At 45.1% G+C, this 230,686-nt stretch carries 208 protein-coding genes, 9 tRNA genes, 9 pseudogenes and 1 riboswitch (2 of these 227 cut by a window edge); of the genes and pseudogenes, 106 read left to right on the top strand and 120 right to left on the bottom strand.

Annotated elements, in window-relative coordinates:
* A protein-coding gene (locus LP107_RS04380; protein ID WP_112742834.1) for a hypothetical protein crosses the window boundary here: on the bottom strand, positions 1-267 show its 5' portion. 258 nt of this gene lie to the left of the window's left edge; only the first 267 of its 525 coding nucleotides appear in the window; its start codon is at positions 265-267; the stop codon falls past the left edge of the window.
* 340 nt (positions 268-607) lie between these two features.
* Between LP107_RS04380 and mrdA the strand changes: the two genes are divergently transcribed.
* The 3 genes from mrdA (at position 608) to LP107_RS04365 (ending at position 4,570) form a co-directional block, all read left to right on the top strand.
* Entirely contained in the window at positions 608-2,614 is a 2,007-nt protein-coding gene (mrdA, locus tag LP107_RS04375; RefSeq protein WP_112742475.1) for a penicillin-binding protein 2, read from the top strand.
* The gene (gene rsmD, locus LP107_RS04370) at positions 2,611-3,204 is read left to right on the top strand and encodes a 16S rRNA (guanine(966)-N(2))-methyltransferase RsmD (protein ID WP_264675913.1); all 594 of its coding nucleotides are present in this window, start codon (positions 2,611-2,613) and stop codon (positions 3,202-3,204) included. Before mrdA ends, rsmD begins: the two co-directional genes overlap by 4 nt.
* A gap of 487 nt (positions 3,205-3,691) precedes the next feature.
* The gene (locus LP107_RS04365) at positions 3,692-4,570 is read left to right on the top strand and encodes a DegV family protein (protein ID WP_078273575.1); all 879 of its coding nucleotides are present in this window, start codon (positions 3,692-3,694) and stop codon (positions 4,568-4,570) included.
* A gap of 77 nt (positions 4,571-4,647) precedes the next feature.
* Here the strand turns inward: LP107_RS04365 and LP107_RS14450 are convergent.
* From LP107_RS14450 to tkt, 4 genes and pseudogenes are all read right to left on the bottom strand, one after another.
* Positions 4,648-4,725 (bottom strand): annotated as a pseudogene (locus LP107_RS14450) (hypothetical protein); the annotation flags it as partial.
* 179 nt (positions 4,726-4,904) lie between these two features.
* A complete protein-coding gene (locus LP107_RS04360; RefSeq protein ID WP_078273576.1) occupies positions 4,905-5,285 on the bottom strand; it encodes a type II toxin-antitoxin system VapC family toxin in 381 nt (126 codons plus the stop codon).
* The gene (locus tag LP107_RS04355; RefSeq protein ID WP_078273577.1) at positions 5,285-5,512 is read right to left on the bottom strand and encodes a hypothetical protein; all 228 of its coding nucleotides are present in this window, start codon (positions 5,510-5,512) and stop codon (positions 5,285-5,287) included. The genes LP107_RS04360 and LP107_RS04355 overlap by 1 nt, the downstream gene beginning before the upstream one ends.
* Positions 5,513-5,581: 69 nt before the next feature.
* On the bottom strand, positions 5,582-7,600 hold the full coding sequence (tkt, locus tag LP107_RS04350; protein WP_264675914.1) for a transketolase: 2,019 nt from the start codon (positions 7,598-7,600) through the stop codon (positions 5,582-5,584).
* Between the two features lie 244 nt (positions 7,601-7,844).
* Between tkt and LP107_RS04345 the strand changes: the two genes are divergently transcribed.
* Together LP107_RS04345 and LP107_RS04340 are read left to right on the top strand one after the other, a co-directional pair.
* The gene (locus LP107_RS04345; protein WP_147287331.1) at positions 7,845-8,183 is read left to right on the top strand and encodes a hypothetical protein; all 339 of its coding nucleotides are present in this window, start codon (positions 7,845-7,847) and stop codon (positions 8,181-8,183) included.
* Positions 8,184-8,235: 52 nt separating this feature from the next.
* The gene (locus tag LP107_RS04340; protein WP_115369316.1) at positions 8,236-8,559 is read left to right on the top strand and encodes a hypothetical protein; all 324 of its coding nucleotides are present in this window, start codon (positions 8,236-8,238) and stop codon (positions 8,557-8,559) included.
* A 68-nt stretch (positions 8,560-8,627) separates the two neighbouring features.
* On the opposite strand, the pseudogene LP107_RS04335 reads toward LP107_RS04340, so the two are convergent.
* From LP107_RS04335 to serS, 4 genes and pseudogenes are all read right to left on the bottom strand, one after another.
* Positions 8,628-9,170, bottom strand: a pseudogene (locus tag LP107_RS04335) (RNA 2'-phosphotransferase); the annotation flags it as partial.
* Between the two features lie 563 nt (positions 9,171-9,733).
* Entirely contained in the window at positions 9,734-9,856 is a 123-nt protein-coding gene (locus LP107_RS04330) for a BrnT family toxin (protein ID WP_244893637.1), read from the bottom strand.
* The gene (locus LP107_RS04325; protein WP_244893638.1) at positions 9,853-10,035 is read right to left on the bottom strand and encodes a BrnT family toxin; all 183 of its coding nucleotides are present in this window, start codon (positions 10,033-10,035) and stop codon (positions 9,853-9,855) included. The genes LP107_RS04330 and LP107_RS04325 overlap by 4 nt, the downstream gene beginning before the upstream one ends.
* 3 nt (positions 10,036-10,038) lie before the next feature.
* The gene (serS, locus tag LP107_RS04320; protein ID WP_078273581.1) at positions 10,039-11,295 is read right to left on the bottom strand and encodes a serine--tRNA ligase; all 1,257 of its coding nucleotides are present in this window, start codon (positions 11,293-11,295) and stop codon (positions 10,039-10,041) included.
* 232 nt (positions 11,296-11,527) lie between these two features.
* On the opposite strand from serS, the gene LP107_RS04315 reads away from it, so the two are divergent.
* The gene (locus LP107_RS04315) at positions 11,528-12,211 is read left to right on the top strand and encodes a YcxB family protein (protein WP_078273582.1); all 684 of its coding nucleotides are present in this window, start codon (positions 11,528-11,530) and stop codon (positions 12,209-12,211) included.
* Positions 12,212-12,461: 250 nt separating this feature from the next.
* Here LP107_RS04315 and LP107_RS04310 read toward each other — a convergent pair whose 3' ends face one another.
* The 6 genes from LP107_RS04310 to ychF all read right to left on the bottom strand — a co-directional run bounded on the left by LP107_RS04310 (position 12,462) and on the right by ychF (position 16,030).
* Complete coding sequence (locus LP107_RS04310) at positions 12,462-12,719, bottom strand: DUF333 domain-containing protein (protein ID WP_078273583.1); 258 nt, start codon at positions 12,717-12,719, stop codon at positions 12,462-12,464.
* Positions 12,720-12,760: 41 nt separating this feature from the next.
* The gene (locus tag LP107_RS04305) at positions 12,761-13,879 is read right to left on the bottom strand and encodes a hypothetical protein (RefSeq protein WP_078273584.1); all 1,119 of its coding nucleotides are present in this window, start codon (positions 13,877-13,879) and stop codon (positions 12,761-12,763) included.
* Entirely contained in the window at positions 13,876-14,061 is a 186-nt protein-coding gene (locus tag LP107_RS04300; RefSeq protein WP_112742486.1) for a hypothetical protein, read from the bottom strand. The genes LP107_RS04305 and LP107_RS04300 overlap by 4 nt, the downstream gene beginning before the upstream one ends.
* Positions 14,062-14,183: 122 nt before the next feature.
* Positions 14,184-14,390, bottom strand: coding sequence for a hypothetical protein (locus tag LP107_RS04295; protein WP_078273586.1), 207 nt, complete (start codon positions 14,388-14,390; stop codon positions 14,184-14,186).
* 39 nt (positions 14,391-14,429) lie between these two features.
* Complete coding sequence (locus tag LP107_RS04290; protein WP_078273587.1) at positions 14,430-14,894, bottom strand: DUF441 domain-containing protein; 465 nt, start codon at positions 14,892-14,894, stop codon at positions 14,430-14,432.
* 44 nt (positions 14,895-14,938) lie between these two features.
* Positions 14,939-16,030: a redox-regulated ATPase YchF gene (gene ychF / locus LP107_RS04285; protein WP_078273588.1), complete on the bottom strand. Its 1,092-nt coding sequence runs from the start codon at positions 16,028-16,030 to the stop codon at positions 14,939-14,941.
* A 181-nt stretch (positions 16,031-16,211) separates the two neighbouring features.
* On the opposite strand from ychF, the gene LP107_RS14320 reads away from it, so the two are divergent.
* Positions 16,212-21,941, top strand: a complete 5,730-nt coding sequence (locus LP107_RS14320; protein ID WP_276035238.1) for an Ig-like domain-containing protein — start codon at positions 16,212-16,214, stop codon at positions 21,939-21,941.
* Positions 21,942-22,254: 313 nt separating this feature from the next.
* On the top strand, positions 22,255-22,725 hold the full coding sequence (locus LP107_RS04270; protein ID WP_029102466.1) for a Dps family protein: 471 nt from the start codon (positions 22,255-22,257) through the stop codon (positions 22,723-22,725).
* A 93-nt stretch (positions 22,726-22,818) separates the two neighbouring features.
* Here LP107_RS04270 and folE read toward each other — a convergent pair whose 3' ends face one another.
* Positions 22,819-23,436: a GTP cyclohydrolase I FolE gene (folE, locus tag LP107_RS04265; protein WP_029102465.1), complete on the bottom strand. Its 618-nt coding sequence runs from the start codon at positions 23,434-23,436 to the stop codon at positions 22,819-22,821.
* Positions 23,437-23,679: 243 nt separating this feature from the next.
* Here folE and LP107_RS04260 point away from each other — a divergent pair, with 243 nt between their 5' ends.
* Complete coding sequence (locus LP107_RS04260) at positions 23,680-24,492, top strand: enoyl-ACP reductase FabI (protein WP_112742488.1); 813 nt, start codon at positions 23,680-23,682, stop codon at positions 24,490-24,492.
* 131 nt (positions 24,493-24,623) lie between these two features.
* Positions 24,624-25,334: a YoaK family protein gene (locus LP107_RS04255; RefSeq protein WP_078273591.1), complete on the top strand. Its 711-nt coding sequence runs from the start codon at positions 24,624-24,626 to the stop codon at positions 25,332-25,334.
* Positions 25,335-25,604: 270 nt separating this feature from the next.
* Here LP107_RS04255 and scpB read toward each other — a convergent pair whose 3' ends face one another.
* The 8 genes from scpB to LP107_RS04215 form a co-directional block, all read right to left on the bottom strand.
* A complete protein-coding gene (gene scpB, locus LP107_RS04250; RefSeq protein WP_078273592.1) occupies positions 25,605-26,213 on the bottom strand; it encodes an SMC-Scp complex subunit ScpB in 609 nt (202 codons plus the stop codon).
* 15 nt (positions 26,214-26,228) lie between these two features.
* On the bottom strand, positions 26,229-27,128 hold the full coding sequence (locus tag LP107_RS04245) for a segregation and condensation protein A (RefSeq protein ID WP_078273593.1): 900 nt from the start codon (positions 27,126-27,128) through the stop codon (positions 26,229-26,231).
* Entirely contained in the window at positions 27,128-27,763 is a 636-nt protein-coding gene (locus LP107_RS04240; protein WP_078273594.1) for a nuclease-related domain-containing protein, read from the bottom strand. The genes LP107_RS04245 and LP107_RS04240 overlap by 1 nt, the downstream gene beginning before the upstream one ends.
* Before the next feature lie 10 nt (positions 27,764-27,773).
* Complete coding sequence (locus tag LP107_RS04235) at positions 27,774-27,950, bottom strand: hypothetical protein (RefSeq protein WP_158079611.1); 177 nt, start codon at positions 27,948-27,950, stop codon at positions 27,774-27,776.
* A 9-nt stretch (positions 27,951-27,959) separates the two neighbouring features.
* On the bottom strand, positions 27,960-29,009 hold the full coding sequence (gene trpS / locus LP107_RS04230; RefSeq protein ID WP_264675915.1) for a tryptophan--tRNA ligase: 1,050 nt from the start codon (positions 29,007-29,009) through the stop codon (positions 27,960-27,962).
* A 130-nt stretch (positions 29,010-29,139) separates the two neighbouring features.
* The gene (locus LP107_RS04225; protein WP_078273596.1) at positions 29,140-29,412 is read right to left on the bottom strand and encodes a hypothetical protein; all 273 of its coding nucleotides are present in this window, start codon (positions 29,410-29,412) and stop codon (positions 29,140-29,142) included.
* Between the two features lie 68 nt (positions 29,413-29,480).
* On the bottom strand, positions 29,481-30,461 hold the full coding sequence (locus tag LP107_RS04220; protein ID WP_244893639.1) for an LpxL/LpxP family acyltransferase: 981 nt from the start codon (positions 30,459-30,461) through the stop codon (positions 29,481-29,483).
* Positions 30,462-30,564: 103 nt separating this feature from the next.
* The gene (locus LP107_RS04215) at positions 30,565-32,508 is read right to left on the bottom strand and encodes an ATP-binding cassette domain-containing protein (RefSeq protein WP_264675916.1); all 1,944 of its coding nucleotides are present in this window, start codon (positions 32,506-32,508) and stop codon (positions 30,565-30,567) included.
* Between the two features lie 78 nt (positions 32,509-32,586).
* On the opposite strand from LP107_RS04215, the gene LP107_RS04210 reads away from it, so the two are divergent.
* The 8 genes from LP107_RS04210 to LP107_RS04175 all read left to right on the top strand — a co-directional run bounded on the left by LP107_RS04210 (position 32,587) and on the right by LP107_RS04175 (position 37,898).
* Positions 32,587-32,802 (top strand): SlyX family protein, encoded by a 216-nt coding sequence (locus tag LP107_RS04210; protein WP_078273599.1) that lies wholly within the window; start codon positions 32,587-32,589, stop codon positions 32,800-32,802.
* A gap of 150 nt (positions 32,803-32,952) precedes the next feature.
* Complete coding sequence (locus tag LP107_RS04205) at positions 32,953-33,864, top strand: IS982 family transposase (RefSeq protein WP_264676122.1); 912 nt, start codon at positions 32,953-32,955, stop codon at positions 33,862-33,864.
* Between the two features lie 247 nt (positions 33,865-34,111).
* Positions 34,112-35,506: an outer membrane protein transport protein gene (locus tag LP107_RS04200; protein ID WP_078273600.1), complete on the top strand. Its 1,395-nt coding sequence runs from the start codon at positions 34,112-34,114 to the stop codon at positions 35,504-35,506.
* A gap of 111 nt (positions 35,507-35,617) precedes the next feature.
* Complete coding sequence (gene rpe, locus LP107_RS04195) at positions 35,618-36,313, top strand: ribulose-phosphate 3-epimerase (protein WP_078273601.1); 696 nt, start codon at positions 35,618-35,620, stop codon at positions 36,311-36,313.
* A 15-nt stretch (positions 36,314-36,328) separates the two neighbouring features.
* Entirely contained in the window at positions 36,329-36,664 is a 336-nt protein-coding gene (locus LP107_RS04190; RefSeq protein WP_078273602.1) for a hypothetical protein, read from the top strand.
* Positions 36,664-36,987: a hypothetical protein gene (locus LP107_RS04185; protein ID WP_078273603.1), complete on the top strand. Its 324-nt coding sequence runs from the start codon at positions 36,664-36,666 to the stop codon at positions 36,985-36,987. Before LP107_RS04190 ends, LP107_RS04185 begins: the two co-directional genes overlap by 1 nt.
* A gap of 135 nt (positions 36,988-37,122) precedes the next feature.
* Positions 37,123-37,599 carry a transcription elongation factor GreA gene (gene greA, locus LP107_RS04180; RefSeq protein WP_065256375.1) on the top strand — a complete coding sequence of 159 codons (477 nt, stop codon included), beginning with the start codon at positions 37,123-37,125 and terminating at the stop codon, positions 37,597-37,599.
* 170 nt (positions 37,600-37,769) lie between these two features.
* Positions 37,770-37,898 carry a hypothetical protein gene (locus LP107_RS04175; RefSeq protein ID WP_264675918.1) on the top strand — a complete coding sequence of 43 codons (129 nt, stop codon included), beginning with the start codon at positions 37,770-37,772 and terminating at the stop codon, positions 37,896-37,898.
* A gap of 169 nt (positions 37,899-38,067) precedes the next feature.
* On the opposite strand, the gene LP107_RS04170 is transcribed toward LP107_RS04175, so the two are convergent.
* Positions 38,068-38,397 carry a branched-chain amino acid transporter permease gene (locus LP107_RS04170; protein ID WP_065256373.1) on the bottom strand — a complete coding sequence of 110 codons (330 nt, stop codon included), beginning with the start codon at positions 38,395-38,397 and terminating at the stop codon, positions 38,068-38,070.
* Positions 38,394-39,119 (bottom strand): AzlC family ABC transporter permease, encoded by a 726-nt coding sequence (locus LP107_RS04165; protein WP_078273604.1) that lies wholly within the window; start codon positions 39,117-39,119, stop codon positions 38,394-38,396. The genes LP107_RS04170 and LP107_RS04165 overlap by 4 nt, the downstream gene beginning before the upstream one ends.
* A 169-nt stretch (positions 39,120-39,288) precedes the next feature.
* Between LP107_RS04165 and lptM the strand changes: the two genes are divergently transcribed.
* The 3 genes from lptM to LP107_RS04150 all read left to right on the top strand — a co-directional run bounded on the left by lptM (position 39,289) and on the right by LP107_RS04150 (position 41,281).
* Positions 39,289-39,456 (top strand): LPS translocon maturation chaperone LptM, encoded by a 168-nt coding sequence (gene lptM / locus LP107_RS04160; protein WP_078273605.1) that lies wholly within the window; start codon positions 39,289-39,291, stop codon positions 39,454-39,456.
* A 35-nt stretch (positions 39,457-39,491) separates the two neighbouring features.
* Positions 39,492-40,283 (top strand): type I methionyl aminopeptidase, encoded by a 792-nt coding sequence (map, locus tag LP107_RS04155; protein ID WP_065256371.1) that lies wholly within the window; start codon positions 39,492-39,494, stop codon positions 40,281-40,283.
* Positions 40,284-40,504: 221 nt separating this feature from the next.
* Positions 40,505-41,281 (top strand): TatD family hydrolase, encoded by a 777-nt coding sequence (locus LP107_RS04150; RefSeq protein ID WP_078273606.1) that lies wholly within the window; start codon positions 40,505-40,507, stop codon positions 41,279-41,281.
* A gap of 6 nt (positions 41,282-41,287) precedes the next feature.
* On the opposite strand, the gene LP107_RS04145 is transcribed toward LP107_RS04150, so the two are convergent.
* The 3 genes from LP107_RS04145 to LP107_RS04135 all read right to left on the bottom strand — a co-directional run bounded on the left by LP107_RS04145 (position 41,288) and on the right by LP107_RS04135 (position 43,233).
* On the bottom strand, positions 41,288-42,262 hold the full coding sequence (locus LP107_RS04145; RefSeq protein ID WP_078273607.1) for an SLAC1 family transporter: 975 nt from the start codon (positions 42,260-42,262) through the stop codon (positions 41,288-41,290).
* A 132-nt stretch (positions 42,263-42,394) separates the two neighbouring features.
* The gene (locus LP107_RS04140) at positions 42,395-42,592 is read right to left on the bottom strand and encodes a cysteine hydrolase family protein (RefSeq protein WP_264676755.1); all 198 of its coding nucleotides are present in this window, start codon (positions 42,590-42,592) and stop codon (positions 42,395-42,397) included.
* A gap of 11 nt (positions 42,593-42,603) precedes the next feature.
* A complete protein-coding gene (locus tag LP107_RS04135; RefSeq protein ID WP_264675920.1) occupies positions 42,604-43,233 on the bottom strand; it encodes an isochorismatase family protein in 630 nt (209 codons plus the stop codon).
* Positions 43,234-43,478: 245 nt separating this feature from the next.
* Between LP107_RS04135 and LP107_RS04130 the strand changes: the two genes are divergently transcribed.
* The 7 genes from LP107_RS04130 to LP107_RS04100 all read left to right on the top strand — a co-directional run bounded on the left by LP107_RS04130 (position 43,479) and on the right by LP107_RS04100 (position 51,710).
* Complete coding sequence (locus LP107_RS04130; protein WP_208624041.1) at positions 43,479-44,237, top strand: helix-turn-helix transcriptional regulator; 759 nt, start codon at positions 43,479-43,481, stop codon at positions 44,235-44,237.
* A gap of 244 nt (positions 44,238-44,481) precedes the next feature.
* Positions 44,482-45,621 (top strand): glutamine-hydrolyzing carbamoyl-phosphate synthase small subunit, encoded by a 1,140-nt coding sequence (carA, locus tag LP107_RS04125; RefSeq protein ID WP_078273608.1) that lies wholly within the window; start codon positions 44,482-44,484, stop codon positions 45,619-45,621.
* Between the two features lie 62 nt (positions 45,622-45,683).
* Positions 45,684-46,307, top strand: a complete 624-nt coding sequence (locus LP107_RS04120) for a hypothetical protein (RefSeq protein ID WP_078273609.1) — start codon at positions 45,684-45,686, stop codon at positions 46,305-46,307.
* Positions 46,308-46,445: 138 nt separating this feature from the next.
* The gene (locus tag LP107_RS04115; RefSeq protein WP_078273610.1) at positions 46,446-47,207 is read left to right on the top strand and encodes a hypothetical protein; all 762 of its coding nucleotides are present in this window, start codon (positions 46,446-46,448) and stop codon (positions 47,205-47,207) included.
* Between the two features lie 36 nt (positions 47,208-47,243).
* Complete coding sequence (gene carB, locus LP107_RS04110) at positions 47,244-50,474, top strand: carbamoyl-phosphate synthase large subunit (protein WP_078273611.1); 3,231 nt, start codon at positions 47,244-47,246, stop codon at positions 50,472-50,474.
* A 61-nt stretch (positions 50,475-50,535) separates the two neighbouring features.
* A complete protein-coding gene (locus tag LP107_RS04105) occupies positions 50,536-51,030 on the top strand; it encodes a putative molybdenum carrier protein (protein ID WP_078273612.1) in 495 nt (164 codons plus the stop codon).
* A gap of 32 nt (positions 51,031-51,062) precedes the next feature.
* Positions 51,063-51,710: a DNA-3-methyladenine glycosylase family protein gene (locus LP107_RS04100; protein ID WP_078273613.1), complete on the top strand. Its 648-nt coding sequence runs from the start codon at positions 51,063-51,065 to the stop codon at positions 51,708-51,710.
* A gap of 268 nt (positions 51,711-51,978) precedes the next feature.
* On the opposite strand, the pseudogene LP107_RS04095 reads toward LP107_RS04100, so the two are convergent.
* The 8 genes and pseudogenes from LP107_RS04095 to thiM form a co-directional block, all read right to left on the bottom strand.
* Positions 51,979-52,540 (bottom strand): annotated as a pseudogene (locus tag LP107_RS04095) (IS1 family transposase).
* 270 nt (positions 52,541-52,810) lie between these two features.
* Positions 52,811-55,429 (bottom strand): LysM peptidoglycan-binding domain-containing protein, encoded by a 2,619-nt coding sequence (locus tag LP107_RS04090; protein WP_078273676.1) that lies wholly within the window; start codon positions 55,427-55,429, stop codon positions 52,811-52,813.
* Positions 55,430-55,577: 148 nt separating this feature from the next.
* Entirely contained in the window at positions 55,578-56,153 is a 576-nt protein-coding gene (locus tag LP107_RS04085; RefSeq protein WP_112742497.1) for a nuclear transport factor 2 family protein, read from the bottom strand.
* Positions 56,154-56,269: 116 nt separating this feature from the next.
* On the bottom strand, positions 56,270-57,505 hold the full coding sequence (locus tag LP107_RS04080) for an O-succinylhomoserine sulfhydrylase (protein ID WP_078273677.1): 1,236 nt from the start codon (positions 57,503-57,505) through the stop codon (positions 56,270-56,272).
* Positions 57,506-57,691: 186 nt separating this feature from the next.
* Positions 57,692-58,903 (bottom strand): nicotinate phosphoribosyltransferase, encoded by a 1,212-nt coding sequence (gene pncB / locus LP107_RS04075; protein WP_029103255.1) that lies wholly within the window; start codon positions 58,901-58,903, stop codon positions 57,692-57,694.
* A 422-nt stretch (positions 58,904-59,325) separates the two neighbouring features.
* A complete protein-coding gene (thiE, locus tag LP107_RS04070) occupies positions 59,326-59,985 on the bottom strand; it encodes a thiamine phosphate synthase (RefSeq protein ID WP_078273679.1) in 660 nt (219 codons plus the stop codon).
* Positions 59,986-60,260: 275 nt separating this feature from the next.
* Positions 60,261-61,100 carry a bifunctional hydroxymethylpyrimidine kinase/phosphomethylpyrimidine kinase gene (thiD, locus tag LP107_RS04065; protein WP_078273680.1) on the bottom strand — a complete coding sequence of 280 codons (840 nt, stop codon included), beginning with the start codon at positions 61,098-61,100 and terminating at the stop codon, positions 60,261-60,263.
* On the bottom strand, positions 61,097-61,942 hold the full coding sequence (gene thiM / locus LP107_RS04060; RefSeq protein ID WP_264675921.1) for a hydroxyethylthiazole kinase: 846 nt from the start codon (positions 61,940-61,942) through the stop codon (positions 61,097-61,099). Before thiM ends, thiD begins: the two co-directional genes overlap by 4 nt.
* A gap of 63 nt (positions 61,943-62,005) precedes the next feature.
* Positions 62,006-62,096: riboswitch (TPP riboswitch) on the bottom strand.
* A gap of 120 nt (positions 62,097-62,216) precedes the next feature.
* Between thiM and lipB the strand changes: the two genes are divergently transcribed.
* From lipB to LP107_RS04045, 3 genes are all read left to right on the top strand, one after another.
* A complete protein-coding gene (gene lipB / locus LP107_RS04055) occupies positions 62,217-62,963 on the top strand; it encodes a lipoyl(octanoyl) transferase LipB (RefSeq protein WP_112742498.1) in 747 nt (248 codons plus the stop codon).
* A 2-nt stretch (positions 62,964-62,965) separates the two neighbouring features.
* Entirely contained in the window at positions 62,966-64,120 is a 1,155-nt protein-coding gene (locus tag LP107_RS04050; protein WP_264675922.1) for a hypothetical protein, read from the top strand.
* Between the two features lie 113 nt (positions 64,121-64,233).
* Positions 64,234-64,767, top strand: a complete 534-nt coding sequence (locus LP107_RS04045) for an inorganic diphosphatase (protein WP_078273684.1) — start codon at positions 64,234-64,236, stop codon at positions 64,765-64,767.
* A 101-nt stretch (positions 64,768-64,868) separates the two neighbouring features.
* Here LP107_RS04045 and rluB read toward each other — a convergent pair whose 3' ends face one another.
* The 4 genes from rluB to LP107_RS04025 form a co-directional block, all read right to left on the bottom strand.
* Positions 64,869-65,777 carry a 23S rRNA pseudouridine(2605) synthase RluB gene (gene rluB / locus LP107_RS04040; protein ID WP_244893645.1) on the bottom strand — a complete coding sequence of 303 codons (909 nt, stop codon included), beginning with the start codon at positions 65,775-65,777 and terminating at the stop codon, positions 64,869-64,871.
* A 396-nt stretch (positions 65,778-66,173) separates the two neighbouring features.
* Positions 66,174-68,108, bottom strand: coding sequence for a molecular chaperone HtpG (htpG, locus tag LP107_RS04035; protein ID WP_112742500.1), 1,935 nt, complete (start codon positions 68,106-68,108; stop codon positions 66,174-66,176).
* Between the two features lie 116 nt (positions 68,109-68,224).
* Positions 68,225-68,689 carry a hypothetical protein gene (locus LP107_RS04030; protein ID WP_162860418.1) on the bottom strand — a complete coding sequence of 155 codons (465 nt, stop codon included), beginning with the start codon at positions 68,687-68,689 and terminating at the stop codon, positions 68,225-68,227.
* 216 nt (positions 68,690-68,905) lie between these two features.
* Complete coding sequence (locus tag LP107_RS04025) at positions 68,906-69,151, bottom strand: PspC domain-containing protein (RefSeq protein ID WP_112742502.1); 246 nt, start codon at positions 69,149-69,151, stop codon at positions 68,906-68,908.
* A gap of 168 nt (positions 69,152-69,319) precedes the next feature.
* Here LP107_RS04025 and nadR point away from each other — a divergent pair, with 168 nt between their 5' ends.
* A complete protein-coding gene (nadR, locus tag LP107_RS04020; RefSeq protein WP_264675923.1) occupies positions 69,320-70,342 on the top strand; it encodes a multifunctional transcriptional regulator/nicotinamide-nucleotide adenylyltransferase/ribosylnicotinamide kinase NadR in 1,023 nt (340 codons plus the stop codon).
* A gap of 131 nt (positions 70,343-70,473) precedes the next feature.
* On the opposite strand, the gene LP107_RS04015 is transcribed toward nadR, so the two are convergent.
* Both LP107_RS04015 and LP107_RS04010 read right to left on the bottom strand, forming a co-directional pair.
* Complete coding sequence (locus tag LP107_RS04015; RefSeq protein WP_228157703.1) at positions 70,474-71,631, bottom strand: D-alanyl-D-alanine carboxypeptidase family protein; 1,158 nt, start codon at positions 71,629-71,631, stop codon at positions 70,474-70,476.
* A gap of 129 nt (positions 71,632-71,760) precedes the next feature.
* Positions 71,761-72,270: an MCR_0457 family protein gene (locus LP107_RS04010; protein ID WP_143821657.1), complete on the bottom strand. Its 510-nt coding sequence runs from the start codon at positions 72,268-72,270 to the stop codon at positions 71,761-71,763.
* A gap of 269 nt (positions 72,271-72,539) precedes the next feature.
* Between LP107_RS04010 and ruvB the strand changes: the two genes are divergently transcribed.
* Positions 72,540-73,523 (top strand): Holliday junction branch migration DNA helicase RuvB, encoded by a 984-nt coding sequence (ruvB, locus tag LP107_RS04005; protein ID WP_078273690.1) that lies wholly within the window; start codon positions 72,540-72,542, stop codon positions 73,521-73,523.
* Between the two features lie 81 nt (positions 73,524-73,604).
* On the opposite strand, the gene LP107_RS04000 is transcribed toward ruvB, so the two are convergent.
* The 5 genes from LP107_RS04000 to recG form a co-directional block, all read right to left on the bottom strand.
* A complete protein-coding gene (locus tag LP107_RS04000; protein WP_264675924.1) occupies positions 73,605-76,652 on the bottom strand; it encodes an efflux RND transporter permease subunit in 3,048 nt (1,015 codons plus the stop codon).
* On the bottom strand, positions 76,649-77,812 hold the full coding sequence (locus LP107_RS03995) for an efflux RND transporter periplasmic adaptor subunit (protein WP_115369275.1): 1,164 nt from the start codon (positions 77,810-77,812) through the stop codon (positions 76,649-76,651). Before LP107_RS03995 ends, LP107_RS04000 begins: the two co-directional genes overlap by 4 nt.
* Before the next feature lie 66 nt (positions 77,813-77,878).
* Positions 77,879-79,258, bottom strand: a complete 1,380-nt coding sequence (locus LP107_RS03990; protein ID WP_264675925.1) for a phospholipase D-like domain-containing protein — start codon at positions 79,256-79,258, stop codon at positions 77,879-77,881.
* A 9-nt stretch (positions 79,259-79,267) separates the two neighbouring features.
* Entirely contained in the window at positions 79,268-80,590 is a 1,323-nt protein-coding gene (locus tag LP107_RS03985) for a leucine-rich repeat domain-containing protein (protein WP_264675926.1), read from the bottom strand.
* Positions 80,591-80,632: 42 nt separating this feature from the next.
* Positions 80,633-82,726 carry an ATP-dependent DNA helicase RecG gene (recG, locus tag LP107_RS03980; RefSeq protein ID WP_264675927.1) on the bottom strand — a complete coding sequence of 698 codons (2,094 nt, stop codon included), beginning with the start codon at positions 82,724-82,726 and terminating at the stop codon, positions 80,633-80,635.
* Between the two features lie 346 nt (positions 82,727-83,072).
* Between recG and LP107_RS03975 the strand changes: the two genes are divergently transcribed.
* The 5 genes from LP107_RS03975 to LP107_RS03955 all read left to right on the top strand — a co-directional run bounded on the left by LP107_RS03975 (position 83,073) and on the right by LP107_RS03955 (position 89,128).
* Positions 83,073-84,296: a type II secretion system F family protein gene (locus LP107_RS03975; protein ID WP_264675928.1), complete on the top strand. Its 1,224-nt coding sequence runs from the start codon at positions 83,073-83,075 to the stop codon at positions 84,294-84,296.
* On the top strand, positions 84,296-85,201 hold the full coding sequence (locus tag LP107_RS03970; protein ID WP_112742507.1) for a prepilin peptidase: 906 nt from the start codon (positions 84,296-84,298) through the stop codon (positions 85,199-85,201). Before LP107_RS03975 ends, LP107_RS03970 begins: the two co-directional genes overlap by 1 nt.
* Positions 85,202-85,248: 47 nt before the next feature.
* A tRNA-Val gene (locus LP107_RS03965) sits at positions 85,249-85,325 on the top strand.
* Between the two features lie 119 nt (positions 85,326-85,444).
* Positions 85,445-88,222: a [protein-PII] uridylyltransferase gene (gene glnD / locus LP107_RS03960; protein WP_264675929.1), complete on the top strand. Its 2,778-nt coding sequence runs from the start codon at positions 85,445-85,447 to the stop codon at positions 88,220-88,222.
* A 57-nt stretch (positions 88,223-88,279) separates the two neighbouring features.
* A complete protein-coding gene (locus tag LP107_RS03955) occupies positions 88,280-89,128 on the top strand; it encodes a WG repeat-containing protein (RefSeq protein ID WP_078273701.1) in 849 nt (282 codons plus the stop codon).
* A gap of 74 nt (positions 89,129-89,202) precedes the next feature.
* Here LP107_RS03955 and LP107_RS03950 read toward each other — a convergent pair whose 3' ends face one another.
* On the bottom strand, positions 89,203-90,234 hold the full coding sequence (locus tag LP107_RS03950) for an Lnb N-terminal periplasmic domain-containing protein (RefSeq protein ID WP_078273702.1): 1,032 nt from the start codon (positions 90,232-90,234) through the stop codon (positions 89,203-89,205).
* 142 nt (positions 90,235-90,376) lie between these two features.
* On the opposite strand from LP107_RS03950, the gene LP107_RS03945 reads away from it, so the two are divergent.
* The 6 genes from LP107_RS03945 to LP107_RS03920 all read left to right on the top strand — a co-directional run bounded on the left by LP107_RS03945 (position 90,377) and on the right by LP107_RS03920 (position 92,843).
* Complete coding sequence (locus tag LP107_RS03945; RefSeq protein ID WP_078273703.1) at positions 90,377-90,682, top strand: rhodanese-like domain-containing protein; 306 nt, start codon at positions 90,377-90,379, stop codon at positions 90,680-90,682.
* Between the two features lie 133 nt (positions 90,683-90,815).
* Positions 90,816-90,892: transfer RNA gene (locus LP107_RS03940), tRNA-Pro, on the top strand.
* Between the two features lie 43 nt (positions 90,893-90,935).
* A tRNA-Arg gene (locus LP107_RS03935) sits at positions 90,936-91,012 on the top strand.
* A 33-nt stretch (positions 91,013-91,045) separates the two neighbouring features.
* Positions 91,046-91,121, top strand: a tRNA-His gene (locus LP107_RS03930).
* 187 nt (positions 91,122-91,308) lie between these two features.
* A complete protein-coding gene (locus LP107_RS03925; protein ID WP_264676339.1) occupies positions 91,309-91,983 on the top strand; it encodes a tyrosine-type recombinase/integrase in 675 nt (224 codons plus the stop codon).
* Positions 91,977-92,843 (top strand): DUF3987 domain-containing protein, encoded by an 867-nt coding sequence (locus tag LP107_RS03920; RefSeq protein WP_264676340.1) that lies wholly within the window; start codon positions 91,977-91,979, stop codon positions 92,841-92,843. The genes LP107_RS03925 and LP107_RS03920 overlap by 7 nt, the downstream gene beginning before the upstream one ends.
* An 868-nt stretch (positions 92,844-93,711) precedes the next feature.
* On the opposite strand, the gene LP107_RS03915 is transcribed toward LP107_RS03920, so the two are convergent.
* Positions 93,712-93,876 carry a hypothetical protein gene (locus LP107_RS03915; RefSeq protein WP_158079618.1) on the bottom strand — a complete coding sequence of 55 codons (165 nt, stop codon included), beginning with the start codon at positions 93,874-93,876 and terminating at the stop codon, positions 93,712-93,714.
* Positions 93,846-94,394 carry a hypothetical protein gene (locus LP107_RS03910; RefSeq protein WP_078273716.1) on the bottom strand — a complete coding sequence of 183 codons (549 nt, stop codon included), beginning with the start codon at positions 94,392-94,394 and terminating at the stop codon, positions 93,846-93,848. Before LP107_RS03910 ends, LP107_RS03915 begins: the two co-directional genes overlap by 31 nt.
* 171 nt (positions 94,395-94,565) lie before the next feature.
* Between LP107_RS03910 and LP107_RS03905 the strand changes: the two genes are divergently transcribed.
* The 6 genes from LP107_RS03905 (at position 94,566) to LP107_RS03880 (ending at position 98,538) form a co-directional block, all read left to right on the top strand.
* Positions 94,566-95,018, top strand: coding sequence for a universal stress protein (locus LP107_RS03905; RefSeq protein WP_029103381.1), 453 nt, complete (start codon positions 94,566-94,568; stop codon positions 95,016-95,018).
* 218 nt (positions 95,019-95,236) lie between these two features.
* Positions 95,237-96,304 carry a dihydroorotase gene (gene pyrC / locus LP107_RS03900; RefSeq protein ID WP_078273717.1) on the top strand — a complete coding sequence of 356 codons (1,068 nt, stop codon included), beginning with the start codon at positions 95,237-95,239 and terminating at the stop codon, positions 96,302-96,304.
* Entirely contained in the window at positions 96,301-96,936 is a 636-nt protein-coding gene (gene rnt / locus LP107_RS03895; RefSeq protein ID WP_078273718.1) for a ribonuclease T, read from the top strand. Before pyrC ends, rnt begins: the two co-directional genes overlap by 4 nt.
* Before the next feature lie 60 nt (positions 96,937-96,996).
* The gene (locus LP107_RS03890; protein WP_078273719.1) at positions 96,997-97,485 is read left to right on the top strand and encodes a YajQ family cyclic di-GMP-binding protein; all 489 of its coding nucleotides are present in this window, start codon (positions 96,997-96,999) and stop codon (positions 97,483-97,485) included.
* Between the two features lie 184 nt (positions 97,486-97,669).
* Positions 97,670-97,745 (top strand) — tRNA-Glu (locus LP107_RS03885).
* A gap of 157 nt (positions 97,746-97,902) precedes the next feature.
* On the top strand, positions 97,903-98,538 hold the full coding sequence (locus LP107_RS03880) for a DUF2062 domain-containing protein (protein ID WP_078275365.1): 636 nt from the start codon (positions 97,903-97,905) through the stop codon (positions 98,536-98,538).
* Positions 98,539-98,564: 26 nt separating this feature from the next.
* On the opposite strand, the gene LP107_RS03875 is transcribed toward LP107_RS03880, so the two are convergent.
* The 4 genes from LP107_RS03875 to pepN are packed head-to-tail and all read right to left on the bottom strand — an operon-like array spanning position 98,565 to position 104,878.
* Positions 98,565-99,278, bottom strand: a complete 714-nt coding sequence (locus LP107_RS03875) for a 16S rRNA (uracil(1498)-N(3))-methyltransferase (protein ID WP_078275364.1) — start codon at positions 99,276-99,278, stop codon at positions 98,565-98,567.
* Positions 99,275-100,552 (bottom strand): 3-deoxy-D-manno-octulosonic acid transferase, encoded by a 1,278-nt coding sequence (locus LP107_RS03870; protein ID WP_078275363.1) that lies wholly within the window; start codon positions 100,550-100,552, stop codon positions 99,275-99,277. The genes LP107_RS03875 and LP107_RS03870 overlap by 4 nt, the downstream gene beginning before the upstream one ends.
* A 1-nt stretch (position 100,553) precedes the next feature.
* Entirely contained in the window at positions 100,554-102,302 is a 1,749-nt protein-coding gene (locus tag LP107_RS03865) for a tetratricopeptide repeat protein (protein WP_264675930.1), read from the bottom strand.
* Positions 102,299-104,878 carry an aminopeptidase N gene (gene pepN / locus LP107_RS03860; RefSeq protein ID WP_264675931.1) on the bottom strand — a complete coding sequence of 860 codons (2,580 nt, stop codon included), beginning with the start codon at positions 104,876-104,878 and terminating at the stop codon, positions 102,299-102,301. Before pepN ends, LP107_RS03865 begins: the two co-directional genes overlap by 4 nt.
* 333 nt (positions 104,879-105,211) lie before the next feature.
* On the opposite strand from pepN, the gene pal reads away from it, so the two are divergent.
* From pal to LP107_RS03845, 3 genes are all read left to right on the top strand, one after another.
* A complete protein-coding gene (pal, locus tag LP107_RS03855; RefSeq protein ID WP_264675932.1) occupies positions 105,212-105,730 on the top strand; it encodes a peptidoglycan-associated lipoprotein Pal in 519 nt (172 codons plus the stop codon).
* 722 nt (positions 105,731-106,452) lie between these two features.
* Positions 106,453-108,168 carry an OmpA family protein gene (locus tag LP107_RS03850; protein WP_264675933.1) on the top strand — a complete coding sequence of 572 codons (1,716 nt, stop codon included), beginning with the start codon at positions 106,453-106,455 and terminating at the stop codon, positions 108,166-108,168.
* Positions 108,169-108,253: 85 nt separating this feature from the next.
* A complete protein-coding gene (locus LP107_RS03845; protein WP_112742513.1) occupies positions 108,254-108,868 on the top strand; it encodes a pseudouridine synthase in 615 nt (204 codons plus the stop codon).
* 24 nt (positions 108,869-108,892) lie between these two features.
* Here LP107_RS03845 and LP107_RS03840 read toward each other — a convergent pair whose 3' ends face one another.
* A complete protein-coding gene (locus LP107_RS03840) occupies positions 108,893-110,743 on the bottom strand; it encodes a M61 family metallopeptidase (protein WP_264675934.1) in 1,851 nt (616 codons plus the stop codon).
* Between the two features lie 272 nt (positions 110,744-111,015).
* Between LP107_RS03840 and LP107_RS03835 the strand changes: the two genes are divergently transcribed.
* From LP107_RS03835 to LP107_RS03825, 3 genes are all read left to right on the top strand, one after another.
* The gene (locus LP107_RS03835; RefSeq protein ID WP_078274018.1) at positions 111,016-111,501 is read left to right on the top strand and encodes an FKBP-type peptidyl-prolyl cis-trans isomerase; all 486 of its coding nucleotides are present in this window, start codon (positions 111,016-111,018) and stop codon (positions 111,499-111,501) included.
* A gap of 225 nt (positions 111,502-111,726) precedes the next feature.
* Positions 111,727-112,191, top strand: coding sequence for an META domain-containing protein (locus LP107_RS03830; RefSeq protein WP_078274017.1), 465 nt, complete (start codon positions 111,727-111,729; stop codon positions 112,189-112,191).
* 123 nt (positions 112,192-112,314) lie between these two features.
* Positions 112,315-114,423 carry an NADPH-dependent 2,4-dienoyl-CoA reductase gene (locus LP107_RS03825; RefSeq protein WP_115369252.1) on the top strand — a complete coding sequence of 703 codons (2,109 nt, stop codon included), beginning with the start codon at positions 112,315-112,317 and terminating at the stop codon, positions 114,421-114,423.
* Positions 114,424-114,471: 48 nt separating this feature from the next.
* On the opposite strand, the gene LP107_RS03820 is transcribed toward LP107_RS03825, so the two are convergent.
* Positions 114,472-115,326 (bottom strand): DUF4424 family protein, encoded by an 855-nt coding sequence (locus tag LP107_RS03820; protein ID WP_245952201.1) that lies wholly within the window; start codon positions 115,324-115,326, stop codon positions 114,472-114,474.
* Positions 115,327-115,502: 176 nt separating this feature from the next.
* Between LP107_RS03820 and hemB the strand changes: the two genes are divergently transcribed.
* Complete coding sequence (gene hemB, locus LP107_RS03815; RefSeq protein WP_078274032.1) at positions 115,503-116,510, top strand: porphobilinogen synthase; 1,008 nt, start codon at positions 115,503-115,505, stop codon at positions 116,508-116,510.
* A gap of 152 nt (positions 116,511-116,662) precedes the next feature.
* Here hemB and LP107_RS03810 read toward each other — a convergent pair.
* The 7 genes and pseudogenes from LP107_RS03810 to leuS form a co-directional block, all read right to left on the bottom strand.
* A pseudogene (locus LP107_RS03810) lies at positions 116,663-117,887 on the bottom strand (ABC transporter permease); the annotation flags it as partial.
* A gap of 408 nt (positions 117,888-118,295) precedes the next feature.
* Positions 118,296-118,454 (bottom strand): annotated as a pseudogene (locus tag LP107_RS14585) (hypothetical protein); the annotation flags it as partial.
* A gap of 101 nt (positions 118,455-118,555) precedes the next feature.
* A pseudogene (locus LP107_RS14580) lies at positions 118,556-118,666 on the bottom strand (hypothetical protein); the annotation flags it as partial.
* Positions 118,667-119,543: 877 nt separating this feature from the next.
* Positions 119,544-120,554: a DNA polymerase III subunit delta gene (gene holA, locus LP107_RS03795; protein WP_112742519.1), complete on the bottom strand. Its 1,011-nt coding sequence runs from the start codon at positions 120,552-120,554 to the stop codon at positions 119,544-119,546.
* An 11-nt stretch (positions 120,555-120,565) separates the two neighbouring features.
* Positions 120,566-121,054, bottom strand: a complete 489-nt coding sequence (locus LP107_RS03790; RefSeq protein WP_078274012.1) for an LPS-assembly lipoprotein LptE — start codon at positions 121,052-121,054, stop codon at positions 120,566-120,568.
* Positions 121,055-121,086: 32 nt separating this feature from the next.
* The gene (locus tag LP107_RS03785) at positions 121,087-121,380 is read right to left on the bottom strand and encodes a hypothetical protein (protein WP_078274011.1); all 294 of its coding nucleotides are present in this window, start codon (positions 121,378-121,380) and stop codon (positions 121,087-121,089) included.
* A gap of 85 nt (positions 121,381-121,465) precedes the next feature.
* A complete protein-coding gene (leuS, locus tag LP107_RS03780) occupies positions 121,466-124,057 on the bottom strand; it encodes a leucine--tRNA ligase (protein WP_112742520.1) in 2,592 nt (863 codons plus the stop codon).
* 91 nt (positions 124,058-124,148) lie between these two features.
* Here leuS and LP107_RS03775 point away from each other — a divergent pair, with 91 nt between their 5' ends.
* Together LP107_RS03775 and LP107_RS03770 are read left to right on the top strand one after the other, a co-directional pair.
* Positions 124,149-124,499: a Spx/MgsR family RNA polymerase-binding regulatory protein gene (locus tag LP107_RS03775; protein ID WP_078274009.1), complete on the top strand. Its 351-nt coding sequence runs from the start codon at positions 124,149-124,151 to the stop codon at positions 124,497-124,499.
* Between the two features lie 53 nt (positions 124,500-124,552).
* Positions 124,553-124,819, top strand: a complete 267-nt coding sequence (locus LP107_RS03770) for a hypothetical protein (protein ID WP_112742521.1) — start codon at positions 124,553-124,555, stop codon at positions 124,817-124,819.
* 282 nt (positions 124,820-125,101) lie between these two features.
* Here LP107_RS03770 and argB read toward each other — a convergent pair whose 3' ends face one another.
* On the bottom strand, positions 125,102-126,010 hold the full coding sequence (gene argB / locus LP107_RS03765) for an acetylglutamate kinase (RefSeq protein ID WP_112742522.1): 909 nt from the start codon (positions 126,008-126,010) through the stop codon (positions 125,102-125,104).
* A gap of 53 nt (positions 126,011-126,063) precedes the next feature.
* Positions 126,064-126,528: a dUTP diphosphatase gene (gene dut, locus LP107_RS03760; RefSeq protein WP_078274031.1), complete on the bottom strand. Its 465-nt coding sequence runs from the start codon at positions 126,526-126,528 to the stop codon at positions 126,064-126,066.
* A gap of 180 nt (positions 126,529-126,708) precedes the next feature.
* Between dut and LP107_RS03755 the strand changes: the two genes are divergently transcribed.
* The 6 genes and pseudogenes from LP107_RS03755 to LP107_RS03730 all read left to right on the top strand — a co-directional run bounded on the left by LP107_RS03755 (position 126,709) and on the right by LP107_RS03730 (position 129,791).
* Positions 126,709-126,784 (top strand) — tRNA-Lys (locus LP107_RS03755).
* 35 nt (positions 126,785-126,819) lie between these two features.
* A tRNA-Lys gene (locus tag LP107_RS03750) sits at positions 126,820-126,895 on the top strand.
* A gap of 1 nt (position 126,896) precedes the next feature.
* Positions 126,897-126,972: transfer RNA gene (locus LP107_RS03745), tRNA-Asn, on the top strand.
* Positions 126,973-127,258: 286 nt separating this feature from the next.
* Positions 127,259-128,359, top strand: a complete 1,101-nt coding sequence (locus LP107_RS03740; RefSeq protein ID WP_112742836.1) for a PhoH family protein — start codon at positions 127,259-127,261, stop codon at positions 128,357-128,359.
* Positions 128,349-128,900, top strand: coding sequence for an rRNA maturation RNase YbeY (gene ybeY / locus LP107_RS03735; RefSeq protein WP_112742523.1), 552 nt, complete (start codon positions 128,349-128,351; stop codon positions 128,898-128,900). Before LP107_RS03740 ends, ybeY begins: the two co-directional genes overlap by 11 nt.
* A 329-nt stretch (positions 128,901-129,229) precedes the next feature.
* A pseudogene (locus LP107_RS03730) lies at positions 129,230-129,791 on the top strand (IS1 family transposase).
* A 159-nt stretch (positions 129,792-129,950) separates the two neighbouring features.
* On the opposite strand, the gene LP107_RS03725 reads toward LP107_RS03730, so the two are convergent.
* The 3 genes from LP107_RS03725 to LP107_RS03715 form a co-directional block, all read right to left on the bottom strand.
* Entirely contained in the window at positions 129,951-131,453 is a 1,503-nt protein-coding gene (locus tag LP107_RS03725; protein WP_112742524.1) for a tripartite tricarboxylate transporter permease, read from the bottom strand.
* A 3-nt stretch (positions 131,454-131,456) separates the two neighbouring features.
* Positions 131,457-131,909 carry a tripartite tricarboxylate transporter TctB family protein gene (locus LP107_RS03720; RefSeq protein ID WP_112742525.1) on the bottom strand — a complete coding sequence of 151 codons (453 nt, stop codon included), beginning with the start codon at positions 131,907-131,909 and terminating at the stop codon, positions 131,457-131,459.
* Positions 131,910-131,972: 63 nt separating this feature from the next.
* Positions 131,973-133,082 carry a Bug family tripartite tricarboxylate transporter substrate binding protein gene (locus LP107_RS03715; protein WP_078274003.1) on the bottom strand — a complete coding sequence of 370 codons (1,110 nt, stop codon included), beginning with the start codon at positions 133,080-133,082 and terminating at the stop codon, positions 131,973-131,975.
* A 402-nt stretch (positions 133,083-133,484) separates the two neighbouring features.
* Between LP107_RS03715 and LP107_RS03710 the strand changes: the two genes are divergently transcribed.
* The 7 genes from LP107_RS03710 to LP107_RS03680 all read left to right on the top strand — a co-directional run bounded on the left by LP107_RS03710 (position 133,485) and on the right by LP107_RS03680 (position 142,590).
* Positions 133,485-134,228 carry a sulfite exporter TauE/SafE family protein gene (locus LP107_RS03710; RefSeq protein ID WP_078274002.1) on the top strand — a complete coding sequence of 248 codons (744 nt, stop codon included), beginning with the start codon at positions 133,485-133,487 and terminating at the stop codon, positions 134,226-134,228.
* Between the two features lie 250 nt (positions 134,229-134,478).
* Positions 134,479-135,582 carry a TAXI family TRAP transporter solute-binding subunit gene (locus tag LP107_RS03705; protein ID WP_112742526.1) on the top strand — a complete coding sequence of 368 codons (1,104 nt, stop codon included), beginning with the start codon at positions 134,479-134,481 and terminating at the stop codon, positions 135,580-135,582.
* A 48-nt stretch (positions 135,583-135,630) separates the two neighbouring features.
* Positions 135,631-136,098, top strand: a complete 468-nt coding sequence (locus LP107_RS03700) for a DUF1850 domain-containing protein (protein WP_264682813.1) — start codon at positions 135,631-135,633, stop codon at positions 136,096-136,098.
* Between the two features lies 1 nt (position 136,099).
* Complete coding sequence (locus tag LP107_RS03695) at positions 136,100-138,100, top strand: TRAP transporter permease (protein WP_112742528.1); 2,001 nt, start codon at positions 136,100-136,102, stop codon at positions 138,098-138,100.
* 149 nt (positions 138,101-138,249) lie between these two features.
* Positions 138,250-140,589, top strand: a complete 2,340-nt coding sequence (locus tag LP107_RS03690) for an NADP-dependent malic enzyme (RefSeq protein ID WP_112742529.1) — start codon at positions 138,250-138,252, stop codon at positions 140,587-140,589.
* 91 nt (positions 140,590-140,680) lie between these two features.
* Entirely contained in the window at positions 140,681-141,823 is a 1,143-nt protein-coding gene (locus LP107_RS03685) for a tRNA nucleotidyltransferase/poly(A) polymerase-related protein (RefSeq protein ID WP_112742837.1), read from the top strand.
* Complete coding sequence (locus LP107_RS03680; RefSeq protein ID WP_112742530.1) at positions 141,820-142,590, top strand: pteridine reductase; 771 nt, start codon at positions 141,820-141,822, stop codon at positions 142,588-142,590. Before LP107_RS03685 ends, LP107_RS03680 begins: the two co-directional genes overlap by 4 nt.
* An 82-nt stretch (positions 142,591-142,672) precedes the next feature.
* Here the strand turns inward: LP107_RS03680 and LP107_RS03675 are convergent, their stop codons facing one another.
* Positions 142,673-143,650 (bottom strand): porin, encoded by a 978-nt coding sequence (locus LP107_RS03675; protein WP_112742531.1) that lies wholly within the window; start codon positions 143,648-143,650, stop codon positions 142,673-142,675.
* A 591-nt stretch (positions 143,651-144,241) separates the two neighbouring features.
* Here LP107_RS03675 and LP107_RS03670 point away from each other — a divergent pair.
* Positions 144,242-144,910, top strand: coding sequence for a MiaE family protein (locus LP107_RS03670; protein ID WP_078273996.1), 669 nt, complete (start codon positions 144,242-144,244; stop codon positions 144,908-144,910).
* 196 nt (positions 144,911-145,106) lie between these two features.
* A complete protein-coding gene (gene trxB, locus LP107_RS03665; RefSeq protein ID WP_112742532.1) occupies positions 145,107-146,048 on the top strand; it encodes a thioredoxin-disulfide reductase in 942 nt (313 codons plus the stop codon).
* A 240-nt stretch (positions 146,049-146,288) separates the two neighbouring features.
* Here the strand turns inward: trxB and gorA are convergent, their stop codons facing one another.
* The 12 genes from gorA to LP107_RS03605 form a co-directional block, all read right to left on the bottom strand.
* Entirely contained in the window at positions 146,289-147,650 is a 1,362-nt protein-coding gene (gene gorA, locus LP107_RS03660) for a glutathione-disulfide reductase (protein WP_264675935.1), read from the bottom strand.
* 173 nt (positions 147,651-147,823) lie between these two features.
* Positions 147,824-148,093 (bottom strand): hypothetical protein, encoded by a 270-nt coding sequence (locus LP107_RS03655; RefSeq protein WP_264675936.1) that lies wholly within the window; start codon positions 148,091-148,093, stop codon positions 147,824-147,826.
* A 217-nt stretch (positions 148,094-148,310) separates the two neighbouring features.
* Complete coding sequence (locus LP107_RS03650; RefSeq protein WP_264675937.1) at positions 148,311-150,410, bottom strand: transglutaminaseTgpA domain-containing protein; 2,100 nt, start codon at positions 150,408-150,410, stop codon at positions 148,311-148,313.
* A gap of 458 nt (positions 150,411-150,868) precedes the next feature.
* Positions 150,869-151,909 carry a DUF58 domain-containing protein gene (locus LP107_RS03645; protein ID WP_264675938.1) on the bottom strand — a complete coding sequence of 347 codons (1,041 nt, stop codon included), beginning with the start codon at positions 151,907-151,909 and terminating at the stop codon, positions 150,869-150,871.
* A 49-nt stretch (positions 151,910-151,958) separates the two neighbouring features.
* Positions 151,959-152,894, bottom strand: coding sequence for an AAA family ATPase (locus tag LP107_RS03640; protein ID WP_112742534.1), 936 nt, complete (start codon positions 152,892-152,894; stop codon positions 151,959-151,961).
* Positions 152,857-153,132 carry a hypothetical protein gene (locus LP107_RS03635; protein ID WP_143821677.1) on the bottom strand — a complete coding sequence of 92 codons (276 nt, stop codon included), beginning with the start codon at positions 153,130-153,132 and terminating at the stop codon, positions 152,857-152,859. The genes LP107_RS03640 and LP107_RS03635 overlap by 38 nt, the downstream gene beginning before the upstream one ends.
* 186 nt (positions 153,133-153,318) lie before the next feature.
* Positions 153,319-155,412, bottom strand: a complete 2,094-nt coding sequence (locus LP107_RS03630) for an EAL domain-containing protein (protein ID WP_078273990.1) — start codon at positions 155,410-155,412, stop codon at positions 153,319-153,321.
* Positions 155,413-155,592: 180 nt separating this feature from the next.
* Positions 155,593-157,287 carry a hypothetical protein gene (locus LP107_RS03625; protein WP_078273989.1) on the bottom strand — a complete coding sequence of 565 codons (1,695 nt, stop codon included), beginning with the start codon at positions 157,285-157,287 and terminating at the stop codon, positions 155,593-155,595.
* A 307-nt stretch (positions 157,288-157,594) separates the two neighbouring features.
* Positions 157,595-157,798, bottom strand: coding sequence for a hypothetical protein (locus tag LP107_RS03620; protein ID WP_115369237.1), 204 nt, complete (start codon positions 157,796-157,798; stop codon positions 157,595-157,597).
* A 111-nt stretch (positions 157,799-157,909) separates the two neighbouring features.
* Positions 157,910-158,914, bottom strand: coding sequence for a hypothetical protein (locus LP107_RS03615; protein WP_078273987.1), 1,005 nt, complete (start codon positions 158,912-158,914; stop codon positions 157,910-157,912).
* A gap of 245 nt (positions 158,915-159,159) precedes the next feature.
* On the bottom strand, positions 159,160-159,999 hold the full coding sequence (murI, locus tag LP107_RS03610; RefSeq protein ID WP_078273986.1) for a glutamate racemase: 840 nt from the start codon (positions 159,997-159,999) through the stop codon (positions 159,160-159,162).
* A gap of 14 nt (positions 160,000-160,013) precedes the next feature.
* The gene (locus LP107_RS03605; protein ID WP_228157704.1) at positions 160,014-160,616 is read right to left on the bottom strand and encodes a DUF1285 domain-containing protein; all 603 of its coding nucleotides are present in this window, start codon (positions 160,614-160,616) and stop codon (positions 160,014-160,016) included.
* Between the two features lie 331 nt (positions 160,617-160,947).
* Here LP107_RS03605 and LP107_RS03600 point away from each other — a divergent pair, with 331 nt between their 5' ends.
* Positions 160,948-162,618, top strand: a complete 1,671-nt coding sequence (locus LP107_RS03600) for an electron transfer flavoprotein-ubiquinone oxidoreductase (RefSeq protein WP_078273984.1) — start codon at positions 160,948-160,950, stop codon at positions 162,616-162,618.
* A gap of 267 nt (positions 162,619-162,885) precedes the next feature.
* Positions 162,886-163,428, top strand: a complete 543-nt coding sequence (locus LP107_RS03595) for a glutathione peroxidase (protein WP_078273983.1) — start codon at positions 162,886-162,888, stop codon at positions 163,426-163,428.
* Positions 163,429-163,510: 82 nt separating this feature from the next.
* Here LP107_RS03595 and LP107_RS03590 read toward each other — a convergent pair whose 3' ends face one another.
* Positions 163,511-163,822, bottom strand: coding sequence for an eL24 family ribosomal protein (locus tag LP107_RS03590; RefSeq protein WP_078274028.1), 312 nt, complete (start codon positions 163,820-163,822; stop codon positions 163,511-163,513).
* A gap of 207 nt (positions 163,823-164,029) precedes the next feature.
* Between LP107_RS03590 and LP107_RS03585 the strand changes: the two genes are divergently transcribed.
* Both LP107_RS03585 and LP107_RS03580 read left to right on the top strand, forming a co-directional pair.
* On the top strand, positions 164,030-165,700 hold the full coding sequence (locus LP107_RS03585) for an NAD+ synthase (RefSeq protein ID WP_264675939.1): 1,671 nt from the start codon (positions 164,030-164,032) through the stop codon (positions 165,698-165,700).
* Between the two features lie 126 nt (positions 165,701-165,826).
* Positions 165,827-166,351 carry a hypothetical protein gene (locus tag LP107_RS03580; RefSeq protein ID WP_264682812.1) on the top strand — a complete coding sequence of 175 codons (525 nt, stop codon included), beginning with the start codon at positions 165,827-165,829 and terminating at the stop codon, positions 166,349-166,351.
* Here LP107_RS03580 and LP107_RS03575 read toward each other — a convergent pair.
* The 11 genes from LP107_RS03575 to LP107_RS03525 all read right to left on the bottom strand — a co-directional run bounded on the left by LP107_RS03575 (position 166,322) and on the right by LP107_RS03525 (position 180,967).
* Complete coding sequence (locus LP107_RS03575; protein ID WP_078273981.1) at positions 166,322-167,599, bottom strand: ammonium transporter; 1,278 nt, start codon at positions 167,597-167,599, stop codon at positions 166,322-166,324. The genes LP107_RS03580 and LP107_RS03575 overlap by 30 nt on opposite strands.
* Before the next feature lie 42 nt (positions 167,600-167,641).
* Positions 167,642-167,980: a P-II family nitrogen regulator gene (locus tag LP107_RS03570; RefSeq protein WP_078273980.1), complete on the bottom strand. Its 339-nt coding sequence runs from the start codon at positions 167,978-167,980 to the stop codon at positions 167,642-167,644.
* Positions 167,981-168,394: 414 nt separating this feature from the next.
* A complete protein-coding gene (rpoC, locus tag LP107_RS03565; RefSeq protein ID WP_078273979.1) occupies positions 168,395-172,624 on the bottom strand; it encodes a DNA-directed RNA polymerase subunit beta' in 4,230 nt (1,409 codons plus the stop codon).
* A 73-nt stretch (positions 172,625-172,697) separates the two neighbouring features.
* On the bottom strand, positions 172,698-176,804 hold the full coding sequence (gene rpoB, locus LP107_RS03560) for a DNA-directed RNA polymerase subunit beta (RefSeq protein ID WP_112742537.1): 4,107 nt from the start codon (positions 176,802-176,804) through the stop codon (positions 172,698-172,700).
* A gap of 371 nt (positions 176,805-177,175) precedes the next feature.
* Positions 177,176-177,550, bottom strand: coding sequence for a 50S ribosomal protein L7/L12 (rplL, locus tag LP107_RS03555; RefSeq protein WP_078273977.1), 375 nt, complete (start codon positions 177,548-177,550; stop codon positions 177,176-177,178).
* Positions 177,551-177,622: 72 nt separating this feature from the next.
* Positions 177,623-178,126 carry a 50S ribosomal protein L10 gene (gene rplJ, locus LP107_RS03550; RefSeq protein WP_078273976.1) on the bottom strand — a complete coding sequence of 168 codons (504 nt, stop codon included), beginning with the start codon at positions 178,124-178,126 and terminating at the stop codon, positions 177,623-177,625.
* Positions 178,127-178,442: 316 nt separating this feature from the next.
* On the bottom strand, positions 178,443-179,144 hold the full coding sequence (gene rplA / locus LP107_RS03545) for a 50S ribosomal protein L1 (protein WP_029102312.1): 702 nt from the start codon (positions 179,142-179,144) through the stop codon (positions 178,443-178,445).
* Positions 179,144-179,575 (bottom strand): 50S ribosomal protein L11, encoded by a 432-nt coding sequence (gene rplK, locus LP107_RS03540; RefSeq protein ID WP_062498951.1) that lies wholly within the window; start codon positions 179,573-179,575, stop codon positions 179,144-179,146. The genes rplA and rplK overlap by 1 nt, the downstream gene beginning before the upstream one ends.
* Positions 179,576-179,754: 179 nt before the next feature.
* Positions 179,755-180,288, bottom strand: a complete 534-nt coding sequence (gene nusG, locus LP107_RS03535; RefSeq protein ID WP_228157853.1) for a transcription termination/antitermination protein NusG — start codon at positions 180,286-180,288, stop codon at positions 179,755-179,757.
* Between the two features lie 36 nt (positions 180,289-180,324).
* The gene (secE, locus tag LP107_RS03530) at positions 180,325-180,834 is read right to left on the bottom strand and encodes a preprotein translocase subunit SecE (protein WP_029102315.1); all 510 of its coding nucleotides are present in this window, start codon (positions 180,832-180,834) and stop codon (positions 180,325-180,327) included.
* A gap of 57 nt (positions 180,835-180,891) precedes the next feature.
* Positions 180,892-180,967 (bottom strand) — tRNA-Trp (locus tag LP107_RS03525).
* Between the two features lie 132 nt (positions 180,968-181,099).
* On the opposite strand from LP107_RS03525, the gene LP107_RS03520 reads away from it, so the two are divergent.
* Positions 181,100-181,576 carry a DUF302 domain-containing protein gene (locus LP107_RS03520; protein ID WP_078273974.1) on the top strand — a complete coding sequence of 159 codons (477 nt, stop codon included), beginning with the start codon at positions 181,100-181,102 and terminating at the stop codon, positions 181,574-181,576.
* Positions 181,577-181,633: 57 nt separating this feature from the next.
* On the opposite strand, the gene LP107_RS03515 is transcribed toward LP107_RS03520, so the two are convergent.
* From LP107_RS03515 to LP107_RS03505, 3 genes are all read right to left on the bottom strand, one after another.
* The gene (locus tag LP107_RS03515) at positions 181,634-182,527 is read right to left on the bottom strand and encodes a DMT family transporter (RefSeq protein WP_078273973.1); all 894 of its coding nucleotides are present in this window, start codon (positions 182,525-182,527) and stop codon (positions 181,634-181,636) included.
* A gap of 130 nt (positions 182,528-182,657) precedes the next feature.
* Positions 182,658-183,050 (bottom strand): hypothetical protein, encoded by a 393-nt coding sequence (locus LP107_RS03510; RefSeq protein WP_078273972.1) that lies wholly within the window; start codon positions 183,048-183,050, stop codon positions 182,658-182,660.
* Positions 183,051-183,096: 46 nt separating this feature from the next.
* Entirely contained in the window at positions 183,097-183,414 is a 318-nt protein-coding gene (locus tag LP107_RS03505; protein ID WP_078273971.1) for a BolA family protein, read from the bottom strand.
* Positions 183,415-183,524: 110 nt separating this feature from the next.
* On the opposite strand from LP107_RS03505, the gene LP107_RS03500 reads away from it, so the two are divergent.
* The 5 genes from LP107_RS03500 to LP107_RS03480 all read left to right on the top strand — a co-directional run bounded on the left by LP107_RS03500 (position 183,525) and on the right by LP107_RS03480 (position 189,875).
* Positions 183,525-183,704, top strand: a complete 180-nt coding sequence (locus LP107_RS03500) for an oxidoreductase-like domain-containing protein (RefSeq protein ID WP_078273970.1) — start codon at positions 183,525-183,527, stop codon at positions 183,702-183,704.
* Positions 183,705-183,837: 133 nt separating this feature from the next.
* Entirely contained in the window at positions 183,838-184,800 is a 963-nt protein-coding gene (gene hemH / locus LP107_RS03495) for a ferrochelatase (RefSeq protein WP_078273969.1), read from the top strand.
* A gap of 126 nt (positions 184,801-184,926) precedes the next feature.
* The gene (locus tag LP107_RS03490) at positions 184,927-185,805 is read left to right on the top strand and encodes a cell division protein ZipA C-terminal FtsZ-binding domain-containing protein (RefSeq protein ID WP_078273968.1); all 879 of its coding nucleotides are present in this window, start codon (positions 184,927-184,929) and stop codon (positions 185,803-185,805) included.
* Positions 185,806-185,901: 96 nt separating this feature from the next.
* Entirely contained in the window at positions 185,902-187,977 is a 2,076-nt protein-coding gene (gene ligA, locus LP107_RS03485) for an NAD-dependent DNA ligase LigA (protein WP_264675941.1), read from the top strand.
* Positions 187,978-188,489: 512 nt separating this feature from the next.
* Positions 188,490-189,875, top strand: a complete 1,386-nt coding sequence (locus LP107_RS03480) for an APC family permease (protein WP_078273966.1) — start codon at positions 188,490-188,492, stop codon at positions 189,873-189,875.
* 89 nt (positions 189,876-189,964) lie between these two features.
* Here the strand turns inward: LP107_RS03480 and LP107_RS03475 are convergent, their stop codons facing one another.
* A complete protein-coding gene (locus tag LP107_RS03475; RefSeq protein ID WP_264675942.1) occupies positions 189,965-190,672 on the bottom strand; it encodes a ParA family protein in 708 nt (235 codons plus the stop codon).
* Positions 190,673-190,792: 120 nt separating this feature from the next.
* Here LP107_RS03475 and LP107_RS03470 point away from each other — a divergent pair, with 120 nt between their 5' ends.
* Together LP107_RS03470 and LP107_RS03465 are read left to right on the top strand one after the other, a co-directional pair.
* Positions 190,793-191,131, top strand: a complete 339-nt coding sequence (locus tag LP107_RS03470) for a type II toxin-antitoxin system HicA family toxin (RefSeq protein ID WP_115369225.1) — start codon at positions 190,793-190,795, stop codon at positions 191,129-191,131.
* Positions 191,112-191,447 (top strand): type II toxin-antitoxin system HicB family antitoxin, encoded by a 336-nt coding sequence (locus LP107_RS03465; protein ID WP_078273964.1) that lies wholly within the window; start codon positions 191,112-191,114, stop codon positions 191,445-191,447. The genes LP107_RS03470 and LP107_RS03465 overlap by 20 nt, the downstream gene beginning before the upstream one ends.
* A gap of 9 nt (positions 191,448-191,456) precedes the next feature.
* Here the strand turns inward: LP107_RS03465 and LP107_RS03460 are convergent, their stop codons facing one another.
* Positions 191,457-192,215, bottom strand: coding sequence for a TetR/AcrR family transcriptional regulator (locus LP107_RS03460; RefSeq protein ID WP_078273963.1), 759 nt, complete (start codon positions 192,213-192,215; stop codon positions 191,457-191,459).
* A 261-nt stretch (positions 192,216-192,476) separates the two neighbouring features.
* Here LP107_RS03460 and LP107_RS03455 point away from each other — a divergent pair, with 261 nt between their 5' ends.
* The 3 genes from LP107_RS03455 to truD all read left to right on the top strand — a co-directional run bounded on the left by LP107_RS03455 (position 192,477) and on the right by truD (position 196,287).
* Positions 192,477-193,658, top strand: coding sequence for an acyl-CoA desaturase (locus LP107_RS03455; RefSeq protein ID WP_078274027.1), 1,182 nt, complete (start codon positions 192,477-192,479; stop codon positions 193,656-193,658).
* 645 nt (positions 193,659-194,303) lie between these two features.
* Complete coding sequence (locus tag LP107_RS03450) at positions 194,304-195,071, top strand: carbonic anhydrase (protein WP_112742541.1); 768 nt, start codon at positions 194,304-194,306, stop codon at positions 195,069-195,071.
* A gap of 133 nt (positions 195,072-195,204) precedes the next feature.
* The gene (truD, locus tag LP107_RS03445) at positions 195,205-196,287 is read left to right on the top strand and encodes a tRNA pseudouridine(13) synthase TruD (protein ID WP_078273961.1); all 1,083 of its coding nucleotides are present in this window, start codon (positions 195,205-195,207) and stop codon (positions 196,285-196,287) included.
* Here the strand turns inward: truD and LP107_RS03440 are convergent.
* The 13 genes from LP107_RS03440 to murG form a co-directional block, all read right to left on the bottom strand.
* Positions 196,284-197,177: a PHP domain-containing protein gene (locus LP107_RS03440; protein WP_078273960.1), complete on the bottom strand. Its 894-nt coding sequence runs from the start codon at positions 197,175-197,177 to the stop codon at positions 196,284-196,286. The genes truD and LP107_RS03440 overlap by 4 nt on opposite strands.
* 85 nt (positions 197,178-197,262) lie before the next feature.
* Entirely contained in the window at positions 197,263-198,447 is a 1,185-nt protein-coding gene (gene ftsZ / locus LP107_RS03435) for a cell division protein FtsZ (RefSeq protein WP_029102327.1), read from the bottom strand.
* A 179-nt stretch (positions 198,448-198,626) separates the two neighbouring features.
* Positions 198,627-199,949 carry a cell division protein FtsA gene (ftsA, locus tag LP107_RS03430; RefSeq protein ID WP_078273959.1) on the bottom strand — a complete coding sequence of 441 codons (1,323 nt, stop codon included), beginning with the start codon at positions 199,947-199,949 and terminating at the stop codon, positions 198,627-198,629.
* A 105-nt stretch (positions 199,950-200,054) separates the two neighbouring features.
* Positions 200,055-200,801: a cell division protein FtsQ/DivIB gene (locus LP107_RS03425; protein ID WP_244893651.1), complete on the bottom strand. Its 747-nt coding sequence runs from the start codon at positions 200,799-200,801 to the stop codon at positions 200,055-200,057.
* Positions 200,802-201,189: 388 nt separating this feature from the next.
* Complete coding sequence (locus LP107_RS03420) at positions 201,190-202,098, bottom strand: D-alanine--D-alanine ligase (protein ID WP_112742542.1); 909 nt, start codon at positions 202,096-202,098, stop codon at positions 201,190-201,192.
* A gap of 46 nt (positions 202,099-202,144) precedes the next feature.
* On the bottom strand, positions 202,145-202,438 hold the full coding sequence (locus LP107_RS03415; RefSeq protein ID WP_158079641.1) for a PIN domain-containing protein: 294 nt from the start codon (positions 202,436-202,438) through the stop codon (positions 202,145-202,147).
* A gap of 26 nt (positions 202,439-202,464) precedes the next feature.
* Positions 202,465-202,569, bottom strand: coding sequence for a type II toxin-antitoxin system VapC family toxin (locus LP107_RS03410; protein ID WP_143821674.1), 105 nt, complete (start codon positions 202,567-202,569; stop codon positions 202,465-202,467).
* The gene (locus tag LP107_RS03405; RefSeq protein WP_112742543.1) at positions 202,566-202,826 is read right to left on the bottom strand and encodes a hypothetical protein; all 261 of its coding nucleotides are present in this window, start codon (positions 202,824-202,826) and stop codon (positions 202,566-202,568) included. Before LP107_RS03405 ends, LP107_RS03410 begins: the two co-directional genes overlap by 4 nt.
* 9 nt (positions 202,827-202,835) lie before the next feature.
* Positions 202,836-204,287 (bottom strand): UDP-N-acetylmuramate--L-alanine ligase, encoded by a 1,452-nt coding sequence (gene murC, locus LP107_RS03400; RefSeq protein WP_078273955.1) that lies wholly within the window; start codon positions 204,285-204,287, stop codon positions 202,836-202,838.
* A gap of 172 nt (positions 204,288-204,459) precedes the next feature.
* A complete protein-coding gene (locus LP107_RS03395) occupies positions 204,460-204,984 on the bottom strand; it encodes a GNAT family N-acetyltransferase (RefSeq protein ID WP_078273954.1) in 525 nt (174 codons plus the stop codon).
* A 68-nt stretch (positions 204,985-205,052) separates the two neighbouring features.
* A complete protein-coding gene (locus LP107_RS03390) occupies positions 205,053-205,238 on the bottom strand; it encodes a hypothetical protein (protein ID WP_143821673.1) in 186 nt (61 codons plus the stop codon).
* Positions 205,231-205,560 (bottom strand): type II toxin-antitoxin system RelE/ParE family toxin, encoded by a 330-nt coding sequence (locus LP107_RS03385; protein WP_078273952.1) that lies wholly within the window; start codon positions 205,558-205,560, stop codon positions 205,231-205,233. Before LP107_RS03385 ends, LP107_RS03390 begins: the two co-directional genes overlap by 8 nt.
* Positions 205,557-206,639 carry an undecaprenyldiphospho-muramoylpentapeptide beta-N-acetylglucosaminyltransferase gene (gene murG / locus LP107_RS03380; protein ID WP_112742544.1) on the bottom strand — a complete coding sequence of 361 codons (1,083 nt, stop codon included), beginning with the start codon at positions 206,637-206,639 and terminating at the stop codon, positions 205,557-205,559. The genes LP107_RS03385 and murG overlap by 4 nt, the downstream gene beginning before the upstream one ends.
* 347 nt (positions 206,640-206,986) lie before the next feature.
* On the opposite strand from murG, the pseudogene LP107_RS03375 reads away from it, so the two are divergent.
* Positions 206,987-209,857, top strand: a pseudogene (locus LP107_RS03375) (DNA translocase FtsK); the annotation flags it as partial.
* Between the two features lie 192 nt (positions 209,858-210,049).
* On the opposite strand, the pseudogene LP107_RS14440 reads toward LP107_RS03375, so the two are convergent.
* Positions 210,050-210,184, bottom strand: a pseudogene (locus LP107_RS14440) (IS982 family transposase); the annotation flags it as partial.
* A 441-nt stretch (positions 210,185-210,625) separates the two neighbouring features.
* Here LP107_RS14440 and lgt point away from each other — a divergent pair.
* The 6 genes from lgt to LP107_RS03345 all read left to right on the top strand — a co-directional run bounded on the left by lgt (position 210,626) and on the right by LP107_RS03345 (position 214,288).
* Complete coding sequence (gene lgt, locus LP107_RS03370; RefSeq protein ID WP_078273950.1) at positions 210,626-211,501, top strand: prolipoprotein diacylglyceryl transferase; 876 nt, start codon at positions 210,626-210,628, stop codon at positions 211,499-211,501.
* Between the two features lie 157 nt (positions 211,502-211,658).
* Positions 211,659-212,015, top strand: coding sequence for a hypothetical protein (locus LP107_RS03365; protein ID WP_162860423.1), 357 nt, complete (start codon positions 211,659-211,661; stop codon positions 212,013-212,015).
* Positions 211,984-212,532, top strand: a complete 549-nt coding sequence (locus LP107_RS03360) for a hypothetical protein (RefSeq protein WP_162860424.1) — start codon at positions 211,984-211,986, stop codon at positions 212,530-212,532. Before LP107_RS03365 ends, LP107_RS03360 begins: the two co-directional genes overlap by 32 nt.
* Positions 212,529-213,371 (top strand): thymidylate synthase, encoded by an 843-nt coding sequence (locus LP107_RS03355; protein WP_078273947.1) that lies wholly within the window; start codon positions 212,529-212,531, stop codon positions 213,369-213,371. The genes LP107_RS03360 and LP107_RS03355 overlap by 4 nt, the downstream gene beginning before the upstream one ends.
* A 16-nt stretch (positions 213,372-213,387) precedes the next feature.
* Positions 213,388-213,894, top strand: coding sequence for a dihydrofolate reductase (locus LP107_RS03350; RefSeq protein ID WP_112742549.1), 507 nt, complete (start codon positions 213,388-213,390; stop codon positions 213,892-213,894).
* Between the two features lie 205 nt (positions 213,895-214,099).
* Entirely contained in the window at positions 214,100-214,288 is a 189-nt protein-coding gene (locus LP107_RS03345; protein ID WP_078273945.1) for a hypothetical protein, read from the top strand.
* Between the two features lie 318 nt (positions 214,289-214,606).
* Here the strand turns inward: LP107_RS03345 and LP107_RS03340 are convergent, their stop codons facing one another.
* The 4 genes from LP107_RS03340 to LP107_RS03325 form a co-directional block, all read right to left on the bottom strand.
* Positions 214,607-217,111 carry a TonB-dependent receptor gene (locus LP107_RS03340; RefSeq protein WP_264675944.1) on the bottom strand — a complete coding sequence of 835 codons (2,505 nt, stop codon included), beginning with the start codon at positions 217,109-217,111 and terminating at the stop codon, positions 214,607-214,609.
* A gap of 160 nt (positions 217,112-217,271) precedes the next feature.
* The gene (gene ccmE, locus LP107_RS03335) at positions 217,272-217,856 is read right to left on the bottom strand and encodes a cytochrome c maturation protein CcmE (protein WP_264675945.1); all 585 of its coding nucleotides are present in this window, start codon (positions 217,854-217,856) and stop codon (positions 217,272-217,274) included.
* A 3-nt stretch (positions 217,857-217,859) separates the two neighbouring features.
* Complete coding sequence (gene ccmD / locus LP107_RS03330) at positions 217,860-218,066, bottom strand: heme exporter protein CcmD (RefSeq protein ID WP_112742551.1); 207 nt, start codon at positions 218,064-218,066, stop codon at positions 217,860-217,862.
* Positions 218,067-218,087: 21 nt separating this feature from the next.
* A complete protein-coding gene (locus tag LP107_RS03325; protein ID WP_112742552.1) occupies positions 218,088-218,888 on the bottom strand; it encodes a heme ABC transporter permease in 801 nt (266 codons plus the stop codon).
* A gap of 316 nt (positions 218,889-219,204) precedes the next feature.
* Between LP107_RS03325 and LP107_RS03320 the strand changes: the two genes are divergently transcribed.
* The 7 genes from LP107_RS03320 to LP107_RS03290 all read left to right on the top strand — a co-directional run bounded on the left by LP107_RS03320 (position 219,205) and on the right by LP107_RS03290 (position 225,354).
* Positions 219,205-219,975 (top strand): ABC transporter ATP-binding protein, encoded by a 771-nt coding sequence (locus LP107_RS03320; RefSeq protein ID WP_264675946.1) that lies wholly within the window; start codon positions 219,205-219,207, stop codon positions 219,973-219,975.
* A gap of 56 nt (positions 219,976-220,031) precedes the next feature.
* The gene (locus LP107_RS03315; RefSeq protein ID WP_112742554.1) at positions 220,032-220,928 is read left to right on the top strand and encodes a transporter substrate-binding domain-containing protein; all 897 of its coding nucleotides are present in this window, start codon (positions 220,032-220,034) and stop codon (positions 220,926-220,928) included.
* Between the two features lie 33 nt (positions 220,929-220,961).
* The gene (locus LP107_RS03310) at positions 220,962-221,867 is read left to right on the top strand and encodes a transporter substrate-binding domain-containing protein (protein ID WP_112742556.1); all 906 of its coding nucleotides are present in this window, start codon (positions 220,962-220,964) and stop codon (positions 221,865-221,867) included.
* 84 nt (positions 221,868-221,951) lie between these two features.
* The gene (locus tag LP107_RS03305; RefSeq protein ID WP_264675947.1) at positions 221,952-222,749 is read left to right on the top strand and encodes a transporter substrate-binding domain-containing protein; all 798 of its coding nucleotides are present in this window, start codon (positions 221,952-221,954) and stop codon (positions 222,747-222,749) included.
* A 191-nt stretch (positions 222,750-222,940) separates the two neighbouring features.
* Entirely contained in the window at positions 222,941-223,672 is a 732-nt protein-coding gene (locus LP107_RS03300) for an ABC transporter permease (RefSeq protein WP_112742841.1), read from the top strand.
* On the top strand, positions 223,669-224,376 hold the full coding sequence (locus LP107_RS03295; RefSeq protein ID WP_078273938.1) for an ABC transporter permease: 708 nt from the start codon (positions 223,669-223,671) through the stop codon (positions 224,374-224,376). The genes LP107_RS03300 and LP107_RS03295 overlap by 4 nt, the downstream gene beginning before the upstream one ends.
* Before the next feature lie 615 nt (positions 224,377-224,991).
* Positions 224,992-225,354, top strand: coding sequence for a diacylglycerol kinase (locus LP107_RS03290; RefSeq protein ID WP_078274022.1), 363 nt, complete (start codon positions 224,992-224,994; stop codon positions 225,352-225,354).
* Between the two features lie 55 nt (positions 225,355-225,409).
* On the opposite strand, the gene LP107_RS03285 is transcribed toward LP107_RS03290, so the two are convergent.
* The 3 genes from LP107_RS03285 to LP107_RS03275 all read right to left on the bottom strand — a co-directional run bounded on the left by LP107_RS03285 (position 225,410) and on the right by LP107_RS03275 (position 227,681).
* Complete coding sequence (locus tag LP107_RS03285) at positions 225,410-225,775, bottom strand: DUF423 domain-containing protein (RefSeq protein WP_029102349.1); 366 nt, start codon at positions 225,773-225,775, stop codon at positions 225,410-225,412.
* Positions 225,776-225,792: 17 nt separating this feature from the next.
* The gene (gene rpoH / locus LP107_RS03280) at positions 225,793-226,644 is read right to left on the bottom strand and encodes an RNA polymerase sigma factor RpoH (RefSeq protein WP_208624110.1); all 852 of its coding nucleotides are present in this window, start codon (positions 226,642-226,644) and stop codon (positions 225,793-225,795) included.
* A gap of 674 nt (positions 226,645-227,318) precedes the next feature.
* Entirely contained in the window at positions 227,319-227,681 is a 363-nt protein-coding gene (locus LP107_RS03275; protein ID WP_264675948.1) for a sulfurtransferase TusA family protein, read from the bottom strand.
* A 308-nt stretch (positions 227,682-227,989) separates the two neighbouring features.
* Here LP107_RS03275 and LP107_RS03270 point away from each other — a divergent pair, with 308 nt between their 5' ends.
* The 3 genes from LP107_RS03270 to epmA all read left to right on the top strand — a co-directional run.
* Positions 227,990-228,631: a YidB family protein gene (locus LP107_RS03270; RefSeq protein WP_115369205.1), complete on the top strand. Its 642-nt coding sequence runs from the start codon at positions 227,990-227,992 to the stop codon at positions 228,629-228,631.
* A gap of 144 nt (positions 228,632-228,775) precedes the next feature.
* Positions 228,776-229,840 carry a 4-phosphoerythronate dehydrogenase gene (locus LP107_RS03265; RefSeq protein ID WP_264675949.1) on the top strand — a complete coding sequence of 355 codons (1,065 nt, stop codon included), beginning with the start codon at positions 228,776-228,778 and terminating at the stop codon, positions 229,838-229,840.
* On the top strand, positions 229,833-230,686 hold the 5' portion of the coding sequence (epmA, locus tag LP107_RS03260) for an EF-P lysine aminoacylase EpmA (RefSeq protein ID WP_264675950.1). The gene runs 115 nt beyond the window's last position; the window shows 854 of its 969 coding nt (coding positions 1-854); it begins with the start codon at positions 229,833-229,835; its stop codon lies beyond the right edge, outside the window. Before LP107_RS03265 ends, epmA begins: the two co-directional genes overlap by 8 nt.

Here is a 230,686-nt window from a genome sequence, read left to right as displayed (position 1 = left end):
GGCATGGTGGTGATGTCCATTATCATGAGCATGGTCGTGGCTGTGGTCGTGAGCGTGTTCACCATGTTTGTGGTCATCGTGGTCATGACTATGTTCGCCATCTTTGTGTTCGTGGTCATGCTCGCCATGAGCGTGGTCATGCGTGGCGGTTTGTTCGGCAGGGGTGGTGGTCTCTGCTTTTGGTTCGGCAGGGGTTTCTTCGGCTTTTTGGCAAGCGGTCAGAGTAAGCGTGGCAATAAGACTGACAACAAGTAATTTTTTAGCCATCATGCATCTCCCAATAAAATTGATATATTATAACCAATTTATCAAAAATTGCAATGGCTTATCTAACATCATCCAGAGCAATCGCACTAAAAAAATTTTACATAAATTGATTAAAAATCAAGCAAATTTAGTATTTATAGTTAATTTTATCTAAATATATTTTTAATAAATTATTCAAATTTTAATTGTCTTGGTAAGCTTTTAATCGGTGAGCTTTTAAATAATTTTGCATCTAAAAATTACCAATTTGTTTAAACCATCATTTTAGTTGCCAAAAATTAAATATACCTTTGAAAATATGCTATAATTAGGAGTTTTTTGCTGTTCTTTTGTGCCAATCATGACCTCATCACGTCCTAACGATTCTGACATCAGCACTCGCGTCTTTGTACGCCGAGTGATCGTGGCGTCGTTATTTGTGCTTATTGGCATGATTGGGCTGTTTGCTCGTTATGGTTTTTTACAGGTTCATCAATACAATAAATACCAAACTAACGCTGATAACAACCGCATCAAACTCATCTCCGACCCGCCATCACGGGGTTATATTTATGACCGTAATGGTGTGTTGCTTGCCGATAACGTACCGGTTTTTTCTGCGGTCATCAGTCCCGATGAGATTGAAGACCCAGCTTACACCCTAAAACTACTTACCCCCATCTTTGGTCTGACCGATGAAGAGATTACGGACATCTTGGCAAGGATAGACAAATCCAAAAACAACCCCATTACCATCAAGATGGATTTGACCGAAGAGCAGATTGCTCAGTTTAGCGAGCGAAAGCCCTTTTTCCGGGGGGTGAGCATTCAGACCAAACTCACCCGTGTCTATCCCCATGACGAGCTATTCGCCCATGTCATCGGTTATGTCGGGCGTATCAACGACAAAGAAGCCAAAAAAATCGCCGAAAACGATCGCAAAAAAGCCCTGTACGCTGGCACCGACCTGATTGGCAAAATCGGCATCGAGGCCCAGTACGAAGAAGTCCTGCTTGGCAAACCAGGCTCTCAGTCGGTAGAGACCAATGCTCACGGCGAGATTCTACGACAGCTAGACACCAAACCCCCTGTGGCGGGTAACGATTTGTATCTAAGTCTAGATTATGGACTACAAATGGCCGCCCAAAAACAACTGGCAGGACGACGTGGAGCGATTGTGGCACTTGACCCCAAAAATGGCGACGTCCTTGCCTTTGTCTCAAACCCCAGCTATGACCCCAACCCCTTTGTCTCTGGCATATCCAGCAAAGAGTATGGCATGCTTCGAGATGACATTGACCAGCCTTTATACAACCGTGCCTTGCAAGGACTCTACCCACCTGCTTCTACCATCAAACCCTTTGAGAGTATGGGCTTTTTGCATTATGGCATCATGGGTTGGAATGACACCATTTTTGACCCTGGTTATTTTAGCTTACCGGGGGACAGTCACCGTTTTCGTGACTGGAAAAAAGGTGGACACGGCACGGTCAATATGAGCAAATCCATCATCATGAGTGTGGATACCTATTATTATAAAAACGCTCACCGCATGGGCATTGACAAGCTTCATGATTGGATGAGTAGTTTTGGTTTTGGTAAAAAAACAGGCATTGACCTACCCAACGAAAAAGGGGGCATCATGCCATCGCCTAAATGGAAAATGGACACCTACGGCAAAGAATGGCTACCAGGCGAGACCATCTCTGTCTCTATCGGACAAGGAGCATTTTTGGCAAGCCCCCTGCAAGTCGCCAACGCCACCGCCATGACCGCCATCAAGGGCAAACACCTCACACCCCACCTGCTCAAACGCTCCGAAGGGCAGGCTCCCGTGACCATCATTGACAAACCTGACGGAGTCATCCCCTTTAATGGCACCGAAGCCGACTGGGACAGAATGCATATCGCCATGGAAGACACTGTCAAACGTGGTACAGCAAAGAGCATCTACACCACCCGTTATCGTATGGCGGGCAAAACAGGTACAGCGCAGGTCAAATCCATCGCCCAAGGCAAAAGCTATAACAAAGCCGCCATCAGCTCCCGTCACTGGGACCATGCATGGTTCTCAGGTTTTGCTCCCGTGGATGACCCCCAAATCGCCATCGCAGTCATCGTCGAGAACGGTGGTGGCGGTGGTAAAGTGGCAGCCCCCATCGGGCGAGCCTTGTTTGATTACTGGATTCTCCAACGTGAGACCAATCCCATCACACCGCCCAGTGATGAAGAACTGGTAAAAATCCGTGCCGCCAAGCGTGAAGCCATCAAAGCCAAAATCGCCAAGGCAGAAGCCGAAAAAGCCAGAGCAAAAGCCGAAGAAAAACACAAAAAGACAGAAGAAAACAGACAAGCTCATCAGCCATGAAAAAACCAACCAAGTCTCATTACAAAACCACCAATCAAGTTCGTATCATCGGCGGACAGTTTAAACGCCGTAGTATCAGCTTTGTGGACGCTGATGGATTAAGACCCACCCCTGACCGTTTGCGTGAAACACTCTTTAACTGGCTCATGGCAGACATTCATGACGCCAGAGTGCTAGACGTCTGTGCAGGCTCGGGCGTGCTAGGCTTTGAAGCATTATCACGGGGGGCATCCCATGTCGTCATGATAGAACCAAACCCGACCCAAGCACGCACCATCAAACACAATGCCGACATCCTAAGACTCACCCACAGCCAGCTGTCCATCATCAATGGCACCGCCCAAACCGCCCTGCCCACGCTCAGCACGCCTTTTGATATCATCTTTATTGACCCGCCTTATGCCCTTGATATTTGGCATGACATCATCAGTGGTATTATAGAGCATAGACTTTACCACGCTGACACGCTGTGCTACATTGAGAGTGATACCGCCCTAGATGACATCCTTATCCCTTTTTCTACCAATCTATACAAATCCGTCAAAGTTGGGCGGGTTTATGCAGGGGTGTTTACCTTGCCCATTCATTAGAAAATAGCAAGGCATACCCCCATTGAGAGATTAAATAAATTAACCTTTACCAAAACAATTATTACCAAAAAACACTTGATAAAAACATTTACTTTTGGATGAATTTTATTTAAAATGACCCAAATTGTTTATATTAAATAGCATCGTTGCTTTTTTAGGGCGTGTTTAACTTTGGTATTTGCAATGAAAAATGAGAAAAATCGCACGTTTTTCAAGGAAAAAACGCAGACTGATAGTTATTCTATCAGACAAATTTTTAACTTCGAGCCACAAGATTTAGCCATTTTTTATGCAAAAATTGATAAAAGTGCTAAATTTTCATTTTATTTTATAAAAATGTTATCAATGGTAGGCACGCCCTAGTCCTTTGTTCGAATTTTACTCCAATCATTTAAACATCATAAATTTGCCCACCTATTTAATATAAAATCTTTGCTCATCTTATTTTGCCATCACACCCTGTGTGATTTTTATTTGGTAGGTTCTCATGAAACGCATTGTTCTTAGCACATCTTCTTCTAGCTTAAACTACATCAACACGCCTCATACCGTGCGTTTAGTGCCTTTTCACGTCATTATTGATGGCACAGACCATCTTGATATCAGAGACATTGATACCGCACGCCTAAGTCAAATGCTCTACGACAAACCCAATCTGTCCGTCAAAACCAGTCCACCCACCGCCGATGAGATTAATGCCTTATTTGACGAATTGTACGCTGAAAGCTATGAAGAGGTATTGGTTTGCACCATCTCATCGGCCATTAGTAAAAGCCATGAAATTTTTAATACACTAAAAACTAAATTTGTTGGCAAAATGAACATCTATGTGTACGACACCAAAACCCTAAATATTGACGAGGGGGCATTGGCATTTGAGGCGGACTTGATGATGCAAGAAGGCAAATCCATGCTAGAAATCATCAACCGTCTTGATGAGCTACGAAAAAACAGTCTGTTCATGTTTACCTTATCTGACCTAAACTTTATCGTCCGCAACAAAAAACTCTCTGCCCCTGCCAGTATGATTGCCAACTTATTTAGCATCAAGCCTGTACTATGGATGAATGATGATGGCTATATCGTCGTCAAAGACAAAGTGCGTAAGTTCGGGCGTGTCATGTATCACATGGCGGACATCATCACGCATCAGATGGGAGGGCAGGACGCCTTTGTGTATATCATTGATACGTCCATCGGGCTACACACTAATGAGTTTAAAAACATTCTCGCCCATGACTATGGACTGCGTAACGTACCTGTGATTCCTGTTTCCACCGTCTCCCTTGCCAACCACGGCCCGACAGGCATGGGATTGGGTGTATATTATGGCGAAGTGCCAAGAATATTTAATCATTTCAAATAACATACAAAAAATCAATCGCCATTCATGATAATCCAATAAATCACAGGTGGCGATTTTTGCCAAAACTAGACGCACAACTAACAAATCACAATCAACACCGAACGCTGATTATTTAACGCATTTTGATAAAATTGTTTGAGATTTTCAAAATACTCTTTTAATTCTTCGCTAAATTATAAGAATTATGCCAAAAATGGTGCATGGTACTTACCTTACTAACTATTGTTGGCTTTGTGATGACAAGGTTCTTGGGCGGTGCTATGAACAGCGTTTGGGTTAAAAATTTGTGGCCGGCTCGTTGGAATTTGTAAAACTTGATATTATAGCATAAAAGTTAGTTAATAAGTAACCGCTCAATTTCACGATATTTGGGAAGAACCGTATCCAAACTTACCACAGGCATTTGATAAACAATGCTCGTTGCAACAATAAAACGGTCAGCAGGGTCTTTGTGATGAAAGTCCAAGCGTTCAGATAATAAAGCGATTTCTTTATTAATTGGTAAAATTTTCACATTCGCTGTTGCAAGTTCAATCCAATATTCCAATTTTATCGGCAAGCCAACCTTACCCTTTCGGATTAACTGGGCAACTTCCCAACAAGAAATGATACTGACTGCCAACCCATCAGCATTTTGAATTTCATTGATGATATTTCGGGGTAATTTTTGTTGATTTTGCCAATAAATCCAAATATGTGTATCCAAAAGCAACATCAATCAAGCTCCCAATCCTCAATATCTGTTGTTGGACTCATAATATCACCATAAAAAGTCATCAACCCCTTTAGTGCAGGGTTAGGTTGATTTTTGAGTTTGGTTGGTTCAGTTGGTGTTGTAATTTTGGTAAAACTGACTTCAAAATCGCCCATTTGAAATTCAGCAGGTACAAGAATTTGCACCACAGGACTGCGATAGGTTTCTTTGTAGGTTTCAACTTTCATTATTTTCTCCAAAATAAAAATGGCACCATTCTTGATAGTACCATTTTTATTTTTAAAAACAAGCAATGCTTACATCATTTCTTTAACCGCATTCACCACATTTTCCACCGTAATGCCAAAATGATTAAACAAATCTTTGGCAGGAGCGGACTCACCAAAGGTTGTCATGCCAATCACCCTGCCGTCCAAGCCAACAAATTTATACCAATAATCGGCAATACCCGCTTCCACCGCCACACGAGCACGCACATCGCTAGGCAATACGCTTTCGATATAATCACGGTCTTGCTTTACAAAAATCTCAGCACATGGCATGGACACCACACGCACGCCCACGCCCTGCTCACTCAAAGCCTTATGAGCTTGCATTGCCAAGTCCACTTCTGAACCTGTGGCGATGATGATGGCTTGCAAGTCGCCTTGTTCTTTGGCAAGCACATACGCCCCTTTTTCAATCAAAGCAACCTGTTCGTCCGTGCGGTTTTGATGAGCAAGGTTTTGGCGAGATAGGATAAGGGACGTTGGGGCATTGGCGGTTTGTAGAGCAACTTTCCATGCCACCGCCGTCTCCACCGTGTCGCACGGTCTCCAAGTGAAATGGTTTGGCGTTTGGCGTAGGCTTGCAATCTGCTCTACAGGTTGATGGGTCGGGCCGTCCTCACCAAGCCCAATGCTGTCATGGGTATAGACGTTGATGACACGCTGCTTCATAAGTGCCGACATACGCACCGCATTACGAGCGTACTCCATAAACATCAAAAACGTGGCAGTATAAGGGATAAATCCACCATGCAACGCCACCCCATTAGCAATGGCGGTCATACCAAACTCACGCACACCATAATGCACATAGTTGCCGTCAGCGTGGTCTTGCACACCCTTGGCACCGCTCCACAAGGTCAAGTTTGACCCTGCCAAGTCTGCCGAACCGCCCAAAACCTCGGGCAATAATGGGGCAAACGCACCAATGGTATTTTGACTTGCCTTACGAGTGGCGATGGTGTCACCTTTGGCTTGGCAGGCTTTGATAAACTCGTCCGCTTTGGCGTTAAAATCGCTTGGCAACTCGCCTGACAGTCTGCGTTGTAGTTCGTCCGCCTCACTTGGGTATTTGGCTTGATAGTCAGCAAATTGGGCGTTCCAGTCGCCTTCCAACTTCTCGCCTTTATCGCACGCATTCCACGCTTGATAAATCTCATCGGCAATTTCAAATGGGTTATTGTTTGCCCAACCCAGCTCGGTACGAGTCAAGGCGATTTCATCGTTGCCCAAGGGAGCTCCGTGGCTATCTTCTTTACCTTGTTTGTTGGGACTGCCAAGACCAATGACGGTTTTGCAGATGATAAGCGTGGGCTTGTTGGTTTCAGCTTTGGCTTTTAAGGTCGCTTTACGGATGGCATCGGCATCATGTCCGTCCACACGCAGTACCTGCCAGTTATAGCTTTCAAAGCGTTTGGCAGTGTCGTCTGAGAACCAGCCTGTAACGATGCCGTCAATAGAAATGCCGTTGTCATCATAATAAGCGATGAGCTTGCCAAGTCCTAACGTGCCAGCGAGCGAACAGGCTTCGTGAGACACGCCTTCCATAAGACAGCCGTCCCCCAAAAAGCAGTAGGTATAATGGTCAATGATGGCGTTGTCGGACTTGTTAAATTGTCCTGCCAAAGTCTTTTCAGCCAAGGCAAAACCCACCGCATTGGCAATGCCCTGCCCCAAAGGTCCTGTGGTCGTCTCAATGCCGTCCGCATAGCCGTGTTCGGGGTGCCCTGCGGTTTTGGCGTGGAGTTGGCGGAAATTTTTGATGTCGTCAATGGTCAAATCATAACCCGACAAATGTAACAAGGCGTACAATAGCATAGAGCCATGTCCGTTTGACAATACAAAGCGGTCTCGGTTTGCCCATTTGGCGTTTTTGGGGTTGTGATTTAAAAATTCACGCCACACGACTTCGGCAATGTCCGCCATACCCATGGGAGCCCCAGGGTGTCCTGAGTTGGCTTTTTGGACAGCGTCCATGGCAAGGATACGAATGGCGTTGGCGTTGTGTCGCTCATTTAGGGGGGGATTAAAGGTGGGGAGAGAAGTCATAATAAGGTCTCAAAGCGTTGGAATGTGGGGGTATTTTAACATATTTTGGCAAATTATGGATAAAAATTGTTTGTTTATAAATAAAGATAGGATTTACAAAAAACAATGGCAATCAATGATAAGTTTACTGATAAATTATTATAATGTAATAATTCGTACTAAAATTTTATCGGCGCAAAATAATGCTTTTTATCTTATAAAAAATTTGCTAAAATCAAACAACGCTCTTGATTTGGAGCAAATAATGAACATCATTCGTCTATTACCGATTGCCCTTTTGGGCTTGGCATTGCCTGCGTGCCAATCTTTCAAAGATGACCCATTTAATACCACGCACACCGCTCCCACCGTTCAAGTCCCAACACCAACCCCAGACAAAAATTTGGAATTTTTAAAAGAAATGTTTGAAAAAGACCAAATTAGAAATGGTATGCAAAGAGAACGACTGATTTGCCCTGCGGTTTACAAGCCTGTTTGTGTTACTTATACCCACAATGGCAAAAATTATCACGGAAGTTTTAATAACAAATGTTATGCCAGTGGGTTAAATATTGTGAATATTGGCGATGGGTTTTGTGAATAACAGTTTTTAAATAAAATTAAACACGCCATTAAATACACGATTGGGTAAAATTATGAAATTAAAAACGCTTTTATTAATAAGCATTGTGGGCATTGGATTAAATGCTTGTCATAGCAATCAAAATATTGTTAAAGACGACCCCTTAAACCCTAACACACCAATCCCAACCAGCCAAATTCCAGAAAGAACGCCTGTGCAATTTAATGACATTCTTTATAATGAAAAATATGCCGACATTCAATGCGGTTCGGTATATAAGCCTGTATGCGTTACCATTCACCAAAATGGACAAACTTTTAAAAAGACTTTCGGCAATCAATGCCAAAGCATTGGCGTATTAAATGTGGTTGATAAAACAGACGGGAAGTGTGAGTAATTGTTTAAAATAACCATTTTGACAGCAAAAACAAAAAACACACCCTTATTTAAGTGCGTGTTTTTTGTTTAAACAATAATCCCCTCATAAACCGTCAAATATGACACAGGCACGGATTTAATTAGCCAAACACCATTTTTGGCTTGATAAAATTCATAACCGTCTTGGTGCATTTTTTTGCTGTCAATTTGTAAAATTTGCACCCTGCCGTGTCTTTTACCAACAGCTTTGGCGGTTTTAGTATCGCCTGACAAATGTACATATTGGCGAGACTTAGGTAATAAACCGTCTTTTAAAATGGACGGTATAAATTGATGAGCCGTGCCGTGATATAAAACATCGGGCGGTAAAACAGGCTCAAAATCTCGTTCTACCACCCGCGTTGAATGCCCTTGCACCGCTCGGATTTGGGTATTGTCTTCGGATATTTCAAAGCGTTTTTTGTCATTGGTGGCAACGACTTCATAAAGCTGTTCATAAGTTAATTTAAAACCCAAACTTGTTTTTTGATTGGTGTTTTTGATTAACTCATCAATATAAGCAAAGCCTTGTTTGTCCAAAGTTAAGTTAATGGTTTCTGGGCGGTGGCGTAAAATAAGACTTAAAAATTTACTGAATTTTTTTGGCTTTTTGTTCGTTTAATTTCATTTAACTCATTGCTTTTTTATAAATGGTTAATCCAATTCCCAATCATCAATATCCGTTGCTCTGGCAATTAAATCATCATTAAAAGTTATTAAGCCTTTTAATAAAGGATTGGGCATATGTTTTGCTTTTTTGGTGTATCGTCCGCAGGAATTTCTTTAAAAAATACTTCAAAATTCCCCATTCTAAATTGCTCTGGTACAGCAATTTGACTAACAGGCGTAAGATAGATGGCTTGATAAGCTTGAATTATATTCTTTATCACTTAAAGAATCATTAAACATAAAACCCTACCTTACAATCACCCCATTAAGTCGTGGCGAACAGCACCCGAATCATTGTATTTAATCGCATTCTGTCTTGTGGTGAATTGTGTAATTTTAGCGTTTCTTGTACATCGCTATCAAACAAACTCATTAAATCATCTTAGGGTGGTGCAATTCCCAGATTATCTTGTAATCGTTTAATTTTGGGGTTTTGGCGTGCGGGACGAGCCTTACTCATATCCAAACTTTTGTAGCGTTCAAAATCAAAATCTTGCATTATGATAACCCTTTATTTGTTCGTTACTTGGGAAATAGGCGGTAATAATCCTAAAAGTATCGCCCCTTTCGGTATACACCACCGCCAAAAATCTTGCTTGGTTGCTCATAGCAATGATGATTGTTCTTTGTTCATTGTAATCACCAATATCTTCAAATTCAATGGCACAATAAAATCAGCAAATACACTCACGACTTCTTCAAAAGTGATTTTGTGTTTATTTAGCACAAGCTCATATTTTGGGTCGTACCATTCAAAAATCATTCCACCAAATTCAAGAATTGGCATATCTCACCCAATCACTTCCAAGCCACCCATATAATTTACCAATACCTTAGGGACAGTAATTGTCCCATCGGCATTTTGGTAATTTTCCATAATGGCAAGCAAAGTTCGCCCCACCGCCAAGCCAGAGCCGTTTAGGGTATGAACAAGCTCGGTTTTTTTGTCCACTTTGGTGCGAGCAAGCATACGCCGTGCCTGAAAGTCGCCACAATTTGAACAGCTAGAAATCTCACGATACGTATTTTGACTGGGTAGCCAGACTTCAATGTCATAAGTTTTGGTGGCACTAAATCCCATATCTTTGGTACATAGCGTTAGCACACGGTAGGGAAGTTCCAACGCCTGCAAAATACTCTCCGCCTGTACGGTCATCTCTTCCAATGCCTGCATAGAAGTTTCAGCTTTGACAATTTGCACCATTTCTACTTTTTCAAATTGGTGCTGGCGAATAAGCCCCCGTGTATCACGCCCTGCACTCCCCGCCTCACTTCTAAAACACGGGGTATGGGCGGTAAGTTTAATCGGCAACTCGCTTGGCTCAACAATCACACCACGCACGGTGTTGGTTAGCGGAACTTCTGATGTTGGAATGAGATAATAATTATCAGCGTGGAATAAATCTTCTTCAAATTTAGGGAGCTGTCCCGTGCCTTTTAGGCTCTCGGCATTTACCATATAAGGCACATACATTTCGGTGTAGCCACGGGCTGTGTGGGTATCCAGCATAAACTGCACTAAGGCGCGGTTTAATTTGGCAAGTTGTCCTTTTAACACACTAAACCGTGAACCTGTGAGTTTACTCGCCATTTCAAAGTCAAGTAGCCCCAAACCTTCGCCCAAGTCCGAATGGTCTTTAGTCTCAAAATCAAACGCTCGTGGCACGCCCCATCTACGCACTTCTACATTGTCGTTTTCGTCTTCGCCCACAGGGACGCTGTCGTCTGGTAGATTGGGGATTTTTAGGCTCTCGGCCTCAATGGTTGCAAGAAGTTCACGCAAATCATCTTCACAGCGTTTCATTTCATCGCTAACTTTTGCCATTTGAGCCATCAAGTCATCGGTATTTTGTCCGTTTTTCTTTAACAGGCCGATTTCTTTTGCCCCTCCGTTTTTTTGGGCTTGTAAGTTTTCGGTTTCTACTTGTAAAGATTTTCTTTTGTTTTCAAGGTCTTGCCAAAAAGCAATGTCAAGTTCATAACCCCGAGTGGCAAGTTTTGCTTTCAAATTTTCAAGGTCAGAGCGGAGCAGTTTTGGGTCTAGCATTGTGCATTCCTATATTAATGAACCCAAAATATGATACGGTTTTGTAAGGACGAATTGCAATTCGTCCGTACGGGGCAATGGTTTATTTGTATCATTTTTTAAGTTCTTTTGGTATAAAATTTGTTAAATGTCGTCAATTATAACAAATTTTTTGGCAAATTCCCATTAGGATTTTTAATGAAAATTTGCCATAATAGTGCTACAATACCCTATTTTATTTTAAGGAAACACAATGAGCAAGCAAAAAGCCCTTTACCCTTATACCATACAGCCTGTCGCCCTAAATATGACCGAGAGCGAATTTAAATCCGCCCAGCTCGCCCTATTTAACAAATCCAGTCAATCCTTTGGGCTAAAATCCGTCCGCACCAAAGAATGGCTGGTGCTTGGCGTGCTGGCGGTGGCGAGCATTTTGGGCATTATTTTTGTGTCGGGCTATTCTACGATTTTGTTTTGGCTAACTTTGGGACTGTGCATTGGCTATTTAATTGCCCGTACAAAAGGATTGCAATGGTATGCCAAACGAGAATTTGACAAACAGCTCAATGAGATTAAATTACCGCCTGAGCTTAACCAAATGAAATTGGGCGTACAACCACAAGGCTTGGTGATGAGTATGCCGATGGCGGGCGAGCAATTGGAACAAATCCAGTCTGTGAGCAAAAAACGTGGACACACCACCCAAGGCTTCACGATGAAATCTAGCCCAATGCAACAGGCGATTATCCCTTGGACGGCGGTCACTTCGTGGGACGAGACCGATGAGTTTATTTTTGCCATGTTTGAATATCAAGGACAAAAAGGCTCACAAATTATCCCAAAACGCCTAAAAAACAATCACTTACCGATTGATACCATTATTAAGCATTTGGGCAAGGTTACGCCAAAAGGATTAAAGATGGAAAATGTGGCTTAGGACGTGCCCGCCTTTGGTATTTGAACTAAAAATGACACGTTTTTTAAGGAAAAACTTAAGGTTGATTGTCATTCCATCAAAAGACCCCTTCAAAACCCTTTGATACACTAAAATATCCCAATAAACCATAAAGTATTACTAACCCTGACTACATTAAACTTGATTGGGGTTAAGAATAACAAACTTTCTGTTAAACACCGTAAAATAAGAGTGTGCAGAATAAGTCTTATCTTGATTGGTTGTTGTTTGGTCAGGGGGTGTAGTGCGATTGCTCTGAACCACCGCTTATTTTATAAAATTCATTCACTTCCACTTTTTGACCGTTTGGTAATTCGCAAATATTGACTTGTTTGCCGTTCACGGTGGTGGGATTGATAAATCCTTTTTGCTGTAAACAAAATTCGGTGGCAGGGGTAGAAATACCGACCACTTTGACATCGGTGGGAATGACGCTGATAGAGCAAGCGGTTAAGGTTAAAAAGGCAGTGAGGGGGAATAAAAGCCTCATAAAGCACCTATTGAGTGGTTGGGTTGATGGTTGAAATTGAGTTAATTGTCATTACTATGATTTGTTTGGGTAAAGTCTTTACTGTCCACCAAATAAAAATAGCCTTTATCATCTATTTTGCAACTATTTTCTTGGGTGGGGTCGCCATCGTGAAAGTCGGTTACTGTGATTTGTTCTTTTTGTAATGCAGAAGTGGTTTTTGACCAGCTTTCAGCAATTTCATCATAAGCAATATTAAGTGTATCAATGATATTGCCGTTTTTATCAATATTGATAAGATGAGTGATAAGTTCGTGTTCATTTTCTGTATTAGAAAATGTCATTATTAAACTTGTGATGTTGGGATTATAAGACACTTTACCAAAAATCACAAGCTCTTTGGCGGTAGGATAAAGCCCAGCAAAGAATTTGGCTTGGTTTTTATTTAAATGAGTGAATTGTTCATAATTATCAAAGTCAATCGCCACTTCTAAGGGTAAGGTCTTTTGGGGAATGGTGGTTAAATCAAATGAATTTGTGAATTCATCAAATTTAAAATAAATTTTATAATAATCACTGTCATCGGTTTCTTTATTTTTTGTAACTTTAATATAGGCGGTTTGATTATTTTCAAAAAACCCAAATTGATAACCACAAATCTCCAGTTGATTATCCTGTTTGCTAATGGTTTGGTTAAAAATATCATCTAAACGAATAATGGCTATCCATTCATCGTTAATATATTTTTCAACAAAAGGATAAGCACAGCCTTCGTATGCCGTACCAGAAAAACGATAGAGCTTATTGGGAGAAGCAAAAGAATTAAGTCTATAAGTACCAATAAATTTACCTGTATTTAGACTAATACCAGAATAACCATCGTCCATGATAATGGATAAAGTATTTTCATCTATGTTGTAAAATTCAAAATCTGCTAACAGGTTAACGGTATTGCCATTTTTTGCGTGAATTTTGGTAATTAGGTTATTTTCATTAACTTCTATTGCGCCTTCCAATGCTAATTTAGCATTCTTAATATTATCAAACCCTGAGATGACTGTTGAATTTTCTATTTTTAAGGAGTTGTCCAATACTTTGGTAAATTCTTGCTCGGAGATTTTTTCAATCAATAAAGGATGATCATCAATGGTAAACCCATTATCAAAAATATCACTTGTCATTGTTTTTTTGGCTTATTGGTTTCTTGTTGGATTTTTTTATTGTCTTGGGGTGTAACTTCTATTAAAGGGGCGGTATTTTGTTTGGACTGCGTATTGTCAGATTGAATGGGGTTTGCTGGCTCTTGATGATTGGGGCAAGCAGTGAGTAATAATAGGGCGATTAAGGGTAAGGCTATTTTCATAAAAACCACCTTATTCATTTAAACTCAATATGAATTTATTGATTGGTGTAAGGTGCGTATTACGCACCGTTTTTTTTGGCTTATTATTTAAATGGTGTGTAATACATACCTTACGATTACAATTAAGAACGCTTAAACTCTGGTAACTCAATATCGCCCACATCTGGATTATGATAATTCATAATCACATCGTAAAAAGTGCTTGGTTCTTTAATAGTTTTTGTGAGTACCTTTCCATTTTCAGCAAATTGAACTTCTTTGCCATATTCAACCTGTTGTTTGACTTGCTCGGCAATCGCAGGGGGTAATAATGCCAATTCTATTATCATAATTTCTCCTTGTTTTAAATTGATGGTGTGTATATGCTTTTATTTCTGCCAATAAAACAGCGATAAAATCCCTGCCGCAATCAGCGGACCGACAGGCACGCCACGCAAAAAAGCCACGCCAAGCACCGTGCCAATGAGTAGCCCTGCAATCACTTGCGGTTCGCTTATCATCAGCTTGACACCCCGTCCGCCTAGATAAGCAACCAAGAGTCCAACCAAAATGGCAATGAGCGATTTTGGACTGACAAAAGATTGCAAAATCATCTCACTGCTTAATTTGCCACTGGCAATCGGGGTAAGCACGCCAATGGTCAAAATCAAAATGCCCAAACTTAGCCCGTATTTGTCTACATAGGGCAACAGCACAGCACCAAAAGGGCTGACTTTGATGATGATTAAGAGAGCGGTCGCCAAAACTATCGTATTATTTTGGCTAAACACGCCCAAGCCCAGCAAAATAAATAAAACAATTAAGCTGACATCAAGGTTGGCAAAGTTCGGCATTTTAATGACCTTAACCTATTTAGACATTAAACCTACTTATAGACTTATACATTGAAACGGAAATGCATCACATCGCCGTCTTGCACCACATAGGTTTTGCCTTCTAGGCGAGATTTGCCTGCCGAGCTTGCCCCTTTTTCGCCTTGATATTCAATAAAATCATCAAAGGCAATCACTTCGGCACGGATAAAGCCCCGCTCAAAATCGGTATGAATGACCCCTGCCGCCTGTGGTGCGGTCGCCCCGACAGGCACCGTCCACGCCCGCACTTCTTTGACCCCTGCGGTAAAGTAGGTTTGCATTTTTAGAAGCTCATAGCCTGCCCGAATGACACGGTCAAGCCCTGCTTCCGCCATTCCCAAACTTTCCAAAAATTCCGCCTTTTCGTCTTCGTCAAGCTGGGCGATTTCTGATTCTAGTTGGTTGCAAAGTGGCACGACAATGGCATTGTCATTTTTGGCAAATTCACGCACCGCATCCAAATGCGGATTATTTTCAAAGCCGTCTTCACTCACATTGGCAATGTACATCACAGGCTTTAAGGTAATTAGCCCGTACGATCTGATGAGTTTTCTCTCATCATCGTCTAGATTTGCCATTCTAGCAGGTTTGCCATCTGCCAAAAACGGCTCAATTTTTTGGAACACATCAAGCATTGCACGGGCTTCTTTGTCGCCCCCTTTGGCTTTTTTGGAGGCGTTGGTGATGGCACGGGTTACGGCTTCAAGGTCAGCAAGAGCAAGCTCGGTGTTAATGGTTTCAATGTCCGATAGGGGGTTTACCCGTCCGTCCACATGAATGACATTATCATCATCAAAGCACCGCACGACATGGGCGATGGCGTCTGTTTCGCGAATGTTGGCAAGAAACTGGTTGCCCATACCCTCGCCCTTGCTTGCCCCCGCCACAAGCCCTGCAATGTCCACAAATTCCATACTGGTGGGAATTACTCGCTCGGGCTTTACGATTTCGGCAAGCTGTTTTAGGCGTGGGTCTGGCACAGGCACAATGCCTGTGTTTGGGTCTTTGGTACAAAAGGGGAAGTTTTCGGCGGCGATGCCTGCCTTGGTGAGTGCGTTAAACAAGGTGGATTTGCCCACGTTAGGCAAGCCCACGATACCACAATTAAAGCCCATGAGTTATCTCTCTGTTAAATTTAAATCTTTTATTATAGCAAAGTTTAGGCGATAAATTAAGCAAAATTTACGTATTTTCAAACCAACGCAGTTCGATTGGCTTGAAGGTTTGCAGCAAATGGTTAATCTATTTTAAAAATTGTGCTATAATAAAGTATTTCAAATTAATAGATCAACCGCCATGAAAACAAGCAAATACCAGCTTATTGTCATCCAAGACCAAACAACCGAAACTCATGCTTTAAATAGCAAAAAACCCCTAAAACTTAAAGCTAAGAAAAATACTGTTTATCAAATCATCAATGAAGAAGGCGAGGTTTTGCACAATCCTGTGATGGAAGTGGTAGGCGATGACATTTATGTGTACTTGCCCGAGGATGTTAATGCATCTTTGCGTCTTGAAAATTTTCAAGACGCTTTGCCCATCACCGACCCCACCGCCTTAAGTGATTTAAATGCCAGTCTTGCCACAGCAAATACGACGGCAGGCGGTGCTTTGCACTCGTCTTGGCTGGCTAGGCTTTTTGCCACAGGACTTGGAGCAGCCATTTTACACCACAACAAAAGCACAAATAACCAGCCTATTAAAAATATAGATGATAATCATTTCGTTCCAACGCCTGAGCCAACGCCTGAGCCAACGCCTGAGCCAACGCCTGAGCCAACGCCTGAGCCAACGCCTGAGCCAACGCCTGAGCCAACGCCTGAGCCAACGCCTGAGCCAACGCCTGAGCCAACGCCTGAGCCAACGCCTGAGCCAACGCCTGAGCCAACGCCTGAGCCAACGCCTGAGCCAACGCCTGAGCCAACGCCTGAGCCAACGCCTGAGCCAACGCCTGAGCCAACGCCTGAGCCAACGCCTGAGCCCACCATTCCGCTTGCAATTACCATCAACGCCATTGATGATGGTATGATTAACATTGCTGATAAGTCTTTGAGCTTCACTTTAACAGGCACGGTAAATTTTGACCCGACCACCACAGAGCAAAAGGTCATTATAAAAATCAATGGGCAAGACCACCCTGCGACTTTAACAGGCAACATTTGGACGCTTGATGTCTCGGGCGAAACCTTAGCCTTTGCCGAAGGTAGCCAGACCTTGACTGCCATTTTGACTGCCAAAGACCACACAGGGGCGAGCGTTAGCACCAACGCCACAGGCGGTTATAATGTGGATACAAAGATTGACACACCTATAATTACCTTTGACAACCTTGCCAGCGACAACATCATCAACCTTGCCGAAAGTGAGCAAAATTTGGTGGTTTCAGGCACGGTAGAAAACGCCAAAGATGGCGACCTTGTCAAAGTCATCATTGGTGGGGTGTCGCAAGATGTGCCAGTACAAGGAGGCAAATTTAGCCTAACCGTGGCAGGTTCTACCCTAAAAAATCACACGCAAATTTCGGCAACCATCATCACCACTGACACCGCAGGCAATACCGCCAAAGGCGATAAAACCCACAGTTATGAAGTGGATACCATTGCCCCCACACCCAAAATCACCCTAAATCCAATTACAGGCGACAACCGCATTGATTTGACTGAGAGTGCCAAACCCACGACCACCATTACGGGCAATATTGGCAATTTTGTCAAAACCGATACCAACGAGTTTGTGCTGATTTGCCTATGTTCTACCTGCACAAGCAACAACCAAAAAACCGTAGAAGCCCGTCTCAATGACGATGGTACATTCAGTGCTGACATTGCCACCGATGAGCTGACCAAATACGACAGCGTCAGCGCCACCATCAAAAGCACCGACAAAGCAGGCAACCAAGGCGAGGACAGCACCAACCAAACTTATACGGTTGAAAAGCCTGCCACCCCAAGCATTACCCTAAATCCGATTGCAGGCGACAACATTGTCAATGCTGCTGAGTTTAATTATGGCAGTGCCAATCTCAACATTGCCATTACAGGTAAGATTGAACGGGCGGAAGTGGCAACTTCTACGGTCAAATTGGAATTTTATAAAGCGAGCGTGCTTGCCAAAACCGTAGATGCCGAGCTTGGGGCCGATGGCGTTTATACTTATCGCATTAGCGGGGCGGAGCTTCACCGCTCTTATGACACCGTCAGGGCGATTTTGACCACAGGCGGGCAAAGTTACGACCACAGCCAAAGCTATAAGGCGGCCGCTTTCTCGCCAAAATGGGGCAATCCCGCCCTTGTGCCGACCGCCGTTTCTGACGACAATGTCATTGACCAAAACGACACTTGGCACGACACTACCACCATTACAGGCACTTTTAATTCCATTAGAAATACGCTGACCGCCCAAGGCATTGAAAATGCGGTGGAAATTACCGTTACGGTTAACGGCAAGCCTTATGCGACCACCGTGACGGGGCAAACAGGCACCTTTACACTCAATGTCAAAACTGCCGACCTACTTGCCGACACCGACAAAGTTGCCGACGTCTCCGCCTATTTGTACGACAACGCAGGCAACAACGCAGGCGGTGCAATCCGTGCCACGCTTGGCTATACGGTCAATGATAAGCACATTAGTCAGCCGATTGTTACCGTCAATCCACTTGACAACATTAACATTGCCTATCAAACCGCCAACCCAAGCACCACTTTGATAGGTTCGTTCGAGCTTGATGGCGATGTGGCTCTTGCCAATGCTCCTTTGACGGTTGAAATTGGCGGACAAAGTTTTACCGCCCAAAAAACCGTCACCAGCTCTGGCAATGGGCAAAAAACCATTGGCACTTGGACACTTGATGTGCCAACACAAACTTTAATTGACGCAAATGGTAACCTAACCGCCAAACTCTCCGCCAGAGACCACACAGGCAACCAAGCCCAAGCAAACACGCCTGCCACTTATAAGGTAGATGTCAATGCCCCAAGCGTGGAAGTCAAACTAAACGCCATTACAGACGACAATGCCATCACACCTGATGAAATTAATGATACCTTTACCATCACAGGCACGGTAACAGGCGAATTTGTGGCAAGTGATAAAGTGACGCTAAACATTGGCAACGAGACTTATAGCCTTAATGTGGTGGATGGGCAGTTTAGCCAAGCCGTGCCAAAAGCGGTCATTTTGGCAAATACAGCTATCAACGCCACTTTAACCACACAAGATGAGCTTGGCAATACAGGCTTTGATGACGACAGCCTAATTTATAATGTTACTGCCAAAGATATTAAGATAGAGCTTGACCCAATTACCACCGACAACCTTATCAATGTCAGCGAACAATCCACGCCCATTGATGTCTCAGGCAAGGTAACGGGGGCGGACGCTAAGGCAGGACAAACGGTAGAAATCAAAGTGGGCGAACAAACCTTTACCGCCACCGTTGGCACGGATTTGACCTTTAAAACACCGATTGACGGGCAACTGCTTGCCAAACACCAAAACTACACCTTATCTGCCCAAGTGCTTGAAAATGGGGAATTTTTGGCGTCCAATACCCACAATTATGATGTAACAAATGATGTCTCAGCCAGCATTAAAATTACCGCCATTGGCGATAATACCAACGATAATGGCGTGGCGGACGGTTTTGGCTCAGTACGCCTAAGTGGCAAACTTGCCCTAAACGACAGCATTTTTGCCCAAGGCTACAACAGCGACAGCCTAGAAGCGATTGTGGTCAAAATTGGCGATAAGTCGTTTAACGCAGGCTTTAACCGTGATGATATGTCGTTCCACATTGACTTATCAAAAAGCGAAGCCGAAGCCCTACAAGGTCAAGCCATCAGCTATGAATTTATCACTTCTGGCAGATTGTACTATCTGGCAGGGACAGGCGATAGCAAGACCGTCCGCCAAGTCGGGGCAAGAGATGGCGTTGCCCAAAGCGAACTTGGCAAAATCAGCGTAGAATGGCAGGACAACACCAAAGCCCAAGATGGCGTAACCACCCTAAGCACGCCCGCCAAAACCACCGCCATTACAGGGGTGGTGGCAGGTTCGGCACAGGTGGGCGATGACATTAGCGTTGCCATTGGCGGTCAAAACTACACCACCAAAGTCCAAGACGGCAATGCCTTTGTGATCAATGTGGACAGCGAAACCCTTGTCAAGCACACAGGCAACATTACCGCCACGCTTGCCACCAAAGACTTAGAAGGCAACGACATTAGCGTCAGCGATGTGGCGATTTATCACAACGCAGGGCAAGCCACAGGTGAGTTTGTCAGCAAACACACGCACACCAATCCTGCCGACCGCAAAATGAAGCACACCGATGATGATTACAATTTTGCCTATATGATTGACTCGGTAGCGTCCAACTACCGTGGCGGATTTTTGCACACCATGCACACACCGTTTGGTGGCTTTACCGACAATGGCACGCCTGCCAAAATCAAATACTATTTTGCCACACAAGAAGAAACCACCAGCCCCGATTGGCAATATGCAGGGCGTGGCTCGGTAGGACAAGGCTCAACCCGAGATTTTTCGGACAATCTTAAAACCTTTATTAGAAATAGCCTAACTAAGTTTTCTGATGTTGCCAATGTGGAATTTGAAGAAGTTGGCAGTTATCAAGAAGTCGGTAATGGCGGGATTAACTTTATCTATGGCGATACCATTGGCGGAATGGCATCAAGCGGGGCGTTTGCCTTTGCTGGCGGTAATGTGGTCTTTGACACCGCCAACTTTACTGACAACCCAAACCCTGGCAACTACCACCACTACCTTGCCTTGCACGAGCTGTTCCATACCTTTGCAGGCAAGCATACCGATGGCGTTTATAGCAATTATGGCTTTGCCACGCCCGAAGATTACACTTCCGAATTTTCAATCATGTCGTACAGCCCAGATTACCATTGGAACTCAGGATTTAGAGACCTAAGCCTATATGATGTGATGTATATGCACTATCGTTTTGGTGTCGCCAAAACGGTCAATGCAGGCGATGATGTTTATGGTTTTGGCAATTATGCCTCCCTTGTCCAAGACGGCACCATTTATATCGCAGATGCAGGTGGTGTGGATACCTTTGACGCATCCTATGAACAAGAAGGCGTTACGGTCAATTTGACCCCTGGTTCGTGGATTTATCACACCAGCCAAAAATCGGACACCTTTGTCATCAAAGAAAAAACTACCATTGAAGGCAACAACGCTTTCTTTGCCAACCAAGACCTATCAGGCTACACCTTGTCTGGTAATGCAGGTAAACATACACATACCGAGTATGTCAAAGGGCAAGGCTTTATTGGTTATGGCACGCAAATTGAAAACCTAAAAGGTTCAAACTTTGCCGATGTCTTAACAGGCAACAATGCAAATAACAACATCTTTGGCAATGACGGCGATGATATCATTTATGGCGGACTTGGCGATGATTATCTAGATGGCGGTCAAGGGGCGGACACGCTGATTGGCGGTCAAGGCGATGACAGCTATGTCATTGATAATACAGGCGATAGCATTACCGAGCTTGCAGACGAAGGCACAGATACAGTGTACAGTTATATCAATTATAGCTTAGTTGATAATTTAGAACACCTAACTCTGCTTGGCGCAGACAACATCAATGCCATAGGCAACAGCGAAAATAATACCCTGATTGGCAACAGCGGTAACAACACGCTGATTGGCGGTGCAGGCGATGACACCCTAGACGGCGGACGAGGCAGTGACACCTTGACAGGTGGCGATGGGGCGGATTATTTTAGATTTAGCACCCTACTTGATGGCTCGGTAGACACCATCACCGACTTTGATGTCGCCAATGACAAAATCGTCCTTGATGACGCCATTTTCACCGCTTTGGCAGGTCAAACGAGCGTGGGCGACTTTATCAAATACAACAGCACGACAGGCGATTTGAGCTATGATGCGGACGGTACTGGTGTGGTCAATGCCATTGTCTTTGCCAACCTTGGCGCGGGACTTAATGAAAATCAAATCCAATATCAGATCATTTAATCCGATAAAGGTAAATTTGGGGAATGCAAATGCACTCTCCAAATTTTTTTAACACAACGCTCCAACCTTCAAAACACACCGCCAAACAAGCATGGTTGCAAAATCGCATCATTGCAGATGACCAGTCATACTTTAATACTTACATCATGCAACTACAATTAATAATTAATTTTATTTAAAAAAATTTATTTTTCATTTAAAATTCAAATTATAAAAATAATGATTATTTGCTTAACATTTTAAGCCCTTTTTGTTATTATGGTATTTGTTAGCACAGGCTATCATTTTTACAACCCAGTAGGAGAGAAAATTTATGAGTACCAATCAAATCGGTCTTGAAAAAGCAGAACTTACCCCCGTCATCAAAGCCCTAAACGCCCTACTGTCTAGCTACCATCTGTTTTATATCAACGTACGCGGCTATCACTGGAACGTCAAAGGCGAGCATTTTTTTACCCTGCACCCAAAATTTGAAGAGCTGTACACCGAGCTACAACTACAAATTGACGAAATCGCTGAACGCATTCTAACCCTAGGTGGCACGCCATTACACGCATATAGCGATTTTGCCGAGCGTTCTAGCATCAAAGAAAACAAAGGCGTGTTTGATGGTCGTGGCTGTGTAGAAGGCGTGGTTAAGGGCTTGCAAACTCTTATCGAAGAGCAACGAGCCGTTGCTGAGCTTGCCGAAGAAGCATCCGACCAAGGCACGTCCGACATCGTAACAGGCTACGTCCAAGCCCAAGAAAAAGAAATTTGGATGTATAACGCCTTTTTGGGTTAATCCAATCATTTACCCCATCATTTAACCCAAATAAAAAGCCCTTAACTTTGATTAAGGGCTTTTTGCCATGCCTGTTTATAAAAGTGAATAACATCAGCCAAACGCCGGCACACGCTTAGGAATGGCACTCAAAAATTCATTTCGGGCTTGATTGTCCGTCTCATACACCCCAAGCATACAGGTGGTGCGGGTGGTGGACTGTTGTTTGCCCACGCCACGCATCATCATGCACATATGGCTTGCGTCCATGACGACCGCCACACCACGGCAGTCTGTGAGTTCATGGATGGCTTGGGCGACTTGTTTGGTTAGGTTTTCTTGGATTTGTAGGCGTTTGGCATACATATCAACAATGCGAGCCAGTTTGGATAAGCCAAGCACCTTACCATTTGGCAGATAGCCGATGTGTGCCACACCAAAAAACGGCAAAATGTGATGCTCGCATAACGAATAAAATTCAATGTTTTGCACAAGCACCAAATCAGCATTATCACTGGCAAAAATGGCATCATTGGCAACCGTATGCAGGTCTTGATGATAGCCTGCCGTCAAGTCCCGAAAGGCTTTGGCGGCACGCATGGGCGTATCAAGCAGTCCTTCACGGCTTAGGTTTTCGCCACTGGCAGAGATGATATTGGCGTAGTTCTGGGCGGTGGCTTCTACATCAAAAGAAAAGGCGGAAGTGGCGTGGCTGTTGCAATGTTGGCACATGGTATTATCAAATAAAAATAAACGTGATATTATAGCGAAAAAGGCCAGATTTGCCAAATGGTTTGTGTGCTTTGCGGTGTTAATGGGTTATAATTTTTGCTTTTTAAATTTACCTTTTTAAAATAACCAAATTAAAACGAAAGGCGATTTCGTTAAAAGTTTACAATCGTTTCTAAATTTTCCCTATTTGCCAAAATCTGTGGTATAATGCTAACAATTTTAACTAAATGCGTGGAGCGACTGATGTTATTAAAAGGTCAACGATTTGTGGTAACGGGTATTGCCAGTAAGCTGTCGATTGCGTGGGCGATTGCCGAATGCTTGCACCGTGAGGGGGCAGAGCTGATTTTAACTTACCCCAATGACAAAATCAAAAAACGGGTGGATATGGCGGCCGAGACTTTTGGGGCGGTGGCGGTATTGCCTTGCGATGTCAGCTCGGATGATGAGATTACCAAATGCTTTGATGAAGTGGCTCGCATTTGGGACGACGGGGTGAACGGTGTGGTACACGCCATTGGTTTTGCCCCTGCCGAGCAGTTGGATGGCGACTTTACGGACGCCACGACTCGTGAAGGCTTTGCCATTGCTCATGATGTGTCCAGTTATAGCTTCGTGGCACTTGCCAAAGCCAGTCGTACACTCCTTGCCAAACGTCAAGGTTCACTACTTACTTTGACTTATGAAGGCAGCATTTCTGTATTGCCAAATTATAACGTCATGGGACTTGCCAAAGCCAGCCTAGAATCATCGGTGCGTTATCTGGCAAGCTCGCTGGGTAGAGAAGGCATTCGTGTCAATGCCATTAGTGCAGGTCCGATTCGCACGCTTGCCGCCAGTGGCATCAAGTCATTCCGTAAAATGCTGGACGTTACCGAAAAAGTAACGCCCCTACAACGCAATGTTAATCAAATGGAAGTGGGTAACGCCGCTTTATTCTTGCTATCGCCTTGGGCGAGCGGTATTACAGGCGAGATTTTGTTTGTGGACGCAGGGTTTAACACTGTCGGACTAAGCAGTGAGCTTATGGAGCTGGTGGCGGACGATACCGAGTAAGGCACGCCCAAGGTTTGTAAAATTTTGTAACATTTTAACAGCACACAATCAAGCACGTCTTGTGTTGTGTGCTTTTATTTTTGTCCAAAGTTTTGTAAACTAATTGGTTTGTTATCATTCATTTATCGGTCATGCAAAACCAACTTCCCACTTGGGTACTGTGTGGGGCGGTGGTGCTGGCATTTAGTGCTGGCATTTTGAACACAACCGCACTCATGGGGTTTACCCACGTTTCGGCATCACACGTTACGGGCAATATCAGCCTGCTGGCGGTAACATCCTTTCATCATGACTGGGAAAACCTGTGGCTACTGCTCGTGTCGGTAGGCTCGTTTTGGCTTGGCTCGGTGCTAAGTGGCATGATTATCGGGGGTAGCGAGCTACACATCAAGCGTCATTATGGCTATGCCATGTACTTAGAATTCGTCCTGCTCTGTGGCAGTCTGTGGCTGTATCTGTCGGGCAACGACTACGGGCAAATGCTCATCGCCATGGCGTGCGGACTACAAAACTCCATGGTGGCAACCTATCACGGGGCGGTGGTGCGTACCACGCATCTGACAGGGGTAACGTCCGATTTGGGGGCGACGGTGGGGCATTGGCTTGTGGGGCGAAAGGTCAGTCTTGCCAAAGTGGTGCTACAAAGTGCGTTATGGTGGGGATTTTTTGGCGGCGGCTTTGTGGCGGTGTGGCTATATGCCAAATATGGCTATTGGTCAATGCTCCTGCCTATTACCATTATTTTTCTGTCAGCAATCAGTTATGTGCATATGGAAAAATGGTTTCACCGCTCCGAGCGTATGATTAAATTCATGATAATAAAACGCAAAAGAAAAAGATAGGGTGGGGGTTTAAAAATTAATAGGGGAAATTTTAATATTAATTGTAAATTGATAATCAAAATATGATTAATTAAATACTTGCAATTTTAAAAATGTATTTTTAAATAAAATATTTGGGCGAATATAATTCGCCCCTACACATCCTATTTAATAATATCAAATTAAATTAAAAGAAATTAAAAGAAATTAAAATCAAATGATTTAAAAGAAATTAAGATAATAATTTATAAACAACCCAATATTATAAAATCAGTCATTTTAATATGAGCCCTACCCGTCCACTTTAAAATTTTCCAAATCAGGCAATTCGGGTAATTCTTTTAAATCAGTCAAACCAAATGCGTCCAAAAACGCTTTTGTGGTGTGCAATAAGGCAGGGCGACCCAACACGTCTTTATGTCCCTTCTCCATAATCCAACCCTTATCAAACAGTTGGCGTAAGATATGGCTAGACACACTCACGCCACGAATATGCTCAATGTCCGAGCGAGTTACAGGCTGTTTATAAGCGATGACACTTAGGGTCTCTAACAGGGCTTGGCTTAGGGTCTCTTGGCGTTCGGGGAACACCTGATGAATAATGCGACTGTACGAGTCCTTGATTTGCAAGCGATAGCCACTGGCGGTCTTGGCAAGGGTCAGCACGCTGTGCGACAAACGCTCTTCTAGCACCGCCAGTGCCACGTCAAATTCATCTTGGCTTATCATTAAATGCTTTTTTAAATCATCTGCTGTCAAAGGCGACTCGCTGGCGTGCAGTAGTACTTCAATATAGCGACTTAACGCTGTGGCAGTGGCGTGGGTGTTTTTGATGTCGTCAGCGATATTGTCGCTATCGCTGTTAGGTGTAAGCGTGGATAAAGGTTGGTTGTTTTGCATACGATTGCCTAATGATTAATGAAGCCAATATAAAGTCTGCTCGGACAAGTCAAAGCCGGTGTTATTGATGTTAAATAAAGGGTCTTTTTGCTTGCCTTTTTTGGACATGGGGGCGTCCATGACTTCAAGCTGAAAACTCTGGGCGATGTCCACATTTATCTCGCTTTTTAGCAGGGCGTCATCACCGTCAGCAAAGCCAATCAGCCCCCGTTTTAGAAGTTCAAGCACCGCCACAAAACTCACGACCACGCCCACACGCCCCTGCGTTTCATCGAGCAACTCGGCAAACGTGCCAGAACCTTGTTGGCTTAACATCAGGCTAATCTTGGCGATACGCTCAGGTAGTGGCACGGGGTCGGTCTTGATGTGGTGCATTTGATAATCAGGCTTGATTTGCATATTAATCAAGCTGTTGATGAGTATCTGGGGCGAGTAGCTTGGCAGTTCGGCTTTCATGGCTTCGCTACTAGGCAGGCTGGCAAATGCCAAAAACACATCACGTTCTAGGCGAATTAGGCTATCTAATCGGCGACTGGCTTCTTTGATTTGGGCATATTCTTCTAGCCGTCTGATGAGTCGTGCTTTAGGGCTTAGCTCTTCGCCTGTGATTTGTGGTTGGGGGAGCAAAAGTTCGCTTTTTATGGCGATGAGCGTACTTGCCATCAGCAAATAATCGCCCGCCAATTCAAAATAAGTATCATCAAGCTCTTTGATATAAGTCAAATATTGCTCGGTAATCGGCAAAATGGCGGTTTCGGTCAAATCAAAATTATTCTTTTTGACCAAATACAACAAAAAATCAAGCGGACCTGCAAATTGTTCAAGCCATATCGCAAATGCTTGGGGCGGAATATATAAATCATCGGGCAGGGCTTGGACTTCGGTGTTGTAAATGCGAATGGTGGTGTCGGTCATTAGTGTTTTTCCCTTAATTGTTTAAGGTGGGATTTTTTATTGTCATTGTTATTTTCAAGTTTTGTTAAATTAAGGATATTGATTAAATATTGAATTTCATCTTCACTAAATACAATTTCATCAAACGATAAAATATAATCAGTAAATTCATATAGATAGCACACATTGTCTGGGAAATGGCTTTTTAACTCGCACTCACCAGCAAAAACAACCACCGAATGAAAATTATCATGACTGACATTTAAAACTTTTTCTAAGGCTTTGATGTGGCGATAGTTTTGATGAAGTGGGTTTTGAAAAGGGTATTTTTTACCATAAACATTTTTTGTCCATTCTTTGTCGTGAGCTTTGCCGTAAATCCAACCTTTGTAATTTTTGGTTTCAATCACGAAAATACCAAATTTTGAAATATAAATGTGGTCAATTTGCGTCATACCCAAATTATCTTCAATCAAAACATCATGAAAGGCATGATAAATATCTTTTGGTAGAGTGCGATTGGATTTTATATTAACCAGTTTCTCGCCAAACCACCCTTTGAAAAAGGGTGATTTTAAAAAGGCAATGAGAAATAAAATTGGCAAAAACCATAAAAGTGGTTTGAGCGAATTTAAGAAAATGGGTAATATGTCCATTATTTTAACTTCACTTATGCTTTAATGCTTCAATTTCTTTTTGGTGCTGTTTAATAACCCGTCTGGCAGAATTTTTAATCAATCTATGTACCGCAGGATTTTGACTGTCCAAATCCATGGGGATAATTGGCTCAATTTCCTGTTTTTGAATGTCAGATTTTAAAAATTCTTCAAAAGAAATTCGCATGACTTCTCCTTATTTCAACTTCGCAAGCGGTTTAATCCCAATCGCACGTCTGGTTTTATCCAGTTGTTTTTGGGCGACACGGCGAGCCTTAACCGCCCCCATTTGCAAAATCTCTTCAAGCTCCTTAGGGTTTGCCATAAGATGAGCGTATTTTTCACGCATGGGAGCAATCTCACCGTCAATCTTATTAAACAAAATCTCCTTAGCTTCGCCCCAACCGATACCACGTCTATAATGCTCGGCAAGGGCATTTATCTCATCAGGCGTGGCAAAGGCTTTATAAATCTCAAAAATATTACACTCATCAGGATTTTTGGGTTCTTCGGGAGCTTGGGAGTTGGTTACGATTTGCCCGATTGCTTTTTTTAACGCCTTTTGTGGGTCAATGGTGGGGTTGCTGTCCCCAAAGAGCGGAATGGTGTTGCCATAGGATTTGCTCATTTTGCGACCATCAAGTCCTGTCAGTAGGGGCGTGTTTTCGTCCGTTACGGCAGTGGGGAGCGTGAACAGCTCTTTGTATTTAAAATTAAACGTCCCTGCAATGTCTCGTGCCATTTCAATGTGTTGAATTTGGTCTTTGCCGACAGGGACGTGCGTGGCGTTAAACATCAAAATGTCCGCACTCATCAGCACAGGATAGCTAAACAACCCCATGCTAATCCCAAAATCAGCGTCCGTGTCTTCTTTGGCAAGGTTCATATCCACGCTCGCTTTGTAGGCGTGGGCTCGGTTCATGAGACCCTTAGCACAAGAGCAGTTTAATATCCACGCAAGCTCGGGAATCTCGGGAATGTCCGACTGGCGATAAAAGGTAACTTTTTCGGGGTCAAGACCGCAGGCAATCCAAGTGGCGGCAATGGCACGGGTGGAGCGATGAATCTCATCAGGGTCAAAACATTTGATAATCCCGTGATAATCCGCCAAAAAGAAAAAAGCGTCATCATCGGAATCTTGTACCGCTTGAATGGCAGGACGAATCGCCCCAACATAGTTGCCCAAATGGGGAATGCCTGTGGTGGTAATGCCTGTCAAAATGCGTTTGGTGGTTGGTTCGGTCATGATTTTCTCTTAATGTTTAGTGTTAAATTTTATACTCAATTCAATCCAAAATATAAAAAATTAGCTCAATTCACATCAATTCTATATTTATATTTTGAAGTAAAAAAGATTATATGTTTTACAATGGTTTTTATAAACCTGCCTTAATGCGTTTATCATCAGCATTTAGCATTGCCATGATGCGTTTACTTTTCTCGTCAATATTTTTATTATCATCGACAACATCATTTTTTAAAAAATTGGCGTATTTGGCAATTTCTGGCAAAATGGATTTTTTGGTTGGTTTTTGGGCGGATAATAAAAGCACAGTATCATCATCAAAATCTGCCAAAATGTCATCATCAAGCACAATCAAGCGATGAGAGCCAAATTTTTCAACCAATTCTCTTGTGGTAAGTTGCATGGTTTTATCCTTATCAAAATGAACGTAAATTATAGCAAATTTTCTAAAAATTTTCTTTAAAAATAAGTTTAACCATAATAATCCATCCCATCCGCCTGTGTTTTAAACCGCCGATGAAACCACATCCATTGGGTAATGTCTTTTTTAATGTTATGTTCTATCATATCATTAATACGCTGTGCGTCCGCCACCTCATCATCGCTAGGGTAATTGTCAATGACAGGCGATAGGCTGATATGATAATGCGGACGTTTGCCTTTGGGGATATTATCAGGCGTTTGGCGAATCATGTCAAAGGCAATAAACATAGGCGGATTTTTTTTATTCGTGCTGGCAAATCGCCTTTGGGCGGTAATGGTTGCAGACGGCACACCAAAAAATGTCGCCATAACCCCATGCTCCAAGCCAAAATCTTGGTCAGGGCTATACCATATCACTTTGCCGTCTTTAATCCGACTGATGAGTTTTTTCATATCACGGCTGTTGATTTGTTCGTCAAAAATATGACGGCGACCATTATAAATAAACCACTCCAAAAGTGGGTTGTTTTGTTTGCGGTACATACAATCGGCAGGGAAAAACTGCGTACATAACCGCCCACCCAAATCTAATGTCGTAAAATGCCCACCCAATAATATCACGGCTTTATTTTCTTTTTGGGCGGTGATTAAATGCTGTAATCCTGAAATGCTAAACGTGCGTTTAAAGACATTGGGGTGAAACCATGCGTTTAGCGTCTCAAAAATACCAATGCCTTGATTGACAAAAACTTGTTTAGCGATTAGTACTTTTTCATCATCAGATTTATCAGGGAATGCCAAAGTTAGATTGGTGAGTGTATCTTTGACCCGTCTTTTGATAAGTATATATGCCAATTCGCCAATTTTTCTGCCAAGCCAAAACTGTATACGCAAAGGCAAATAAATAAGCGGTAAAAATATCATTAACGAAAACCAAATTCCCCAATATTTTGGCAATAAAAATTCCCATTGGAATACAGCTTTATCCGCCACGCTCGTTTGTTTGTGCGTGGCGGTCAAATCGGGCATTTTTTTAATGTCAATTTGTGGGTTATTTGATTGTGGGGCTTGGTTATCGGTGTGGCAATTACCCCCACAGCAGTTTTTGTTGCTCATTGTTTTTTGCCTGTGTTTATTTTACCAAATTTTCCAATTCGTCCCAACGCTCCAACTTCTCCATTAAAATCCCATCAATCTCCCCAAGTCGTTCACTGTATTGGGTTGCCAATGCCAAATCGCTAACGAATAGCGAACCGTCCACCAGTTTGTCATTTAGCTCGCTTTGCTCGTTTTCAAGTTCGGCAATTTCATTGGGCAGGCTTTCCAATTCACGCTGTTCTTTATAGGAGAGTTTGCGTTTTTGCTCAGGCTTGGACGTGTCGGATTTTGGTTTGTCGGCTTTGATTGTTTCTGATTTTTCAACTTTATCCGCTTTGAGTTTGGTTGGTTCACTCCGTGCTTTTTGGGTGAGATAATCTTGATAACCACCCACATATTCGTCAATCACGCCATGACCGTCCTTGTCCGTACCAAATACCCACGTCTGCGTTACCACGTTGTCCATAAAGGCGCGGTCGTGGCTGATAAGCAAAATCGTACCGTCAAATCCTGCAACAAATTCCTCCAAAAGCTCCAAAGTTGCCATGTCAAGGTCATTAGTCGGCTCATCAAGCACCAAGACATTGGCAGGTTTTAGCAAATTTTTGGCGAGCAGTACTCGGGCTTTTTCGCCCCCTGATAGAGCCTTGACAGGCGTTCTGGCACGGTTTGGCGTGAACAAAAAGTCCTGCAAATACCCCAAAATGTGCGTGCGTCTTCCGCCCACGTCCACATAGTCCGAGCCTTCGGAGACGTTTTCGGCAACGGATTTATCAAAGTCTAATTGGTCTTTTAATTGGTCAAAAAAGGCGATATTTAGGTTCGTACCAAGCTTGACTGTACCGCTCACTTTGGCAGAGTCATCAAGCCCAAGCACGGTGCGGATTAGGGTCGTTTTGCCCACGCCATTATTGCCGATGATGCCAACTTTATCGCCACGCATGAGCAGGGTTGAGAAGTTTTTGACCAGTATTTTGCCGTCATATTGCAGGCTTAAGTCCTTGACTTCACAGACGATTTTTCCTGATTTTTCGGATACGTTTTGGGTGAGTGAGACGCTCCCCACCACATCACGACGCTGCTTTCGCTCTTCACGAAGTGCCTTTAACGCGCGCACACGCCCTTCGTTGCGAGTACGCCTTGCCTTAATGCCTTGGCGAATCCAAACTTCTTCTTGGGCAAGTTTTTTGTCAAATTCTTCAAAGGATTTGGCTTCGCTGGCAAGCTCCAATTCCTTTAATTCTTGATAACGAGCATAGCCCTTAACCCCTTGCGTTACGTCATAAGTGGAGAGTTTACCCCTATCCAATTCCACAATGCGAGTGGCAAGATTGTCCACAAATTTGCGGTCGTGCGTGATAAACAGCACGGTCAAATTTTGCCCGAGCAGGTAGTTTTCTAGCCAATCAATACTCTCCACGTCCAAATGGTTGGTCGGCTCATCAAGTAGCAACACATCAGGCTTAACCACCAACGCCCGAGCGAGTAGGACACGGCGTTTTCGTCCGCCTGATAAGTCGGCAAGGCGGCCTGTGGGATTTAGCCCCATGTTGTCAAGCAAGGTGCGGGCACCCCGTTCTAGCTCCCAGCCGTGCAAAGCATCAATCTCATGTTGCACGTCCGTCATACGCTCGCAGGCGGTCATGTCGCCCGCTGTGCATTTGTCCGATAGGTCGTGGTATTGGCGAAGCAGGGTTGCCACTTTTTCATCGCCATTCATGACAATGTCAAGCAAAGTGCCGTCATCGCTTGGCACGTCTTGGGCAAGCATCGCAACACGCAAGCCGTCTGCGATGATAATCTCGCCGTCATCAGGGGTTTGCGTGCCGTCAATGAGCTTAAAGAGCGTGGATTTGCCTTCGCCATTTCGTCCGATGAGACACACCCGCTCGCCTGCATCAAGGCTAAAATTAACATGGTCTAAAATGGGGGCGACGCCAAAGGCAAGGGAGATATTTTTTAGATGAATGAGTGCCATAATTTATTTTCAATACGGATTTCCAATGATAAAATGGGGCAATTATAGCAAATTTTACACCTTAAAGGGGAAAATAAAATGACCGCCACCCACGCTGATATTACCGATTTGCAAATCAAAATCGCCTATCTTGAAAATACGGTAGATACCCTAAATGATGTCATCGCCCACCAAGATAAAACATTAAAGGACTTACAAGACCAATTAAAGCTCTTGTATAAATTCTTAGAAAGTCGTGATGATGACGGCATTGCTCCGTTTGATTTACTCGCAGACAGACCACCACATTATTGAGTAGGTAAAATAAAAAACGGTATTTAATTTATAATAATTATTCTTATTTACCCCACTCTCAACTAACACACCACAACAAGCAGGGTGCTTGAAATAAAAACAACATAGCCCAATCCAATGTTTCACCACAAAACAGTCTAGGAGTAAGCTATGTCGTATGATGATTTTATCATTGTTGTCTATCTTTTGGTAGAGGCTTTGTATCAAAATATTGTAACCAAACCTCTAAGAAGCAAAGGCTTTTTGCCTGCCTTGTCTGACACAGAAATCATCACCATGGAGCTTGTGGGTGAAAGTTTAGGTTTTGACACTGACAAGGAGATTTGGGCTTACTTTAAAAACTGCTATCAACACTATTTCCCCAAATTAGGCTCATACCCAAACTTTGCCAAACACTGTGCCAACTTGGTTTGGGTTAAAGACAAAATGATGAAGGTACTTGGCTCTTTGTGTATTCTTGACAATCAAGACAGCCGTCCCACTAAGCCTTATTTGATTGACAGCTTTCCTTTGCCTGTCTGTGTCTATCAAAGAGCAAAAAGACACAAATCTTTTAAGGGGGTTGGGAGCTTTGGTTATTGTGCCAGTAAGAGCGAACACTACTTTGGGTTTAAAGCCCATTTACTCACAAACCAAGACGGTCAAGTGATTGCTTACACATTAACACCTGCCAATACAGATGACAGACAGGTAGTGTTTGAGTTGACACAGTCCTTGCAAGGAGGGCAAGCCAGTTTGGTCTTTGGGGATAAGGGTTATTTATCCAAAGCATTACAAGAGGAACTTGCTAAGTTGGGGGTTGATCTACAAACACCTCTTAGGGATAATATGAAAGAGGATAGAGGTCAAGGTTTTGTGTCTTATCTTAAACGAACAAGAAAAACCATTGAAACCGTCATCTCTCAATTATCACAAAGATTTAATGTTCAAACCACCAAGGCAAGAGACTTGTGGCATCTGTCCAACCGTTTTATTAGAAAACTCTTAGCTCACAATCTTTGTGTACAAATCAACAAACAACTTGGCAATCCACCCTTAAGGTTTGAGATGATTTTAAGTTGAGAGTGGGGTCTTATTTGTAATATTTTATCCATAATTACAAAAATTTCTGATAAAACGGCAAAAAATAGTGATTTTGTGCGATTTTTGCTATTGCGTTCGTGTTTATTTTGTTTTAATATGTAGCGATGAAACATTTGTTAAAACGTTTGTTATACGATTGTAAAAACAGTTGTATGAAGTTTTAACCAAATTTCTAGGCGGTATGTGCGACATACGGAAATTTTATGGTAATCATTGGAGTGGCTCTATGTTTAACTACAAACATTTAGCAGTAGCGATTGCATCCATCGGTGCAGTTGGCGTGGCAAACGCGGCAGGTCTTGACCGTTCTGGGCAGGACATCACGGCATTTTTACAAGATGGCACCTATGGTGAGGTGGTTTATACCTATATCGATGCTGATGTGTCAGGCAAGGATATCAGTGGACGCTCAACAGGGGATATCGCCGAAGCCTATGACTTTGCTCGCTTTGGTGTGAAAGCGGACATTAACGACACGTTTAGCGTGGGCGTACTCTATGATGAGCCATGGGGTGCAGCGGTACAGTATGGTGGTGATAACAATTTTGTCTCCAAAGGTGCAGATGATATTGTTGCTGTTTTATCGGAAGGTAAGGTTGGGTCTGTTACTGAGGCACAAGCGGGTTTGGCTCAGGCTCAGCAAGGCATTACGCAACTGCAGACAGCCATTGCTAATGTGCAGGCAGCAGGTGGAGATACAACCGCCTTACAAACGCAATTGACGCAAGCACAGGCACAAGCTGCAAGTTTAGGTCAGTTGGTGGGTGCCTCTCAGGCAATGTTCCCAGCTTTGGCAGGTCAGCAAGGTCAGGGTACCAATGTAGAGATTCGCACCCAAAATGCCACCTTATTGATGGGGGCAAAATTAGGTCAAAATAAAAACTTTCAAGTTTACGGTGGCCCTGCTTTGCAACGCCTAACTGGCGAGGTTCATTTACGTGGCAATGCTTATCAAAGAGCCACAGGATATGATGCTAAAATTAGTACCGATACCACGACAGGTTGGGTGGCAGGGGTTGCTTACCACAAGCCTGAAATTGCTCTAAAAGCAGCTCTTACCTATCGCTCTGAGACTGAACATGAGAGTAATATTGCTGAGGTGTTTCCAACTGCGACTCTTTTACGGCAAAATGCCAATAGTTCTTTGCCGTTTAGTGTAACTTTGCCTGAGTCTTGGAATCTAGACTTTCAAACTGGTGTCAACCCAACCACACTTTTGACTGCCAAAGTGCGTTATGTACCATGGTCGGATTTTGACATTCGCCCAACGAGATATACACAGTTAAGTGGATTACCAATCATCAGTTATGACAAAGACCAATGGTCGGCCGAAGTTGGTTTGGGTAAGAAACTTAATGATAAACTTGCTGTATCGGGCAGTGTCGGCTATGACAGTGGAGCAGGCAATCCTGTTAGTACGCTTGGACCCATCAAAGGTTATTATAGCCTAGGACTTGGGGCCAAATATAACGTTACCCCAGAATGGTCGGTATCGGTGGGTGGCAAATACCTGAAATTTGGTAATGCTACCGCTCAGTTGCCTAATGGTGTAAAAGTGGGTGAATTTGATGATAATGATGGCTTTATCGCAGGTGTGAAGCTAGCCTATCAGCAAAAATAATCATGGCAAAATGTTTAAGACAAGTCAAAGCAGATGTTTTGGCTTGTTTTTTATTTTTAAAATAAGTAAAAATCTGCTATCATAAGCCAAATTTTAACTTTATTATCTAATATGAAAATTCTACCCCAAAAACCATTTCTCATCGCTCCGTCCATTTTATCAGCCGATTTTGCCCGTTTGGGCGATGACACAAAAGCCGTACTAGACGCAGGGGCGGACGTGGTGCATTTTGATGTCATGGACAACCACTATGTGCCAAATTTGACTTTTGGGGCGATGGTCTGCCGTGCCTTAAAAGACTACGGCATTACCGCGCCGATTGATGTGCATCTGATGGTAAAGCCTGTCGATAGAATGATTGAAGAATTTATCAAGGCAGGGGCGGATATTATCACGTTCCACCCAGAGGCATCGGAGCATATTGACAGAAGTTTACAGCTTATCAAGGATGGTGGCATCAAGTGCGGACTGGTGTTTAACCCTGCCACGCCACTGCACTACTTGGATTATACCATCGATAAACTTGATCAGATTCTTATCATGAGTGTCAATCCTGGTTTTGGCGGCCAGAAGTTCATTGATGGCACACTTGATAAAGTGCGTGCAGTTCGCCGTATGATAGATGAGCGTGGGCTTGACATTCGCTTGGAGATTGACGGCGGTGTCAATCCTGACAATATCCGTGCGATTGCGGATGCTGGCGTGGATATGTTCGTGGCAGGTTCGGCGATTTTTGGTAAAGATGATTATAAAATGGTCATTGACAAAATGCGTGATGAGCTTGCCAAGTCCGATTTGGCTAAATGATGGTACGGTAAATCTATGTCAGAATTAAACACCAATCCCAAATCCCTAAGTCCAAAACCCCCAAGCCTTGTCCCCATTGGTGTAACCATTGGGCTTGCTGTTTTTGTCCTTGTACTTGCGTTGGCAGGATACGGTTTTCGCTTGTTGGCAGGGCATGACGTGGGGGCGGTGGTACGTCATGCGTCTGTGATGGTGTCGTTTTTTATGATTGTTGTGCCAGCCTTGTTTGTCGGTGGGGCAAAAATTTTAAACAAATTTAACGGGGCAAATATCCAAACCCAGAACGCCATCACGCTTGGGTATCTTACATCTGTTGTGGCGATTTTGACGATTATGGGGCGGTATAGCTGATGGCAGATTTTAAAATAAGCAACATTTTACCTGACAGCCTTGTCCCCAAAGATATTCCCAAAGGCTTGATTTTGACCCTTATCATCGTCATCATGCTTATGAGTCTGTCTGCTTATCGTTATGGCAATGGCAACACCATGCAAGGCATACTTCACGTCCTAGAAAACTGGGTGCTATACCTTGTGTTAATCCCAAGCTGTACAGCCCTTGTCAGTCTGCCCATCAAATACCGAGACAACAGCTTTGATGTGCGGATGGCGTATTATCTGGGGATGTTTGTGGGACTGCTGTTTATGATGGCAAAACTTAGGTATTGGCGTTAAAACAGTTGCAATTACTGGCTATTTTTGGTATAATGGCAAGCTAACAATTTGGCAAAAAGCCAATTACAGATGACAAACACCACCCCAATCGGCGTGGTGTTTTTAGCTATGTATTGACAATTATCAGGAGAGACCATGCAACGCTATCCCATGACCCCACAAGGACACGCCGCCCTAGAAGCAGAATTAAAACAGCTAAAAACCGTGGAGCGTCCACGCATTACCGCTGCCATTGCCGAAGCTCGTGAACATGGCGACCTAAAAGAAAATGCCGAATACCATGCCGCTCGGGAACAGCAAGGGCTGTCCGAAGCACGTATTCGTGACATCGAAGCAAAACTTGGCGGGGCTCAGGTCATTGACCCAACCACCCTACCTCAAGACGGACGTGTGGTGTTTGGTGTGACCGTGGTCATCGAAGACGTGGATTCGGGCGACCAAAAACGCTACAAAATTGTGGGCGAAGATGAAGCGGATGTCAAAGTTGGCAAAATCTCGGTCGGCAGTCCCATCGCCAAAGGCTTGATTGGTAAGTCAGAAGGTGATGAAGCCAAAATCCAGACCCCAAGTGGTTTGGCAGAGTATGAGATTGTTGAAGTCTTATACGAATAATGAGCTTTGCCAGTCGCCGCAGATAACACAAACAACACAACTTACTAAGGTCGTCTTATGAAACACTTGCATTTACTCATGGTTGTAATTACCATTGGGCTGTTTTTATATCAAACAGGGCTGATTTTCGCAGGCGGTATTGGGCGGTTGTCAAGATTATGCTGTTGGCTGTGGCAATCTCTGCCAATATCAAGGCTTTGCGGGCTCCGCTACTGAGTCAAAAAAAGGCGGGTATGGTGATTGCAGGTATCGCCTATGTGGGGATTTTGGTGTTGGCAGTGACTAAGCCCATGCTGTGATATATGATGGCATTCAACGTGCTTAATACCATCCTGTCACGACCGATGTTTTGTGGGTAGCGATATTTGTTGATGTTTATTGGCTGAGGGTAACTAAACACCCCAGCCATTTACCATTTAAAAATACAATTATCACAATTTTTTCACAAACGTTTTTTCACATACTTTTTCACACAAAAACCTTTTGCACCAATATCATATACAAAATCGTCCCCACACCAATGGAGATAAACATATTTTTTCGCCATAGGTGTAGCCCCACGACCACCGCCCCTGCGATAAACTCCGCCATGCCATGATATTGCCCCAAAATATCCACGTTTTTATAGCAATACACCACAAGCAGTCCAAACACCGCGGACGGCAACGCCTTGCCCAAATATTGCACAAAATCAGGCACTTTCTTGTGAGCAGGAAACGCCCAAAACGCCACCCAACGGCACAGCTGAACAGCAACAATGGCAGTGGCAATGGTCAAAAGTTGTTCGTTTAGGGTCATTTTGCCACCTTATTGGTCAATTTGTCATGTAGTGCCGAGCGTCTAACGGTCAAATACACCAAAATGCCAAGCATGGCAGGGATTAAAAAATTTGTCTTGCCAAACACCACCAACGCCAACGCCGTCATGCCAATGCCAAGTAGTGAGCTTTCGTGCGTGACCTCCCCACCCCATTGCTCCAAAAAAATCACCAAAAACAGTGCCGTCATCGCAAATTCCGCTCCCTTCAAATCAAAGGGCAACACCACCCCCATGACCGCCCCCAGTGCCGATCCCGTTACCCAATAAATGTGCAAAAACAGCATAACTAACACCATAAACCACGCCTTATCGACGCCTGTCTTGTCCGTGTCGGCGGTGTAGTTAATGGCAAAGCTCTCGTCCACCATGCCTGCGATGAGATACCAGCGTTTCCACCCTGTAATGCCCCGAAATTTATCCAACATAGAAATGGCATAAAAAATCTGTCTGGCACTAATCATTGCCACAAGCAAAAACACCGATGACGGGTTAAACGCCATGATAAGTAGCCCCGCCACGATAAACTCCACCGACCCTGCAAAAATCAGTACCGCCATAATGATGGGATACCATGGCGAAAAGCCGAGCGAGTGCATATACACCCCGTATGCCATGCCCAAAAACAAAAAGCCCGACAAAATGGGCAAGCTCTGGGTAAAGGCGTATTTGGCGGTGGTTTTAAAACAACAATCGGTAGTCATGGTGTGGACAGTTCATAATAAAGAGAAATATTTTACTTGAAAAGACGACAACTTATCATGACAAATTATTATCCTTTAAAAAGCAAAAAGTTTGTCATGCTGAGTTTGTACAAATCAAGCGATTTTGGCAAAATTATGTTAAAATAACCTTTTATTATTTTGTAATTTTATGATGAAAATCTTGTTATTTAGCCTAGCATTGGCACTCACCCTAACCGCATGCGGACAAAAAGGGGCGTTATATCTGCCCGAAAAATCCCCCACCCCACCCCACTCCACCCCAACGCAAGGCGAGCCTGTGGATATGCCTGTTAGTACTGATTCCAATGATTACTGATTTTATAAATTTAAACAAATGAAAAAGAGAATCCCATGAGTAAAGTTATCCCCCTATTAAACAAAGACGGCATTGAAAAGATGAAAGTGGCAGGACAACTTGCCAGTGAAGTCCTACAAATGCTAGACCCTCACGTCAAGGCAGGGGTAAGCACGGGCTTTTTGGATGATTTGGCGTACAAACACATCACCGAAGTCCAAAACGCCATTCCTGCTTGCCTAAACTACCACGGCTACCCCTACACCCTATGCACGTCTATCAACCATGTGGTGTGCCATGGTATGCCCGACCACGAGCGTATCTTAAAGGACGGCGACATCATCAACATTGACGTAACGGTCATCAAAGACGGCTACTATGGCGACACGTCCGCCATGTGGATTATCGGCGAAGGCTCAGTCATGGCAAACCGCCTATGTAAAGTCGCCCAAGACGCTCTGTATGCTGGTATCAGCGTGGTCAAAAACGGAGCAAGGCTTGGCGACATCGGGGCGGAGATTGAAAAGATTGTCCTACCCGAGCGGTTTTCTATCGTGCGTGAGTTTTGTGGTCATGGCATTGGCACGGAGTTCCACTGCGAACCCCAAGTACTACACTACGGCAAAGCAGGGACAGGCGTGGAGCTAAAAACCGGCATGGCACTGACCATTGAGCCGATGATTAACCAAGGCGTATGGCAAACCAAAATCATGAAAGATGGCTGGACGGCCATCACCAAAGACCGCAAACTCTCCGCCCAATGGGAGCATACGCTCATCGTTACTGATAATGGCTGTATTATCACCACAGGGCGACCTGACGAGGATTTGAGCTGGGTGAAAAGCTAGATACCAAGCCTGACACCAAAACAAAGACCCGACTGAGCCATTGGTTTTTCTCGTTGAGTTTTTGACCTACCATGCCACATTTGCACTCCTGCCAATACGGTCGGTTTTAGCAAACAGCTCGTCATGCACCTAGCACAAACCCAACCCTTTTATCACAAACCAATTTTAACCACTCACCATTTTAAGCAATCAAACAGTCATCAATAAACAAGAACAGCAATATGTACACCGACACCCACGCCCATTTGACCTATTTAGACACTTACCAACACGACAAACCTGCCCTACTTGCCAATCTAAAAGAGATGAACGTAAGCCGTATCATGGCAATTTGCTGTGAATTTGGCGAGATTGACGACATCAGACAGTGGGTAGATTTATCCAATAACGACATCAACATCGGCATGAGTATCGGCTTGCATCCTTGCCAAGACAAGGCGATTTTAAAGGCGGTGAGCGTGGACAATTTTGTGCGGTTAAATGACGACAAGGTATGGGCATTTGGCGAAACAGGGCTTGATTATCATTGGGACAACACCAAGAAAGCTGAGCAAAAACATAGCTTTGCCACGCACATTCACGCAAGCCAAACCCTAAAAAAGCCCATCATCGTCCACACCCGCAGTGCCTATCACGACACGCTTGACCTACTAAAGGCTGAAAAGTGCGAACACGGCATTATCCACTGTTTTACCGAAGATTATGCCTTTGCCAAAACCTGCCTTGATATGGGGCTTTATATTTCATTTTCTGGCATTGTCAGTTTTAAAAAGTCGGTGGAACTGCAAGAAGTTGCCAAAAAGTTGCCCCTTGACCGAATTTTAATAGAGACCGACAGCCCCTATCTTGCCCCTGTGCCAAAACGTGGGCGGGATAATGAGCCGTCTTTTGTGCCATATGTAGCAAGGGCTTTGGGCGATATTTTTGGCAAATCGGCTGATGAGATTGGGGTGATGACAAGTGCTAATTTTGATAATTTGTTAAATCAATATGGCTAATTTTGGTTAAGTTGATGAGTTTATAATCCCAAAATACTTACCCTGCACCAATCTAAACACTGCCAAAATAAGCAGGGCAATCAGGGCAATGTTGGCAAAAACAAACATCATCACACCCAAAGACGATAATACATTGTGCTGATACAGGGCAATGCCAACGCTTGCCATTGATGCTAAGCCAAACGAAAAGCTCCACAAACTTGCCCCAACCCCTGCCTTCAACACCCAAGTAAATAACCTTGCCAAAAACAGCAGTTGCAAAATGCCATAACCAATCAGCATTCTGGCGACCATATCCACTTGCCCTGTCGTGGTGATATAGGCATTTACCCCCACAAAGGCGGGGGCTAAAATGATACCAAAAGTAGCTCGCAGTTTGGTGGGGATTTCTTGGGTGCGAAGATGTTGCAGCAGCACAGGTTCAAACATCAGCCAAGCAAGCAATCCTGCCCCAAAAAACAGCATTGCCCAGTCATTTAGCCCAAGCAAACTTAATGCACCAGCACTGGTAAAATTGCTGGCAACGGCTGGCAAATAAAACGGCGGTGGGGTGGATTGTTGCTTAAATTCTTCGCCTTGCCAAAGCGTGGCAATCCGCCAAGTGCCATACAGCAGTTGCAAAACAATGCACAAACAAATCAATAATTTACCCAAAAACTCATAATGCCAAATCATCAAAAGCTCGCCCACAATCATACCACTAACAAAAATCAGCACCACAAAGGCAAAGCGAACAGGGCAATACAGCTCATCAAGCCAATGTCTGCGATGATAGAGGGCTTTGTGTAGGTACAATCCCAAAAACAACAGCCAACACCCAATCGCCAATATGCCAAGTGTTTGACTGATCATATCGCCAAAGGCAAATGTTTTGTTTGTGTGGTGCCAAGCCAAAGCAAATGTCCCAAGCCCAAGTGGCATAGCGAAAAATGACGCTGGCAGGGGCGTTTTTCCCAAAAATATCTGCTTGTCGGTGTTCATTGTGCAAACTTTTAAGGGATTGTATGTTGATTATTGCGTTAAAATTATAAATGCCAAAACCGTCTTTTGCCCGTATCACAAAAGACGGTTTGAATGCCAATTTAGGGTTTTAAGGTCAATTCAAACAGGCAATCACGCCCCCATTTTCTTGACCGTCTCTTTGGTTATCCATAGGTCATTGGCAATCAGACGGAAGTTTACCAGAGCTGCCAAATAACCATCACCTTCTGGAATACGAGGCCCTGCGATGGCATCTTTGACCACAGTTACTTCAAAGCCTTGTTCTACAAGCTCACGCAATTGCGATTCAATGCACAAGTTGGCTGCCATACCTGCCAAAATCACTTGGTCAATTTTGCGTTTTCTAAGCTGTAACACCCATCGCTGGTTTCAGGGCCAAAGATTTTGTGCGGTGAGCAAATGGTGGTTTTGCCGTCAAAAATATAAGGCTTATAGCGTTCCACAAAGTCCGCTCCAGAGCCTTCAAAGCCGTCCATACTGTATGCACTTTTGCGAGCGAACATATTGGTTTTGTGCATAAAGTTTTCGCCTGGTGCCATAAACTCCCATTGGTGGTCAGTTGGGTAATAGTAGTGGGGCGAGACGATGACGGGCATATCCACTTTTTTGGCGGCTTCAAACAGCGTTTCAGTGTTTTCAACGGTGTTGTTTTCAATGATGCTGTCTTTTAGCACGCCCCACATTACCCCATTTGGGCTTAAAAAGTCGTTTTGTGGGTCCACCACCAACGCCACTCGTTTTGGGTCAATTATCATACCAGGGCGTTCAAGTCCGTATTGCTCAGGTTCGGCATAGGGGCTTTTGGTAACGGTTTTGCTTGCTTTGGGAGCGGCGTGGGCAAGGCTACCAAGCCCCATTGCTCCAAGCACGCCTGCACTCATTGCGATTTTGGCGGCACTACGGCGAGTGGTATCAATGCTTTCTTGTTCGTTGTTAAATTGTTCTGACATATTGCACCTTTGGGTGTTGTTATAAAATCAATCATTTGATAATCTAGCCTATCAAACTTAGGCGTATTATACGCCTCTATTGCCTTATCAATTTAACCAATCACATCAATGATTTAACCAAAATGCAATTTGGTTGTTGCTGTAGGCGGTTTTTGTTAGAATAATTCTTAAAAGTTTAAAAGTTTGCTTATGGACGCTTTAACCCATTTATTTACCCAATTTTCCTTTCGCACACAGCTGTTTTTTTGGGGCTACTGTATCGTATGGGGCAGTTTGACGAAGCCAATAAGGGCTATTTGCACTTTATTTATCAAGGCAGTTGTCGCCTGATTCAAAAGGGGCAAGCACCGATGGTCATTGACCGTCCTTGTGTGCTGTTTTCGCCCGCTGGCTGTTTGCACCGTGTTGAGCCTACCAGCGATGATTTGCAGGTGTTTTGTGTCAGTTTTGATTTTGGGCAAGACATTCAAAATCCGCTCATTTATGATTTGACGCAGATTGCCATTTTGTTTTTGGACGATATGCCCCATTTGATGACGGTGGCACAGCAGATTTTTGCAGAAAGCCAGTCGCCAAAATGCGGTCATCAGGCACTAATGTCGTATTTGTGTGGTTATGTTTTGATTTTGGTGGTGCGAGAATGCTTAGAAAAGGGACTTATTAAAGTGGGGCTATTAAGGGGTTTGACCGATACCGCCCTTGCACCGCTGTTGTTGGACATTCATCAAAACCCTACCCACGCTTGGGATTTACAAACGATGGCGGATAAGGTGTTTATGTCCAAAGCCAAATTTGGCAACTATTTTAAGGAAGTGATGGGCATATCGCCCAGTGATTATTTGACCACTTGGCGGATTAGCCTTGCCCAAATGCTTTTAAAAAAGGGCTTGCCTGTGGCGGTTGTCGCCCAAAAAGTGGGTTATAGCCATAACACCTCTTTGACACGAGCCTTTGTGAAGAAAATTGGCAAAACACCAAGTGAGTGGCTTGGCGAAAATTTTTGATAAAAAATGGTAGAAAAAAGCTGTTTTTTTGTATATAATAATCAAAATGTACGACAAGCGAGTGATTATGAAAATACAACTTTACTTTTGCCCCTTATTTGAGCAAAGTTGAGTTTATTTTTAATCATTCGCTTTTTTGTGTCTAATATTTTAGATTATGGCAGTTTTGCCAAAAAATTTTGTCTAAAATTTGCCAACAATAACATTTCTTATAATATTTATCATCTATTTAGCGGAGCGTGTCATGACCAAAAAAGCCATTTTAGCCCTACAAGACGGTACTATTTTTCACGGTGTTAGCATTGGGGCGGACGGTGAGACGGTCGGTGAAGTCGTCTTTAACACCGCCATGACAGGCTACCAAGAGATTCTCACCGACCCAAGCTACGCCAAACAAATGGTTACGCTGACCTATCCGCACATCGGCAACACAGGCTGCAACGAAGAAGACACTGAGTCTGGACGCATTCACAAAGTATGGGCAAGCGGTCTGATTATCCGTGATTTGCCACTGCTTCATAGTAATTTTAGAAGCCAGATGTCGCTGTCTGAGTATCTTATCAAGCACAATGTTGTGGCGATTGGCGATATTGACACCCGTAAGCTTACCCGTATCTTACGTGAAAAAGGGGCTCAAAATGGGGCGATTGTCGCTGGCGATGATGTGAGTGTGGGGCAGGCGATAGAGCTTGCCAAAACTGTCCCCAATATGAACGGACTTGATTTGGCAAAAGAATGCTGTGATAAAGATGGCTTTACATGGACACAAGGCTCATGGGAGCTGGGCGTGGGCTTTACCGAGCCTGAGCTGAAATACCACGTTGTTGCCTATGATTATGGCGTAAAAACCAACATTTTGCGTATGCTTGCCGATAGGGGTTGCAGGCTAACCGTTGTTCCTGCCGAGACCCCCGCCGAACAAGTTTTAGCCTTAAATCCTGATGGTATTTTCTTATCTAATGGACCTGGCGACCCATCAGCGTGTGATTATGCGATTGACGCTATCAGCACCATTTGCGATACGACAAAAATTCCTGTGTTTGGTATTTGTTTGGGTCATCAGCTTTTGGCACTCGCAAGCGGAGCAAAAACCCTAAAAATGAATCACGGTCATCACGGTGCCAACCACCCTGTACAAAATCTTGACGATGGCACGGTGATGATTACTTCGCAAAATCACGGCTTTTGTGTGGACGAAACCACCCTACCTACCACGCTACGAGCCACGCACCGCTCGCTGTTTGACGGCACCAATCAAGGCATTGAGCGTACCGACCGCCCTGCATTTAGCTTTCAAGGACACCCAGAAGCCAGCCCCGGTCCGCACGATTGTAGCGTATTGTTTGATAGATTTGTGAGTGAGATTGAGAAGTTTAAGGCGTAAGAATTAAGGTGCGTTTGTTGCGTAAACGCACCGAATTTTAGGTTCAAATCAGGGGTTTAAAGATGAATAAACTGATTGCAATTTTATTATGTCTGCCAGTGGTAGCGTGTGCAACCCCTAATGCACCACAAGAACCTACCCAACATCAGAAATTTTATCATAGCATTGAAAATAAAATGCCAATATTATTAAATCAAATTGGTTTTAATGTGGCTTATTTGAAAAATGTGATGATACAGGAACTTGATGGTCAAGATTATCCTAAAATTGATGTCACGGAAAAACAATATGCAATCTGTATGCAAAATGCCATTGATAATAAATTTTATGGAAAACCATTATCGCAAGCAATAGCTCATTATTTATCGCAAGCAGACGAGCAAACAATTGCTTATGACAAAAAGATATTGGACAGTGAAATTCTCTTAAAAGTAAATGAACTATATAAAGATATTTTTAAATTATACGCAAGTGATGAACGAGCAGATGCAAAAATGGTTAGTTATAAAAGTATCAAAAATCAAGAACAGGCATTGATAGGCGATGGCATAGTATTTAGTCATGAGTATACGCAGAATTTTATTAAATTTTTTGATTCTGAATTTACTCAATCTATGGCAGAACAAATAGATAAATGCTTAGAGTATCAATATGAAAGATTGGGTATGATGCATAGCAATCCATAGATGCGTAATACACACCTTACAGTTTAAATGTAAAATTATGCAAGATAAATTTAACCCAACCCTTAAATAAAATCGTTTTTTGGCTCGTAAAAATATCGTGGGTTATTCATGGCTTATCATGATAGAAAAGGAACTATTATGCTTAAAAAATCACTCGGCTTATTATTATGTTTATCATCATGTCTTACCATGACTAGCCATGCCATGACACTCAATAAAAAGCAAACAACACAATTATATCAAGCCATAGAAACAACCCTGCCTGCCAGTGCCATTGCACGAATGAATGTTCTATATATGTTGCAAGGCTATGCTTATCATGATGTTGATAGCCTAAGCGAACTGCCCTTAGAAGCAATCAAAGTTTATGATATTTTTTCACCAAAAGTCAATCAATGTATTATTAGCGAATTAAATAAAAAAAGCTATCATCAATCCCTACAAAAAGGCTTAACGCATTATTTTGGGCAAGTCAGCCTTGATGAATTTGAGCGTGATTTGGCTTATTTAACCGACCCCAAACGCGTGCAATATTTTCATTATACCAAAAAACACATGGCGTTATTGGGCAAACACGCCGATGAATTAGAAGCGTATTTTAAAACAGGCGAAGAGACCGATAAAATCAAATCAGCACTGGCGATATTAGAACAATCTGCCGAAGAGTCAGCTGGCATTTATCCCTTTATGGAGCGAGACTTTGACAGGCTCATCAGTGATGATAGCGATACCGAACCGCTTGCGGAGCTTATGGGGCTATCATTAGCCAATAACCCTTATGAACCTGCTGACAAGTCCACGCCTGTCAATCCCATGTCCGTTTATCAGCAACAAATCATTGACAACTGCCACAAGCCCATTTGGCAAGACATCAAACGAGGCAAATATCAAACCCTTTAACCAATAAACACAAACAAAGCAAGAAGAGAGAACCCTATGCCAAAGCGTACCGACATAAAATCCATTTTAATCATTGGTGCAGGACCAATCGTCATTGGTCAGGCGTGTGAATTTGACTATTCAGGCGCACAAGCGTGCAAAGCCTTGCGTGAAGAGGGCTACCGTGTGATTTTGGTCAATTCCAACCCAGCCACGATTATGACCGACCCGTCAATGGCGGATGCGACCTACATTGAGCCGATTACTTGGCAAACCGTTGCCAAAATCATTGAAAAAGAACGCCCAGATGCGGTGCTACCTACCATGGGCGGACAGACGGCATTGAACTGTGCGTTGGCACTGGACGCAAACGGCGTGCTAAAACAGTACGGATGTGAGCTGATTGGGGCAACCAAAGAAGCCATTGAAAAAGCCGAAGACCGTGAACTATTTGACAAGGCGATGAAAAAAATCGGTCTTGAATGCCCCAAAGCCGACATTGCCGAGACCATGGATGAGGCCCTAGAAATCCAGTCCCGTTTTGGTTTTCCTGTGATTATCCGTCCGTCTTTTACAATGGGTGGTTCGGGCGGTGGCATTGCCTATAATAAAGAAGAGTTTTTGGAAATTTGTCAGCGTGGTTTTGACTTGTCGCCCACTCATCAGCTACTGATTGACGAAAGTCTTATCGGCTGGAAAGAGTACGAAATGGAAGTCGTGCGAGACAAAAACGACAACTGTATCATCGTCTGCTCTATTGAGAACTTTGACCCCATGGGCGTGCATACAGGCGACTCAATCACCGTTGCCCCTGCTCAAACCTTGACCGACAAAGAATATCAGCTGATGCGTAACGCGTCTATCGCGGTTTTGCGTGAGATTGGCGTGGAGACAGGTGGCTCAAACGTGCAGTTTGGTATCAATCCCAAAGACGGTCGCATGGTCGTCATTGAGATGAACCCCCGTGTGAGTCGTTCGTCAGCGTTGGCGTCTAAGGCGACAGGTTTTCCGATTGCCAAAATCGCTGCCAAATTGGCGGTCGGCTACACGCTTGATGAGCTAAAAAATGACATCACAGGCGGTGTTACCCCTGCGTCTTTTGAGCCGTCCATTGACTATGTCGTGACCAAAATCCCACGCTTTAACTTTGAAAAATTCCCACAAGCCGAGCCTGTGCTAACCACGCAAATGAAATCGGTGGGGGAGGTAATGGCAATCGGTCGCAATTTCCAAGAATCCATGCAAAAGGCACTGCGTGGGCTTGAAACAGGGGCGACAGGCTTTGATGAAGTGATGAATTTGGAAGGCAAATCCGCCAACGCCATTGTTTCTGAAATTAAAAACCGCCTAAGTATTGCCACGCCTGAACGCATTTTTTATCTTGCCGAAGCGTTTCGTCATGGATTTAGCGTTGATGAAGTGTTTGAATTAACCAAGATTGACCGTTGGTTCTTGGTGCAAATTGAAGATATTGTTAAGACCGAAAGCAAGATTAAAACGCTAGGCTTTGGCGATTTGACCGCCGAGAATATCCGCACCTTTAAACGTAAAGGCATGAGTGATTTACGCATTGCCACTCTTATGGGCATTAGCCAAAAGCAGTTCCGTAAACAGCGTTGGAGTTTGGGCGTATATCCGATTTATAAACGAGTGGACACTTGTGCTGGCGAATTTGCTTCCAATACTGCCTATATGTATTCAAGCTATGATGATGAGTGCGAGGCACGCCCAACCGACAAAGACAAAATCATGGTCATCGGCGGAGGCCCAAACCGTATCGGACAAGGCATTGAGTTTGACTACTGCTGTGTTCATGCCGCCCTTGCCATGCGTGAAGATGGCTATGAAACCATTATGGTAAACTGCAACCCAGAGACCGTCTCAACCGACTACGACACGTCAGACCGTTTGTATTTTGAGCCGATTACCCTAGAAGACGTGCTAGAAATCGTCCGCACCGAAAATCCTAAGGGCGTGATTGTGCAATATGGCGGACAAACGCCCTTGAAACTTGCACGTAGCCTAGAAGAAGCAGGCGTACCTATCATCGGCACAAGCCCTGATGCGATTGACCGTGCCGAAGACCGTGAGCGTTTCCAGCAGATGATTAACAAGCTAAACCTAAGACAGCCCAATAACAGCATTGTCAAATCGGCCGATGAAGGCATTCGTGAGGCGGTAAAAGTCGGCTATCCGTTGGTTGTGCGTCCGTCCTATGTGCTTGGCGGTCGTGCCATGGAGATTGTCTATAATGAAGACGAACTAAAACGCTACCTGCGTGAGGCGGTGCAAGCGTCTAACGAAGCTCCTGTCCTGCTTGACCGTTTCTTGGACGATGCCATTGAAGTGGACGTAGACTGCGTATCGGACGGCAAAGACGTGGTGATTGGCGGTATCATGCAACACATTGAGCAAGCAGGTGTTCACTCAGGCGACTCGGCATGTTCCATTCCGCCTTATTCGCTAGGGCAAGACATTCAAGACGAGATGAGACGACAAACCATCGCCATAGCAAAAGAGCTTGGCGTGGTCGGTCTTATGAACGTACAATTTGCCGTAAAAGGCGATGAGATTTATATCCTAGAAGTAAACCCGCGCGCGAGCCGTACCGTGCCATTTGTCTCAAAATGCATCGGCACGTCTTTGGCAAAAGTCGCCGCTCGCTGTATGGCAGGGCAGACGTTGGCAGAGCAGAACTTTGTCAGCGAGATTGTGCCAAAACACTTCTCGGTCAAAGAAGCGGTGTTCCCCTTTGCCAAATTCCAAGGCGTAGACCCCATTTTGGGCCCTGAGATGAAATCCACAGGCGAGGTCATGGGCGTGGGTCAGACCTTTGGCGAGGCATATTATAAGGCAACGCTTGGGGCAGGCGACAGACTAACAGGCTTACCACAAGACGGCGAGACCAAAACCGCCTTTATCTCGGTGCGTGATAGCGATAAAGCAGGGGTGGTGGACGTGGCAAAACGTCTGGCAGGCTTTGGCTTTAACATCGTTGCCACAGGCGGTACGCATGACGTGCTTACGGACGCTGGCGTGGCATGTGAGCGTGTCAATAAGGTCAGCGAAGGTCGTCCGCACATCGTGGATATGATGAAAAACGGTCAGATTCATCTTGCCATTAACACCACCGAAGGCAAACAGGCGTTAGAAGACTCCTTCCCAATCCGCCGTGAAGCCTTGCAAAACAAGGTGCTCATCGCAACCACGCTAAACGCAGGGCGTGCGGTGTGTGAAGCCTATGAGACAACATTGCCGTTTAATGTTTATAAATTGCAAGATTTATAATTTGCTCGTATTACAATTAACCGCTATTAGAGATAATGGCGGTTAATTTTTAAGGAACATTATGACTTTTCCAAAAATCATCTCAGGCGGACAAACAGGCGTGGATAGGGGTGCGTTGGACGGTGCGTTATCTCGTGGTATGCCGTGCGGTGGACATTGCCCCGAATACAGGCGAGCCGAAGACGGTATCATTGATGACAAATATCCACTCACGCCCCTAATGGGTGCAGGCTATCGCAAACGCACTCGCCAAAACGTGATAGACAGCGATGCGACTGTGATTATTTACCACGCCCAAATCACCCCAAAAAGTGGCACAGAATTAACCCTAAAAACGTGTATCAGCCAGCATAAACCATATTTACTCATTGATATGAAGGCATTTTCGGTGGACATAGCATCTGATTATCTCATTGATTTTATTGAAAAATATGACATTAAAACGCTAAATTTTGGTGGTTCTCGTGGCTCGGTTGTACCAACCATTCAAGCCTTTACCAAAGAGACCGTTGAACTTGCCATTGATAAATATCTGACAAATAAAGATTTGTGCTAACATAGCGTTTAAATGATTTAAAAAGAAACTCCATGCAAACTTTCCAATACGACAACTCCCATACCGATTATTTAGCCAGTCGTTGCCCCAAAATGGCAATGGCGATTGACAAAATTGGACACATTAACCGCCCTGTCAATCCCGATATTTTTAGCGAGCTGATACGGGCTATCATCGGTCAGCAGATTTCTAACTCCGTCGCTCACACCGTATGGCAACGCTTAATGAACTTAACCGACATCACACCGACTGCCATTGCCAACTTATCGCCTGATGACTTGCAAGGGGTTGGTATATCGTATCGTAAGGTGGACTATATTCAGGGCATTGCGTGCGATATTTTGGACAATCAGTTGGATTTGGATAGCCTGCACACGATGAGCGATGACGAGATAAAACAGGTGCTTGTTGCCTTTAAAGGTGTGGGCGAATGGACGGCACAAATGCTGATGATTTTTAGTCTAAATCGTATGGACGTGTTAAGTCAGCATGATTTGGCGATTGTGCGTGGGCTTAGAATGTTGTACCGTCATCGTGAAATCACACCAAAATTCTTTGCCAAGTACCAAAGACGATTTGCCCCGTACAACTCGGTAGCAAGTCTGTATCTGTGGGCGATTGCAGGTGGGGCGTTGGGTTTGAGCGACCCGAAACCTACCCTTAAAAAAGCCAAATCTTAATTGCCATCATCAGCTCAATTTGTTACAATGTACACTCTGCAACATGAAAAAATGCTACGCTCTCTGTTCATGGCAAGTCTGCCAAACCATAACGGAAGCTGACCTTTCTACAAGCTCAGGGTGAATGATTTTTGTCGTAAAACTTAGGGCGTGCCTGCCCTTTATAACACTATTTACAATGCCAAATATTTTACAAATAAAATAATGTTTTTGCATGAAAAATGGCTATCCGACCACTTAATTTTTTGTCTCTAGCCCAAAAAGTATGCTACACCCACCCATGGTTGATATAATGAAACACCAAGTCAAATGCTTTAAGATGATTGGTTAGGTTTTTAGAGAAACAACACGTTTTTCTAAATGCTCGCCTAACAAAGGCTCTAAGCCTTGTGTTGTTGCCTTCAATACCAACGGTAAAGCGTTTGCCCACTTGTTTGATAGAGTGCTTAAAAGCAACAAGAAAGCTGTCCCAATCATCACAAGCAATTTTGTTAAAACTCATACCTAAACTCATCTATCTTTAAGGTATTGTAATGCTTTTGTCTTGGTTTGATTTGGTGATTACTGTTTGCAAGCACGCTAAATACTTTACCCTTACTGACTTGTTCAAGTATCACAATGTCAGCAATACGACAACCACAAGCTGACATTAAGCGTATTTTGTCATTGATGTAAGATTGACAACCTTTGTCAGTAAGCTGTAAATGATGAACAAACTGTCTATGACAATCTTTGCAAAAATAGCTCTGTTTGCCATAGCTTTCTATGCCATTTTTCTTTATACTAACCGACAGGCAACTTGGGCAAGTAATGGTAATTTGTGTCTTCATAACCGTAAATTACCAACTTTTGTGCAAGTTGTCTTTTTAGTTTTTGTTATAGCATACTTTTTGGATTACTACCTATTTTTAAAATTAAGTTAAAATCTTAAGATTTATCAGATTAAGTGGTCGAATGTTTTTCTTCGTCAAAAACTTGTGATTTCTCTCATTTTTCATTGCAAATACAAAAGGCAAGCACACCCTAATTTTGTTAGCTGCAACTCCTTTGGCAACATAAAACCCCATCTTAATTTTAAGATGGGGTTTTGTTTGGACTGATTATTTATTTGGCACTGTCAAGGTTTGATTGATTTTTAGCTGTGCGTCAGTGCCTAGACCGTTCATCTTGGCAAGCTCTGCCACACTGATGCCAAATTTTTTCGCCACAGAGTTAAGACTGTCGCCCGACTTGACTTTATAAGTATCAGTCAATTTTGGCACTTTAATGGTCTGCCCCCGTTGTAGCTGAGCATTGGCAGGCAGTTTATTGGTCGCTGCCAAATCCCGTGCTGACACACCATATCTACTGGCAAGGGCATTTAAACTCTCGCCTGCTTTTACCGTATAATTTTCGGTAGATTTGATGACGTTGCCACGAGCGGTGTTGTCGGAGTTGTCATTGCGACTGGCTTTATCATCATTCTTAGTTGTCTGACGAGCAACCTTTACTGTACCTGCCGCAGGGATTGTGATAGTTCTGCCACGAATGAGCCCTGCTGTTCTTGATAAGTTATTGGCAGTGGCAAGCTCAACAACGCTAATGCCGTATTTATTTGCCACCGATGTTAGGCTGTCGCCTGATTGGACGGTGTATTTCACCGATTGGTTGTTTAGCTTGCGTTCCACTTGGGCATTGGTGGCAGGTACTTTTATCGTCTGCCCTGCGATAAGTGGCGAGTTGGCATTAAAGCTGTTTAACGCAGCGATGTCGGCATTACTCACGCCCAGTTTTTTGGCGATGGCAGTCAGTGTATCGCCCGACTGGACTTTATAAGTACTGGTATTGGCACTGTTTGATGAACTGGTGTTGCCACTTGATGAGCTTGTACTACCGCTTGATTTGACTGGCGTACCTGATACTTTTAGCTTTTGATTAATCAAAATTCCATCGGTGACTGATAAGCCATTGAGTACTGCTAAGTCCTGCACGCTCATGTTGTATTTTCTTGCCACAGAAGTAAGGCTCTCACCTGACTGGACGGTGTGCGTACTGGTTTTCACTGTCGGCTTGGCAGTATCTTTGGCAACCGTGCTGACTTTACCAGGGATAAGCCATAGGCGTTGTCCTGTCTTCACTTGCGTGTTCGCAGGAATGCCATTATAGCTTGCCAACTGGCTGACACTTAGCCCGTGAGCTACCGCAATGCCTGTCAATGTATCACCTGCCACGACTTTATAACGCTCCGCCTTGGCGGTTATGGTAGGAGCTGTTGAGACAGGTGGGATATATGTGTTATTTGATGGTGCTACCGCAGGTGTGCCTGCACCTGCTGGAGCGTTATAGCTTAGGCTTTTTGTCTCGCCACGAGCTTCTAATACAGATTGCTGGGTTTGGATGGCATTTAGTTCGATGTTACCATCACGGGCAATCGGCTGAATGTTCTCTGTGCTATTGGCTTGAATCTGAGCGGCAATAAAGTCACGCTCTTCTTGGGTAAGTGATGGCTCTTGGATGATGCTGTTATTCACAGTCACGCCTGCACCCGTGGCTGGTAGGGCATTGGCAGAAGCCAACTCTTGACGTGAGCTAGGATTCTGCACACCCATATTCGGCTGTACGTAGCTACTTGCCACGTAGGTGGAAGCACCATAGCCCATGCCTTGCAAGGCTTTTAGCTTTGTATCGGCACTGCTTGGCACGCTATTAGGGATAATCACACGTCCCGGCCCACTGGCATCCACGCTATAATTAATAAGCGATGGGTTAAGCAGTCTTAACTCATCCACTGGTACGCCTGTCACATTTGACACATCATACAGGCTGACACCGAAGTTGGCAGGCACAGCTCTAAAATGGCTGTGGTTGGCGATGGCAGGCAGGTACACGCCATAGCTTTGGGGATTTTTAACAATTTGAGCAACCGCCATAAAGCGTGGCACGTAGTTCATCGTCTCAGTGGGTAGGCGTAGCGACCAATAATCGGTTGGCAGACCTGCATTGCGGTTAGCATCAATGGCTCTTTGAATACGCCCTGGTCCTGCATTATAAGCCCCCAAAGCAAGCTCCCACGAACCGAACTGGTTATACAAACTGGTCAAAAAGTCATACGCCGCTCGGGTCGATTCGATGATGTCACGACGACCATCATAAGTGGTGCTTTGGTTGAGACCATAAATACGCCCAGTACTAGGGATAAACTGCCACAAACCTGCTGCTGCCGCATTGGATGTTGCTGATGGGTCGTAGGAGCTTTCAATGATGGGCAGTAGGGCAAGTTCGGTTGGAATGCCACGACGCTCCGCTTCGGTTACGGTATGATGTAAGTAACGGGATGTACGGGCGGTTAGGCGATTGATGTAGTCTTGACGGCTATAAAACCATGATTTTTGGGCTTCAATGCGTCCATTATTTATCTCGCTCATGCGATAGCCACGACGCACTCTGTCCCACAGATCGCCATAACGCTGCACGGTCAAGGCATCGCCTTCTACCATGGTCATGTCCGTGGCTTGAAGTAGGTCTTCTAACTCATCTAAGGTTGCTTGGTCAAGCACACCTGTATAGACATCGGCAGGGGCATTTGGCGTGCTTGGCGTGCTGACAATGGGTGCATTACCTGTGTTTACGTTGGTGTTATTGGTACTGGCACAAGCAAACAATAATGTTGATGAGACAGCGATGGTCAAGGGTTTAAGACCTGCCATGCCTGCTTTAGAGCCTATGTTAAAAAACGCCATGATAAAATCCTATTAATGATGTGAAATATGCCCGTATTATAATATATCAAGCCCCATCAATCAAACCCAAATATGTTAATGAAAAGGCATGGCATTGCCACATCTCTTTTTTATTTTCAAAAACATGTCATTTTAAAAACCATATAATCTACTCCACAGTAACTTGCGACACCGCTCTAAGTAGCATGGCATTACCGCCGATATAGGACAAAGTTGCCTTAGAATGCGTTCTAAATGTCGTGCGACGACCATCTTTTGTCCAGCTTTCTGTGGTGATGACATTGGCTCGGGCTTGATTGCCCGTGACGACTACATCTGTCGCATTAATACTATAACGATAATCGCTCGCCCCTGCCCATGACTTTTGGAGTAGTTGTAAATATCCATTTTTATCAAGGGTGGTGGTATTGCCTTTGCGGGTCAAGCTGATGACGGCATTATCATCGATAAGCCGTGAGACCATGCCGATATTTTGGGCATTGGCGGCGGTATTTAGACTATTGGCAAAACTTTGTACTGCCGATTCGCTCATGGCGTATGCAGGGGCAGTCATGACCGCTGTCCCCACCAACAGTGCCGAACCAATAACAGGAAGCCATCCACGGCTACGGCGAGCATGACTGATGGGCGTGGTGGTATCGCTCTGCGATTTGCCCTGCCCTTTTTTGTGCCATAGGGTCATCATCAGCCCACCGACAGCAACCACTTTAAGAATTTTTTTCATAAATTAACTTTAAAAAATAAATTTAGCATAAGATAACAGCCCTGCCCTAAGCAAACATGGCTAGTTTGTAATATTTTGTTGCAATTTTGGCAAAAGGCGTGGCTGACCCATGTTTTTTATAACTCATCAAGACCACGCTTTAAATCATTGATGATGTCATTGACATTTTCAAGTCCGACCGATAAGCGAATGAGACCGTCATTCACGCCTGCTTCTACTCGTTGCTCGGGGGTCATGCGAAAATGGGTGGTGCTGGCAGGGTGGGTAATGGTGGATTTGGCATCACCTAAGTTGTTGGTAATGCTGATGACTTGTGTACTGTCAATGACATGCCACGCCTTGTCCTTGTCCGCCACTTCAAAGCCGATAATCGCCCCAAATGCTCCGCCTTGTACGTCTAGGTGCGTGTACTGGGATTTGGCAAGCTCGTGGCTTGGGTGCGTGGGCAATCCTGAAAAATGCACTTTTTGGACATTGGGGTGGCTTGATAAAAATTCGGCAACCCGATTGGCATTGTCGCAATGGGCTTTCATGCGGATTGATAGGGTTTCAAGCCCCTTTAACAGCACCCACGCATTAAAGGGCGACAGGCTAATGCCCCCTGTGCGAATGACAGTAAAGGCTTTTTCCATAAGCTCGTTTGAGCCAACAAGCGCCCCGCCAAGCACACGCCCTTGCCCGTCAATATACTTGGACGCCGAATGAATCACCACGTCCGCCCCAAGCTCCAACGGCTTTTGAATGACAGGGGTGGCAAAGCAGTTATCCACGATAAGCATCGCCCCATTATCATGGGCAAGATTTGCCAAAAATCGCAAATCGGCAATTTGAGCCAGCGGATTGGACGGACTTTCGCAGTACAGAATTTTGGTGTTGTCCTGAATGGCGTTTTGCCATGCGTCATTATCAAAGCAGTCCACATAGCTCACCTCCACACCAAATGAGCGAAAGTAGGTATCAAACAGTGCAACCGATGAACCAAATAACTGCTTAGCACAAAGTAGGTGGTCGCCTGCTTTTAGGTACGCCAAACACATGGTCAAAATCGCCCCCATCCCACTTGCGGTAGCGACACAGCGTTCGCCCCCTTCTAGCAGGGCAAGCCGTCTTTCAAAGGCTCGCACGGTGGGGTTGGTGTGGCGTGAATAGACATTGCCTTTTTTTGTGCCGTCAAAATGGTCGGCGGCGTCTTTGGCGGACTTGTAAACATAACTACTGGTGGTAAAAATCGCCTCGCCATGCTCGCCCTCGTCCGTGCGATGATAACCGCCACGGATTGCCAAGGTCTCTTCAAAAAATCCCAAAGTCGGGTCTAGGGCATCGGATTGCCAGTTGGGGTCTAGGGTGGTCATGATTTTCCTGTTAAGTTTAATGCTAAAATGATTGGTGTGCCATACACACCCATTGATAGTGCGTTAGTATAGCATAATCCTGCAAACTTGGGGCGGTGGCGTGATAAAAAGGAAATGGCAAACATCAACCCCAACCATTTACGATTTATATTTTAAAAACAAAAGGGGCATAACACCCCTTTTTTATCACTCTTTTACCTCAAACACCTGCTTTAAATATGCCAGATACGTATCATCATCAATCATCGTCTTACCAGGGCTATCGGAGAGTTTGGCGACAGGTTGCCCGTTGCATTCCACAAGTTTTAGCACGATATTAAGCTGGGTGAGTCCCATGTCGTTGGTGAGATTGGTGCCGATACCAAAGCCTGTTTTGATACGGGTTTTAAAATATTCATGCAAATCCCACGCCTTTTGGAGTGTCAAGCCGTCGCTAAACGTCAGGCTTTTGGTTTTGGGGTCAATGCGTAGCTTCTCATAATGGGCAATCGCCTTGTCGCCCCACTCGTACGGATCGCCTGAATCGTGGCGAAGTCCGTCAAAGAGCTTAGCAAAATACAAATCAAAATCTCTTAAAAATGCGTCCATGCCCACAACGTCCGTCAAGGCAATGCCCAAATCACCCCGATATTCACGCACCCACGCCTCCAACGCCGCCTTTTGGCTGTCTCTTAGGCGTACATCTAGAGCTTGAAAGGCTTGCATAAACTCATGAGCCATTGTGCCGATTGGGGTCAGACCCAGCTCTTTGGCAAGATAGACGTTGCTCGTCCCCCGAAAAATACTGGGCGATGCCTTGGCAAGCGTCCGCACCACATGATAATGCCAGTCTCGGCTATAACGGCGACGTGTGCCAAAATCCGCCACGGCAAAGGCGGGATTGTGCACGTCTGAGCGTTCTAGCATTTCATAATGTTTTAAAATTTGCACCTTTTCATCAAGGCGTTTTTGCCCGTCTGTTAAGGCGTTGGGGTCGGCTAGGCGTTCGTAATAGAGCTGATTGACAATGGATAACACAAAAATTTCAAAAAACATCGCCTGAATCATCGCCCCTTCAATCTCAATATTTAGGCGGTTTTCATCGTCCGTCCAGACCTTGATAAATCGGCGTTTTAAGGCAAATAATTCTAAATAATCCACAAAATCAGGCTTAATAAACCGCAAATTTCTCAGATAATCCAGCTCATCTTGCTTAAATTTTAGGGTACAAAGCAGGTCAAGCTGATGCTCCAAATCATCCTTAATCTCGCCCAAGGGGAACGCCAATTTGTCGTTGTTGCGACAGCGAAAGCGGTACACGCCATGCGTTTGGGGGAATTGATGAAGCATGGCTTGGAGCATGGTAAATTTGTATAAGTCATTATCCAGTAATGACGTGATGATTGGCGTGTGGGTCATGAGTTTTCCAAAAAGAAGTTTGGGGTATGATAGCAAATTTTTGAGGGAATGGGGGAAATTGGCGGGATTTATTTTGTTATACAATTGATTTTGGTGATTTTAATTAACCATATTTTTGGATTAATTTGTAGGAGTAAATTACATTTGCCCTGTGAAATATTGTCGTTTTGGGCGAATGTAATTCACCCCTACGATTTAAAATATTAAATAAATCAATAAGTTGAATGGTAAGGTGCGTACCACGCACCTTTTAAATAGAAGCTCTTATTGGTGCGTAATACGCACCTTACTGTCATCGGTGTATTTTGAAGTTAAATGATTATAAAATCGCAAACAATCAATAAGTTAATTTCAAGTTAAGATTGATATTTTGTCATAAAGCAATACGCCCCAATTTGCAATGACAAACGCCATACGATTGATCACACCCCCTTTAACGTCCCTACCACCGCCCCCATATCGTCCGCACGGGCAATCACCGACACACACGCCACACCGTCCGCCCCATTGGCACGCGCAGGGCTTGCGTTGGTCGTGTCAATCCCACCAATGGCGACAAGTGGACGATTGCCAATCATCGCTCGCACCTGCCCCACCATATCCACGCCCACCGCACGCCCAGCGTCCGCCTTTGAGCATGTGTCAAACACCGCCCCAATCGCCAAATAATCCGCCAAATCATACCCCACGCTGACCCTTATCTCATCAAGCGAGCTGTGCGACAAACCCACAAACGCACGTCCACGGCAGAGCCTTGCCACGTCAAAAATATCCATGTCCGTCTGCCCCACATGAACGCCGTCCGCCCCAATGTCAAGGCACAGATGAACGTCATTGTTAATCACAAACGGCACGCCATATTGACGGCATAACGCTTGGCAATCTTGTGCAAGCTGTTTAATCTCATCAGGGCAAGTTAGGGCGTTGTCGCCTTTTTCACGAAATTGATAGCAAGTAATTCCTGCATCAAGAGCGGATTTTAGCACCGCAAGCAATCGCTGTTGGGGTGTGGGTTCGTCTCGGTGCGTGCAGTCTTGTGTGCCTGCGACAAAATAGACGGATAGGATTGATTTATCAAACATGAGGGGGTCTTTTTTTGGGGGTTAATGTGATGATTGTAAGTGTGTAATATGCACTTTTTTATACTGAAATTACCACAAATTCAATGATGTATCGGTGTAGGGGCATGCTGAGCACGCCCTGTAAAATCTTTGTATCGTCAAGGGCGTGTGCAACACGCCCCTACAACCCAAAAATAATTATCAGATAATCAATAAGTTATCATTTTAAATTGAAATAAATGATTATCGGTGTATGGTACGCACCTTGCGATTTTAAAATTTACCAATCATTTTATCTATACCCCGCCTTCCCAAAATGCCCAATGATTGACCGCCCCATGTCCGTGTCCGATGTTGGGGGCGGTGCTAATTGCCTGACTGATTAAGCGTTTGGCGGTATGAATCGCATCTGCCACGCTCGCCCCCTTGGCAAGCTCTGCCGTGATACACGCCGAGAACGTACACCCTGTGCCGTGCGTGTTTTTGCTGTTGGTGCGCACGCTTTGTACTTGCCAAATGTCGCCCGTCTCATCAAGCACATAATCTATGCATATGGTACTTTGGAAGTTTTGGCTGTGTCCGCCCTTGATGATGACTGTCTTTGCCCCCATGCCTTGTAAGGCGTACAGGGCTTGCCTTATATCATCATCACACGCTATCGTCATGCCTGTTAGCACTTCGGCTTCTGGTAGGTTGGGCGTGATGATGTCGGTTAGGGGAATAAGCCGTTTTAGACTGTCCGTTGCGTTGTCATCAAGCAAGGCGTGTCCGCCTTTGGCAATCATCACAGGGTCAAGCACCACTTGCCTAAACGGACGATTTTGTAGAAACCGCCCCACCGTATCAATGATGTCGGACGTGCCAAGCATACCGATTTTGCACGCCCCAATCTCAAAATCGTCCCGAATGGCGACAAGCTGGGCTCTAATATGGTCGGTCGGCAGATGATGAATGCCCCATACGCCTTGGGTGTTTTGAGCGGTTGTGGCGGTCAGTACACTTGTACCAAATACACACCTTATGGCAAAGGTCTTTAAATCCGCCTGCATGCCTGCCCCACCGCCAGAGTCCGACCCTGCAATACTAAGAGCTTGGGCGGGGCGATTGGTGCGTGGGTGGGTGTGGACATATCTCATGCCTTTTCTCCCACAAATTTGATACGATTTGCAATCTCATCGGGGCTAATACCGCCTAATTTGTCCAAGAATTGATACATAAACATACCGCTTTGGCTTGACAATAAGCCTTCACAGGCAAGCTCGCCTGCAATGGCAAACGTGGCACAGGCATTGACCGCCCCCACCAAATACCGCTCACGGCCTGCCACCGCCAAAAACGCCCCAACCACGGCACTTAGCAGACACCCTGTGGCGGTAACTTTGGGGAGTAGTGGCGTACCATTGGCAAGGGCGACCACCTGCGTGCCGTCTGAGATGTAGTCGATCTCGCCTGTCAAAATGGCAATGGTGCGATATTTGCTCGCAACCGCTTGGCAAATACTCGCCAAATCCGCATCGCCACGCCCAGCATCCACACCTTTGGCTTGCCAGTTCGCCCCTGCCAAAAACGCAAGCTCGCCTGCGTTGCCACGAATGGCATCAAATTGCACGACTTGGCTAATCTGACAAATGGTAGATTGGCGTAAAGTGCTTGCCGACACCGCCACAGGATCTAGCACCACAGGAATGCCATGGGCGTTGGCGGTTTGCCCTGCAATAATCATGGCGGACGTTTTGGGGTCGGACGGCGTACCGATATTTAGCACAACGGCACTGCTGATTTTGGCAAGCTCCGCCATCTCCAAAGGCGACTCTGCCATCATGGGGGATGCACCAACAGCAAGCAGTCCATTGGCGGTAAAATTGGCGGAGACCAGATTTGCAATGTTGTGAATTAGGGGGTTTTGCTTGCGGACTTCGTCGATTAAGTCTAGGGGAATTTGGTCTGGGAAGAGTGGATTTTTGGTAACTTTGGTCATGGGTTTTTCCTTTTTAAGATTAAAAAAGCACAGTCAAAACCCACACCAAAAAAGTGTGTTGCTCGTCAATTTTTATCAATTTCCTACGCCAGTTTTAACTGTATCAGGTTCACGGGTATCATCTCAGCCATAAATAGCACCCCGATTGATAAGCAAGATTATAACAAAAGGGTAAAGGGTGTGCAAGCAGTTAAAAATGGTTAAAATGGTTAAAATGGTTTTTATTTTTAACAAAATGGCGTAAAATAGTCCTTATTTTGACCATTTAAAAGCCATGACCCTAAACCTACCCCACCTAGACCTTACCCCCTTACAATGGGACAACTTACACACCACCACCCACCCCCATGCCGAATATAACGCCACGCATGATGATATGCTTGCTCGCATTTTGTCTCGCATTGACGACAAAAAGGCTGACAAAGCCTGCCCTGATGAGCTGTGGATTGTGGAACACCAAGACGTCTATACGCTAGGACAAGCGGGCAAAGAAGAACATATTCTCTACAAAACCGACACCCCAATCATCAAAACCGACAGGGGCGGACAGGTAACGTGGCATGGCGTGGGGCAACTTGTGGTGTACTGGCTGTGGGATTTGCACCGACTTGGCATGGGCGTGCGAGACCTAGTCAGCCACGCCGAGCAAGCCATAGAAGACGTGGTTGGCGAATACCTACCGCCCGATTTGACCGCTAAGGCTCGCCGTGATGCCCCTGGGGTGTATATTTACAACACAAATGGCGATATGCTTGGCAAAATCGCAAGTCTAGGCTTTAAAATCAAACAAGGGCATAGTTATCACGGCATTGCCATTAACCTTGTCAATGATTTGACCGCCTTTAATGCCATCAACCCTTGTGGCTATGCAGGCATGGCAATGGTGAATCTGTCGCAATTTGGCAAATTTGATGAGAGCCAAACGCACGAATTTATTCATAAATTTATCAGTAATATTCAAAAAAGACACAGCGGACAAATCGCCCTAAGACCCATAAATGAGCCAATACCGAGCAAATAAACATGAAATACCCATTAACAATTATCACAATCACCCTATTGTCCTTGACCGCTTGCGACAACAAACCCAACAGCCCACCTACCCCAAACACCAAGCCACACCAAGCCGAACAGACCTTTGTGGACGCCACCCCTAGATCGCCCACGCCAGTCGCCCAAAGCACCAACCCCCAAGCGATTGATTGCCAAGCCATTACCAACACACTAAATGCCATTGACATCAATAGTCAAATAGATGACTTTGATCAGGCAGATAAACTATTAAATCACTGCCTACCGACTGCCGACAACACCACCCAAATCAAGTGGGCGACACAGTATCAGCTTGCTTATCAGCGTTTTTTATCCTTTTGGCAAGGTGATACATTTTTGCTTGATGATACAGAATTTGACCAGTTAAATCAGGTCATGTACGACATTCATTATAACAAAAAGTACAACGAATCCGACATCGCCACACTACACCCAAAAGCCCAATATTTCATCAAGCAAGTCAAACAAAATAAGCTAAAAATAGCAGACTACTGCGAAGGGGAATTTGACTTTGTCAATGATTATCAAGCATTTGCCAAGCTGTTTACGCCCCATTTGCCAAAAGACCAAGCAGTCATGATTGAGCGACTTGCCAGCGACAACCAAGAGCCACTATGGTGCGATGCAGGTCTTAGCATTTCATTAGATGAGCTTATCGAGCGGGCGTTATTTTGGCAAGATTATCAAAAGATGTATCCGCAGAGTGTATTTATTGATGATGCCAAACGGTTATCGTTATTTTATGAATATTTGTTATTTTTTGGCTCAGACAATACACGTTGGCTAAACGATGATAAAACCAAATTTATCACCTACATCAATGAAAATGATGAGACATTCACAGACGAAGCAAGCTTTGTCAAACTTGCCAAACATGACAGCGAACTTGGCAAAAAAGCCCAAGCCTTTCTGGCATTTATCGCCACACCAACAGATGAGCGAGACGATAAATATCCCATAAATCCTGCCAATCTTGACAAACGCCACCTTGATGACCCAAGTCAAATTGAAGATTGGGAGCGGGCAACCTTACAACTCATGACCGCCTTAGACAAAACAAAAGTGGACACTCCAAGCTGTATCAGTACCCCCATTTGCCTGCCTGATACATCAGATAAGCCTTGATAATATGCCATTATCCACAAGCAATATGCAAAAACATCATAAATTGATGATTGCACTTGGGCGGATTTAATATTACAATGGCACACCTTTTTTAATCCCCATCGGAGAATTTTATGGTAGATTTTAACAAAATCCTAGATGCAGGCGACGTGGACGCAGGCGAGATTAATGTGGTCGTGGAAATCCCTACTGGCTCAAACCACAAAATCGAATGGAACCGCAAATTGGCGTGCTTTGAGCTTGACCGTGTTGAGCCTACCACCTTTGCCAAACCTTGCAACTATGGCTTTATTCCCCAAACGCTAGACGAAGACGGCGATGAGCTAGACGCACTTATCCTAACCGAACAGCCATTGACCACGGGTATTTTCCTAAAAGCCAAAGTGATTGGCGTGATGAAATTCGTCGATGACGGCGAAGTGGATGACAAAGTCATCGTGGTGCCTGCCGATGACCGCAATAACGGCAACGCCTACAACAGCCTTGATGATTTGCCACCACAGCTTCTCAAACAGCTAGAATTTCACTTCAATCACTACAAGGATTTGAAAAAAGCTGGCACCACCAAAGTAGAAGGCTTTTTTGATGTCGCCACCGCCAAAGAAGTGATTAAAGAAAGCCAAAAACGCTGGGTAGAAGAAGCGTGATTAACGACTTGCAGATGATAACCTTGTAAATTATCGCTCATAAAAAACGCCCGAATGCCATAAAAAGTATTCGGGCGGTTTGGCGATAAAGGCATAATAATTTACACTTTATAAAACTTCGCCTTGCCAAACGCAGGGGCTTGCCCTCCTTTACGTTCGCTTCTGCCTTGTCTGTCATCGGCTCTTTTTCGCTCGCTTTTGCCTTTTTGGGTGCGTTTTTGGCGAACTTCACGAGCAGGCAAGGGTTTTTTATGGATGCGGGCTTGTTTTTCTTTGGCAGATGTGTTTAGTCCCGTACCTTGGCGAGAACGCAGACCTACCGATGAGACAAGGGCATCAATGGCTTTGGCATCAAGCTCAATAAACCGCCCTGTTTTTAGCTCTTTGGGCAATATCATGGTGCTATAACGGGTGCGAATCAGGCGTGAGACTTTAAGCTCTTGGGACTCAAACATACGGCGAACTTCACGCTTGCGACCTTCTTTGATGGTGACGTGATACCATTTATTCACGCCCATGCCACCGCCTTCTTTGATGTCATCAAAGCGTGCCATGCCGTCTTCCAACTCAACGCCACGGGTCAGATTTTGGGCAATCTCTGGGGTAACTTCGCCAAGCACACGTACGGCGTATTCACGCACCACTTCGCTAGATGGGTGCATGAGACGATGAGCCAGCTCGCCATCATTGGTAAACAGTAGCAGACCTGATGAGTTAATATCTAGCCTGCCGACCATCACCCATCTGTCGCCTGTCAGCTTGGGCAGACGGTCAAACACCGTGGGGCGACCCTCGGGGTCGGACATGGAGCAAATCTCGCCTTCGGGCTTATAGTAGGCGATGACACGGCGACGTTTCTCACGTTCGGCTTTAAGACGTACCAGTCGCCCGTCGATACGAATCTCATCACTCACTCTGGCTCTATCACCCAGCGTTGCAGTTTTGCCGTTGATGGAGATTCGTCCTGTTTTGATGATTTCTTCTAACTGACGACGTGAACCCAAGCCCATGCGTGCTAGGAGTTTTTGCAGTTTTTCACCTTGGGGTTTGGCGGTATCTGTATGGGTGTCTGCGGATAATTCGGTGGTGTGGAGGGTATTCATGATGTGTTCCTGTATGGGGAGTTTAACATTTCACAATGTTATTAATATGTTAGGGCGCACCTGCCCTTACAACACTTTTAAAATTTAGAAATATTGTAAAGATAAAATGATGTTTTTGCATGAAAATGGCTAAATCTTGTTTTTCATTGCAAATACCAAAGGCAGGCACGCCCTAAGCAACAACTTGCTTAAAAAGATGAACAGTCATTATACCATAGTTTTGCCATATAAAGGTATTTACTTTGTACCCACAAAAATACCCCGTCAAAAAACAGGGTATTTTATAAAAAAGTATTAAAGCGATTACTTCAAAAGCAATTTGTTAATCCGCTTTAAATACCCCGCAGGGTCATCAGGCTGTCCGCCATCTGCTATCAAGGCTTGGTCAAAGATAACTTCGGCTAGGTCATCAAAATCGCCACTGCTCTCTAAACGTGCAATCAGCGGGTGCGTGGGGTTAATTTCCAGAGTTGGCTTGACGTCAGGCACAGGCTGTCCCATGGCTTTTAGCATTTGAGCCATTTGTGGGGTCAGCTCGCCATCGCCCACGACAAGGCAGGCAGGAGAATCCACCAAACGGCTCGTTACTCGCACGTCTTTGGCTCGTCCGCCAAGCACCCCTTTTAGGCGTTCTACCACAGGTTTGAAGGCTTCTTCTTGTTTTTTGACTTCTTCTTTTTCAGCGTCATCGGTCAAATCACCCAAATCCACCGCCCCTTTGGCGATATTTTGTAGGGGCGTGCCGTCAAATTCGGTCAAGAAGTTCATCGCCCATTCGTCCACTTTTGAAGTCATCAAGATAACTTCAATGCCTTTTTTGTTAAACAGCTCTAACTGTGGGCTGTTTTTGGCAGAGACTAGGTTTTCGGCTGTCAGATAATAAATTGCCTTTTGACCGTCTTTCATGCGTGCCTTGTAGTCAGCAAAGCCAGTCTCAACGCTGTCATTTGTGCTTGTGGCATAGCGGAGCAGTTTGGCGATACGCTCTTGGTTGGCTTTATCTTCGCCCAAGCCTTCTTTGATGACATCGCCAAACTCTTTGTAAAAGTCGGCAAATTTGGCTTGTTTGGCTTCATCTTCGCTATTAGCTAGGCTTGCCAACAGGGTCAGCACACGGCGGGCGTTGCCTTCACGAATAGATTTGACATCACGAGACTCTTGCAAAATCTCACGGCTTACGTTCAGCGGTAAATCAGCACTGTCAATCACACCCTTGACAAAACGCAGGTACATGGGGAGAAGCTGTTCGGCATCGTCCATGATAAACACACGCTTGACATAGAGTTTTAGCCCACGTTGCTGTTCACGGGCGTATAGGTCAAATGGGGCTTTGTTGGGGATATATAGGAGCTGAGTGTACTGCACACGCCCTTCGACTCGGTTGTGCGTCCAAGTCAGTGGCTCATCAAAATCATAGCTTACGGTTTTATAAAACTCGCTGTACTCATCATCGCCAATCTCGCTTGGCGTGCGTGTCCATAGGGCGGACGCTTTGTTAATGGTTTCCCATTCGTCCGTCAAAATCATCTCGCCATTTGGTACAGGGGCGTTCTCGTCCTGCTCGGCATCTTCTTGCCACACTTCTTTACGCATTTGAATGGGGAGACTGATGTGGTCAGAATATTTGCTTACGAGCGACTTGATTTTGTAGCGGTCAAGGTAGCTGTATTCGCCGTCTTCACGCTCCACAAATTCATCTTTTAGGTGCAAAGTAATGGAAGTGCCACGGGTAGGCTTGTCAATGGTTTCGGTCGTAAATGAACCTGTACCGTCCGATACCCAGCGTACACCTTGACTACTTGGCTCGCCAGCTTTACGAGTTTCTACCGTGATTTTGTCCGCCACGATAAAGCCTGAGTAAAAGCCCACGCCAAACTGTCCGATAAGGTTGCCGTCTTTTTTGTCAGCGTCTGAGAGTTTATCCAAAAAGGCTTTGGTGCCTGATTTAGCAATCGTGCCTAAGTTGTCAATCACGTCCGCTTCGTTCATGCCAATGCCATTATCACTGATGGTCAAAGTCTTGGCATCTTTGTCAATCTCAATTTTAATGGCAAGCTCGCCATCATTTTCATAAAGACTGTCATCACTGGTTGCCAAAAAGCGTAATTTGTCGCAAGCGTCAGAGGCGTTAGACACCAGCTCACGGACAAAAATATCAGGATTTGAGTACAGTGAGTGCGTTACAAGGTGCAGAAGCTGATTAACTTCGGTTTCAAAGGTATGGTTTTTTACAGTCATAAAAATATCCTGCTAATGAAAATTAACAGGATAAAAATAGGGATAAGGGCGAATTTTTCAAGGTCGAAATTATTGGACTTTTCTTGGCATGTCTTTTTTTCTGCTCTTTCGCTTGCTTACTCTTTCAAATTGAGCAAGTCGCATTTCGGCACGGACTCAAACATTGCTCTTAGCAGTTCATCGTTAGCAAACCAAGTTTTACCAATATCACCACCATCGTTATATTTGGCAAATACAGTCATATACTGTGCGTAGTCCGCCTTGTCATACTCATCAAGGTTTATAAAACGGATAAAATCGCCATTGCCTGCACGCAACTCCTTAAACATCTCTTGACCGAGCGGTGTGTCAAAAAAATCATCCATGAGTTGTCGTTCGTGTTCGGTCAAAAACCCATCAATGTGCTTGACTGCCAACTCATCCAAAATGGGTTTGAGTATGTCGCTCACGCATTGCTGTTTTTTGGCATCCACGCCATTAAAGCTTTCCACCACAGATTCTGCCATTGCCCCATTAAATACAAGTTTGGTAAAATCAGCGGTCGCCCCTGTATAAGCAAACACCTGAGTTGAAAATATCAAACATGCGCCCAAAAGATATTTTTTCATGCAACCTCTCTGTAAATAGGCTTGTTATAAATGGGTTTTCCCCAAATTACATAGATGCAAGGAAATCATCGTAGGTAGATAGGTATGATGCACCTGATGGTTTTTTTAAAACATAACACATCATACCACAAATCATATTACCTTCATACAACAAAGCACCAGTAGCCTCTTTGTATCATATAAAACTGCTTAGCGCACCTGTCGATATTCTGCATTTGGTACATACGAATCTGCGGTCGCCTTTGGCATGACTATCCACAGGATAAAGTAGATAAGCACCCCTGGCACGGCAGCACTGGCGACCGAGATGACGACAAACAGAAGTCGCACCATCGTGGGCGACCAACCCAAGTACTCTGCGATACCGCCCATCACGCCTGCTATCATGCGGTGATGACGTGAACGATGTAATTTATATAATTTTGCTTGTGCCATGATAAAACCTTATTTGTTACTTTTATTTACTATTACCTTCACAAATTTGCGTATAATATAAATAAAATTGGTTGAAAAGAATGTTTAAGATAACAGCCAACACCATGATTTTCAAGCAATTTTACTCAATCTTACGATTTTCACTTAACATTACAAAAAGGTGACATAATGAACACAGGCATTCTCATCGGACATTTTGAGCCTTTGCATTTAGGGCATTTGGCAGACATCAATCACGCCTCAGGGCAAGTGGATACCTTGCACATCGTGGTATTGCCCAAAGATGGTGGCAGTCCCTTTAAGCCCACTTTGCAAGATAAAGCCCGAGCCGTGCAAGTAGCGTGTGAGTTTTTTGGGTTTATTAAAGTGCATACGGCTGATGGTTTAAATTTGACTGATTTAAATAGGCAAACTTGGGCTTATGATGAGCCAAACTCTGATACATCGCTGATTGATGTGATTATTACCGCCTTACAAACCAATGACACACCCAAGCTATTTATCAAATCATTTGCCAAAAATAATCTTTTAAATAGCCAAACCTATCAAACCGCCCTATTACCCGATAATTCTTATAATAGCACCGCCATTTATCAAAATCCCATTGCCCATTTTCACGCCATTGCCCCGTCCGCCAAACAAAACTACACTAAAACCGTCTGTATCGTGGGTGGTGAAAGCTCGGGCAAAACCACGCTTGTGCATAAACTTGCCAATCATTATGGGGCAAATTTTGTCTTAGAAATGGGGCGACTCTACACCCACAGCGATTTGGGTGGTACAGAGATTGGATTACAGTACAGCGATTATCCTGTTATCGCCAATCAGCATTATTTGGTAATTCAAAACGCCCTAAAAAACGCGATTAGCCCCATTACCATTATTGATACCGATTTTATTACCACACAAGCCTTTTGTGAAACGTATGAAAATCGCACTCATCCTTTATTAACGGCATTTTGTGAAAATGTCAAAATGGATTATACCATTATGCTTGACAATAATGTCAAATGGGTCGCAGACGGAATGCGGTCATTAGGCTCGGATGATGAACGCAGTGCTTTTTCAAAGACGCTCATGAGATTATTTGACAAACATCAAATTACCCCACATATTATTAACAATAAAGACTATCACGACAGATATTTATCGGCGGTAGCATTTATTGATGCTGTTATTTTTAAAAAATGATTTAAAACACCATCACCTTGGCAATTTAAGTCCAAAAAAATCGGGGACATGCCCCGATTTATAATAACAAATGGTTTTTTAAATGGTGTTTTAAGATGATTTTTGCAAACCTGTAAAACAGTTTTAAAATTTTAAAACAACCCTTTTATCCAATCCACCAAACTCTCCCACATACGACTGACAAAGCCCGCCTGCTCCACGTCATCACCTGCGGTGATGGGCGTACTGGCAACGGTCTTGCCATCCATGACTGCCATCATCTGACCAAGCTCTTGCCCTTTTTTGATGGGGGCGGTAATGCTGTCATTGAGCTTGATGGCTGTGGTGAAATTGCCCGTTTGGTTTTTGGTGGTGAGTACTTTTAGGTCGCTTAGCGTGCTGGCAGTTACCGTATCTGCCTTTCCAAACTTCACAGGTATCGCCCCTGCGTCTGTGCCTTGGGGGGCAACCATCACATTGGTAAAATGCCCAAAGCCGAAGTCCAGTAGTTCACGAGCTTGGTCGGCACGGGCTTGCATGCTCTTTGCCCCAAGCACGATGGCAATCAGACGCATGTTATCTTTGTGACTTGACGCCGCCAATGAATAGCCCGACTCGGCGGTGTGTCCTGTTTTTAGACCATCGACGGTGGCGTCCGTGAACAATAAGGCGTTACGGTTGCCTTGTTTGATGTTGTTATAGGTAAATTCTTTTTCGCTATAAATGGGGTAGTACTGTGCTGAGTTCTTGATGACCGTGCGTGCCAATACTGCCAAATCCTGAGCCGATGAGCGATGTCCTTCGGCAGGCATGCCTGTGGCGTTGGCAAAGTGAGTATTGGTCATGCCCAGCTTGGCGGCTTCATCATTCATAATCACCGCAAAGGCAGATTCTGACCCTGAGATATGCTCCGCCACGGCAATAGACGCATCATTACCCGACTGTATGATGATACCCCGTAGCATGTCAATGGCGGTAGCACTCTCACCCAGTGGCACATACATGCATGACTGACTGCTTGATCCACGGCACCATGCCTTCTCGCTGACCTTGATGGGCGTGGTCTCAGACAGCTCGCCTGAGAGCAGTTTTTGCTCTAAGATATAACCGGTCATCATCTTGGTCAATGACGCTGGGGGCAGTGGTTCGTTGGCGTTATTTTGGGCAAGTATTGTGCCTGTGTCATAATCCATGAGTACATAGGCAGCATTGTCTTGCTTGGGGGGATTAATGCCGTTATTGGCAAGGGCGGTGACAGAGACTGTCAAAAATGCCAAGACTAGGGAAGTTTTCTTAAAAAAAGTCATCATACCGCAAATTCACTCAAATTTATGCATAAAAAGTGCTAACTATACCAAACTTTACTAAAAATATAAAATTGTTTTTGCTGTTTTTGTCGTTTTGACAAAATTCCTTTTGGTCATCCAGTCCAAACTGCTTTAAAATGCTCGGCTCACATTAGCAAAATCGGCACATAATTCTCGGTTTTCGTTTTGGGGGAAACTTTTTGTCCATGAACGCACGCTTTGGAGTACCGCTCGGTAATCTCGCTGTGTAGACAGATAATCCAATATCTCTTCGGGGTCGTCAGCACTGGGAATGAATGCCCGAAGCTGATTGTTATAGGCTTCATAAAACTGGCTCTTTTGTCGTCCGATTAACATCTGTGGGCATATCTCTGCCATGACTTGCACCAATGCCAGCTCGTATTTGGTTACCCGAATGTCTGCCACGTCATTGGCACTGATGGTGTAGGCTTTGGCGGTTTTGGTGCTTTTGGCATGGGTCTGCATGGGCAGGCTTACGGTAACACAAGTTACCAAAATAATGATAAAAGTTTTTAATAACTTAGCGACATCTGCCACATCAACGCCATGGCAACGCACCATCAGCTCACGGCGGACAGTGCCAACAGCGGACTTGGCAAGACTTTTGGGGGATACTGACATAAGCATGGGCGATAACCGACTTATTGACCAAATTAACGGCACTATCATACCCATAAATCTTTAAAACAATATCTCAAATTTGACCAAAAATGTAGAATAATTGTGTTTAAAAATCAAGTTTAGCAATGATACAGCAACAGTTGTGTTTCATTGCTAAACTTGATTTGGCATGGGATTCTACCTGTACTTTTTGAAAAATTAATTCATAAAATCATCACATTGCCTGCATTTTTCTTTATAATAGTCCTTTTTAATTTAATAACATCATCATGAATCATAACCGCCTAATCGACCCCAACACCAAAAAAGACGACAATCTCGACCGTGCCATTCGCCCCACTACCCTATCTGACTACATCGGACAACCCAAAGTGCGTGAGCAGATGGAAGTGTTTATCACTGCCGCCAGACAACGGAGCGAAGCGTTAGATCACACGCTCATTTTTGGCCCCCCTGGACTCGGCAAGACCACCCTTGCCAACATCATCGCCCGTGAGATGGGCGGAAATCTACGCTCCACCAGTGGCCCTGTGTTAGAGAGGGCGGGTGATTTGGCTGCCATGCTCACCAACTTAGAAGAAGGGGACGTGCTGTTTATCGATGAAATTCACCGCCTATCGCCTGTCATCGAGGAGATACTCTACCCTGCGATGGAGGATTTTCAGCTTGACATCATGATCGGCGAAGGCCCTGCCGCCCGCTCCATCAAACTTGACCTACCCCCTTTTACGCTCGTGGCAGCGACCACTCGGGCAGGGCTTTTGACATCGCCCTTACGTGATAGATTTGGCATTGTCCAACGCCTTGAATTTTATGATGTGGCGGATTTGACGACCATTGTGAGACGTTCGGCACGCCTACTGGGGATTGACATGGAGGAGATGGGGGCGGTCGAGGTCGCCAGACGCTCTCGTGGTACGCCCCGTATCGCCAACCGTCTGTTACGGCGTGTGCGTGATTATGCTGAGGTCAAGGGCAATGGCGTGGTAACAGGGCAGATGGCAAGCCTTGCCCTAGACATGCTTTCGGTGGATAAACAAGGGCTTGACCACTTAGATAGGCGTTATCTGTCCATGCTAAAAGAGCGTTTTGATGGGCGACCTGCGGGCGTGGAGGCGATTGCGGCGGCGATGGCGGAGGATAGAGGGACGCTTGAAGACGTGATAGAACCATATCTTATTCAGCAAGGTTATATTCAGCGAACACCAAAGGGGCGGATACTATTGGATAAGGGCATGATGGTGGAATATTAGACGGAAATCATTTGGGAAATCCAACCCCAAAAACAAAACCACGCCCTTTGACGTGGTTTTGACCCATTAAACCGTCTTAGATTAAGTCGTCTTAGACTTTTTAAACCACCGTCCCACATCGTCCATCAGTGTATAAACCACCGGTATCACCACAAGGCTCAAAAACGTGGACGTGATAAGACCGCCCAGCACCGCCACCGCCATCGGACGGCGAAAGGTCGAATCCACCCCACCCCAGCCGAACACTAGTGGCAACATACCTGCCCCCATCGCAATGGTTGTCATGATGATAGGGCGAGCCCGCTTACGGCACGCATCTAGTATCGCATCTAGGCGAGATTTGCCCTGTTGCTCGGCAATGATGGCATAATCCACGAGCAGGATAGAGTTCTTGGTGGCGATACCCATGAGCATAATAAAGCCAATCATGGACGAAATGGACAGGCTAGACCCTGTTACCACCAAACCAATCAACGCCCCACCGATAGATAACGGCAACGCCATGAGAATAGTAAAGGGCTGTAACACCTTGTGAAACAGTAGCACCAACACGCCAAAAATACAAAATATCCCCACACCCATCGCAATGACAAAGCCTGTAAACAGCTGCGCCATACTATCGGCTTGCCCCTCGTCCATCGCACTCACACCATCAGGCAGGTTGGTTAGGCTTGGCAAGTCCCTAACGGCACTGACCACCTCGCCTAACTCCTGCTCGGACTGTACCGTGATTTTGATACTGCGTTCACGATTGAGACGGCGAATCTCCGCCTCGCCTGTGGTAAAGTCAATATCCGCCACTTCCGAGAGCTTGACCGCATTGCCCGTACTGCTTGGCACATACAGGCTAGACAACGCCACAGGGTCGGCACGCACGCTGTCAGGCAGTCGCACTACAATGGGGATTTGGCGTGTGTCAAGGCTCAGCTTAGAGAGTGCCTGCTCATAGTCGCCCTGTGTGGCGATACGCAAGGTATCAGCAAGCGACTGCGTGGTAACGCCCTTATCCGCCATACGCATGGGGTCAGGGATAACGGCAAGCTCAGGCTTAGGCAACGGCTTATTACTGCTCACCGATGAGACGCTCGGCAGTCCACGAATCTCCGCCATGACCTTATCCACCATCTCTTCTAGCAGTCTGGGGTTATCCGAACGTAGCGAGAACCCATAGCCCGTATCGCCCCCTGCCGACATACCCACCGTAAAGCGAGCAGACGGCACGCCTTTGATGACGTCTGATATGGCGTGTTCTATCTCTGCCTTTGTGGGACGCTTGCCACGTGGGGCAAGCACGACATTGAGTGTAGCGTTATTTTCCGCCCCTGCAGACGCATTGCGACTGTCCGCCCCACCGCCTGTCGTCCCCACCGACACGAATACCGACTGCACGCCATCAATGTGGCGGATACGCTCGGCAGTCATGTCTGCGATGACGGTCGTGTCTTTTAGCACCGCATCAGGGGTTAGCTCTAAGGTAAGCTGGGTCTGGTCGCTGTCATCTGCTGGCACGAACTCGCCCGAGAGTAGCCCTGCCATCGCCAACGAACTGATAAACAGTACAATGGTCGCCCCAAGCGTGATAAAGCGGTGCTTTAATGTCCATAACACCAGTTTGAGATAGGCAGTCATGGTTTTGCTTGTCGTTTCGGTTTTGGGCTGTTCAGGTTTTAGGATGTATGCCGCCATCATGGGCGTAACCAGACGTGCCACCAATAACGAGATAAACACCGAAATCGCCGCCGTCCACCCAAACTGCTTAAAAAACTGCCCCACCACCCCACTCATAAAGGCGGTCGGCAAAAACACGGCAATGAGCGTAAACGTGGTCGCCACCACCGCAAGCCCAATCTCATCTGCCGCCTCCATCGCCGCCTCGTATGGGGTCTTACCCATGTGTAGGTGTCGCATGATGTTTTCCACTTCAACAATGGCATCATCAACCAACACACCGATGACGAGCGACAAGGCAAGTAGTGAGATGATATTTAAACTAAAATCAAACACATACATCGCCAAAAAGGTCGGTATGATAGACAACGGCAGTGCCGCTGCTGCCACCAAAGTCGCTCGCCAGTTTCGCAAAAACAGCCACACCACGACCACCGCCAAGATACAGCCCTCGATGAGCATTTTCATGCTGGCATTATAATCTTCAAACACGGGCTGGGCGTTGTCATAGATTTTTTGGACACGGATATGCGGCATCTCTTGGGCAAATTTGGCAAGCTCATCATCAATGCCCTTTACCATATCCACTTCACTTGCCCCACGTGAGCGAGTAAAATTGACCGCGACCACCGTCTGTCCGTCCAGCTTTGCCACGCTACTTCGGTCGGCATGAGCGTCATCAATACTGGCAAGCTGACCTAATGGCACGCCCCCTGCTGGGGTAACAACTTGGATATGAGCCAGCTCCTCGACACTGCGTGCCGCCCCTAGCACTCGAATGGTCTGCATACCGCCACCGATTTTGGCGGTGCCACCTGTGGCATCTGTCTGTGAAGCACTGATTTGGTTGGACAAATTACCAATGGGTAGCCCCCACCCATTTAGCTTTGCCACATCAGGAGCAACGATGATTTGGCGTTCGATACCGCCCACACGACTCATCGTCCCCACGCCTGCGACATTGGACAGACGTTTGTTTAATGTATCATCAACAAACCACGACAGCTCCGCCTCGCTCATGTTATCAGACGCCACCGAATAGCCTGCCACAGGAAAGCCTGCGGTGGAGACCTTGGTAATAATCGGCTCTTCGGCAGCAGCCGGCAAATCACTGCCAATCTCATCTAGTGCCGAACGCACGTCATCAACCGCCTCTGATAGGTCTTTTTCTAGGGCAAATTCGGTATGTACCGTTGCCACGCCTGTCTGCAAGGTTGAGCGAATATGCTTGACCCCTGATATGGACGTGATTTTGTTTTCTATTTTTTTGGCGACGTCTGTTTCTAGCTGGGCAGGACTTGCCCCCGAATACACCACCGTAACGATGACGGCAGGCACATCAATGTCGGGGAACTGCTGAATTTTCATGTTGTTAAAAGCAAGCAATCCACCGAGTGTAAATAAGGTAAATAACAAAATCGCCACCAAGGGATTTTTGATAGAATAGGCTGAAAAATTCATGGTTGCCCTGCCTTATCCCCTGCCATGTCTTGGGTCATGACGATATTTACCAAGTCATTTTCATTTAAAAAACTCACCCCATTTGCCACAATGAGCGTATCAGACGGTAAATCGGTCGCCACTTTATCCTGCTCACGAGCCAAAACGGTGATTTTTTGGCGTCGGGTTTGGTAAATGTCCGTCTGGTCAGTTTTGGCAAGTTGCCACACATAGTCATAGCCGTCCGTACTCATGACTGCCGAGCTGGGTATGGCGTGATGACTTTGACTGCCTAGCACGAACTGTCCACGCTGATATGTCCCTGCTCTTAGGGCGAAGTGGGCGGGCATGGCGACATGCACGACTATCTCACGCCCTGCATTGGCGGTTGGCGACAGATGAGTAACCGTCCCTGCCACGCTCTCATCGCCCACCATAACCTGTGCCTGCTGTCCGACATGGATACGCTCGGCATCGGCAGGCGAGAGTGTCGCTTGCCATTCGAGCCGTCCGCCTTTGATGATACTAAATAATGGCGTGCCACTGACCAGTACGCCCACCTGTGCGTTTTTGGCACTGATAATCCCTGCCACAGGGGCAATGATTTGGGTGTTATTTAGGTTGCTTTTGGCGGTGCTAAGGCGTGCCAAACTCGCCTTTTCGGTCGCTTGGGCTTGTTTTAGGGCGGTGCGATAGCTATCCACTTGCTGACGGCTGACCGCATCAATGGCAAGTAGTGGCTCCACGCGTGCCAAATCCGCCTGTGCCTGCTCACGGCTCGCCCTTGCCTGCTCATAATCCGCCTGTGCCTGCACCGCATTCTCACTCATGGTGTCTTTATCTAGCACGGCAAGCACCTGCCCTGCCTTGACATAATCACCCACTTCAACGAGTACCTGCTCAATGGTCGCCCCTGTGATTTTGGCACTGACTTCGGCAGTCTCTTTGGCACTCATCACGCCACTGGCGGACAAGCTATCTGATACAAGCATGGGGCTTGGTGTGGTCGCCTGTACGGTCATGGCTATTTTGGTGTTATCGGGTGCGTCAATGGACGTGGCACGTTCGGTCTCTGACGGCTTGGCGGTCAGTCGCCCTATTAGCACACCAAACACCACAAGGGCAATGGCACACATCGCCCACAATAAGGGATTTTTGGGATTAAAAGTCGGCTTGTTCATGGTGATTTTATGAGTGATAAAAACAGCATTGTAGCAAGGTCAGGGGGATTGTCAAGGGTATTTGTGCTACTTCACGTCCGTGTTTTTTATCAGCTCCCTTAGCCTATCTTTCTGCCCCATCAGCTCCATTTTTTGATTATCAAAATACTCTTGCCAATCATCAATGCTACTGACCACTTGATAACTTTGACTTGCCTTGATTTCATCAATGATAAGTTTAAGATTATCCAGCTTTTGGGATAATTGACTTTTGATGAGTTTTAATTTGTCGCTTTGGCTGACGGTCTCTGAGCGAGCCTTAAATATCCCTTTTTGCAAATCATCAAGTATCCGCTCCACCGTTTTTAGGTCATTTTGTTCATAAGCTTGTCGCAACTCATTAAACACCGCCATTGCCATGTCCTTTTGCTCGTCATTGACACGGTCGGGGTGGCATATTTGACTGGCTTTGCGGTAGGCTTGTTTTAGGCGTTTTTGTTCATCGGTATTTAGTTCATAATGCGTTTTGGCTTTTTCTTTGTCCAACTGCTCATTAAATGTTTGCTCATCTTGTTTGGCTTCATCGTAGGCATTTTGGTCGCCTTGCTGTTTGGCAAGTTGTTTTCGCAAAGATAAAATTTCACTGATTAAATCACCCAAATTCATGCTGTGCTGATGATTAAAATCGGCAAGCAATTTTTCTAATTCGGCTTTTTCGCTGTCATAAGCGTTTAATTCGTGTTCTAATAGACGAATTTCTAATTTTAACGCCATAATATCAGCGTCAGCATAAATCGCAATCGTATGATATTTTTTGATAAAATTATCAATCAGGCCAATAGCATGACTAAACTGCATTTTTTTAATGGCGTGATAAATCTCGCTAATGTCCTGTTCGCTTTCAAATTGTTTTAATTTTTGGTTTTCTCTGGTAATGTCGTCTAAATCTTCCAATATCACATAATTTTTTAAAATTTCTAGGCGTTTGATGATTTGGGCGATTGGTAAAACAATCTCATTAGTGGGAATGGGTTTATCAATAATTTTATAAAACTCTTGATAAAATGCCTTTGCCAACATTGTATCTTGGCTAATGGTAATGTTTTCAAAATTATTCTTTTCGGCTCGCATACTCCAATTAAATGAACCTGTAATCACAGTCATATTATCAATCACACAAAATTTATGGTGCATCAGCTCCTTATTGCCGTCCCCAATCCAATAAGTTTGGCAATTTTCAAAATGATTTAATTCATCTTGGTTAATGGCGATTTTATCATTTTTATTGATACGGTCATTGGATAAGGCAAGCTGAATGCTAATGCCCGCACGAGCTTTTTGTAATAATACGGCAAAAATATCGGCACGGGTAAACCACGCCACCGCAATCACAATGCTTTGCGTGGCTTTATTTAATTCGGCGATAATATGCTGTGGAATATTATCAAATAGGGCTTGGGTTTGCATTTTTTATCCTTAAAAATCAATTTCGCAATTTGGTAGTTGTTGTTTTAGCCAGTCAATATCTTGGGGATGTATTGGGTTTTCCGACAAATTAAGATATTTTAATTGTTTCAAGTTGGCAAGTACAGAAATGTTTTTAATTTGGTTGCCCCCCAACCAAAGTGTAGTTAACTGCGTTAAATTAGCCAGTACAGAGATGTCTTGTATTTGGTTATGCGACAAATCTAATTTATTTAATTGTGCAAAATGAAAAATATCCGAAATATCTCGTATATCATTAAACTGCAATTGAAGGTTTCTCAATTCCTTTAATTCAGAGAGAACATAAATATCTTGAAAGTTAGTACCACTCAAATCAAGATAAGTTAACTTTGTTAGATTAGTGAGAACCGAAAAGTCATTTATGTCATTAAAACTCAAACTAAGATTTGTTAATTTATTTAAATTAGCAAGCATAGAAATGTCTTTAATTTTATTAGCTTCCAAATTCAATGTTGTTAATCTTTTCAAATTAGAAATAACAGAAATATCTTGTATTTCATTCCCCCTTAAAACAAGATTTGTTAATTGCACCAAACCTTTGAGTATCGAAATATCTTTAATCTTGCAAAACATCAAACCAAGCGATGTTAATTTTGTTAAGCTGGAAAATACTGAAAAGTCTTGTACCTGATTAAATCCCAAATTAAGTTCTGTTAAGTTCAGAAAATTAGATAGAATTGATATGTCTTGAACTTGATTTCCGCATAAATCAAGATGTTTTATGCTCATTAAATTTTGTAACACTGAAATATCTTGGATTTGATTATGAGATAAATTAAGTTTTTTTAATTTTATTAAGTTGGCAATAGCTGAGATATCTTGGATTTGATTGTTGCCTAAATTAAGGTTTGTCAATTGCTTTAAACAGGTGATCACAGAAATATTTTGTATTTGATTATCATACAAATCAAGCTTATTTAATTGCGTTAGAGTAGCAAGTGGTTCAATATTTTGCGTTTGACTCTCAAACAAATCGAGTTCTCTTAATTTTTGCAGTTCCTTTAGATAAGCAAAAATCAATTCACGATTAAACCAATCAAATTCTGCTTGATAGTTGTAATTTTTGCCAAATTGCCATTCATTACTTTCCCACAACTCCAATTCCAATCCACATCTTAATAACAAAAATTTCCACTCATCACTAACCCCAAGCCACCATTCCCACAATTCATCATCACTCATCTCACTAATGCCCTTTACCCCTGTTTTGGCAAGGAGTTTATTGGTTAAGTTGATTAGTGTATCGGTACGGCGTAGGGTTAGCCCTGTTTGGCTTGGGATTAGATTTGACATTATTTTTTCCTTTTTTTTAAAAGGGTAATTTTAGCATAATATTCACGCCCCCACAAACTCCCCACTATCTTTAAGCCACAGCCCTATCATTGCTTGGGTTAGGGCGGTTTTATTGGGCGATTTGATGAGATGATTGGCAAGGTTTTGGGCGATGTGGAGCAGGCTCTCATCTCGCACGATGTCCGCCAGATAGTAGCCCATGTCGCCCGTTTGGCGTTTGCCCAGTAGCTCGCCTGCCCCACGAAGCTCCAAGTCCTTTTGAGCGATGACAAAGCCGTCCGTGCTGTCTCGCAGGATATTGAGCCTCTCGATGCCTGTGGGCGATAGGGGCAGTTGGTAGAGTAGCACACAAAAGGACTTTTCTGAGCCACGCCCCACACGCCCACGCAGTTGGTGGAGCTGAGATAACCCAAGCCGTTCGGCATTTTCTATCACCATAAGGGACGCATTTGGTACGTCCACGCCCACTTCTATCACGGTGGTGGCGACCAGTAGGTCAATGTCGCCTTGCTTAAAATCATTCATCACCGCTTGCTTATCACCCGCTTTCATTTTGCCATGTACCAGTCCTATCCGTATGTCCAACCGCTCGCACAAATCTTCATATAACAGCTCTGCCGACTGTGCGTCTAGGGCGGTGGACTCTTCCACGAGCGGACACACCCAGTAGGCTTGTTTGCCGTTTTTGCAGTTGATGCGTATCCGCTCAATCACTTCATCACGGCGGTCTCGGTTAATGGTAACAGTGGTAATGGGCGTGCGGTTGGGCGGTAGCTCATCTATCACCGACACGTCCATGTCGCCATACATACTCATGGCAAGCGTGCGTGGAATGGGGGTGGCGGTCATGGCAAGCTGATGTGGGGTGCTGTTTGCCACGCCTTTACTGACGAGCTTCAATCGTTGCTCCACGCCAAAACGGTGCTGTTCGTCAATGATAACAAGCCCCAATTTGGCAAATGCCACACCGTCTTGGAACAGGGCGTGCGTACCAACCACGATTTGCACATCATTATTGATAATGGCGCCTAAACTGGTATTACGTTCTTTGGCAGTCTGTTTACCGGCAAGCCAGCCCACGCCAACGCCCATAGGCTCAAACCATTTTTTAAAATTAATCAGGTGCTGTTCTGCCAAAATCTCGGTCGGTGCCATGATTGCCACTTGCCAACCGCTGTCAATGGCATGGCACGCTGACAGACCTGCCACAAGTGTTTTGCCCGCCCCCACGTCCCCTTGCACAAGGCGAAGCATGGGCGTACTGGTGGCAAGGTCGGCAACTATCTCGCTAACAACGCGCTGTTGGGCGTTGGTCGGGCGAAAGGGCAGGCTCGCCACAAGCCTATCGGCAAGCGGACTGACACGCTCGCAAAAGGGGGCTTTGTGGGCGTGTAGGTTTTGCTTGCGGTACAAAAACACAAGCTGATGAGCGGTAAGCTCTTCTATAATAAGCCTTTGACAAGCAGGGTGGGTACGGTCTTTTAGTCCTGTCAAAAGTGCCGTTTGGCTAAAAATATCCGCCTGTGGGTCAGGCAGGTGTATGGCGGTCAAGGCGGATAACAAATCGCCCTGCACCCTTACGCCCACGCTGTTAAAATCATCATCAGACAGGCAAGTTAAAGGCGTCTCACGAACAGCGTTAATCGCCATGCGGACAAGCTGACGCAGTTTGTTTTGGTGAAGTCCTTTGACGGTCGGATAAATGGGCAAAAGCCCACTTTCAAAGGTCTTTGTCCCTGTGATGTGGTACTCTGGGTGAGCCATTTGCACGCCATAGCGACTGACCTTTATCTCGCCAAATGCGGTGATGTTCGCCCCCACGGTCATGGTTTGCAACAGAGTCGGATAGGTTTTAAAAAACTGCAACACAACCATGCCAGTGCTGTCTTCTAGGCACACCGACAGCCGTCCTTTATTGCTCGCCACGTCCGTGATAACCCCTGCAATCATGCACACTTGCCCATTTTCTACCGTATTCATCGGCACGGTACGGCTACGGTCTTCATAATTGCGGGGCAGGTGCATGAGCAAATCAAAAATACGATGAATGTCAAGCTCGGCAAGTTTTTTTGCCAATGGCTGACCCACGCCTGCAAGGGCGGTAATGGGATATTGGGTGGGGGCAAGGGTTGTCATGGGTATTTGATCAAATATTTTTTGTCATTTTAAGGCTTATGGCATAAATTGACAAGAATCTATCTTTTGAAATGATAAATTTTAGTAAAACAATTATTCACCTAATCACATTTTTACGCCATTTAACCAAAAAAATAAACCGTTTATTTTTTTATGGCATAAACGGCGGTTTATACCCTACCGAAAACCACGAATGTTGTGCAAGTTTTGTGATACATTATTTACAATTTGATGACTTTTGGTGTAAAATGTCATCAGCATTACCCTATTTGGGGTTCATTTAAAAATACAATACGGCACATAACCTGCAACATCGCCAGCATTGGCAAAGCACGAAGAGACACACATGGCAAAAGTAGCAACTGAACAGTTAATTGATTTTAAATACTCGGGCACCAACCGACGTGGACAAAACGTCAAGGGTGAGATGACCTCTAAGAGCATTGAACTTGCTCGTGCCCAACTACGCAAGCAGGGCATCATCGTTCAAGACATCCGCCAAAAGCCCAAACCGTTATTTAGCATGAAGAAGTCAATTAAAGCCATTGATATTGCCATTTTTGTGCGTCAGCTTGCCACGATGATGAAAGCCGGTGTACCACTAACACAGTCCTTTGAGATTGTCGCCGATTCACTTGACAATCCTAGCATGAAAGACTTAGTATTAAAAGTTAAAGCTGACATTGAATCAGGGAGCAACTTTGCTACCGCCTTACGTAAGCACCCCAAATACTTTGATGACCTCTTTTGTTCATTAGTCGAGTCAGGTGAGCAGTCAGGTGCGTTAGAGACCATGCTTGAACGTGTCGCCACCTATAAAGAGAAAAGCGAGCTGTTAAAAGCAAAAATTAAAAAAGCGATGAAATATCCAATTGCAGTCATTGTAGTTGCCATCATTGTTACTGCCATTTTGCTTATTAAGGTTGTCCCTGTTTTTGCTGAAATGTTTGAAGGTTTTGGAGCTGAACTGCCAGCATTCACTCAAATGGTAGTCAATATGTCAAACTGGATGGCAAAATACTATTTGGTTTTTTTTGGTGCATTGGCAATTATTATTATCGCATTTAGCCAAGCAAAACTACACTCTAAAAAGTTTCGTGACTTTTTGGATAAACTGACCTTGAAGTTACCCATATTTGGTGACATTGCTTATAAAGCCATCATTGCTCGTTTTTGTCGCACTTTATCGACAACTTTTGCTGCCGGTGTACCTTTGATTGATGCTCTAGACTCTACCGCAGGGGCAACCAATAACGTGGTCTTCTATAATGCCACTCATCAAATAAAAGAAGATGTCGCCACTGGTCAGCAAATGCAGTTTGCCATCCGTAGCACCAATCTCTTTCCTAGCATGGTGGTACAGATGGTCGGTATTGGTGAAGAAGCTGGTAGTCTAGAAGAGATGCTTGATAAATCCGCTACTTTTTATGAAAATGAAGTGGACAATGCTGTTGATGGCTTAACCAGTTTGATGGAACCCATGATTATGGCATTTTTAGGCGTGGTTATTGGTGGTTTAGTCATCGCCATGTATCTACCAATCTTCATGATGGGCGATGTTATCGGATGATGAATTGCTTTACCTTTTTATCAGACGATTTATGGTTGGCACTTGCCCTAGCTGGACTGCTGGGGCTTTGTGTTGGTTCATTCTTAAATGTGGTGATTCACCGTACGCCACTTATTATGAATCGTGAATGGCGTAAAGATACGGCATGGTTTTTAGGCACTCAATCCGACCTTAACCCCAAGCATGTCAACCCCATTCAAGATGTTATCGCCAATGACATACCCATTAGCCTATCCTTTCCGCCCTCTCGTTGTCCCAAATGCAACCACCAAATCCGTGCTTATGAAAACATTCCTGTATTAAGCTGGCTCATTCTATTGCGTGGTAAATGCTCTGGCTGTGGTAATCCCATTAGCATGCGTTATCCATCGGTGGAACTCATTACCGCCTTACTGTCCGTTTTGGTGATTTATACACTTGGGGCAAATATCGCAGGTGCATTGGGACTTATCTACTTGTGGATACTTATTACTTTAACTGGCATTGATTTTGATACTCAGCTACTGCCCGACCGTTTGGTGTTTCCGCTAGGCATGATAGGTCTTATGGCAAACACCCAAAATATCTTTACTTCGCTTGGCTCTGCGGTATGGGGCGGGCTGCTTGGTTTTTTATCCTTTTGGTCGGTTGCCAAACTCTATGCACTCATCACCAAAAAAGACGGCATGGGGGCAGGTGATTTTAAACTCTTAGGGGCGATTGGAGCGTGGCTTGGCGTGAGCATGTTACCCTTTTTGATTCTTGTATCTGCTGTGTTGGGCTCTATCGTGGGCGTGGTGTTGATGAGACTGCGTGGCGAAAGCCGTGCCTTTGCCTTTGGTCCTTATATCGCCATTGCAGGTATCATCGCCCTATTATGGGGCAACGACATCATGAGTTGGTATTTAAATATGTACAAAGTGTAAAAAGTGCTTGCCATTTAAAATTTATCTGTTATAATAGCACCACTTTTAGGCGTATAGCTCAGTTGGTTAGAGCACCACCTTGACATGGTGGGGGTCGATGGTTCGAGTCCGTTTACGCCTACCATATCCAGGCCCCTTGAAATGCCTATATTTCAAGGGGTTTTTGCTTGTTTTGACAAAATTGCTTACAAAAATAAAGATAAATTTACAACAAATTTGACAAATATTTAGCCACTGATTGCCATGACCCAAGCCAGCTTACCCCCCTTGCCCCCCTACACCCCTACCGCTTATAAGGCTTATCTAAATGAGCTAAATGCCGATATTGATAGGCAGATTTGTGAGCAGGGCATACACGCCACACAGACGATAGACAGCCACATCGCTAGGCGAACGCAGGCGGTAGATAGCATGCTTGTGAGCATATTTGAAGCATTATTTGGGACAGACAGCAAGCTTGGGTTATTTGCCATTGGTGGGTATGGGCGGAGCGAGCTGTTCCCAGCATCAGATGTGGATATTTTGATACTAGGCGACGACACGGACAGCCATCAAGCCCATATAGAAGCATTCGTGGCAAGCCTGTGGGACATCGGCATAGAGCCTGCCATCTCGGTGCGGACAGTGAGCGACACAATGACTGCCGTCACCGAGCATACCGTGGCAACCGCTCTCTTAGAAGCCCGTTTTTTGGTCGGTAATGACACACTGACCGACGTACCAACCCTTGCCGTCAAAGGGGCGTGGACTGCCAAAGCCTTTTTTGGTGCCAAGATGAGCGAATCCAAAGCCCGCTATCTTGCCCATAACGCCACCGAATACAACTTAGAGCCGAACATCAAGACCGCCCCTGGTACACTAAGAGATTTGCACATTATTTTGTGGCTTGGTAAGTTTTATTTTGACGGGGTGCGGGATTTTCATGATTTGGTTGAAGTGGGATTTTTAAGCCCTGAGAAATACGCCACCTTAGAGTCTGCCAAACGCTTTTTATGGTGCCTACGTCATCATCTACACACCCATGTCGCACGCCATGACGACCGCCTGCTCTTTGACCGTCAGCGTGTCATCGCTGTTAGCATGGGATTAGCACATGCCGATGATGACAACCGCCAAATCACGCACGCCTTAGAGCGACTCATGCGAACCTACTATCGCCATGCGATGACCACCGCCAGCCTCTCCGAGCTTTTGTGCGCGTATTTTAATGAAAACTATCTAAACCCTGAGTTTATCACCACGCCCATTGATGAGTATTTTTATGCCATCACCGAACAGGCAACCCCCATTGACTCATCCCTACACCAAGACGGACTGGCAAAGGACGTATTCATCAAGCAAGGCAAACTACCAAGCCACGACCCCAAGATTGCCGTGCATGACCTACACGCCTTTGACAAGAATCCCGCCCTACTACTTCGTATCTTTTTGGTCATGGGACAACAAGGCATTAAAAAAATCAGTGCCAACACCCTGCGTGCCATCCACCTTGCCACGCCACTCATTGATGATGACTACCGCCAGCACCCTGCCCATCAAGCCCTATTTTTGGCAAACCTACAAGAACCCAACTACCTATTTCATCGCCTACGCCTGATGAAACGCTTTGGCGTGCTAGGCTCATACCTGCCTGCCTTCGGTCAAATCATGGGGCTTATGCAGTATGATTTGTTTCACCGCTACACCGTGGACGCTCATACCCTGCTACTCATTCGCATTTTGCACCGCTTGACGGATGTGGATAATGAGATTTATCAGCAAAAATTTGACCTAGTCAGTCAGATTTATAAACAAATCCACCGCAAAGACATACTGGTCATCGTCGCCTTATTTCATGACATCGCCAAAGGACGTGGGGGCGACCACAGCGAACTCGGGGCGATTAATGTGTATGAATTTTGTACATCGCACGGCATGACCGAGAGCGACAGTCAGTTTGCGTCATGGCTGGTGCGTGAACATCTGACCATGTCGCTCACCGCCCAAAAGCAGGATATCTCCGACCCTGATGTCATTGCTCGCTTTGCCCATTTTGTCGGCAGTGTCAGCAGGCTAAACCACCTGTATGCACTGACCGTTGCCGACATGAACGCCACCAACAGCGAGCTGTGGAACTCATGGCGAGCCAGTCTGTTAAAACAGCTTTACATCAGCACCAGACGAGTGCTAAACCTTGGCATGGGCGTCGTGGACAAAGACGTCTATATCACCGGTCGCAAGAGCAAAGCCCAAGCCCTACTGACCGACATCGACCCTACCACCTTGCACGCCCTATGGGACGAGCTGGGTGATGAGTATTTTTTAAAACACAAAAAACTCGACATCGCATGGCAAAGCCGTGTCATCTTAGAACAAAAATCCGCCATCCAAGACGCTCGCCCCATCATCGCCATTCGCTCCCACACCGATTTGGCACTGGACGCCATTCAGCTATTTATCTGCACCCCCGACCGTGATGATTTGTTCGCCATCAGCGTGTGCGTGCTTGACCGCTTTGGCTTGTCAGTGCTGGATGCGACTATCGTCAGTGCCACCATCGATGGCGTGCCGTCTGCCCTAGACAGCTATGTACTCATTGACCGCTTTGCCAAACGAGATGAGCATGGCACGCTCATGAGTGATTTTCTGACCGCCAGTGACAGACGGGACGAGCTTGTGAGCGAGCTTAGCCAAGCACTCACAGGAGATGCTCCTAAGTGTCAGATAGCCGGTGCCAGTTTTGGTTTTAACTTGACTTTAAAACACTTTAACGTCCCCACGCAGGTACACATCGAGCGTGCCACCCCCTTTGCCCATCAAGATCATCACGCCCTATCACTCATCACCAAAGACCGTCCTGCCCTACTTGCCAAAATCGGGCAAGTTTTCTCAAAGCTCGGCGTGGCGGTACATGGGGCGAGAATCACCACCCTAGGCGAGCGTGCCGAGGACATCTTTTATCTGTCTGACAAAGACGGCAGTTTGCTTGATGATGATAAAATTGAGTCACTCAAAGTGGCTTTGATTGAAATTTTACAATAAGTCAAGTACAATAAATCCGTTTTTCCATTCATTGCTTTTTCTCATTTGGAATCATTCATGAACACTTCTTTTTTTACCCCGTCCATCTCTCGCCCAAAGCTTGCTCTATGCCTTGCCCTATCCGTTTTTGCCACGACAGCCGTCAACGCAGAAGACAACGTCGATTCGGACGATTACGCTCTCTTCGACTTATCAGAAGACATCGACGCCTGCGAAGATGACACCAAACTGCCGACAGGTTTTAGCTACAAAGAGTACACCAGCGACTGTCAGTATAACGAAAACATGACCGTCATCACCGATGGTACGGTGTATGGCTTTGCCAACAAAGATGGCAAGGTCATCATCCGCCCCACCTTTGAAGACGCTCACGACTTTGATGAAGGGCTTGCCTTGGTCAAACAGCAAGGCAAATACGGCTACATCAATCCCAAAGGCAACATCGTCATTCGCCCTACCTTTGAAGACGCATGGAGTTTTTGGGAAGGACGTGCCAAAATCACCCAAAACGGCAAATATGGCTTTATTGACAAAAAAGGCAACATCGTCATCAAACCGAGCTTTGATGAGACAGGCAACTGGTTTGAACAGGGCTTAGTGTCAGTCAAAATCAATGACAAATGGGGCTTTATGGACAAAAACGGTCAAACCAAAATCGCCCCCACCTATGACTATGTCGAAGATTTTAGCGAGCAATTAGCTCTGGTTGCCAAAGACACGGGCAAAACTGACAGTGATGGCGACCCCATTTGGCAATATGGCTACATCGACACCAAAGGCAAAATCGCCCTACCCATCAAATACGATTATGCCAGCAGTTTTACCGAAGGCTCTGCGATGGTCATTGCCGATGATGAGATTTATTTTATCAATAAAAAAGGCGAACGAGTCGAGCCTGAATTATAAGACTGTTTTTGTAAAAATGGGTAAGATAAACACTTGCCCATTTTCTTTTTGATTTGACAAATCGTTTTTTGTAATTAATGTGGCAACTCTTTTCTAATCAACGCCGAATATTCTTGCGATGAAATATTACCATGATTACCCAGATGAGCCACTTTGGGATTGGCAAAGGCACTCTTTTTCCAAACAGTCAACTCATGCTTATTATCAATCACTCCTTTATCATACAAATAATCCGCCAATCTGCCCGAAACGATAATGCGATAATCCATCGGCACATCATCAATCTGACTTGCCATTTTATAAATAACCGTGGTACAGTTACTAAATAACGAGTGATAAAATTTAGGCGTGTCATTTAAACGATGACCATAATCCAAATAAGTCAAAAACAGATTTTTTATTTTCTCTTTATCATATAAAATAGGATAAAGAGAAACCTGCTCATTTCTGATATTGGTGCGGGTATAAATCAAATCCCGCTCATCGCCTGCAATGATGGACAAATCATACATTCTAAAAAATCCGCCAATCGTTGAAAATTCCTCGCCAATCTCTTTTCTTGTCTCCACCGAAAAAACAAGCCTGTCGGTATTACCTGCCCCATCATCAAAGCCAAACGACACCATAATATGGGCAATATTGTCATTACCCCATGTCGTGCTAATCATATCAAGGCTTGATAGGTGATTTAGGTCATAAGTGCGAGTATCCCAAAGCTCGGTATAAGTGTCGCCATGCCAATCAAAATCACGCACGTTATTTATGGTAATGATGTTATTATTTTGAGTATAAGTAAATTGATGACGAAATTCATCTTGCCACACTCTGTGATTGCTAGGCTTCATGCTAAAAAACCAAGCAAACACAATACCAACAACCAATCCAAAAATGCGTATAGAATAATAACTTAATTTATCAACAATAAACTGATTGGCAAATTTTTCAATATAACCATCAGGTAAAATTGCAATGATGGATAATAATAAAATAAAGCCAATGATAATATACGTTAATTTGCCCAAAGGCATATGCACCCACAATGCCAAACACGTCCATATCGCCAACAAAATAATCATAAAAGCATATAACATAAAAAGTTTGGTCATGGTTTGTCCTTAACATTTTTTATAAAATGGCTGTGGCAAATAGTAAAATTAAGCGGTGTTATTGAGATGATAATAAAAACGAGATGTTGCTATCATACCCCAAATTTGCTAAACTTGCATTTATTTTATTTGGAAAATTATCATGATAAAAACCCAAGCCATCGCTGATTTCACCCCTGATGAAAAATTGACCATTTGGGACGTACGAGATACTGACAGTTATCAGACAGGGCATATCGCCCATGCCATCAATATACCGATTGAGCATATCAATGCCGAGACACTCGCCCAGACCACAGGCGACATTTATGTGTTGTGTGGCGGTGGCACCAAGGCAGGGCGTGCGTGTGAGCTATTAGAGAGCCTTGACCCGAGCCGTACCTATATCCATCTGACAGGTGGCACTCGTGGGGCGAAAGCATTAGGCTGGACACTCATTGAAAATTGATTTATTAAAAAATATTCAAAATCAATATCTTACAAAAATTTTTAAAATTTTTTAAAATAAATGATTGACACCGCCCAAAATTACGCTATAATACGCACCACTAACAGCGATGACACATCGCAAATTGGTAAATCGGGGCGTAGCGCAGCTTGGTAGCGCATCTGCTTTGGGAGCAGAGGGTCGGGGGTTCAAATCCCTCCGCCCCGACCATTTAAAGCCTGTTTGGGCTTTTTTTGTTAGTATCGTAAGTTGAGCGCCTGTAGCTCAGTTGGATAGAGCATCCGCCTTCTAAGCGGGTGGTCGCAGGTTCGAATCCTGCCAGGCGCGCCATTTGCCTGATTATGAATGGCACATCTCATTATGGTGGGTATAGCTCAGTTGGTAGAGCCCCGGATTGTGATTCCGGTTGTCGTGGGTTCAAGTCCCATTACTCACCCCATATTATTGTCCGATAGGGTTCTATGAAGTCATAGAACCCTATTATTTTTCTAGCTTTAAACAATTTTATCGTTCGTATCAGTTCGTTAAAATCCATTGCAATCCGCTTATTTTGTTGGTATTACAGTTCATTTTCCTATAATACCAACAATTTCACTCCAAAGGCTTGTAGATTATGGTTTTAACCGATACCGCTATTAAAAAAATTAAAACCTAGTGACAAATGCACTCCCACACGCCCAGACAAATACAGCGACATGGGCGGTTTGCAATTATGGGTAAGACATACGGGCGTAAAATCATGGGTGGTGGCTTATCGCTATCATGGCAAACAGCAAAATATCAGTATTGGGCTGTACCCATTTGTAAGCCTAGCAGATGCAAGAAGTGAGCTTGCCAAAATCAAAACCGACCTATCACAAGGCATCAACCCCAAAGACGAACGCCAAAAATCCAAACAACAACAAAAATTAGACTTCCATCACTTTGCTAGTTTATGGCTAGACTACCAGCAAGCACGAATAACGCCCCAAACCTACAAAAGGGACGCTAACGCCTATCACAACCACATCAAGCCCATTTTGGGCAATATGGACATTTACCAAATCAAATTATCCGACATTTTGGCGGTGCATGACCGTTTAGCCATCGCAGGTAAGGCAAACATGGCACATAAGGCGGTGAGCTGGATAAGTGCCATCTTTGAATACACCATCATCAAAGGGTTAGCCCCCAACCTATTAAACCCCATTCCTCGTGGCATTCATAAATCACTCATTGAACACAAACAAACCAATTACCCACGCATGATGGCAACTACCAAAACGCCAGCTACACCGCAGACGAAGGGGCAAACCTGCTAGAAGGTGCAAGCCTAAAAGCCGAAACCGCAGGCTCAAGCATTGGGGCGATTTGTGATATTTATAGCAAGGGCATCGCCGAACGAGTAACGATAAACAACACAGGCAATCAAGTGGCTTATAATGTGCGTTTGACGCTGTTTTTAAGTGGGCAAGATGTGGCAATCAAGCCAGCACTAAACAACCCACGTTTGACCCAACAAGGGCTACTACCACGCTGTTTATTTGCTTTTCCGCCTGATAATCGTGGTAATCGCCAGCTTATCACGGATAATTTTATGATGGATGAGACATTACAACGGTACTGGAAAAGATGTCTAAAATTTTTGGAAACACCGCCCAAAGACGGCAAACGAAAACGCCTAGCATGGACAGCACCAGCCCTAAAAATCACGCAAGACTATTGGTGTGATGTAGAAAAAAGCCAGCAAAAAGGTGGTACAAACCACAACGCCAAAGCCTATGCCAGCCGTATGGTGGAGAATGCCACACGCTTAGGGGCTTTATTTGCATGGTTCAATGACAAGCACGGCATTGATACGAGCGACATTGAAGGAGCTATCAAAATCGTCAATTACTCCGCCAACGAGCGTAGACGCTATGACGACATTACCACCGACATCACCGATGCCGAAAAGCTATTACAATGGCTGATTAAAAAAGCCCACGCCACAGGCAAAGACAAGTTTTATTACTCTTACTTGCAAACCAATGCCCCCAAACATTTGACAGACAAAGAGACACTTAATAACGCCTTAGAGCTGTTGAGTGATAGCAACTACATTTATTTGGACACCGAGACCACCAACCGCAGACCCAAGCGAACCATAGAGCTAAACCCTGCACTACTTCCCAGCCAATAGTCACGCCACAAGGGGCAATCATCAAACGGTTGTCCCTTTGTCATATTGTTATCCCATCTACTTTCTAAGTTATTGCCCCGTCATCTAAGTTATTCTAAGTCTTTCTAAGTTATTGGCAGACACCTAGCCCCCTTGATATAAACATAAGTGATTGATTTATATTGTTTTTATTATTTTTGTGGATTGGTATGCGGTGGATATATGGTGGTAATGGCGTTAATTTGGTAATAACTTAGAATAACTTAGAAACACCCTACCAAATTTTAAACCCTTGTGGTGTAAGGCTTACAGGGTGATTTTTGAATAACTTAGATAATTTGGTAAGGTTTTGGGGTGGTGATTTTAAAAACAACAAGCCCACCAAGATAAAATAAGTACGCAACGCCCATTAAAAGAGCCATACCGTCCGCCATTTATTCAATAACCATTCATTATTAACCCAGCCACCACCCACCCCAACCAATCAGACCCCACCCCATCGGGGGCGGGTCAAAAGTTTAGGCAGGGACAGCCAACGGACACCACGCCCCATCTCATGTATAAAAAAATTTCTTTTTCTGAAAAAATGTCCGTTTTTCTCCATAGTAACAAAGTTACATAAAGTTACAATCCACCACCTAAAACACCGCCCCACCACCCCAAAAAATTGATTGAAAAATATACAAAATGGGGGTTACTTTTGATTTTGTTGGTATTATTGTTGGTATTGAAAACTTAATTAAAAAATAAATTATTTAAAATCAATAGTTTATAATCAATGTGCGAAGTTCATTACTAAAAAGGACGTGCTCAGCACGTTCCTACATCTACATATTATTAAATTTATGACAACTTTAAAAGCTCTTTGGTCGCACCTGTCTTTTACCACTTATCTTAAATGACTGACTTCATTCACCAAATCATCAAGCAGGGCATCAAAAATATCATCGCCTGACAGCTGTTCTAATGGTTTATGGGGCTTATGAGTGGATTTTGGCGGTACCTGCATTTGTGTCTGTTCTGTCAATGCTTGATTGGCTTGGTTGGTCTGCACGGCATATCCATCACGTCGCCATTTTTACTAGCCTTGCTATCCATAGCAGATTGTTGGACGGTGTTAGTGCTTACCTGTGGCTTCGCCCCCACCTCTTGCTGTATTTTTTGCTGTGGCGTTTGCCCTGCTATTGGCTCAGGCTGATTTTGCACGTCCTTGTCACTAACATCTCTGGCATCTTTGACATGCCAAAAGCTGTAACGATTGACCGTCCACCAAGCCAAAAACTTACTGGCGGTAATGCTGTGTAGCTCATCGGGCAGTTTTACTACGTTCAAGCCCAGCTCTTGCCAAGCGCGCTCATCCGTCTCACCCTGCTCGCACGATTCCTTTGCCACAAAAATCTCATCTAACAAGCCATCATACACCGTTCGCCTATCCCACGCTTTTTGGGTCAGGTTCATGCGTGTGAGCTGATAAAACACGCCATCATGCCAAATGACATAACTGCGGTGTTTAGGGTGAACAAAAATCACATCTATCACTCTGTTGGCAGTGCGACTGGTTGGGTTTTTCATAGCAGGAACATCAAAAAGGGCTTATTTCTATTTTATCAAATTTTTTCATCATTTTAGCAAAATTATCCCAAAATCTACCCAAAATATCCCTTGCATTCATGGGGGATTTTGCTATACTGTTATTTATCAACTAAGCGGTATCCTTTTCACACCTTTATTAAGGAGTTTGCCATGTATCAGCACGTGTTACTTGTTACCGACTTAAATGACGACACCGACATTGTCGCCAGTAAAGCCAAATGGATTCTGGATTCATCGCCATCTGCTCAGCTGTCTGTGTTACATGTGGTCGAAGAGACCATGCTCGGCTTCGGTTATGAGCTAATCCCTGCCTCCGCTCTGCACGAAGAGATAGATGATGAGCGTTGCCAAGTGGCTCGCACTCGTCTTGCCGAGGTGTTGGCACGCAACAACCTACACGCCCACAACGCTAAAATCAAAACCGCCATCTCAGGACGTAAAGGCATCGTGGATTACTGCAACACCCACGCCATTGACTTAGTCGTCATCGGTCGCCACAAGCGTACAGGGCTATCAGCATGGTTGGCAGGAGCAACCGCCGACAGCATTTTGCCCGATGTGGACGCTGATTTGCTTGTGGTACAGTTGGGTTCAATTGATTAAACTATATCAAAATATTTATCAATAAGGGTAAATTCAGGTTTGCCCTTATTTTTTGCCATTTTTAAAAATGCTTATTCATCCAAATTTTCTACAACCCCTTTAAAACACCCTTTCCCATTATCGCTTTTTTGGGTTTATTTTTCAGCTTTTTCCCATAAAACTTGACAAAATCCCCCCAACCCTTAAAATAGTAGTTTTACCACAACCAGCCAACCGCCATGACCAACACCCCCCAAACTCTCACCCTTATCCAGCCAGACGACTGGCACATTCATCTGCGTGATAATGACGCTCTTGCCACGACTGTACCGCACGCAGCCAAGAGTTTTAACCGTGTCATCTGTATGCCAAACCTAGTCCCGCCCGTCAAAACGACCGAACAAGCGACCCTCTACCGTGAGCGGATTTTGACCGCCCTTGACAAAGCCGATATTCCAAGCCAGCGTAAAAATGCGTTTGACCCACGCATGGTCTTATACTTGACCGACCACACCACCGCCGATGAGATTGCCCGTGCCAAAGCCTCAGGCATCGTACAAGCCGTCAAGCTCTATCCTGCGGGGGCGACCACCAATTCGTCAGACGGCGTTACCGACATTTTGGGGCGGTCGGACGTGTTTGAAAGTATGCAAAAACACGGCATTCCCCTGCTTGTTCACGGTGAAGTTACGCATCATGACGTGGATATTTTTGACCGTGAAAAGCGGTTTTTGGATGAGATTTTGTCTGTGATTATCCAAAATTTCCCCGAACTTCGCATCGTCATGGAGCATATCACTACAAGAGACGCTGCCGATTTTTGCCTTGCCCAAAAGGACAACGTGGGGGCAACCATCACGCCACAGCACCTATTATTCAACCGCAATCATATGCTGGTGGGCGGAGTCAAACCGCACTTTTATTGCCTACCAATCCTAAAACGTGCCAACCACCAACAACGCCTGCTAGAAGTCGCCACCTCTGGCAATCCCAAATTTTTCTTAGGCACGGACTCCGCCCCCCACGCCACCCACACCAAAGAGTCCGCTTGCGGTTGTGCAGGGTGCTACTCCGCCCCCCACGCCTTGCCCCTGTATGCCACCGCTTTTGAGAGCGTGGGAGCGTTGGATAAATTAGAAAATTTTGCAAGTCGCTTTGGGGCAAGATTCTACGGCTTGCCTGTCAATCAAAGCACCATTACTTTGGTCAAAAAAGAGCAAGTCATTCCCGACAATTACCCCTACCTTGACGACAAAAGCCTAACCCCACTTTTGGCGAGGCAACCCTTAGCGTGGTCAGTACAATGAGCGACAAAGAAAAATCCCCCCTTGCCAAACGCTTTCGGGGCTTTATGCCTGTCGTTGTGGACGTGGAGACGGCAGGATTTAACGCCCAAACGGACGCTTTGCTTGAAATCGCCTGTATTCCCATTTTGATGAATGATGACGGCAAACTCTATCAAGGCGAGGCGTTAAACGCCCACATTGAGCCGTTTGTCGGGGCAAATTTGGAACCATCCGCCCTAGAATTTACAGGCATCAACCCCGACAGCCCCTTTCGCAAGGCCATCGCCCAAGACGAAAAAAAGGCAATCCGCCAGATTTTTAAATCCCTAAAAGACACCAAAAACGCTCACGGCTGTCGCCAATGTATTTTGGTGGGGCATAATGCTCATTTTGATTTGGGTTTTTTAAATGCCGTCATCGCCCGCACCAATTCAAAAAATCAGTCGCCTTTTCATGCGTTTAGCGTGCTAGACACGGCAAGCCTGTCCGCCCTAGCCTACGGGCATACGGTGCTTGCCAAAACTTGCCTGATGGCGGGGATTGAGTTTGATAATAGCCACGCCCATTCGGCACTTTATGACACCCAAAAAACCGCCGAACTGTTTTGTCAGATTTTTAATGAAATGGGCATGCTTGACATTAAGGGCGAGTGAAATTTATTTAAAATCAAAACCTTACCAATTTAATATTTTTAACTTTAATAAGGAAAAACCATGCCGTCATTTGACATCGTTTCAGAATTAAACGTCCAAGAAGTGCGTAACGCCATCGGCAACACCGACAAAGAAATTGCCACACGTTTTGACTTTAAAGGTAGCGACATCACGGTAGAGCTAAACGACAAAGCCAAAACCGTAACCATCACCTGCGACAACGAACTGCAAGCCGACAACGTCTATGCCATTTTTGAAAAACAGCTCATCAAGCGTGGCGTGGATTTGCAAAGCCTAGACCCACAGGGCAAAGCCCAATCAGGCAAACACACCAAGCAAGTCATCAACCTAAAAGACGGATTAGACAGCGACACTGCCAAAAAAATCAGCAAGGCAATCAAAGAGAGCGATTTGAAAGTCTCGGCAAGCATTCAAGGCGATAAAATCCGTGTGTCCGACAAGAAAAAGGATAATTTGCAAGCGTGTATGGCATTTTTAAAAGAAAAATCGTTTGGCGTGCCACTGCAATTTAACAATTTTAAAGATTGATAATTTTAAAAATTTATTAAAATTCATTAAGTTATAAACTTTATTAAAATTTTTAAAAATCTTGCTTGACGGACAAAAATAATCTGCTATAATAGCCTCACTTTTGAGAGACACGGTGAAAGCGTTCAAAAGTTGGTAAAGCGATTATCGCTAAATTAGCAAGTAATCAGTTTTACGTTCTTGTGCTCCATTCGTCTAGAGGCCTAGGACACCGCCCTTTCACGGCGGTAACAGGGGTTCGAATCCCCTATGGAGTGCCAAATTCTAAATCCCCAAGTCATCACTTGGGGATTTTATTTTATCCAGTCATTCATTCAATGTTCACCAAAAACACCTTTTAAATTTGCAAAATTACAACAACATTGTCTCATAAATTTGCTATAATTTGCCATTTCCATTTATTCATCAACGCTCTTCATGCCAAAACAAAAGCTCAAAAACTGGCTCCCCACTCCCGAAAAATTGCGTGAAAACCGCATGATAAGCCTGTTCGCTCCGTTTTTGGCTGACCCACGTCTGTGGCAGTTAAACCGCAACGCCCTAACCCGAGCGGTGTATGTGGGCGTGCTGTGTGCCTTTTTCCCCCTACCTGGTCAGATGCCCCTTGCCCTGATTGGAGCGTTAATCTTTCGTGCCAACGTGCCGATGAGTGTCGCCTTGACATGGATTACCAACCCTTTGACGACCATTCCGATTTTTTGGTTGGCGTATTCGGTGGGGGCAATGCTATTGGGCGAGCCTGTCATTGGCATTCGGGGCATGGGGCTGATTGTGTCGGACTTGACACTATGGGTAACTGGCAACGGTGGCAATCCTTTTGAGATGTATTCGGTGTTTTCCTTTAAGGCGTTTGCGTGGGGACTGCTGGTGTGTGGCATGATTACCAGTGTCGTGCTGGGCATTGCCTTTCGCATATTTTGGCAGTATCGCATCGCCAATGATTGGCAAAAAAGACAAGGCTACAACGCAACCGCCCCCAAATTTCGCACCCAAAAAGGACATAAAGCCAGAGAACAAGCGAAAAATGTCGGCTCTGATGATTTTTCTATTTAAGCATTTTTAATCAACGCTTTACATCATTACACCCAACGCCCAAGGGTTGCATTGACCGCACTCTCAGTTCGCAAAATCCGCTCGCCAAGCGACACCGCACGCACGCCCACACTTGCCAAAAGCTCAATCTCATAAGGCACAAACCCCCCTTCTGCTCCGATGATAATCATGTCAGGCAGGGGATTTTTGTGAATAAAATCCTTAAAACTTGTTTTGGCATAAGGGTGAAAGACAAGGGCGGATTTATCATTTATCAAGCTAGGTAATATATCCTGCACAAAGGGCTTAAAGCGTTTGGCAAGGGTGATGGCAGGTGGCACGCTGTCCACGCCCTGTTGCAGTCCTTCTAGCACAAACTCATCAAGACGGGTAAGCAGGGGCGAGCCCCAATAGCTTTTGTCGGTACGAACAGAATTGATAAGAATAATATGATGAACCCCAAACGCCGTCATGTCCACAATCAGCCGTCTTAGCACCTTAGGACGTGGCAAGGCGAGCATGACGGTTACGCCGAGTTTGGGCGGTGGGTTGGTGTCTAGGCGGACATTTTCCAAAAAACACACTTTATCATCTATATGAGCAATTTGCCCCACGCCCATTTTGTCGCCCAATTTGCCGATTTTTAGGGTGTCGCCAACGCTTGCCTTTAACACCGTTTTGATGTGGTTAAGCTGTTCGGCATTGTCAATCGTGGCGGGGGTATCGTCAAAGGCGGACGGGGGCAGGATAATGACATTCATAACAATTTCCTTATCATATCAAACTGCACCTTGTCCGCCCCTGCCCGCTCTTGTACCAGTCTTTGCCCGCTCTCGCCTGCTTCTTTGGCAAGAGCAGGATTATCAAGCCATGCTTTGATATTATCATACAGTCCGTCATCATCGCTTTGCATGAGTACGCCCACATCGGAAAAATCACGCACAATCTCGGCACAGTTTTTGACATACCGCCCCATGATGACAGGCATAGCAAGGCTCACAGGCTCAATGGGGTTATGACCGCCCTTATCCACAAACGAACCGCCCACCACCGCCACGTCGGACAGCTCATACCATGCCATCAGCTCGCCCATGCTGTCCGCCAAATATACCTGCACATCATCGGCTATCGGCTCGCCTAGGCTACGTCTGTGATAAACAAACTGTGTGCAAAGGCTTGCAACCTCATTAAAGCGTTCGGGGTGGCGTGGCACCAGAATAAGCAGTAGACTGGGGAAAACGGCAAGCAGTCGCTTATGGGTTTCCAACGCCAACCGCTCCTCGCCCTCGTGCGTGCTTGCCATGACCCAAATGGGACGGTTTTTGACAAAATCGGTAAAGTTGGTAAGATTATTAAAGTTATCAAGGGTTTGGGCTTTGCCAATCTGACCGCTCCATTTTAGAGAATATGCCTGCTTGACTTTATCTGGATTTGCCCCAAGTGCGATGAAGTTGCGATAACTTTGCTCATCTTGGGCGATGATGAGGGATAAATTTGCCATCATGCCTTGGCTAAGCCCTTTGAATTTAGCATAGCTATCAAAGGATTTTTGGGTAAGGCGGGCGTTTGCCATAACACTCGCTATGCCCCGCTTTGCCAATACCGACAAGGTATTTGCCCACAGTTCGGTCTCAACAAACACCGCCATCAAAGGGCGGACGTGTGCCAAAAACCGCCCCAATACCGCCACATCATCGACAGGGACAAAGCTGTGCTGTACCGATTTGCCCAGTTCATCTTTAAAAAGCATCTCGGCACGGTTAAATCCCGTCTGCGTGGTACTGGTTATCCACAGATGATAGCCATCAGCCAGCATACGCCTAAGTAGCGGATAGGCGGTGTTTAGCTCGCCCAAAGACACGGCATGACACCAAATGACGGGCTTATCATGACTAATAGGCAAATAGCCCTGTCCGAACCGCTCGGCAATCTCACGCTCATAATGGGGCAAATTGGCTTTTTTGCACGCCAAAAACAAGCAATAAAGCGGTTTTAGGGCGGTAATGGCAAAGCGATAATATAGGGGCGGACGCATGTCAGAACATCACGCTAAGCAAGATAAATAACAATACCGCCCCTACGCCCACAGCGATGAACAGCATGCCATAACGCTTGTCCGAGACCATCTCGGTGCGGTAGTCGCTTTTTAGAAGCTCCACTTGATTCATGTAAGCACAGACCTTTTTGGCTTCGGGATGTCCGCTATCGGCTGATTTGCGAAGCCAATGTTCGCCCATGCTCACGTCCATCGCCATACCGCCATCATTGGGGGCAAAGCCTTGATAATACAGACGGCTGAGCAGTTTTTGGGCTCGGATATCGCCCATCTCGGCAGAACGTTTGGTGAGCATGACCGCTTTATTGATGTCCACGCCCACGCCACGCCCGCCAAAATAGTACAGGGCTAGGCGAAGCATGGCAGACGGATTGCCCTGCTTGACCAGTCCCACCAGTAAGGCAAGTGCCTTTTTGCGTGCCTGCACCTGCTTGTCATTAAACACAATCTCATCCATCTGCTTACCTTCGGCGATTTTGGCATCGATAAAAGCATCAAATTTGGTCAGTACTGCTGTCGCCTTTTGGTATTCATTCACGGCATCGCTTGGGGTATTGATATTGAGCAAATCTTGGTACGCTTCATCAAAGAGCTTGGGCGTGTGCGACGCTCTCGCCCTTTGCTTATAGGCGGACGGGGGTAAGTTTGTGGTATTGGATTGGTGCGGACTTTTGGCTTGATGTGGTGTGTTTGGACTTGCAACATAAGCTTGACTGGCAGACTGGGCAGGTTGTAAGGTTTGCATATCTTGCATAACTGGGGCTGGGCTGTGGCTGATTGGTTGTCCATCCACCATGACTTGATTAAAACTTGTTAAATCATCTTGCCCATCGTTTGTCAAAGGGTTTATTGAATGATTTTGCAAGTCGTTATTTAAATTATTTTGCCCATTATCTTGCAAACCATTTTGTGAGCCATTTTGCAAGTCATTTTGCAAACCATCTTGCAAACTATTTTTTAAAACAGCCTGCTCATCTTGCTCATCAACCGTTTGCACTGACTTATCTGTTTGCTTTAAAAACAGCGGTTGCTCGCTAAACAACTGCTTAGCTCTGTCATCGGCAGTTGGGTCGTGTTGCAACTGTTTAAAACGACTGATAAAATCATGCACCGCCCAATACAGGCTGTCCTCTGCCACGCCCACGCCTTGCCCATTATCATCAAGACCTGCCACAAAGGTGCGGTCAATCGTGCCAAACAGCCTTGCCCCGATGACAGGCAGGATAAAAAACCTATCCGCCACCGCTTGCCCTGCCTGCCCCACGCCTTGGCACAATACGCCCATGCCATAATAAAAGCCCTGCAACTGCTCATCTGCCATCTGACTGTGGGTATCTACCCCCATCTGCGAGAACAGGCGAGCATAGACACAGCTAAACCCTTGGGCGGTGTAGATATTTACGGTAGGCTTAACCACCGATTGGGCAAGCTCTTGCTTTATCACCTGCACGACATGATACGCCAAGATGATGATGAGCCGAGCAAAATCATCATGAGACAGCACACGAGCTTCGCTCACACTCTTGCCTGCCAAGTCTGATTTGACCGCTGATAAGAACACGTCCAGCAGTTTAAGACTGTCCAAATCCGCCTTGAATGCCGTCTGCTGAGCGATGAGTGTAGACAGTCGCTGATGATAGGCAAAGCGTTTGCCCGCCACACTCATGCCCTGCCACAGCTCATGCACTTCTTTATCAAATTCAAACCACACAAATGGGGTAACACTCATGCTTTATCCCCGAGCATATTATTTAAAAATTCAAGCACGTTTTTGGAGCTTACTTTTTGTTGCAAGGCGATAAGCTCTGCCTTGACCATCTCTTTATCATCGCCCCATAGCGTGTACCAGCGAGCCAGAGCGGACAAGGAGCGAGACGCTAGCACAGGATTTATCACGTCTAAGCGAGCCACTGCCGACAGATACAGCGAAATGCCGTCTTTTGTCCATAGCTGAGCGGGCTTGCTTGCCAATCCGCCAAGCGTGGTACGCACACGGTTTGGCGTTTGCCAATCATAATCCGATCGCTCCATAAGAGCCTTGATAAACGCCACATCACGGCTATCCGCCCCTGCTTGCACGCTAAACCATGAGTCAATGACAAGGTCGTTATCATGATATTCGTCATAAAACTGAGCGGTATAATCGTCTGCATTGGGCAAGCCAAACTCAATCATCGCCCCCAATGCTCCGAGCTGTTCACTCATGCAAGTGGCGTTGGTGTACTGGCGTTCGGTGCGTTCGGTCATGTCAAGTTTGGCGGTCAGTGCTAGATTGAGTAGCACGTTTCTAAGCAATCTCACCCCACGAGCGTCAGGCGTGTCCTCATAAGGTACGATAGGCAGGGCGTCATACCACACTTGTACATGGTCGGCTAGGGCATGGGCGATTTGCTCTTTTAGGGCGGTGCGTGTTGCCTTGACCGCTTGTGGGTCATAGTCCTTATCGTACGCCACCGCAAGCTCGCTTTCGCTTGGCATATCAAACAGGCGAGCGGTCAGCATGGGGTCTTTGTGCATGAGCGTTGGCACGATACGTTTTAGGGTGTCAGTTAGCAAGGCGACATTGTCCGATTTACCAAACAACAGTCTACCCACCAACGTCTGCACCGCTTGCCATTGGTTAAAGCCTTCGTTTTCAAATTGTACAATTTTTACCAAATCGTCATCGGTATAATCAAATTCTAGCTTGACAGGGGCGGAAAAATTACGCAGTACCGACACCACAGGACGCACCCCGCCCAAATCCAAACCGTCAAAACCAAACGTATCGCTGTCTTTGGTCAAAAGTAGCAACTCTTGGGCGAGTAGCTCCCCACTCTCCCCATGAAAAATCGCCACGTCTATCGGTATGGGTAGGGCTTTTGGCTCATCAAATCCTGCCACATGACGAGTTTGTTGGCTAAATGCCAGCTTGACACTGTCGCCCGCCACGTCAAATCCGCCCGTCAGCACAGGCGTACCTGCTTGGGTATACCACGCCAAAAAGTCAAGCACACGTCCATCGCCCACGCTCATCGCCGATAAAAAGTCTTCAATGGCAACGGCTTGACCGTCATAGCGAGCAAAATATTCGTCCGTGCCTTGGCGGAATTTGTCTTTGCCAAGCAAGGTCGCTATCATACGCACAATCTCCGCCCCTTTTTCATAGACGGTAACGGTGTAGAAGTTGTTAATCTCCACAAAACTGTCAGGACGCACCGGATGAGCCAGCACGCCTGCGTCTTCTTTGAACTGATAAGCCTTTAAAAAACCCACGTCATCAATGCGTTGCACCGCAGGCGAGCGATGACTTGCTGAAAAACTTTGGTCTCTAAATACGGTAAAGCCTTCTTTTAGGCACAACTGAAACCAATCACGGCAGGTAATGCGATTGCCCGTCCAGTTATGAAAATATTCGTGGGCGATGACCGCTTTGACATGAAAGCTCCGCTCATCGGTCGTGGTTTTTGGGCTAGATAACACGCAAGACGTGTTAAAAATGTTCAAACCCTTATTTTCCATTGCCCCCATATTAAATTGCCCTGTGGCGACAATCATATAACGATCAAGGTCATACGCCCGACCATAATGCTCTTCGTCCCACGCCATGGCGTCTTTTAGGGCGGTCATGGCAACGTGGCATTTGTCAATGTCGGCAGGCACGGCGTAGATTTCTAGGAGTACTTCACGCCCCTCAATGGTCGTGTAATGGTCGCTCATCACCGCCAAATCCGCCACCACGCACGCAAACAGGTAGCTTGGCTTTTTGGTGGGGTCATGCCAGACGGCAAAATGTCTGTCATCGCCCACGTCGCCTTTTTCTATCAAATTACCATTGGCAAGTAGCACAAAAAAACGCTTGTCCGCTTCTACCCTTGTGGTGTATTCGGTCAAAACATCAGGGCGGTCAGGGAAAAAGGTGATTTTACGAAAGCCCTCTGGTTCGCATTGGGTAACAAACATCAGCTCATCGCCCGTACCCGACTGATACAAGCCTTCTAGGGCGGTGTTGGTTTGGGGCGTGATTTTTACGTCAATGGCGACTTTGGCGGTATCGGGGGCGTTGTGAATGGTTAGGCTCTCGTCATCTAAGGCATAATCATCAGCCGTCAGCACTTTGTCATTGATGCTAATATTTAAAAGTTCAAGCTCACGCCCTAGCAGGACAAGTTTACCGTCATGCTCACGACTCATGTTTAGCACGCTAGATACGGTGGCGTGGTCGTTAAATACTTTAATGTCTAGGTAAATATCGTCCACACGATAAGTCGGTGGCGTGTAGTCTTTTAGGTAGATTTTTTGGGGTTCTTTATTGCTACTGGTCATGGTTTTTCCTAGCTTAGGTTTGGATTTAAATTGATAAAATTAACACGCCATACTATCAAATTTTTACCATGAAAAAAAGACCGTCTCACCCCCAAAATCACCAATATGGTCATTTATTTTGCTACCGCTTATCAAAAAGCCCCAAAAACAGCCAATCTTTCCGCCCAAATACCCCAAAAACAACCCTAAAATGACTTGCTAAGCCTATTAAATTTTGTCATTATAGAGCATGATTTTCTCACATGATTTTGCAAATTGTCATTAAGTAGCAAACTGTGGTAAAATGGTACAATCGTCAAAATGGTTTTATAATTCTTCAATTAAGGAGCATTTATGCTTACTTCTAAAATCTCAAAAGCCCTTGTATTGACTTTGACTGCCAGCACCCTTATGGTGACAGGCTGTGCCAGCAAAAAGCCAAAATCACAAGTAGTTGTTGCCCCCCTAGGTGGTTACGGTGCTAATGGTGGCTATACTGGCGGTGCTTTGGTCAATAACTCAGATGCCATCCAAAACGCTGCTCGCAACATGCAAGGCGTGGTGCATTTTGACTTTGACTCTGATGCCATCCGTGCCGATGCCGCTGCCATTCTAGACCAACAAGCCCAATTCTTGAACACTAATCAAGGTGCACGCGTGCAAATCGCAGGTCATACCGATGAGCGTGGCACTCGTGAATATAACATGAGCTTGGGCGAGCGTCGTGCCGCTGCTGTACGTAGCTATCTTGCCAGCAAAGGCGTGAACACTGCCAATATAGAGATTTTAAGTTTTGGTGAAGAGCAACCTGTCGCCACAGGTTCAAACGAAGCATCATGGGCTCAAAACCGCCGTGCCGAGCTAAGCTACTAATTTATTTAACTCTAAAGATAAGCCCAAAATCTTGCGATTTGGGCTTATTATGGTTTAGGCCTTAGAGATTTGGTTTTTGTGGTGCTTTTCATGTTTTTATAAAAGTCATCTTGTCTTTTAATTTAAATAAAATGTTACTAATGGTAGGTACACCTTATTATAAAGCAAGGAAATTCACTTTTAAAAATAAAAAACAACCAATAATCAATAATTTATCATTTTTAATTAGGGCGTGTTGAATATTGGTATTTGCCATGAAAAATGAGAAAAATCGCACGTTTTTCAAGAAAAAAACTTGAGACTGATGGTTGTTCTATCAAGCAAGTTTTTATTATGAAAAACAATCCGACCACTTAACTAGGTAAACTTTTAAGAATTTTAACCTAATTTTTTAAATTAAGTGGTCGGATAGCCATTTTTCATGCAAAAATTGATTTAAAACGTTAAATTTCATCTTGTTTTTATAAAATGTTATCAATGTTCAACATGCCCTAAGCATTTAGCAAGGCTGTTTTTAAAATTTTGACACGGCTCATGATATGGTTTTCTTATAAAATTGTTGCATTATTGTTCTTTTTTAAATGATTTGTAAAGCCACTATCGCATTTATGATGATTTTAACGTAGAATATTTTTTATGTTAATTATTTTGATTAAAATCAATATCAGTCTTTTTTAATTTAATCCGTCAATTTTTAATTGACACATGAGTAAGGAGTTTTTATGAACCCGATCGACCATTTACAAACCATCGTTACCCCCAAAGTCCTATCCTTGATTGGCGAGCATGGTGGCGATGACACTGCCAAAAGAAATGCATTGACAGGATTGTTTGGGCTGTTTGGCGTCAATCTTGCCAACCCCGACATCGCCTCCCGAGTGCAAGCACTGACTCCTGAACAGCTCGAAGATGGCAACCATGTTCTAAATACTGTCGTCCAAGACACGCAAGGCACCACTCAAGTGAGTACCCTAAATAACGAGCTTGCTACTGAGCATGGATTGTCACATACCACCACAGAAGCCTTAACTAACGCTGCCGCACCACTCATCGTGCATGAACTAAACACCTTAGCAGGTTCAAACTCTCTTTCCATTTTCTTGCAAGAAAAAGCAGATGATTTTGCTGGATTTTTGCCTAATTGGGCAGAAAAATTACTGCCAGCAGGACTACTGACAGGTACTGATGCCTTGGGTGCAACGTCGTTGGCAGGCATTACCGCCGATGCCACAAGCACACCTACGACACCAGTTACACCAACCACCGAAAAAGTCTCAGACCCTGCTACCGCCCATGTAAATGGTCAAGTACAGCCCATTAAAAAAGAAGAAGGCAGCTTTATGAAAGCCCTACTACCCATCATCGGCTTGGTGATTTTTGCAGGGTTAGCATGGCTCTTATTGCGTGGTTGCCAAGAGAAGCCAGCCCCTGTGGCGACACCTGTCACACCCCCTGCCGAGACTGCCCCTGCTGCTGGTGCCGTCGCAGACCTAGCCCCTGCCACGCTTAACTTTGCCACCGATGAGACAGGTCAAGGCATCTACTCTTGCCGTGGCGAAGCAGGCAGTGAAGGCGTTTTTGCTAATATTCGCACCGCCCTATCAGGCGTGTTCGGTGTCGCCGATGACAAATGTCAGCTCAATGTCAGCTCGAACGTGGCAGATAGCTTGCCTGCTGGCGAACACCTAGAAGGTATTTTCAAACTCATGAAAGGCGTGCCAAATTCTAGTGTCAGCATTAGCGACAAAACCATCCGCTTTAACGCGGCTAACGCCGATGACATCACCAAACTCATCGATGGCACCAAAGCACTCGTTCCTGCCGACTTTGTGGTCGAAGCCGAGCCACAACTTGACGTTGCTAGTGCGGTGAGCAACAGCATTAACACCGCCAAAAATACCATCTCAGGTCTGACCGACACAGCAACCGCCGATGACCTAGTGCGTGCATTGAACCTACAAATCATCAACTTTGCCAATGATTCAAGTGAGATTCCTGCTGAAAATAAAGAAATCCTTGACCTGGCAGCCACCAAACTTGCTAAGTTGCCTGACGCCAGACTAACCATCACCGGTCACACCGACAGCAATGCTTCACATGAATACAACAAAACTTTGTCCGAGCAACGTGCCAAAGCCGTTCATGACTACCTAGTCTCTAAGGGCGTGCCTGATGAGCGTTTGGACATCTTTGGGGCAAGTTTTGACCACCCTGTAGCAACCAACGCCACCGAGCAAGGTCGCTTCCAAAACCGTCGTATCGAGTTCACACTCATCCAAGACGGCGAGCAAATCGCTGCTGTTGGCAATGCACCGACCAGTCCTGCTACTGCCGTAGAAGAAGCACAACAAGCCCCTGCTGATAAGACAGCCGAGACAGCAGAGCCTACTACTGACACAGCACCAGAGTCAGCGGATGCCTCTGCCGAGAGCAAATAATCGGTTTTAGCAAAAACGTGGTAAAATAAAAGCCCAACATGTCAGTCATGTTGGGCTTTTATGTTTATTTTAAGAATACCAAATCATGCCTACCGTTGTCCTATTTAACAAACCCTATAATGTCCACAGCCAGTTTCGCAAAGACCATGACCAGATGATGACCCTTGCCGACTATTTTGATGACAAAAGTCTGCGTGTGGCAGGACGCTTGGACAAAGACAGCGAAGGTCTGCTCATTCTCACCGATAACGGCACGCTCAACCATTTCATTACCACACCACCCACGCACGGCAAAGCCAAATCATGGGGCAAGACTTATCTGGCGCAAGTAGAACACACCCCAACCGCTGACCAACTTCACGCCCTGCGTACAGGCATAACCCTAAAAGACGGTAAAACTCTGCCTGCCCATATCCTACACCTAGATGATGACAACCTACCCATTGACGTGTGGGACAGGCATCCGCCCATTCGTGAGCGTAAAAATATCCCCACCGCATGGCTTATGATGACTATCTTTGAGGGCAAAAACCGCCAAATCCGCCGTATGACTGCCCATGTCGGTCTGCCCTGCCTAAGACTCATCCGCTTACAAATCGGCAGTGATAAGCTCGGCTGGCATGTTGGTGACTTAGCCGTCGGTCAAAGCAGACACATTCACATCAGCCATGACGAGCTAACACAAATACTTCGGGGCTGATTGGGCAACTCGCTATCTAAGACTTTATGATTTGAGCCATTTATCAAAAACAAGCCACCCTTTTTCTTGATAGTCTGCCGTACGCACCGACACACTCTCATGCCGTGTTGGCGTGCCACAGGTCACGGTAAAGGTGCGAAGTTCATCACGGCGAAAGGCATGCACCACCACGCTGTCGGCATGGGTCAGTGCTGATTTTATGCCCGCACCACTGGCACGAATGCCATCTATTGCGATGATGACATCGCCCACCGACAGCCCTGCACCACTGGCGATACTGCCACGGTGTAGGTGCTTGATTTTAAGACCATCGGCATTCTCATCCACGCTCATGCCCCATGCCGTTTCTGTCTGCTGACTGTCTAATACCGCCCCGAGCTCGCCCATGAGTGACACAAGGGGTAGCTCATCTGTACCCACGACATAGCTATGATAAAAGTCCTGCCATGCGTCCGCCCCCATCATAGAGCTGATGACATCGCTAAGATTCTCATCGGTCATGCCAAACCGTTTATCATCGCTCTGTTTGGATTTGTCATAAAAGGCTTTGACGACATCAAACAGGCGGTATCTATCCCCTGAATGCTTTAACAAACTCAAATCCAAACACAACGCCACGAGCGCCCCTTTGTTATAATAACTCACGCTCTGATTGGCGGTGTTCTCATCAGGGCGATACAGCTTTATCCATGTATCAAAGCTCGACTCCGCCACGCTTTGGTGTCTGCGACCGTCTGTCTTATAATAGCGGTTGATTTGGGCGGTGATGAGTTTAAAATAACTTGCCCTATCAATCACGCCTGAGACCAATAACATCAAATCATCCAAATAACTGGTAAAACCTTCAAATACCCACAACAAGGGCGTGTAGGTTTCTGTTTGTAAATCACTGTCCATCATCACATCAGGACGCACCGACTTGACCCACCACGCATGAAAATACTCATGGCTACATAGCCCCAAAAACCGCTGATAAGACTCGCTTGGCACATCAGACTCACCCACAGGCAAATCGCTGCGTGGCGTGATAAGGGCGGTTGAGTTGACATGTTCTAACCCACCATAATCACTGCCTGTTACCATCGTCATAAAGGTATAGTCAGTAAAAGGCACATCACCTAGCAAGTCAGCATAGCTTTGGCAAATCTTTTGTACATCTGCCGACAACCTTGTCAAATCAGCACGGTGTCGCCCTGCGATAAAAAAGCGATGAGCCACCCCTTTGTCCGCCACCTGCACCGTAAAGTCAAACAGTGACTGCACCCCAAATTCAAAGGGATAATCATAATATTCAAAGGCTTCTTTAGGAGCGAGTGAATACCCCACCTCCTGTTCATGCTCACGCACGACATGGGGCAGACCGCAGGCGAGCGATGAGCCTTGATTTTTTGCCAAAAAACTCTGTGGCACATGCAAATGCACACAAGCAGACGCTCGTTCATTATCTGACACCATCAAAAGAAGCGATGTAAAATTGCCAAACAGTCGGCTGTCATCGACAAATGCCGTCCGCACCGACAAATCATGGCAGTACACTTCATAATGCACCGTTATCCGCCCCGCCTGCCCGATGTCGGCAAATTCATAACGGTTTTTGGCACTTTTGCTTGCCCGATACGCCCGCCCTGCTTCATCATAGGCGATGACTTTAGTGATGTTCTTGCTAAACTCACGCACCAAATAACTGCCTGCTATCCAAGTCGGTAGCCACAAACTAAGCCCATCATCAGAGCGTTCAATGTCTGCCACATCAAAGCTCATGATGACATCAATCAAATGCTCATGACATCGGGTAAAGTCAAGCACATAATGAATGGCGATGTCCTGCTCGCTGTTCGTCTTTGGTAAATTAGGGGTTGTATTTAGGTGCATCATTGTATTTACCTTATTAAACTCATCAAAATTGGTGTTGTTGTTTAAAAATATTTCAAAATTGTAAATGCAAGAGATAACAAACATTGTTAAACAACATATTATCAACTGACACCATTATAACAAAATTGATTTAAATCTGCTTTAATCGACTTTTAAAAGATTTTTGTAACCAATGCCCAACATTTGCCAAAACTTTGCTATAATAGCCCTTGATTATCGGTAGTGACACCCCATTTACTGATAAACATTTTTCACTTTTACAGGAAAATTTCATGTCAATGATTGCAAATGACACCGTTGTACGATTCAACTACACCCTAACCAACAGCGACGGCGACGTGCTTGATAAATCAAATGGCAGACCGCTTGCCTACTTGCACGGTCACCACAACATCATCCCTGGTCTTGAGGCCCAAATGGAAGGCAAAGGTGCAGGTGATAAGTTTACCGTGACTGTTGCCCCCGAAGATGCTTATGGCGAGTACCTTAGCGAGGCTGTCCAAGAAGTGCCACGGGCAAATTTTCAAGGTGTTGACAACATCGAAGTTGGCATGCAGTTCCAATCACAAACTGACGACGGTCATGTCATGCTTGTGACTGTCAAAGACGTGAATGATGACGTGGTGGTCGTGGATGGCAACCATCCGCTTGCTGGTGTGACTTTGACATTTGATGTTGAGGTGGTTGATGTGCGTGAAGCCACTGCCGATGAGATTGCTCACGGTCATGCACACGGTGTGGGCGGTCATCATCACTGATTGAGTCATTATTTACAAAACCCAAATATATGTTTGGGTTTTTTGTTTTTTTAAAGGATTATAATAAGTATTTTTCAATAAAGATAATTCTAAAAACTGGACGTACAGGAGCGAACATAATACCCAAAAATCAAGACATTACATAAGGCAAATTGCAATTTTCCCACAAATCCATCCAAAAATATCATCAATTAGCGATATAAAATTTTTACCAAAGGTCTTTTTATGAAACGCTTAACCTCTCTATTTATCATCACCGTCCTACTAAGTGCTTGTTCTGCCATGCCCGATAGCACAGCTACCCATTCCACCGCTCAAGCCCAAACCACAAATGTCTCTCACGGATTACAGCCTAATACTACAAGCCAGCTTAACCAAGAATGGCAACTGACCGCCGTACAAGGCGTGGATTATCAAGGCAGACCTGTCGCCACACTTGATTTGACCGACCCTGCCAAAGCCAGTGGTCATGCAGGGTGTAACACCCTAATGTTTGGCATCAGCAACATCCATGATGACACCTTTCACATCAGCTCGGTGGCGTCCACTCGCATGGCATGCCCTGACATGAGATTAGAGCAGATACTGGGGCAAGTCTTACCCACGCTCACGCATTATAAAGTCAGTGCTACCGACCTGATACTCTCTAACAGTCAGGGTCAAGCGTTATACTTTAAAGTGGTAGAATAACTCAATATTGGCAAAATGTTAAGATGACCGTTAAGTCATTTTAACATCAAAACCACACGCTTTAGAACGCCTTGTGTTACAATACACCAAGCCATCGCTTGTATCAATAGCACAAGGACAGCCATGACCACATTTTTTAAAGCCAAACCTGCCCCCACTCACACCGATGATACGCCCTATCCGCACATTTTTCGTCCGCTGAATTTGGGCTTTACCACCCTAAAAAACCGCATGGTCATGGGGTCGATGCACACAGGGCTCGAAGATAGGTTTTTTAATTATGGTAAGCTCGCCCGCTATTTTGAAGAGCGTGCCAAGGGCAGTGTTGCCCTGATTATCACAGGCGGTATCTCGCCCAACCGTGAAGGCTGGCTTACCCCCTTTGGCGGAACGCTCAACCGCACCGCCGACATCATTCATCACGCCCGAGTTACCCGAGCGGTACATAAGCACGACACCAAAATTCTCTTACAAATCCTACACAGCGGACGTTATGGCTATCAGCCCTTTGTGGTCGCCCCAAGCCCCATCAAGTCGCCCATTTCTCCCTTTAAGCCCCGCCCAATGTCCGCCAAAAACATCAAGGCAACCATAGACGACTACGTCCACACCGCCAAACTTGCCAAAAAAGCAGGTTATGACGGCGTGGAAATCATGGGCTCCGAAGGCTATCTTATCAACCAATTCTTATCCGCTCGCACCAACCAACGCACCGATGATTATGGCGGTAGCTTAGAAAACCGAGCCCGATTTGCCCTAGACATCGTCAAGGCGATTCGTGGGGCGGTTGGTGCTGATTTTATCATCAGTTTTCGTTTGTCTATGCTCGAGCTCGTTGAATACGGTGCGGTCATGGCAGACGTCATCAATCTCGCCACGTGGTTGGAGTTGGCAGGGGTCACGCTCATTAACACCGGTATCGGCTGGCATGAGGCTCGTATCCCCACCATCGTAACAAGCGTGCCACGAGCGGTGTTTGTACGGTTTAGCCAAGCGGTCAAAGACGCCATTAATATCCCTGTCATCGGAGCGAACCGCATAAATATGCCTGACACGGCAGAGGCGATGTTGGCAAATGGGCAAGTGGATTTGGTGCAAATGGCACGCCCCTTTTTGGCGGACGGTGCGTGGGTGCAAAAAGCCCAAACTGGCAACGCTCATCTCATTAATACCTGTATCGGCTGTAATCAAGCCTGCCTTGACCACACTTTCGCTGGCGAGCGAGCGACTTGTTTGGTCAACCCACGAGCGTGTTTTGAGAGCGAATACGACATTCGCCCCACCAAAAAAGCTAAAAAAATCGCTGTCATCGGGGGTGGTGTCGCTGGCATGACGGTTGCCGTCACCGCAAGCGAACGTGGACATGACGTGACCATCTTTGAGCGTAACAGCACACTTGGCGGTCAGTTTAATTTTGCCAAAGTTATCCCTGGTAAAGAAGAATTTTTTGAGACCATTCGCTACTATCGCAATATGATAGAAAAATTAAACATAAAAGTTCAATTAAGTCATGATGTTAGCGATGAATTTTTAAAAAATAGCGACTTTGACGACATTGTCATCGCCACAGGGGTCGTGCCACGCAAAGTGCGATTTGACGGCACTGATTTGCCACAGGTTATGACCTATGCCGAACTGCTCTCGGGGCAAAAGGTCGCCGGTGAGCGAGTGGCGGTACTGGGGGCAGGCGGTATCGGCTTTGACGTAGCAGAATTTTTGGCACATAGGGGCGTGATTGCCAAAGACGTGCATGACCCCACTTATCGCCCCACCGCCCAAAGCCCTGATGAGTTTTTTGCTCAATGGGGCGTAAACCCCGAGCCACACTATGACAGCCAAGGCGGACTTACCAAACCTGCTCCCACGCCAAGCCACCGCCAGATTTATCTACTCCAACGCAGTGAAGGCAAACTCGGCAAAGGACTCAATAAAACCACCGGCTGGGTACATAAAGCAGTCATCAAGCAAGCCGGCGTTATCCAAATATCAGGGGCAACGTACGACAAAATCACCGATGAAGGCTTATGGATAACGGTCAATGGACAAGCCCAACTGCTCCGTGTGGACAGTGTGGTGCTGTGCGTGGGGCAAGAGTCGGTCAATCATCTCATGCCAAAACTGGGCGACACCCCCAAAGCCCACTACCACATCATTGGCGGAGCAAAAAATGCCGAGCGCCTAGACGCCAAACGAGCGATTAGAGAAGGGTTTTTGCTTGGTATTCATTTATAAAGGCAAGTTGATAAAAATCGGGTAAGCCTACACTTACCCGATTGCCGTTTATTTAACCCGAATAAACGCCACATCAATGTCTTGTTTTGGCACAAAGTTATTTTCAATCACTTCAAATTTTCCCTGCCCCACTTTTTTCACTTTGCCTCTACCTGCCCAACAAAACGACATAATCTCATTGCTATCACGCTCGACAGTGAGTTTAAACCGCTCAATCGGCTTTGCCCAGTTTGCCCCCGTGGTCAGCAAATAGCCCAACGCCGAATAAGACAAAGGGTGCGTGCCTGCTTTTTTATCCAAGTTTTGCCGAGTGGCTTTATCCAAACAAAAATTACTGTCTAGACTTTCATCGAAAAAGACACCGCCACCCACCATGGGGCGATAGCTGTGGTTAATGCGAGTGACAGTATTGGCTTTAAATGTTTGTGTCCATTCATAGATTGCCTGCGACTTCCAATGCGTGTCTTGTTCGGTGATAAGACGATATAGCGTTGGGTGCTTGCAGGCTCGGATTTTGGCGTATATATTGGGCAAACTTTCATCATAATTGACATGATGATACGCAGACAAAATCTCTTTATCCGAAAAACCGCATTGCCTAAACGCATCCGTTACATCAAGCTCTGATTGCTCATCATGTCCTTTATATAAAAAGGCTCTCACGTGCATTTTTGGGGTAATGGCTTTGCCGTTCGCCCACACCTTAAAGCTGTTAAGTGTCTCCTCTGTGTCCGCAAAATCCCCATCGTGTTGAATGCTCATCTTTGGCAAGGGAAACAGCACAGTTTGGCAAATGTCTTTATTGGTTAGGTTTTTAAATTCGTACGCCACCTTGATGATGTCTTTGCTGATGTACAAATCCTCGCTTTTCATGGCGATATTGGGATTTTTGATGTACCACACCCCGCCTACGCCCACATAGCCCGCGCTGTCGTTGGCGTGGACTGTGATACTTACAATAATAGTGCCAATAGGGAAAATTTAAAACGTTTCATGATTTATCCTAATAATCCTAAAAAAGGTGTATAATTATCTTGCTATCTTTTAATATCTTTGTCAAGCTTATCAAGGTCAAAAATATGTCAAATTACACCTTTAACCGCACTTTTCCCCATACCCGCCTACGCCGTTTGCGTGTCTCGGACGGCATTCGTGAGATGGTCGCCGAAACTCATCTAAAACCCTGCCATCTCATCGCCCCTGTGTTTGTCATCGAAGGGCAAAACCAACGCCAAGCCATCACAAGCATGCCAAATATCGAGCGATTATCCATTGATCTACTCATCAGGCATTGTAAAGAGCTGTATGAGACGGGCGTGCGAATGGTGGATATTTTCCCCGTGATTGACCCTACCCTAAAATCGCCCAATGGTGATAATGCCTATGACGCAGATACCCTCGCCGTGCGTGCCGTCTCTGCCATCAAGGACGCCTGCCCCGAGCTTATCGTCATGACTGATGTCGCCCTAGACCCCTACACCACGCACGGTCAAGACGGCATTATTGATGAGTCAGGCTATGTGGTCAACGACATCACCACCGAAGCACTCATCAAACAAACACTTGCCCACGCTCGGGCAGGGGCGGACGTCATCTCGCCATCGGACATGATGGACGGTCGCATTCGTGCCATGCGTGATGCCCTAGAAGCAGACGGTTTTGTCAATACTGCCATCATGGCATATTCCGCCAAATACGCCTCCGCCTACTATGGACCTTTTCGTGATGCGGTCGGCTCATCAGGCAACCTAAAAGGACACAAAAAACAATACCAAATGAACCCTGCCAACCGAGCCGAAGCCTTACATGAAGTCGCCCTTGACATCTCCGAGGGGGCGGACATGGTCATGGTAAAACCCGGTCAGCCCTATCTGGACGTGGTGCGTGAAGTTAAAGACAATTTTGGCGTACCAACCTTTGCCTATCAAGTCTCGGGTGAGTATGCCATGCACATGGCGGCCATTCAAAACGGCTGGCTCACCGAAGCGGTGATTTTGGAGAGCCTTATTGGATTTAGACGGGCAGGCTGTGATGGAATATTAAGCTATTTTGCCCTACCTGCTGGGCGAATGCTTGCCGAGATTTAAAAGTTTGCTGACTTTATGATTTTATGCCACTTTTTATGTTTAAAGTGGCATTTTACTTCATTCTCAATTTTACATAAACACTTGATTTATCAAGACAAACCCATTCGCTCTTGATAGCACATGGATTTTAAAAAACAATCCTAAAATCCAAATCAATGATGAGCCAACGCATCCACAGGGTTGAGCCTTGACGCATTACGAGCAGGCAAAAAGCCAAACACAATACCGATGAGCGTTGAGCAGACAAAGACAACCACGATAGATAGGGGCGAGTAAATCACACCCACGCTGTCGCCCCCAAATTTATTGACAAGACTGCCCACACCAAAGACAAGTAAAATCCCTAAGACACCGCCCAAGATACACACCAGCACCGCTTCTATCAAAAACTGCCCCAAAATATCCGACTGCCTTGCCCCAACCGCCATACGCACGCCAATCTCGCTGGTGCGTTCGGTGACGGACACAAGCATGATGTTCATCACGCCAATACCACCCACGATGAGCGAGATAATCGCAATGGACGAGATGAGTAGGGTCATGGCGGTGGTGGTAGACTGCACCGTTTCTTTGATACTGTCGGTGTTCATGATGTTAAAATCGTCCGTGCCGTACCGTGATTTGATAAGCTCAGAAATGGCAGTCTCGGCAATGGCGGACGGCGTGTCATCATCTATGAGTACAACAAAACGGTCAATGTAGCTGGTGCCAAGCATGCGATACATGATGGTAGTGTCAGGCATATAGACGGTGGGCGAGTTACTGGTGCGGGCAAAGGACGATGTTTTTCAGACAACACGCCCACGATACGAGCAGGGACGTTGCCGATGAGCAGGGTTTGCCCGATGGGATTGCCTTCGTTATTAAAATACGTCTTATAGGCGTTTTGGTCGATGATGACATCCTGACTGGCACTGCTGATACTCTCATCATCAAAGCCTTGCCCTATGCTTAGAACTTCGCCTGTTACCGACAAATAATCTTTACCAACGCCATTAATCGTCCCCGTGGCATCGATGTTTTCAAAGCGGATATTCATGTTTTATTGACCATGGGGCTTGCCGACAAGGCATAAGGCTGATCGGCAACGGCTTGGGCGTCCGCCACGGTGAGATTATCTCGTCCGAACCGCCGTCTGGCATCGCCAAAGGGATAGCCGTTCATTACGGTAATGGTGTTGGCGCCTAGCGCATTGATGTCAGCTAGGATTTTGGCTTGCGAGCCTTGCCCAAGCCCCGCGATAGACACCACAGAGGCGATACCGATGATAATCCCAAGCATGGTTAAAAGCGTTCGCATTTTATGGGCTTTCATGGCATAGATAGACATTTTAAAGGCTTCTTTTAGGCGGTTTATCACGCCAAATAGGGCGTTTTTTGAGCCGGGGGTAGGCTCGACCCCTGCCAACGTGGTGTCAAACTGCTGCTGGGTATTGCCAATGATGTTAAAGCGAGCAGGCATTCCTGCACTTACGTTTACCACGTCCGCCTCGCTAATTTGGGCGTTAATGCGGATACGGCTAAGATCGGCAAGCCTGACAATGGTCGGGGCGGACTGCATGGCGTTCACCGTTGTGCCTTCTTTTTGGGTAACGGAAACGACCGTACCGTCCATAGGGGCGACAATGGTGGTGTAGCTTAAATCTTCGGTGGCGGTGGATAGGTCATTTTGGGCTTTGTTAATGCTGGCTCGCTGGCTTTGGATATTCGCCTGTGCGGTGGCAACGTCATTTTTGGCGTTTTGCACACCTGCCCTTGCCACGTCCACGTTGGCACGAGCGACCTCGACCGCACTTTGGGCATCGTCATAATCTTGGCGACTGACTGCATCAATTTTTAAAAGGCTCTCCAAGCGAGCAAAGGACTGTTCGGCTTTTTTGAGTTCGGCAAGGCGTGCTTGTAAGGTGGCTTCTGAGCTTGCCACATTGCCTTGACTGGACGCCAGATTTGCTTGGGCTTGGGCAAGGCTCGCTTGGGCTTGTTGTAGATTGGCACCTGCATTGGAGACGGTGTTTTTTGTTCTACTTGGTTGATTTGGGCGATTAGGTCGCCTTTTTTGACTTCATCGCCCACGTCCACATACAGCTTGACAATCCGCCCTGACACCTGAGCCCCCACGTCCACGCTGTAAATAGGCTTGACCTTGCCTGATGCCATGACCGTGTTTTCAATGTCGCCCATGACCGCATCGGCGTTTAGGTAGGATGTGGGGTTTCTTTGGGTTTAAAGAAATAATAGGCAAGGATAATAAGTACAATGGCAATAATAAGCCATTTTAGGGGGAATTTGGATTTTTTGGCGGTGGACATGGGTCTTTCCAAAAAAATAGCAGAATGGAGATTAATTTTAAAAAAATTGGTATTTTGAAAAATGGGTAAATTGTTAGGGTGTGTTGAACTTTGGTATTTGCAATGAAAAATGAGAAAAATCGCACGTTTTTCAAGGAAAAAACTTGAGGCTGTGAGTCTTCTATTAGATAAGTTTTTGACTTCGAGCCACAAGATTTAGCCATTTTTCATGCAAAAATTGGTTGAAATTTTCAAGTTCTCATCTTATTTTATAAAAATGTTATCAATGGTAGGCACGCCCTAAATTAATATTGATAAAAAAATAGGCTCTGGTTCAAAAAGTATACTACAAAGAAAACCGTTCGTGGCGAGCTTGGGAAACCTAACCGTTTTCCTACCCGCAGGCAGGCTCAGGGAGAACGGAAAACCTAGTTCAGCATACTTTTTAGACTACCACCAAAAAATAAAGTTTTTAAATTTGACATGGTTAATGATAGGCTTGCAGAATAAATAACAATTTGCCCTATATTATGATTGATTTTAAAACAATTCATTTACTTCTAATTTTGTCAAATTTACATTTATCTTAAAAATTGTCTTAAAAAATCTAAGTATAACCAACGCAATTTTTAAAAACCCAACAGTCATTAAAAAATTTTTGTTTTAAACAACAATTAAACCCTAAGTATTTTTTATAAATTTTTATGGTGAAATGGTAACGTTTTGTAATTAATGATGTCCGCCATTTACCCTTGCCTTGCCCCTACCCCACACACCGACAGCACCAAATCGGTCAGCAGTTGCCACACATCTTTATCGCTCACGCCCTTGATTGCCTTATCAATGGCATAGACATCGGACAACCACCGTCCGCCCTGCCCGTGCAGTCGCCGTGCCGTCTGCTCGTAGATGTATGCCTTGCTTTGCCAAATACTCAGCTCGCTTGGGGCTTTACCTGCCTGAATTTGCAGAATCAGCCGTACATCTTTGGCAATCGCCCACAGTACAATGCTTGGGGCGGTGTCGGTGCGTTTTAGGTGATGTAAAATAGCAAGGCTTTTTTGAGCATCTCCTGCAAGTATGACATCCGACAGATGAAACACGGTAAAATCCGCCCCGTCCACAAGCGACCGTTCTAGCTCGTCCACGCCAATCATCTGTCCATGCGTGTATAAAAAGGACGTCCGCCACAGGGTCTGATATGCCGACAACAGATGATGTTCGGTGTGCGATAGGAGCATTTGCCACGCATCAGGGCTTAGGATTAGCCCCAGCTCTTGGGCTTTGGCGGTCAAAATGTCGGTACGCACTGACTCATTATAGACATTGCCGTCAATGATAAGCCCTTGATTATCAAAGAGTTTTAGGGCTTTGGTGGCAAGTGATTTTTTGTCTTGCTTGGGCAGGCACCAGATGAGATGATTATGGCTATGCCCGCCTGCCACGTCATCAGCAAAGGCAGTAAGGCGAGCGATTGCCTTAGTGTCGGGCTTGTGATTGCCTGTAACTATCAAGGCGGTACTGTCACCAAACAGCGATAAGTCATTTAGCTCAGCGACCACGTCCAGCCATGATTTGGCGGACGAAAGCTCCATGCGTTTGATGAGTTGGTTATTTGCCGACCATTGGGGGCGACAGGCGTCAATGAGCCATTGGTGCAGAAGTGGCTCATCACTGTGCATGACCCACAGCCCCTGTGTGGGCGTGGTGTTGTCGTTTTTGAGATGATGAAAAAGCGGTAAAAATCGCTGTTGCACGGTCTGCTCGCTTAGCGTGCCATGGCTCGGTAACGCTCGGCAATGCGTTCGCCTAGCTGGTCATAGAGCCAGCCCCTACTCTCTTCGCCCTGCTGGTCAAGCGTTACCACACTCGCTTCGTTATATTGATAGCTTTGCTCCACTTGCATGGGGGCGGTGGTGGTTTTTGTGCCAACGGTGATTTTGACGTCCGCACTTAGCGCCAGACGAATCTCGGTCAAAGTGCCGACCAACTCATAACGGCGAAACCGCAAGTTATCTACACGGATTTGGTTGGTGCTAAACCCTGTTTTTAGGTGCATAAGCTCCAAATGCTTGGTCATGGCTCGTTTTAGGTGCAAGTTTTCCTGGCTGTCATCTAGGCTTAACTGCACGGTCTGATAAGCAGGGGCTATCTGCAAGCTCTCGCCTGTCCCACGCAAGGCAAATCCGCACCCCGATAAAGTTAGGGCAGATAAGACGGCTAATGCTAACAATGGAGCGGTTAAAAATTTTGGCATGGTTGTCCTTTTCTAAATTATTTTGTATCAAATCACTTCACAAAATACGCCACACCAAAACCTACCCAATAAATCGCCACCGCCAAAATCACCGCCGTAATCACACTTGCGATATTACGCACGACAGGCGGGGCAATGCTGGTTTGGGTGGTGTTTTCATCACGCACAGTGCTTTCGCTTTCTGCCTTTAAATAGCCCAGTCGAAGCACGGCATGGATGACGATAAAGACGGCAATCACCGCCCAATGAATTTGCAAAAATCCCACGACCAAATTGGCTAAAATGGCGATGTTGGATAATAGGCTAAACAGTTTGGTTTTTGGCATAATAAATCATGTAATGGATAATTTTAATAAAATGGATTAGACGTGTGGAGCGAATTATTTACCCCACACATCTATTTAAACACAATCAAACAACCACACTTACAAGTTTATTTGGCACCACAATCACTTTTTTGGGTTCGCCTGTGATAAATTTGGCAACGCTCTCATGCGATAGAGCCATTTGTTTAATGGTGCCGTTGTCCGTGCCTGTCGGTACGTCAATCTCGCCACGCACTTTGCCATTTACTTGCACCGCCATGACAATGCTGTCGCTCACGAGAGCCGATTTATCAAGCGTTGGGAAGGTAAGTGTGCGACTGTCAAACCCAAACACTTCTAGCAAATGCTCGCCAACGTGCGGAGCGTATAGCGATAGGATTGTCAAAAGCGTAATAATCGCTTCATGACGTACCGCCAAATCGCCACCGTCTGCTACATCAAACGCCCCAATGTCATTGGCAAGCTCCATAAGGGACGATACAGGCGTGTTCAGAGCCAAATGCTCGCCCAAGGCGGTGTCAATCTTGGCAATGGTCTCATGGGTCTTACGGCGTAGGGCTTTAGCGGATTTGGATAGGCTGTGGTTTGCCACGTCTAGGGCGGATTTTTCCACGTTACCAATCGCAGTCAAATGCTCATCGGCAAGTCGCCATACTTTTTTGACAAAATTATAAGGACCTTTTAGGGCAGAGTCTGACCATTCTAGCGTTTGGTCAGCAGGGGCGGTAAACATGGTATACAGTCGTACTGTGTCCGCTCCGTATTCGCCCATGATGGTCTGCGGGTCCACGCCGTTGTTTTTGGACTTTGACATTTTTTCAATTTTGCCAATGGTAACAGGCTCGCCGTCCGCTATCAGCACCGCTTCATTGCCACGCACTTCCACTTCATAAGGGAAATAGTAGGTTTTTGAGCCGTCCGCTTTTTCACGATAAAACGTCCCTGCCAGTACCATGCCCTGAGCCAGCAAGCACTCAAACGGCTCACTACCGCCAACCAAGCCTTCATCACGCATGACTTTATGGAAAAAGCGAGCGTACAATAGGTGCAAAATGGCGTGTTCAATCCCACCCACATATTGATTGACCGACAGCCATTTGTCCGCACCTTGTCTGCCGACCATTTGGGTGTCATCGTGGGGCGTGGTAAAGCGTTGGGCGTACCAACTACTCTCCACAAAGGTGTCAAAGGTATCGGTCTCACGCTCGGCAGGTTGTCCGCATTTTGGGCAGGTGCAGTTCACAAATTCAGGCAGTGATTTTAAAGGATTGCCATGACCGTCAGGCACGACATCGGTAGGTAGCACCACAGGCAAATCGCTCTCAGGTACAGGCACCGTTCCGCAGTACTGACAGTTAATCATCGGAATCGGACAGCCCCAGTAGCGTTGGCGAGATACGCCCCAATCACGCAGGCGGTATTGAATGGTGGCGTTTGCCTTATCGCCCACGACTTCTAGAATTTTGGCACTCGCGGTGTCTTTATCCATGCCGTCAAGTACGCCTGAATTTACGCACACGCCATTTTTGTCGCTATACCAGTCTTGCCATGCATCTGTACTGTATTCTTTGCCTTTCAATTCAATGACTTGCTTGATTGGCAAGTTGTATTTTTTGGCAAATTCAAAATCACGCTCATCATGAGCAGGCACGCCCATGACCGCCCCCGAGCCGTAGCTCATCAGTACATAGTTGGCAACCCAAATCGCCACATCTTCGCCCGTTACAGGGTGCTTGGCAAATAGCCCTGTATCCATGCCTACTTTTTCAGCTTTGGCAAGTTCGCTTTCGGCAACCGAGCCTTGTTTGCACAACCTGCAAAATTCGGCAATTTTTTCATTTTGGCGAGACGCATATTGGGCAAGCGGATGCTCTGCCGATACCGCAAGATAGCTTACGCCCATGATTGTATCAGGGCGAGTGGTAAAGACGGTGAGTTTGTCCGCTTGACCGTCTAACTCATAGGTAAAATCAAGCTCCATGCCATGACTTTTGCCAATCCAGTTGTGTTGCATGGTTAGGACTTGTTTTGGCCATTTGTTTTCTAACAGTTTTAAATCGTCAAGCAGTTCGTCCGCATAGTCGGTGATTTTAAAATAATACATCGGAATATCACGTTTTTCAACGACCGCCCCCGACCGCCAGCCACGACCGTCTATGACTTGTTCGTTGGCAAGGACGGTGTTGTCCACAGGGTCCCAGTTTACGGTGGATAGCTTCTTATATACCAAGCCTTTTTTGTAAAGCTGTAAAAATAGCCATTGCTCCCATTTATAGTAGTCAGGATTGCAAGTGGCGAACTCACGAGACCAGTCAATGGAAAGACCTAGCGATTTTAGTTGCCCACGCATATGCTCGATATTGGACATCGTCCACGCATGGGGGGCAACCTCGTTGTCAATGGCGGCGTTTTCGGCAGGCAAGCCAAAAGCGTCCCAGCCCATCGGCTGCATGACGTCATAGCCTTTTTGGCGGTAGTAGCGAGACAACACGTCCGTAATGGCGTAGTTGCGAACGTGTCCCATGTGGAGCTTACCGCTTGGATAGGGGAACATGGAGAGCATATAGCGGGTGGGTTTGCCATTGTCGTTATTGTCGGTGTGGTAGCGGTTATCAGCTTGCCATTTGGCTTGCTGGGCTTGTTCAATGGCTTTAAAATCGTAATTGTTTAGGCTCATGATGGGCTAACTCAAAAATAAAAAATTTAACACGCTATTATAGCCGATTTTTGCTATAATTTGCCAATATTTTGTAAAGCGAGACACCCCCATGACGACCATTTACGGCATAAAAAACTGTAACACCATGAAAAAAGCCTTTGATTTTTTAAATCAAAACGGCATAGCACATGAATTTTTTGATTATAAAAAGTCGGTACTAAGCCAAGATGATTTTGCCAAATTTGTGGCAACCTTTGGCGAAAAAGTCATCAACAAACAAGGCACAACCTACCGCAAATTGGACGATGACACCAAAGCCATCTTGACCAGTGGCGACACGAGTGCCATGTATGAGATTGTCAAAGCCAACCAAAGCGTGTTAAAACGCCCAATCGTCATCGGCGATGGCGTGGCACTTATCGGCTTTGATGAGAGTGAGTGGGCGGGGGAATTTAATTAAATCCTGTTGAGTGAATGTGGTTTACTCTAATGGTTATTTAGAAAGGCTTGACAGTGAAAACAAATCTTACGAAGTGTTTTGTCTTTGTGGCTGGGTTTTTAGCAGGGATTGTTTTTATCATCCTGAGTAACCGCTCATCTGACACCTTATACCAATGGAAAAATCCATCTGATACTTTGGTGCTGTCAGTAGCGACCAATGGCACTAACTATAACGCTTGGTTATCTAGCCATGATTACCATCGGTTTTTCTTAACGCCTTTTGCTAATGGTAAGGTTTTGCCGAGAGGTGTGATGATGGTGGTTGATGAAAACTTTTGAGATTATCAAAATTTAAAAGTTGAATGGCTGGATAATGGCTGTTTGATTACAGCAAAATACGGTTATCAGATTTATATGCCTTATCCTAGCGAAGAATTTCCTTAGGTAGATAACAGTGGTGTAGGGTGGGCTAAGCCCACCTTTTTTGTATTATGATTGTCATTGGCAAGTTTGTTTTACAAGTTGGATTTTAATTGTAAAATCTAATAAATTGAATGACTTACATTTTAGATGGCAGGTTTTTCCCACCCTACGCCAAATGCAAATTTGCCTGATTTAAACTCAAACTTCCCTTAAAATCTGCGTTCCCACACCTTCTTCGGTAAAGATTTCAAGCAAACAAGCGTGTGGCACTCGCCCGTCCACGATGGTCGCACTTCTAAGCCCTGCTTTGACTGCATCCAATGCCCCTGCGATTTTGGGTATCATGCCCCCGCTGATGGTGCCGTCAGCGATGAGATCATCCACGTCTGTGGGCGATAGACTGGTCAGGATATTGCCACTTTTATCTAGCACGCCTTTGATGTTGGTGAGCAGAAGTAGGCGTTCGGCATTTAAAAACTGGGCCACACGGCTTGCCACTAGATCGGCATTGATGTTATAAGTCTCGCCATTTTCGTCCACACCTAGTGGAGCGATGACGGGGATAAAGTCGCTATGGATTAGCATATTGATGACATCTGTATTGACGTGGGCGACTTCACCGACAAAGCCCAAATCAATGGGGCTACCATCTTTATCCGTCATGGCAAGTTTGGCGGCGGTGATGAGATTGGCATCTTTACCTGTCAGACCAATTGCTTTGCCACCATGTTTGTTAATGAGATTGACGATAGATTTGTTTACGCTACCGCCCAGCACCATCTCTACCACGTTCATCGTGTTTTTGTCGGTAACTCGCATGCCGTCTATGCGGTCAGACTCACGTCCAAGCTCATTCATGAGATTATCCACCTGCGGACCTCCGCCATGCACGACCACAGGATGAATGCCGACCGTTTTTAGTAGGACGATATCTCGGGCAAAAGAACTTTCTAACACAGGGTCGGTCATGGCATTACCGCCATATTTAACGACAATGAGCTTATCTTTATAACGCTGGATATAAGGCAGGGCGGTCGTGATGACCTCGCTTGTGTGTTTGGCTTCGTCTAGGGTTAGGGATTTGTGGTTTGGGGCTTTGTATTGCATGGCATTTTCCTTTCAAATAGTTGTAAAAATTTATCAATTACCAATAAAATCAATCACTTAATCCCAGAGCTACCAAACCCACTTGTCCCACGCTCGCTGTCATCGCTAAATTCATCGACAATCTCAAAACTTGGACGTACCACAGGCACCACCATATATTGAGCCATGCGTTCGGCAGGATTTAGGATAAAATCGCTATCGCCTCTGTTCCACACTGACACCATCAGCTCGCCTTGATAGTCAGCATCAATCAGACCAACAAGATTACCAAGCACAATGCCATGCTTATGCCCAAGTCCTGAACGTGGCAAAATAATCCCTGCAAAATTGGGGTCTTTGATATAAATTGCCATGCCTGTACCGATGAGTTTGGTCTCGCCCGCTTTGATAACCACAGCTTCATCAATGCACGCCCTTAGGTCTATGCCTGCCGAGCCGTCTGTGGCTCGGGTGGGTAGGGGAAAGGCAGGGTCAGTGCCGATTTTGGGGTTTAGGAGTTTGACTTGGACAGATTGCATAAGATTGCCTTTTAAATAACTCAATTTCATCAATGATTGGCTAATTTTAAGCAACTGCCCCCAAAAAAGCAATGCCAAAGCCCCAAAAGCCTTTTATTTTGTTAAATTTTTAAAAATTTCATAAAAAACGCTTGACGTATCAAAATTTACCTGTATAATACGCACCACGTTTAGTGATAAGGGTCGTTAGCTCAGTTGGTAGAGCAGTTGACTTTTAATCAATTGGTCGCAGGTTCGAATCCTGCACGACCCACCATTATCCTAGATGACCGAATAAGCCTTGTGCTTAGCGGGTCGTTAGCTCAGTTGGTAGAGCAGTTGACTTTTAATCAATTGGTCGCAGGTTCGAATCCTGCACGACCCACCATTCCCCAATAGCTCAGTCGGTAGAGCATCGGACTGTTAATCCGTGTGTCCCTGGTTCGAGCCCAGGTTGGGGAGCCATATTTAAAAACCCTTTTCTATTTTGGAAAAGGGTTTTTTGTTGTTTGAATGTTATTTTACGGCTTGATTTTTTGTTTTTTGAAAGCATATAAGCCTTGATGATTTTTGTTTTGGTGTTGTTAAATTTGGGGTATATCGACAGGCGCGCTCAGCACGCCCCTACAAAAACATGATTTTTAAAATGCAGAATTGGTATATATTAAGGTTAATCAACCGCATTTACCCCAAAATCATATTCCAAAGCATGATTGACAACACCTATTTTATTTTTAAAAAGGAAACCCATTTGAGCCTAACTCACACCCTTAGTTTTGAACTGACCCCCTTTGAGCTTCGCACCCTGCTTGGCGAATACAACACGCACCTAAAATACCTACAAGACCGCCTTGATATTAGCATTGTCAATCGTGGCAATGACTTTATACTCACAGGCGATTTGACCCAAGTGGAGCGCGCCCAATATGTGCTGGGCGAGCTTTATGAGCTTGCCAAAAAATCAGACGACATCGCCCCAGAGGACTTGCACCTACTTATCCAAGCAAGCCTTGCCCGAAATCCAGAGACTACCCAAACGCACACGCCTGTGAGCCTATCGACTCGCAAAGGCAAAATCACGCCAAAAGGACACAACCAAGCCGAATATGTGCGCAATATTCTGCTCTCCGACATCTCGTTTGGTGTAGGTCCTGCTGGCACGGGCAAAACCTACCTTGCCGTGGCGGTGGCGGTGGATATGTTAGAGCGTGGCGAGATTGAGCGAATTTTGCTTGTCCGCCCTGCGGTGGAAGCTGGCGAAAAATTAGGCTTTTTACCGGGCGATTTGACCCAAAAAATTGACCCCTATTTACGCCCTCTGTATGATGCTTTGTATGAAATGCTTGGCTTTGAAAAGGTGGGTAAGCTCATCGAACGCCAAATCATCGAAGTTGCCCCACTTGCCTATATGCGTGGGCGGACTTTAAACAATTCTTTTGTTATCTTAGACGAAGCCCAAAACACCACGCCTGAGCAGATGAAAATGTTTTTAACACGGCTTGGCTTTGGAAGTCGTGCAGTCATCACAGGCGACACATCGCAGGTGGATTTGCCCCGTGGTCATAAGTCGGGACTTGCGGTGGCGTTGCAGATTTTGGCAAATATTGAGGACATTCACATCACGCAGTTTAGCAGTAAAGACGTAGTGCGTCATCATCTGGTGCAAAAAATCATTGACGCTTATGATGCTTATGATGCGGTGGAAAGCAAAATCGAGAGTGAGCGAGCCGAAATCCGCAAAAAACAACGAGAGGAACAAGAGCTAAACCGTACGTTAAACGCCTTGTCCTTTTTAAATAGCATAAAAGACGACAAAAGCGGTCAAGATGGCAAGGACGGCAATGATGAATGAAATAACGCTCAGTTTTGCCGATGATGTGGCAGGTCTTGCTGAGTTGCCAATTTATAATGAAATAAAAATTACAGAGATTTTTAATCATGCCTTAACGGTGATGAATGACAAAATCACGCACGGTTTGGCGTTGCCCTATTATCCATTTGATGAACTACCTGCTCAAAACTGGATAGATTTGCCAAAATCTTTGGATATTTATGTCTGTGGCACAGATGAGGGGCGTGAGCTCAACCTTGACGCTCGGGGCAAAGACTACGCCACCAACATTTTATCCTACCCAAGCGACATACCAAGCGATGTCTGTCAAATGATGAATAATATACCACTGGGCGAGCTGGTGATTTGCCATGATGTGGCGGTGCGTGAAGCAGATGAGCAAGGCAAAACGGTGGAAAATCATTTAACCCATTTGCTGGTGCATGGCATTTTGCACCTACTTGGGTTTGACCATGAGCTTGGGCAAGCAGAACAAGATGAAATGGAAGGGTTTGAGATTGAGATTTTGGCAGGGGTTGGGGTTGGCAATCCCTATGAATGACAAAATTTCATCATACCCCAAAACAAAATAAACCAACAACGCCCCCAACCGCCCACGTTTGGGGGGTATTTTTATATCAAAACCACAAACGACATTGGCCCAAAAAACACCACACCTTTATAACAAATTCATAGATCACACGAGTTATTTGTTATTGACAAGTCCCCCCGCCTTATAATGAAACTTTTATTTTTTGGAATGGGTAAAATGATAATAACAGTTCTATTTTGTGTCATCATGACTGTATTGTTTATTAGGTAGTAATCCAAAAAGTATGCTATAACAAAAACTAAAAAGACAACTTGCACAAAAGTTGGTAATTTACGGTTATGAAGACACAAATTACCATTACTTGCCCAAGTTGCCTGTCGGTTAGTATAAAGAAAAATGGCATAGAAAGCTATGGCAAACAGAGCTATTTTTGCAAAGATTGTCATAGACAGTTTGTTCATCATTTACAGCTTACTGACAAAGGTTGTCAATCTTACATCAATGACAAAATACGCTTAATGTCAGCTTGTGGTTGTCGTATTGCTGACATTGTGATACTTGAACAAGTCAGTAAGGGTAAAGTATTTAGCGTGCTTGCAAACAGTAATCACCAAATCAAACCAAGACAAAAGCATTACAATACCTTAAAGATAGATGAGTTTAGGTATGAGTTTTAACAAAATTGCTTGTGATGATTGGGACAGCTTTCTTGTTGCTTTTAAGCACTCTATCAAACAAGTGGGCAAACGCTTTACCGTTGGTATTGAAGGCAACAACACAAGGCTTAGAGCCTTTGTTAGGCGAGCATTTAGAAAAACGTGTTGTTTCTCTAAAAACCTAACCAATCATCTTAAAGCATTTGACTTGGTGTTTCATTATATCAACCATGGGTGGGTGTAGCATACTTTTTGGGCTAGAGCCGATTTTTTCTCCGCCGTGTTTGATCTTATCATTATCATAGCAATCATCGGCATTATTTTAGCCATATTCTTTTAAATATATCAAAAAAACACCCCAAAATCACTTACTTTTAGGGTGTTTTTATACTTTTATGAATGATTAGTGAACTTTTTTCACTTTTTTACCTTTAATCACACGATAAATCGGCAAAATCACCATGATGATGGCAAGCACCCACAAAGTCATGGAAATGCCACTTTGCCATAGGATATCCAAATCGCCTTGTGAAATGGACAACGCACGGCGTAGGTTAGATTCCATCAAATGACCAAGTACATAACCCAAAATAAGGGCTGACAATGGGAAATTGAGCTTACGCAAGAAATAACCAAAAATACCAAGCCCAATCATCAGCATGAGGTCAAAAGTGGTGCTGTGAATTGAATATACACCCACAAAGCTCACCGCCGCAATGGCTGGGATTAGGATGTAGTTTGGAATGTCGAGCAGTTTGGCAAAGAATTTGACAAGCGGTAAGTTTAACGCCAGCAAAATCACATTACCGATAAACAAAGACGCAATCAAGCCCCACACGATGTCAGGTTGCTCAGCAAAAAGCTGAGGACCGGGCGTGATGTTGTACAGGGTCAAAGCACCCATCATCACGGCAGTCGTACCCGAACCTGGCACACCGAGCGTCAGCATGGGAATGAACGAACCACAGGCAGAGGCGTTGTTGGCAGCCTCAGGAGCCGCGATACCTCGTAAGTCGCCCTCGCCAAACTTACCACTCTCGCCTGCGATTTTACGCTCGTTTGAGTAGGTCATCGCTGAGGCGATGGTCGCACCCGCCCCTGGTAGCACACCCACCACAAAGCCCGTCAAGCCACTACGCACAATCGCACCTACTGCCGACATGAATTCTTTGACATTGACCATGCCACGCTTGCCTTGTTCTAGGGCTTTTTGACCCACGCTTGTCTTTTCTAGCATGATGAGAATTTCACTCACACTAAAAAAGCCGATGACGATGGTGGTAAAGGCGATGCCATCAGACAAATTGACCAAACCAAAGGTAAAACGATACACACCCGTTACCGCATCAACACCAACAGTGGCAAGCAGTAGCCCAATGACTGCCGCAATACCTGTTTTTAGGGGAGCATCGCCCACCAAGCCACTAAGACAGGTCAAGGCAAAGACCATGAGGGCAAAATACTCAGCAGGACCAAAGCTAATCGCCCAGTTTGCCAAAAGCGGTGCAAACAACACCACCCCTGTGATGGCAATCATCGAACCGATGAACGAACTTAGGGCGGATAATGACAAGGCAATCCCTGCCTTACCTTGTTTGGCAAGCGGATAACCGTCCAGCGTGGACATGATCGCCGCCGCGTCCCCCGGCACATTTAGTAAAATCGCTGAGATACGACCGCCATATTCACAGCCTAAGTAAACAGCAGCAAGCAAAATCAACGCACTCTCAGGTGGCAGACCCATCGCATAAGCAATCGGTAGCAAAATCGCCACGCCGTTAATTGGACCAAGCCCAGGGAGCATACCCACAATCGTACCAATAAATGCCCCAACCAAAGCGATGATTAGGTTTTGAGGTGCGGTCGCAACAGCAAAGCCTTGCATTAAAAAATTTAAAGTATCCATGATTTACCCCAAAATTGGCCTCAAAATACCCGCAGGCAGGCTCACTTCTAGCGGACCATTAAACAAATAATATGTGCCTACCGCCATTACCAAAGAGGCGATGAGTGTCTTGTGCCATTTACCATTAAACAACACACCCACCGCCCATGCCATGAGTGTGGTCGCCACGATGTAGCCAAGCATCTCAAACAGCACAGCATACAAAGTCATGGCAATGGTACAAAACGCTAGGTTTTTGATGATGGGCTTATTGAGACCCAATTCGATTTTTTCGGCAAATTTGGCAGGACGAAACACAATCACTGCACTCAATACCGCCAAAAGAGTCAATAGCATGACAGGATAAGGGCGGGGACCGATGGGGTCATAAGAAATGGGTGCGGTATAGCCCCATGCCATGACAAGCAAAATGAGCGACACCAAAAGCATAAGCCCTGAAAATATACGATCTACCATAAAATTTCCTTTTTAAAAAACCAATCCCAAAACAGGATTGGTTTTGTCATCATGAGATGATGATTATCTTTTTTCTTCAGTAGGTTTAGCTTCTTCGGCAGGAGCATCAGCAGGCTTTTCTTCTGCTTTTGGCGTGGTTACATTACCTTCAACCAAGTTAAACTCAGCCGACAAAGCATGTAGCTCCTCTGTTTGCTCATAGACATACTTAGTAAGTTCATCGCCTGTCATGGCAAATGGCAGAAGTTCACGGTTGGTGCGAAGTTCAGCAAATTTAGGGTCAGCCAGCATTTTGTCAAATTGACCTTTCCACCAGTTATAGGATGCATCAGATGCCTCTGGTGCCATGTAGTAACCACGAATCACAGGCCACTCAATGTCAAAACCCTGCTCTTTGGCAGTAGGAATGTCTTTAAAGCCCTCGCCTTCCAAACGCTCGGCAGAAAACACCGCAAGCACACGCAATTTGCCTGCTTTCACATGAGGCATGACCTCAGCAATACCTGCCGACACCACTTGAATGTGGTTGCCAAGTACCGCTGTTACTGCCTCACCGCCACCCTCCATCGCCACATAGCCCATAGTATTTGGGTCAATGCCAGCCGCTTTGGCAAGTAGAGCTGTTTGCATCCAGTCTTGACCGCCCACACTACCACCTGCCCCAAAGGAGATAGATTTGGGGTCTTTTTTCAAGGCATCAACTAGGTCGTTCAGGGTTTTGTAAGGTGAGCTTGCGTTTACCGCCACCATGCCATAATCTGTACCCACCGCCGCAAGCCATTTCACATCTTTTTCGGTGAATTGACCGAATTTGCCTTGTGATAGGTTTAGGATAGAGCCTGTGGAGAACGCCACAATCGCATCGCCATTTTTGCGGTCGTTGGCAACGATTTTGTTGTATGCCACCGCACCCACGCCACCGGGCATGTAGGTAACACGCATGGGTTTATCAAGCAGACCTAAGTCTTGTAAGCCTGACTGAGCAAGTTTACAAGTTAGGTCAAAACCGCCACCTGGTTTGGCAGGGGCGATACATTCAGGGCGTTTTGGGGCTTCGCCTGCTACGCTTGTATCACCGCCTGTTGTGCCTGATTGAGCTTGTTGTTTATCGCCACCGCATGCAGTCAGTGCCAAGATAGATAGGGCAATCGCTCCGTATTTAAAAGCTTTCATATACCACTCCGATATTTTAAGGTATAAAAACCCAATAAAACCACACCCTTCATACCTAAACTTAGTGGCTTTATTGGGATAAGTCCAATATTCATTTTGCGATAATTTATCATTAATCCAAACGGCTTATCACAAAACTTCACTTATCATATAAAAATAAAAAACATTTTGCAACAAAAAATATATAAATTTTATAAAAAATAATGGCTTTTTAATCAGCAAACCATCATTAATTCATAACATGTAATAATACACTTTATATACACAGTTGATGGCTTGTTGTACATATAAATTATATCATTACATATTTTATAAAAAAATGGTGCAATATATAAAATACATGATTGTATTTTATATGAAATATTGCTACATTAATGCCATGTTTATGATACTGATATTGCCATGTCCAATGAGTTTATTTTAGGGATTATCAACTTTTTTACATCTGCTCTTGCTGGCATTACAGGGCTTGGCGGTGGCACGATTTTACTGGGGCTCATGCCAATGTTTCTAACCGCCAGTGCCATCATTCCCGTGCATGGCTCAGCACAGCTTGCCAGCAATGTCAGTCGCATTTGGTTTGGTCGTCATCAAATGGATTTTACCTATGTTCGTCCTTTTGCGGTGGGGGCGGTGGCAGGTATGTTAGTATTTGGTACGGTGGTGCGATTTATCCATTTAGAACTTATTCCGTTATTTATTGCGATTTATATTTTACTTACCCAATGGTCAAAAACCATTAATCACTTATTAAAAAGTTTTGAAAACTTTTATTTAATTGGTTTTTTACAAACGGGCATAGGTTTATTTGTCGGAGCTCCTGGTCCACTTCATATGCCCTTACTCATGAAAAAATATGAGGATAATGATGTCATCGTCACCACAGGCTCGCTCATGATGACGACTGTTCATGTGTTTAAGTTGGCAATTTATGCGATATTGGAATTTCAATTTTTGGCATATTGGCAGGTCATTGTACTGATGGCAATCTCTGCCTCGCTAGGCTCATGGGCTGGGGTCAAACTTCGCCACAAAATCCCAATGGCATGGCTAAAAACTGCCCTACCCTATATTTTGACCATCATCGCCCTAAAAATCATCTATGACAATGCGGTCAAATTTGGGTGGTTGGGAGCGATGTTTTAATAAAATTAAGTCATCATGCCATTATCACTTAAAACCACAGCTTACACATAAAACCACCCACAAAACCCAAACAAATCGCTCCAAATCAAATGTCGCCTTTGGGTGGTGTTTTTGTGCTTTTGGCAAATTAAATACTCCATGATTTCAAAAAACATAATTTTTTATTGACAACTTTTTTTGACTGTATTATCTTGTTAAAATTGTGTCTAAATGATGACAATGGCAACCTTCTTTATTTTAGGAGTAATTCATGAAAGCATTCAACAAACTTGCCCTCGCCTGTATCATCGGTACATCTACCCTACTCACCGCTTGTGGTGGCGACAAATCTGCCGAGCAAAAAACTGACAGTAGCCAAAACACAAGCACTACTGCAAGCGATAAGTTAGAAACCAAATTTGTAACCATCGGCACAGGCGGTGCGTCAGGTCCTTATAACATCATCGGCACCTCACTTGCTGAAGGCTATGCCAGTCAGTTCGGTGCCAACGCCAAAACCCAAACCACAGGGGCATCGGTTGAGAACCTAAACCTACTTGACCAGAAAAAACTAGAAATGGCATTTGTCATGAGTGACGCTCTTAACGAAGCGGTAAGCGGTACAGGCAACTTTAAAGCCCCACTTACCAGCGTGTCACAAATCGCCACGCTATACCCCAACTATGTGCAGATTGTTGCCTCACAAGCCTCAGGCATTAAAAGCATTGAAGATTTGCGTGGCAAACGTATCGCTGTTGGCGCCCAAGGCTCAGGCGTAGAAGTCGCCACTCGTGCTTTGCTTGAGGGCTTTGGTATCACTTATAACGATGTTAAGGTGGATTATTTAGGTTATGCCGAAGCGGCTGACGGTCTAAAATCAGGCAAGTTAGACGCAGCGTTCTTGACCAGTGGTCTGCCTAACTCATCGCTCATGGAGCTAGAACAAGGCTTTCAATTACAAATGGTTGCCATCCCTGCTGACAAACTTGCCGAGATTGCCAAAACCAAAACTTACTTTGTCCCCATGAATATTCCCAAAGGCACCTACAGCAATACCGAAGATGTGCCAACGGCGGCGATTTTAAACACCCTTGTGGTGCGTAGTGATTTGAGCGAAAATGACGTTTATCTTTTAACCAAATCACTCTTTGAAAACTTGCCTGCCCTGCAAAACGCTCACCAAGCCGCCAAAGACATTGACATTGCTAAGGCTCAGACAGGCTTGGTTGCACCACTACATGCAGGGGCAAAACGTTACTATGATGAAATGGGTGCTGCTACTGCCAACGAACCCATCTCTGGCGACACCGTCCAAACCACAGAGAGCGAAGCAACTACCGAAACTGTTAAAACGACCATCGAAGAGAAGAAGTAAGTCATTATCATCAAGCACCCAAAAACCATAGTCATCATCAGCATGGCTATGGTTATCCTTTGTCTGATGGGGATATTTACCCCTACCAACAATGCGGTAATATTAACCGCCGACACTCATCACCACACGCTCGCTCGTTGTCGTCTGCCTGATGGCTTTATTTTAAAATGGCGACATTCAGTAGAAAAGCAGTATTGGCAAGAAGTGTATGAGTTAGACAAGGATATACTGGTTTTGACCAAGACTTATATCCAAACATTCGGAGCGGGCGTGCCTAGTACAGGCAAGACCATCAGCGCTCCCGAAGGCTATGTGGGACAACTTATCAATCAGTCCACACCTCAAATCAGCTGGATAGTCTCAACCAACATGCAAGGCGAGATTTTGAGCGACACTCAGACGTTATCGCTTTATAAAATCGTCCCCGAATACAGCCAAATCCATATCAGTCCAGAGCAAGTGAATTTTTGGCAGTTTTATCACATCCCTTCATGTTTAAAACAACAAAGAGAATAACATGACAAATGCAAAAACCCCTGACGATACTGGCATATCAGACAGTAAAGCTCAAGAGATTTTAGAAAAATTTGACCGAGAATCTGTCACTCGAAACCCCAAAAACAACTGGGTGTGTTATCTGATTGCTGGCATTGCCATTTTGTACTCGATTTTTCATTTATACATCACCTTCAACCCCCTGCCCGAACTGGTGCAACGCTCTATCCACGTGGCAGTGGGGGCGGCTCTTATTTTTTTAATCTATCCCCCCGCCAAAAAATCCAGCCGTCAAAAGGTCGTTTGGTATGACTGGATTTGGGTGGCTCTTGCCTTGTCCAGTGCTGGCTATTTGATATGGCAATACCAAGACATCGTTACCGTACGGGGTGGTATCCCCAACCAAATGGACATCGTCTTTGCCATCATCACGGTGGTGGTGGTTATGGAAATGGCACGGCGGATTACAGGGTGGATTTTACCAATTTTTGCCTTAGTTTTTTTGGCGTATCCATTTATCAGCCACATGGATTTTATGCCTGATCGCCTACTGACACGCCCTTATGATTTTGGCGATATTTTTGGACAATTATACCTAAAAACCGAAGGGCTATACTCGACCGCCATCGGTGCGTCTGTTACCTTTATTTTCTTGTTTATCTTATTTGGCTCGTTTTTGGCTCGCTCTGGTATGGGACAGTTGTTCAACGATTTGGCGTTGGCGTTGGCAGGTCATAAACAAGGAGGCCCTGCCAAGGTGGCGGTGATTTCTAGTGGCTTTATGGGTTCTATCAATGGGGCTGCTGTTGCCAACGTGGTTGGCACAGGGGCATTTACCATTCCACTCATGAAACGTGTGGGATATAGCAAAGAATTCTCAGGGGCGGTGGAAGCCAGTGCATCTGTCGGTGGACAAATCCTACCACCCATTATGGGAGCGGCCGCCTTTATCATGGCAGAAACCACAGGGGTCAAATACAGCACCATCGCCCTATCGGCGGTACTGCCTGCCCTACTGTACTATCTGGGCGTGATTGCTCAGGTGCATTTTAGAGCAGGTAAGCTTAACTTGCGTGGCATCCCCAAGGCGGATTTGCCCCGTGCCAAAGAAGTTCTAAAAGCTCGTGGACATATGCTCCTACCCATCGTGTTTTTGGTGGTACTACTTGCCAAAAACGTGCCGATTGGCTATGCTGCTGCCTATACCATTGGGGCAACCATCGTGATTAGCTGGCTACGTCCTGAGACTAGCATGGGCTTTAAGGACATTTTAGGGGCATTTGAAGACGGTGCCAAACAGTCGCTATCAGTCATGGCAGCGTGTGCGGTCGTGGGCGTGGTCATCGGTGTGGTAAACCTGACGAGCTTTGGTACAGTCATGACATCGTCCATCGTAACGCTTGGGGCAGGCTCGCTGTTCTTGACGTTACTTCTCACTATGCTTGCCTCTATGGTGCTTGGCATGGGCTTGCCATCCATTCCTGCCTATATCATTACCGCCACGATGGCAGCCCCTGCCTTGGCAACGTTTGATGTGCCGATTTTGGTGGCTCATATGTTTGTGTTTTATTTTGGGATTTTTGCCAACATCACACCACCTGTGGCATTGGCTGCCTTTGCAGGAGCGGGTATTTCTGGGGGTGACCCCATGAAAACAGGCTGGCAGTCACTCAAACTAGCATTGGCTGGCTTTATCGTGCCATTTATGTTTGTCTATAACCCCAACATGATGATGATTGATGTTACCGACATGGCAGTTACCGCCAAAGAGTTTGCCATGCCAGCATGGCACGTTATTGCTACTGTTGCCACCACATCCATTATTGGCGTGCTTGCTCTATCAGCGTCCGTAGAGGGTTACTTTAAGACCACGCTACCGATATGGGCGAGGGTTGTTACTGCTATTGGGGCGTTTTGCCTTATCGTGCCTGAGACCATGACGGACGTTATTGGTCTTGGGGTGGTCATTGCCATGTTACTATTGAATGTTAAAATGGCAAAAAAACAAACTGCTCTGTCTTAATCCATGCATCGCCTTTGGGCGGTGTTTTTTTCAAACCAAAAAATAGACAGAAACACCCATAAACAAATCCTAGCATGACCCCCAAAATCATGTTAAAATAAAGTGATTTTTATTCATAGTTTTTATTCTCAACAACCTGGAAAAGCATTATGGCTCATCAAGATGTTCCTGCACAGGACAAAACTCACGACACCGCTTTTTTATCCGAAGCGGATGCTCAGCGTTTACAATTTGAACAAAACGCCCTGCATTACCACGAACACCCCCGTCCTGGTAAAATCTCTGTCACTCCCACCAAACAAATTGCCAACCAACGAGACCTAGCTCTTGCCTACTCCCCTGGCGTGGCGGTGCCTTGTCTTGAAATCGAAAAAGACCCTAAACTTGCCGCCAAATACACCGCTCGCTCCAATCTAGTTGGCGTGATTACCAACGGTACTGCTGTGCTTGGGCTTGGCAACATTGGTGCATTGGCGTCCAAGCCTGTCATGGAAGGTAAAGGCGTGCTATTTAAGAAGTTCGCTGGCATTGATGTGTTTGACATTGAGATTAATGAGACCGACCCCGACAAATTCATCGAGACAGTGGCAAGCTTGGAGCCGACCTTTGGCGGGATTAACCTAGAAGACATCAAAGCACCTGAGTGCTTCAAAATCGAGCGTGAACTGCGTGAACGCATGAATATTCCTGTATTCCATGACGACCAGCATGGTACCGCCATCATCTCAGCCGCCGCCCTGCTAAACGCTCTACAACTTAACGGCAAAAACATCGGCGAGATTACGCTTGTCTGCTCAGGGGCAGGGGCGGCAGCGATTAGTTGCCTTGATTTGATTGTGGCACTTGGAGCCAACAAAAACAACATCTATGTGCTTGACTCAAAAGGCGTTATCACGACAAGCCGTGAAAACCTAGACGAATCCAAAGCCCGCTTTGCTCGTGATACCGACAAGACCACCCTTGCCGAAGTCATGAACGGTGCCGACGTATTTTTAGGTCTGTCAGGGCCAGGCGTGGTCAGCCAAGATATGGTACGCTCAATGGCAAAAGACCCGATTATCTTTGCCCTTGCCAACCCAACCCCTGAGATTATGCCCGAGCTTGCCCATGCGGTGCGTTCGGACGTGATTATGGCGACAGGTCGCTCAGACTACCCCAACCAAGTCAATAACGCCCTATGCTTCCCTTATATTTTCCGTGGGGCATTGGACGTTGGGGCAACTGTCGTTAATGAAGAGATGAAGCTTGCGTGCGTACACGCCATCGCAGCGATGGCTCACACCGAATCCACCCCGTCTGTGGACAGTCAAAAAGACGAAACTGGCAAAAGCTTTGGGCGTGAGTACCTTATCCCCGGTCCTTTGGAGCCAAATCTTATCCTAGAGATTGCCCCTGCTGTTGCCAAGGCTGCGATGGACACAGGCGTGGCAACCTTGCCGATTGCAGACTTTGATGTCTATCGCCAAAAATTGTCTGAGTTCATCTATAATACTGCTCTTGCCATGAAGCCCATCTTCAACAAGGCAAAAGCCAACCCCAAACGTATTGTCTATGCCGAAGGTGAAGACATCAATGTGTTGCGTGCGGTGCAAGTGGTGGTGGACGAGCAAATCGCCCAGCCTATCCTTATCGGTCGCCCCGAGATTATCAACCAAGAAATCGACAATCTCGGTCTGCGTTTGGTCGATGGTCAAAACATTACCATCATCAACCCCAACAACAACCCCCACTACGACAGATATGTCGAATATCACTACACAGCCAATCAACGCAATGGCGTCAGCTTAGAGCTGGCTCGTCGTGATGTTCGCCGTAAAACCACGCTTATCGGCTCACTCATGGTCGAGCTTGGCGATGCGGACGGCTTGATTTGTGGTACGTTTGGTTTTTATCACTTGCATTTAAAATACCTAAATCAAGTCATCGGCAAAAAAGATGGCGTATCCAACTTCTACGCCATGAGTGCCGTACTCATGCAAAACCGCAACCTGTTCATCGCTGATACCTACATCAACGAAGACCCAACCGCCGAAGAGCTTGCCGAGATGACCATTTTGGCAGCCGCAGCAGTACGTCGTTTTGGTATCACACCAAAAGTCGCCCTACTGTCACATTCTAACTTTGGGGCATCAGACCGTACTTCTGCTCTCAAAATGCGTCAGGTGCATGACATCTTAACAAAGATGAACGTGGACTTTGAGTTTGATGGCGAAATGCATGGCGACACCGCCCTAGATGAGCGTATGCGTCAGCACAGCTATCCATTTAGCACCTTAAAAGGCTCGGCAAACCTACTTATTATGCCAACGCTTGACAGTGCCAACATCGCCTTTAACCTACTAAAAACCGCCACAGGCTCGGCCGCCCTAGGGCCTATCCTGCTAGGTGCGGACAAGCCGGTGCATATCTTGACACCTTCTGCGACCGCTCGTCGCATCGTCAACATGACCGCCCTATCGGTATCGGACGCTCAGGACATGGCAAAATAAGCCGGTCAAACCCAAAAAGCACTCATCAGGGTGCTTTTTTTATTGGTTAATTTACGCTACAATGAGCCAAATTTATCAAAAAAGATTTACCATGCAAGTATATTTGGTTGGTGGGGCGGTGCGTGATACGCTCTTAGGTCACCCCATCAAAGACAAAGATTTTATGGTGGTGGGGGCAAGTCCTGCCGACCTGCTCACCCAAGGCTTTACCCAAGTGGGGGCGGATTTTCCTGTGTTTTTGCACCCGCACACCTATAATGAGTACGCCCTTGCTCGCACCGAACGCAAAAACGGCAAAGGTCATCAAGGTTTTGCTGTACAGACGGACGGAGTGAGCTTACAAGACGATTTGGCACGCCGAGATTTGACGATAAACGCCCTTGCCATAGAAGTTGACGGACTGTTTGACGACACGCCACGCACAGGGCAAGTGGTGGACTTTTATGACGGACAAAATGACCTACGCCACAAGCTCTTACGCCATGTATCCCCTGCATTTAGCGAAGACCCGCTTCGTGTATTGCGAGTCGCTCGCTTTTATGCCCGCTTTTATGAGCTGGGTTTTACGGTCGCCCCTGACACCGCTTACCTTATGCAAAGCATTGCCAGTCGGGGGGAGCTTTTGCACCTTAGCCGTGAGCGGATTTGGACGGAATGCGTGAAGGCTTTTGATGAGATGTGTGCGTTTGCGTTTTTTGAACTGTTATTTGATTTAGATATTTTAAAACAAATTCTACCCGAGCTAAACACCATTTGGCAAAATAACACCATTCGCCAAACCACTTTTGATAAATTAAAAACCGCCCACGATAAGCCATTGCATATCAAATTTGCCATATTAACCTATGGATTTTTGGATAATAAAGCGGATTTATCAAAACTGTGCGAGCGGTTATTAACGCCCAAAGCCATTACGCAATTTGCCCAATTATTCATCACGCTTTTTGATGAATTAACCCATTATCAAGACATTTCTGCCGATAAATTATTAATGTTAATAGAAAATACCAAAGCCCAAAAAGACAAAACGGTATTATTTGATTTGATTAATGCGGTAGAAATAGTAAATAATAAAACAATCAATCGTGAATTTTTTCATCACGCCATGAGCCTTTATCAGTCGGCAACGATTAACGATATCGATAAATCATTAAAAGGTAAACAAATTGGCGATGAGCTGACACGGTTACGCTTATTAAAATTAAGCGAATTTTTAAAAAAGGCAATTTTATGAAAAAAGTCGCCCTAATCACAGGCGGAGCAAAACGCATTGGCAAGGCAATCGTCCAAGCCTTTCACAACAAAAGCTTTAATGTTATTATCCATTATCATCACAGCCAAACAGATGCTCAAAATTTGGCAGATGAATTAAATGCCATTTGTGATAATAGTGCCAAAATCATCAAGGCGGATTTGGCTATCGTCAATGATAAAAATACATTGGCAGATTTTAAAAATCACGCCATAGCTTTATTTGGGCGGATTGATGTTTTGGTGCATAATGCGTCAAGTTTTTATCCAAGTGATGTCAATGATGATTTGGATAAGTGGCAAACGGACTGGGACGATTTGTTTTTGACCAATGCCAAAGCTCCACTATTTTTAAGTCATGTTTTTAAAGATGAGCTTATCACAAATCATGGGGCGATTATCAGCCTGCTTGACATTCACGCACGAGATAAGCCCTTTATCGGCTACCCCATTTATAACATGGCAAAATCGGCACATCTGGGCATGGTGCAGTCCTTGGCGTTGGAGTTTGCTCCAAGCGTGCGGGTCAATGGCGTCTCCCCTGGTGTGAATATTTTTCCAGAAGATAACAAAAACAACGAATTAGACGATGCCATCAAAGACAAGCTAACAAAATCGGTTCCTTTGCAAAAAATCGGTACGCCCAATGACATCGCCCAAGCGGTGCTATTTTTGGCGAACGCTCCTTATATCACAGGGCAGATTTTGGCGGTGGACGGTGGACGGAGCTTGACGTTAAGGGGTAGCTAAAAAAGGGGATGACTAAAAAAGACAAAATATAAAACAGCAAAAACCCACCATCAGGCGGGTTTTTGTAAGAGTGTGATACAAATTAGAATTTGTATTCTAGACCTGCACCGACACCATAAGCATTTGCTTTGTTGCCAGTAGCAGTATTGCTTAGGTTAACACCTTCAGAACGTTGGTAAGCACCATATAGATGACCAGTGGTTGCTTTGTTAAAGGCATATTTGCTACCAACTACGGTACGGAAGATTTCAGCATCTTTATTGCCACGTGCGTTATCAACAAAGTCTAGCTGACCGTAAGCAGTCCAAGGGGTTTGTACTAGCTTGTGTTCAGCAGATACAGTGAAAGCATTCTCTTTTTCACCGCCTTTTACAAGCTTGGTGTTTTGATATAATGCACCAACAGTAGTTGCAGGGCTTAGATCGTAAGCACCACTCACACGAGCTGCTCTTAAGTCACCTGCTTGAATATAACTAACACCGGCACGATATGGGGTATTGGTAGGTTCATATTGAACACCAACACCGAATGCGTCACGAGCCAAAGTATCTGTACCGTTGTTCTCATCAAGAACATACATGCCTAGGAAGTTAACACCGTTATATTTTGGAGAGACATACGCAAGGGCATTGTTAGCACGTGGGCTATCAATAGCGGCTAGCACATTATTACCACCGATAACACCGCCTTCTGTTACATTAGCATAGTCAACCATGCCATCAATGGCACTCAAGCGGCCAGCAAGCAAAATACCATATTGCTTATTAGATAGACCCAAGAACGTATCACGAGAGTAGAATTGATCTTCATTGGCATCAACATCAATACCATACTCTAATTGATACACAAGGTCAGTATTGACAGTTAGAGCTTCTGAACCTTTAAAACCGATACGAGAGGCGTTAGAGTTTAGTTGGGTACGAGAGTCTTTGCTTGCACTGTTGCTATTACCGTCTTGTACATCAAGAGTCAAGAACGCTTTACCATAAACTTGTGGGGCAGCTTGAGCAACTGTGATAGACAGAGCAGCAACGGCTGACGCTAAAAGTAGTTTTTTCATGGGTTTCTCCACTGACATTTTTAGTGATGGGGCTGCTGTACGCTTGCACCCGATGTGATAAGCTAATAACCACTTAACAACCTATCGCGGTTTTAAGTTATTGCCAATATGGGCATTTCATCATAGTTTCGTGACATATTCGTGACAACTTTTACATTTTTTGATAATCATGTATCAAATTTTGCATAAGTTTAACACAATAGACAAAAACAGTCATCAATCCCATACCGTGTGTATAGAATACCAATTTTGTCATATTTTGCAACACCTTTTATCACAAAAATTCACACTTTTTTAAATAAATTTAAAAAAATACATATTTATCAATGATTTATAATGTTACTGATTTCCAAAAAATTTGTAAACATTGAGAATATTTTTTAATTGGATGATGTTTTTTGACATGACATGAAGTTATATAGCATTAATTTTAGATAAATGTATTAATGTTTTATATGTGTTATATTGCACTATTGTGTGAAAAATAATCAATTTGTGGCTGTACGTGACAACCAAAACGGGTTCACAGATGGTTAAATCATGCTAAAATATATCCATGATTTTAATGTTTAATCAATATTGGAAATATTTATGACCGACATACTGCCCGAAGATGACTTGCACGTCATCGCTAGCCGTACCAAAGCCAAAACCGACATCAGCCATATTCATGCATTTTTGGGGGCAAAAACCAACGATAAATGGCTCGCTGTCGCCAAAGATAATCTCCCCCTACTCATGCAAGACCACGCCAACTGCGAGAAAAAAGCAGCAGGGACGGCGATGAATTTGATTTTTCGTTATGAGTTTCACAAGGATTTGCAAGAAAAACTTGCCCAGCTGGTGCGTGAAGAGATGCTCCACTATGAGCAGGTGTTAGAACTCATGAAAGAACGTGGTATCGCATGGTCGCACCTGCCTGCGGGGCGATACGCCAAGGGGCTATTAAAGCACAAACGCACGTGGGAGCCTGCCGGCATGATAGACGTGCTGATTATCGGGGCGTTTATCGAAGCTCGTTCGTGTGAGCGATTTTCGGCATTGGCGGATGTGATTGATGATGAAAAGTTATCAAAGTATTATAAATACTTACTCAAATCCGAAAGCCGTCATTATGAAGATTATCTGGCTCTTGCCCAGTCGGTATCTGATGAGCCAATAGATGAGCGAGTGGCGTTTTTTCGGGCGGTGGAAGCGGAGCTGATAGATAGCCCTGATGGGGAGCTACGCTTTCATAGTGGCGTGCCTGACTTTGTTTAAAATTTATACAAGCAAGCCATCATCTTATTTATCAATCATCGGATTTTAAATTTTAGCGTGCGTGGTGCTTGCAATTTGGGCGGGCAGACGCATATTATGGCTTTACTTTTTGCCTTGGTTTTAACTTTAAGTGACTGATGGCTTACAGTTAAAAGCATTCATCTTATCATCTTACCTTTTTACCTTTGGAAATATTATGACCACTCATCACAAACTCATCATTCTAGGTTCAGGACCAGCAGGCTACTCAGCAGGGGTGTACGCTGCCCGTGCCAACCTAAACCCCGTCATTATCACAGGGCTACAACTGGGCGGACAGCTTACCACCACCACCGAGATTGACAACTGGACAGGCGGAAAAGAGGGCTTAACGGGGGGTGAACTCATGGATAACATGAAAGAACACGCTGAGCGTTTTGGCACCGAGCTTATCTATGACCATATCCACACCACCGACCTACAAAACCGCCCTTTTACCTTAACAGGCGACAACGGCACTTATACTTGTGATGCTCTTATCATCGCCACAGGAGCAACTGCTCAGTATCTAGGCTTGGAGAGTGAAACGACATTTATGGGGCGTGGCGTGTCAGCGTGTGCCACCTGCGACGGCTTTTTTTACAAAAACCAAAAAGTCGTCGTCATCGGTGGAGGCAACACCGCCGTAGAAGAAGCCTTGTATCTATCCAACATCGCAAGCCATGTTACCCTAATCCACCGCCGTGATAGCCTTAGAGCCGAGAAAATCATGCAAGACCAACTATTTGAAAAAGTCAAAAACGGCAACATCACGATTGAATGGAACAGCAGTGTCAAAGAAGTCGTGGGCGATGACATGGGCGTAACAGGCGTGATTATCCAAAACACAGACGGCACCACCAAACAAATCGATGCCATGGGAATGTTTGTCGCCATCGGACACAAGCCAAACACCGCCATTTTTGACGGTCAGCTTACTATGAAAGACGGCTACATCGTGGTAAAAAGCGGACTGGACGGCAATGCCACCGCCACCAGCATTGACGGCGTGTTTGCTTGTGGGGACGTGGCAGACCATATCTACCGCCAAGCCATCACATCGGCAGGGACAGGCTGTATGGCAGCGTTGGATGCGGAGAAGTACTTGGATGGGATGTGATTTCACCCAAAGCAAACCACGGATTTAGACACACAGCCCATTTAGTATTGTTTTTTAAATGGGCTTTTTATATGCCTTTCAATGGCGACTTTAACTCCAACAACAAAAAGACAAACCGCCTAGGCAATTTGTCTTTTTGTGGTTAAAAACCTACATTGAATATGCTTTATCAGGGCGAATGTGATTTACCCCTACATATCCAAATTTTAAAAATACCATTTTTGTCTACAAAACAATCATTTATCTCATCGTAACAAACTCTTCAGACCCTGTCGGATGAATGGCAACGGTGTTATCAAAATCACGTTTGGTTGCCCCCATTTTTATGGCGACAGCAAAACCTTGAATCATCTCGTCCACACCAAAGCCCACACCGTGCAAGCCCACCACTTTTTCATCATCGCCCACGCACACAAGTTTCATGCGACACGGCTCACGATGAGCGGTAATGGCAGAGTACATGGGCGTGAAGTTGGATTTATAGACCTTGACCTTGTCCGCCCCAAACTCGTCAATGGCGTCTTTTTCGCTCATGCCGACCGTACCAATGGGCGGATGGCTAAACACGACCGTGGCGACATTGCTATAATCTAGGTGTTCATCGGGCTTATTGTTAAACAGGCGTTCGGACAGTCTGCGACCGCTCGCCACCGCCACAGGGGTCAGCTCAATGCCGTTTTCAATAATATCACCCACCGCATAAATGCCGTCTACCGTGGTGTTTTGGAATTTATCCACGATGATTTGCCCCTTTTCGTTGGTTGCCACGCCTGTTTTGTGCAAGTCAATGACATCAGTCGCTGGCACACGCCCTGTCGCCCAAATCAGGCATTCTACATTTAGGGTTTCGCCATTGTCAAAATACACGGTCAGACCGTCATTTTTTTCAATTTTAACAGGATTTACGCCCGTATGGAACGTAACGCCGTCTTTGTCCATGACATCTTGCAAAACTTCTACAATATCTTTATCAAAACTCTTTAAAATACCGCTACGCACGCACAAATGCGTATCCACGCCCAAGGCATTCATCACGCCTGCAATCTCAACGCCAATGTAGCCACCGCCAACAATCGCCACCGATTTTGGCAGTTCGGTCAAATCAAAAAAACCGTCCGAGTCAATGCCGTATTCTGCCCCCTGTATGTTTGGACGGTGTGGGCGACCGCCTGTGGCAATCAAAATATGGTCGGCGGTAATGGTCTCGGTCTCGCCATTGTCATAGCTGACTTCTACTGAATTTTTGTCAAGAAATTTGGCAAAGCCGTTGATTAAGGTTACGCCGTTTTTTTCAAAGGTGTTTTTATAAGATTGATGAATGCGGTTAATATAAGCGGTGCGGTTTTCGACAAGTTTGGCAAAATCAAAGTTTATGACATCAAGCTCAAAACCATAATCAGGGGCGTAGTTGTGAATGGCGGTTGCCATGTTCGCTCCGTACCACAGCACTTTTTTGGGTACACAGCCTACGTTGACGCACGTTCCGCCAACGTGCTTTGCTTCAATCACGGCAACTTTTTTGCCGTACATACTGGCACGGTTGGCAGAAGCGATACCGCCACTACCGCCACCAATGGTAATATAATCAAAATGTCTGGTCATGGGTTTTCTCCAAAAAAGGTTGGGTTATTATAACGCATAATGGGGGCGGTTGATGGATTTTGGGAAGAATGTTTGATAAAATTTTTTGATTGTTGATAGATGATTTTTTAATTGATTAAACTAATAAAATCCTGCTCGCCAATATCGATAGCGGTATGCGTGGCAATGCGATTTTAGATACCATACTCTCCCCTTAACTCATTGATATAGTCATTGGTAACTGGCTGGGCATTAGCTGATGACGGTAAAGAGCGAATACCCGTTAGCTCAAAAAACTCATCATCACCAATCTCTTCTTGGGGTGCTAAGAAGGATTGGGGTTGTTGCTCATCAACCAACTTTTCTGCCATTGACACAAGATAATCACTTGCCGACATATTTTGTTGTTTGGCAATTTGTACAATCTGCGTTTCTACTTGTAGGGGTAGGTCTAGGATTATCATGGATGACTCCTTTTTAAAGATACACCCAACCAACTTGATATTTACCACGGGTTTGTAGGCGTGTGCTGAGCACAACCTTTGATGATATTACTATACAAGGCGTGCTCAGCACGCGCCTACGTCCACACATCATTGTATTTGTAGTAATTTTAAAGTTTCTTGGGTGTAACTCATTGTAGCACAATCGAAAAACAAAAAAACCCAATCTCAGCCACGCTCATCTAGCACGTCCCACCAATCGCTTGACGATACTCATCATCTGACCAACCACCGCTTTATCTGCCCGTCCATCTCGCCCATAGCGGTGTTTGCGATACAAACCCTTTAATTCATCAATATCTTCGGAATTATTTGGCGTTTTTAGACGGTCAAGCCAAGTCAAATAAGGCTCGCTCGCCCCCTTACTCCATGCCTTATCCTGCTTGGCAAGCCCTGCCGAGAGCTTTATAAGTGGCACGTCTAGCCCATGATACTGCCGTCTGCGTCGGTACATCATCACACCCACAAATAAGACAGCAAGCACCCCCACGCCCCCAACCAATATCCAAAACTGCTGAGCAAAACTTGTGATATTAAACCATTTAAAAAGCGAATTTTTTTGCTCATCTTGGTCATAGCCGACCACGTTTTTTTGCCAATAATAGCCCATCTGGTCAGAGTAACGTCTCAATGTTTGTAGCATCTTAAACTGCTGATAACTCCATTGCCCTATCATACCATCGCCAAACATGGACGCACCGCCCATTTCAGTTACCGCATTCATGCCTTGCTCCACACGGTCAGGCGAGACAAAGGCGGTCGGGTCAATACGCACCCAGCCCTGCCCATCAAACCACACTTCTGTCCATGCATGAGCATCCATCTGACGCACTTCCCAGCTCTGCCCATCACGCCCAAGCTCACCGCCTTGATAGCCTGCCACCACCCGAGCAGGAATGCCTGCCGACCGCATTAAAAAGGTAAAACTGGACGCATAATGCTCACAAAAGCCCGCCTTTGTCCCAAACAAAAACTCATCAATGCGGTCATCTCGCAGCACAGGGGGTGAGAGCGTATAGCTAAACCCACCCGTGGTGATAAAGTTTTGCACCGCTTGTGCATAGCGGACAGGGTCGCCCGTCTTAGCGTAGAGTTCACTGGCAAAGGTACGAGCCTGCTCATTGCCATCTTCGGGCAGGCGTAGATTAATGCGTTTTTGGACATCGGTCAGTTCAATATCCACCTTCGGCTGACTAAAATAACTGGCACGATAGCGTTTTTGGGTACTGATCGGGTAATAATGACGCAGGGTAAAATCGCCCGTCATGCCCATGCCACGCTCAGGGTGCAGGCGTGGATAATCAAGAGCGAACAGCCAGTTTTGCTCGGTTGGCTCCAAGATGACCCGATAATGATGTTCCATGCCTTGATAAGCACTCATCGCCCATTCTGGGGGCTTATCGCCATCTCGTGACAACCAAAAATGGGGCGAAAACTCACTTTGTCGCCACGTCACCCCATCAAAATCACTAAACACCAGTCCACGCCAATACATTTCATGACGGCTTGGCATTTGCCCATCAAATTCAGCACGAAACGCCAGTTCAGTCGATTGACTCAGATTAGAAAAATCCCCCGGTGACATGCTATCCGAAACACCCGTTGTCGCAGATTTGCCCGCCATCGGCAGTGACCACATCGGGGGCAGGCGAGGAAAAAACAAAAACAGCACCACAAGCAGGGGAATGGCAGGCAGGGTTATCATAGCCAGTACACGCAGTCGCCCCGAACCATCAGCATTATCATCATCACTAATGGCAATAAAACCCAATAATATCATCATGAGTGTCGGCAGTCCCACCACCGCCACGCTCAAATCCTGCCGTATCAAAAACGCCGACGCCAGCGTAAATAATGCAAGGTTTAACGCCACATAAGCGTCCCGCTTCTCATACAGCTCCCACGCCTTTGCTACAAAGCACAGCACCAAAAAGCTGACCGCCACATCCACGCCAAACGCCTGCCCAAAACTCACCCAAATCGCCACCGTGCCAACCAAAAACAGTAGCACCTGCACCACTTGATAGATACGGCGTAGTCGCCCACCACTTAGACGGTGCAGGTGTGCCTTGATACTGGGTTTTTGCATGATGATGCTGATGATGAGTACGACCAGTAGCCATGCAGGAATGCCCATCGCATGGGGAAACACAAGCGATGCCATGGCAAGCAGTAGCCAGTGATAGGCAGGCAGAGCAAGGATTTTTTGCCAAAATTTTTGGGGGCTTGTGGTTAGGGTTTTTCTACCTTGACCAAAATCGTGAAAAGTGCTGTTCATGGTGTCTGTGTCGTGTGGTTTTGCCCGATAAATGATTTGGTAAAATTAGGGTAAATGATTTGGTGAAATTAGGCAAATACCAACCTTTTTATTTATCATCAATTTATTAGGGCGTGCCTGCCTTTTGTATTTGCAATGAAAAATGCCTGTTTAAAAAAAGCAGGGGAATCGCACGTTTTTCAAGAAAAAAGTGAAGTTTGATGGTCATTCTATCAAACGAGCTTTTATTATGAAAAACCAGATTTAGCCATTTTTCATGCAAAAACATTGTTTTATTTCTAAAACATTTCTATATTTTAAATTGTATTATAAAGGTTAGGCACGCCCTAACTATCAAACCAAATCTTTTTTATAAATAAAATAACTCAAAAATGCTTTTTTAAATGATTTTAAACGGCTTTAAAAGAACTTTAAAATGGATAATATAAACCGCCAATTTTGCCAACTGCCAAAACCCATCAAGGCTCTTTGGCAAGTCTTAGCAGACATTGGCGGACAAACTCATCACCCACGCCTATCTGCCCTGCCCCACTGGGCAAAACAAGCATAAAGGGCACACCTTGGCTGGCAATGGCTTGCACCGCATGGGTCAGCTCACTTAGGCGGGTCTCATGCACCCCTGACGGCATGTCATCATAGTGCAAGCACCACTCACGCCCGAGCGAGTCGCCAAAGTGCTTGGTGAGCATGCCCGCCCCCCGTGCCACGTGCGACCATGACACCCGTGCCAAACTCTCGCCTTCTTGGTATTCGTCCAACATCTCAAAGTCGCTTTGCCCTGCCACGCTAATGGCACTTCGCTTATCGCTCTCGCTTGCCACCGCTCGCTTGTCGTTTTGCCAGTCAAAAGGGGTAGGCTTAGGGTATACAAAAATCGGACTTGCCAAATACACATACGCCCACGCACGCATGACCCCTAGCGGATAGCGGCTGCTGATGACCAGACGGGGCAGGGTCATCACCCCCCGAGTGGGGGTATAGACAGGCAATCTGACCAGCACCGATTTGCTCAGCGTTGGCGTGATGATGGTGCGAGCATTCATGAAGTCTTCTCGTGCCTGCCCTTTGAGCATTTTTTGGACAATCTCATGCTTATCATCAAACACCGCTTCTATCTGCCGTGACGCCTTGCCACTTCTGGTGGATAACTCCAAAGTCACATAACCTATCGACCCTGCCTCAGACAAACTGGACTCGACAAACCGCACATCAATGCTCGCCACCTGCACAAAGGTATAAAACACCGTCACAAGCCAAATGCCGAACAGATAAAAGCACAGCCCCAGTACCAAGTTATTGCCATAATTAACCCCCGTCACAAAAGTGGCGATGAGTAGTAGAGCAAACAGCAGTCCTTGACGGCTAAAAAAGATATAGACATTACGTAGCCCGAGCGACACCATATCTTTGCGTGGCGAGCGTCTGGCAAAGAACTCGTTGAGCTTGTTCTTTATGGGATTGGTCAGTGGGCGGGTTAGGCGATGAGCAGATGATTTCATGGGCATACGGATAGATTGATTGGGTTAATGACAAATGGCAAATCCGCCATCAATCAATCGCCACTTCGTCCAAAATACGTCTGGCAATGGTCATCTCAGTCAGACCACCCAGATGATGAAACGGCACAAACCGCTGTCCTAGCCTGTGGTCAGCGACCGCCGAGAACACCGCCTGCACGTCATCTATCGCCACATTGTCCTGCCCTGATACATAGGCATAGGCTTGGCAAGCACGCTTTAACGCCAACACGCCACGAGGGGATAAGCCGTGATATTCTTGACTTGAACGGGTTTTGGCGACCAGTTTTTGTAGGTAGTCTAGCACCACAGGGGCGATGTAGATGTCTTTGACTTCTCGCTGAGCTTGTGTCACTTCTTCGCTGGTCAAAATCGGGACAAGCTCGCCCATCATCGCTCTACGGTCTCTCCCCTCTAACAGTTCACGCTCAGCTTTAGGTGACGGATAGCCGAGCGAGACACACATCAAAAAGCGGTCAAGCTGTGACTCAGGCAATGGATACACGCCTGCTTGTTGGGCAGGGTTTTGGGTAGCGATGACAAAAAAGGGCTTGGGTAAAACATACGTTTGTCCATCTTGGGTTACTTGTTTTTCTTCCATCGCTTCTAACAGTGCTGACTGCGTTTTGGGACTTGAACGATTAATCTCATCGGCAAGCAGTAGCTGAGTGAACACCGCTCCTTTTCTAAAAGCAAAACTCTGCTCGCTTTGGTTGTATATCATCATTCCCAAAATATCGGCAGGAAGCATGTCATTGGTAAACTGCACACGGTTAAAATCTAGCCCCAACAGGATGGCAAGACTGTGTGCCAACGTGGTCTTACCCATACCAGGTAAGTCTTGCAGTAGCAAATGCCCATCCGCCAAAATGCAGGACACGGCAAGGGTTACGGCTTCTTCTTTATCAAGGACGATTTGGTTTAGTTTGTCAAGTAGGGTTTGGATTTTGGGCTGGGTGTGTGACATGAAACACTCGAATAAAAAATATTTTGATAAATAATAGGGCGTGCCTGCCTTTTGTATTTGCAATGAAAAATGCCTGTTTAAAAAAGCAGGGGGGAATCGCACGTTTTTCAAGGAAAAAACTTGAGGCTGTGAGTTTTCTATCAGCCAAGTTTTTATTATGAAAAACATCCGACCACTTAATCTGATAAATCTTAAGAGTTTTAACTTGATTTTTTAAATTAAGTGGTCGGATAGCCATTTTTCATGCAAAAACGATTGGTTTTTTCTAAAATATTTCTGTATTGTAAATAGTGACATAAAGGACAGGCACACCCTAATAATTATATCAATTTTTTAAAAATTTTTTGTATGACAAGCGTTATTGTGGCAAACTTTTTACATAAAAAACACCCAACGATGTGTTGGGTGTTCGCTATTATGGCAGTTACGCTTCAGCAGGGGGCGGGAAAGTAATCTCGGTATTGGCAGGTTGCAGATAGTCGCCTTGTAGGTATCTTGCCCCTACCGACCACGCCATAGACATAGTGGATGCCTCTTCGATGTATGGCATGAGCGTGCTTGCCCCTTTTTCGGTTGCTGTATTGACCAGCCCTTGCAAGGCCGTTAAATTCGCCTCTCTGTCTAAGTCCTTGGTATAGCTACGGGCAAGACGCACCATGTTGGGCGACAGATAATCTAGCACCTCGGCGGATTTGGCAGTTACCCCAAAGCCATTCATGCCCACAGGACAATCGATGTTGGCTAGGGCGATAAACTGACGTTTGGCGACCGCCATATAATCCATTAAATCTTGTTCACTAAACTGCAATGTCAGCACCTCACTACCACCGCCAATGGCTCGGGTCAGCTGAGTGATGATGCCTGCCAAATTAGTATCCGCCAGTGATGCAGATGACAACCCTACTAACAGGCGTGCGGTAGGCTCACTTTGGCGAATGCTTGCCAAATGTTTGCTGGCATTGATAAGCATCCAACGGTCAATTTTTTCAAGTAGATTGTGTTTTTTGGCAATGGGGGTTAGTTTATCATAGGTCATTTCTGTACCATCAGCTTGAGGCAATGTTATAAACGCCTCAAACAAGCTACTACTGTCGGTATCAATATCATAAATCGGCTGATATTTTAACACAAATTTATTCTGGGTTAAGGCAGTTTGGATGTACTCCGCCATCACTGTATCATCCTCGCCTGCAATGGCACTAATATCAAAAGCTTTGACCTTCATGCCTTCGTCATCAGGATTGATGTCCTGAACAGTATCCATGGCACGACTTAATACCACGCCTGCCTCAGGAGCATTGATATCCATCATTACCACACCGATGGACAGTGTGGCAGTAACGGTACGACTGCCCACCTCGATGAGCATATTTGCCACACGCTCAGCAAGTTGCTCTGCCAAAGCCATCGCTTGCTCTTTGTTTATCTCATCGACCACCAACGCAAAACTGGTATCACTAAATCTGCTCACGCTGACATCATGTGCTTTTTTGGCGGTCTCATCAAGCACCCAAGCCACTTGTTTGACTGCGGTATCTATTCCCGTTAAGCCTGTGCTTGAATGAATCTTGCCCATGCCGTCCATGCGAATATATAATAAAGCAGCTGACTTAATATCACCACGTGCAACTTCTTGTTGGGTGTTCTGTAATGATTCGGTAAAGGCAAGACGATTGGAGAGTCCTGTTAGAGCATCTTGACGCTCTGCTTCGGCAAGTTTTTTGGCAAGCTCAGCACTGTTATTTTCATTTTGCTGAATAATCATCTGCGTGACAGGCTCACCATCTAAGGTCGCCGCCGCCAGTTGCAATTTGGATGCAAAGGTTGAGCCATCTGTACGTTTGCTCTCGAAGGAAAACTCCACCTGTGAGCGGTCACCCTTGTCAAATTTGCGTAAGAATTGTTTAAAGCCTTTGACATTGTCCCCACCAGCAATCAAATCCACCACTGGCACACCAATAATCTCTTCCATGCTGTTATAGCCAAACATTTCCAAGTATGGGTCGTTGGCAAAGATATGTACGCCTTGATCGATGTATGCCACAGCAGATTTTGAGTTTCTTATCAAAATATTAGCACGTTGTTCGGCTTCTTTTAAGATGGCTTTTAGATGGGCGGTTTGGCGTTTGGCTCGCACATAATCCGTCTGCAGACAAATGGCAGAAACGATAAGTCTGTCATCGCCTTTTGCCAATGATTTAATCATGTCGCCATGAACTACCTCAGGATTACCATGTTCATTGGCGGTCGCCTGCGTATCATCATGCACCAAATGAATGACAGGCAGAGTTATCTGCTCTTCTTGTAGGATGCCCACCACATCTGCAAAATTCATGTCATAGGCACGATGAAAAACAAGCACGTCCCAGTCTTGGCGTAGGGATTTGACAAACTCTGCCTTTTCATCCCAAAAGCCCAAATTGACCTCATCAAAATATTCTGACAAGTGACTGATAAGATGCTCAGCATAGAGTTGCTCTTCATCAATAAACAACAGGTTTAGGATATTTTTTTTCATAGACATACAGTGTATTAAAATCGATGCAGAAAGACTGGCGTTAGATTACCCAAAATATTTGCAATATTTGTACCAATTTGTAATATTTTGAAATATTTTTACAAAACATTACAAACCACAATAAAGACTGATGGTGGGTGCATCAAAAAAGATGCCATATTATAACAGACATTTAATCAATTAGCCATTTAAACGCACGATTTGGTATTGCTCAATCTCATCAGTGGTCAAAAGGTTGCGCTCCAATCTTAGCTCCATCTCCTTGGTATCAGTACGCAAAACAACATAATCTCCCACCTTAAAATGATAACGAGGCATAATGAGAGTACTTTGTTCGTTGAGTTCGTCACCATCCACCAATAAAGCATGAACAAATTCTTGACTTCGACCATCCTGTTTTCGTAGTCGCACACCGACCGCCATCAGTACTCGTCCCAAAAAACGCCCATCCACCGCCACTGAGTTATCCGATTTTTCCACCCAATGTGCCATGCCCAGACGCCAGGGATTTTTATTGGTTGAGACTGCTGATTTTAAGGCAAAAAGCCCGTAAAGATGAATGAGTGGGCGAGATGGTAGCATCTCTTCTTTTTCATCCACACCCTCTTCGCCAAAGCGAAAACGAGCCACCGCCTCATTTTTATAACTTACCTTAACAATCTCTTTGGGGGCGACCATGCCGATGGCGGATGCACTGATTTTGACGTGAAAATCAGCAGGCAACCCCCGTTCTCTTATGACGTTAGATAGATTTTGACCGCCAGAGATTTCATTAAAAATGGATGCAAACCCTACCAGTAGCTCAGCTTTTCTTTCGTGACCACCGCCTTGTCTTTCGTGTGATGCACGCTGTTCAAAGGCAAGTAGCACCATTTTAGCGAAACGCATCTCAAACAACGACTGTGCCGTGCCATCTATGTATTCGCCTGATGACACCTGCTCCATGTGCCGTGTAAAACTCTCTAAATCAAAAAACAAACAGCGATGCTCATCACTGTAAGGATTGACCGATGCGTATGGCGTGATAACCTCAGGTGGCTCGACACCTTGTAGATTGACAAAAACACGAAACTCAGGGTTGGCATCAAAGGTTGTTTTAAAATATTTAACCCACAAAGGCAAAACTCTAAAAGCATTTAAAATATCTCGACGACGATAGGCAAAAAAGTTGCCGAAACTTGCCCCACACGCCTGCATGTATCTGTCATGAATGGACGTTTTAGGATAATTTTTATCAAAATCTTGAATATTTTGATGGCAAACCCCCAGATTAAGCGTGGTCAGATACCAGGTATTTACTTCTCGCCAAATAACCTTAGGGGATCTTTGATAGGTTAACGCATACTCCATCAAAAGCTTGACATACAGCACCATAAATTGATGTACAGCATAAATAAAGATGTCACGCTCGGCAGTAAGCGCGCCTGCTTTTTTGGCAGAAATGATTCTACTAAGCCATTTTTTGCTCCCGCTACTTGCCAAAACAACAGCTTTCTGATGGCGTACGGCAATGTTGCGATACACCAAAATCATCAAAAAGTACAAACTACGCACTTCATGAATTGACGACTGCTGTTCATCGGATAAGCTTTGATGTTCATAGACATAGTCAGTGTGCATTTGTTCAACTACACGCTCAACAACCACCATCAGCTCGTCCATGAGTGTCAATTTTTGACCATCATGCATGTCGCAGACCAACACCTCGCTAAGTGCCACCCTAAGCTCAGTGTACTGCTCATGTTTAGATTTAGCAGAAAGCATGGTTGCCCATGTGCTAAGATTGGCACCTGTCTGGTCAAAATAGGTCAGCGCGATGGATTTTTGTGCCAATGGTGCAGTAATTAGGCGTTCAAATTTTTGCAGGGTAATCATAACATATCTCTTTGCACAAACTGGCTTGACGATGCCATCCATGCTGTGTAGACTCTAACAACTTGACAACACACCTCCAAAACTTAGTCACTTAGCATCAAACAAAATTTGTTTAATTTGTGCAAGTTAAGACGTGGGTTAATAACATAAAGTTTTATATTATAGCAAACTATTAACACTTATCCACGACAATAATCACCCAGAAACAGCATTTGGGGTGGTATTTTTCCCATTTTGATTGTATTATAAAAAATCATAAAAAAGCACAGTCGTCATCGGCTGTGCTTAGAGTCAAGTCGAGAGAAGGCTACTCTTCTGGCTCATCATCCCATTTGGCATAAGTCTTTGATGGGTCAATGCCCTGTGATTTGAGATATGCCACCTGTTCTTCTAAGGTGCGTGATTTTTCTGCATCATGCATGGTGTTGGTGAGCGTGTCTAGCTCTTGCGTTAACTCTTGGGTATTAGTACTTGGGGTGTTGGTGTTTGGATTGTCTGCTTGGTTTGACATAATTTTTCCTTAAAAACAAAAATGGCAAAGTCATCATAACAAGGCTTTATTGCTGTATTATTGCTAAGTATGTACATATCATGACAGAATATGACATTTTGTTAGCCAAGCCTATTTAGTCACACCTGAGGCTTTTTCTGTCGCTTGCCATAATGAGCCTTGCCCCACAGGTTCAATCCATCCTGCCAACTCTAGCTCATCTAATATCCATAGAGCGTCCGCCTTTACCACTTGTATGCGACTGACCGCATGGACATCAGGGTGTTGGCGAGAGACGATTTGGCTTGCTAGGCTCTTATCCACGATTTCATTTAAGGCACGCCCCAATCCTTGCTCGGAAAATGGCATGACGACATTGGCAAGCATGGCAACGATGTGTCGCCAGCGTAGTGGGATAACAAAAGATACTTCAATGAGCGTACCACCCCGAAACGCATGAGCGGTGCAACTTACCAAAAATTCACTATCAAGCACCAAGGCGGGTTTTAAAGCAGAATGTAAATCAGGGTTTTTGGCGTGGTGGGATTCATCAAAATTTATGGCTGGTTTTGCCTTATCTACCCCCACTGTTTTCTCTGTTTTGTCTATATTGGCCGTTTGACTCTCTTGGGGTGGGGTAAGGAGCATACTACGAATACTCGCCCCTGCTGTCTGCCACCCTTTGGATTTGTCAAAATCAAGCGCATTAAAAGCTGTTTCTAAGAGCTTGGGGAAATTGGTATTATCATCAAAATAATGAACAACATCGCCACCTTGGGATTCTAGTGACCCCACAAAATCAATCAGCCGATTGCCCGTTGGCTTGTTTAATACATCAGCATGCACAAAAATGAGTATGGGCTTGTTTTTGGCTTTGGCATTGGTATAGCTAACGTGAAGCTGGCTCACCCCTGACGCATTGGCTTTGCCGTAGCTGTTACCGATGAGTATGAGTACCACATCGGCAGAATTAACACATCGCCAACTATAACTGGCAGATTCGGCACGAGCAATCACCAAGTCTTTGGTTAAAAAAGCCCGACTCTCAAAAAATATCGCCACATCATCTTGGGCAGTAACCAACAGTGGGTCATCAGCCACACAAGCGATATGAACATGATAACGATGATTTGACACAAAAACCCCAAGGTTAATAGTGGATTGGTGTTAGGGAACGTCCGCCCAAAATCAATGATAAAGTATGACAATTTAAAAATAGTAGAGCAAGTGATTTTTATCAAAATAATCTCTTATTATAAAGAATTTTTCTCAAAATAAAAATACCCAAGATGAATAAAAACGCCAAAATTTGCAAAAGTAACACAATCACATATAAATGGTTAAAATTAGCATATCATTTGCCGTGCTTTCGCCTTACAGAGTCATTCATCATAATTAATCAGCTCAATAAATGGCTCACCGCTTAACTTCTCGGCAGTGGCAAGCAGGTCATCATCTAAGCGTGTGGCATACAACTGCATAGGAGCGGTGTTTGGTGTGGGGCTTGCGATATTAAAAAAATCAAGCAAGGATTTGACCCGTTGGGCGATTGCCAGTCCTGAGTCAATCAACTGCACGTCCAGATTTTCTTGTTGTATAAAGGTCTGCAAAAACCCCTTAAAAAACGGATAATGCGTACACCCCAGCACTATCACGTCCACACCCATGTCTGCCCATTGTTTGGTTTGTCTAATCAGTAGATTTGCCACTTGACTGTCAATGGGCATACCGCTCTCCACCCACGGCACCAATGTCGGCTCAAAATGCTTATGCACCATAACCTCTTGTGGCTTGGCAACGTCATTGATGACATCGTTTAATAGATAGCCATTTAAAGTCGCCCGAGTGGCAAGCACGGCAATTTGGCGGGTTTTGGTTAAGCTACACGCAGGTTTGACCGCAGGGACAAGCCCCACAATCGGCACGCTACACCGCTCACGCAACGCTTTTAGGGCATGGGCGGACGCACTGTTACAGGCGATGACGATGAGTTTACAGCCCCGTTTACACAGCCGTGCCACCGCTTGTAAGGTCAAAAGCAAGATCTCATCGCCTGATTTGCCCCCATACGGCACGTTGGCGGTGTCGGCATAGTAGATAAAGCGTTCGTTTGGCATGAGTGTTTTTAGGTGCAAATACACCGACAACCCCCCCATGCCCGAATCAAATACGCCAATCGGGGCGGTAGGGTCATCTTTAAAATCAGGGTGCTGGTTTATCATATTGTTTAATTTTTCTAATTAAAATTTGGGGCAACCACACGATGCGTTTTACCGCCACTTTGCAAGGTCAAAATCGTCTGCCCCTGCTCGTCCGACAGCTCGCCAAGCTCTATTAGATGATAAAACACATTACGCCCAATGCGAGCGGTTAGATTAAAACGGGTGTCTATATACAGCCTATCGTCCGCCACATCATCACGCACCACGGTTTTAAAATACAACGGCTTATCATCAAGCACAATGTTATCGCCATTGGTTGTGCCAAACACTATCCATTCATCGCCATTTTTGACGACTTTATCCACAGTGTTGATAAACAGTGGCGTGTCTATCACGGTGATTTCGTATTTATCGGTGGGCGTTTTTAAAAAGTGGCGTTTTTGCTCACCGTCCACGTCCGCCCACAGCACGCTAGCAAACAAATCCACAAGCGACTGCCGAGCGATTTTAACCCCATCATGATGCCACTCGCCATTATCATCAATCACAATATCAAAAGGCGTTATCGTCTTGGGTGTCCATTTATCTAATGGCGGAATTTTACGCTCATTGCCAAGCGATGAGATGATTTTGGCTAAATCATTGTCTTTATTGGCATTTTTGTCAATATTATCCATCATAATCCTTACCCCATCATTTAAAAAGAGTGTTTAATTTTGCCTAAATTTTTATAAAAAAGCAAATAAATTTTAAGGATTTAAAAAGCACAACAAATCACATTTACCAAATTCTAGCCTTTAAAAGCACAACCCATTCCCCCAGCAACTTTTTACAACCGTACCAGTCATGATTTTATCAAAAATAAGGGCATAATTAACTTGCCTAATTTGACAAGATTGGTAAAATATACCATTTATAATTATTTGATTTATCAAACATTGTATTTGATAATCATTTGTTTTTTAGCCATTACAAGGTTTCACCTTAAACAGCCAAAAAGGAAACACCATGCAAGAGATACAACGTGAGTCAATGGAATTTGACGTGGTCGTGGTCGGCGGTGGCGTATCGGGTCTGTCCTGTGCCATTCGCCTAAAACAGCTTGCCATAGATGCAGGACTTGATGAATTTATGGTCTGTGTCGTGGAAAAAGGCTCGGAGTTTGGAGCTCACATCTTATCGGGGGCGGTCATGGAAACCCGTGCCTTGGACGAGCTGTTCCCTGATTGGCAAAACATGAACGCCCCAATCACGGTAAAAGCAACCGAAGACCGTGTGTATATGCTCCCCAACGCCAAAAAGGCAATCAAACTGCCAAGCTCCATCGTCCCTGCTAGTATGCACAACGAAGGCAACTATATCGTCTCGCTTGGCAACGTGGTACGCTGGCTTGCCGAACAAGCCGAAAGCATGGAGATTATGCTGTTTCCGAACTTTACCGCCAGTGAAATTCTCTACAACGCTGACGGTTCGGTGCGTGGTATCCAAACGGGCGACATGGGGGTCAATGCCAAGGGCGAGCCTAAGCCGTCTTTTGAGGCAGGTTATGAGCTTGTTGCCAAATATACCGTGTTTGCCGAGGGCTGTCGTGGACATTTGGGCAAACGCCTGATTAGCCGTTTTCATCTTGACAAAGACAAAGACCCCCAACATTATGGCATTGGACTAAAAGAGCTGTGGGAGATTGACGCTGATAAGCACGAAGAAGGCGTAATTTTGCACGGCTCGGGCTATCCACTTAATGACACAGGGGCAACTGGCGGTTGGTGGCTGTATTTTGCCGAAAACAATCAAGTGAGCTTTGGCTTGGTGGTGGATTTGTCTTACTCCAATCCGCGCCTATCGCCCTTTGATGAATTACAACGCCTAAAACTACACCCCCTTATTCGCCCTATCTTAGAAGGAGGCAAACGCCTGTCCTATGGGGCAAGGGCGTTGGTCAAAGGCGGTCTAAATAGCCTGCCCAAACTGACCTTTGCAGGGGGTGTGCTGGTGGGCGATGACGCAGGATTTTTGAACCCTGCCAAAATCAAAGGCACGCATACGTCCATGAAGTCGGGAATGCTCGCTGGTGAGGCGATTTTTAAAGCAATCCAAGACGGACGACAACACGATGAAGTCAGCGAGTATCAGACCAATTTTGAAAATTCGTGGCTGTTTGATGATGCCAAATCCGCCCAAAACTTCTCGCCTGCCATGCACCGTATGGGAACGTGGATGGGCGGTGCGTTTATCTTTGTGGAGCAAAACTTATTAAGCGGTAAAATGCCACTTATCATTCATGACAACAGTTATGATTTTGCTCAACTTGACAAAGCCGACCACGCTTATAAGCCTGATTATCCAAAACCTGACGGCAAGCTGACTTTTGACAAATTATCCAGCGTGTTTATCTCAAACACCAACCATGCCGAGGATCAACCTTGTCATCTAAAACTGACCGACCCGACCGTGCCAATCACCAAAAACCTACCGCTCTATGGCGAACCTGCTCGCTTGTACTGTCCTGCGGGGGTCTATGAAGTGGTGGCGGATGAGAATGACCCGAATGGGGCAAGGTTTGTCATCAATAGCCAAAACTGCGTGCATTGCAAAACTTGCGACATCAAAGACCCTGCCCAAAACATCACCTGGGTAACGCCAGAAGGCGGTGGCGGGCCTAATTATCCGAATATGTAATGATGACAAATAAAGGACGTAAATCGTCCTTTATTTTTGGCTTTTTAGATTTTCTAAAAATCTAACTTACAAAATTTGATGGCTATCACTAGAATCATACTCATATTATTAATTTTTCCTAATTAATACATCGTTTTTTATCACTTTTACTTTCCAAAAAATTATATATAATAGTCTTATGGGTTTGTATGATTTTATCCCATGTTGGTAGATTGCATGATGGTTTTTGCAATGATTTTTGGCACACTTTTAAGGATGCGTTAAGCGATGTCAATCCATGATTTTTCAGTTAAAGACATTCATGGCAAAGAAGTTAGATTAAGCGATTTTAAAGGCAAGACCTTGCTCATTGTCAATACTGCCACCAAATGCAGTCTGACACCCCAGTATGATGATTTAGAAGAGCTGTATCAGAAGTATAAAGATAAAGGCTTGGTGGTTTTGGACTTTCCCAGTAACGAATTTGGGCAAGCGGTCGAAGACAATGCAGAAATTACCAAATTTTTAAAAGAAGAATATCAAATCAGCTTTCCCATCTTTGCCAAAATTAACATCAATGGCGAGAACACTCACCCACTTTATGCTTATCTAAAAGAGCAAAAAAGTGAGGAAATAGCCAACAGTAAATATGAAATACTGCTTGAGATCATTGCTCAGATGAATGAGACCCGTACAGGCAATGACATCAAATGGAACTTTACCAAATTTTTGGTCGATAAAGACGGCAAAGTAACCCAGCGTTTCGCCCCAACAGTCAGTACCAAAGAGATGGAATCTGCCATTCAAGAAGAGTTGGCAAATGTGGCTTGATGAGTTGCTTGATTATCAATGACAAAAAGACGTTTGAGGACGTCTTTTTGTTTTTTAAATTACTATTTCTCTCTAAACGTCTTTAATCATCATCCAACGGCTTTTTGGTGGGCAGACCATCATAGTCATCATCGGCTTGATAGACGTCGCCGCGAAAATAAGCACTTTGATGGTCGCCATTGCAAAAGAAATACTCACGCCCATCGCCTGCCACATCCGTCTGCAAAATACCCCGATAGGTGGCAAGTTCATGCCCACAATAATCGCATCGTCTGATACTGACATCATCGCCTGCTTTTGGAAAAAAATGCTTGGGCGGTTTTGGATACATGAATTTAAAGAATATTTTCATCACAATGGCGATGATGATAAGATTGATTAAAAAAGCAAACATGGCAAACATCAAGGTCACAAAATAATGCCTACTATATCACAAAAATAGGCGATAGTGTGCTATACTAAGTTGATTTGTGTAGATTGGTTTTAATTAGTTTTATGCAAACATCAAGCTGATTTGACAAATCAAACTCATCATTGCCTGCCGATAAACACGGATTGACGACAGGCGACAACCATCAATACATTTACTGGATAATTACAAATGTCAATACAAGAAAATTTTAGCGAAATTAGCACCCCAAACGGTACGATTACTTTTGCCATCATGCAGACAAATTTTTGGGTGGGCGACATCAAGGGCAACGTGGGCAAGATGAAAGCCCTTGCCCTAGATGCCAAAGCTCGTGGGGCAGACATCGTCATCTTTCCTGAGCTGGCACTCATCGGCTATCTGCCAGAAGATTTGCTACTGCGTCCTACCTTGGCTGAGCGTGTCAAGATTACCATGAATGAACTTGCCAAGATAGACGGCATTGTCACCATTTTGGGCTATCCGCACGTGGACAATCACGGCACGTTTAACTCGGCGGCGATATTACAAGGCGGTAGCCAAAAAGGCTTTTATCACAAACAATGCCTGCCAAACTATGGCGTGTTTGATGAAAAACGCTACTTTAAAAAAGGTCGCAATCAAGTCTTATTTGACTACAAAGGGCTGACCATCGGACTGCTCATTTGTGAAGACATCTGGCACGAAGCACCCATCAAAGGACTCAAAGATGAAGGGGCAGAAATGGTGGTCGTGCTAAATGCGTCACCCTTTGAAGTCGGCAAGCAAGCCGAACGTAAAGCACTCATCGCCCGTCAATCATCAACGCACAAGCTACCCATCATCTATGTCAATACCGTCGGTGCCCAAGATGACATCGTTTTTGACGGTGGCTCTATCGTCAGTCAAGCGGACGGCGAGATTGCTCACGAAGGGGCAAGATTCTTAAATCAGCTGATTATGGCAACCTTTGATGTATCAAGCAGACGCTTTGATACCCAAGTCAAACCGCCACTTGACTTATCCGAAGAGTCGCAAATCTACCAAGCCTTAGTCGTCGGTTTGCGTGATTATGTCAATCGCTCAGGCTTTAAGGGTGTGATTGTTGGACTCTCGGGGGGCATTGACAGTGCCTTGACCCTTGCCATCGCTGTGGATGCATTGGGTGCTGATAAAGTCTATGCAGTGATGATGCCTTATGAATATACATCGCAGATGAGTCTGGACGATGCCGCCGCCCAAGCCGCCCGTCTCAACGTCTCTTATACCATCTGCCCCATCCATGATGCGGTGGCAGGTCTCAAATCCACGCTCGCCCCACTCTTTGCAGGGGCAGCCCCTGACGTGACCGAAGAGAACCTACAAGCTCGGGCAAGGGGCGTGATACTCATGGCTCTATCCAACAAATTTGGACACATGGTCATCTCAACTGGCAACAAATCAGAAAATGCAGTCGGCTACTCCACCCTATATGGCGACATGGTTGGCGGATTTGATGTGCTAAAAGACATCTACAAGACCGACGTGTACCGCCTAGCCGATTATCGCAATCGCCTAGAAGAAAACCCTGTCATTCCTGAGCGTGTCATCACTCGTCCGCCATCGGCTGAGCTACGTCCCGACCAAAAAGACCAAGACAGCTTGCCTGACTATGCCCTACTTGATGCCATCTTAAAGATGTACATTGATGAAGATTTGGGCTACAAAGCCATCTGTGCCGCAGGTTTTGACCCTGCGGTCGTTGAACGTGTACTGACCATGGTAGACAGAGCCGAACACAAACGCCGTCAAGGGGCAATCGGCACTAAGATTACCAAAAAATCCTTTGGACGTGAACGCCGTTATCCGCTAGTCAATGGCTGGTCGGTAACGGGCGAGTTTTAAGGTTTTAATACTTACTTGATTGCAAAACCGTCAAAACATTGACGGTTTTGTTTTATCAAAATAAAAATATTATGTTAAATAAACCCTTTGGAAAAACCCTTTGGAAAAACCCTTTGGAAAAACCCTTTGGAAAAACCCTTTGGAAAAACCCTTTGGAAAAACCCTTTGGAAAAACCCTTTGGAAAAACCCTTTGGAAAAACCCTTTGGAAAAACCCTTTGGAAAAACCCTTTGGAAAAACCCTTTGGAAAAACCCTTTGGAAAAACCCTTTGGAAAAACCCTTTGGAAAAACCCTTTGGAAAAACCCTTTGGAAAAACCCTTTGGAAAAACCCTTTGGAAAAACCCTTTGGAAAAACCCTTTGGAAAAACCCTTTGGAAAAACCCTTTGGAAAAACCCTTTGGAAAAACCCTTTGGAAAAACCCTTTGGAAAAACCCTTTGGAAAAACCCTTTGGAAAAACCCTTTGGAAAAACCCTTTGGAAAAACCCTTTGGAAAAACCCTTTGGAAAAACCCTTTGGAAAAACCCTTTGGAAAAACCCTTTGGAAAAACCCTTTGGAAAAACCCTTTGGAAAAACCCTTTGGAAAAACCAAGGACAAATCCTGCCCTTGCTTATCGATTTAACCAATTTTCTCGCCATGAATGGCTAAATCAAGCCCTTGATACTCAGCTTCATCATCAACACGCAGTCCCATGGTCTTTTTGATTGCCATGCCAATAATAAAAGTTGCCACCGCCGAATATGCCATGGTTGCCAGCACCCCTTCGGTTTGTAGCCACAGCTGTGTTAGTAGGCTCTCATGTCCCACATCAGGATATAACTCTTGGCTGACAAACACACCAGTTAATACCGCCCCAATGATACCGCCCACGCCATGCAGTCCAAAAGCATCCAGCGTATCATCAACGCCTAGGCGTTTTTTGCCATAATGTATCATCGCAAAACAGCCCAATGCCGTCAGCACGCCTATCGCCATCGCCCCTGACACACCCACAAATCCTGCCGCTGGCGTGATGCCCACCAAACCTGCTATCGCCCCTGATGCGCCGCCCAGTGCCGATGCCCGTTTACGCACCACATATTCACACAACAGCCACGTCAATAATCCCATCGCTGCCGCCACCTGCGAGACAATGATTGCCATCGCTGCCACGCCATCTGCTGCCAGAGCCGAACCACCATTAAAACCGAACCACCCTACCCACAACAGCCCTGCACCGATTAGGGCGTAGACAAGGTTGTGCGGTGCAAGGTTGGCTCGCCCATAGTCTTGACGCTTGCCAAGCAGATGTGCTAACACCAAACCGCCCACACCAGCATTGACATGGACAACCGTCCCACCGGCAAAGTCCAACGCATCGCCTGTCAGCCAGCCACCGCCCCACACCCAATGACATACTGGCACATAGACGAACAATACCCACAAGCCTGAGAACAACAAAAATGAGCCGAATTTCATCCGCTCTGCCAATGACCCCGCCAAAATCGCCACCGCAATCACCGCAAATGTCATCTGAAACATCACCCACAACGCCAAAGGAATATCACCACTATTCTCGGCAATGCCCACCCCAGAGAGCATGGCGTATGCTGTGCCACCGATAAACCCTTGCAAAGCACCACCATCACTAAATGCCAACGAATAACCTATCGCCACCCACAGCACCGACACCACCGCTGTCGCCCCAAAGCTGTGCATCATGGTTGATAAGATATTTTTCTTACGCACCATGCCAGCATAAAACAGTGCCAAACCTGGTAAAGTCATCATCAGCACCAACGCCGTGGCGGTCAGTACCCACGCACTATTGCCGTGGTTGATGCCGTCATCAGCTTGGACGGTTGTGGCAAGTAGCAGTAGCCAGCCGATTTGCCATTTGTTTGCTAAAATTTTCATAATCACCCCTTATTAAATTTACCAATCCATCAATTCACCCAGTTATAGAGCCTGCTCATTCATCTCGCCAGTGCGAATGCGTATCACCTGCTCTAACGGCGTAACAAAAATCTTACCATCACCGATATGACCTGTCTGTGCCACGCTCATGATAGATGCCACCACACTTTGTACCATGTCATCACTGACGGCGATGTCTAGACGAATTTTTGGCAAAAAATCCACCACATACTCCGCCCCACGATACATCTCGGTATGCCCTTTTTGGCGACCAAAGCCCTTGACTTCACTAACCGTCATACCTGCAACGCCAAGCTCTGATAGACTCTCACGCACTGCGTCTAACTTGAATGATTTTAACACCACGCTAATCATTTTCATGAGATTATCCTATTGGTAGATAATGAAAAATTATAAGTTGGGCATAGTATGGCAAATTTTCACTCAAATGAAAAACGATTTATTTTGATAAAAAAGAATTTATTTATAAATTTTTATTGATATATCATTAGTATAAATTATAATTTGATGATTGGTTGAGAAAACAAATGAAAATGGACTATTTTAAAATATTATGTTAAATAAATTTTTAAAACTATTAAAATCAACACACAGACTACCCATAATCCATCAAATGAATGGCAATTTGCCTTGATAAAAAGCACGCTCTACAAAATGAAAAAGCACTGCGGTTTCCGTAGTAAAATTCAAATTTGTTAGCTGTATCAGTTTTGGTTTTGAATTTTAGAAGGCATAAAAAAAGCCCGCCTAAGCGAGCTTTTTTATTGTTAGAGATTATTCACTTTGACCAAATTCACTGGCAAATGCCGCTGCAAAGTCATCTTTGACATCTGTTCCAGCCAGTAGTGGGTCAGCAGGCTTGGTGTACGGGTCTTCGGTTACGGTAATGACTGGCTCCAAACCACGCTCAGCAAGGCGTTGACGGTTTTGATGATACGCCAAACCAGTACCAGCAGGAATCAAGCGACCAACCACCACGTTCTCTTTGAGACCAGACAAATCATCCACTTTACCCATCGTTGCCGCCGCCGTCAAGACACGTGTGGTCTCTTGGAATGACGCTGCTGAGATAAACGACTCGGTGGCAAGCGATGCTTTGGTGATACCCAGTAGCTGACGCTCATAGACGATTGGGAATTTGTCATTAGCGATAAGCTCTTCGTTTAAGGCACGCACTTTGGTGTATTCCACTTGGTCGCCTTTGAAATAGCTAGAATCACCGCCATCAATCACTTCTACTTTACGGAGCATTTGACGAACGATAACCTCGATGTGCTTATCGTTAATCTTCACACCTTGTAAGCGGTAAACCTCTTGGACTTCATTAACCACGTAATTCGCCAATGCCGTCTCGCCTTTTAAGCGTAAGATGTCATGTGGATTTTGTGGACCATCAGAGACAATCTCACCACGCTCGACATGCTCGCCCTCAAAGACGTTGATTTGACGCCATTTTGGAATGAGTTCTTCGTGTTCGTTACCCTCTTCATCGGTGATGACAAAGCGGTTTTTACCTTTGGTTTCTTTACCAAATGACACCGTACCACTCACCTCTGCCATAATGGCGTGGTCTTTTGGTTTACGAGCTTCGAACAAATCAGCCACTCGTGGCAGACCACCGGTAATGTCCTTGGTACCTGATGTGGCTTGTGGCACACGACCTAGCACCGAACCTGCGGTTACCGTCTCGCCCTCTGACACACGAATCACGGTCTCAGCAGGTAGGAAGTACACCACTTCACGCCCGTCTGTCGTATCTAGGATGATGGCAGGACGTAAGTCTTTGGAGAGACTTGGACGGTCTTTGCTTGCCAAAATCTCAAAGGAGCTCATGCCTGTGGTTTCATCCACCTTAACCGTTGCGGTCATGCCATCGGCGATGTCGCTAAATCGTGCTGTACCAGCGAACTCGGTGATGATTGGATGGGTATGCGAATCCCATTTGGCAATAACATCACCTGCACCCACTTCGGCACCGTCACGCACCAAGATGTTAGAACCATAAGGCACTTTATAACGCTCACGCTCACGACCTTGGGCATCTGCCACACCAATCTCTGCCGAACGAGAGACAACCACCAAATGACCATCAGTGTGTTCTACGGTTTTCATGTTATGAAAACGCACTGTACCGTTATTGCCCACTGATACGCTGTTGTCTACTGATGCTGCACTTGCCGCACCACCCACGTGGAACGTACGCATGGTTAGCTGTGTGCCTGGTTCACCAATGGACTGGGCTGCCATAACACCAACTGACTCGCCGATATTTACAAGATGACCACGAGCCAAATCACGACCATAACACTTAGCACATACGCCTTGCATTGCTTCACAGGTGATAACTGAACGTACATACACCTCGTCAATGGCGTTATTGTCCAGCACTTCAACCAGACGTTCATCAATCAGCGTACCTGTGGGGATAACTACCTCGCCATCGTGATTGATGACATCTTTGGCGGTCACACGACCCAATACACGGTCACCCAAACGCTCAACAATCTCACCACCATCAATCACGGGGGTCATGAGCTGTCCTGCATCGGTGCCACAGTCATCATGCGTAATCACCAAGTCCTGTGCTACGTCTACCAAACGACGGGTCAGATAACCCGAATTAGCAGTTTTTAGGGCGGTATCAGCAAGACCTTTACGGGCACCGTGCGTTGAGATAAAGTACTGCAATACCGTCAAGCCTTCACGGAAGTTCGCTTTAATCGGTGTCTCAATGATAGAACCGTCTGGTTTTGCCATCAAGCCACGCATACCAGCAAGCTGACGAATCTGCGTGGCACTACCACGAGCCCCCGAATCTGCCATCATGTAGATGGAGTTAAAGGATTTTTCTTTCTCAATCTCACCTTGACTGTTCACCACTTCATCAGTCGATAAGTTATCCATCATCGCATTGGCGATTTTATCAGACGTACGAGACCAAATATCAACCACCTTGTTATAGCGTTCACCTGCGGTAACAAAACCACCCTCAAACTGCTGTTCAATCTCACGCACCTCAGCGTCCGCAGTATCAACAATCTCTTTCTTGTTCGGCGGAATCACCATGTCTTCCATGCCGATTGAGATACCTGACAAGGTCGCTTGGGCAAAGCCTAGATACATCAAATGGTCAGCAAACAGAACAGATTCTTTAACACCCAGTTTGCGATAGCATGAGTTTAGCAGTTTAGAGATGTTTTTCTTGGTCATCTCTTTGTTGCATTCTTCAAATGCCATGCCCTCTGGCATGATGTTCCAAATCAGCAAACGCCCTGCAACCGTGTCTTTGATTTCAGTCTTGGTGGTTTTCTCGCCAGTTCTTTCATCCAAAATCGTCTCAGTAACACGCACTTTGATTTTGGCATTGACAGATAAGTCATCAGAACCGATGGCACGCAAGGCTTCATTGACAGTACTAAACGCCATATTTTCGCCTTTGGCATTGACATGGCTACGGCTGATGTAGTACAGACCGAGCACCACGTCTTGTGATGGCACAATAATCGGCTCGCCGTTGGCAGGCGATAGGATGTTATTGGTAGACATCATCAAGGCACGAGCTTCAAGCTGAGCTTCTAGGGTCAATGGCACGTGTACCGCCATTTGGTCACCGTCAAAGTCAGCGTTAAATGCCGCACATACGAGTGGGTGGAGCTGAATGGCTTTACCCTCAATAAGCACAGGCTCAAAGGCTTGCAAGCCTAGACGGTGAAGTGTTGGGGCACGGTTCAGTAGCACAGGGTGTTCACGAATGACGCTGGCGAGCATATCCCACACCACAGGCTCTTCACGCTCTACCATTTTTTTGGCAGCTTTGATGGTCTGGGCAATGTTGTTTTGCAATAATTTGGCGTAAGTAAACGGCTTAAATAGCTCCAATGCCATTTTCTTAGGCAGACCGCATTGGTGCAGACGTAGGGTTGGACCTACCACAATCACCGAACGACCTGAATAGTCCACACGCTTACCCAAAAGGTTTTGACGGAAACGACCTTGCTTACCTTTAATCATGTCTGCAAGCGATTTTAATGGACGCTTGTTTGAACCTGTGATGGCACGTCCACGACGACCGTTATCAAGCAAGGCATCGACCGCTTCTTGAAGCATACGCTTCTCGTTACGCACGATGATGTCGGGGGCATTTAGCTCCAACAGGCGTTTTAGGCGGTTATTACGGTTGATGACACGGCGATACAAATCGTTCAAATCAGACGTGGCAAAACGACCGCCTTCAAGTGGTACCAATGGACGCAAATCAGGTGGCAATACAGGCAAAACTGTCATCACCATCCATTCAGGTTTGTTACCCGAATCACGGAACGCCTCTAACAGTTGCAAGCGTTTTGACATCTTTTTGAGTTTAGTCTCAGAGCCTGTTTGGGGAATGGTCGCACGCAGCTCATCAATCTCGCCATCGACATCAATATCTTTTAGCAAGTCTTGAACGGCTTCTGCACCCATCTTGGCAATAAACTCATCGCCGTATTGTTCTAAGGCATTAAAATATTGCTCATCATCCAGCAGTTGGTATTTTTCAAGACCTGTCATACCAGGGTCGGTGACAATATAGCTTTCAAAATACAGCACACGCTCGATATCACGCAAGGTAATATCAAGCAATAGACCGATACGGCTTGGCAAGGATTTTAAGAACCAAATGTGGGCAACAGGCGACGCAAGCTCGATATGACCCATGCGGTCACGACGAACTTTGGCGGCAGTCACTTCTACGCCACATTTTTCACAAATGATACCTTGAAATTTGCGACGCTTGTATTTGCCACACAAACACTCAAAATCCTTGACAGGCCCAAAGATTTTGGCACAAAACAGACCGTCACGCTCAGGCTTAAAGGTTCGGTAGTTAATGGTTTCGGGTTTTTTGACTTCGCCGTGCGACCATGATTTGATGGTGTCAGGGCTTGCCAAAGAAATTTGAATGCTGTCAAACTCTTTTACCCCGCCATCAGCAGGGCCTTTCATGATGTCTAATAAATCTTTCAAATGACTTCTCCGCTTAGTTTTATGTCATCGCAAGCTGGTGCTTATCAAAGACAAGCACCTAACTTAACAGCAATTACTTTTTCTCTTTTAGGTCAATGTTAATACCCAAAGAGCGAATTTCTTTGGTCAGTACGTTAAACGACTCAGGCATGCCCGGATTCATGTACTGCTCACCGTCCACGATGTTCTTATACATGCGAGTACGACCCTCAACATCATCCGACTTCACAGTCAGCATCTCTTGCAAAGTGTAGGTTGCACCATATGCCTCCAACGCCCACACTTCCATCTCACCGAAACGCTGACCACCGAACTGGGCTTTACCACCAAGTGGTTGCTGAGTAACCAGTGAGTAAGAACCAGTTGAACGGGCATGCATCTTATCATCAACCAAGTGGTTAAGTTTTAGCATGTACATGTAGCCAACCGTGACAGGACGGTCAAACTTCTTACCAGTGCGTCCGTCATATAGCGTTTGCTGACCTGATTTATCAAGCCCTGCAAGCTCCAACAGCTCTTTGATTTGTGTTTCTTTGGCACCATCAAAGACCGCTGTACCCATTGGCACACCAGCACGCAAATTCTCAGCCATGGCTAGAATGTCTTCATCGGACAAACTGTCCAAATCCACCTGCTCGCCACCAACTTGGTTATAAATCTTATCTAAGAATTCACGCAACTCGCCAACAGCGGCTTGCGAGCGTAACATGGCATTAATCTTATCACCCAAGCCACGTGCCGCCATCCCCAAATGCGTCTCCAACACCTGACCGATGTTCATACGAGATGGTACACCCAGTGGGTTTAGCACGATGTCCACAGGATTGCCGTTTTCGTCATAAGGCATGTCTTCAACGGGCATGATACGAGAGACAACACCCTTGTTACCATGACGACCTGCCATTTTATCGCCAGGTTGGATACGACGTTTTACCGCCAGATAGACCTTGACGATTTTTTGTACGCCATGAGCTAGGTCATCGCCTGCGGTTAGTTTGGCTTTTTTCTTAGCAAATTTCTCATCAATCTCTTTTTGCTTATCAGTCAGATACTCAGCAATTTGAGTTAGACGCTCAGAAATCTCTTCTTCGGCAGGTTGGATGTCAAGCAAAGTCTCCAAGGGCAAGTTCTCCATTTCAGCACCTGTCAGCACCGTGCCTGCTTTAAAGCCTGCACCGCCTGAGACTTTTTTGCCATCTAACAGTGTGATGATACGACCACGTGCTGCCGCCTCAAAAATCACAAGTTCTTCTTTTAGGTCTTTGCGATAGTCATCAAGCATGGCTTTTTCAATAGCCTTGGCACGACTGTCTTTTTCTAATCCATCACGAGTAAAGACTTGCACGTCAATGACCGTACCCTTGGTTGATGATGGTACACGCAAAGACGTGTCTTTGACATCCGCCGCTTTCTCACCAAAAATGGCACGTAGCAGTTTTTCTTCGGGCGTCAGCTGACTTTCGCCTTTTGGTGTTACTTTACCCACCAAAATGTCGCCTGCATCTACCTCGGCACCGATATAGACGATACCCGCTTCATCAAGATTTGATAGGGCAGCCTCGCCTACGTTTGGAATATCGCCTGTAATCTCTTCTGGTCCAAGCTTAGTATCACGAGCCACACAGGTCAGCTCTTGAATATGAATCGTGGTGAAACGGTCTTCTTGAACCACTCGCTCAGAGAGCAAAATAGAGTCCTCGAAGTTATAGCCATTCCACGGCATGAACGCCACACGCATGTTTTGACCCAAAGCAAGCTCGCCTAGGTCAGTAGATGGACCATCAGCTAAGATGTCGCCACGAGCAATCACGTCGCTGGCATTGACAATAATACGTTGGTTGATACAGGTGTTTTGGTTGGAGCGAGTATATTTGATAAGGTTATAAATATCAATACCTGCCTCACCTGCGGTCATCTCAGATTCATTGACACGCACGATGATACGACTGGCATCAACATCTTCAATCACACCGCCACGCTTGGCAACCACGCACACGCCACTGTCACGAGCCACGTGACGCTCCATGCCTGTACCCACAAGCGGTTTGTCAGCACGCAAAGTTGGTACGGCTTGGCGTTGCATGTTTGAACCCATCAAGGCACGGTTAGCGTCATCATGCTCCAAAAACGGAATCAAACTTGCCGCCACCGACACCACCTGACGTGGCGAAACATCCATGTGCGTTACTTTATCGGGACTCATACGCACCGATTCGCCATGATAACGCACCATCACCATCTCTTCGGTCAGCTCGCCATGCTCGTTCATGGGCGAGTCCGCTTGGGCAACAACCGTACCCACTTCTTCGATGGCGGACATGTATTCGATATCATCGGTTACTTTGCCATCCACAACACGACGGTAAGGCGTTTCTAAAAAGCCGAAGTTATTGGTCTTGGCAAACACCGCCAATGAATTAATCAAACCAATGTTTGGACCTTCGGGCGTTTCAATCGGACACACACGACCATAATGCGTGGTATGTACGTCACGCACCTCAAAGCCTGCACGTTCACGAGTCAAACCACCAGGACCCAAGGCAGAGACACGACGTTTGTGCGTAATCTCTGACAGGGGGTTATTTTGATCCATGAACTGAGACAGCTGTGATGAACCAAAAAACTCTTTGATAGACGCCGCCACAGGCTTAGAGTTAATCAAGTCTTGGGGCGATAAGTTGTCAGATTCGGCAGCGGTCAGACGCTCTTTGACCGCACGCTCCACACGAGCCAAACCGATACGAAATTGGTTTTCGGTCATCTCGCCCACCGAACGAATACGACGGTTACCTAGATGGTCAATATCATCAACCTCACCACGACCGTTACGAATCTCAATCAGCTCTTTTAGGACATCAATAATGTCTTGATTGGACAACACGCCCTGCTCACGTTGCACGTCAATGCTGTCGCTGTCTACAAAATCACGGCCCAAACGACGGTTAAACTTCATGCGACCAACGTTTGATAAGTCATAACGCTCATGGCTAAAAAACATTGATTCAAATAGTTTTTCGGCGGTTTCTAAGGTTGGTGGCTCGCCTGGACGCATGACCTTATAAATCTCAATGAGTGCCTCTTCACGCGTGGTAATCGTGTCAGCACGCAGTGTGTCAGCGATATACGCCCCGTGGTCGATGTCATTGGTGAACAGGATTTTAAAGCCTTTGATGTTCTTATCAGCCAGCTTAATCAGTAATTCATGGTCAATCAAGCTGTTGGCACGGGCAAGCACTTCATCATGATAAATCACGTCTTCGGCAAGGATACGCTCATACAGATACTCGTCAGGCACCGCCAATTTGGTCATGCCAGACGCTTGGATTTCCTTAATACGGCGGGTGTTAATACGCTTACCTTGCTCAACAATGATCTTGCCTTCAGGCGAGACAATGTCAAACTGTGCCATCTCGCCTTGTAGACGCTCAGGTACAAGCTCAACTTCAAAACCGTTATCGCCTTTAAAGACATCCACAGTCTCAAAGAATGTAGACAAAATATCTGCTGTATTCATGCCAATGGCACGCAAGATGATGGTTGCAAGCAATTTACGACGACGGTCGATACGGGCATACACCAAGTCTTTAACATCAAATTCAAAGTCAAGCCATGAGCCACGATAAGGAATAATACGGGCGTTATAAAGTACCTTACCGCTAGAATGCGATTTGCCTTTGTCGTGGTCAAAGAACACACCAGGTGAACGGTGAAGTTGTGAGACAATCACACGCTCAGTACCGTTGATGATGAATGTACCATTATCGGTCATGAGCGGAATCTCACCCATGTACACGATTTGGTCACGAATGTCTTTAATCGCTGCTCTACTTTCTTTGTCTTTGGCGTCTTTGTCTTTGACCACTAGGCGAATTTTGACGCGTAGGGGAGCAGCAAAAGTTGAACCACGCATGATACATTCACGCTCATCAAACTCAGGCTCACCCAGATAATATTCGACGTATTGTAGCTCAGCATTGCCAGAATGACTGGTTATGGGGAAAATAGATGAAAAAGCTGCTTGCAAACCGATGTTGGCACGGGCAGCAGGTTTTTTGTGTTCTTGCAAAAACTGCTCGTAAGAATCCACCTGAATGGCGAGCAAGTACGGCACGTCCATCACATCAGGCAGACGAGAAAAACTTTTACGAATACGTTTTTTTTCAGTATAAGAATATGCCATTAAGAATCCTTACGTTAAACTAAGAAAAGTACTCTGATTGAGTACCAGAAAACTACCAACCTTCAAAAATCAACCACTGCTCTTTTTGCCCTACATTTTTAAATATCAAAGACACAAAAACACGCCAAACACGATATCGCATTTAGCTTATCAAAAACTTTAAAAATGTGGCTTGTGCATAGGGAGCGTTTGTCCTTTTTGAAGTGTGCTGACACCAGCTTAAAAGACCGTGCTAACACAAAAGGTCAAATACCCAATTATACAGTAAAAAACCCCATTTTGCAATAACAAAATGGAGTTTTTATCAAATTTCTTGTGTTAAATTGATGATTATCAATCTAAGAAAAATGAGTTAAGCGGTTAAACTTAGATTATTTAAGTTCAACAGAAGCACCAGCTTCTTCAAGTTTCTTCTTAAGCTCTTCAGCCTCAGCTTTAGAAGCACCTTCTTTAATAGTTTGTGGTGCACCTTCAACTAGGTCTTTGGCTTCTTTTAGACCTAGACCGGTAACTTCACGCACTACTTTAATAACAGCAACTTTCTTGTCGCCACCAGAGGTGATAACAACGTTGAAGTCATCTTTTTCTTCAGCAGCACCGCCAGCGTCGCCACCAGCAGCAGGGGCAGCAGCTAGAGCAGCAGCAGATACACCGAATTTTTCTTCCATCGCAGAGATAAGCTCAACGATTTCCATAACTGATTTAGCTGCGATAGCATCTAAGATTTGTTCGTTAGTTAGTGACATAGCAATTATTCCTATGAAATAAAGATTGAATAAAAAGTTTGATTAAATAAAAGCGATAACCGATGTCTAAGATTAAGCGGCTTCGGCTTCCATTTTGTCGCGAAGAGCGGCAAGTGTACGAGCCAGTTTGCCCGCTGCGGCTTCCTTCATGGTACCCATCAGACGTGCAATCGCTTCGTCGTAAGTAGGTAGGGTTGCGAGTTTATCAATAGATTTTGCATCAATAAATTCGCCTTCAAAAGCTGCACCTTTGATTTCGAACTTGTCATTACCTTTGGCAAATTCCTTGAACAGACGTGCCGCAGCACCTGGGTGTTCATTTGAAAATGCAATCAAGGTAGGACCTACGAAAACATTATTCATGCAAGCATAGTCAGTACCTTCTAAGGCACGACGTAGTAGCGTGTTACGTACGATACGCATCTCAACGCCTGCTGCACGAGCTTGTTTACGAAGTTCGGTCATCTGACCCACTGTCACGCCACGAGAATCGGCAACAACAGCAGATAGGGCAACTTTGGCAGCTTCATTTACTTCAGCAACAATTGCTTGTTTGTCTTGAAGATTTAGTGCCATGGGTTGTCTCCATATTTATCACTAAGTGATAATTAATTTTACAAGCCAATATAAATAAGGACTTGCACCGAATATACGGCGAGATTTTCACCGTCTGCGTAGGCGAATGATTTTACCCATTCATTAGGCTGATGTTTAAGAATAACCACCAACACCTACGGTCTTAGACAGCACAACCCGTTGTGCTGAGCTAATGTCTTAAAATTTGTTTTTATGAGTAAGTCATGCGGGTAACTTGTCATAAAATTGAACCATTATAAGCGAAAAATCTCAAAAAGCAAGCAATTTGTGATTTTTCGCCCAAATCCATCAAGGATTATTTGTTGGCACGGTGTGGTACTGGGTCAATGGCAAGACCAGGACCCATGGTGCTAGATAGCGTAATCTTCTTGATATAAATACCCTTAGAAGTTGCTGGTTTAGCACGTTTTAGGTCATTTAGTAGAGCAGTTGCGTTTTGCTCGATTTGCTCACCAGTAAAGCCTACTTGACCGATAGAAGCATGGATAATACCTGCTTTATCTACACGATACTGAGCCTGACCTGCTTTGGTGTTTTTAACCGCAGTAGCAACATCGGCAGTGACTGTACCAACTTTTGGGTTTGGCATTAAGCCACGTGGACCCAATACAGTACCCAACTGACCAACAACACGCATCGCATCAGGAGAAGCGATGACCACATCAAAGTCAAGGTTGCCGGCTTTAATGCTTTCTGCTAGGTCTTCAAAGCCAACAACGTCCGCACCTGCCTCTTTAGCGGCGTCAGCAGCAGCGCCTTGGGCAAATACCGCAACACGTTTGGTTTTACCAGTACCAGCAGGTAGGTTGGTCGCACCACGAACCACTTGGTCTGATTTACGTGGGTCAACACCTAGGTTGATGGCGATGTCGATAGACTCTTTGAATTTAGAGGCAGGTAGGCTGTTTAGAACCTCAACCGCTTCTTCAATGGTGTATAGTTTGTTGCTATCTACTTTTTCAGCAATTAGCTTTTGACGCTTGGTTAGCTTAGCCATTATACACCCTCCACATTAAGACCCATTGAGCGAGCAGTACCAGCGATGGTACGTACCGCTGCGTCTAGGTCAGCACCGGTCAAATCCGCTTCTTTGGTTTTGGCGATTTCTTCTAGTTGAGCACGAGTTACTGTACCAACTTTGGTTTTGTTAGGAACAGCAGAACCTTTGGCAATGCCAGCTGCTTTACGTAGCAATACTGCCGCAGGTGGTGACTTCATCACAAACGTAAATGACTTGTCATTAAATACGGTGATAACCACAGGAATTGGCAGACCTGGTTCGATGTTTGCAGAAGCGGCGTTAAATTCTTTACAGAACGCCATGATGTTCACGCCTTTTTGACCCAAAGCAGGACCGATAGGTGGGGATGGATTTGCTTTGCCAGCAGGCACTTGTAGCTTGATGTAGCCATCAATCTTCTTTGCCATGAGAATAATCTCCAATGGTGGGTGATAACGCTAAAATAGCTCCCCATGATGTTCAAATCTGAAAATGCTTTCAAATTCACCTAAATGACAATCAGCTCGGTGCTGATTTGTCTGTCAATCAAAAGCCCCGAACATCTGTCCAGAGCTAAAAGACTATTATAACAGGTTTTTATAAAAAATTAAACTGTTTTTTCAACTTTTGTAAATTCAATCTCAACGTCTGTTGGGCGACTAAACACGCTGACCGTCAAAGACAGTTTGGATTTTTCATAATCCACTTTTTTGACCATGCCTTTAAAGTCGGCAAAAGGCCCGTCAATGATAAGCACTTCTTCACCTGGCTCAAACATGGTCTTCGGTCTTGGGGTGTCTGCACCTTTATTGATACGGTTTAGAATGCGGTCGGCTTCGACCTTGGTGATGGGTGCAGGTTGGTCTTTGGTACCACCGATAAAGCCTGAGATATTCGGGCAGTCTTTGACCACGTGCCATGTATCTTCACGCATTTCCATCTCAATAAGCACATAACCTGGGAATAGTTTATGCTCAACAGTGCGTTTTTTGCCATCACGCATTTCAATCACTTCTTCGGTCGGCACAAGCACATCACCGAAATACTCAGACAACTCACTTCTTTTGATACGTTCAATTAAGGCACGTTGAACTTGTTTTTCATAACCTGAAAATGCTTGAATGATATACCAACGCATGATGATTTTCCTAATGATATAAGCCGATAAGAGATAAGATTAATGCAAAATAAACCCAAGCAGATAATTAAATAAATTATCCAGTAGCCATACGATAAAACCCACGATAATCATCACCACAATGACCTGCCATGTGTATTTAAAGGTCTCGTTTTTGGTCGGCCATGTCACACGGCGAAGCTCAATGCCTGCATCTTTTAGCAATACATTAAAGGCTCGCCCTTGATGGGTAAAAGCAAGACAAATCACCGCTAACAATACAAGTCCTGCTGTGATAAGTAGCTGAGTGATTGACTCAGTGGCAGGTGCCCAATAACGTGGCAAATAGGTAGAAATGAGTGTAGAGCTAATCAAAGCAACAATGGCGATGAGCCACAGCACGATATCCACGCCAGAGCGAGTGGTTGCCACATCAACGACATTTTCTTCGGAGACGACAACGGCTTTGCGTTTATTTAGTAGACTCTCGGCAGTGGCTTTGGCGTCTGCCAAGCGAGTTTCTAAATCGCTTTTGGTGTCGTTTTGGGGATTATTCTTATTGTCGCTCATGCAAAAGGTTTCCTTAAAATAAGGAAGTGATGATTAAAAAAAGGGGAAATAAAAAGATGGCAGGCGACGAGGGACTCGAACCCCCAACCTGCGGATTTGGAGTCCGCTGCTCTACCAATTGAGCCAGTCGCCTAAGGGTGTTAAGGACTGCTATTATATACATATTTTTGGCATTTGCAAGTATTTTTTTAAAATTTTACTAAAATTTTTGGCTTTCTTTTCATCTCATTTAGTGTTAGGATATTTTTATTTTTAGGAAATTATCATGAAAATATTCGCCCTACCCCTGCTCGCCCTAGCCTTATCGCTCGGTGCGTGTGCCACCACCAATCCTGTTCACGAACCCACAAAAGCCACCGCCATGACTCACACCACCCTAATCAGCTCTTATGATTTTGATACCACCGTTCATCGCCTAAAATCCACCATTGAAAGCAAAGGTATGACCGTATTTGCCGTCATTGACCACGCCAAATCTGCCCAAGAAGTTGGCATGAACATGCAACCTGCCACCGTCCTTATCTACGGCAACCCCAAAGCAGGTACGCCACTCATGCAAAAAGACCCTGGGTTTGCCTTGGTACTGCCCTTAAAAGTACTCATCACCGAAACAAACGGACAAGTGCAAGTCATCTACACCCCTGCCAATCAGCTGATTAAAGGCAGTCAAATACAGCCATCTGATGTGGCAAATACCCTTGCCAATGCCGAAAAGTTGATTAAAACGGTGTTGGGGCAATAATTCAAAACGGCAGTAAATTGGGTAAATTCCTTGCCCAATTTACTGCCGTTTTTTTAACTACCCCTTTCTAGGCGAACCCAAATAAATGGCAAACATTACCAAAAACGCCCCACCCCATTGCATGGCGTTAATTGGTTTATCTAGCCAAAAATAATCAATAATGAGCGTGGCAACAGGTTCAGTCAAAAGCAACAGCCCCGTCAAAGACAAGGCGATTTTTGGGATAGAATACGCAATCAGCCCCCACGCCATGCACTGCATGACCGCCCCATAGACCAATATCCAGCCCCATTCGGGCAGTGTGGTTGGCATGATTTTGCTCATATCAAACATCAGCATGAGTGGCAACAGAGCCAACGCACCGCCCACGCCCACCAAAGTCATCATGGGAAAAATCGCCACATCTGCCACTTCATGCGTGCGTCTGACAAAGGACATGGACACCGCCAAAAACACCCCTGACAAAATCCCCGACACAAAACCCCACAAAGCGGACGAGTTGTGGGCAAACTCAGGGCTTGCGATGAGTGCCACGCCAATCGACGCAAGTACCAGGCTAAACAGTTGTAATTTGGTCTGTTTTTCGCCAAACCAAAGAAAGGCGATGAATGCCAAAAAGAAAATCTGCAAGCTATTTAATAAAGTAGAAATACCCGGCCCTACGGCATAGATGCTCTCATGCCAAAGCCCCAAATCAAGCCCCAACGCACCGCCTGAGATGAGTGCCAAGATGACCTCACGGCGTGAACTAGGAAACGGCTGGCGAAATATCAGGGCAAGCGATAAAAATATGAGTGCCGACACACTCAGTCGCCAAAACGCCATGGCATACGCCCCCACGCCATCCACATGGGCGACAATCAGACTGCCAAGCCCAAACAGTACACAGCCGATGACTAAGCCTATCATGGAAAATAGGTTTTGGGTGTTGGGGGCGTTTACGCAGGGCATGGTCAGTCCTTTTTAACCAGAGCGTGTTGAGCCTTTATCACATAATGTAAATTTTAGAAATATTGTAGAAATAAACTACATGACCAAATCTTGTTTTTTATTGCAAATATAAAAGGCAGATACGCTCTAATTACTCGCCATAAATCTTGACATTTTGAGCAAAAGCACAGCCTTTTTGGCGGGCGGCGACAATCATCGCATCATGCTCGCCATAGAGTTTGGCTAGGGTGTTGGTTTTGGCTTGTCTTGCCCCACTGCCAAGCCCTGCCCCCACACTGATGGTTGGGTAGATACCGCCACGACCGCCAGCAAGACCAATGCCGATACCTGTGGCGGACAGTCCGATGTTTTGATTTTCGGTGGCTTTGGCGGTTTGGCTAATGCGAGCCACTTCGCTTTGTAAAACGGTGCAATCATGGCCTTGATAATTGGCAGGATTGACGTATTGGGGAGCGATGTTGGTGGTGGCACAGCCTGTGAGAGCGACAGCGACAACTGTCAGTAAGATGAGTGTTTTTTTCATAAAGATACCTATTTTAAAAAGGGTGTGTAAAGTATAAAGGCTGGGATTATTTATTTTGTCCGGCACAGTTGGGGCTGTTTGGGGCAGATGATAGGCTTGCCAATTCATCAGGCGTGTAGGCGTGAATGGCAAGGGCGTGTACCGTACCGCCTTGTGTGGTCAGATAGGGATTGACCAAACCATAGACAAGCTGATGACGAGACGCCAGACGTTTGCCGACAAATTCATCACTGACGATGATGAGTTTAAAATGACTCTCTTTACCGTCAAAGTACCCTGCGTGCATATGACTTTCGTTATCTAAGGTTATGTGCGTGGGGTGCAGGGCGGTTAGGGCATGGGTTAGGGCGGTTTGGGTGTTCATGATGTGGCTTTTATTTGTTTAAAAAGTTTAAAAAGGCTTAAATTAGGGGTTATAATACCATTTATCAAAACAATTATCAAAAATCATTTACCTAAACCGCGGAGACCATTATGAGCGACCATTCATTAGAAACCGAAATCCCAAACGGCATTCCACCCCCACCCGAACCGCCCGAAGATTATGAATGCTGTGATAATGGCTGTGATGAGCTGTGTGTATTTGAAATTTATAAAATGCAAAAAGCGGATTATGATGCCAAATGGGGTCATGTGATTGATAAAAATGAGTGATTGGGATTTTATGAGATTATCCAAAGATGATTAAAATTTCATTAAATTTCTCAATGATAAAATTTATCAAATAATTCTCGCAATTTTTCCAAAAAATGATAAACTAAGTTAAACTTTTAAATGATAAACATTCATGAAAACCGCCATTATCCTTGTCAATCTAGGCACGCCTGACGAACCAACCCCACAGGGCGTTCGCCGTTATTTGCGTGAGTTTTTGTCCGATACTCGGGTGATTGAGATTCCACCCTTTATTTGGCAAATTATCCTTAATCTGTTTGTATTAACCACCCGTCCCAAACGTGTCGCTCATGCGTATCAAAGCGTATGGACAAAAGACGGCTCACCCCTGCTAGCGATTTTAAAACAGCAAGCAAGCCTGCTTGAAGACCACCTTGCCAAGCAGGGCAAAAACATCCCTGTTGTCCCTGCGACTACTTATGGCAATCCTAACATCAAGGTGGTCATGGCGGATTTACAAGATAAAGGCTATGATGACTTTATCGTCTTTTCGTTGTACCCACAATATTCGGCAACGACCACAGGGGCGGTGTTTGATAAAGTGGCGGAGTACTGCATGAAAAAGCGTAATATGCCCGCCGTGCAGTTTACCAGAGATTATCACGACCACCCGTTATACATACAGGCGTTGGCGGACAGTATCCGCAAATTTTGGGCACAGCATGGGCGAGCGGACAGGCTACTCATGAGCTTTCACGGCATTCCTAAGCCCTATGCTGACAAGGGCGACCCTTATGCCGATGAGTGTCGTAAAACAGCAGTGCTAGTGGCAAGCGAGCTAGGACTTGGCACACACGAATGGGCGATAAGTTTCCAATCACGCTTTGGAGCCCAAGAATGGCTAAAACCCTACACCGATGAGCTTCTGACTGAATGGGGCAATCAAGGCATGTCGGTGCAAGTGCTAAGCCCTGCTTTTTCTGCTGACTGCTTGGAGACCTTAGAAGAGCTGGCGGTGGAGAACCGTGATAACTTTATCAACGCTGGCGGTAAGTCGTATGAGTATATCCCTGCTCTAAATATCGATGAGTTACATATCAAGCTCATGGCGGACATGGTGGGGCGGTATTTGTAAGTGTGCTTTGCTATGCCAATTTTATGCCCAAATGCCAAAATTTTACCGCCAAAATAGATGACTAAATCAAGCAGGCGTGATAAACTAACAAAATTTATTTGAAAAAGATTTTTGGAATTTGGTGCTATGAGTACTTTTTTGACGATAGTCGTTGTATTGGTCATTTTGCTGGGGCTGTGGTTGATTATCCGCAGTATGCTTGCCAAGGATTTTGAAGGCGATACCAAGACATTGGCGTACAAGGACGGTTTGCCGATTTTGCCCCGAGATGAGCGGGGGCAGTCGGCATTATCGGTGGGGACGCAGAGCCAAAATGAGACGGTCAGTGCCAAGCCTGTCAAATCAGGGCGAGAGCTGGCTGATGAGGCCAAAGCGGACGCTCTGTCAAGCCTTGCCATGGTCGCAAGCCAAGACCCTAATGCTCATAACGCCCCCCAAGATGATGGTGCCGACATACTAGCCGATGAACCCATTAAAAAAGAGCGGTTTACCGAGCCGTCAAGTGACTTTGTCCAAAACTCGCCTGTGCTTGACCGTCATCTCGAAGAACAGCAAGCCTTTGACCAAGACAACGACCCCTTGCTCAACGCCCAAGAGACGGTTACGGTCGTCATCACCCCCAAAGACCAATACAATGGACTCTCAGGCAGGGCGGTGCTTGATATCGTTAGAGCCTATGGGCTAAAATATGGCGTGATGAACATGTATCATCGTTACGAGCGTGAAGACGGCACGGGCAAGCTGTGGTTTAGCATGTTGGGTGTGGGCTATGACGGTTCGGTGGAAGGCTTTGATTTGAACACCTTAACTGACAGTCATTTTAGTGCATTATCGTTGTTCTTGTCTTTGCCACACCCCCATGCTCTGCGTGGTTTTGACAGCATGGTGTCGGTCGCTCAGATGATAGCCAAAGACATCAATGCCGATGTGCATGATGATGAAGGCTATATCTTAGACGGAGCGTATTTGGCAAAACTGCGTGCCAAAGTTGCCGATTACCGTTAATCAACCATGATTGAAAAGCCGTCTTTGATAGGGCGGTTTTTTAAACGTTAAAATTTACCTATTTTTAAATTATTCAATTAAAATCCTAAAAACACCATGACTGATTTATTTACTTCTGCCAACTTATCTGCCAATACGCCTGCCAATGACGATACAGCGATTATCGCCCAAATGCGCAAGCTTATCACCGCCCTAAAACGCCATAACCACGCCTATTATGTGCTAGACAACCCAATCATTACAGACGGCGAATATGACAGTTTGCGTGCCAAGTTGATTGAGCTAGAAAATGATTTTCCCACGCTAAAACAGTCCGACAGCCCGACTGATAATGTGGGCGATACGCCCTTGCCGTTTTTCACCCAAATCACACACGATTTGCCCATGTTGTCGCTTGGTAACGTGTTTAATGCCGATGACATGGCGAATTTTGTCCGCCGTGTCAATGACCGTTTGGACGGCAAAAACCAAAATCCCGAATTTGAAATGGAGCTTAAACTGGATGGTTTGGCGGTATCTTTAAAATATGTGGGTGGCGTATTTAGCCAAGCCGTAACTCGTGGGGACGGACGGGTGGGCGAAGACATCACGCACAACGTCCGCACCATTCGTAACTTGCCACTGGTGCTTGATGATTGCAGGGACATTAAGCTCTTAGAAGTGCGTGGCGAAGTGTTAATGCCAAAAGCAGGATTTTTAAAATTAAACAATGAAAGCCAAAAGCGTGGCGAGAAAACATTTGCCAACCCCAGAAATGCGTCCGCAGGGTCATTGCGTCAGCTAAATCCTGCCATTGCCAAAGCCCGTCCATTGGCGTTTTATGGTTATTCGGTCAATCAAGGCTTGCCCGATGACATCACGACCCAAAGCGGGGCGATGAGCTTTTTGCAGTCGCAGGGGTTTGATGTGTCGCCCTTTAAAGTCGTGGCAAATTTACAAGATATTGATGACTTTTATCAGGCGACCATAGCAGGGCGAGATGAGTTGCCCTTTGAGATTGATGGCATGGTGGTTAAGGTAAACTTGCTTGCCCTACAAGATGATTTGGGTTTTTTAAGTCGCGAGCCACGTTGGGCGACCGCTTACAAATTCCCTGCCACGACCGCCACGACACGCCTTTTGGACGTAGAATGGCAAGTGGGGCGGACAGGACAGCTTACCCCTGTGGGCAAACTTGACCCTGTCAATGTCGGGGGTGTTACCGTGAGCAACGTTACCTTGCACAACTTTGGCGAGATTGGACGGCTTGGGGTCATGATAGGCGACATTGTGAGTATTCACAGGGCGGGGGACGTGATTCCCAAAGTCTCAGGCGTGATGAGTGATTTGCGTGATGACAACGTGCGTGCGATACATTTGCCGACCGCTTGCCCTGTCTGTGATTCGCCCGTGGTGCTACCAGACGGCGAAGCTTTGGCACGTTGTACGGGCGGACTTGTTTGCACCGCCCAAGCCCAAGAAGCTCTGATACATTTTGTTTCACGAAAAGCCATGGACATTGACGGTTTGGGTTCGCAGTGGCTCATTAAGTTTTTTGATATGGGACTAATTAAGACCGTGGCGGACATTTATCGTTTGACGGATAAAGTGGAAGTTTTACAAAACCTAGAAGGCTTGGGCGAAAAGTCGGTTGCCAATATGTTATCCGCCATTGACAAATCAAAAGCTACAACCCTGCCACGTTTTATTTTTGCCTTAGGCATTCGTGGGGTGGGCGAGAGTACGGCACTAAACTTAGCTGAGCATTTTGGCGAGCTTGATAAATTACAATCGGCAGGCGTGGACGAGCTATTAAAGGTGGTGGACATTGGCGAGATTACCGCCAAAAATATCCATGAGTTTTTTCGTGCCGAGCATAACATGGCGGTGGTTCGTGATTTGGTGGCGTTGGGCGTGCATTGGCAAGCGGTCATCAAGGATACAGGCAACGCTCCACTAGACGGGCAAACGTGGGTGGTAACAGGCACGCTTGGAGCAATGGGGCGAGACGAAGCCAAAGCCCACTTACAGGCGTTAGGGGCGAAAGTCTCAGGGTCAGTATCCGCCAAAACGAGCGTGCTACTGGCAGGCGAGAGGGCAGGCTCTAAACTAGATAAGGCAAATGAGCTTGGCGTGCGTGTGGTGGGCGAAGATGAGTTTATGGCACTGCTCGCCGAGCATGGGCGGGTGTGAGGATTGGTTATGTATTGATAAAAGTTGAAAACGTTTGGTAAATTGTTGTTTTAAAATCAGATAGGGCAAATTGCAATTTGCCCCTACGATATTCTGTCAAATCATGACAAATTTATCATGTCAAAACCGCTTACCTAGGGCGTGCTTGATAACACTATTTACAACTTAGACATATTTTAGAAATAAAGACTTACTTTTTATGTGGATTTTTTTGATTAAAAACCCATCAATGTTACAAAAATCTTGTTAGATATAAATGAAATTTTTAAAAACGCATTGGCATGGGTCAATTTTTGGGGTAAAATTAGCCGTTTTTTACGTCTGTAAAAATTTGCAAAGAGATTGCCATTTCGGTCAATCATTTTTTAACTCGGAGTTGATAGCTTAATCAAATCTCAAACACGCCCGCTAACAGATTTTATCTGCCAAAAGTACGTTTGATAACAGTATTAGCACCCCCAACGCCTTTTCTGAAGTTTTGCGTTTACGCACGCTTTTTGGAGGACTCTACGTTGAGTACACCTGTTACTACCCAAGCTGCAAAATTGCGGCGAAATCTTGGTCTATGGCACGTCATCATCATTGGTTTGGCTTATATTCAGCCGATGACTTTGCTTGATACTTTTGGTATGGTCTCCCGTGATAGTGGTGGACACGTGCCGATGTCTTATCTTTTTGCACTGTTTGCCATTTTGCTAACATCTATCAGTTATGGGCATATGATTCGTGCCTATCCATCATCAGGCTCTGCCTATACTTATACCCAAAAAGCGATTAACCCGTCTATGGGTTTTATGGTCGGTTGGTCAAGCTGGCTTGATTATCTGCTCTCGCCCATGGTAAACATTATCCTTGCCGTGCTGTATCTTGAAGCTCTATTCCCTGCAGTGAACCACTGGGTGTGGGTACTTGGTCTGACGGGGCTGATGACAGTGGTCAATATCTTTGGCTCAAAAACCGTTGCCTACTTTAACAGTTGGATTGTGGCAGTGCAGCTGCTTGTGATTGCCGTCTTTACCTACCTGATTTATAGCAAATTGCAGATGGCAGAGTACGCCGCCAACACCAATCCAGAAGACATCTATGAGCTGTGGAGCTTACAGCCGTTTTGGAGTGAGATGACTTCGGTGGGGGCGTTAATTACAGGTGCGACCATTTTGTGTTTCTCGTTCACAGGCTTTGACTCGATTTCTAGCCTTGCCGAAGAGACCAAAGACGTCAAAAACACCCTGCCAAAAGCGATGATTTTAACCACCCTAATTGCAGGTGCGGTGTTTATTGTTAGTGCTTACTTTATGCAGACTTATTTGCCAAGTAACCCTGAGCTGTATTTTGAAGCGGTAGACGAAACTCAAGCCGAAATCCTACTATTGGTGGGTGGTTCAGCGTTCCAAGCGATTGTGTTAGGCTTTGCCATTGTAACGGTGATGGCGTCTGGCATCTCGGCTCACGCTGGCGTGTCTCGCCTCATGTATGTGATGGGTCGTGATGGTGTGATTAGCAACAAAATCTTTGGTCAGCTAAGCCCCAAATTCTTAACCCCTGTCAATAACATTCTGATTGCAGGTGGTGTGGCTTTGACCGCAGGCTTTATTAGCTTGGAGACGGTGGTAAACCTAATCAGCTTTGGTGCATTGACGGCATTTAGCTTTGTAAACCTATCGGTCATTTTCCGCTATGCGGTGCGTGATAAGATGGTTAAAACGCCTAAGCAAATCATCAGCTATGTCGTGGTGCCTGTGATTGGCTTTATCAGTATTTTTTTGATGTGGCTAGAAGTGGACAGCACAACCTTTGGTGTGGGTCTGTTCTGGGCATTCTTGGGCTTTATCTGGCTTGGCATCAAGACCGGTGGCTTCAAAAAACCTGTACCACAATTCAAAGAAGAAGATGTATAATCATCTGCTTTATAAAAATCCCGTCTTATGGCGGGATTTTTTGTGGACTGTTAAATTTAAATTGCCAATATTAAAAAGGGCAAATAAACCTAAAACCAACTGCCGTCCGTACTCATGCTCGAACATTTGCCGCTGACTGACAGCTTATTTTTGATGAGTGCCAATATCGGTTGCCATTGCCCTTTGGCGTTTTGGTAGGGCTTTTGTGTCTTGTCAAAGATGGTCAGTGCGTTATCGGCAAGCTGAGCGTAGGCACTTTTTTCACTGATATAAGCCAAAGGGCGTTGCCCTATCTCATCAAATATCGCCAACAGTTTGTCGCTTGGCACGCCGCCATCCATGAGCTGTGGGCGTATGCGGTTAGCGACGAGATGAACGTCCACTTTGCCTTTTCTGATTCGCTTGATGTCGGCGATGTTCTTTAAAAATCGCTTGGTGCTGTCTATGTCAAAAAAGGACGGCAACACCGGCACAAACATCAAATCACACTCGCCAATAAGCCGTTCGGCACGCTCACCTGCCACCGCTCCTGGGGCATCGATGATGAGAACATTAGGCTTAGCTTTGTCCATATTTTTGGGCAAATCACCAATGTCGTCGCTGTCTCGCCAGTCAATGCCCATGATGGGCGTGACGTCATCGGGGCGGTATTTTAAAAAACGCAAGGCGGACTTTTGGAGGTCGGCGTCTGCAATGGCGACTTTATAGCCTTCATGAGCCAAGGCGACAGCCAGGGTCAGACTGATTGATGTCTTGCCACAGCCTCCTTTTTGGTTGGCGGTGAGAATGGTGAGCATGCATTAATCCTTAATTGTCGTGTGGTCATTGGTGATGAATGATTGTACCGAAAATCAGGGGTAAATGCAATTGCATTATTTTTTACTTAGGTTTATAATAAAATGATACTATGAGATGATATCGTTCAAAAGAAACACCAAAAGACCCTACAAGCCATTTTTAAAAATCCCATATCCGCCAACATCAAATTTAAGGACATTGAGGCCTTATTTGTAGCATTAGGGGCGGACATCTCTGAGCGAGCAGGTTCACGCATGGCTGTGGCGCTAAACGGGCAAGTCATGGTTTTTCATCGCCCACACCCAAGCCCAAATACTGACAAAAGTGCGGTTATGAGCATTAGAAAATGGCTTGATGGCATGGGTATCACACCATTAGATGACGACAGCCAAACAGACGAATACGCAGACAAACAAACCGACGAACAGGAGCAGACTCATGAACACAATGACAATTAACAATCATAAAGCCTTAATCACTTTTGACAGTGAGTTAGGACTGTTTCGTGGGGAGTTTATCGGATTAAATGGCGGGGCAGATTTTTATGCTGACAGCGTAGATGGTCTCAATGAACAAGGGGCTTTATCCCTGCAAGCCTTTTTAGATGTATGTCAAGAACAGGGCATTAGCCCTTATCAGTCGTACAGTGGCAAATTTGTCACACGCCTACCCAAAGAGTTACATCAAAAAATCGCAGAAACTGCTACCGCCAAGGGTATTAGCCTAAACCAGTGGATTAATGAAACACTCAGCCGTGAAGTTGGCTTTGCCTGATTATTAAAATCACACCAAAGGCGGTGTTAATGGCTTAATCAGCTTGGGCGTGATAGCAGGGGCTTGCTCATCGCTGGTGGGGGCAATGTCCGTCTCATCGTTTGTCTGTGACGATATTGGCTTGACCGCAGTGTCTTGATTGGGGTCTTTAACAGCATGTTGGACAATGTCCTGGGTGTAGAGTTTTGGTAAGTCCAGCATTTGCACGACAAAGGCATACTTTAAGGTGTCTCTGTCACCCAGATAACGCTGATAAAAGCTAGAATTTAACAGCCCTGCCCCGCCTTGTCCCAACGCCCAAATGCTTGCCAAAAAATCTCGGGTCGCCATGGTGCTGTTCTGCTCAGACAGATACCGCTCGGCAATCTCATAAATACGCTTCATGCGTTCACGGCGAATCTTATACAGCTCACCGAACAGACGGTTTAGCCCCGACGCTGTCGATGACAGCTTATCTTCTAGGTGGTGAAACATCATCGCTCGCTGTGGACGCAAAAGCAGTTGTAGCACCATGCGAGCCACGCCCGCCCCCACCCCGTCATCGATGGCGTTCATCTCATACAAGCGTTTTTCGTACTCTATGAGTAGTCTTAGCAGTAACTCATCCTTACTCACAAAATGCTTGTACAACGTCCCCTTTGCCAAATCCAAATGGCGTGCCAAACTGTCCAAAGTCAAATCATAATCGCCTGATTCTAATAACAACTGTTCAGCAGTCGCCAAAATCTGCCGTTCTCGGTGCTCAAACTGTTCTTTACGACTGCTCATGTCTTAATTCCCTGAGTGGGCAAAAATGTAAAATTCTCTCAATTATAACAAAATTTTAAACATTGTGAAATATGTTAAAAACAACCACCCTACCACACACCATTCATTCCCAAAATTTTGATAAAAAATTATTAAAAAACAATCACTTTTTATTGCTTAACAAATGTTCATTTTTAATAAATTTTTTTGTGTATGGGCGTTCACATCTTTAGCAAATTCATGTATAATAGCACGCCAAAACAGGCAACACAGGAAAACACCATGACTGCCAAACACAATCCCCAAGATTTTGAAAATCCCCCCATTAACTGGGTGCCTGCTGTTTTTCTTATCAGCACGCCCTTGCTCGCCTTGATTTTGGTGCCGTGGTATCTGTGGACGCACGACACCAGCCCTGCCCTGTGGATTGCCTTTTCGCTGTTTATGGCGTGGACGGGGCTGTCTATCACCGCAGGCTATCACCGCTTATTTGCCCATAAGTCCTATGAAGCCCACCCCGCTGTCAAATATTTTTTGCTTATCGGGGCGACCTTAGCGGTACAAAGCTCTGCCTTTGACTGGTGTTCAGGACATCGTGTCCATCACCGCCATGTCGATGATGAATATGATGACCCCTACTCGGCACGTCGTGGTTTTTGGTTTAGCCACATGCAGTGGATGTTAAAAAAATACCCCAGCGGTCAATACGACTACAAAAACATCCCCGACCTAAAAAAAGACAAGGTGCTGGTACACCAACATGAACATTATGGACTGTGGGTGCTACTGACCAATGTCATCATCCTAAGTGCTGTCGGGCTTATCATTCGCGACATGCTCGGGGCATTTATCATCGTGGGGCTACTGCGTATGGTGCTGACCCATCATTTTACCTTTTTTATCAACTCGCTGTGCCACATGTTCGGCACACGCCCTTATACTGATGAAAACACCGCCCGTGACAACCCGATTTTGGCGATTTTTACTTGGGGCGAAGGTTATCACAACTACCATCATTATTTCCAATACGACTATCGTAACGGGGTCAAATGGTGGCAATACGACCCAACCAAATGGCTCATCGCAGGCTTATCCAAAATCGGTCTTGCCAAAGAGCTAAAAACGGTCGATGACCTAACCATCAAGCACGCCGAAGTCACCATGCAGTTTAAACGTGCCGAAGCTCGCATTGCAGGTGGGGATTTGTCCTTAGATGATAAACTCATGCTGTTTAAAGACAAAATCAGTGCCGAATACGACGCCTTTACCAATACCGTGGAAGGATGGCACGCCCTAAAAGCCAAATCCATGGAGCTAAAACGCACCGAATTTGCCAACCGCTTGCATGAAGCTGATGAATACCTAAAAGAACAGTTCGCCCAAGTGGAACAAAAAATCCGTGACCACAGCGAACGTGTAGAACAAGCCTTTATGCAATTAAAAGGTAAAGCCGTTAAGGGTTGATTGGGCAGATTAATCCATTAAGAGGGTAGATTTAGATTTACTCTCTTTACTCCAATCTCAAATTAAAATAGGGCGTGTTAAACATTGGTATTTGCAATGAAAAATAAGAAAAATCGCACGTTTTTCAAGGAAAAAACAAAGGCTGTGAGTTTTCTATCAGACAAGTTTTTATTATGAAAAACAATCCGACCGCTTAATTTTAAGAGATTAAGTTTTAAAAATCTTAAAAATCTACATGATTAAGTGGTCGGATAGCCATTTTTCATGCAAAAATTGATTGATATTGTCAAATTCTCATCTTGTTTTATAAAATGTTATCAATGTTCAACATGCCCTAGTAACTTATTGATTATTTAATAATTATTTTTTGAATTGTAGGGGTGAATTACATTTACCCTTGACAAATCAGTCATTTATGTCAAGTTGAAAATAAGGTACTGAAATAAGTGGAATGGAGGTTGAGATATGTATCATTAATGAATAATGAATTGATATATAATAACATTTTTACTTCTATTTATTGCTATTAAGTTGCGAGATGTTTTTTTATGGGATAAATGGGTAACGCATAGGTAAAATTTAGGATATAATGTAAGAGTTTTTAACCAAAGACAGTTGTTTTAATTTTGCTCAAAATAATCTCTTATGTTAAAGCCTACTCTTGCCATCAGCGTACTTGCCCTAGCCTTATCTGCTTGTACCACCACCCAAAGCGTCAAGCCTGAACACGCTCATGCTTATAGCCATGACCATCATCACGACCATGACCACGGCTGGGACTATGCCCATATAGAAAAATGGGGCGACCTAGAAGTGAACAAACTGTGTGGCACAGTCGTAGAGCAGTCACCCATTAACATCGACACCGTAGTCAAGCCACGCCCTGACTCACAAGGCAACTTTACCCTAACCCCGAGCTACACCGCCAGCGATTTTGAAGTTAAAAACAACGGTCACACCATCGTCTTTAATGTCAAAGATGACAAAAACGCCCTAAATGTCAATGGCGTGGACTATAAATTGCTACAATTTCACTACCATGTACCTAGTGAACACACCGTGATGAATGCGTTTTATCCGTTGGAGATTCACTTTGTTCATCAAAATGCCAATGGCGGTTTGGCGGTGGTTGGCGTCTTGGTAGAAAAGGGGGCGACCAATATCAATCTTGGCAGAATCCTAACCGACCTATCCAAAGACAGCAAATATAAAGGCATACTCTCCACCTTTGATGTCTCCACCATCATGCTCAAAGACAGCAAAACTTATGCCTATAACGGCTCACTTACTACCCCACCATGCTCAGAGCAAGTGCAATGGCTACTAAAAGCCAAGCCAATCAGTGCCGACAGCGAACAGCTAAATAACCTTGGCAAGCTCTACAACGGCAACAATCGCCCTGTACAGCCATAAGGTGACCGTACTGTCTATGTGGTAGAATAATTGGCAACACTTGACAGTCATGCTAAAATACAAACGCTCGAGTCTGTGCTTGAGCGTTTTTCAATTTATAAGCAGTCACGCCCTAAATTTTAAGAGAATTGTCATGACTCATCACGCCCTACATCGCCCTTTTGCTCCTGCCATCATCTCGGCTGATTTTAAGACTTATCCTACTGATTTTATCGTCAAAGAGCTGATGACTGTTGATTTTAGTGGGCAAGGCGAGCATTTGTGGGTGCATGTCTGCAAAGTCGGTATGAACACCGCCTTTGTTGCCAAACTTTTGGCGGACTGGGCGGGCATTGCCATGCGTGATGTCGGCTACTCGGGACTAAAAGACCGCCATGCCCAGACGTATCAATGGTTTAGCCTAAGATTGCCCAAGCGTGGTATGCCTGCATTAGAGTTTGATGAGTGTGTCAAAAACCATTTAAAAGAGGGTGAAAGCCTAACGCTCATCGCTCATCACTGGCACGACAAAAAACTCCACCGTGGCACGCACAAAGCCAATGCCTTTACCATTACGCTAAGACAAGTGGCAGGTGAGATATCCGCCATCAATGCACAGCTTACTCATATCAAGCAGGCAGGCGTGCCAAACTATTTTGGCGAGCAACGCTTTGGGTGTGATGGCGATAACATCAATCAAGCCAAAGCCTTTTTTGAAAAAATACTCTCATCTGCCAAGCCTTATAAGCCCTTTAAAAAAGACATGGATAAGCACAGCCTATATGTGTCATCCGCCAGAAGCATGCTGTTTAATGCCTTGCTTAGTGAGCGAGTACGGCTTGGGTGTTGGAATAAGGCAGTGACAGGAGATGTGTTCAACCTAGACGGGGCGGGTTCTATTTTTTGTGCCGACATTGACGATGAGATAATTCGACGAGTATCAGAGCAGGACATTCATCCCACCGCCCCACTGTTTGGGGTGGGCGAGCCAAAAAATACCGATGAGAGCCTACGCATTTATCAGGCGGTATTGGCACAAGATGAATTTGAGCTTATCAAAAATGGACTCTTAAAAGTCGGGGTCAAACTGGCTCAACGCCCCTTACGTCTAAGGGTTTGTGAGCTTGACTGGCAATGGCATGATGACAGTCTAACGCTAGACTTTGAGTTGCCCACTGGCAGTTTTGCCACCAGTGTGCTGTTTGCTTTGTGTGAGAATTTGGTCGAGAACCGTTAAAACCGCTCCCACACTCCCACCTGCTCCGCCTTAGGTGTGGCGACTTGTCCAAGTTTTCGCCATGGCATGTTTGCCCCATGAAAATCCGACCCCACCGACACCATGAATCCATGCTCTGCTACACATCTGTCTATCATCGCTCGGGTAGACATGGGCTCGCTAGGGCTGGGCAACTCAACCGCCTGACCACCTAGCATGGCAAAGTCAGCGATGAGCTTACGCACACGAGTGGCGGACAAATCATAGCGAGTGGGGTGAGCCAGTACCGAAATCCCACCACATTCATGGATAAGCTCTATGGTCTGACCCATGGTTAAGCTATCAATGGCAACATAAGCTGGCTTATTATCCGCCAGATATTTATCAAAAGCATCTTGCACCGTCCGCACCACACCCAGTTCAAATAATACTTGTCCAATATGAGCCCGTCCCACGGCTTTGGCATTGCCGTTTGCCTTACCCAATACCGCTTGCCATAATACCTGATCATCAATATGAGCAAAATCCGCCATGTCTGCCAATATTTTCGCCATCTTTACCACAATGGCATGACCACGAGTTTCCCGAGAGTTTTGTAAATGGTTAAGTTTTTGATTTAATCGCTCTTTATCCTTAAAATTAAGGGCGACCACATGAATAGTCTTGGTTGTGGATTTATTTTTGCCATAGCCACCATTCATCTGATGATGACAACTAATCTCCGCCCCATCAATCAAACGCATGCCTAGCTCATTTGCCATTTGCCGTGCTTCATCAATGCCAGCGGTGGTGTCATGGTCGGTCAAGGCAAAAACTTCAATGCCCATCTCATGAGCCAACTTGACTACATGGGCAGGGGCGAATGTGCCATCAGAGCGGGTGCTGTGACTGTGCAAGTCCACTTTTATCATAGATTATTTATCTCATTTTACTGTTTATTTTTACCGTCAAATAAAACAAAACCCCACCGATGGTAGGGTTTACACAAAGAACATATCACTTATTATGCTGTTGTGATTTTAGGTAACTATTCACATCAATGCGTGTCTTGACCTGTGGAGCGGTCTGTGGCTGAGCCTGTGCTTGCACTGACTGTGCCTGTGGTTGAGCCTGTTGTGCTTGCTGCCTACTCTCCAAGGCACTGACATGACCTGCGGGGGCAGTTTGTAGGTTCTGAATCGGAGCTTGTTGTACAGCGACTTTTGGACGGTCATCCAAGGTCAAACCCGTAGCGATAACTGTAACATGAATCTCATCGCCCATGCTCTCATCTTGGACATAGCCATAGAAGATATTACCTTCTTCTAGGTCAGCAATCGATGACAACGCTTCGGCAATCTCCTCAGGCTCACTCATCATCAGCTCAGCTGCGGTAATGTTCACCAACAGCCCCTTGGCATTTTCAAGGCGAATGTCATCAAGCAGTGGTGAGCGAATGGCTTTCTCGGCAGCTTGTCTGGCACGGTCATCGCCACTGGCACGACCGATACCCATCATCGCATAGCCTTTGGCAGTCATGGCAGTACGCACGTCTCTAAAATCGGTGTTAATCACCACGTTATCCGCCGTATCCACGATTTGCACCAAGCCACTCACCGCATGCAAAAGTACGTCATCGGCTTTTTTAAGAGCGTCTGTAAAAGAGATTTGCTTATAAATCTTCAACAATTTTTGGTTAGGAATGGTAATGATGGCATCCACAAGCTCTGTTAGTTGGCTAACGCCATCTTTGGCAGACTTCATGCGTTTTTTGCCTTCAAAGTCAAATGGCGTGGTTACCACAGCAACAGTCAAAATACCCATCTCTTTGGCAACACGAGCCACCACAGGAGCGGCACCCGTGCCTGTACCACCACCCATGCCTGCGGTGATAAATACCATATTATAGCCATCTAACATCGAGCGAATTTCATCTTCGTCTTCTTCGGCATAACGGCGACCTTCCTCAGGATTACCACCTGCACCCAAACCTTCCGAGCCAAGCTGAATCTTGTGTGGCACGGTCAGATTATCAAGAGCGGTACGGTCAGTGTTGGCAGCGACAAATGTCACCCCATTAAGACCTTCTTGCACCATATGCTCGACCGCATTACCGCCACCGCCCCCCACACCAAAAACGATAAAGCGTGCTTTACCGTAGTTTACTTGACCGTCATCTGTATCAAGACCATATTTAGACATTTATTTCTCCGAATTCTTTTATCATATTGACATAGAAACTATTTTGATATTATAACACCAATTCACCCCATATTAAATAGCAGGGTGAATGATTGGCTTGAAATAAGCTGTTAATGGGCAAATGTAGCCAAGATAGACGTTTATTATCTTTTACCCTAACCTTTAAAATCGCAATATCATCACAGTAGCTGTCTTAATTTATCAAACCATGATTGGCATTTTTGCCCAACACGACCAAAAAAGCCCACTCTATCCAAATCGCCAAACTGCCCACGCTCATCGCGAGCATACTGCTCACTTTGATAATACATGAGTGCCCCGATGATACTATGTAATTTCGGGTCGGACAGATGTGTTTTTAAAAGCCCGATATCATCATCGCTAAGCAGTTCAGTATGCACCGCCACCTTTGGGTTAATGTCCATTTGACGTACGCTGACACCAAACTGTCTTTCTATCAAGCTGGGCAAATCCCTCATGTCCGCCCCGCCACCTGCCAACACCACGCCCATGTCCATGAACTGGTCCAGTCCTTTGGCGGTCAATTCATCAAAAATCTCGTATAGCAGTGCCAGATAACGTGCTTCAATGATACTGGCAAGTTTATACAAATGAACCGTCAATTCGCTGTCATGATGACGTTTTTTAAGCGTGATAAAATCACTTTTGCTTTGTTTGCTGGCGTTCGCTGAGCCGTGATGTTTTTTTAAAGATTCAGCTTCTAATAAAGTCAGTCCAAGCGTACTGGCGATGTCCATGTCCACCAGTTGCCCACCCACAGGCAGACAGCGAGTGTAGAGCAGCATGCCTTCTTGGTACAGGCACACTTTGGTGAGTGCTGCACCGATGTCAATAAAGCACACACCACGCTGTTTTTCATCACTGCTTAGGGCGTATTCACTGCTGGTTATCCCATCAAAAAACATGGGATGAACTTCTAGGTTATTTGAGACCATCAAATCCTTGATTTGGGCATAAAACATGCTAGGCACGCTGATAAGATGATAGCCAACGGTCAGTTTATGAGCCAACATGCCCACAACATCTTTGCCACTTTGGTCATCATCAAGCCAAAAACGCTGTTGGCACAACTGCACGTCTTTATGTCCTTTTTGTGCCAGTCCTACCTTGGCATCATTTAAAATATCCCGAACATCATCATGGCTTATCTTACGTCCAAGGGTGTCGCCCGTGGGATTTTGTCCTGTGATGATTTTATCTTGAATGCCATTCTCGCCCATCATCGCAGGACTGGCAAAAGACAGCCCGACATAAGAGACTTGCACGCCTGCCATGTCAATTGCTTCTCGCAACGACTTATGAATGGCACTGAGTAGATGTTCACGATTGACGATTTGACCACCAAAAAACGCGTCCGTTTTGGCAAGTCCAAGCCCCATGATTTGGGTTTTTTTATGATGAACGTCAAAATATCCCACAACAGTATAAACCGCCGTGGAACTTAGATGAATCACCGCATGAATGTCAGAGTCGGGTATCATAATTGACCAAAATTAGGGGAAATCTCCTGCCCAAAAACAAGATTGTCAAAACACTTGTTTTAAAAATCTATCAAAAATAAAATAAATCAAATTTTAAAATAGCCTTTATTTCTTATTTCGCCACGCAATAGAAAAACCGTTTTTATAACGCAAATCAACCGACTGCATGTCATTGATACGCTCAGCAAATCGCTCATTTAAAATCTGTGCCAACTGATGAAGTTTTTGTGTGGTATTCTCATCATCAACAACCACCCTAAGCCCGTTATGAAAACGTACAACCCACGTGTTGCGCGGTGTCAATATCAAATCATCCACCGTCAGCCCAAGTGGAGCAAACTGCTGATTGACATACTGCATTTGACGCATGATGGCATCTGCCTGTGTCGCCGAGCCATGCAATGTGACCAAATCAGGATTCATGACATCGCCTTTATCGGCAGGTCTAAACACCACACCGTTAGCATCAATCATCTCTTGACTGCCGAAATTGGCAATAGGCTTGCGTGGCACCGCCTCAACCGTAATGCCCTGATACCAATCACGGCGTACGGTCGCATGCTCCACCCACGACAAGCTTGTCACACTGTCATGGATTTGGTGCAAATTACCCCCAAAAAAAGGTGTTTCTCCAAAAGGGGCAATTGCCTGCATCAATGACTGGTTCTCTGGTGTGGTCAAATTTGACGCTTCCACATGGATGGGTTTGGCAGGGCTTTTGCCGATGGTTTGCATGGCAAAAAAGCCAATGGCAAACATCAGCCCAAGCGTCACCAAAGCCGATTGCCATGATTTTGACAAATGCTTGTCATCATGCCCCTCATGCTCATGGTTGATATGGTCTGCTGTCATCTCTGCCACGGTTGCACCCAATTGGATAGCCAAATATCACAAATGTATCGCTAAAACAAGCTTAAAAATGAACGCTTGCGTACATATTTTATTAAACAAGGCTAAAATTTATATATTTTACCCTATTCTTATTTTAATTTAAAGTAAAAATCATCACTAAATGACTGTTTTTACATGGCGTTACATTTTACCAATAAAATTGTTGGGGTTAATTCGTACCAATCCCAACATTCAAAATATAAAACAATCATTGTTATCACTTAAAATATATGATAAGTTTAAAAACTAGGGCAAATCAGACTCGCCCTAGTTTAATATATCAATAAGCAAATTATAATTTACCCAGCAATCCAACCAATATTAGGCTTTATGGCAAACACATCATTATTTATAACGTCTGTTCTAAAATCTTCACACACAAATCCGCAAATTCAATCCCTGCTTCTTTGGCTGCCATTGGCACAAGGCTATGGTCGGTCATACCCGGCACGGTATTGATTTCTAGGACATACAGCTTGCCGTCATCAGATTTTAAAAAGTCCACACGAGACCAGCCACGCCCACCCATGGCAGAAAAAGCACGTTTGGCAAGCTCGCCCATTTCACGCTCTTGTTCGGCAGTTAAGTCAGACGGGCATTGATACACCGTGTCATCACGCAGGTATTTGGCTTCATAGTCATAAAACTTGCCCTTAGGGATAATGCGAATACTCGGCAAGACATCATCGCCAAGTAACGAACAGGCGTACTCGCCCCCTGTAATCGCTTTTTCTGCCAAAATCTCGCCATGATACTGTTTTAGCTTAGGATACGCCTTTGCCAAACCGCCTGTCTCTTCTATCATCATCACACCCACACTAGAACCCTCACTGGCGGGTTTGACAAATAACGGTAAGCCAAAGTCTGCCTCCACCGCATCAAAATCGCTGTCATCGTGCAACACCACATAAGGCACATTCGGCAAGCCTAGCGACTGCCACACCAAACGGCAACGAAACTTATCCATGGCAATGGCGGATGCTAGCACGCCACAACCTGTATAAGGAATCTTAAAGCCGTCAAGCACGCCTTGCAAACTACCATCTTCGCCAAAAGTGCCATGCAAGACATTAAACACACGGTCATACTCACGCAAGTTTGAAATGTCGGTCTCTTGTGGGTCAAAATGATGAGCGTCCACACCTTTTAAAAGCAGGGCATTTAGCACCGCCCTGCCACTATTTAAAGACACTTCACGCTCGGCACTAAACCCACCGCAAACCACAGCGACTTTGCCAAATTTTGTTACATCGTTCATATTTTATTCTCTATATAAGTGCAAATTGCACAAGGTTAATTATTGGTTAATTATCAAACCAATTTTCAATCATCAAACCGTCAATATATTTAAAATCATCCACATTGCGAGTTACCAAAATGGCATGATTGGCTAAGGCAATGGACGCAATTTGACTGTCGGCAAAAGATAAAGTTTTGCCTTTTGCTCGGCATTCGGCACGGATTTTGGCGTGAATGTCGGCACATTCTTGGGTGCAGTGGTACATTGGTAAAGACAAAACATTATTAAAAAGAAAGGCAGAAATTCGCTCTTTCTTTTTAATTTCTTCGGCTTTAATATTATGTAGATCATATAACAATTCATGCCAAACCGTAATTGCCAAAATTAACTGTTTATTTCTATCTTTGGCACATCGCTCAAATGTTTGTCAGGTTGTTTTTTGGTCAATTCTGAAAAGATATTATTATCAGGCAAAATTAACTGTTTCATTCAAAACTCACTTCTCGCCCAATATCATTTCTATCCTTGGTATCCGCCCAAGAATTATCATTATCCAAAAATACCTCACTTTTATCATGCCAATTTTGCCATGATTCAAAAAATTTTTGACTGGCATTCATTTCATCTTTTTCAATTTCTGATTGAAATACGTTTATCCAATCAATCATTTTTTGTTGGCGATTGATCGGCAATGATTGAATATAATTGACCGCTTGATTGATACTGGTAATAGGCTGTGTTTGCATATTCGCCCCCTATAAATACAAATTATTATCCCGAAGCTCCAAACAAATCTGCCCCACATTGCCCGCCCCTTGCGTGATAAGTAGGTCATTGGGCTGTAAGCCCGCTTTTAATACTTGGGCGATTTGTTCTTTGTCATTGACACTTAGCACAATCGGCTCAACCTGCCCACGCTCACGCAGTGAACGAGCCAAATCGTTGCTACTCGCCCCCTTAATCGGCTCTTCGCCAGCACTGTACACATCCAGCAAAACAAGCTTATCCACCTGCGATAAGACATTGACAAACTCACTAAAACAGTCCCGTGTACGGCTGTAACGGTGTGGCTGAAACATCATCACCAAACGGCGGTCGGGGTAGCTTTGGCGGGCAGCACGAATGGTCGCTTGCACTTCGGCAGGGTGATGACCGTAATCATCAACGAGCAGGATATTACCCCCGTCATGATTTACGTCCGCTTGCTGTTCAAAGCGTCTGCCCACGCCTGCAAATTTACCCACCGCACGCACAATCGCCTCATCGTCCACGCCTTCATCGGTCGCCAGCGTAATCGCCCCCAAGGCATTTAGCACGTTATGCTCACCGGGGATATTTAAGGTCAAGCGAAGCGGTTCACGGTCTTTACGCAATACGGTAAAATGCGTGCGAGTGCCGTCCACCACCACGTCCACCGCTTGCACGTCATTATGCTCTTTAAAGCCAAAAGTCAGCACAGGGCGAGCAATGTCATCAATCATGCCATATAGCTCATCATCATCGCCACACACCACCGCCAACCCATAAAACGGCATATTGTGCAAAAACTGAATGTAGGCTTGTTTTAGCTTATCAAAACTACCGCCATAAGTGTCCATGTGGTCTTCGTCAATGTTGGTAACAATGCTCGCCATGGGACGCAAACTCAAAAAAGACGCATCGGACTCGTCCGCTTCCGCCACAAGGTAACGGCTACTGCCCAAAGACGCATTTTTGCCAGAGGCGTTCAATTTACCGCCAATCACATAAGTTGGGTCAAGTCCCGCTTCGGTGAGCATCATCGTAAGCAGGCTTGTGGTTGTGGTCTTGCCGTGAGCCCCTGCCACCGCAATGCTGTGGCGGTATCGCATAAGCTCGCCTAGCATATCGGCACGGCGAACCACAGGCAGTCGGGCTTGCAAGGCGGTCTGAATCTCGGGATTGGTTTTGTCAATGGCGGACGACACCACCAGCACATCAGCGTTTTTGATATTGGACGAATCATGCCCGATAAACACCGTAATGCCTAGACTCTCTAAACGCTTGGTAACCACGCTTTCTTTGATGTCCGAGCCTGTAACCGTATAGCCTTGATTGGCAAGCACTTCGGCAATTCCGCACATACCTGCCCCACCGATACCGACAAAATGCACGGTGTTAATCCGTCTCATCTCTGGGATTTCAATGAGTTGTTTGGGCAGGGTTTTAACGTTGGTTGAATTTGGCATAACTTTTTCTCTATTTTAGGTGTTAAATAGGGCTGGCAAATAATTACCATGATTTTTTATTTGGATAACTTCTAATTTAAAATATCCAATTCATTTAAAATTTAACTGTTAATATATAAATAAAATTTCATTTAGTAAATCAAGAAAAATATTTTACCCCATTATTTTCAAATCAAAACCGATACATATAAACCGCATGGTTAATAATATCGCCATTGACGTTTTCATTATTGGCAATAATACCACAAAACTCAAATCCCAATCGCTCGGCGACTTGTCGGCTTGGGGCATTATGTTCGCCTGCCTTAATGTCCACCACATCCATGCCATAGGTATGTTTGGCAATGTCCATAATCGCACGCACAGCAAGGGTCATGATACCACGCCCTTGATATTCTTGGTGTAGCCAATAGCCAATCTCTGCCTTTTTTAGATGATGATAAATGTTATTTAAACTCACCGCTCCAATGATTTTATCATCATAAATAATATGGGTATGAATGGCTTTGTCATCGGCATATTGGTGTAAAGCAAATTTGACAAATTCACGATAGCTATTTTCACTAAAATTATTCGCCCACGGTAGCCATTTGCCCAAATAATCTTTTTGGGTATTAACAATGTCAATCATTTGACTGGCAAATGATGAATGCACCAAGGTTAGGCTTAATGTGTCGTTGATTTTATAATAAAACATTTTAATACCCAATTAGCTAAACTGAACACTTTTTTGATTGGTTATTACTTTGGCAATGGCACTGGCGATTAAACATTCAAACTTATCTCATTATTTTCTTTATCCAGTTTGGCACGGGCTTTTTCAGCCACCAAAAAGGCTTGTTTGATATGCTCTACGCCACCGCCATTTGTCATTGCCATTTCAAGAAATAATTCGATATCTTCATGGCTTTGCATATAATCAACTGGGTCAAATTTTTTTAATTCACTCATTTTCATTATCAATCTCCGATGATAGCAATTTGGCTTTTTTGATGTCATCTTGCTGGCTATCTTTGTCGCCACCACACAACAAAACAACTACCACGTTGTCACGAATAACATAACAAACACGATAGCCCGCCCCGTCATGAAATCTTAATTTACAAATACCGCCACCGACCGAATTGATGTCGCCAAAAAATTCTTCATTTTCAATGCGAAAAAGGCGTTCAGTAATTTGCATTTTTACACGTCTGTTGCGTAATTTGCTTAACGAACGGTCAAATACAGGCGTACTAACAACTTGATAAGGGGTTAATGGGGTATCACTCATGTCTTAACCACACGCTCCACAATATCCGCCACTTGCGTGGTCGTGTCTGTTTTGGCAAAGGATCGGGCGTTATTTGCCATATCTAGACATTGCTGACGGTCAAGACTGCCCAAAATCTGTGCAAGTTTTTCGCCCGACAGCTCATATTGGGGCAACAAAATCCCCGCCCCATGCTCGGTTAGGCTCTTGGCATTGGCGGTTTGGTGGTCGTCCACGGCGTGCGGTAGCGGAATAAAAATCGGAGCAACGCCCACACTGGCAATCTCCGTTACCGTCAAAGCTCCTGCCCGACAAATGATCACGTCCGCCCAACCGTACGCCTGTGCCATGTCATCAATAAACGGCATGACTTCAAACACATGACGGCTTGTGTCAATCCCTGCTTGTGAGTAGGCGACCAACATGGCGTTATGGTTGTCCTTACCGCATTGGTGTCGCACGGTTAGGGGCTTGTCGGACAACTTTAACAGCTCTACCACCGCTTCATTGATGGCTTTTGCCCCAAGCGAACCGCCCACCACCAACACTTTTAGGGGCGATATATCCGCTACGTCATAACGCTCGCTTGGCGGTGTGGCGTTGATAATCGCAGTGCGTACAGGGTTACCCACCGTAACAAGTCTGTCGCCCATGCCACTAAATGCCCCGTCAAAGGCTTGTAGCACTTTTGCCGAATGGGGGGCTAGGGTCTTGTTGCTCATGCCTGCAATGGCGTTTTGCTCGTGAATGATGAGTGGTTTGCCTGATAATTTGCTTGCCAATCCCCCCGGTACGGTAACATACCCACCAAAGCCGATAACCACCTCTATCTTGTTGTTTTTGATGATATTTTTGCTTGCCATAACCGCTTTAAACAGCATAAAGGGGAGCTTAATCATGCGTGCCAATCCCTTACCCCGAAGCCCCTGCATATCAATATGGTGCATGGTGTAGCCGTGTTTGGCGACAAGCTCATTTTCCATACCGTTTGGCGTACCAAGCCAATGCACCACCGCCCCACGAGTTGTCAGCTCGTCCGCCACCGCCAACGCAGGAAAAACGTGTCCGCCTGTACCTGCCGCCATAATCAATACATTCATCGTTATTCTCTAATTTAAAATTTAACCCCCTATTTTGTAACAAAATGGGGGAAATTACAAGGGAAAAATGAGTGGGTGTAAGTTTTTCTTTTAGCTAAATTTGCCAATCTTACGGCAGTTGTGTAAAATTCTCTACAAATTACATTAGGTTTTCAAAATTCACGTTGCTACAAGCCATCAAAAAATTTTGATAAACTCTACCATTATTCGATATAATAGACCGCTTAACATCCAAGCCATCCTAGCCCTAAAATTCACTCATGAAAAAAATACTACAAAATCAAAAAATCGCCGAGTTCATCAGTCAAATGCCCATCATCAAACGTCTGTTTTTTAGCGTGTTTGGCACGACGGTGCTTGGGTTTTTGTTTTTATCATTATTATCCTATAACACCTTAGACCCTGCATGGTCGCATGTCGGTGGCAGACAGGAGATTACCAATGTTGGCGGTCGCCTTGGGGCTTGGGTTGCTGACATTCTGCATGTGTTTTTTGGTTATGGGTCATGGTGGCTGGTGCTGGTCATGATGTATGAAGTGGCACTTTTATGGTGGCGACAGTCGCAGGTCATGTGGCAGCTTCGGGTGCTTGCGTATGGTTTTTTGTTGGTGTGCCTTAGTGGGCTGTTGGCAGGATGGGGGACAGCAGGCGAGCATGGCACAGGACTTATCAGTGGTGGTGTCATGGGGGCTGGATTATATCAGGCATTGGTGCAGCAGTTTGGCAATGTGGCGACAGCGATATTTTTGCTGATTATAACGGGTGTTGTCACGGTGTTGGCATTTGAAGTGCGTCCATCAGCATTTTTTGACTGGTTTATGGGTTGGCTTGATGGAGATAAAAAAGTCAAACCTGCCGAATCGGTCAAGCCAAATCAAGAAAACACTAAGCTGTTTGAAGTGGTCAAGGATGACGCACCAATCGTGTCATCTGTTCATCACAATAGTGAAGACCTATCAGAGTTTTTGCAGACATCAGGGTTGCGTGATGAGATACTGGCAAATACTCAGCAGGGCAAACAAGACGGAGAGTCACAAGCGGGTCGTGTGGAGATTCATGCTGATGAAGTGGTATTAAAAGTAGATAATTTGACACTGGACGCCAATCAGTTGCATGCTCGGCAGGCAGATGGGATTCATCATGAGAGTGAGAGCAAGCCGTTAGAGTTCATGCATGATGATGAGATGATTGAGATTCTAAATCATGATTCTGATGATATCGTTGAGTTGACACCCAAAACTAAGGTAAAAATTGTCAGTACGAATGATATTGATGAGCAAGTAAATATCAATGATAATCAAACTGTTGATGCAAAGATGGGGATTGAGATAAATGTTGATGATGAGGTGGATTTTGTCTACCAAAACAACCGAACCAATCAAACCACTAACATCAGCCGTGATAATGTCTTTGACGATGAGTGGGTGAAACTGTCAAAGGATTTACTAAATCAAGAAATACAAGAACAGGATTTGCAGATTGATACACAAGAGAGATTAAATGAGAACATGCGAATAAATTCATCAGGTAAAGCTGATGTTAAAAACGATGTGACAACAGATGGAATAACAGGGATATTGGACGAAGAGCTGACCCAGCCACCTTTACATCCCGATAATTTTATCCCAAAAAAACCCTTGCCCGTAGAAGATACACCCAAGCAGGCACATTTTAAAGATGTAGGGGCGGATGCACCAAACCCACAGCGGTCACGAGCGATGGACACGCTCACCCATCGCATGAGCCTATCGCCTATTCCTGAGCTGTCTATCCTGGATAAGCCTGATGCCAACAAACAGCCGAGCTACACCGAGCGAGAGATAGAAAAGCTATCTGAACTGTTAGAGATTAAGCTAAAAGAGTTTAACATCAAAGCAAGTGTGGTTAGTGCCATGGTCGGGCCTGTGGTTACTCGCTTTGAGGTGGAGCTGGCGGCAGGGATTAAAGCAAGCCGAGTGACGGGAGCGGCACAGGATTTGGCACGGTCGCTTTCTATGGCAAGCCTACGTGTGGTCGAAGTCATACCAGGCAAGCCTTATATCGGCATTGAAGTGCCTAACAAAAAGCGAGAGATGGTGCGACTCATCGAACTGCTGGATACGCCTGATTATAAAAACCCTGATAAGCAAATCGGTGTCGCCATCGGTAAAGACATCGGCGGCAAGGTGGTCATCGCTGACCTTGCCAAAGCCCCGCATATGCTGGTGGCGGGCACGACAGGCTCAGGTAAGTCAGTTTTTGTGAACTCCATCTTGCTCTCCATGCTCTTTAAATACACCCCTGATGAGCTCAAACTGGTGCTGATTGACCCTAAACAGCTAGAACTTGCCAACTATGGCGACATACCACACCTGCTCACGCCTGTGATTACGGACATGACTGAGGCGACCGCTGCTCTGACATGGTGCGTGAGTGAGATGGAGCGACGCTATCAGCTCATGAGCTTACTGCGTGTGCGTAAAATCTCAGAATTTAACAAAAAAGTGCTACAAGCTGAGACGTCAGGCGAGCCGATATTTGACCCACTGTGGCGAGCGGACGAAAATGTCAGCATCAAGACCGCCCCCAAGCTCAAGCCTTTACCGCTCATCGTTATCGTGGCGGATGAATTTGCGGATATGATTATGCAGTTAGGTAAAACTGCCGAAGAGCCGATTGTCCGCCTTGCCCAAAAGGCTCGTGCCGCTGGCATTCATCTGGTGCTTGCCACTCAGCGTCCAACGGTGAATGTCGTCACAGGTCTGATTAAGGCAAATATCCCCTCTCGTGTCGCCCTACGAGTGAACTCAAAGGTGGACAGTCGTACTATCATCGAAGAGGGTGGGGCGGAGAGTATGCTTGGTAACGGTGACATGATGTTCATCGGGCCGGGCGAGAACACCCCACGCCGTGTGCATGGGGCGTATGTGGATGATGATGAGGTTAACCGTGTCTGCGATGCGTGGCGTGAGCGTGGTAGTCCTGATTATATTGACCTGTCAAATAGTTACACTTTTGAAGGCGAAGGGTCAGGGGATGGGCTGGGTAAGGGCGGTGATGATGAATATTATCATCAGGCGGTGACCTTTGTCATGGAAAGTCGTAAAGTCTCCATATCCAGCATTCAGCGTAAACTGGGCATTGGTTATAACCGTGCCGCTCGTATCGTGGATATGATGGAAGAGGCGGGATTGGTCAGTCCGATGGATAATGCTGGTAAACGGCAGATTTTGATGTGATAAGATGACAATCTACCTTGATTGTAAAAAAGAGCCTAAACATAGGCTCTTTTAATAGCACTTATGGCAGTTCTCGCCTATCGCAAAGCACAAGGCAGCTAACAACCCCATTCCAGAAATGATGAGAGACAACCCAATAAGAGCTATCACAACATCGGCACAATGGAAATTTTGGTATTATATACCCTACTCTCAATTTAAAATCACCTCAAACCTAAGTGGTGGATTGCTAAGTTGTTTGTTAATCTGCACACAAAGACTGTAAGCCAAGGGCTTTCTAATCACACGATTAGACAGGTGCCATAAATCTCTTGCTTTGGTGGTTTTAAGTTAAGAGTGGGGTTATTCGATGTCATCAAACCATATCCACCACAACCAAAATATGCTACAATAATAACCCAAGCTGCAAGACAAACCACCGTTATTTACAGGATAGGCAAAATACTGCAAATGAACATCAAAAACACAGGGTTGCTCCCTTACCCCTGATCAAAGGACAGAGTATTATAGACAGACGGGAATATCTGTTTGTTGCGATACTGCCTGATAAAACAGGATTTACTGACAGCGAACACCGCAAGCAAGAGCTAAACCGTTTTGTCAATTTCTATAGCACCATTAAGCCACATTCATCTTTAGCCAAGAAAGATGACATTGCAGGAAAAACTTTGACCTTTACTTCTTGTGGGTGGTTAGAGTTTTATTTTAAACAAAATGTAAATAACGGGTGAAGTTTTTACATATCACCAATTTAGCTGACGATTTTTTATGGCAATCACACACCCCCAATTTGACCCTGTTGCCCTTGATTTGGGCTTTCTCCAAGTGCATTGGTATGGACTCATGTACTTGCTTGCCTTTTTGTCCGCCTACATATTGGCGACTTATCGTGGCAAAAAACGGGGCGATTTTACAGGCGAGATGGTCTCAGATTTGATATTTTTTGGGGCGATGGGCGTGATTTTGGGTGGTAGGATTGGCTATGTGATTTTGTACAATTTTGGCGAGTTTTTGGCAAACCCTGCTTATCTGTTTAAGGTATGGGAAGGGGGCATGAGCTTTCATGGTGGATTTATCGGTGTGGTCGTTGCCATGTTCTTTTTTGGACGTAAATACAAAAAACACGCCTTTACCGTGCTGGATTTTATCGCCCCTTGCGTGCCGTTAGGCTTGCTGTTTGGGCGGATTGGTAACTTTATTAACGGCGAGCTGTGGGGGCGGGTGTCACATGGTGATTATGCTCATCTCATGTACTTTCCCCAAGCGGTTCACGCTGACCATGAACTTATCAATGCTGACCCGAGTTTACATGAGATTGCCGTGCAAATGGGCGAATACTACCTACTGCCCCGCCATCCAAGCCAGCTTTATCAGGCATTCACCGAAGGCGTGCTACTGTTTATCCTCTTATGGTGGTTTAGTAGCAAGCCACGCCCACGCTATGCCGTGTCTGCTCTGTTTTTGCTGGGTTATGGGTGTAGCCGTTTTACCACAGAGTTTTTCCGTCAGCCTGATGTTGGCTATACGCTCATTTTTGGGTGGATGAGCAAGGGGCAACTATATAGCCTACCGATGATTATCGCTGGGGTAATTTTGTTGGTATTGGCTTATAAAAATAAGGTCTATGATTGGCAAAAGGCATGACGGATTTTAAGTTTAAAAACATGGAATTAACCTTCCCCATTTCGGTATTTATTTCTTTTAAAAATTACATCAAAGTTTTAAATATTTATTTTTGGATATTTGTTATCAGTCTTACCATAACAATATTAACCCAACTTAAATATAATTTTTATGCTTTGTGTACCTTTATTTTCTTGTTAATATTTTATGGTTTTTTATATTTTTATTTCAAAAACCCAAACTTCTATTATATCCTGATAAAGTAGTTTTGGTTAATCACGGATTAGGCGAACCCAAAACACTTGCTTGGCAAGACTGTGTTTTTGATACAGACCATCGCATAGACGGTATGAATGATATGGATACCATCATTCTTTATTTATTATCCCAAAATAATAAAGGCAAAAAATATCGCTTTTGCGTGTTAAATTTAAATGCCATTTGTTTTAATGATAAACAATTTTCTATGGATGAGCATTTAGAAATTTTTAAAGCAATTAAGAATGGCGAGTTTAAAAATGGCGAATTTAAATAAAAACAGTCAAATGCAAAGTTTTGTCTTTAAAGATAAGACATTTGATTTTCCGATTGAAGTTTATCCTTATTTTTTGGATAAAGTTTCAATGAAAGCCTTTATTGTGATAATGATACTCACGGCTTTGGCAATGATATTTATCAGCATAATTACTGAAAATACTTTTGGGATTTGGTTGTTTGCTTTTGTGTCGGTTGCTCTTTTAATAATCTCTTATGCCCACAAAAAACCCAGATTTATCATTGAAAAAAATAAATTAATTTTGGTAGAACACGGCTTTATCAAACCCAAAGAATTGTATTGGAAAGACTGTATTTTATACCCCACTTTTAATAAAAGCAACGCCACAGGTCAAGAAATTCCTTTATTACATTTTTTATATAAAAATAATAATGGCGAAATGGAGCGGTTTAGTTGGCTGGGTTTAAAACAAATCCGCTTTAATGAACATCATTTTGATAAAGACGATACTTTAAAATTTTTTGAAAACATCAAATCATTAAGTGAAAAACAATGAAACAATATCTAGAACTCCTATCCCATATCCTAAACAATGGCGATGATAAAGGCGACCGTACAGGCACAGGCACTCGTAGCGTATTTGGCCATCAAATGCGGTTTAATTTGGCGGACGGTTTTCCCCTACTCACCACCAAAAAAGTCCATATGAAGTCCATTATTTATGAGCTTTTGTGGTTTATTAAAGGCGATACCGATGTTAAATACCTGCAAGACAATGGTGTAACCATTTGGGACGAATGGGCGACAGCAGAGCAAACCGCCCGTTTTGGACGAAAGGCAGGCGATTTGGGGGCGGTCTACGGTCATCAATGGCGTAATTTTGGGGCAAGCAAAAACGACAATGGCGACTATAATACAGACGGCTTTGACCAACTGTCTTGGCTGATTAACGAAATCAAAACCAACCCCAATTCTCGCCGTTTGATTATTTCAGGTTGGAATCCGATTGAAGCAGGGCAAGTTGCCTTACCACCTTGTCATACTTTATTTCAATTTTTTGTGGTGAATAATAAACTCTCTTGCCAACTGTATCAACGCTCGGCAGATGTATTTTTGGGCGTGCCGTTTAATATTGCAAGCTATGCCCTTTTGACACATATGATTGCCCAAGTGTGTGATTTAGAGGTGGGCGAATTTATATGGACGGGGGGCGATACGCATTTGTATCATAATCATTTTGAACAAGCTAAATTGCAACTGACCCGTGAACCTTTACCACTTTGTGGGTTACAATTAAATCCTGATGTTAAAGATTTATTTGAATTTGACTTTGATGATATTAAGATTGTGAATTATCAATCGCACGAGAGAATAAAGGCAGATGTGGCGGTGTAAAAAATAAGGAGCTGTTATGACAAAAATCGTCCATGTGGTCGCCAAAGACCGTCAAAACTGTATCGGCAAGGATAATAATTTGGCTTGGCATATTCCTGCTGATTTAAAGCATTTTAAAGAAATTACCACAGGAGGCGTGATTGTCATGGGGCGAAAAACCTTCCAGTCGCTCGGTCGCCCCCTGCCCAATCGCACGCACCACGTCATCACAAAAGATACGACATGGACGGCGGACGGTGTGGCGGTCGCTCATGACTTGCCAACCGCTATCGACAACGCTAAGACGGACGCAGTGCGACTGGGCAAGGATAGGATTTTTATCGTTGGTGGGGGCGAGATTTACCGCCAAAGCCTAAGCATGGCGGACATTTTGGAAATCACCGAAGTGGATTTGGACGTGCAAGGTGACACGCATTATCCTACCGTTACGGACGCTTTTTGTGAAGTGTGGCGGTCAGATAGGCAGACAGACGATAAGAGCGGAATTGGGTTTGAGTTTGTGCGGTATGAAAAATCGGCATGATTCTTGCATGGTTATTGCGTGATTATTGATGGTTTTTATTTTTCCATTTTAACAAGGTATTTTGGTAGTAGTCTGAAAAGTATGCCAAACTAGGTTTTCCGTTCGCCCTAAGCCTGCCTGCGGGTAGGAAAACCGTTAGGCTTCCCAACCTCGCCACGAACGGTTTTCTTTGTAGCATACTTTTTGAACCAGAGCCGGTATTTTTATGAAACATCTTAGCCTACTTGTCCTATTGGCATTCGCCCTAACTGGCTGTAACGCCATGACCGCCACTGCCGACAAAGCGATGAACAAACAAAGCTCATTTTCCCAAGAGCCCAGCACTCGCTATCCAACCGTTGATGAACAAAAAGACAGCGAGCAAGCCGAGTTCGGTCAGCAGACATTTGAATAATACCAAAAATCCCCAATCATGGGGATTTTTTATGCCATACTAGGACGTGCCTGCCTTTTGTATTTGCAATGAAAAATGCCCGTTTAAAAAAGCAGGGGAATCGCCCGTTTTTCAAGGAAAAAGTAAGGTTTGATAATCATTCTATCAAACAAGCTTTTATTATGAAAAACAATCCGACCACTTAACTGGGTAAATTTTTAAGAATTTTAACCTAATTTTTAAATTAAGTGGTCGGATAGCCATTTTTCATGCAAAAACATTGTTTTATTTCTAAAACAATTCCATGTTTTAAATTGTGTTATGAAGGTTAGGCACGCCCTAGAACTTAACGGTGGCACTTAGGCTAAAATTACGCCCCATTTGTGGCACAAAGGGCAAAAATGAGTTATGGATATACACTTTTTCATCAAGCACGTTATTGGCTCGTAGGGATAAGGTATAGTCTAGGTTGCCCCAGTGGTTATGATAGTCCAAGCCGAGATTGAGCATATCATAGCTGGCGGTCGCACTTTCTAGCTTAGATATGCGATTTTGCCCAAAGACGTGCGTATATTCTGCATCTGCCGACCATTTGGCTGACAAATCCCCTTGCCAACGCAACCCCAAACGGGCAGGTGGCAACCTGGGTGTTGGCATGTTTGGTTGGGCAATGATTGGCTCATAGCTATAATTAAAATCATCGGTAAAATAATTATAATTACATCTTTGCATATTCTCTTCTGTATCTTCAGGTTTTGTCGTGGTGTAAGCTCCATCACAATAATAAGCCTTGGCGTAAGCATTAGGCAAATCTTTTAACTTGCCACGCACCAAATCGCCAAACAAACTAATGGCATGGTTGTCCATGTGATAAGTTACCATGCCCTCTAATCCATAAAAATCTGCTTTGGCTTGATTATGTCGTCTCATGAACAGATTGCCTTCACGGTAGATGTTTTCGTTATAAATGTAATTTTTAAAACGGCTGTGATAGGCATTGACCGCATAACTCCATTTGTCGCCAAAAAAAGAAATGCCCAAATCTAAATTATCAGATTTCTCTTTATCCAGTCCGATATTACCAAATTCAAATGAATGCGTCGCCAGATGTTTGCCATGATAATAAAGCTCCATGGGTGTAGGCAGGCGTTCATTATGTGAATAAGTGGCAGACAGGCGGTAATCGGGTTTAAAATCCCACGTGGTACCAATACTGTATGAAGTGGCTTTTTCTTTATAAGTCGCTAAATCTGGCTCTTCATAATTTGGTGCAGGCAAGCATCCACTGCTAAATCCCCAGTCCCAACATTTTGGCTTTGGACGATAGCGGTCTAATTTGTCTTTCCTATAATCAATCGGAATGCTTTGTTTTTCAAAACGCGTCCCAAATTCAAATGCCCATTTGTCATTAGCCTGCCATCTCTCCAACCCAAAAATACTGACTTGCTTATTGGTATTGGCAATGAGTGGGTATCTTTGTCCTTCTTCTCTTTCATGGGGCAGATGAGCAAAACTCTCTTGCTTTTGCCACTGCACACCCCACAGTCCCGATACATCTTTGACAGGTGTGTGATGAAATTCGACTCGGACATTTTTGCCTTGATTGCCAAAATAACCTGGTTTGTTATTAATGGTTTGTAGTCTGCCTGTGTATTTATCGAGTCTCTCAACTTCATGGTCATTTTCTTCGTGATAATAGTCTGATGATGCAAAAGACAGTGCGATTTTATCTAACCCCTTAAATGGCTGCTCCCACTGCGCCCTAACATCGATACGCTCAGATTCCATGTCAATCCAAGGTCCAGGGTGCGTGTGATCGTGTTCATAGCCCAAAGGGTGCTCATGACTCTGTCCTGGGTCATGAGCATGATTTGTACCGCAGTGAAAATGGGCAGATGAACTAAAATCCATATTCTGTATTAGATGGGGATAGGCTTTTAGATAATAGCGCGAGATGCTAGCTTCTGGAGTGAGTACATGTGCAATACAGTTATCATAGGCGTGATTATGCCCTGGTATGCCATACTTATCCTGACGGCGACTGTATGACACGCCAATATGCCCCCTGTCGCCGATATAGGATACGCCCACCGTACCAACGGTGGATTTATTATGGCTGTCAGGCAAATAGTCTAGCATGACATCAGACTGAAATTCTGGAACATCATAATCATCGGCACGGCGGGTCAACCCTTCGACTCGCACCGCCACGTTTTGCCCCACGCCCATATTAAGACTGGCAGTGGCAACCCTCTCGTTACTGCCTGTGTTATAGCGTAACAACATCTCGCCTTCGATGTTCTCCTTGGTGTTACCCTGTGGCATACGGCTAGGAATCCGCTCGTCAACGACATTCACCACGCCTGCCTGCGATGCTGTGCCATACAGTAGCGTACCCGCCCCACGCACCAGCTCCACACGGCTCGCCAGCAATGTATCGGCGGCGACCACATGGTCAGGTGATAGGGCAGACATATCAATGACGTCCGTGCCATTTTGTAGAATCTTCACTCGCACCCCGTCCTGTCCACGAATGATGGGCTTACTCGCCCCACCGCCAAAGGGATTAGAGTGAATACCCAGCTCGCCTGCCAAGGCATTACCCAGCGTTGCCGAGCGGTGTTTGAGTTTATCACGTCCCACCGTCATCTGCGTGCCGATAGACGGGCGGTCAATATAAATGGTCTCATCAGCAAGCACCACCGTCAGCTCATCGCTTTGGGTCTCATCAGCATAAGCAAGCTGAGCACTAAGGGCGACCGCCACCGCAAGGCATAAAGGGGTTTTGCTTGGGCGTTTGGGTATTTGATGATTGATCAAATGACGACTGGATTGTTTTAACACAATCTTACTCCTGTTTACATTACAATTAAAATTAAAACATTATAACATAACTATGATAAATTAAAATATTATAACATTTAAAAATAGCCGTCATTTAATAAAAAAGAGTGTCCATGATAGACACTCTTTTTATTCTATAAAATAAAATGGCTTTTACACGCTACTGCGGTGCATGGCTCTCATTCTGGGTTGGGCTTTGAGTTTGGCTGTCGCTTTGGGCTTGGGCTTGATTTTGACTTTGCTCGGCTTGTCTTTGGTCAATCTCCGCCATACTCGTGGCAGGGATAAATTGCCCGTTATTGACGTCCGTTCCCCGTTCGGCGTGTTCGGCTTTTAGCGATTTGGCAACTTCGGGGGGCATGTAGTTTTCATCATGCTTGGCAAGCACTTCACTGGCGACAAACGTCCCACCCTGCAACTCGCCTGTTGCCACTACCCCTGAATTTTCGGCAAACAAATCAGGCAATACACCCCGATACGTCATTGGTACAACCGCTTTATAATCGGTGATTTGAAATTGGATATTTAACGGGTCATTGGGATCTCGCTTAACCGAGCCTGCCACCACCATGCCCCCTGCACGGATACGCTTATTCTTAGGGGCTTTACCAGCAGTAATGGCGGTCGGGTCAAAATAATAATCTGTCTGCTGACGAATGGCGTACAAAATGAGTCCCACCGCCACCGCCACACCCACCAGCATGGCGATGACCCACATGAGTTTTTTTTGGCGTGCATTATTCATAACTTAACCCTTTGCCAGTGCTTGGCGTTGTTTGTTGGTGAGTTTTTTGGTCTGGGTGGACAGTTTGGCAATGGTCTTGGTGCGTTCGCTTTTGGCATACCAAATCATAAGCAGTATCGACCCAAACACTAAGGCATAACACGTCCACACATAAACCCCATGACCATTCATGTGGATAAAGTCTGCTAAATTTTGAAAATACGGTGTCATTGCTTGCCCCTTTTGAGCTGGCTATTTTTTGGCATTTAGGTAGTTGGCTACCCATGCTTTGTTGTGTTCACGTTGTAAAATCAAGGAATTGGTGCGATAAATGGCAAGAGCTGCCACCATAAAATACATACCAAGCATCATGATAAGCAGTGGCACCCACATACTGGCGGACATTTTTGGGGCGTTGGTTACGGTAAACGTCGCCCCTTGATGTAGGGTATTCCACCACTCTACCGAGTATTTGATAATCGGCAGATTGACCGCCCCAACAATGGACAAAATCGCCGCCGCCTTGCCCCGATTTTGGCTGTGCTCAAAAGCACTAAACAGTGCCATGACCCCTGCATACAAAAACGCCAAAATCAGCATTGATGTCAAACGTGCGTCCCACACCCAGTACGTCCCCCATGTCGGTTTCGCCCAAATCGAGCCTGTCAAGAGACTTAGCACACAGCAGATAAAGCCAATCGGGGCGACCGCTTGGGCGACAATATTGGCGGTTTTGATTTTCCACACCAAAAAAATGACCCCAAGCACGCTCATGGCAAAATAAATACTCATGGCAAGGCTGGCGGTTGGCACATGGATAAAAATAATACGGTAACTGTTGCCCTGCAAATAATCAGGCGGAGCGAACATGAGTCCCCATACCGTGCCAATACTCATGAATACAAAGGCAATCAGGGCAAGCCACTTGACCCACGGCGAGAAAATCTTAAAAAATCGCTCTGTGCCAACGGTCGTCAAAAAACCCTGCCAAAGACGATTAAAAAATCCTGAATTTTTGACGGCTGGGGAATTGGCTTTTTGGGCGTTTGGCATGGCTCACCGTAACAATGTCAATGGCAGTAAAATGGTAATGATTAAAATTGAGAATAGGACAATAAATGGCTAATTATAGCATATTTTTGGCGATTGTCAGTAATTGATAAACCGCCAACAATGACCGACTTGGTAAAAAATCTGTCAAATTCGCTCATTTATAAAACAAATTTTTCTCATTTTACCCTTTTTACCTAATTATTTTGAAAAAAATTAAAAATTTTTGCCGATTTTGGTAAAAATGATTTGCCTTTTTTATCAGATTTGTTCAAAATATACGATTAACTTTTGATTTTAAAAAATAACCGAGAAATTCATGACTGACCGCCCCATTGCCCTTGATTTACAAGACATTCACAAAAATTATGGCTCGCTTGAAGTCTTAAAAGGCGTCTCTTTGATCGCTTATGACGGCGATGTCATCAGTATCTTAGGGTCATCAGGTTCGGGCAAATCTACCCTGCTTCGCTGTATCAATTTATTAGAAAAGCCCAGTGCTGGCAAGATTTTTGTGGGCAATGAAGAGCTACAACTCACCCCCAAAAAAGGCGAGCTTACCGCCAAAAACCCCAAACAACTTGAAAAACTTCGCTCTGAGATTGGCTTTGTGTTTCAATCATTTAACCTATGGCCACACAAGACCATTTTGGAGAATATCACCGAAGCCCCCATTCATGTGCTGGGCGTGAGCAAGGCAGACGCCATTGCCGAAGGTGAACGCCTGCTTGCCAAAGTGGGACTACTGGACAAAAAAGACGCCTACCCTGACAACCTATCAGGCGGTCAGCGTCAGCGTGTGGCAATCGCCCGTTCGCTTGCCATGAAACCCAAAGTTCTGCTGTTTGATGAACCCACGTCCGCCCTAGACCCAGAGCTTGTTAATGAAGTGCTGGCGGTCATGCGTGAACTTGCCAGCGAAGGGCGTACCATGCTTATCGTTACCCATGAAATGCGATTTGCCAAAGAAGTCTCAACCAAAGTCGTCTTTTTACATCAAGGACGAATCGAAGAGATGGGTACGCCAACCGAAGTATTTGAAAATCCCAAATCCGAGCGTGTCAAAGAATTTATGGCGTCTCATCAATAAAGTAAGCACCCAACCCTTTTACCGACTTTTTATCAACCCCGAACATAAGGATTGTTATGAACGCATTTGCCAAATTCTCCCTAAGCCTACTCACAGCCAGCACCTTAGTTGCCTGTGGGGGTGACAAGCCTACCGATGTACCAAAGGCAGACGCCACCGCCCCACAAGCAGGCGAAGGCAAAAGTCTGATCATCGCCACCGAAGCCAACTACCCACCCTTTAATAACATGACTGCCGATGGTAAAATTATCGGTTTTGATGCGGATGTCATCAATGCCGTCTGTGCCGAGATTAAAGCAAACTGCGACATCGTGGCACAGGACTGGGACGGCTTATTACCCGGTCTTTTGACCAACAAATACGATGCGGTCATCGCTGGTATGTCCATCACGCCCGAACGCCAAGCACAGGTTGATTTCTCTGAGCCGTATTTTAGTAATACCATCGTGTGGCTCTCCAAAACGGACGGCTCATTTGACCCAAGTAACATCAAAAATCTGGTGCTAGGCAGTCAGCGTTCTACCACAGGCGCGGACTACATCACCCAAAAATATGATGGCAAAGACGGCAACCGTGTTCAGCTTTATGACACCTACACCAACTCTTATCTTGACCTAAAAGCAGGGCGAAATCATGCGGTCATGGCAGAGAAAGTCTCGGCAATGGACTGGCTAAAACAAGGCAATGACGGCTTTGGACTGGTCGGAGATGAGATTGACAACAACGACAATCTAGGCATTGCCGTGCGCAAAGGCGACGCTCTAAAAGCGGACTTTGATAAAGCACTCGCCACCCTAAAAGCCAATGGCAGACTTGCCGAGCTAGAAAAACAGCACTTTGGCGATACTGCCAAGCCAACACCAAGCGAGACTGCCGAGCCATCAGTGGTTGAACCTGCTGACACCGCCCAAGCAGAGGAGTCTGCTACTGCCGAGCCTGCAAAAAGCGAATAATTTAAAACCACCCACTAACCAAAAGGTTTTATCATGAAAATCAAATACTTAGCCGTCGCCTTAACCGCCCTTGCCCTAACTGCCTGCGGGGGCGACAAACCTGCCGATACCACCGCAAACACCGCCACTACTGGCACCAATGACGGCAAAAAAGTACTGATTGCGACCGAATCGAGCTTTAAGCCATTTAGCTATTTGGACAATACAGGCAATCTGATCGGTTTTGAGATTGACCTTGCCAATGCCTTATGCGCCGAGATGAAAGCCGACTGCGACATCGTAGCACAGGACTGGGACAGTCTCATTCCAAGCCTACAAGCCAATAAATCGGATGCCATCATGGCAGGTATGTCTATCACGCCAGAACGCCTAGAAGTGTTGGATTTCTCTGATGCCTACTTTGATAACACGCTTATCCTAGTTGGCAAAAAAGGCGACAACATCACCATTAACGACCTAGCGGGCAAAACCGTGGGCGTACAGCAAGCCACCGTCTCAGGCGAATATCTTGCCAAACATCAGCCTAACGCTACCGTCAAGGCTTATGACAAGCAGGACAACGTCCATCTTGACCTAAGTGCAGGGCGTATTGATTATATGCTTGCCGACTTCGTGCCAGCGTCTGATTGGCTAAAAACCGATGCAGGGGCAAACTTTGAGATTAAGGGCGAGCCGATTGATATTAATGATAAAGTAGGTATTGCCGTGCGTAAAGATGATGCCCTAAAAGGCGAGTTTAACACCGCTTTGGCAAATCTAAAAGCCAGTGGCAAATATGACGAGCTTGTGGCAAAATACTTTGCAATCACTGGGTCTGCCAGTATTCCTGACAACGCTCCCACTCCTGCTGACACGCCTGCCCCTGCTGGCGATACCGAGCCTGTGAGCGAGCCTGCGGACGCAAACGCAAGCGAGACTGTCGAGCCTACCAAGAAATAATCAACACACAACGCATAGGGTAAGCCCTGTGCGTTTTTGTTTTATCAATCAACTTACTTGACTGACATTTATTAAGGACAATTAATGAAACATACTGCCTTAGTCGCACTTATTGGCACCCTACTGCTGACCGCCTGTGGGAGCCACAAACTTACCAACACCAAAACCACCACAGGCACCAATAACACCATCCAAACCCTACGCATTGTCACCGAAGGGGCGTACGCACCCTTTAACTCCATCAATAATGACGGTTCTTTGGCGGGTTTTGATGTGGACATTGCCAATGCCCTATGTGCCAAAATGGCAGTCACCTGTGAGATTGATGCCCAAGATTGGAACGGTATCATTCCTGCCCTAAAAACGGGTAAATTTGACGCCATCGTCTCTGCCATGTCTATCACTCCCGAACGCTCCGAACAGGTGAGTTTTAGCGAGCCATATTTTGTCAATACTTTGGTTTTTGTTGCCAAAAATGGCAGTACCTTTGACCCTGCCAATGCCGACAACATCAAATCCGCCAAAATCTCTGCCCAAGGCTCCACCATTTCTAGCCAATGGCTCACCCAAACCTATCCTGATGTCAAGCCAACTCTACATAGCACACTAGACAATGCCTTTTTAGACTTAGGGGCGAGCCGCTCGGACGTGATCATCAGCGACAAAATGCCTGCGATGACATGGCTAGGGAGTGAGCTTGGTAAGGATTTTGCGGTAAAAGGCGATGAGATTGACATTAATGACAACTTTGCCATCGCTGTTGATAAGGGTAATGATGAACTGCTTGCCAAATTCAACCAAGCCCTAGCCGACATCAAAGCAGACGGCACTTATGATAAAATCGTCATTGAGCATTTTGGCGAGAGTATGGTTAGTAAATAACTATTCTTTTTGAGTTATTTTAAAAACTTAACACAAATTTACAAAAATTTGGTAAAATAAGCGTTTTATTCTATTTTACCTCTTTGATAAGGTTACCCCTTAACAAAGCAATACAGCCAAAATAGACAAGCAAGCCTTGTCTATTTTTATTGAACAGCCATCAACACAATAACCACAAAGACCGCCACACCATGTTAGAACTCCACGGATACACCGATTTACTTTGGCAAGGCACGATTTTGACCGTCAAATTAGGCGTAACGAGCCTGATTTTCGGCTTGATTTTCGGGCTATTGGGGGCGACTGCCAAGCTCTCTAATATTTGGCTGTTTAAAAGCCTTGCCAACATCTACACAACGGTGGTGCGTGGCATTCCTGAACTCTTGGTAGTCTTTGCCATCTATTTTGGGGGCGATATTCTTGTATCGTTTATTGCCAAAGAAGTCTTTGGTTATGGCGGACGGATTGATATTGGCAGTTTTTGGCCAGGTGTGGTCGCCCTATCGGTCATGTTTGGGGCGTATGCCACCGAAGTGTTTCGCATGGCAATCCAAGAAATCCCCAAAGGACAGTGGGAAGCCGCCCAATCACTGGGCATGCGACCTACTCAGACCTTTTTTCGCATTATCCTGTCACAGATGTGGGTGGTTGCCCTACCTGGTTTGGGCAATTTGTTTTTGGTGCTATTAAAAGACACCGCCCTTGTCTCGCTCATCGGGCTTAAAGATTTGATTTATTATTCATCTCGTGCCGCCCAGTCCACCCAAGAACCTTTTACCTTTTATCTTGTGGCAGCTCTTATTTATCTATGCCTGACAGCGGTCGTCACTGCCTGTATCAGCTTTGGAGAATGGCGAGCCAATCCTGCCAAACGTTACGCCCAAAAATTACTTAGACAAAAACATACGGGGGCAAACGCATGAGCTGGAACTGGCAAGCGATTATCACGCATTTTCCCGAACTTCTAAAAGCCTCCATTACCACCTTGGAGCTTGTGGCATTATCTAGCATTACCGGGCTGATTTTTGGGGTGGTTTTGGCACTGCTTAGACTCTCCAAAAATCCTTTGGTGCAGGTTTTTCCTTTTTTATACATTTTCTTTTTTCGTGGCACGCCCTTATTGGTGCAGATTTTTCTGATTTATTATGGCCTTGGGCAGTTTAAAGCCATTCAAGAGAGCGTACTGTGGAAGCCTGTGCTTAGTCAAGCCTACTGGTGTGCCATCATCGCCTTTACGCTAAACACCGCCGCTTATGTCGCTGAGATTGTGCGTGGGGCGATACAGGCAGTTCCTCGTGGCGAGCTTGAAGCGGCGGATGCTTTGGGCATGTCGCCTGTGCAGAAATTTACCCGCATTACCCTGCCCCGTGCCTTTGGGATCATGATACCTGCATACAGCAACGAAGTGATTTTTATGCTCAAAGGCTCGGCACTGGCAAGCACCATCACGGTCATGGACTTGATGTACGCCTCCAAAGTCATCATCGCCAAGACATACCTGACCTTAGAGATTTATTTTGCTGCAGGTATCATCTATCTGCTTATCTCATGGTTGATATTGGCACTGTTTCGCTTATTTGACCGCTCATTTAATAAGCACAAAAGATATAATCCTGTTCAAAAATAACAAAAACGGCAACTTGGTTTGCCGTTTTTGTTTGTTACAAATACATCTTTAACCCCCCAAAAAAATCTCTTGATATTTTGGAAAATACATCCACCGAACCCCAAAAAATACCACAAATCCACATAAAATAAAGCGGGCCCACCTTCTGTATTTGCAATGAAAATCACGAAAAATCGCCCGTTTTTCAAGGAAAAAGTGAAGCTTGACGGTTATTCTATCAAACAAGCTTTTAAATTCGAGCCACAATCCGAACCATTCAACTGGGTAAATTTTAAGAATTTTAACTTAATTTTTTTAAATTTAAGCGGTTGGATAGCCATTTTTCATGCAAAATTGATTGCAATTTTAAGTTTTCACTTCGCTCTTAGCTTAAGACGTTAACTTATTGATTATCTGATAATTATTTTTTGGATTGTAGGGGTGAATTGCAATTTTCCCTTGATAAATCAATTACTTGTATGGATTTGAGAATGGGGTAGTTTTCATCTTATTTTATAAGAATATTATCAATGGTAGGCATGCCCTAGTATTTTAGCAGGTTTTGGGCGGATTGAAAAATAGATAATGGGTGGGTATAATGGCACAAATTTCCCATTATCAACCTACCAAATCGCCATGTCCGAATTTAACAAAACCAAAGGGCTAAAACGCATCATCAATACGCTGTCGTATTCCAAAGACGGCTTTAAGGTGGCCATCAAAGAGCCTGCGATTTTTCAGCTTATCCTGCTCCATATGCCTTTGATAATCCTTACGTTGTGGCTCGATATGGCGTTGGCGGTCAAGATGATGCTTGTGGCAGGGTCGTTTTTGTCGCTCATTGTGGAATTTTTTAATACCGCCCTAGAAGCTGCCGTTGACCACACATCTATGGAGCATCACCCCCTTGCCAAAATCGCCAAAGATGTCGGCTCGTCCGCTCAGTCGCTGGCACTTATTTTGGTGGCGGTGCTGTGGGGTATGGCGATGTTTGGATAAAAACAAAAAGAGCAAAAATTTGCTCTTTTATCATAATTAATCATCAATCAACCCATCAGCCATCAGACTTTTTGACAAAAACCAACATCAGCCAGCCGATGATGAGTAGCGTTCCGCCCATTGGGGTTATCGCCCCAAGCCATCTAGGCATCCCCAGTGCCATCAAGTAGAGCGTGCCACTAAAAATGGCAATGCCTATTTGTAAGGTCATGGCAACCCTATGAATGCGATAGGCAGATACCGCCCCTAATACGCCCAACGCCAATATCCCCAAGCCATGCACGAACAGATAGAGCGTGGCAGTCTGCCAAATATCAAGCTCATAAGGCGTGGCGATTTTCTTTAAGCCATGAGCCCCAAACGCCCCAAGTGCCACCGCTGTCGCAAGATTCACGCCTGCTACTTTTATCCAGTTTATCATCTGTTCATCTGTTCGTTCTAATCAAAGAGCATGTTATCAATGGTCATTGCTTCACGGATTTTATCCATGGCATTTTTCTCAATCTGACGCACCCGCTCGGCTGAGATGTTATAAACCGCCGCTAAGTCATGCAAGGTGGATTTTTGGTCGGCAAGCCAACGCTGAGTGATGATGTCTCGAGAACGCTCATCCAAGCCATCCATCGCTTCTTTTAGGGCGGTGGTCGTATTCTCTTCCCAGTCAGCATCTTCGACCATCTCGGCAGGATTGACCCCATCTTCTAAAAAAAGCTGGGGAGCATAACGCCCATCTTCATCGTCAGAGTCTTGTAACTCAAAGGACGCATCATAACTGGTCAAGCGTGATTCCATTTCTAGGACTTGCTTGACCGTGACGTTTAGGTCTTTGGCGATGGCTTCGGCTTCTTCTAAGGTAAGCTGATTGCTTGATTTTTTAAGGCTACGCAAATTAAAAAACAGCTTGCGGTGTGCTTTGGTGGTGGCAACTTTGACAATCCGCCAATTTTTGATGACAAATTCATGAATCTCCGCCTTAATCCAATGCACCGCAAAGCTCACAAGGCGTACGCCCTTGGTAGGGTCAAAGCGTTTGACCGCTTTCATGAGTCCCAAATTACCTTCTTGAATCAAATCCGCCTGCGACAGACCATACCCTGAATAACTGCGTGCGATGTGTATCACAAACCGCAAATGACTCATGACCAGTAGCCGTGCCGCTTCCACGTCGCCATCTTGATAGTACCGCTCGGCAAGCTCTCGCTCTTCATCGGGGGTCAAGATAGGAATCTGATGTACGGTATTGATGTACGCCCCCAAATTCACCCCAGGGGCGGTCAAATTGGCGGGCATGGCAGGCACCAAATCCTTGGTGGCGACATCATAACGTGGTACGGCACTGGGGGCGTGGCTAGTATGGTTGGCAAGCACAGGGGCAAGGCTTGCCCCATCATGGGACTGCTCGTCCGTTTCTAATCCACTCTCTGACTCATCGAATGCCAGCTCATCAGCGTCATCAATCTCATGAAAGCCGTCCAATTCGTCTAATTCATCAGATAACAACTCATCAGACAGTAGCTCATCAGAAAAACCGTCAAGCTCATCTAATCCATCATCTAGCTCATCTTCATCTAACATATCAGACGACTTAAAATCACGCTCATCGGCATAATCACCGCCATAATCGTCAAAGTCATCAAAACCATCATAATCATAATTTTTGGGCATGTTTTCTTTCTACCAACAAATCATCAGTTTAAATATCGCCCCATTTTAAGCCGAAATCCGCCCAAATGCTAGCGGTTTTTACACCTTTTTGTTAGGACGTGTGAACATTGATAACATTTATTAACATTTGGTGAAATTTTATGATTTTAAATTATTTTTGCATGAAAAATGGTCAAATCTTGTGGCTCGAAGTCAAAAGCTCGTTTGATAGAGTGGCTATCAAACTTCATTTTTTCCTTAAAAAACGGGCAGTCCCCTTACTTTTTTAAACAGGTATTTTTCATTGCAAATACCAACGTTCAACACGCCCTAATCAAAAAGTGAAAGATTGTATCTGTTTGCCCATACGCCCATGTCTTGACCGTCAGCCCGTTTTTTTGGCAATACGCCACAAGGTCGGTTTGTGAATTTTTATCGGTGGCAAGCAGATACAACCCCCGCCCTGCCCCCACATCTCGCAAGGTTACTTTTGCCTTTAACAAAGGCATGGGGCAAGGCAGACGGCGTGCATCAAAAAAATGACTGACACACGCCACATCATCGGCGGTTATCAGACGCTCAGTCAAAGCAAAATGCAAAGCATCCGTCATATTAACATCATCTACCACATCGGCAGGCACAATGTAATAAATAAGGTCAAAAACAGCGGATAAATCGGTCATGGCAATGGCTCAAAAAACAGCTTAGAATAATCCATCATGGGGGCAAATCCATGACTTTACAAGATAATCACGGGGCAAATCAATGTCCATACTATTTTTTATAAAAGCCAAATCATTATGTTTCTTATGTCAATTTTTGGCATGATGTAAAATAAAACAGACACCACTGTAAACACACCCACGTCGCTTCATACCCCATCCATTTACAAAAACCTTTAATAAAATAACGCAGGTTCACTAAAATTCTGATAAGATAATGCATGATTTGGCAATTTCGCCAATATTTACTTTATTTGATAGGATACTCCATGAGTTTATTACAAAACATCATCACCCAAGTCGCCCAAAATGCCCTAACAGGCGGTCAATCCCAACAAAACAGCGGTCTGGGCGGTATGCTTGGGCAAGTGGTGGCAAGCCAGCTTGGCGGTGGTCAATCCCAAGCCCAAGGCGGACTAGGCGGGGTATTAGGCTCGCTCCTAGGCGGTGGCCAGACTCGCCAAAACGTGCCTGCCAGTGACCTAGGCAGTGTGTTGGGTCAAGTGCTTGGCAGTCAGTCCGCCCAACAAAAAGGCGGGTTTAACAAAAACACCCTACTCCTTGCTCTTATCCCCATCGTGCTGGGCTATATCCAAAAAAATGGCGGTCTGTCAGGCGTGCTTGCCAAATTCCAAGGCAACGCACTGGGCAATAAAGCCCAATCATGGGTAAACATCGATACCGATAATGACGGACTAGACGCCCAAGACGTGATGAGTCTGTTTGGCAAAGATGAGATTAACCGTGCCTGTCAGCAAACAGGAGCCAGCGAGACAGAAGTCTGCCAAGGCATTGCCGAGCTACTGCCACAAGTGGTGAACGACCTAACCCCCAATGGCGACCTAGCCACCGAAAACGAAGCCAATGCCGAGATTAGTCAGATTTTACAGCAGGTGAATACCAATCGCTAGTGATTAATTCAAGCCATTTTAATAGGGTGCTTAACTGCACCTTATTATTTTTAAAAGAAGTACAATTCTTATCTTCGGCTTAATTTACCAAAGTAAATAGTATTCACCCATCTAACACACCCATCCCGCCAAAGGCATGACCCCATGATAACCATTTTAGCCGATGAAAATATCGCCCATTTGGATGATTATTTTTGCCATGATAATACAGAGCTTATCAAATTAAAAGGGCGTGAGATTAACCAATCCGCCACCCACAAATACAACCCAACCGCCCTACTCATTCGCTCGGTAACACCTATCAACTCCGACACCATTGCCAACCCCCATAACATCAAATTTATCGGCTCGGCAACCATTGGTACAGACCATGTGGATAATGAATTTATTCATTTTAACAATATCCATTTTGCCAATGCCAAAGGGTCAAGCAAACATTCAGTTGCCCAATATGTCATTACTGCCCTTTTAACTAAATTTCCCAACTCAATCCATAAAAAAATCACACTGGGCATTATTGGCTTGGGCAATATCGGAGCAACGCTTGCCAAATATGCCAAAGACTTAAATTGGGATATTTTGGGATATGACCCTTATTTACCAACATCGGACATTAATAACGCAAATTTTAATGAATTATTAGCAAATAGCGACATTATCTCCATTCATACGCCATTAACCAAAACGGGTGATTATCCTACTTATCAATTATTTGATAAATCCGTTTTTGAACAATTAAAAAACAACGCTATTTTAATCAATACCGCTCGGGGTGAGATTATCAGCCAAGATGATTTATTATGGGCAATGGATAATAAAAATTTAAATGCAATATTAGACGTGTTTCCTTTTGAGCCAATGATTGATAAGACACTTCTTGATAACCTTACCCTTGCCACACCCCACATTGCAGGCTATACCCTAGATGGCAAGTTGCGTGGGACAGACATGATTTATCAGGCATTTTGTGAGCATTTTAATTTGCCTGTTTTACAGAATATGGATAAGCTATTGCCGTCCAATCATTACCATTGGCAAACATTAAAAAATGAATTATTAAAAGGAAATGCCGATATTTTAAAAAGCTATTATGACATTTTAAAAGATGACAACGAGTTACGCCACATTTGCACCAATAACGTACATGGGGCGGATTTTGATAAATTAAGAAAAAAATATGATTTAAAAAGAGAATGGCCTTATGACTAATACCGATTACCGCCCAAGCATGACCTTAGATTTGGCAATGAGTAAAGCTGAGATGATTGGCGACATTCGTCAGTTTTTTAAAAGTCGGGGTGTGTTAGAGATTACCACGCCCATATTATCCAATCATGGCAATACCGATATTTTTATAGAAAGCGTGAGTGTCAATTTTAAACAAACTGGTCAATTAAAAACAGGTTATCTACACACATCGCCAGAATTTGCCATGAAAAGAGTATTGGCGGATTATCAAGTACCGATTTATCAAATTTGTCAAGTGTTTCGTGATAATGAAAAAGGGCATAAACATAATATAGAATTTACCATGTTAGAATGGTATCGTCCGCATTTTAGTTTGGACGATTTGGCAGATGAATTAAATGCTCTCATCGGCGTGGCACTGCATAAAAATCTACCCTTTAAAACCTATCGCTACGCCCAAGCCTTTATGGATATGCTCGGCATTCACCCTTTTTCTGCCGACATTGAGACACTACGACAAACGGCATTACAGCAGGGCATTAACCTAGATATGGGCGATGATAAACAAGGTTGGCTGGATTTGTTATTTAGTCATGCGATAGAGCCGACTTTAGGGTTTGATTTGCCAACACTCATCACCAATTATCCTGTGGCGACTGCGTCTTTGGCAAAAGTGGCGACAGACGTGGACGGGCATGCCGTTGCCAAACGCTTTGAGCTGTATATCAACGGCATAGAGATTGCCAATGCCTATGATGAGCTTGCCAGTGGCGATGAGTTGTTAAAGCGATTTACACAGGACAATGTTGAGCGGGCAAAACTAGGCTTACCAATCATGCCGATTGATACAAACCTAATCCGTGCGTG

Origin of the sequence: Moraxella bovis (genome assembly GCF_025985205.1) — a bacterium.
Classification (GTDB): Bacteria; Pseudomonadota; Gammaproteobacteria; order Pseudomonadales; family Moraxellaceae; genus Moraxella; species Moraxella bovis.
The sequence above is the reverse complement of the archived record's forward strand: the minus strand, read 5'-3'. Positions and strand labels throughout refer to the sequence as shown.

Coding starts and splice junctions, on each gene's coding strand:
- mrdA (WP_112742475.1), top strand. CDS start 608: ATGACCTCATCACGTCCTAACGATTCTGACATCAGCACTCGCGTCTTT.
- rsmD (WP_264675913.1), top strand. CDS start 2,611: ATGAAAAAACCAACCAAGTCTCATTACAAAACCACCAATCAAGTTCGT.
- LP107_RS04365 (WP_078273575.1), top strand. CDS start 3,692: ATGAAACGCATTGTTCTTAGCACATCTTCTTCTAGCTTAAACTACATC.
- LP107_RS04360 (WP_078273576.1), bottom strand. CDS start 5,285: ATGTTGCTTTTGGATACACATATTTGGATTTATTGGCAAAATCAACAA.
- LP107_RS04355 (WP_078273577.1), bottom strand. CDS start 5,512: ATGAAAGTTGAAACCTACAAAGAAACCTATCGCAGTCCTGTGGTGCAA.
- tkt (WP_264675914.1), bottom strand. CDS start 7,600: ATGACTTCTCTCCCCACCTTTAATCCCCCCCTAAATGAGCGACACAAC.
- LP107_RS04345 (WP_147287331.1), top strand. CDS start 7,845: ATGAACATCATTCGTCTATTACCGATTGCCCTTTTGGGCTTGGCATTG.
- LP107_RS04340 (WP_115369316.1), top strand. CDS start 8,236: ATGAAATTAAAAACGCTTTTATTAATAAGCATTGTGGGCATTGGATTA.
- LP107_RS04330 (WP_244893637.1), bottom strand. CDS start 9,856: ATGAGCAACCAAGCAAGATTTTTGGCGGTGGTGTATACCGAAAGGGGC.
- LP107_RS04325 (WP_244893638.1), bottom strand. CDS start 10,035: ATGCCAATTCTTGAATTTGGTGGAATGATTTTTGAATGGTACGACCCA.
- serS (WP_078273581.1), bottom strand. CDS start 11,295: ATGCTAGACCCAAAACTGCTCCGCTCTGACCTTGAAAATTTGAAAGCA.
- LP107_RS04315 (WP_078273582.1), top strand. CDS start 11,528: ATGAGCAAGCAAAAAGCCCTTTACCCTTATACCATACAGCCTGTCGCC.
- LP107_RS04310 (WP_078273583.1), bottom strand. CDS start 12,719: ATGAGGCTTTTATTCCCCCTCACTGCCTTTTTAACCTTAACCGCTTGC.
- LP107_RS04305 (WP_078273584.1), bottom strand. CDS start 13,879: ATGACAAGTGATATTTTTGATAATGGGTTTACCATTGATGATCATCCT.
- LP107_RS04300 (WP_112742486.1), bottom strand. CDS start 14,061: ATGAAAATAGCCTTACCCTTAATCGCCCTATTATTACTCACTGCTTGC.
- LP107_RS04295 (WP_078273586.1), bottom strand. CDS start 14,390: ATGATAATAGAATTGGCATTATTACCCCCTGCGATTGCCGAGCAAGTC.
- LP107_RS04290 (WP_078273587.1), bottom strand. CDS start 14,894: ATGCCGAACTTTGCCAACCTTGATGTCAGCTTAATTGTTTTATTTATT.
- ychF (WP_078273588.1), bottom strand. CDS start 16,030: ATGGGCTTTAATTGTGGTATCGTGGGCTTGCCTAACGTGGGCAAATCC.
- LP107_RS14320 (WP_276035238.1), top strand. CDS start 16,212: ATGAAAACAAGCAAATACCAGCTTATTGTCATCCAAGACCAAACAACC.
- LP107_RS04270 (WP_029102466.1), top strand. CDS start 22,255: ATGAGTACCAATCAAATCGGTCTTGAAAAAGCAGAACTTACCCCCGTC.
- folE (WP_029102465.1), bottom strand. CDS start 23,436: ATGTGCCAACATTGCAACAGCCACGCCACTTCCGCCTTTTCTTTTGAT.
- LP107_RS04260 (WP_112742488.1), top strand. CDS start 23,680: ATGTTATTAAAAGGTCAACGATTTGTGGTAACGGGTATTGCCAGTAAG.
- LP107_RS04255 (WP_078273591.1), top strand. CDS start 24,624: ATGCAAAACCAACTTCCCACTTGGGTACTGTGTGGGGCGGTGGTGCTG.
- scpB (WP_078273592.1), bottom strand. CDS start 26,213: ATGCAAAACAACCAACCTTTATCCACGCTTACACCTAACAGCGATAGC.
- LP107_RS04245 (WP_078273593.1), bottom strand. CDS start 27,128: ATGACCGACACCACCATTCGCATTTACAACACCGAAGTCCAAGCCCTG.
- LP107_RS04240 (WP_078273594.1), bottom strand. CDS start 27,763: ATGGACATATTACCCATTTTCTTAAATTCGCTCAAACCACTTTTATGG.
- LP107_RS04235 (WP_158079611.1), bottom strand. CDS start 27,950: ATGCGAATTTCTTTTGAAGAATTTTTAAAATCTGACATTCAAAAACAG.
- trpS (WP_264675915.1), bottom strand. CDS start 29,009: ATGACCGAACCAACCACCAAACGCATTTTGACAGGCATTACCACCACA.
- LP107_RS04225 (WP_078273596.1), bottom strand. CDS start 29,412: ATGCAACTTACCACAAGAGAATTGGTTGAAAAATTTGGCTCTCATCGC.
- LP107_RS04220 (WP_244893639.1), bottom strand. CDS start 30,461: ATGCCCGATTTGACCGCCACGCACAAACAAACGAGCGTGGCGGATAAA.
- LP107_RS04215 (WP_264675916.1), bottom strand. CDS start 32,508: ATGGCACTCATTCATCTAAAAAATATCTCCCTTGCCTTTGGCGTCGCC.
- LP107_RS04210 (WP_078273599.1), top strand. CDS start 32,587: ATGACCGCCACCCACGCTGATATTACCGATTTGCAAATCAAAATCGCC.
- LP107_RS04205 (WP_264676122.1), top strand. CDS start 32,953: ATGTCGTATGATGATTTTATCATTGTTGTCTATCTTTTGGTAGAGGCT.
- LP107_RS04200 (WP_078273600.1), top strand. CDS start 34,112: ATGTTTAACTACAAACATTTAGCAGTAGCGATTGCATCCATCGGTGCA.
- rpe (WP_078273601.1), top strand. CDS start 35,618: ATGAAAATTCTACCCCAAAAACCATTTCTCATCGCTCCGTCCATTTTA.
- LP107_RS04190 (WP_078273602.1), top strand. CDS start 36,329: ATGTCAGAATTAAACACCAATCCCAAATCCCTAAGTCCAAAACCCCCA.
- LP107_RS04185 (WP_078273603.1), top strand. CDS start 36,664: ATGGCAGATTTTAAAATAAGCAACATTTTACCTGACAGCCTTGTCCCC.
- greA (WP_065256375.1), top strand. CDS start 37,123: ATGCAACGCTATCCCATGACCCCACAAGGACACGCCGCCCTAGAAGCA.
- LP107_RS04170 (WP_065256373.1), bottom strand. CDS start 38,397: ATGACCCTAAACGAACAACTTTTGACCATTGCCACTGCCATTGTTGCT.
- LP107_RS04165 (WP_078273604.1), bottom strand. CDS start 39,119: ATGACTACCGATTGTTGTTTTAAAACCACCGCCAAATACGCCTTTACC.
- lptM (WP_078273605.1), top strand. CDS start 39,289: ATGATGAAAATCTTGTTATTTAGCCTAGCATTGGCACTCACCCTAACC.
- map (WP_065256371.1), top strand. CDS start 39,492: ATGAGTAAAGTTATCCCCCTATTAAACAAAGACGGCATTGAAAAGATG.
- LP107_RS04150 (WP_078273606.1), top strand. CDS start 40,505: ATGTACACCGACACCCACGCCCATTTGACCTATTTAGACACTTACCAA.
- LP107_RS04145 (WP_078273607.1), bottom strand. CDS start 42,262: ATGAACACCGACAAGCAGATATTTTTGGGAAAAACGCCCCTGCCAGCG.
- LP107_RS04140 (WP_264676755.1), bottom strand. CDS start 42,592: ATGGCAGCCAACTTGTGCATTGAATCGCAATTGCGTGAGCTTGTAGAA.
- LP107_RS04135 (WP_264675920.1), bottom strand. CDS start 43,233: ATGTCAGAACAATTTAACAACGAACAAGAAAGCATTGATACCACTCGC.
- carA (WP_078273608.1), top strand. CDS start 44,482: ATGACCAAAAAAGCCATTTTAGCCCTACAAGACGGTACTATTTTTCAC.
- LP107_RS04120 (WP_078273609.1), top strand. CDS start 45,684: ATGAATAAACTGATTGCAATTTTATTATGTCTGCCAGTGGTAGCGTGT.
- LP107_RS04115 (WP_078273610.1), top strand. CDS start 46,446: ATGCTTAAAAAATCACTCGGCTTATTATTATGTTTATCATCATGTCTT.
- carB (WP_078273611.1), top strand. CDS start 47,244: ATGCCAAAGCGTACCGACATAAAATCCATTTTAATCATTGGTGCAGGA.
- LP107_RS04105 (WP_078273612.1), top strand. CDS start 50,536: ATGACTTTTCCAAAAATCATCTCAGGCGGACAAACAGGCGTGGATAGG.
- LP107_RS04100 (WP_078273613.1), top strand. CDS start 51,063: ATGCAAACTTTCCAATACGACAACTCCCATACCGATTATTTAGCCAGT.
- LP107_RS04090 (WP_078273676.1), bottom strand. CDS start 55,429: ATGGCGTTTTTTAACATAGGCTCTAAAGCAGGCATGGCAGGTCTTAAA.
- LP107_RS04085 (WP_112742497.1), bottom strand. CDS start 56,153: ATGAAAAAAATTCTTAAAGTGGTTGCTGTCGGTGGGCTGATGATGACC.
- LP107_RS04080 (WP_078273677.1), bottom strand. CDS start 57,505: ATGACCACCCTAGACCCCAACTGGCAATCCGATGCCCTAGACCCGACT.
- pncB (WP_029103255.1), bottom strand. CDS start 58,903: ATGACCCACACGCCAATCATCACGTCATTACTGGATAATGACTTATAC.
- thiE (WP_078273679.1), bottom strand. CDS start 59,985: ATGTTTGATAAATCAATCCTATCCGTCTATTTTGTCGCAGGCACACAA.
- thiD (WP_078273680.1), bottom strand. CDS start 61,100: ATGAGATATGTCCACACCCACCCACGCACCAATCGCCCCGCCCAAGCT.
- thiM (WP_264675921.1), bottom strand. CDS start 61,942: ATGACCAAAGTTACCAAAAATCCACTCTTCCCAGACCAAATTCCCCTA.
- lipB (WP_112742498.1), top strand. CDS start 62,217: ATGACCCTAAACCTACCCCACCTAGACCTTACCCCCTTACAATGGGAC.
- LP107_RS04050 (WP_264675922.1), top strand. CDS start 62,966: ATGAAATACCCATTAACAATTATCACAATCACCCTATTGTCCTTGACC.
- LP107_RS04045 (WP_078273684.1), top strand. CDS start 64,234: ATGGTAGATTTTAACAAAATCCTAGATGCAGGCGACGTGGACGCAGGC.
- rluB (WP_244893645.1), bottom strand. CDS start 65,777: ATGGGCTTGGGTTCACGTCGTCAGTTAGAAGAAATCATCAAAACAGGA.
- htpG (WP_112742500.1), bottom strand. CDS start 68,108: ATGACTGTAAAAAACCATACCTTTGAAACCGAAGTTAATCAGCTTCTG.
- LP107_RS04025 (WP_112742502.1), bottom strand. CDS start 69,151: ATGGCACAAGCAAAATTATATAAATTACATCGTTCACGTCATCACCGC.
- nadR (WP_264675923.1), top strand. CDS start 69,320: ATGAACACAGGCATTCTCATCGGACATTTTGAGCCTTTGCATTTAGGG.
- LP107_RS04015 (WP_228157703.1), bottom strand. CDS start 71,631: ATGATGACTTTTTTTAAGAAAACTTCCCTAGTCTTGGCATTTTTGACA.
- LP107_RS04010 (WP_143821657.1), bottom strand. CDS start 72,270: ATGTCAGTATCCCCCAAAAGTCTTGCCAAGTCCGCTGTTGGCACTGTC.
- ruvB (WP_078273690.1), top strand. CDS start 72,540: ATGAATCATAACCGCCTAATCGACCCCAACACCAAAAAAGACGACAAT.
- LP107_RS04000 (WP_264675924.1), bottom strand. CDS start 76,652: ATGAATTTTTCAGCCTATTCTATCAAAAATCCCTTGGTGGCGATTTTG.
- LP107_RS03995 (WP_115369275.1), bottom strand. CDS start 77,812: ATGAACAAGCCGACTTTTAATCCCAAAAATCCCTTATTGTGGGCGATG.
- LP107_RS03990 (WP_264675925.1), bottom strand. CDS start 79,258: ATGCAAACCCAAGCCCTATTTGATAATATTCCACAGCATATTATCGCC.
- LP107_RS03985 (WP_264675926.1), bottom strand. CDS start 80,590: ATGTCAAATCTAATCCCAAGCCAAACAGGGCTAACCCTACGCCGTACC.
- recG (WP_264675927.1), bottom strand. CDS start 82,726: ATGACAACCCTTGCCCCCACCCAATATCCCATTACCGCCCTTGCAGGC.
- LP107_RS03975 (WP_264675928.1), top strand. CDS start 83,073: ATGGCAAAAGTAGCAACTGAACAGTTAATTGATTTTAAATACTCGGGC.
- LP107_RS03970 (WP_112742507.1), top strand. CDS start 84,296: ATGAATTGCTTTACCTTTTTATCAGACGATTTATGGTTGGCACTTGCC.
- glnD (WP_264675929.1), top strand. CDS start 85,445: ATGACCCAAGCCAGCTTACCCCCCTTGCCCCCCTACACCCCTACCGCT.
- LP107_RS03955 (WP_078273701.1), top strand. CDS start 88,280: ATGAACACTTCTTTTTTTACCCCGTCCATCTCTCGCCCAAAGCTTGCT.
- LP107_RS03950 (WP_078273702.1), bottom strand. CDS start 90,234: ATGACCAAACTTTTTATGTTATATGCTTTTATGATTATTTTGTTGGCG.
- LP107_RS03945 (WP_078273703.1), top strand. CDS start 90,377: ATGATAAAAACCCAAGCCATCGCTGATTTCACCCCTGATGAAAAATTG.
- LP107_RS03910 (WP_078273716.1), bottom strand. CDS start 94,394: ATGAAAAACCCAACCAGTCGCACTGCCAACAGAGTGATAGATGTGATT.
- LP107_RS03905 (WP_029103381.1), top strand. CDS start 94,566: ATGTATCAGCACGTGTTACTTGTTACCGACTTAAATGACGACACCGAC.
- pyrC (WP_078273717.1), top strand. CDS start 95,237: ATGACCAACACCCCCCAAACTCTCACCCTTATCCAGCCAGACGACTGG.
- rnt (WP_078273718.1), top strand. CDS start 96,301: ATGAGCGACAAAGAAAAATCCCCCCTTGCCAAACGCTTTCGGGGCTTT.
- LP107_RS03890 (WP_078273719.1), top strand. CDS start 96,997: ATGCCGTCATTTGACATCGTTTCAGAATTAAACGTCCAAGAAGTGCGT.
- LP107_RS03880 (WP_078275365.1), top strand. CDS start 97,903: ATGCCAAAACAAAAGCTCAAAAACTGGCTCCCCACTCCCGAAAAATTG.
- LP107_RS03875 (WP_078275364.1), bottom strand. CDS start 99,278: ATGAATGTCATTATCCTGCCCCCGTCCGCCTTTGACGATACCCCCGCC.
- LP107_RS03870 (WP_078275363.1), bottom strand. CDS start 100,552: ATGCGTCCGCCCCTATATTATCGCTTTGCCATTACCGCCCTAAAACCG.
- LP107_RS03865 (WP_264675930.1), bottom strand. CDS start 102,302: ATGAGTGTTACCCCATTTGTGTGGTTTGAATTTGATAAAGAAGTGCAT.
- pepN (WP_264675931.1), bottom strand. CDS start 104,878: ATGACCAGTAGCAATAAAGAACCCCAAAAAATCTACCTAAAAGACTAC.
- pal (WP_264675932.1), top strand. CDS start 105,212: ATGCTTACTTCTAAAATCTCAAAAGCCCTTGTATTGACTTTGACTGCC.
- LP107_RS03850 (WP_264675933.1), top strand. CDS start 106,453: ATGAACCCGATCGACCATTTACAAACCATCGTTACCCCCAAAGTCCTA.
- LP107_RS03845 (WP_112742513.1), top strand. CDS start 108,254: ATGCCTACCGTTGTCCTATTTAACAAACCCTATAATGTCCACAGCCAG.
- LP107_RS03840 (WP_264675934.1), bottom strand. CDS start 110,743: ATGATGCACCTAAATACAACCCCTAATTTACCAAAGACGAACAGCGAG.
- LP107_RS03835 (WP_078274018.1), top strand. CDS start 111,016: ATGTCAATGATTGCAAATGACACCGTTGTACGATTCAACTACACCCTA.
- LP107_RS03830 (WP_078274017.1), top strand. CDS start 111,727: ATGAAACGCTTAACCTCTCTATTTATCATCACCGTCCTACTAAGTGCT.
- LP107_RS03825 (WP_115369252.1), top strand. CDS start 112,315: ATGACCACATTTTTTAAAGCCAAACCTGCCCCCACTCACACCGATGAT.
- hemB (WP_078274032.1), top strand. CDS start 115,503: ATGTCAAATTACACCTTTAACCGCACTTTTCCCCATACCCGCCTACGC.
- LP107_RS03790 (WP_078274012.1), bottom strand. CDS start 121,054: ATGCCAAAATTTTTAACCGCTCCATTGTTAGCATTAGCCGTCTTATCT.
- LP107_RS03785 (WP_078274011.1), bottom strand. CDS start 121,380: ATGCCAAAAACCAAACTGTTTAGCCTATTATCCAACATCGCCATTTTA.
- leuS (WP_112742520.1), bottom strand. CDS start 124,057: ATGAGCCTAAACAATTACGATTTTAAAGCCATTGAACAAGCCCAGCAA.
- LP107_RS03775 (WP_078274009.1), top strand. CDS start 124,149: ATGACGACCATTTACGGCATAAAAAACTGTAACACCATGAAAAAAGCC.
- argB (WP_112742522.1), bottom strand. CDS start 126,010: ATGCAATACAAAGCCCCAAACCACAAATCCCTAACCCTAGACGAAGCC.
- dut (WP_078274031.1), bottom strand. CDS start 126,528: ATGCAATCTGTCCAAGTCAAACTCCTAAACCCCAAAATCGGCACTGAC.
- ybeY (WP_112742523.1), top strand. CDS start 128,349: ATGATGAATGAAATAACGCTCAGTTTTGCCGATGATGTGGCAGGTCTT.
- LP107_RS03725 (WP_112742524.1), bottom strand. CDS start 131,453: ATGGATACTTTAAATTTTTTAATGCAAGGCTTTGCTGTTGCGACCGCA.
- LP107_RS03720 (WP_112742525.1), bottom strand. CDS start 131,909: ATGGTAGATCGTATATTTTCAGGGCTTATGCTTTTGGTGTCGCTCATT.
- LP107_RS03715 (WP_078274003.1), bottom strand. CDS start 133,082: ATGAAAGCTTTTAAATACGGAGCGATTGCCCTATCTATCTTGGCACTG.
- LP107_RS03710 (WP_078274002.1), top strand. CDS start 133,485: ATGTCCAATGAGTTTATTTTAGGGATTATCAACTTTTTTACATCTGCT.
- LP107_RS03705 (WP_112742526.1), top strand. CDS start 134,479: ATGAAAGCATTCAACAAACTTGCCCTCGCCTGTATCATCGGTACATCT.
- LP107_RS03700 (WP_264682813.1), top strand. CDS start 135,631: ATGGTTATCCTTTGTCTGATGGGGATATTTACCCCTACCAACAATGCG.
- LP107_RS03695 (WP_112742528.1), top strand. CDS start 136,100: ATGACAAATGCAAAAACCCCTGACGATACTGGCATATCAGACAGTAAA.
- LP107_RS03690 (WP_112742529.1), top strand. CDS start 138,250: ATGGCTCATCAAGATGTTCCTGCACAGGACAAAACTCACGACACCGCT.
- LP107_RS03685 (WP_112742837.1), top strand. CDS start 140,681: ATGCAAGTATATTTGGTTGGTGGGGCGGTGCGTGATACGCTCTTAGGT.
- LP107_RS03680 (WP_112742530.1), top strand. CDS start 141,820: ATGAAAAAAGTCGCCCTAATCACAGGCGGAGCAAAACGCATTGGCAAG.
- LP107_RS03675 (WP_112742531.1), bottom strand. CDS start 143,650: ATGAAAAAACTACTTTTAGCGTCAGCCGTTGCTGCTCTGTCTATCACA.
- LP107_RS03670 (WP_078273996.1), top strand. CDS start 144,242: ATGACCGACATACTGCCCGAAGATGACTTGCACGTCATCGCTAGCCGT.
- trxB (WP_112742532.1), top strand. CDS start 145,107: ATGACCACTCATCACAAACTCATCATTCTAGGTTCAGGACCAGCAGGC.
- gorA (WP_264675935.1), bottom strand. CDS start 147,650: ATGACCAGACATTTTGATTATATTACCATTGGTGGCGGTAGTGGCGGT.
- LP107_RS03655 (WP_264675936.1), bottom strand. CDS start 148,093: ATGATAATCCTAGACCTACCCCTACAAGTAGAAACGCAGATTGTACAA.
- LP107_RS03650 (WP_264675937.1), bottom strand. CDS start 150,410: ATGAACAGCACTTTTCACGATTTTGGTCAAGGTAGAAAAACCCTAACC.
- LP107_RS03645 (WP_264675938.1), bottom strand. CDS start 151,909: ATGAAATCATCTGCTCATCGCCTAACCCGCCCACTGACCAATCCCATA.
- LP107_RS03640 (WP_112742534.1), bottom strand. CDS start 152,894: ATGTCACACACCCAGCCCAAAATCCAAACCCTACTTGACAAACTAAAC.
- LP107_RS03635 (WP_143821677.1), bottom strand. CDS start 153,132: ATGGCTATCCGACCACTTAATTTAAAAAATCAAGTTAAAACTCTTAAG.
- LP107_RS03630 (WP_078273990.1), bottom strand. CDS start 155,412: ATGAAAAAAAATATCCTAAACCTGTTGTTTATTGATGAAGAGCAACTC.
- LP107_RS03625 (WP_078273989.1), bottom strand. CDS start 157,287: ATGATTACCCTGCAAAAATTTGAACGCCTAATTACTGCACCATTGGCA.
- LP107_RS03620 (WP_115369237.1), bottom strand. CDS start 157,798: ATGTCAAACCAAGCAGACAATCCAAACACCAACACCCCAAGTACTAAT.
- murI (WP_078273986.1), bottom strand. CDS start 159,999: ATGATAAACCAGCACCCTGATTTTAAAGATGACCCTACCGCCCCGATT.
- LP107_RS03605 (WP_228157704.1), bottom strand. CDS start 160,616: ATGGATAATATTGACAAAAATGCCAATAAAGACAATGATTTAGCCAAA.
- LP107_RS03600 (WP_078273984.1), top strand. CDS start 160,948: ATGCAAGAGATACAACGTGAGTCAATGGAATTTGACGTGGTCGTGGTC.
- LP107_RS03595 (WP_078273983.1), top strand. CDS start 162,886: ATGTCAATCCATGATTTTTCAGTTAAAGACATTCATGGCAAAGAAGTT.
- LP107_RS03590 (WP_078274028.1), bottom strand. CDS start 163,822: ATGTTTGCTTTTTTAATCAATCTTATCATCATCGCCATTGTGATGAAA.
- LP107_RS03585 (WP_264675939.1), top strand. CDS start 164,030: ATGTCAATACAAGAAAATTTTAGCGAAATTAGCACCCCAAACGGTACG.
- LP107_RS03575 (WP_078273981.1), bottom strand. CDS start 167,599: ATGAAAATTTTAGCAAACAAATGGCAAATCGGCTGGCTACTGCTACTT.
- LP107_RS03570 (WP_078273980.1), bottom strand. CDS start 167,980: ATGAAAATGATTAGCGTGGTGTTAAAATCATTCAAGTTAGACGCAGTG.
- rpoB (WP_112742537.1), bottom strand. CDS start 176,804: ATGGCATATTCTTATACTGAAAAAAAACGTATTCGTAAAAGTTTTTCT.
- rplL (WP_078273977.1), bottom strand. CDS start 177,550: ATGTCACTAACTAACGAACAAATCTTAGATGCTATCGCAGCTAAATCA.
- rplJ (WP_078273976.1), bottom strand. CDS start 178,126: ATGGCACTAAATCTTCAAGACAAACAAGCAATTGTTGCTGAAGTAAAT.
- rplA (WP_029102312.1), bottom strand. CDS start 179,144: ATGGCTAAGCTAACCAAGCGTCAAAAGCTAATTGCTGAAAAAGTAGAT.
- rplK (WP_062498951.1), bottom strand. CDS start 179,575: ATGGCAAAGAAGATTGATGGCTACATCAAGCTACAAGTGCCTGCTGGC.
- secE (WP_029102315.1), bottom strand. CDS start 180,834: ATGAGCGACAATAAGAATAATCCCCAAAACGACACCAAAAGCGATTTA.
- LP107_RS03520 (WP_078273974.1), top strand. CDS start 181,100: ATGAAAATATTCGCCCTACCCCTGCTCGCCCTAGCCTTATCGCTCGGT.
- LP107_RS03515 (WP_078273973.1), bottom strand. CDS start 182,527: ATGCCCTGCGTAAACGCCCCCAACACCCAAAACCTATTTTCCATGATA.
- LP107_RS03510 (WP_078273972.1), bottom strand. CDS start 183,050: ATGAAAAAAACACTCATCTTACTGACAGTTGTCGCTGTCGCTCTCACA.
- LP107_RS03505 (WP_078273971.1), bottom strand. CDS start 183,414: ATGAACACCCAAACCGCCCTAACCCATGCCCTAACCGCCCTGCACCCC.
- LP107_RS03500 (WP_078273970.1), top strand. CDS start 183,525: ATGAGCGACCATTCATTAGAAACCGAAATCCCAAACGGCATTCCACCC.
- hemH (WP_078273969.1), top strand. CDS start 183,838: ATGAAAACCGCCATTATCCTTGTCAATCTAGGCACGCCTGACGAACCA.
- LP107_RS03490 (WP_078273968.1), top strand. CDS start 184,927: ATGAGTACTTTTTTGACGATAGTCGTTGTATTGGTCATTTTGCTGGGG.
- ligA (WP_264675941.1), top strand. CDS start 185,902: ATGACTGATTTATTTACTTCTGCCAACTTATCTGCCAATACGCCTGCC.
- LP107_RS03475 (WP_264675942.1), bottom strand. CDS start 190,672: ATGCTCACCATTCTCACCGCCAACCAAAAAGGAGGCTGTGGCAAGACA.
- LP107_RS03465 (WP_078273964.1), top strand. CDS start 191,112: ATGAACACAATGACAATTAACAATCATAAAGCCTTAATCACTTTTGAC.
- LP107_RS03460 (WP_078273963.1), bottom strand. CDS start 192,215: ATGAGCAGTCGTAAAGAACAGTTTGAGCACCGAGAACGGCAGATTTTG.
- LP107_RS03455 (WP_078274027.1), top strand. CDS start 192,477: ATGACTGCCAAACACAATCCCCAAGATTTTGAAAATCCCCCCATTAAC.
- LP107_RS03450 (WP_112742541.1), top strand. CDS start 194,304: ATGTTAAAGCCTACTCTTGCCATCAGCGTACTTGCCCTAGCCTTATCT.
- truD (WP_078273961.1), top strand. CDS start 195,205: ATGACTCATCACGCCCTACATCGCCCTTTTGCTCCTGCCATCATCTCG.
- LP107_RS03440 (WP_078273960.1), bottom strand. CDS start 197,177: ATGATAAAAGTGGACTTGCACAGTCACAGCACCCGCTCTGATGGCACA.
- ftsZ (WP_029102327.1), bottom strand. CDS start 198,447: ATGTCTAAATATGGTCTTGATACAGATGACGGTCAAGTAAACTACGGT.
- ftsA (WP_078273959.1), bottom strand. CDS start 199,949: ATGATACCCGACTCTGACATTCATGCGGTGATTCATCTAAGTTCCACG.
- LP107_RS03425 (WP_244893651.1), bottom strand. CDS start 200,801: ATGACAGCAGACCATATCAACCATGAGCATGAGGGGCATGATGACAAG.
- LP107_RS03420 (WP_112742542.1), bottom strand. CDS start 202,098: ATGAACGATGTAACAAAATTTGGCAAAGTCGCTGTGGTTTGCGGTGGG.
- LP107_RS03410 (WP_143821674.1), bottom strand. CDS start 202,569: ATGAAACAGTTAATTTTGCCTGATAATAATATCTTTTCAGAATTGACC.
- LP107_RS03405 (WP_112742543.1), bottom strand. CDS start 202,826: ATGCAAACACAGCCTATTACCAGTATCAATCAAGCGGTCAATTATATT.
- murC (WP_078273955.1), bottom strand. CDS start 204,287: ATGCCAAATTCAACCAACGTTAAAACCCTGCCCAAACAACTCATTGAA.
- LP107_RS03395 (WP_078273954.1), bottom strand. CDS start 204,984: ATGTTTTATTATAAAATCAACGACACATTAAGCCTAACCTTGGTGCAT.
- LP107_RS03390 (WP_143821673.1), bottom strand. CDS start 205,238: ATGAGTGAATTAAAAAAATTTGACCCAGTTGATTATATGCAAAGCCAT.
- LP107_RS03385 (WP_078273952.1), bottom strand. CDS start 205,560: ATGAGTGATACCCCATTAACCCCTTATCAAGTTGTTAGTACGCCTGTA.
- murG (WP_112742544.1), bottom strand. CDS start 206,639: ATGAATGTATTGATTATGGCGGCAGGTACAGGCGGACACGTTTTTCCT.
- lgt (WP_078273950.1), top strand. CDS start 210,626: ATGGCAATCACACACCCCCAATTTGACCCTGTTGCCCTTGATTTGGGC.
- LP107_RS03360 (WP_162860424.1), top strand. CDS start 211,984: ATGGCGAGTTTAAAAATGGCGAATTTAAATAAAAACAGTCAAATGCAA.
- LP107_RS03355 (WP_078273947.1), top strand. CDS start 212,529: ATGAAACAATATCTAGAACTCCTATCCCATATCCTAAACAATGGCGAT.
- LP107_RS03350 (WP_112742549.1), top strand. CDS start 213,388: ATGACAAAAATCGTCCATGTGGTCGCCAAAGACCGTCAAAACTGTATC.
- LP107_RS03345 (WP_078273945.1), top strand. CDS start 214,100: ATGAAACATCTTAGCCTACTTGTCCTATTGGCATTCGCCCTAACTGGC.
- ccmE (WP_264675945.1), bottom strand. CDS start 217,856: ATGAATAATGCACGCCAAAAAAAACTCATGTGGGTCATCGCCATGCTG.
- ccmD (WP_112742551.1), bottom strand. CDS start 218,066: ATGACACCGTATTTTCAAAATTTAGCAGACTTTATCCACATGAATGGT.
- LP107_RS03325 (WP_112742552.1), bottom strand. CDS start 218,888: ATGCCAAACGCCCAAAAAGCCAATTCCCCAGCCGTCAAAAATTCAGGA.
- LP107_RS03320 (WP_264675946.1), top strand. CDS start 219,205: ATGACTGACCGCCCCATTGCCCTTGATTTACAAGACATTCACAAAAAT.
- LP107_RS03315 (WP_112742554.1), top strand. CDS start 220,032: ATGAACGCATTTGCCAAATTCTCCCTAAGCCTACTCACAGCCAGCACC.
- LP107_RS03310 (WP_112742556.1), top strand. CDS start 220,962: ATGAAAATCAAATACTTAGCCGTCGCCTTAACCGCCCTTGCCCTAACT.
- LP107_RS03305 (WP_264675947.1), top strand. CDS start 221,952: ATGAAACATACTGCCTTAGTCGCACTTATTGGCACCCTACTGCTGACC.
- LP107_RS03300 (WP_112742841.1), top strand. CDS start 222,941: ATGTTAGAACTCCACGGATACACCGATTTACTTTGGCAAGGCACGATT.
- LP107_RS03295 (WP_078273938.1), top strand. CDS start 223,669: ATGAGCTGGAACTGGCAAGCGATTATCACGCATTTTCCCGAACTTCTA.
- LP107_RS03290 (WP_078274022.1), top strand. CDS start 224,992: ATGTCCGAATTTAACAAAACCAAAGGGCTAAAACGCATCATCAATACG.
- LP107_RS03285 (WP_029102349.1), bottom strand. CDS start 225,775: ATGATAAACTGGATAAAAGTAGCAGGCGTGAATCTTGCGACAGCGGTG.
- rpoH (WP_208624110.1), bottom strand. CDS start 226,644: ATGCCCGCCAATTTGACCGCCCCTGGGGTGAATTTGGGGGCGTACATC.
- LP107_RS03275 (WP_264675948.1), bottom strand. CDS start 227,681: ATGACCGATTTATCCGCTGTTTTTGACCTTATTTATTACATTGTGCCT.
- LP107_RS03270 (WP_115369205.1), top strand. CDS start 227,990: ATGAGTTTATTACAAAACATCATCACCCAAGTCGCCCAAAATGCCCTA.
- LP107_RS03265 (WP_264675949.1), top strand. CDS start 228,776: ATGATAACCATTTTAGCCGATGAAAATATCGCCCATTTGGATGATTAT.